Raw genomic sequence first — 230686 nt, 5'->3', positions numbered from 1 at the left:
GCTTGGCGCGCAGCGCTTCAATCAGCTTGCGAGCCGTGGAACGGACTTGCTTGGCTGTTTCTTCCGGCAAGGCGGCCTGTGCAGCCAGCGCGGAAACGCATTCAGCTTCCGGGCGGCGATAAGCGGCGGTAATCGCCTGCCTCAGTGCGCTTTGCTCGCGGATCGGCGGCGCAAAATTCTGGAAAACCGGATTGATAGGAGCGGGTATGGTGTCGGTCATGGTGCAATGCTCACAAATGAAAACAGCCCCGAGCGTCTTTGCCCAGTTTAGCTCTGCTTTAAGTGGGCGCACACTATCATTTGTGCAAATTGCATTCTGCCTTCATTTGCTCCATATAAAGGATTATCGATCTTATTATAGGCTCCAAAGTAGGCTAAAAGAATGCGAAAGATAGATTCTGTAGACGATCTGGACCAGTTCGATCGGCGTATTCTGGAAGTATTGAGCGAAGACGGACGCATTCCTGTCACGGAACTCTCGAAAAAGGTCGGTCTTTCCAAGACACCATGCCAGGCAAGGCTGAAACGACTGGTCGATGAAGGCTATATTGTCGGCTTTCGTGCGGCCATCGACCCTGAGAAACTCGGTCTCGATCATATCGCCTTCACGACGGTCAAGCTTTCCGACACACGCGAAGCCGCGCTTGAGGCGTTCAACACGGCCGTGCGCAAGATACGTGAAGTCGAAGAATGCCATATGATCGCAAGCTCTTTCGACTATCTTCTGAAGGTGCGAACGCCCAACATCCGGCGTTACCGCGAGGTGCTGGGCGAAAAGATATCGAGCCTGCCCAATGTCGCAAGCACATCGACATTTGTGGTGATGGAGTCGGTCAAGGACAACCGCCCGGTAAGGGTCTATCCGGGCGCATTGTAATTTTCAGTTATAGCGGCTCACTTGCCAGATAACGCTCGAGCGTTTTGACAGTCCCATCCTGCCAGATGCGCAGAAGTGCGGATGAAAAAGCCGCCACATAAGCTGGATTTGAAGCGAGCGAGCCAAAGATATCATCCATCGCAAGCCATGCCGCCGGATTGCTTTTTGCAAGAGCCGCCTGCTTTTTCAGGCGGTCCCATGACGGATCGTTCGGCTCAATAACCGTGCCGCTATCGGTCGTGCCATAGCAGTAACGACACCAGAATGCGGAAACAAGCGCCAGCCCTGTCACAGACTTGCCTTCTGCCACCCGATCAGAAGCAGTGGGCAGAATGAACTTCGGCTGACGGTTGGAGCCATCAAGGCAAAGGCGGCGGATCGTATCGCCGATGCTTGGATTGGCGAAGCGTTCGTCGATGAGGATGCGATAGTCTTCGAGATTGGTATCCGGCACGGGTGGCACTTCCGGAATGATCTCATCCTTGCTGAGCTTTTCCAGATAGCGCCGGATCAGCGGATGCTCCATCGCCTCATGCACGAAGTGAATGTCGAGCAGTCCACCCGGATAGGCAATGGCTGCATGACCGCCGTTCAGAATGCGGATTTTCATCAGTTCATAAGCAGCGACCTGATCAGTGAACGTGACACCGACTTTTTCCAACGCAGGACGCCCAGTGGGGAAATTGTCCTCTACCACCCACTGCTTGAAAACTTCGCAAAAGACCGGCCAGCCATCTTCAACCCCGAAATCTTTCGCAGCGATTTCACGCTCGCGTGCACCAGTGGCTGGCGTAATGCGATCCACCATGGAATTCGGAAATGCGACATTAGCTGAAATCCAGTCGGCAAAGGCCGGATCACTAAGCTTCGCGAGGCCGGTGACGGCATCTTCCGTCACATGCCCGTTGCCCGGAATGTTATCGCACGACATGACGGTGAAAGGTTGAACACCCGCCGTCTTGCGCAGTTTCAGTGCCTGCACGATTAAGCCGAACACGGTCTTTGGCTGGTCCGGATGAGTGGCATCTGCCACAATATCAGGATGAGCAGGATCAAAGGTCTGGCTGGCCGGATCGATATAATAACCACCTTCAGTGATCGTCATGGAAACAATGCGAGTAGAGGGCGATGTGAGATAGGCCATCAAAGCCTTTCGCCCTTCTTCGGTCGATATGGTTACATAATCGATCATGGAACCGGTAATCCTTGCCCCCGCATAATCGGCTTCCTGTTCGACAACTGTGGTAAGCCAGTCTTGCGCCTTGAGCGTGTCCCGCATGGCATCATCACTGCCACGCACACCAGCGCCGACCAGCGCCCAATCGTGCCCCTCACCCATTCCGAACAGATCGTCCAGATAGACAGCCTGGTGAGCGCGATGAAAATTGCCGACGCCGAAATGCACGATGCCCGGTTTCAAACCGGTTGGATCGTAGCCGGGTTTGTGTACCTTGTCGAAGCTCTGGAGCGTTGCGCGCGACAGCTTGGTCATGACGATTTCCTTCAATTCAATCGGGTACGAACTGGACTTTCATCGTAGCTGGATCGCCACCGTGCTTGGTGAAGAACGACAGCATTTCACTGAGCGGCAGCCGATGCGAAACGAGGCGCGCCATTTCGCCCTTGTCCTTTTTCAGGATTTCCAAGGCCTGCGGAATGTTGCGGTTCAGCGAATGTGACCCGGCAATTCGGATCTGACGACGGAAAATGTCGAAAGGCGCAATCGAAATCCGCGCGTCAGGTGCGCAAACGCCAAACACCAGCACCGTACCACCGTCAGCCGTGAAGCCAATCATGCTTTCAACGACCTTGGCGATACCGGTCGCATCGGCAACAAAATCGAAACTGCGCTTACGCTTATCCAGCATTTCCGAGCCCGACACGACTGGCTCAAGGCCGAGACTTTCGACAAAAGTCAGACGGTGTTCGTTGATGTCAGCCACGGCAACCTGTTGCACGCTTTGCGCCTTCAACGATAAGGCTAGCAACAAGCCAATCGGGCCTGCACCGAAGACGAGTGCATTTTCGGCACCTTGTGAGCCGATTTTCAGTTCCGCTGCGCCAAGACCGTTGAGGACACAGGCAAGTGGTTCCGCGAGTGCTGCTACGTCAAAAGGCAGATTGCCAATGGAATGGAGATGGCTGGCATCGACAAGGCTCATGCCTGCAAAGCCACCATTATGGGTTACCCCATAGGCCTTTAAGTCCGAGCACAGATTGGTCAGTCCCTTGAGGCAGGCACGGCAATGACCGCAGGGAATATTCGGATCGACCGCAATGCGGTCGCCCACCTTCACATTGGTCACGTCTTCCGCCACCGCGACCACAATGCCCGCATATTCATGCCCTGGCACCAGCGGAAATGCGCTGGACCCATAGCGGCCATGCAAAACATCTATGTCGGTGTGACACAAACCCGACGCCCTGACGTCGATCAAGGCGTGTCCCGGCCGCAATGCTGGCTCCGGCAGATCAGTCAGTCCGGCTTCGCCGTGGCCTGTAAAATAGATCGCTTTCATTGTGTGTCCCGGCCCTGTCTCAAGCCATCCAGTTGCCACCGTCAACGCCGAAGGTCTGGGCGAGGATGTAGTCGCTATCAGATGATGCAAGGAAAACGGCCATGCCGGTAATATCTTCCGGCGTCGCGAAGCGACCGATTGGAACGGACTTCGCTACCGCCGCTTTTTTCTCACCCGGCTTCAGACCTTCCCATTTGGCAAAATTCGCATCCACCACGTCCCAATGTTCACCGTCGACCACGCCCGGTGCAATCGCATTGACATTGATGCCATGCTTGACTAGCGCCAAAGCAGCCGACTGCGTGGCGGAAATGATGGCGGCCTTAGACGCGCAATAGAGGGTCACCAGCGCCTCGCCGCGACGACCGGCCTGGCTCGCCATATTGATGATCTTGCCGCCGCGTCCGCGCTTGATCATCACGTTCGAGACCGCCTTCATCATGAAAAGCGGTCCCTTGAGATTGATACCGAGCACACGCTCATAACTGTCTTCGGTCAGTTCGTTGATAGGAGCCATATCGAAGATCGCGGCATTGTTGACCAGAATATCGATGCCGCCATATTCCGCGTCGATCTCTGCAACGACCTTGTCAATCTGACTGAGGTCGGTCACGTCAAGCTTTACCGCCTTGACCGATGAACCGATGCCGCGTGCGGCCTCCTCTGCCCGCTCAATATTAATATCGGCAATAATAACCCTCGCGCCCTCGCGCGCATAGGCTTCAGCGAAGCCAAGTCCGATACCGCGCGCAGCACCAGTGATGAGGGCCACCTTGTCTTTAAGTCGCATGGGGATACTCCGGGATATTGCAGCCTGCACTCACAGGTGCGTTTTCTTTTCCGTCAGCAATAATGGATGCCGTTCAAAGCGCTCCAAAGCCTTGCCATCGGGTGTAAACAAATGCGCGTCGGTCGGGTCAAAACCCAGTTTCGCCGTTTCGTGTGCACGTGCTGCGCTGCCACCGCCCGCCTCCGCAACAATCAGTCCGGTTGCGCTTTCATTTTGCACATAGAGATAGGTCTCACCACCAAGGCGCTCGACAACCATGATCTCACCTTCGAGGATACCATCCGCTGCCGGATGAAGATGTTCCGGACGAATACCGAGAACCAGCGGCGCCCCAGCGCTTACGCCTTCGCTTTTGACAGGCGCTTTGACCGAACGTCCATTTGCAAGCTGAACTGTCACCCCGTCGGTATCGACGGCACTGGCTTTGACTTCGATGAAGTTCATGGTCGGTGAACCGATAAAACCAGCCACAAAACGATTGACCGGATGATGATAAAGCTCCAGTGGCGATCCTACCTGCTCCACCTTCCCGTCGCGGAGAACCACGATCTTGTGTGCGAGCGTCATCGCTTCCACCTGATCATGCGTGACATAGATCATCGTCGCATTGAGCCGGTCGTGCAGGCGCGCCAATTCAATACGCATCTGCACGCGGAGCGCGGCATCGAGATTGGACAGCGGCTCATCGAACAGGAAAATCTTCGGTTCGCGCACCATTGCGCGTCCAATGGCAACACGCTGACGCTGACCGCCGGAAAGCTGTTTCGGCTTGCGGTCAAGCAATTGGTCAAGCTGCAGCGTTTTTGCAACCTCTTCCACCTTGCGATCACGTTCCGCTTTGGCAACACCTGCAAGTTTCAGCGCAAAACCCATATTGTCGCGCACATTCATATGCGGATAGAGCGCATAGGTCTGGAAAACCATGGCAAGACCACGCTCATCCGGCGGCGTATCGTTGATACGCTCACCATCAATCGTGAGGTCTCCGCCGGTAATTTCCTCAAGCCCAGCAATCATGCGCAGAAGCGTTGACTTGCCCGAACCGGATGGCCCGACGAAAACCACGAATTCGCGGTCTGCAATGTCGAGATCGACACCTTTGATGACATCAATATTGCCAAAGGACTTGGTGGCGTTTTTCAGTGATAGTGTAGCCATTTCATTCCCTTTATTTCACTGCGCCGAAAGTGAGGCCGCGCACCAGCTGGCGCTGCGTGACCCATCCGAAGACAAGTATTGGCGCGATGGCGAGCGTGGAAGCTGCCGAGAGTTTTGCCCAGAACAACCCTTCCGGTGACGAGAAGGACGCTATGAAGGCGGTAAGCGGGCCTGCTTGCGAAGCCGTCAGATTCAGGCTCCAGAACGCTTCATTCCAACAAGGATGATCGAAAGGAGCGCGGTGGACGCGATACCCGGAAGGCTTAGCGGCAGAAGCAAATAGCGTATCTGCTGGCCGACTTTCGCACCGTCCATACGGCTTGCTTCGAGGATTTCTCCGGGCACTTCCTTGAAGAAGGAATAGAGCATCCAGACCACAATCGGCAGATTGGACAGGGTGAAGATGATGATGAGACCGGTGCGCGTATCAAGAAGCCCAGTATCGCGTGCCAAAAGATAGATCGGCACCAGCACGCCGACTGCAGGCAGCATCTTGGTGGACAGCATCCATAGAAGAAGGTCTTTAGTGCGCTTGCCGGGGAAGAACGCTGCCGCATAAGCCGCGGGCACCGCGATAATGAGCGAGAGAATAGTCGCACCCAGACTTTCAACGACACTGTTCATGGCATAGCGGAAATAATCAGCACGCTGATTGACCGCGACAAAATTCTCCAGCGTTGGCTCGAAGAACAGTTTTGGTGGTGCCACCGCGTCAATTTCCGTCTTGAATGCAGCAAGCAGCATCCAGAGGATCGGGAAGAACATCAGCAACGCCACGATCCAGCCAATGATCCCGGCAGAGACGGCAGCCTTGTTGATCTTGCGTTTTGCAGCCATCGGTCAGCCCTCCTAATTATCCAGATTTCGTGCGACAGTCCGGATCAGGAACGCGGCAACGATGTTGGCAAGGATGATGGCGATGACGCCGGCTGCGGAAGCGCCGCCGATATCCCATTGCAGGAGCGCTTTCAGATAGATGAAATAGGTCAGCGTCGTCGTGGCGATCCCCGGTCCACCCGAAGTGGTAACAAGAATTTCCGCAAACACCGACAGAAGAAAGATCGTCTCGATCATGATGACGACCGAGATCGGGCGCAGCAAATGCGGCAGCACGATATAATAGAACATTACCGGGCCTTTGGCCCCGTCCAGGCGCGCAGCCTCCATCTGTTCCCTATCAAGAGACTGCATCGCCGTCATCAGGATCAGCGCCGCAAACGGCACCCATTGCCAGGACACAATTATGATGACGGAAGCCATTGGAAACTGTGAGAACCAATCGATGACCGGCAATCCGAAACTGCGTGAAATGAAGGCGAACAGCCCGTTCACCGGATGCATCAGCAGGTTTTTCCAGATCAGCGCCGAAACGGTTGGCATGACGAAGAACGGCGCAATGACCAGAAGCCGCGCTATATTCTTGCCCCAGAAATCCTGATCGAAGATGACCGCGAACAGCACACCTAGGACGACCGATATCACAAGAACCGACACGACAAGGATCAGTGTCTTGGCGATTGCGGACCATAAGGTCGGATCGGATAACAGGAAGGAATAGTTCGAGAAACCGGCAAAACCAGTAATAAATGGATTGATGAGATTGTAATACTGAAACGAGAACCACAAGGTCATCGCCAGTGGAACGATCATCCACAGCAAAAGCAGAATGACTGCTGGAGCGAGCAGAGGTCCAGTGCGGACACTGCGACGAGACTTTGCTGCAAAGCGTGATTTTGTGCCTGCGGCCAACGCATGGTTTGCTGGCATTCGGACTTATCCTCCCCTTCCCGTTTCGGATTCACCGTGGCGAACCTCTACGAAAATCAGGTCTGCCGCCCTCCTCCTACCGAAGGCGGCAGACCTTTATCTCACGGCTACTTGATGTAACCGGATTGCGTCATGATCTGTTCGACCTGACGCTGCGCACCGTCGAGTGCCGCATCAACGCTCTGCTGACCGGCAACAGCCGACGAAATCGCCTGTCCAACCAGCGTGCCGATGGCCTGGAATTCAGGAATGGCCACAAACTGGATGCCGGTATAAGGGACCGGGTCCTTGGTCGGCTTTGTCGGATCGGCAGATTCGATGGCTTTCAGCACCGTATCCGCGAAGGGAGCTGCCTTCTTGTATTCCTCATTGGCATAGGTGGACTGGCGTGTGCCCGGAGGAACAGCAACCCAGCCTTCGGACTTGCCGACGAGCTCGACATATTCCTTGGAGGTCGCCCATTTCAGGAACGACTTAGCGGCTTCCACCTTCTTGCTCGATGCCGGAATTGCGAGGTTCCAGGACCACGCCCATGAAGAACCGTTTGGCGTCACCTCGACCGGCGCCTTGGTAAAGGCAACCTTGTCGGCAACCTGGCTCTGCTTCGGATCATAGATGCGTCCGGCAGCCGAAGTGGCGTCGATCCACATGGCGCAATGGCCGGTCGAGAACAGGGCCTGATTTTCGTTGAAGCCGTTTGACGTAATTCCGGGAGGGCCCGCTTCCTTCATCAGATCGACGTAGAAGTTAATCGCCTTCTTCCATTCATCGGAATTGATCTGGGGCTTCCAGTTTTCATCAAACCACCTGCCACCGAACGTATTGATCAATGTACCAAGGTAAGCCATGTTTTCGCCCCAGCCCGGCTTTCCGCGCAGACAGAGACCATATTGCTCTTTCGACTTGTCGGTCAGCTTGGTCGCGAAATCCTTGATTTCCACATAGGTTGGCGCATCGGGCATCTTGAGGCCCGCCGCGTCAAACAAGTCCTTGCGATAGAGCGTAAACGAGCTTTCGGCATAGAATGGCACGGCGTAAAGCTTGCCATCCACCGTCAGACCGGCGCGAACCGGCTTGATGAGATCGTCATAGCCGTAATCATCACCAAGATCATCGACCGACAGAAGCCAGCCAGCCTTGCCCCAGATTGGCGTCTCGTAACCACCAATGGTCAGGATATCGAACTGGCCGCTCTTGGTAGCGATATCGGTCGTGACGCGCTGACGCAGCACGTTTTCTTCAAGCACAACCCAGTTGATTTTATTGCCGGTGGCTTTTTCCCACTCCGGCGACAGCTTCTGCATGATGATCATGTCACCATTATTGACCGTCGCGATGGTGAGCTCTTCCGCCCACGCAGCCCCGGCCATAACTGCAACACTTGCAGCAGACGCAATAAGCCCTGCAACATAAGACTTGGTCCGCATTTCGTCTCCTCCTTTACGAATGCATAGCAAAATTCTTACATATGTAAAATTTATGGCGTGAGCTTCCGTAGCTTGTCAAGCACGGTTTTCAATTTTGCGTTGCGAGAAGAAACGACCGCTTTTGTGAACAGTTCCAAGGGCCGAAATCGCGGACATTTCCACCTGCCAAATTCACGAACCGTTGTTTTAGCATATATGGATATTCACCGCATCATTCTCTGCGAACACATTTGACTGCTTGACGTTTTGCCCCGCCTTTGACAGTTTGACGGGACTTCGCCTGGAGGAATACAACGGCGAGCGGAGCTGGAGGAACATCCTGAAATCGTTACAGAAGCGGCAACCGGGACCAGACTTTGTCCCGAGAAATCAGCACATTCCAGTTTATGCGGCGGCTTCGCAGAAAACAGCATCGTCGTGTGTACCTAGGCCGCGACAACTGACGAACAGGACGTAAAGACGTGCGCAAAACAATACGCACCATGGAGGATTTTTCGGAGTTTGTTGGGCTTTCCCGCCCGACAGTGTCGAAATATTTCAGCGATCCGTCGTCCGTCCGTCCCAAGACCCGCGAACTGATTGAAGCGGCGATCAAGCAATCCGGCTTTCGTCCCAATCTTTTCGCGGTGAACCTCAATCGACGTCGCACGACAATTCTGGGTATAATTATCCCCAACCAGCTCGATCATTTCTACATGGCGATGACGAAACGATTGCAATCGCTCGCAGAGCAACGCGGCTATCTTGCGATTGTCCTGTCATCCGATGGCAAGCCTGAGCTGGAAAAGCAGGCAATTGAAACCCTGCGTTCGCTCAATGTCGCTGGTGCCATCATCGCACCGCTTGGTGAAGAGTCGCAACATTCGACGCTGGCACGTCTCGCGGAACACGTTCCAATTGTCTATGTCGACTCTCCGCTGGACAGCACCTCACCCTTTGTCGGCACCGACAATCTCAAATCCTTCCATCTGATTGTCGATTATCTGTGCCGCTCGGGCAGCGAGCCTTGTTATTTTTCCATGCCGATGGTCAACAACAATGCAATCAAGCGGCAAGATGCGTATCGACAAGCCATGGAAAAGCTTGGTTATGAGCCACGCATCATTGACCTCGAACAAAGCCGAAGCTGGGATTTCGAACGTTATGCCTTCGAGCAGACCGCGAGAATTCTACGCGAAAAGGGACGCCTGCCGACAAGCACTGTTCTGTGCTCCAATGATCGCATCGCCTTTGGCGTAACGAGTGCACTCTGGCAGGCCGGTCTGAAAATTGGCAGACTCAAGGATTGCGACGTTCGTGTCGCCGGTCACGACAATAATCCGTTATCGGAATATACGTGTCCTCCACTCACTACAGTGGCGCAGGATTACAATGAAATCGGACGGCTGGCGATTGAGCTCTTGTTTCGAACACTGGGCGAAACAACGGATGACCGACTGGAACTTCCAGAAACACAGCGCATTCTACTCAATGCCGAAATCAAACTGCGCATGAGCGCATGAAAATGGCGGGGTAACCCGCCATTTCAGTGTTCGCTTTTTAATTCAGGCCGAGCGTCCCGCGCAGGGTAGAAAGATCTTCGGCAAGCGTGGTCACAGGACCAGCAAGCGCCTTGCGATCATCATCCGACAGCTTGTCGTAGGATTCGTAGCCGTCACCCTTCTTGTACTTTGCAAGAATGTCGTCGACAGTCTTGAAGTTGGCTTCCACCTTCTTCACGAGATCCGGATTTTCCTTTTCCAGCAAAGGCTTGAAGAGCTCGACGATTTTCTGGGCGCCATCGACATTGGCCTTGAAATCCCAAAGATCGGTGTGGCTGTAACGATCTTCCTCACCGGAAATCTTGGTTGCAGCCACTTCTTCAAGCAGGGCAGCAGCTCCGCCAACAACCTTTTCTGGCGGAACGGTGAGGTCTTTTACACGCTTCTGGAGTTCCAGCACATCTGCGTAGAGCTTGTCGGCAACCGGAGCGAGTCCTTCGGTTGAATTCTGCGCAAACAGGCCATACTCGATGCGATGGAACCCGATAAAGTCTTCCGACTTCTCGCCGTTTTCATGGTCATCGGCGCGGCTGTCGATCGAAGCGTCAAGATCGGCGAAAAGCTCGGCAATCGGCTCGATCTTTTCGTAGGAGACGCGCGATGAAGGATAAAGCTCCTTGGCCTTTTCCAAATCGCCTGCTTTGACCGCGTCAGTGAAAGCCTTGGTGTCCTTTACCAGAACGTCGAGGTTTTCCTGCACATAGACTTTGTAGTCAGCAATCGGCTGAACAAGGTCCAGCGGCGAAACTTCAGCCTTGGCTGCGCCGAAGCTGAGCGTGAGGGCAACGGCACATGCCGATGCGAGCAATGGCAGACGATACTTCATGTTTAGCCTCTCCAGATAAAGCGCATTGCGGGAAATGCGCGTCAAATCAAAAACTTGAGATGCGATCCTCACCCGCCAGCATTTTGCGGACCGCTTGCCTCCAAAAGTGCGCGCGCGTAGTAGTCCTTATGATCCTGAACACCAGGCAGCGCGAAGAAATACCCGCCCCCAATCGGTTTCAGGTATTCTTCCAGCGGCTCGCCGTTGAGACGGTTCTGGACCGTGATGAAGCCCTTCTCCAGATCGGCCTGATAGGCGATGAAGAGCAGCCCCATATCAAGCTGACCTGATTTGCTGACCCCGTTTGAATAGTTGAATGGCCGACGCAGAATGAGGTGTTGCTCGGCATTGGCATCCCGCGGATTTGCCAAACGGATATGCGAGTCGAGTGGCGTCACCTTGCCATCCGCATCCTTCGCATAATCGGGAACATCGGCTTCGGTTTTACCGTCGAATGGCGCGCCACTATTCTTGCGGCGTCCGAAAATGGTTTCCTGCTCCTGCAGCGGCGTGCGGTCCCAGCGTTCGACAAAATTGCGAATGATGCGCACAGCCATATAGCTGCCATTAGCGGCCCAGCCCGGCTCTTCATTTTGCTTCTGCACCCAAACGATGCGGTTCATCAATGCATCATCGGCGGAATCCGGATTGGCGGATCCATCGCGGAAACCGAGGAAGTTTCGTGCGCTTTCCTTCGCCCGGGGCGAATGCGGCGGTTGCACAGGAACCGTCCCTTCCTGCTTCCAGCGAACCATCAGAAGATCAGGCATGTTCTTCATGATGTCGCGCAGCGCATGGATGTTCGTGTCCGGCGTATTCGAACAGAACTGAATGACGAGGTCCCCGTGGCAGATGTCCTTCTGCAGGGCGTCGTTGGGGAAACCGGTCATGCGCTGCAGAAGTTTCGGCTTCAACGGCTTCAAACCGAAACGATCATCGAACAATGATGAGCCGAGCGCCACCGTAACCGTGAGGTTATCCGGCGTGACGACAGGTCCAAGAATACCGGAATCCGATGGCGGAAACTTCGCATCAAGCTCCGGTGGTTCTCCACCCTTCATCAAAAATTCTGCCCGCTCGGTGAGCAGTTTGAACATGCGTTCCAGTTCGGCGCGGTCACGCGCCAACACATCAAAGGAAGCGACGAGACCCGCAGCAGGGCGCGGCGTGACGATACCGGGCTGGTGCTTCCCATAAAAAGGCTGACTTTCGTGAATCTTGTCGCTTTCCGGCGCATTGGTCACGCTTTCCGAAGAAAGAGCATGGGCTGTCTGCGGGGCAAGCACGCCTGCAACTGCTCCGGCAACCCCGGTTGCACCAGCCCCGAGGAGCAGTGCACGGCGACCGGCGGAAACAGGCTCTTCTGTGGTAATCTTATCGGTTTTGAAAAATTTTCTGGTCATCAATCTACCCCAAGCTGATCGCGGAGTTTCGTAAACTGTGCAGCGAGTTGAGCCGCACCTTCCTTAATTTTCGTCTTTTCATCAGACGACAGAGCATCGTACGCCTTGTAGCCATTGCCTTCAGCACCCGTACCAAGCAGCTTCCTGATCGAAGCTGCGTCCTTGTCGATGCCTTCAAAGGCTTTCGGATCAGCCTTTATAACAATGGGGCGCAGAACATCGGCAGTCTTGCCAGAGCCTTCAAGAAGGCCAGACAAAGCCTGCAGATCGGTGTGAGCGTACCGGTCTTCACCAGCATCCGACGCCGTCGATGCAAAACGGTTCAATGCAGAAGCAGTGCCCGCCATCATGCGATCCGGCGAAATCCGAAGCCCGCGAATGCGCTCTTTCAATGCAGTGGCATCCTGCTCAAGCTTGCCAGCAACAGGAGCCAGACCATCGACGGATTTCTGTTCGAACAAACCGTATTCGATACGGTGCAAACCACCGAACGCAGGGTCCTGCTCGCGCTTTTCAAAATAATCCGCACGAGCATTGATAGCTGTATCGAGATCGGAGAACGCTTCCGACACGGGAGCAATGCGCGCATAGGCTTCTCGCGCCGGACCGTAGGCGGTTTGCGCAGCCTCAAGATTACCGCTGGCTATTGCCGTGGAAAGTGCCGAAACCGATTTCTGGAATTCGGCAACCTCTGTGGTCAGATAAATCTGATATTCAGCCAGTGCACCAATGAAAGCTGTAAGCGGAAGCTTGCTCTTTTCCGCTTCACTGGCAGCGGTCGCAGTCACGATCAGCTTGCCGCGCGGATTGGAAAGAAGCCCGCAGGTAATCTGGTATTCGCCTGGCGTCAGCTTGGCGGTGATGGTCTGTTTGAAGCCAGGAGCAATATTTTCGCGCTCCTCAAGAACCATTACTCCGTCGAGAATTTCCCACTCGACCGTACGGTCGGACTTATTGACAATTTCGAATACCGAGCGCCCGGCCGGAACGGTCAGTTCGTTCGGCTCGCAGCTTTTTGCGTTGATCGCGACCTGTATTGTGTCACCGGCTTCTGCATGGCGGGCTTTGTCCGATACACGGGATGCATAATAAAACGCAGCGCCAGCGGCGAGCAGCAACAGCACGGCGAAAGCCAGTCCGATGCGGACCAGATTGCGCGACATGGGTTCAGCAGGTTTCGGATTCGTCATTGAAATCTCTTTTACTGTGCGCTTGTTTTGGCCTGGCTTGCCGTTGCTGGTGCATTTGCAGGCATCAGAAACAGAATGAGCGCCGGAACGAGGAAGGCTACATAGGCAACAACTTCACTGACGGTCGGTGTCGCGATGTAACCGAAAATGCCAGCAAGAACTGAACCAAGCGTGCTGTCGAGCGGGAGAATATCGCTCATATCGAAAACGACCGTCTGGAAATGGTTCCAGATGCCAGCTTCGTGCAATGCCATGACCGAATTGGCGAGAATGCCTGCCGCAATGATCAAAATGAAAACGCCGGTCCAGCGGAAGAAACGGCGAAGGTTCAGCTTCAAGCCGCCTTTAAAGATGCCGTAGCCAACTGCCGCAGCTAGCAACACGCCAAGAAGCGCGCCAAGCGGTGCTGCCGCCCCTTCGCTCTGCTGGAAAGCCGCCAGCAGAAAGAAGACCGATTCAAGCCCCTCGCGTGCGACAGCAAAGAACACCATCAGAATGAGGCCGAAACCTTTATGTGTCGGTGTCTGAAAAGCTGCATCGATGGAATGATGCAGTTCCGACTTGATAGAACGGGCCGCCTTGCGCATCCAGAACACCATCGAGGTCAACACAAAAACGGCAATCAGACCAATAATGGCTTCAAACAGTTCCTGCGCCTTCTGTGGGAATTCTGCACTCAGAAGCTGCAGGATAGCGCCGACGGCCAACGACATGGCCAATGCCAGCAATATGCCGATCCAGACCACTGGCATCCAGGCACTGCGGCCAGTCTGATGGAGATAACTGGCAATAATGCCAACGATCAGCGCTGCTTCCACGCCTTCGCGGAACATGATTAGAAAAGGTACGAGCATTCCAACTATCCAAAAGACAGAGAAATCGGCCTGTCCCTCGGTCGCTTCTCTTCAAACCCGGCATGAAGCCTTCGCCATTTGGTCATCTTTTTATATCCGCACGGCCAGCGCTGCAAGCTAAATGAAGTTGACCAACGTAGGAATGTTTTAGAATTATTCTAATTATTTCAGGAGCTTATGAGTCCGTTTGTTAGCGAGGAATGATAGTCTGCCAAGTTCAGAGATGATTGCATAAGTCATTGAAAATGCACTGAAGCCATGGCCCAAGCACTTTTAGACAGCAGTTGATTGCGCACTGAAATCAAACTGATCTAGGTTTCAAATCCCTCGGGCAAACCTGCTTTCCCGGCTTGCGACGGATTAAGCCGGACATAGTCAGCTTTCAAATCTTCGGATGTCTTGCGGCTGCCATCATGGCTCCAGCCGGGAGGCGCGATCATATACATCAGGCGCTGCCGCAAGGTGAGACCTGACGAGAATACGTCTTTAAACATACCAACCCATTCGTGAAACGCCACACGCACCGGATTAAATGTGCCGACATTTTTCACGATGCCATAGCGCGGCATATCTTCCGGTAATTCCTCCACGAAAGTGCCGAACATGCGATCCCAGATAATCAGCGTGCCAGCGTAATTTGCATCAAGATAACGCGGATTGGTCGCGTGATGTACGCGGTGATGCGACGGGGTGTTGAAGATGAACTCGATAGGCCTCGGTAGTTTGTCTATGGCTTCCGTGTGAATCCAGAATTGATAGATCAGATTGAACCCATAGACGAAGGCGATCACCGCAGGGTGAAATCCGATGAGTACCATCGGCACTTGCAACACGAACATGCCCGTCATCTGTCCTGTCCACGACTGACGCAGCGCCGTCGTGAGATTATAGTGCTGACTGGAGTGGTGGTTGACGTGTTCCGCCCAGACCCAGCGCACACGATGCGCAATCCGATGATAGCAGTAGTAGCGCAAATCATCGAAGATGAAGGCGACTACAAATACCCACCAGTGCAGGCCGAGATCAAGAAAGCGGAACTGCCAAACCCAAAGCAGCGCTGTCACGGAAACGAAGCCGAGCAGCAAACCCGCCGCAACATTGCCCGCCCCCATCAACAGGCTTGTAAAAGCGTCTCTTGTCTCAAATTCGCCCTTGCGTTGCCAATATCGGATTGCCACGAGCTCAATCAGGATTCCCAGCACATAAAGCGGGATCGCAACACGCGTCACATCGAAAAATACCGGATTGCTATCCATGTCGGTTCCCCTCCCCAGACGGACCTGAAAGCCAGGCCATCACTCTTTCCCGATCCTCAGCATTACTGAAAAGAAACCGCGCTTTGGGCCAAGTAAAATCCTTCATATGTAATATCAGTTCGGTATTGCCTTTATCCTCTAGAGCAAGGACGTCTGCGGCGGTCACGCATCGCGTCAAAAAGCGGTCCCCGACGCTATGAACGAGCCCTGTGGATGCGCCACGCAACGGGAAAAATGCTGTACGACGATCATCGGTATAACAAATCTCGCCGATTTTGATTTCAGGATAGTCAAGATGAAAGCGCGCTTTGACACTTTCGTCGTCGGGAAGAATACTACGCTTAAGCCCTCCACCCAGAAAATGAATTAACAGAACCCCGAAGCCTATCCCGGCGACAACCATAAGCAGAAGCAGCCGCAAATCCATGAAATCTCCCATTCGCAGCGATGCCAAAATGTTCCCGACGACATCCTAGTCATCAACCAGTGCGAATACATCCCAAAACTTTGCGGGCCGATTTGCTAGTCGCAACCCACTTGGTATTTGCAACGAGCGATTGTTTCGATTTGGAGCACGCCGAAGCCGTAACAGGATACAAATACTGGCCAATAAGCCAAAGAACACGGCCGAAATTCGAAAAGTTTCAGAATTTTCCGAAATGGTCAAAAATTTCGTGTTTCAGGGGTTGAAGATTGGAGCAAGGTGATACATATCACAGTCACTTACCGCTGTGCCTCCTCCCATTGCGCGCGGTAAGTGTTCCCCTCTGGAGGTTTGCCCAATGTGGCACCTTCATAACTTAGCCGGACTTCTCAGTCCGGCTCTTTTTTTGCCCAAAATCTGGATAGCGGCTCATTTCACTAAAAATGTGCAACTTGTGCAACTTGCTGTTTTAAAAACACTAATTCATAAGAATCAGCTTCACTATATTCGCCACTCTGCAAATTAACTTATTCTCAGTTAATCAGCCAAATACACGTGGTGCAACATAGAAAAAAAGCGCCGCGTTTCCGCGGCGCTTTCCATCAATAGACCTACATTTTATCTCAGCCGTAGGCTGCTACTGGCGGACACGAGCAGATGAGATTTCTGTCGCCGCCGACATTGTCGACACGGCTGACCGGCGGCCAGTATTTTGCCGTCGCATCGAAATCGCCATTGATCGCGCTTGCCGGGAATACGGCTTCCTCACGCGTGTAAGGATGCGTCCATTCCGTTGCCAGTGTATCGCCTGCCGTGTGCGGTGCATTGGCAAGCGGATTGTCATCTGCTGGCCAAACGCCGTCGGCAACCTTCTTCGCTTCGCCCGCAATGGCGATCATCGCATCGCAGAGACGGTCGATTTCCGACTTCGGCTCAGACTCGGTCGGTTCGATCATCAGCGTTCCGGCGACCGGCCAGGACATGGTCGGTGCATGGAAACCATAGTCGATGAGGCGCTTGGCCACGTCTTCCACGGACACACCTGCGCTGTCCTTCAGAACACGCGTATCGACGATGCACTCATGCGCCACACGATCATGCGCGCCGGTGTAAAGGATCGGATAGGCGTCCTTCAGGCGATGCGCGATGTAGTTGGCATTGAGGATCGCAGCTTCGGTTGCCTTCTTGAGACCTGCGCCGCCCATCATGCGGATATACATCCACGTGATGACCAGAATGGATGCGCTACCAAACGGTGCAGCCGAAACAGCATGCTTGGAACCGATATCCACATGGCCCGGCAGGTAAGGCACCAGATGCTTGGCAACACCAATCGGACCGACGCCCGGACCACCACCGCCGTGCGGGATGCAGAAGGTCTTGTGCAGGTTCATGTGGCAGACATCGGCGCCGATATCGCAAGGGCGCGCAAGGCCGACGAGTGCATTGAGGTTTGCGCCATCGAAATAGACCTGACCGCCATTATCGTGGACGATTTCGCAGAAAGCCTTGATGCCTTCCTCGAACACGCCATAGGTCGACGGATAGGTAATCATGAACGCCGCGAGATTATCGCGATGCTTCTCGGCCTTGGCCTTGAGATCGTCGATATCGATATCGCCATCCGGACGGCAATTGACCACAACAACGCTCATGCCTGCCATCGAAGCACTGGCCGGATTAGTGCCATGTGCAGACGATGGGATAAGGCAGATGTTGCGATGACCTTCGCCGCGTGACTGGTGATAGTGGCGGATGGCCAGGAGACCAGCATATTCGCCCTGACTGCCTGCATTCGGCTGCAACGAAACACCCGCAAAGCCGGTGATTTCGCAAAGCCATGCTTCGACGTCAGCCGTCATCTTCGCATAGCCTTCAGTCTGGGCCGCAGGCGCGAATGGATGCAGGTTTGCAACCGTATTCCAGCTCACCGGCATCATTTCTGCCGCTGCATTGAGCTTCATGGTGCAGGAACCGAGCGGGATCATTGCACGGTCAAGCGCCAGATCCTTGTCGGCCAGACGACGCAGGAAGCGCATCATCTCGGTTTCGGAACGGTGCGAATGGAACACGTCCTGCGTGAGGAAACCTTCACCGCGCCCCTTGCCGGGAACAAGAGCTTTGTCGCCATCGACCGACTTGGCACCGAACAGAACGGCGAGTGCTGCAAGATCTTCCTCGGTCGAGGTTTCGTCAAAGGTGACACCAACTGTATCCGCATCAATGATGCGGAGCAGACGACCGCCCTTGTCGGCTTCGTCGGCAATCTTCGCAGCCTTACCGGCAACTTTAATCGTTACCGTATCGAATAGGCTATCACCTGCGATCTCGACACCAGCAGCTTTGAGGCCAGCCGCAAAGCGTGCAGCAAGGCCGGCCACGCGTGTAGCAATAGCCTGCAGTCCTGCCGGGCCATGCCAGATCGCGAAAGATGCAGCCATATTGGCAAGCAGTGCCTGTGCAGTGCAGATGTTCGACGTGGCCTTGTCGCGACGGATATGCTGTTCACGAGTCTGGAGCGCCAGACGATAGGCCGCACGACCATGCGCATCAACCGACTGACCGACGATGCGGCCCGGAATGATGCGGGTCAGAGGCTCGGACACCGCCAGATACGCGGCGTGCGGACCGCCGAAGCCCATCGGAACGCCATAACGCTGCATGGAGCCTACAGCCATGTCGGCACCCCAGCTGGCAGGCGCTTCCATAATGGTCAATGCCAGCGGATCGGCAACGGCGATGACGAGGGCGCCCTTGGCTTTCGCATCGGCGATGACCTTGCTGAAATCGCCATAGACACCACGCGTATCCGGCCACGGCACGACGATGGCAGCGGTATTGTCATCGACAGTGCTGCCAGTTTCGATCTCCCAGCCGAGCGGTTCGGCGCGGGTGTTGATCACATCGACGGTCTGTGGGTGCAGTTCACCTGCAAGCAGAATACGGCTGCGCTTGTCGCGGTGGTGACGGCAAGCAACGCCGATGGCTTCAGCAACCGCAGTCGCTTCATCCAGGAGCGATGCGCAGGCAACCGGCAGGCCGGAAAGCTCAGCAACCAGCGTCTGAAAGTGGAAAAGAAGCTCAAGTCGACCCTGGCTGATTTCCGACTGGTAAGGCGTATAAGCCGTGTACCAGGCCGGATTCTCAAACAGGTTGCGCTGAATGACGGGTGGCGTTTCCACACCATGATAGCCCGCGCCGATGAAGCTCTTCTTCACCACATTGCGGCCCATGATTTCATTGAGCTCCGCAAGCGCTGCATGTTCGCTCAAAGCGGCTGGCAAATCGAGCGCGCGATTCAAACGAATGGATGCTGGAACCGCCTGGGTGATAAGGGTTTCCATGGAAGGAAGGCCGAGCGCTGCAAGCATTGCGCGCTCGTCTTCCAGTCTTGGCCCGATATGACGGGCAACAAAGGGAAGAACCTGTTGCGTCATTTGTTTATCCTACCAGTTTGTCGTAACCGGCCTTGTCGAGCAGACCGGAGAGCTGGCCTTCGTCGGAAAGCTTCAGCTTGAACAGCCAGCCTTCGCCTTCTGCAGCCTGATTGATAAGGGCTGGATCGCTTGCAACGGCTTCGTTGACTTCGACCACTTCACCATCGACTGGCGCGTAAACGTCGGAAGCGGCCTTGACCGATTCCACAACCACGATGCCTTCGCCCTTGGTGGCCGTGCGGCCGACGTCCGGCAGTTCGACGAAAACGAGGTCACCCAGTTGTTCCTGTGCGTGGATCGTAATGCCGACAGTGGCAACGCCGTTTTCGACGCTGATCCACTCGTGATCTTCGGTGAACAGGATATTGGCCATGGAAATCATCCTTTGCGATAGCGATGCGGAGTGAAGGGAAGCGCCGAAACGTCAACGGGAACCTTGTTGCCGCGAACGTCAGCGAAAACACGTGTGCCGGGGGTAGCGAGGCTTGCCTCGACATAACCCATGGCGACTGGGAAGCCTGCCGATGGACCGAACCCACCGGAAGTAACTGTTCCGATCTGGCGACCGGATTCATCAAAAAGATCGGCTCCGCCGCGAACCGGCTGACGGCCTTCCGGCTTCAGGCCGACGCGCTTGGCAGATGCGCCCTTGGCGATCGCGTCCAGCACGGCTTTTGCGCCGTTGAATGCAGCCTTTTCGCGCACGGCTTTGGTGATTGCCCATGTGAGGCCCGCCGAAACAGGATCCGTTTCCGGCGTGATGTCCTGACCATGCAGGCAGAGACCGGCTTCAAGGCGCAGACTGTCGCGAGCAGCCAGGCCGATCCATTCGACGCGCTCGTCGGCAAGCAGTTTCATTGCAAGCGCACGGGCTTCATCGGCTGGAACGCCGATCTCGAAACCATCCTCGCCGGTATAGCCCGAACGGGTCATGAACCAGCCAGCCTTGGGTTCAAACCCGCTCATGAAAGCAAGCTCGGCACCAGCCAGCCCGGCATCATTGATGACGGCTTCCGCTTCCGGCCCCTGAAGAGCAAGAAACACACGGTCAAGCGGATTGACCTTAACGTCCTTGCCCGATGCGGCTTCCGTCAAATGCTCGATATCGGCATCGGCATTGCCCGCATTGGCGACAACCATGAAACGGTCTTCGCCAAGACGCGTGACGATCAGATCGTCCAGAACGCCGCCATTATCATTGAGGAAGAAAGTGTACTTCGACTGACCTTCCTTCAGCACAGTCGGGTCGAGCGGACAGGTTTCGGCAAGAAGCGCAGCGGCATCCGCACCCGAAACCTCGATCAGCTTCATATGAGAAATGTCGAAAAGGCCCGCATGTTCACGCGTATGAAGATGTTCCTTCATGACGCCCAGCGGATAGGTGATCGGCATGTTCCAGCCAGCAAAGCCGCCGAAGCGCGCGCCAGCCTGTTCATGCAAATCCTGCAAAGGCAGGGTATTCAAATGTGCGGTATCGCCCATAACAACTCCAGAGTCGCACGTGTGCCTCCGCAAAATGCGGTTGCTTCGTGCCCCTCTGTCTCAGGCCTGAGAGACTCGCATGGCTATATAGAAAGCCATACTTACACCTTCGGCGCAGGGTTTCCCCTGACTTTCCAGAGTTGTCTTACCCGTCTGCGGTTCCTTGTACCTGAGAGATTTCGGGCGATTTCCCCTTCGGCGGCCAATTGGCGCTCTCCCGCAGACAGACAGTGCAAGAACGTCATATTATATGGCGTCCCGACACCCGACGGAACTCCCTTACCCCAATCCGGCGCGCAAGTCATGTAGAATTGTTGTCTCTAACCGACGATTTCCCGGACTTTTGCGACAAAATTTTAAGCGGACAGGAGGTCCGGATTTATACTTTATTATACATGCATATTGCGGCACAGACGAGACCGCGCATTTACCGGCAACTAAATCCGTTGGACGTGCCGCTCTCCACCACATTTTGTGGAGCAGTTTTTCGGCCAGCGAATTTTTAAAGAAGTTTTAACCAGTTAGCTGCCGGAGCAGCCTAAATCCAACCGATTTGCCTAACAGGGCATCAGATTGTGATCGCATGATGACCAAGCTGCGCAAAAGGCGTGCAACTGACAAGCTTTAACGCATTGCAGCTATGCAAATCTGTCTCTCCAATTCGAAATGCTTCAAGCCTATATGCTGTTTGCAACAAAGAGATAAGATTTTACTAGGTGAGAGAAATGAACCTGATCCGCTCGTACAACAACTGGCGCCGTTACCGTAACACCGTAAACGAACTGAGCCGCCTGAGCCCACGTGAACTGAACGACCTTGGCATCCTGCCTTCGGAAATCCCGTTCGTTGCACGCAAGGCCGCTGCTCGCTAATAGCGCCTCCGGAAGGCATCAGCCTTCTTCAAGGATCGCGAGTCCCCATAACCGCGCGTCCTACAGTTTCCAGAATATCACCGGGGTGCTTTCTCCTCCTCCCATTTCCTCGGTGATTCAAGACCGGATGTCCTCCTCCCAAGTCCGGTCTTCCCCATAAAACACCCGTCGCCTCCTCCCGCGACGGGTGTTTTCGTTTATGGGCTGTATTTATGCCTCTTGCGAGGCAGGTGTTGCCGCACCGCGTCTGTCGAATGCAATCGAGATTGCAAAGACCACCAGACCAGACAAGGCAAGCAATGCGCCGACTGTTCCCGTCGACGTCCAGCCATAGCCCCATGCAACCGCAAGACCGCCGAGCCAAGCACCGAGCGCATTGGCGAGATTGAGCGCGGAATGGTTGAGGGCAGCAGCCAGCGTCTGCGCATCCGCCGCTACATCCATCAGACGCGTTTGCAATGCTGGGACGAGTGCAAACCCGCCGCCGACCAGAAGCACGTTCAAGAATGCAGTCACAGGATGCTGCATGAGGACGGGGAATGCCAACATGACGGCCATATCATAGAGCAGTACCAGACCAACAGTTCCCATAACCGAACGATCTGTCAGTCGCGACCCAACTATATTACCAAGCACCATGCCGAGGCCGAACATCGCGAAGACGAAAGGCATCCATTTCACATCGACATGCGAAACCTCGGTAACTGTTGCCGCGACATAGGTAAAAACGGAAAACAGGCCGCCCGTGCCAATTGCACCAATCCCAAGCGTCAGCCAGACTTGCTTGCGGCGAAATGCTCCCAGTTCGCGTAGGGGTGACGCCCCCTCCTCTGCAGGCTGTTTGGGTACATAGATCGCGACCAGCACCATAGTTAGCATTGCGATCAGGCCAACGGATGCAAACATTGCGCGCCACCCGGCAATCTGGCCAAGAGAGGTCGCAAGCGGCGTCCCGCACAATGTCGCAATGGTCAGTCCCATCATGACCCGTCCTACAGCCTGAGCACGCTTGCCCGGTTCCGCCAAAGATGCGGCGACGAGTGAAGCAACGCCGAAATAGGCTCCGTGAGGAAAACCAGCGATGAACCGCATCATGTAAAGACCGGCATAGTCCTGCATGAATGCGCTTGCGAGATTACCGAAAGCGAATAGCCCCATCAGCAGGAAGAGGAGCTTGCGGCGGTCAAGCTTTGCGCCGATCACTGCAAGCACCGGTGCGCCAATCAGAACACCGAGCGCGTAAGAACTGATGAGATGGCCGCCTTGCGGTATGGTCACCTTAAGATCACGCGCGATATCGGGCAGCAGCGCCATAATGGCGAACTCACCGGTACCTATACCGAAGCCGCCGATGGCAAGCGCTAGTTCCGCCAATCGTGCAGACGAACGTAGCGAAGTTTCCGGCGATGAAGCCGAAGGCTGAATTTTGGACATGAATGGGCCTGAAGGGAATGGAGGATGTCGGACAACCCTACCACTCCTTTCAGGTAAAGGCGATACGCATTGCTGCGGCGCTTTGACGGCTCAAAACAAACGATTATCTGGCCGCGACCGCCTCGATTTCGACCTTGAATTCCTCACGTGTGAAACCGGAAACGATCATCAGCGTGGAGGCTGGCGCTGGTTGCGGGAACAGCCTGTCACGAACATCCATATAAGGACGCATATAGGCCCGGTCTGTCACATAGGCGTTGATACGCACGACATCGGAAAGGTCCATACCGCCATCGCGCAAAATACGGCGAATATTCTCGAAGCAGAGTTCAGCCTGAGCGCCTGCGTCTTCCGGCACATTTCCATCCCGCGCGATGCCTAACTGACCGGAACAGAAAATCATTTCAGCACCGGCTTTAACCTTCACGCCATGGCTGTAGGCGGCAAAGGGTGCTGCCATGTCAGCGGGCAGCAGATGTTTCAAACTGTTCATCGTGAATCCTCAAGATTTCGGCGCAGCGGCCAGCATTTCTTTCAGCCGCGCCGCCCCGGCGGCAATATCGGCCTCGGTCGGATTAATACCCGCAGCCAGCAGACGGCGCGCGATCATATGGTCTGCCGGACGATTGATGGAATCGACAGCCACAAGCCTGTCACCGGCAAAATGGAAGATGGAAAATGCATTTCTTCCGGGTTCCCCGAAAGGATATGCCGATCAGCATCGAAGGAAAGTCCTGCCGTCTGCAGCTTCATATCGCCCTGATCAGACCAGAACCAGGCGACTTCCCGAAACGGCGCTTCGCGTCCGACAATGGTGCGCGCCACATGCTTTGCCTGATCGGTCGCGTTTTGTACCGATTCCAGCCGTACCCGGCGACCAGCATGAAAGTGATCGTAGCTCACGCAGTCGCCAATGGCGTAGACACGGCTGGCAGAAGTACGCAGGTTCTCGTCGACAATAATCCCGTTGTCGATTGCAAGTCCCGCCGTTACTGCAAGCTCGACATTTGGCACCGCACCAGTGCCGATCACGACCATATCCGCCGGGAATATCGTGCCGTCTGCAGCTTTCACGCCGATAACATGGTTATTTTCCCCCTCGACTGCCGCCACGCCGAGACCGGTTAAAAGTGTGATGTTAGCGGCGCGGCTGCGCGCTTCCACATGGGCAGAGATATGAGTTGCAACCGAACGCCCCAGCACACGAGGCGCCGCTTCGATCAGAACCGTCTTTTTGCCAAGCGCGATTGCGCTATGAGCCATTTCGAGGCCAATGAAACCGCCACCGATAATGACGACATTCTCGACATTCGGCATTGCCGCTGCGATACGGCGTACATCTTCCATCCGGCGCAGCGTAAAGACACCTTCGAGCCCGACACCTGGTACATTGGGAATGCGCGCACGTGCGCCGGTCGCGAAGATCAGTTCAGACCAGTTCAACACGTGCCCATCATCAAGCGCGACCGTCTTGTCGGCAATCGATACGGCATCGACGTGATGGCCGAACAGCATCTCGATATTATTGTCGCGATAGGTTGCTTCCGGGCGCAACACCAGGCCACCGCCTTCCGGGGCTTTCAAATAGGATTTGGAGAGCGGAGGCTTATGATAGGGAATATCGGTTTCGTCGTTGATGAGAACGATTTCGCCTGCATAGCCTTCCTGCCGAAGGCTGATAGCGGCCTGCGAACCGGCATGGCCGGCACCAATGATAATGCATCTGTCGTCCATAGGACCTCCGGAAATTTCCGCGCATCATAAACACGTCACGGCCCGTCGCGTGACCGAATAGCCACGGATTCACACCTTAATTGCACGCAATTCGAATATTTAAAACATTTAGTTTGACCGATCGGTCAGATTGTTTAGTAGGATATGTCTAACGCCCTTGGCCCGAGCGTGTAGGAGTTGCAATCTTGAAACGATATTGGTCCGATTATACGAGCGAGGCATTCTCCCGCCTCGATCGCGAGAAGCTCGTGGCGGTTCTGCCCGTCGGCGCAATCGAACAGCACGGACCGCACCTGCCGCTGGCGGTCGATGCCGCGATTGTCGACGGCATGGTGAAGGAAACAATCGCCCGCCTGCCTGAAACAAGCCACGCGCTTTTCCTGCCGACGCAGGCCATTGGCAAGAGCAACGAACACAGTCTTTATCCCGGCACGCTGACGTTCTCGGCAGAGACAATCATTCGCATGTGGTGTGAAATAGGTGGCTGCGTGGCGGCAAGCGGCGTTCGCAAGATGGCGCTTCTCAACAGCCATGGCGGCCAGATCAGTGTCATGGATATCGTGGCACGAGAACTTCGTATCCGCCACAATATGATGGTGGTGAGCATCAACTGGTTCGGTCTCGGAATGCCGGAAGGCGTCTACAGCGACCACGACGCCAAGCACGGCATTCATGCCGGTGACATGGAAACCTCGGTGATGCTGGAAATGCATCCAGACCTGGTCGACATGTCGAAAGCCCAGGATTTCCGCACTCTTACGGAAACTTTTGCACGTGATTTCAAGCATCTTGCGCTGAGCGGCGGCGCGAAGCCTGCCTGGCAGATTCAGGATATCAATCCCTATGGCGCCGCTGGCGACGCAACGCTCGCGACTGCCGAAAAAGGTCGAGCGACCATCGATTTTGCCGCCGAGCGGCTGGTCGAGGTTCTCGCAGAAATCGAACGAGCGCCGCTTTCCTGGCTCGACAATCAACCAGCCTGGTAAGGACAATGAGCGTGGCCCCCAACTCGCAAGCTTCGTCCTCTCTGATCGAGATAGACGGCGTCTACAAGCAATATGGCACTGGTGTGATGGCCGTGAGCGACATGTCGCTCACGATCGAGCAAGGCCAGTTCGTCAGCTTCCTTGGTCCATCGGGCTGCGGCAAGAGCACAGCGCTGCGTATGATCGCCGGTCTGGAATCGATTTCCGCCGGTGATATCCGCGTCAACGGCCATGCTCCCGGCAAAGGTCCTATCGGAGCGCAGGATATCGGCTTTGTTTTTCAGGAGCCGACGCTGATGCCGTGGGCCAGCGTTTTCGACAATGTCTATCTGCCGCTGCGCCTTGCCGGTATCTCCCGCAAGGAGGCGACCCCGCGCGTTGAAGAAGCTCTGGCACAGGTTGGCTTGTCACGCTTTGCCAAGGCTTTTCCACGAGAGCTCTCAGGCGGCATGAAAATGCGCGTTTCCATCGCCCGCGCGTTGGTTACACGTCCGCGTCTTCTCTTGATGGATGAACCTTTTGCGGCACTCGATGAAATGACGCGCTTCAAGCTCAATAATGACGTGCTGCGCCTCTGGCAGGAACATGGCCTGACGGTGATCTTCGTCACTCACAGCGTTTACGAGTCGGTCTACCTGTCAAACCGCGTTATCGTCATGGCGGCAAGACCGGGCCGAGTGGTTGCCGATATACCAATCATTGGTTCCTATCCTCGCGCCGAAAATTACCGCACGACAGACGCATATGCGAAATATTGCGCCAAGGTTTCCGACGCGCTGACCGCGACGCTTTCTTCTCAAGATATAGACCATTGAGGGCGGGAAGATGAACCAGATGCAAAACGAACTGCCAGTTCTCAATTCCGAACAGGATCGCCTCGCCCGGCGCGAGCGCACTTTGCGCATCATGATGCCGACATTGGCAATCATCATCGCGCTCGGCATATGGGAAGGCCTTGTCCGCTACTATCAGGTACCGCATTACCTGATCCCAGCTCCTTCGCTGGTCGCCGAGACCCTGATCAAGGACGGTCCATCCTTAACGGCATCCATGTGGTTCACCGTCAAGCTAACCCTGATTTCGCTGGCCTGTGCCATTATTGGCGGCGTTCTGCTCGGCATGATCTTTGCCCTATCGCGCCCGATAGAAATGGCGTTCTTTCCCTTCGCCGTAATCCTGCAGGTCACACCGGTCATTGCTATTGCGCCGCTCATCCTCATCTATGTACGCGATACATTTTCAGCCCTGTTGATCTGCGCCTGGATCGTGGCGTTCTTTCCGATCCTCTCCAACACGGTAATAGGATTGCGCAGCGCCGACCACAATCTGCGCGATCTGTTCAAGCTCTACCGCGCCTCGCCATGGCAGCGCCTTCGCTATCTGCTGGCACCAAGCGCTCTGCCCTATTTCATGGCCGCGCTAAAAATCGCTGGCGGCCTGTCACTGATTGGTGCGGTTGTAGCTGAGTTTGTTGCCGGTACGGCAGGCCAGAGCACCGGTCTTGCCTCGCGTATTCTGGAATCGAGCTTTCGCAACGAAATTCCGCGCATGTTTGCGGCACTTTTCCTCGTGTCGCTGCTCGGCATCGTGATTTTCCTCATCACAAGCTGGTTGTCGCGCTTCGTCCTCGGACGCTGGCACGAAAGCGAAATCCGTCGTGAGCGCTAAAATGCTGACTGGCGTCGCCATAGCCGGACGTTCCGGACACTACGACATCAAGATCGAAGGTGATCGCATCGCATCGCTTGTTCCGTCGCAGGCAGTGGATGGTGGACTTGTCACCCCGCTTTTTGCGGATGTCCACGTCCATCTCGACAAGACGTTCACGATTCAGCGTATTACAGAAAATGGCAGCGCCACAGTGGATTGCCTGTTCGACGCCATAGACCTGATGGGCACAGACCGGAAGAACTGGAGCGCGGAAGATATCCGCACGCGCGCTAGCAGAGGCATTGAGGCTGCGTTCGAACAAGGCGTCGGCGCCATGCGCAGCCATGTGGACTGGACGACACCGGAAGTTCCTGTTGCATGGCCCGTTCTGAACGAGCTGCGCGAGGAATGGAAAGACCGGATCGACCTTCAGCTGGCGGCACTTGTGCATGGTGATCTGGTGCTTGATGCAGGCTCACAAATCGCGGCCCGTGTTGCAAAAGACGGCGGCGTCTTCGGAGCGTTCTTCTATCGCAACGCCGATCTTGAAGCCAAAATCGAAGAGATGTTCCGCCTCGCCGTGCAGCATGATCTCAATCTCGACTTCCATGTCGATGAAGGTCTGGATGTCGAAGCAAACGGGTTTTCGCTGATAGTATCGGCAACCAAACGCCATGGCATGGCTGGTCGGGTGCTGTGCGGTCATGCCTGCTCGCTATCACTGCGCAAGCCGGACGAACTGCAGCGTATCCTGGACGCTGCCGCGGATGCAGGCACGGCACTCGTTTCGCTACCCACGACAAATCTCTATCTGCAAGACCGGATCGGCGGAAAGTCTCCGCGCCTGCGCGGTGTTGCACCGTTGAAGGAAGCGCGCGCAGCAGGCATGGATGTCATGCTCGGTTCCGACAATGTCCGCGATGCATTCTATCCCTATGGCGATTACGACCCGCTCGCCATTCTTCGTCTCGCAGCGCCGGTTTGCCATGTCGAGCCGCAGGACTGGCTCGACAGCATCACCACCCTGCCCGCCCGCCTTATTGGCAGCGAATGCGTGCAGCAACCGCAGGCAGGTGGCGTGGCCAGTTTTGTCTGGCACGACGCAGCAGACCTGAACGATCTCATCAGCCGCCCGCAGGCCCGCCGCGTCGTCTGGCGTAATGGCGTTGCCGTGCCTCAAATCAACGGGAGAGCCACATGAATTCTGCCGCTCCACAGCGCATCTACGACTGGGCCGCATTTCGCGCCGAAATCGATGGAATCCGCATTTATGACGACCCAAAGCAAGTCGAACTGCGCTCGCGTGATTATTTCTGGTATAGCCCAATCCTCACCGAAGATATCGGCCATTATGTCGGCGATCTCGTCGTCATCCCGAAAGATCAGGATGAGGTGCGTCGCGTAGCGGCAGCCGCTGCAAAATTGCGTATCCCGATCACCGTTCGTGGCGGAGGTACCGGCAATTACGGTCAATGCGTTCCGCTCGAAGGCGGCATCATTCTGGACATGACCAAGATCGACCGCATCGTCTCCATCGAACCCGGCAAGGTTCGCGTGGAAGGCGGCGCGCGCATTTCGCGTCTGGACGATGCCGTACGCGAAACCGGTCAGGAACTGTTGATGTATCCGTCGACCCGCCGCATCGCCACGATTGGCGGCTTCTTCTCGGGTGGTTCAGGCGGCATCGGCTCATTGCGTCACGGCATGTTGCGCGACGATGGCAATGTCTATTCGGTCAAGGTTCTGACTGTCGAACCGGAGCCGAAGATTATCGAATTGACCGGACGCGACATTCATAAAGTCCAGCATGCCTATGGCACAAACGGCATCATTCTGGAACTGGAAATCGGTCTTACCAAGGCAACGGACTGGATACATACTGCAGCCTTGTTCGATAGTTACGAGGCAACGCTCAACTTCTGCCTCAAGGCGCTAGAAGGCAATCTCGACTGCTATCTTCTGACCACTGTAGATCGCCGTTTTGCGCGCTTTTACACCAAGTTCGGCGACCTATTCCCATCCGACAAGGATGCGGTTTTTGCCATGATTGCCCCGGAAGAAATGGCTCGTTTCGAAGCGCTCGCCACTGAATTTGGTGGCAAGATTTCCTTCGCCATGACGCTGGATGAATTGCACAAGAACGGGCTGCAACCCGCTTATGAATGTGGCTGGAACCACACAACCTTGCAGGCGCTGAAAGCCGAGGAAGGCTGGACCTATCTGCAGGTCGCCTATCCGCGCCCGTTTGACGTGGACGTAGTGACACGCCAGATCAAGCGCTACGGCGAAACGCAGTATATGCATCATGAAATGGCGCGCCTTGAAGGAGAAGTGCAGATTTTCGCGCTTCCGCTTGTTCGCTTTGAAGGTCGTGACGAGATGTACCGCCTGATCAAGGAACTGGAGCAGGTTGACGGTTGCGATATCTACGATCCGCATGCCTACACCATCGAGGATGGCGGCATGAAAGAAATCGACAGTGTCCAGATCGAATTCAAGAAACTGGCAGACCCATATGGCCTGCTCAATCCGGGCAAAACGCGCGGCTGGACCGCTGACATGGCTTTGACTGATTAAAACAAGGGGAACCAAATGAAAAAGACACTGGTTGCGGCGTTGGCTGCACTTTCCATGGGCCTTTCTGCACAGATGGCCTATGCGCTCGACAAGGTGACGCTCGGCACCAACTGGCTCGCGCAAGCCGGTCACGGCGGTTTCTATCAGGCTGTCGCAGATGGTACCTATGAAAAATACGGCCTCGATGTGCAAATCGAAATGGGCGGACCGCAGGTCAACAATCGCCCGATGCTTGCTGCAGGCCGTCTCGACTTCCTGCTGACCGGAAACTTGCTACTGTCGTTCAACAATGTCGCCAACGGCGTGCCGACGACGGTTGTTGCCGCATTCTACCAGAAGGATCCGCAGGCATTGATGGCGCATGAAGGTGCGTACAAGGACTTCAAGGACCTGGCCAATGCCGAAACGATCCTGATTTCGAAGGACGGCCAGTTCTCGTTCTGGCCATGGCTCGTCAAGGATTTCGGCTTCAAGGACGAACAGCTGCGCCCTTATGGCTACAGCCTCGCCCAGTTCCTCAACGACAAGAAAGTCGTGCAACAGGCCTATGCGACCGCCGAGCCGATCTATGCAGAAAAGGAAGGCGCTAAGGTTACGACCTATCTCCTCGCCGACTACGGTTACAGCACTTACGGCAATACAATCGAAACCCGTCAGGATCTGATCGAAAAGAACCCTGATCTGGTACAGCGCTTCGTCAGCGCTTCCGTGGAAGGCTGGACCAATTTCCTCTACGGCGACCGCAGCAAAGCCTATGAACTGATCCTGAAAGACAATCCGGATATGAGCAAGGAAACGCTCAATGCGGAACTGGAGCGGATCAAGAACCTTCAGCTTATCGACAGTGGCGATACGCTTGAAAAGGGAATTGGCGCAATCTCGATGGATCGCGTCAAGGCGTTCTACGAACTCGCCCGCAAGGCAGGGATTGTCAGCGGCGACGAACTCGACATGAGCAAGGTCGCGACCGATGCCTTCGTAAACAAGGGCGTAGGGCTCGACATCAAGAAAAAGCTGGGGCAATAACCCCTCCTCAATCGCGGCAGGCATGAATGAACAACGGCGACGAGAATGACGACACCGAACTGACCGGACGGGACAAGGTTCTCGGACGCAGGCGGCGCATTCTCGGTGCAATACGGGCTGCCGCGATCGATGAATTTGCCGAAAAAGGCCTTGCGGGGGCATCCACGCAAGGCATTGCGCACCGCGCCGGTCTCACCAAGCCGCAACTGCACTACTATATTTCGAGCAAGGAAGAGCTTTACGAGGACATCATCGTATACATCCTCGAAGAATGGGAAGACATATTCCTCGGGGCTAGTACCGAAGATGACCCTGCCAAGGTGATCCGCCAATATATCCGCGCCAAGCTCGAATATAGCCAGAAAAGCCCCAAAGCCTCGCGCCTTTTCACCACCGAAATTGCCAATGGCGCACCTTATCTGAGCCGCCATTGGAAAAAGCACGTCGCAGCGACCCATAATGCAGTGAAACTCATCCAGTCGTGGGTGGATGATGGTCGGATCAAACCTGTCGATCCCCTACTATTTCAGATGCATATCTGGGCCGTCACCCAGCATTATGCCGACTTTGAAACGCAGGTTCGCAGCATGATGGAACTCAACAAGGACGAACCGCTCGATCTCGAAAGGATCGAGAAAGAGGTTTCGGCGCTGTTTCTGCGGGCCTGTGGATTGGAATAAAACGCGTACCGACAACCCTTTCAGCGTAATCCTTCAAGTTCCGCGATGCGGGCGGCACTGTCTTTTTCAAGCATTCTGGTCATTTCGCGAATGACCGTTTCCGCCAGCACAAAGAGCGCTGCCGAAGAATCCCAGGCTGACGGTACGGCCGTACGTCCCGCCAGAACATGACGCGCCACGCGTGCAATCGGTGAAAGCCACTGGTCGGTCACGAGGATGACTTCCACGCCTCGTGACCTTGCCGTCTCAGCCAGTTTCAAAAGACTGTCCTGATAACGACGAATATCGAAAACCACCAGAACATCACGCTTTCCCATATCGAGAAGACGGTCACGCCACACGCTCTCCTGTCCACCCAAGTGAAAGACATGCGGGCGAATGACCGTCATATGCGCCGCCATATATTGCGCAATCGGATCGGTGAAGCGCCCGCCAATCAGATAGACATTGCCCTTGGCGTCACTCAAAGCCGACACGGCCTGCCGCAACTGCTTTGCACCCAAATGCCGGAAACTTTCACGAATATTCTCAAGCGTATGTTCCACCGCCGGATAGGCTGTGTCTCGCCCGGTTCCCGGCTGTTCGTTGCGGTGGTGCGGTGATTGCAGTTGAGCCGCAAGTTCATCCTGCAAACGCGCTTGAAAATCAGGATAGCTCTGAAACCCGAGCCTGTTCACAAAGCGCAATATCGTTGGGGAGCTGACACCGGCCAAGCCGGAAAACTCCGCGACAGTTTTTAGTCCCAGCATCGGGTAATTGGCGATCAGCGTCTGGGCGGCACTGCGCTCGCCCGCTGGCATCGTGTCGATCCGTTCATTGATCAATTCCGCAACGCTTGCATGCACCGGCACAGCACTTCCCATTCCTGAACGCCCTTTTTGAATTCGGGCGAAATTGTGTTTGACAAATAATCATAGGACGTATCAAATAATCCGCAATAGCGCATAATTGGAAAAAACGTAACATAAGTTACAGCGCGGGGAACGAACAGAATGACGGACGAGCGAGAACATCGCACGGCTTCGTGCGAGCCTGTTTCTGTCTTCAACAAGGATGGGGAAAGTCCCTATCTTCTTGTCTGCGAGCACGCATCCAATTTCATTCCCGAGACTTTCAAGGGGCTCGGTCTAGAGGGAGATGCCTTGCAGGCACACATCGCGTGGGACCCCGGCGCGGTGGAAGTCGCAAGACATCTCGCTACGTCTCTCGATGCGCCGCTCGTCGAAAGCCAGCTTTCGCGACTGCTGATTGATTGCAATCGTCCACTCGACGCTCACGACCTCATTCCGGAAATCAGCGAGACAACCGTGGTTCCCGGAAATCACGCGCTCAATTCCATGGAACGTCTGGCACGTATCGATCTTTCACATCGGCCATTCCACACTGCTGTCGAACACGTGATTGCAGAGCGTGCGCGACGAGGACAGGCATCCTGGATCGTGACAATCCACTCCTTCACGCCCATCTATCGCGACGTCCCCCGCCCCTGGCCGATCGGCATCATCCACGACGAAGATGACCGGATCGGCAAGCCGTTGATCGCTGCACTGCGAAAAGATCCAGCGCTCAATGTCGGCGTCAACGAACCCTATTCACCAGCCGATCGCGTCTATTACACGCTGGAGCGGCACGCGCGTCCGCGCAATGCGCCCTGCGTGATGATCGAACTTCGCAACAATGAGATTGCCGACGGTCCGGCACAGATTGCCTGGGCCGAAAAACTCGCAACGATATTGAGGGACATTGCGAAAGCAATCGACCCTCGCAACACAGAACAGAAAGCCTGAAGGAGCGGGAAATGCCGAAGCCGATCAGACTGTTCGTCAAATATGTTGATGCAGTGAATTACTATGTCGGGCGCTTCGCGATGTATCTCTTCTTCGTGCTCGGTGCCTGCCTTCTATATTCGACTTTTTCGCGTGTTGTTCTCGGAGTACCGGTCAACTGGGTATTGGAAATGTCCCAGTTCTTGCTCTCTGCCTATTATCTGCTCGGCGGTGCCTACGCCATGCAGCAAGGCGCGCATGTGCGCATGGACCTGTTCTTTGACCGTCTTTCACCACGCAGGAAAATGATCACCGACATGATCACCATCCTGTTCATCATCTTCTATCTCGGTGTGATGGTCGCCGGTGGCATTTCATCGACCAACTACGCCATCGTTTACAGCCAGAAGAACTATACCGCCTGGGCGCCGCTTCTCTGGCCGATCAAGCTCATCATGACTGTCGGTATTCTCCTGCTGCTGCTGCAATGCGTCTCCAATTTCTTCAAGGACTGGGCCTCCCTGCGTGGACAGCCGATCAGCACCATTGCGGGTCCTGCCATTGAGGAAGGGCATCACATATGAGTTCGGAATTCATAACGCTCTTCATGTTTGCAACCATGATGGTGCTGCTCATGACCGGGCAGCGCGTATTCGGCGTGATCGGTTTTGTCGGCTCGCTCGCCGCGCTTCTGCTTTGGGGCAAAGGCTCGTTCGAGATGCCGTATAATGCCACCTTTGCGGTGCTGAACTGGTATCCGCTTATCACTGTGCCCTTCTTCGTCTTCATGGGCTACATGCTCTCGGAATCGGGCATTGCCAGCAATCTCTACCGCATGTTCCACGTGTGGTTCGGCGGCATTCGCGGCGGTCTGGCACTGGGTACGATCGGCCTGATGGTCATTATTTCCTGCATGAACGGCCTGAGCGTTGCGGGCATGGCAATCGGTGCTACCGTCGCACTGCCAGAGCTTCTCAAGCGTGGCTACAACAAGGTTATGGTAACGGGCGTCATCCAGGCGGGCAGCTCGCTTGGTATCCTTATTCCGCCAAGCGTCGTGCTGGTACTTTATGCGATGATTGCCCGGCAGCCGGTATTGCAGCTCTGGCTCGCAGGGATTGGTCCCGGCCTTCTCATGGCCGCGCTCTTTGCGATCTATATCTACATACGCTGCCGCCTCCAGCCCGAGCTCGGACCGACTTTGCCACAAGAAGAACTGGACAGGATCACATGGCACGACCGCTTCGTCGCGCTACGCGCAGGCATTCTGCCACTCGTGGTCTTCGGCGCGATGATGGGCCTGTTCCTCACCGGCGTTACCAGCCTTGTTGAAAGCTCAGCCGTCGGCGCATTGCTTGCAACGCTTGCCGCGCTTTTCACCGGACGCCTCAACAAGATTGTCTGGGAAACCACGTCACGGAACAGTCTCACCGTCACCTGCATGTTCCTCTGGATCATTCTGGCTGCACTCTGCTTTTCGTCGGTCTACGATGGCCTCGGAGCGGTGAAAGCCATTGAAAGGGTGTTGCTGAACACCTTCGATCTGTCGCCCTGGACAATCCTGATACTGATGCTGTTTTCGTTCATCATATTGGGCATGTTCCTTGATGACACGGCAATGCTGGTCATCGTGGCACCGCTTTACATACCGCTGGTCAAGAGCCTCGGCTTCAACGCCATCTGGTTCGGTGTGCTCTACACGATCACCTGCCAGATCGCATATATCACGCCGCCTTTCGGGTACAATCTCTTCATGATGCGAGCCTTGGCCCCGAAGGAAGTCACGCTGATAGACATCTATCGTTCAATCGTACCGTTCTTCTTCCTCATGGTGCTGACCATCATCCTTCTGATGATCTTTCCGCAGATCGCGATGTGGTTGCCCAACTGGTACACCGGACGATGACGATAATTACGGGAGAATACGCATAAGCCGGTGACAAGAGCCAGAACGGCCAGACCGGAACACATAAAGGGTGAACTCAAACAAGAGTGGGAGAATGGGCATGAGTGAGAATAGCAAGCTTAACAAACGCGATTTTCTCAAGAAAGCCGGGCTGACAACCGTTGGCGCGCTGGGTGCAAGCACGCTTGCAACGCCATATGTGAGGGCGCAAAGCCCAATCAAATGGCGGCTCCAGACTTATGCAGGTCCGGCACTTGCAGAGCACGTCATCAAGCCGTCTATCGACGCCTTCAACAAGGCTGCCAATGGCGAGATGGTGATCGAACTTTATACTGCCGACCAGCTTGTGCCGCAGGGTGAGCTGTTCCGCGCGGTTCAGTCCGGCACAATCGACGCCGCGCAAAGTGATGACGACTCCATGGCGTCACCAGTCGATGTCGCGGTGTTTGGGGCTTATTTCCCCTTTGCATCGCGCTACAGCCTCGATGTGCCTGCCCTGTTCAACTGGTACGGACTCAATGAAATCTGGGAGGAAGCCTATAAGGAAATTCCGGGCGTCACATGGCTCAGCGCCGGTTCCTGGGACCCCTGCAATTTCGTAACCACCAAGCCGATCCGCAGCGTTGCTGACCTAAAGGGACTTCGGGTCTTCACATTCCCGACCGGTGGCCGCTTCCTGACCAAATTCGGCGTCGTGCCTGTCACGCTGCCTTGGGAAGATATCGAAGTCGCTATCCAGACGGGTGAGCTTGACGGCGTTGCATGGTGTGGCGCGACCGAGGCTTATACAGTCGGCTGGGCCGACATCAACAAATACTATCTGACCAACAATATCAACGGCGCATGGGCCGGTTCCTATTTCGCGAACACCGAGAAATGGGACGCCGTGCCGGATCACCTGAAGACGCTCTTCAAGCTGGCAATGGACTCATCGCATTATTATCGCCAGCATTGGTACTGGTGGGGCGAAGCTCACTATCGCACCACCGGTGGGAAGCTGGAACTGACAACTATTCCGGAATCGGAATGGAAGCAGATCGAGGACGCTGCCGAACAGTTCTGGGATGAAATCGCAACCAAGAGCGAGAGAAACGCGAAGGTGGTCGCAATCCTGAAAAAATATCAGGAAACCATGCGAGGTGCGGGTGCACCTTACCGTTATGCCTAAGGATTTTGGACGCGGCACACTGTGCCGCGTCCATCACTTTTTCCGTTCTGGAGCGAGCATAAATGGCCGGACAATTGACTTTCGATGCATTGAAAAAGCTGTTGCGAATGATGAAATCGATACGGTTCTCGCATGTTTTGTGGACATGCAGGGACGCTTGATCGGCAAACGCTTCTACGGGCAGTTTTTCGTGGAATCTGGTTACGACGAGACCCACGGCTGCAATTATCTTCTTGCCGACGATATCGATATGGAACCAGTGCCGGGCTATGAGGCCGCCGGATGGGACAAGGGCTATGGTGATTTTGTCATCAAGCCGGATCTTTCAACCTTGCGCGTCGCCACATGGCTGGAAAAGACCGCCATCGTGCTTTGCGACGTGCTCGATCATCACGACCATCAGGATCTGGCGCATTCCCCGCGTGCTATCCTTAAGAAACAGCTCGCGCGCCTGCACGAGCGCGGCTATCGCGCCTATTTCGCGTCTGAGCTTGAGTTCTATCTTTTTGACGAGACCTATAAGACAGCCCGCGCAAAGCACTGGCAGGATATGGAAACGGCATCTCCTTACGTGCAGGATTATGTCATCCACCTGACCACCAAGGAGGAACCGGTTCTACGCGCAATGCGCAACCAGCTCGCGGCAGCGGGAATTCCGGTCGAAAACTCCAAGGGCGAATGGGGTCCGGGACAGGAAGAACTGAATGTGCGCTATGCCGAAGCGCTCGAAATGGCAGACCGCCATGTCATCATGAAGAATGCGATGAAGGAAATCGCCGAAGCACACGGCAAATGCATCACCTTCATGGCCAAGTATGATTACGGCAAGGCTGGAAGCTCCAGCCACGTGCATAATTCCATCTGGAGCGCCGATGGCAAGGAACCGCTCTTCTTTGATCCGAAAGCCCCATACACTATGACGCCGTTGATGCGTTCCTGGGTGGCCGGACAGCTCAAATACGCCACCGACTACACCTATTTCCTGGCGCCCTACATCAATTCCTACAAGCGCTTTCAGGCAGGCACTTTTGCGCCGACGAAAATCATGTGGAGCCAGGATAACCGCACTGCAGGTTTCCGCCTTTGCGGCGAAGGCACGAAAGGCATCCGTATCGAATGCCGCATCGGTGGTGCTGATCTCAATCCATATCTGGCCTTTGCAGCGCTTATCGCATCGGGCTTGCAAGGCATAGATGAACAACTGGAACTTGATGAGCCCTTTGTCGGCGATGCCTATAGTGCGGTCAAACTCAAGGAAATTCCTTACACGCTCCGGGAGGCCGCACAGGCGCTCAAGAACTCGTCGTTTCTCAAGGAAGCTTTTGGGGAGGCTGTGGTCAACCACTATGTCCACACCGCCCATTGGGAGCAGATCGAATACGACCGGCGCGTGACCGACTGGGAACTACATCGCGGTTTCGAGCGCTATTGACCCGCGTGACCGGTCCCGAAATGAATAACGCAATGCCAGACTTCAGAGGAAATTGCAGATGAGCGGCACGGCCAAGATCATCTCTCCGATAGACGGCTCGGTTTATGCCGAGCGTCCTTTTTTAAATGAGGCTGCAATCGCCTCGACGGTGGCGGCAGCGCGCGCTGCGCAAACAGGCTGGGCTCAGTTGAGTATTGCTGAGCGCGCGCGCTATTGCCGGGCCGCACTGGATGCGCTTGCCGGGATGCAGGAAGAGATTATCCCTGAAATCGCATGGCAGATGGGGCGCCCGATCCGTTACGGCGGGGAGAATGGCGGCGTGCAGGAACGCGGCCAATATATGATCGACATCGCCGAAGAGGCGCTGAAACCTTATGTGCCCACACAGAAGGATGGTTTCCGTCGGTATGTGAAGCACGTGCCGCTCGGCGTGGTTCTGGTGATTGCACCGTGGAACTATCCCTATCTCACCGCCGTCAACACAATCATTCCCGCACTTATGGCCGGGAATACCGTGATCCTCAAACATGCAACGCAGACGCTTCTGGCTGGTGAACGCTTTGCAAAAGCGTTTGAGAAGGCCGGGCTGCCCAAGGGTGTCTTCCAGAATATCGTTCTCGATCACGCATCGACCGAAAAGTTGCTTGCATCCGGCACAATTGACCACGTGAATTTCACCGGCTCGGTTGGCGGGGGGCGCGCCATCGAAAAGGCTGCTGCAGGCACATTCATGACGCTCGGGCTGGAGCTTGGCGGCAAGGACCCGGCCTATGTGCTTCCTGATGTCAATCTGGACCATGCCGTCGCCAATCTGGTCGATGGTGCTTTTTTCAATTCCGGCCAGTGCTGCTGCGGGATCGAGCGCATCTATGTTCATGAAGCAGTCTATGACCGCTTCGTCGATGGTTTCATCGACCTGACGAAGCAATATGTCGTCGGCAATCCGCTGGATAACTCAACGACGCTTGGACCAATGGCGCAGGCGCGCTTTGCCGATCTCATCCGCGAGCAGAAGGCGGAAGCGTTGCGCAAGGGTGCGAAGACCCACGTCAATATGAGCGTCGAGAATGATCGCGCGGGCTCTCCCTATGTCGCGCCGGAAGTGCTCACCAATGTCGACCACCAGATGAGCGTCATGCGTGAAGAAAGCTTCGGCCCCATCGTCGGCATCATGAAAGTACGCAATGACGAGGAAGCTCTCGCGCTCATGAATGACAGCATCTACGGCCTCACAGCTTCGCTCTGGACAGCAGATACGGACCACGCTGCCGCTCTCGGTGACCGCATCGAAACGGGCACGGTTTTCATGAACCGCTGCGATTATCTCGACCCCGCACTTGTCTGGACCGGGGTCAAAGACACTGGCAAGGGTGCTGCCCTGTCACCCATCGGCTACGGCAACCTCACGCGACCGAAATCCTTCCACCTGCGTGAGAAAATCTGATCTGAATTGAATTTCTGGAAAGCAATCGACATGACCACTTTGACTGCCAAATGGAATTTCCCCACCACCGTGTTTTTTGGCCCAGGCCGCATCAAGGAATTGCCTGCCGTCCTCAAGGCCGCTGGCATTCAGAATCCGCTCTTTGTGACTGACCCCGGTCTGGCAAAACTTCCAGTGGTGGCGTCCACGCTCGCTATTCTGGATGAAGCCGGTGTGAGATACGGGGTTTTCTCCGACGTCAAACCTAATCCGGTCGAAAGCAATCTCTATGCGGGCGTTGAGGTCTTCAAAAGCGGCAAGCATGATGGTGTCATCGCTTTTGGTGGTGGTTCAGCGCTCGACCTCGGCAAGCTGATTGCCTTTCAGGCAGGGCAGACACGACCGGTCTGGGATTTCGAAGACATTGGTGACTGGTGGACGCGCGCTGACAGCAAAGCAATTGCCCCGATCATTGCCGTGCCCACGACCGCTGGCACAGGATCGGAAGTTGGCCGTGCAGGTGTCTTGACCAACGAAGCGACCCATACCAAGAAGGTCATCTTCCACCCCAAGATGCTGCCGGTCACAGTCATTGCCGATCCTGAGCTTTCCACCGGAATGCCACCTTTCATCACTGCGGGCACTGGCATGGACGCACTGGCACACTGCCTTGAAGCCTATTGCGCTCCGGGATTTCATCCGATGGCCGATGGCATCGCGGTGGAGGGTATCCGTCTGGTTCTTGAAAACCTTCCCACCGCCTATGCCGATGGCAAGAATATTGAAGCGCGTGCGAACATGATGGCAGCGGCCGCAATGGGTGCAACGGCCTTCCAGAAAGGGCTCGGCGCAATCCATTCGCTGTCGCATCCCATCGGTGCCCTTTATGATACCCATCATGGCATGACGAATGCGGCTTTCATGCCCTATGTCCTGCTTCAGAACCGATCTGCCATCGAAAAGCGTATAGAACGGCTTGCCGATTATCTCGGCATCAAGGGCGGATTCGACGGATTTCTGGCAGCAGTCATGAAATTGCGGAGCGATTTGAGCGTCCCCAATACGCTGCCCGAATTCATCAAAGGCCTCACAATGGATGACGCCCGGAAAGACCTGATTGCCGAGATGGCTATCGTCGATCCAACCGCTGGCGGCAACCCGATTGAATTGACAAAAGAACGCGCGTTGAAGTTGCTAAATGCTGCACTCGAAGGTAAGGTCTGACACGCTGAATTCAGGCTCGGCAAGGGCCATAAAAGTAAGCATCGCACCACCTATGGCGGGGGGCGATGCATTGGGGGAGCAGGTTCTTGGGGAGGAGCCTGCTCCCTTTCATTTGCGCAACATTCAGTCCTGCCCAAAACAGCGAAAACCCGGCTTTCCGCCTGTAGAAAAGCGGGAACAAATCGATATTTCAAGCGTTTACCTTAATCACCTAAGACGGAGGGTTGCACGTGAATATCTTCAAACAGACCTGTGTCGGTGCGTTGGCCGTGATCTTCGGAGCGACGTCCATCGCGCCGACAATGGCAGCGCCTTTGAATCTGGAACGTCCGGTCATCAATCATAATGTGGAACAGGTGCGCGATCATCGCCGCCCGCCACGTCACTATAATGGCCATAGGCCCCACCGGCCGGGATACTGGAACGGTCATCGCGGCTATCGGCATTATCGTCATGGCTATCGTCGCTATAATGACGGGTGGTGGTATCCGCTGGCAGCTTTCGGCGCAGGTGCCATCATTGGCGGTGCCGTAAGTCAGCCTCGCCCCGTTTATCGTGCACCGAGGATGTCCAACGCGCATGTTCAGTGGTGCTATAACCGCTACAAATCCTATCGCTCCTCGGACAATACATTCCAGCCCTATAATGGGCCGCGCAGACAGTGCTATTCGCCCTATTCTCGTTGATAATTGGAAACGCGCCCTTTGAGGGCGCTTTTTCATATAGTTTACGATGTGCCGAACAGAAACGTGATGAAATTTCCGGTTTCTGCGATAACCCAATGCTGGACGCCTCTCTCAAAGAGGAATAAGCAAGCCCGCGTCATAGCAATGTCGCGGGCAAAATTTTCTTCGTTCCCATTCTTTTGCGACATGACGGACAATATTCAGAACGTGGATGGTGAAAGAAATGTGCTCGACTTTCTCCACGACCAGTTCAGTCCAAAGCCGGCAGTCGCTCTTTAGCTGCGTGCATTGCGCGGGCAACAGAACGATTTCGGCACAACCTTGAGTTTGAGAATGTCGCATACCACCGCCGCAAGCCCCGCTCCTACCAATGCGCAACGTCTGGCGATGACCGCTCTGATCGTTGGCGGAATCGCTATTGGCAGCTCGCCGATCTTTGTCCGACTTTCCGAGGTGGGTCCGCTCGCAACAGGCTTCTGGCGTCTTGCACTCGCAGTTTTACCGCTTCTGCTCATGGATGGTCGCGAACGGCGCGACGAAAAGGATACTACCCCGCTCACGCTGTCCGACTGTTTGCGCCTCGCCCTGCCAGGCCTATTTATCGCTTTTGACCTCGGCGCGTGGCACTTGTCGCTGCACATGACATCCGTTGCAAATGCCACGCTGCTTGCCAATATGGCGCCGATTTTCGTGACATTGGGCGCTTGGTTGCTTTTCAAATCGCGCGTGAGCACGTCTTTCATGATCGGCCTTGCCGTCGCGGTCATTGGCGTCGTCGTGCTAAAGGGTGGACCGGGCGAGCTTCTCCAGTCCCAATCGTCCGGCGATGCGATGGCGCTTCTGGCCGCAGTCTTCTATGCCGGTTACATTCTCTCGGTTGGCCGCTTGCGCAGCCGCTTTTCCACCATGCGCATCATGCTGTGGAGCAGCGCGATTGCAGCCGTCTTTTCGCTGCCGGTTGCGTATTTCATGGAAGGTCAGATACTGCCTGCCACGCTCTATGGATGGCTTATTCTTGCAGGCCTCGCATGGGTAACTCATGCCGCAGGCCAGAGCATGATCGCTTATGCCCTCGCCTATCTTCCGGCATCGTTCTCGTCACTCACCCTGCTTCTGCAACCGGTTGTCGCAGCGTTTCTTGCCTGGACTATCCTGTCGGAACCTATCGGCATGTTGCAGGCTCTGGGCGGTATCATCGTGATATCGGGCATTTTGATCGCTCGAAGAGGATAAGGCATGAAAAAGCCCCGGTTTCCCGGGGCTTTCTTCCGGGGCTGATTACTCAGCCAGCCATTCCTTGATGCGGTCCGGATGGTCCGCGATATATTTATCGACGGCCTTCTCATAGGATGTTTCCTGCGCATCGAACATTGCAGCTTCGAGCTCGCTGATCGGAATGCTCATCTTGGTCAGCAACGAAGCAACTTTCGGATTGTCTTCCTTGAAGCCCTTACGTGCAATGGCGTCGATATGTTCGGCACCACCCAGTGCGCCTTCAGGATCGGCAATATAGCGGAGCTTGTACTTGCCGAACATCCAGTGCGGGCTCCACGAAGTTGCCACGAACCAGCCGTCGGAACGTGTGGCGCGATCAACTGTCGTCAGCATGGCCGCTTCACTCGAAATATTGAGCTTGTAGTCCAGCCCATATTTCTTGATCGCTTCCTGCGATAGACGAGTGAGGCCTGCGCCCGGATCGATGCCCTGAATTTCGCCCTTCAGCTTCTCGCGAACTTCTGGCTTCTTCAGGTCTTCAATGGAGCTGATCTCGCTTTCCGGGATGTAAGCCGGAACAATCCAACCGAGCTTTGCACCTTCATAGAGCGGGCCTAGGTCTTCGACCTTGTCCTTCACACGTGCATAGTAATCGGCGTGCGTTTCCGGCAGCCAGGCCATCATCATGGCATCGATATCGCCACGGCTCACGCCCTGATAAAGTGGGGCCACGTCCGTCTGAACCAGTTCAACCTTCTGGCCGAGATTGTCTTCGATCAGTTTCTTGGCAAGTTTGGTGACGAACTCAGCATCCGACCACGGTGCCCAGCCGATCTTCACCGGCTTGCCGTCCTGCGCAAATGCTGCGCCCATAGTCATCGTTCCCGCCACAACTGCCGCCAGACCGAATTTGGTTAGTTTGCCTAACATAGCTTCTCCTTTTCGATTGGTATCAGTTCCCATTGTTATTATTGGGTTATTCTTGGTTATTTTGGCTTTCTTTATGCTTCCTGCTTGCGAAAGGACGAGGCGGACTGAGTGTCCGCCGCCTTTCTTAAAGATGCGAGCCTTTTGAAAAATCCGGCTCCGCCCTTGCCGAAGCTCTGGGTAATGCGGTCGAGAATGACCGCCAGAATGACCACGGCAAGGCCACCTTCAAAGCCGAGGCCCACATTGAGGCGCTGGATGCCGGTCAACACTGTATTGCCGAGGCCGCCCGCACCGATCATCGACGCGATGACCACCATTGAAAGCGACAGCATGATCGTCTGGTTGATGCCGGCCATGATCGAGGGCATGGCGTTTGGAAGCTGCACCTTGAACAGAAGCTGCCGTGACGTGCAGCCGAAGGCCAGCCCGGCTTCAACGAATTCGGCATGTACCTGCCGGATACCAAGATTGGTCAGACGCACAACCGGCGGCATGGCGAATATCACCGTCGCAATTGTTCCGGGCACGGCACCGAGGCCAAAGAACATTGCTGCCGGAATAAGATAGACGAAAGCGGGCATCGTCTGCATGAGGTCGAGCACCGGGCGCACAATCGAGGCGACTGTATCGCTGCGCGCCATGGCGATGCCAAGCGGAATGCCGATCACGACAGCAATAACCGTTGATGCCAGCACCAGAGAGAGGCTTTCCATCGTGCCCGTCCACAATTCCATGTGGATGATAAGGCCCAATGCGAGAGCCGTGAATATCGCGAACTTCCACCCCACACGCCACAGCGCGAGCAGTGTAAGAATTGCGACCCCACCTATCGGCGGGACTGCGAGAAGAGCGTTTTGAATACCGTCAGTCACAAAACCGATGGCGGCTGCGATCATATCGAGCGCAGGCGTAAAGTGGTCGAGAATGTAGTTGACCACAACATCCGCCCATCCGCCGACACTGAAATTCAAATCCATGTTTTACCGTCCATTTCCGTATTTCTTCTGGATTGGACCAATTCTGCCTTCATCAGGCAAAAGGCCGTTGGCGCGCAGGTCTCAGCCCGCGCGACCAAGCGTTTCAAGCAAGGCCGATTTGCTGATAGCACCGACATAACGGTTCTGGCGGTCAGTGACCGGGACCGGCCAAGGGCTTTCCGCCACCTGTGTCAGCAATCCGGCAAGCGGCGCTTCGGCTTCGATAGCAGAGACGCTATCCAGTCTCTCGCCATCCTGCGCGACAGCACCCTTTGCCAGCGCATCACGACCGACCATGCCGCGATATGTACGGTCGGCATCGATCAACACGCCGAACGTCTTGCCGCTCGCGTCGAAACGCTCGAGCGCCGTCGCCAGCTGTTCGGGTTCAAACACGATCAGCTCGTCGTCGCGAGCCACATCAGCGGCTTTGAATACGCGGGACACGTCGACATTGCGGAAGAAGGAACGAACATAATCGTTGGCCGGTGCGGACACGATTTCGTTCGGCGTTCCCACCTGGACGACCTTGCCGTGCTGCATGATGCAGATACGATCACCGATACGCATGGCTTCGTCCAGATCATGGCTCACGAAAATGATCGTCCGGCTATGTTCAGCCTGCAACCGCTTGAGTTCGTCCTGCATTTCGGTGCGGATCAGCGGATCAAGGGCAGAAAATGCCTCGTCCATCAGAAGAATGGTCGGCTCGCTTGCCAGCGCGCGCGCCAGTCCGACACGCTGCTTCATACCGCCGGAAAGCTGATCCGGCATACTGTGGGCATATGGTTCAAGACCAACAGCAGCGAGTGCTTTCAGTGCCTTCTGGTGACGTTCAGCCTCACCCATTCCGGCCACTTCGAGACCGAACGACGCATTGTTCAGAACCGAACGATTGGGCAGGAGCGCAAAAGACTGGAACACCATGCTCATGTCGCGACGACGAAGATCGATCAGCTCGCGCTTCGTCATTTTGACGATATCGCGGCCGTCCACTTCGATGGAACCGGCAGTCGGTTCGATCAAGCGATTGAGCAGACGCAGAAGCGTGGATTTGCCCGAGCCGGAGAGGCCCATAATAACGAATACTTCGCCTTCATAGATGTCGAAGGTCGCATCATCGACGCCGATTGTTGCGCCAAGTTCGCTGTGAATCTGGGTTTTTGATTTACCTGCGCGCAATTCTTGCATTGCACGCTCCGGGTCATCGCCGAAGACTTTAAAAACGCTCTTCAAGCTTATTTTCGTCTCAGCCGGCGACTTCATACTTTCTTCCTTGTATAAAATACCATGCATTAAGTTTAACCCCGCTGTGCTGGCGGACTTAATCTCCTTTTTAACATTGATAGAACTTCATTCCAGCGCAAAGTGCCCACACGCGATCTGCGTTCCGCAAACGGTCCGCATGGAATGATTATCGATAGATTGCTTGATTCTATATAGGTCATTTCCCGACATGTCCACCCACAGCCGTGAATTCATCTGAATGATCCGTCCAGCAACCGTCCCCTTGAATGATTTTTTTGAAGGGTTGCACGACGCATTTCGAGGGCTGTTCGACACTGCCTAAAGCAGGAGGCAATCGACCAGCTTGAAGACAATAGTAGTCCCGATCCAGTCAATTACCGGAACACCCTGCGACAAATATGCTATCAGCTGCGACATCGTCCGAATTAGTATAATTCGGGATAAAAATGACTATAATTACAGAAAAATAGTGTGATTATACTGTCGCTCGGAATTATCTAGTCTATACATAAAGACGACGCGGATTGAGCAATCCGCGCCGTGATAGACCTGTTTCAAAGGCCTGTTTCTTCAACGATAAGCCATATATCCGACAAAGCCGGTGATCTTCCAGCGTGCCCCGTCGCGACGACAAAAATAAAGCGTCTGCCAGTTGAGGCGATCGATTGTTCCGTCCTTTCTGGCGATCGTTCCATCGAATTTTTTCCGTGCGAGAGCGACGTCGCCGGTAATATCGATCACACTCAGGTTGGTCGCACGAAAGATACCGTCCGCCAGAGATTCGGCATATTCCACCGCTGCACTCTCCGCTGCCTGTCGCAGCCATTCATCGCGATAACTTGCGAGCGTCGGAAAACCGGCGTCCCAATTGTCAGGATCGCGATCATTGTGCGCATGAATGCCAAGGAAGCGCACCTCATCGAAATCATCGGCCACCAATGACCAGTCCTGCGATACGAAGGCCTCGATATCGCGCCGTACAAGCATCTCCCAAATCTGCTCGCGATCCTTGTCGCCAGCAAACGGATTGGCCGCACCCTTCATGCTATCCTCCTGATTATCTTAATTTTCCACGTGCGGCGACCGGCAGGATATCGACGACATCCTCGCCCGAAACAAGATGAACTTCATCAAAGAGATTGGAAACGACGCAGACGTGGTCGGGAATAATTCGGAGCCGCTCACCAACCTTCAGACCCGCGACATCACCAACCAGCTTGCCGTGCTCCTCACTCAGGCCGATCACACGGGCATCGGGACGGCCCATCACTTCACCAAAGTCGCTCAGTCCCAGCGTATCGCTGGATAGTGCCTTGGACCCGGCATCAATGATCGCTCGTTCTGATGTTGGATGGCTGACGACCGTTGAAAGCACCGTCAAGGCGCAGTCATCCACTGTCGCCGCGGCCTTTTCGACCTGATAACGATCGAAATAGATATAGGTGCCGGGGCGATATTCGGTGACGACGCTGTCGCTGGGTTTGCGCCACATATCGGGCGTGCCGCCGCTTGAAATCGTCTCGCAGGGAAGGCCATTCGCCTCCAGCAACTCACGGGCCGAATAAAGCCATTGTTCAGCCTCGTCCGGCTTACCCGCTGCGGGATAGGTCATCAGACCACCGAAACGCAGTCCTGCGCTCTGGTCTATAATGCGTGCCAGCTCCAGGGCTTCGGCTGGCGTCTGCACGCCACAGCGCCCCATGCCCGTGTCGCATTCGACAAGCACTTTCAACGGATGCTTTTCATCAGTGAAACGCGCCGCCAGTCCTGCAAGGGAGGTTCGATTATCGACCGTTACAGACAGGGTGATGCGTTGATGCAGCGTATGAAGGCGATCAAGCTTTTCCTGTCCGAGAATATTGTAGGGCAGGAAAATGTTCGTCAGCCCGGCATCGGCCATGACTTCTGCCTCGCCTAGCTTCTGGCAGGTGATCCCGGTCGCGCCCGCTTCCACCTGCATTTTGGCGAAGAGCGGCAGCTTATGCGTCTTGATATGCGGGCGCAGTTTAATCCCCACCGCATCCGCATGGGCCTGTGCCTTAGCGATATTCGCCTTCACGCGATCAATATCGATGAGGATCGCAGGTGTATCCACCTCGTGAACGGTTTTCGGTCTGGTCATGGATCAGTCTCCCAGCGGCAAGCGCGGATCGTCTATGGTGAGCGTATTGAGGCTATGCTTGATGCGGCGCAGGCTTTCCAGCACCTTCGGGCCACGCGCTTCTGCTGTCGCCGTGGCGATCATGTCGAGAATGGCCAGCAGCGCGAAGCGTGACGATGTCGGCTTGTAGATATTGCCGTCTTCATTGGCCTGATATGGAATGAGCACATCCGCCGCCTTGGCGAGATCGGAACCGGCAGGCGTGATCGCTACCGTCTGCGCTCCATATTGCCGCGCAACCAGCACGGCCTCCACCACCGAACGCGCAAAGCCGGAGACGGAGAAAGCGATTACCGTTGTTTCATGCGTGGTGACGGCGGCATACATGCGCTGTAATTGCCCATCAACCTGTGCGCTGACCGGAATACCGAGCCGGAATAAGCGGTTCTGCATTTCTGTTGCCAGCATGGACGAGATGCCGCCAGACCCGAGACATAGCACAGGGCCACCGGCGGCAAGCCGTTCGGCCACTTTCATCAACACGCCCATGTCGAGCCCGTCGCTGGCGCGCTGGATAGCAGCAACTGCCGCATCGGTCACAGCCGTCGCTATGCGGCTTTCACGCACATCCCGCGCGGGGATTTCAGCCGTCAGATACTGCCCGCCGATGGCCAAGGCCTGCGCCAGAAAGAACTTGAAGTCGCGAACCCCGTCACAGCCAAGTGCCCGGCAAAAACGTGTCACCGTGGGTTCGCTGACACCTGCTCTGGCTGCAATTTCCGAGATTGCCGCCTTGGAAGCATAATCGGGATCAGCCAGCACGAGCGCAGCCAGCCTCCGGTCGGATTTCGATCCGTCCTGCGCCACGACATGCAGCCGCGTGATGATGTCGGCAACCTTGCTCATCGGAAATTTAAAGCGGGAGACCGCTATCCTTGTCGAAAAGATGTATGTGTTCGCTCTTCGCAGTTACAGGCACTTGCTCGCCGGGCGCAAGATGTATGCGCTCGCGAAACACAGCTCGTATAGGCTGTCCTGCAATCCGGCCATAAATATGCGTTTCCGGACCAGTCGGCTCGATCACCTCGACGGTGAGTTTCAGCCCCTTGCCATCCGGCGCGACCGTAAAATTTTCCGGTCGAATGCCTGCTTCCACCTGCCGGATTTCGGATGATCCCGCGCCAACAGCGATTTCCTCGCCCTCTCCGGTACGGAATACTCCGTCTGACACAGTTCCCGGAATGAAACTCATCGACGGCGAGCCGATAAAGCCCGCGACAAACTTGTTGGCAGGACGATCGTAAAGATCCAGCGGCGCACCGATCTGTTGAATCCTGCCCTGATTCATGACCACAATCCGGTCGGCCATGGTCATGGCCTCAATCTGGTCATGGGTGACATAGATCACCGTCGACTTCAGCCGCTGATGTAGCGCCTTGATTTCCGTGCGCATCTGTACGCGCAATTGCGCATCGAGATTGGAAAGCGGCTCATCAAACAGAAATACCGACGGTTCGCGAACAATGGCGCGCCCCATGGCGACGCGCTGGCGCTGCCCGCCTGAAAGCTGGCGTGGGTAGCGATCAAGATAGGAATGGAGATTGAGGATGGACGCCGCCCTGTCCACCTTCGCGGCCGTTTCTTCCGATTTCTCGCCGCGAATGCGCGGACCAAAGCCGATGTTTTCACGCGCCGTCATATGCGGAAACAACGCATAGGATTGAAAGACCATCGCAATATTGCGCTTTTGCGGTGGCAACTCGTTAGCCCGTTCCCCACCAATCAGAAGGTCACCACCGGAAATGGGTTCAAGCCCGGCCACCATCCGCAAAAGCGTGGATTTTCCGCAGCCGGAAGGGCCAACTAGCACAAGGAATTCCCCACTTTGAATATTAAGGTCGACATGGTCGAGGACCGTCAATTGTCCGAAAGTCTTGGTGATGCCGCGCAGAGAAACTTCTTTCATCGGTCAGTTCCCTCCGAGAATATCTTCGATGAAAGGACGGCAGCCCGCAGTCAGCCCGGCATCGACCGGAAGGATCGCGCCGGTAATCCCCGATGCGCGGTCAGAGGCCAGAAATGCTACCGTTTCCGCCACTTCACGCGTGTCAACGATGCGCCCCAGCGGATAAAAGCGCTGTAGGCGCTCCAGCACGCTCGCATCCTGTGCGATACGATGATCCCATGCGGGTGTTCTTATCGACCCCGGACAGACGACGTTGGCACGCACGCCCTTCCTTCCGAACTCAACCGCAATACCACGCGCAAAGGCATTGATTCCGGCTTTGGCAGCTGCATAAGCCGGGTTTCCGAAATGCAGGAGACCGTTAACCGAGGAAATGAAGACGAAAACGCCGTGTCCGCGCGACGCCATGGCCTGCGCCATGACATTTGAAAATCCGGCAACCGCAGTCAGGTTGAGATCGATCTCAGCGTCGATGTTGCCCTGATCCAGCCCATCGAAGGTCTCGGCACGGGTCCAGCCCGCATTGTTGATGACAATATCGGGCAGGCCCGATTCCGCTATTATCCGCTTTGCAGCCAGCTCCAGCCCGTCGCGGTCAAGCAGATCAAAGGCATGACGCGCATGAAAATCATCGCCGGTCATTGCCTCCAGTGTCGTATCGCAACCGATCACGCGGGCGCCGCGTTCAGAGAACAGCTTGACCAGCGCGCTTCCAACACCGCCACCGGCTCCGGTAACCAGCACCGACTTTCCGGTAAATTCGCCTGCTTGCTCCACGCTATTCCCCTTTTATGCGGCAGCTTTCTGCACCTGTTTATTCCCACCAGCGTAAAAGTCAAAATGTAAGTTTGCAACAAAACTTTTCGCTTGAAAGTACGGATTAAGCCGATAATGTAAGAAAATAACAAAAATAGATCGTCATCGCACCAATGCGGGGCAAAACAAGGGAACGGGAAGATGTCTATCAATAAATGGAAGGCCGGCCTGCTGGCCGGATTGAGCGTTCTGGCGCTGTCATCGGTTGCGAATGCAGGCGAAGTGCGCATGACTGTCGCGGAGTACAGCTCCAAGACCGGCCCCTACTTCGAAGAGGTCAAGAAGGCATTTGAAGCTGCCAATCCCGGCATCACGCTCAACTTTGAAGTGGTTCCATGGGATGTACTTCTGCAGAAACTGACTACCGATATTTCAGCAGGCACCAATGCGGACCTTTCGATCATCGGCACACGCTGGTTGATCGATTTCGTGCAACAGGGCATCGCCGAACCGCTCGACGGTTACATGAACGACGAGTTCAAGGGCCGGTTCATCGAGACTTTCCTGTCTCCGTCCATCCTTGAGGGCAAGACTTACGGCCTGCCGATCGCAGCCTCTGCCCGCGCTATGTATTACAACAAGGATCTGCTGGCCAAGGCAGGCGTCGAAAACCCGCCCGCAACCTGGGACGAGCTGAGAGCCGCCGCCACCAAGATCAAGGCACTTGGCGGAGAGAATTACGGTTTCGGCCTACAGGGCAAGGAAATCGAGACCGACGTTTATTACTATTACGGCATGTGGTCCTATGGGACAGAAATTCTCAACAAGGACGGCACGTCGGGCCTCAGCACACCCGGCGCGCTTGAAGCCGCGAAGCTTTACAAGTCGCTGATAGATGATGGCCTGACCCAGCCCGGCGTCACCTCCTATGCCCGTGAAGACGTTCAGAACCTCTTCAAGCAGGGCAAGGTCGGCATGATGATTACCGCGCCTTTCCTTTCCAACCAGATCAAGGAAGAAGCGCCAAACCTTAAATATGGCGTTGCAGCCATTCCTGCCGGACCGTCAGGCGCGCGTGGTACCTATGGCGTGACCGATTCCGTCATCATGTTCCAGAATTCCAAGAACAAGGAGGAAGCCTGGAAGGTGCTCGACTTCCTGTTCCAGACTGAATGGCGCGCCAAGTTCACGCAGGGCGAAGGTTTCCTTCCGGTCAACAAGGAAGAAGCGAAGATGGATTATTACGTCAATAATGCCGATCTTGCCGCCTTCACCGCGCTTCTGCCGGATGCCCGCTTTGCACCGATCATTCCGGGCTGGGAAGAAATTGCCGACATCACGTCCAACGCCATGCAGAGCATCTATCTCGGCAAGGGCGAACCTGATGCCGTGCTGAAGGACGCCGCCGCCAAGGCGGATGCAATCCTGAAGAAGTAACACTCCCCGCCTGCCCGGCAGTGCCCTCGCTCTGCCGGGCTTTTTTCTTTTCAGGGATTTTGATTGCCAATGCAAAGCCGCACCCTGCCCTATTTCCTGATCCTGCCGAGCCTGCTTCTGGCTGCGGTGGTGATCTTCTGGCCCGTGGTGCATCTCGTTGAAATTGCCAGCCATGACGTAAACCGCTTCGGGCAGCTACGCGATTTCAACGACGGCGCAAATTTCACTGCACTTTTCGCAACACCCGATTTTCTGAATGCACTCTGGCGCACCGCACTCTGGACCGTCGCCGTGGTTGGCGGGGCACTTATCGTCTCCATTCCGGTCGCCATCATCCTCAACATGGATTTCTATGGCCGTTCGGTAGCGCGGGTCATCGTCATGCTGCCGTGGGCAGTTTCGCTCACCATGACAGCCATTGTCTGGCGCTGGGCGCTCAATGGCGAAAGCGGAATGCTCAATTCCGCACTGCGCAATCTCGGTATCATCGACAGCAATATTCAATGGCTGGCGAGCGCGGCCACCGCCTTTCCAATGCAAATACTGGTCGGCATTCTGGTCACCGTGCCGTTCACGACCACCATATTTCTCGGCGGACTGTCATCCATCCCGGAGGATCTTTATGAAGCGTCGTCTCTCGAAGGCGCTAGCCTGTGGCAGCAGTTTCGCGAAATCACGTTTCCGCTGCTCAAGCCCTTCGTCAACATCGCCATCGTGCTCAATACGATCTATGTCTTCAATTCATTCCCGATCATCTGGGTCATGACGCAGGGTGGACCGGCAAACTCCACCGATATTCTGGTAACGCATCTCTACAAGCTGGCTTTCCGCCTCGGAAAGCTGGGAGAAGCCTCCGCCGTATCGCTTATCATGCTGGCAATACTCCTCGTCTTCACGGCGATCTATATCCGCCTCGCAATGCGGGGAGAACGCGCATGACCGGCTCGAAGCTGAAACGCACAATCATTGCCTGGGCCGTTCTGTCGCCGCTTATCGTGCTGACACTGTTTCCCTTCGCGGTGATGTTTTTCACCGCCGTCAAGCCTCCACAGGAGGTCCTGTCTCCAACATGGTGGCCAAGCAGCTTCCGCTGGCAGAATTTTTCGGAAATGTGGGTTCAGACCAAATTCGGGCAAGCGCTTCTGAACTCGCTTTACGTTTCGGTTATTGCTTCCGTCGGTGCCATCATTGTTTCCATTCCTGCCGCCTATGCCATGTCGCGCTTCCGCTTTGCAGGCCACGGTGCATTCCGGCAATTCCTGCTGATTTCGCAGATGATCTCGCCCATCGTTCTGGTGCTGGGCCTTTTCCGGCTGCTCGCCGCCTATGGATTGATTGAAAGTGTCTCCGCGGTCGGCGCGGTCTATATGGCCTTCAACATCGCCTTCACCGTGTGGATGCTGCAAAGCTATTTCGACACCATACCGCGCGATCTGGAAGAAGCTTCGTGGATGGAAGGCGCCGGGCGCGGCAAGACACTGATAAAAGTGTTTCTGCCGCTCTGCCTGCCCGCCATTGCCGTCACGGCAATCTTCACCTTCATCAATGCATGGAACGAATTTGTCGTGGCGCTGACCATGCTGCGCAGGCAGGAAAGCTACACCCTGCCCATTCAGGTCTTCTCGCTCGTCGCGGGGCGCTACACGGTCGAATGGCACTACGTCATGGCAGCCACCTTTCTTGCAACACTGCCGGTCGCCATCCTTTTCATCTGGCTCCAGCGCTATCTCATCAAGGGACTGGCCCTTGGAGCAGTCAAATAACCGGAGAAAATCATGTCCAGAAAACAGGTCTTCGGCGCATCACATGTGCCACTTTCCCCCGCCGTTCGCGCAGGCGACACAGTCTATGTTTCGGGTCAGGTACCGGTTGGACCAAACGGCCAGATTGTTGAAGGCGGCATCGAAGCCCAGACAAAACAGGTCCTCGAAAACGTCAAGGCCGCACTTGCGCTTGCAGGCGCCACAATGGAAGACGTGGTCAAAACCACCATATGGCTGGAAGATGCTCGGGATTTCGGGCGGATGAATGCCGTTTACGGCACCTATTTTCCAAAAGAGCCTCCCGCGCGCACCACGGTTGAATCCCGCCTGATGATCGACATCAAGATCGAAGTCGAAGCCATCGCCTACGCACCACAAAAATAAGCACGTCACCTCCCCGCACAGAGTATTTCCATGCGCATTTTCACCGCATCGCTTGCGACAGAAACCAACACGTTCTCGCCGGTTCCAACCGACAGGGCCTCGTTCGAGATGGCTTTTTATGCCGCGCCGGGCAAGCATCCGGAAACGCCGACGCTTTGCTCTTCGCCCATTGTCGCGTTGCGCAAGCGTGCGGCAGCGGAAGGGCTGACCGTCATCGAAGGCACTGCCACCTGGGCGGAACCGGGCGGATTGTTGCAGCGGCAGGCGTTCGAGGAATTGCGCGATGAAATCCTTGACCAGCTGAAAGCCGCAATGCCCGTTGATGCAGTCGTGCTCGGCCTGCATGGCGCCATGGTCGCTCAAGGTTACGACGATTGCGAGGGGGATCTTCTGGAACGCGTGCGCGCCATTGTCGGGCCGGATATTCTGGTTGCCAGCGAATTCGATCCGCATAGCCACCTGACGCCGAAGCGTGTCGAAAACCTCAATATTTTCGCGTCGTTCCTCGAATTTCCTCACACGGATTTTTATGAGCGCGGCGAGCATGTGGTCGATCTTGCGCTGGACGCCCTGAAAGGTCACATCAAGCCGGTCATATCCACATTCGACTGCCATATGATCAGTGTGTTTCCCACAAGCAAGGAGCCGATGCGCTCCTTCGTCGATCGCATCAAGGCGATGCACGGCAAAGACGGGATTCTGTCGATCTCCGTCATTCATGGCTTCATGGCTGCCGATGTGCCGGAAATGGGAACCCGCATTCTCGTCGTCACAGACAACGATCCGGCAAAGGGGGCAGCACTTGCCGAAAAACTCGGGCGTGAACTGATTGCGATGCGCGAGCAGACATTGATGACCATGTTCGACACCGATCAGGGCATCGACCGGGCGCTGGCTGCCCATGCAGCCAATCCCGCCAAACCTGCGGTGATCGCCGATGTATGGGACAATCCCGGCGGCGGGGTTGCAGGCGACGGAACCTATGTCCTTCGCCGCCTGATCGAACGCGGCATCGACAATATAGGCATTGCTACGATCTGGGACCCCATCGCAGTGACCTTCTGTCATGCGGCAGGCGAAGGCGCGGTGATCGATCTTCGTTTCGGCGGCAAGTCCGGTCCGCTTGGTGGCGAACCCATCGATGCCCGCGTGACGGTCATGAAAACCCTTGCCGAAGGCTGGCAGAGTTTTGGCCCAAGCCGCGTGACGCTGGGGGCCTCGGCGGTTGTGCGACTTGAAGGCACCGAGATCGATATCATTCTCAACACCAACCGGACGCAGACATTCGAGCCGGATATCTTCTCCAATATCGGCATCGATCCGATGAAGAAGGATATACTGGTAGTCAAATCCACCAATCATTTCCACGCAGGCTTCGTGCCGATTGCTGCCGAGATTATCTATGTCGCGGCGCCCAGCTCCTATCCGAGCAATCCGCGCACGACCAATTACCGCAAGCTCAGCCGTGCCATCTGGCCGCGTGTCGAAAACCCGTGGTGAACAAACGAAAAAAGCGCGGGAATTTCCCGCGCTTTTTCGAGCATTTCCGGTTTAAATTAAAACATTGGAAATGCTCTATCTCTTTGTTTTTAAGCATTATCCTACGCAAAACCGCTTCGCATTTTTGCTGAAAATGCTCTAATGAGCCAGATAGGTTGAGATAATCGGCACGTAAGTGACCAGCGCCAGCAGGATGAACAGCGCCATATACATGCTGAATGCCTGGCGGGTGAAATCTCCCACCCTCACCTTCGCAATATTGCAGACCATCAGCATGACCGTTCCGACAGGCGGTGTCAGCGTGCCAATCGACAGGTTGATAATCACGATGATACCGAAATGCACAGGATCAATGCCCAGAGCCTTTACCGTCGGTATCAGAAGCGGCACCAGAACGATCATCAGGGCCGTGCCCTCGATCAGCGCGCCGAGAATCAGCAAGATCACGTTGACTGCCAGCAAGAACGCATAAGGATTGCTGGTGAAGGACGAGATCAGCTGCATAAGCGACTGGCCGGCCTGTTCAAGCGAAAACACCCATGCGAGCGCCGATGATGCCATAATGACCAGCATGACGGATGCGGTCGATTTCGCCGTTTCGATCAGCGAATCCACCACATGCGAGACGCGCATTTCGCGATAGATCACGAAGCCGATAATCAGAACCAGCGTAACGGCAACTGCACCGGCTTCCGTCGGGGTGAAGATGTTCAAGCGGATGCCGCCGATGATCGCGAACAGCAGCAGCACCGCAGGCCATGCCGAAGCAAGCGTCGAGGCAACTTCGGCGCCGCTCATCCGCTTTTCACGGCTTGGCTTGTAGCCGCGCTTTACCGATGTCGCATAAGCCGCGATCATCAGGATAACGGCGCCCAGAATGCCCGGCAGCACACCTGCCATGAACATCTTGCCAATGGAAACATCCGCAATCAGACCATAGATGATGAGCGCAATGCCGGGAGGAATGATCGGCGTAATCAGCGAGCCAGCTGCCGTCACCGCGCAGGAGAACGCTTTGTCATAGCCACGCTTGACCATTTCCGGCACCATCATGCGGGTGAGCATGGCGCTGTCGGCCAGATTGGAAGCGCTGACGCCACCCATCAGGGTGGAAACCATGATGTTGGTGAGTGCCATGCCGCCGCGCATACGACCGACCAGAATTTCCGCGACCTTGATCAGACGTTCTGCAATGCCGGTATGCGACATCACCGTACCAAGCATGATGAAGAACGGAATGGCAAGCAGCGACGTGTTCTGTGCCGGGCTGATGAAGCGCTGCACGGCAATCGCTATCGGCATCTGGTTGAAAAAGGTGAAATAGGTGAAGACCGCAATCAAAATGGCCACATAGAGGCGCATATTGAGCGCGATCAGCGCCAGCATGATGAGAACGATGGTTGTCAGGTTCATGCCTTGCCTCCCGCAAAAGCGGCGCGCAAGGATTTGAATGCGCCTGCAAACATATAAAGAGCGATAATGACGAAGCCGACCGGCACAGCGATATCGATCCAGTAATAGGAGACCCGCAGCACGTCAGTCACTTTGAACTGAGCCGCAACCGAAAGCTTGTAACCGGCATAGGACACGTAAAGCAGGAACAGTCCCGACAGGATGGAGACGATGGCGTTGACGACATCGCGCACCTTTTCCGACAGCAGATCCACGAGCATCGGAATGGCAAGATGCTGGTTGCTGCGTTCTGCGGCGACACTGCCAAGCATCACGATCCAGATCATCAACAGACCGGCCATTTCCTCGGTCCATTGCAATGGCTGATGCATCCAATAGCGCATGACGACGGCGATGTTGAACATCGCAAGCAGGATGAACAGCGGCACAGCAGCCAGCCATTCGATCAGTTTTTCAAAGTATTTCATCGGATTGAGTTCCACGATCGAGCCATGCCGCGGCAAACCGCGACACGGCATTATCCGAGTAAGGATGGATCAGTTCAGTTCGGCTTTGATCTTGTCATAAAGGCCGGGCGACCATTCCGGGAACTGGGTGTAGACCTTTTCAGCAAGTGCCTTGAAAGGAGCGCGGTCGACATCGATAATCTCGACACCAGCTTCCTTCATCTTCTCGATCATTTCATTGTCTTTTTCGATCGTCAGCTTCTGGCTGTAGAGACCCGCATCGTAAGCGGACTCATGGATCATCTTGAGCTGATCTTCCGGCAGCGTGGAGAAGAAGGCTTCGCCGCCGACAATCAGAGCAACGTTGGTCAGATAGCCGACCTTGCTCAGATATTTGGCTTCTTCCTGGAACTTCTGGCCGTAAAGAACCGAGATCGGGTTCTCAACGCCATCAATCACGCCCTGCGCCAGCGCAGGGAAGGTTTCGCCCAGCGGCATCGGGGTCGGCGTTGCGCCCATGGCTTCGAAAGTCTTGATCTGCATGACGTTGTTCGGCACGCGAATCTTCATGCCCTTCAAATCTTCAGGCGTACGGATCGGCTTCTTGGAAATGATCTGACGAATGCCGTAGAGATAGTTCGGCATTACGATGTGAATGCCCTTCTTCATCAGCTCTTCACTCTTTTCCTTGAACCAGGGACCATCATAAACTTTGAAAAGCTGTGCCGGATCATCGGTCAGGAACGGACCGTAGAGTACGCCGAGGTCCGGGTCATATTCGGCCAGAAAGCCAACGTCGGAAATGGTCACGACATTGAGCCCCATCATGGCCTGCTCGGTCACGTCCTTCTTGGAGCCAAGCTGCGAGCTTGGATAGAGTTCGAGCGTGATCTCGCCATTGCTGCGCTTGGCAAGATCATCTTTCCAGTAATGCATCACCTCATCGAAAGGCTCGCCGGGGTTGTTTTCATAGGCAACCTTGATCGAAACATTGGCAGCATAGGCGGCCATGCTTCCTGCCAGCAGCATGCTGGCGGCGATCATGCCGGTAACGAGTTTCTTCATCTTTGTCCTCCCATATGGGGTCATTAAACAATTGGCCCTAGGGCCGGTTTCCTCCGTTAGAGCGCCATGCGTCCAATTTGGACGCTTAAAGGACGCTCTAATTTCTTCAGTTTACGCATCGATTTTCCATCGATGCGTGGCAGCCCACGTCTTCCTTCCCGACGTGGAGCATTTGCTTCGATTTCAGTCGCGTTCGATGATGATCTTCAAAACGTTACGGTCGCCGTCCCAGTAAGGGAGTGCCGCTTCAGCCTCATCAAACGGAAATATCTTCGAGATCAGCTTGTCGGCATCCGCCCCAAGCTTTTCCAGATGCGCAATGACGGCCTCGAAATCGGTCAGCGTCGCATTGCGTGATCCCATGATGTCGAGTTCCTTCAGGTTGAAGAACTGCGTCTGATAGGTGACTGGCGCCTTGGAATAGCCGACATAAACCACCCGGCCCGCAAAGCCCGCCAGGTCGACAGCCTGCGTGAAGGTGATCGGCAGGCCGACCGCTTCGAAAGCAACATCCACGCCGTCGTCGTTGGTCAGTTTCTGAACCTTGGCGACGACATCCTCACCGCCCGGCAATGCGTGCGTTGCGCCAAATTGCAGCGCGAGTTCGCGCTTTTCGGCACTTGGATCAATGGCGATGACCTTGGCACCGCGCGCCAGCGCGCCGATGAGAACACCCATACCGATCATGCCGCAACCGAGAACAGCAACCGTATCACCTGCCTGAACACGTCCGCGCTCGACGGCATGGAAGCCAACCGAAAGCGGCTCGACCAGCGCCAGATGACGGGGCGCCAGTGTCTCATTGAGGATCAATTTTTCGGCAGGCAACACGATCTGGTCGGCCAGTCCGCCATTTTGCTGCACGCCGAGCGTCTTGTTATAACGGCACGCATTGAGCTGACCTTTGCGGCAGGACGAGCATTCACCGCAATTCGTATAAGGCAGCACGATAACCCGCTTGCCTTTGACATAGGCAGCGCTGACACCCTCTCCGGCTTCCATGATCTCGCCGCCGATTTCATGCCCAGGAATGCGCGGCAGCTGCACCAGCGGATTAAGCCCCTTGAAGGTGTTCAGATCGCTGCCGCAGAGACCCACGTGCCGAACCCGCACACGGACCTGACCGGCCAGCAACGGCGCTTCGTCGATTTCTGCAAAACGTGTGACGTTTTCGCTCTCGATACGCAGAGCTTTGACCATCGAATTATTCCTGTCAGTCGTCATTAAAGAAAGGGATCAGGTTACGGCGCCGACCTGCCAAGGCACGAATTCGTTGTCGCCATAGTCGTAGACTTCACTCAACGTCTTCTCGCCGGATGCGACCGCGATGATATGTTCGAAGATGCGGATGCCGGACTGTTCGATGGTCTCGTCGCCGGTGACGATACCGCCGCAATTGATGTCCATGTCTTCCTTCATGTGCTCGTACATTTCGGAATTCGTGGCAATCTTGATGCAAGGCGAAGGTTTGAAACCGGAAACCGAACCACGGCCAGTGGTGAAGCAGATCACGTTACAGCCACCGGCCACCTGTCCAGTCACCGCGACGGGATCGTAACCCGGCGTATCCATGAAAGTGAAACCCTGTTCCGTGACGGTTTCGGCAAACTCATAGACGGCCTTGAGCGGCATGGAACCACCCTTGGCAACTGCACCGAGCGACTTTTCCAGAATGGTGGTCAGCCCGCCGAGCTTGTTGCCATGCGATGGGTTGTTGTTGAGTTCGTCGCCATTGCGCGCCGTGTAATCACGCCACCAGTCGATGCGCTGCAACAGCTTTTCAGCGACCGCAGGCGTTACTGCGCGACGGGTCAAAAGATGTTCGGCACCATAGATTTCCGGCGTTTCCGAAAGAACGGTCGTGCCGCCATTGCGCACGATAAGGTCCGAGGCATAGCCCAATGCCGGATTGGCCGAAATGCCGGAATAGCCATCCGAGCCGCCGCATTCCAGCGCTACTTTCAACTTTGACAGAGGCTGTTTGGTGCGCACCGCCGAATTGACCAGCGGCAGCATTTCCTTGATCTCGGCGATCGCATGATCGATGGTCTTGCGCGTGCCGCCATGCTGCTGGATCGTCATGGTACGCAGGCGCGAGCCTTCTTCCATGCGGTAATGTTCGAGGATCGGCGCGATCTGGTTGGTTTCGCACCCAAGGCCGATCAGCAGGATGCCGCCGAAATTCGGGTGCTTGGCATAGCCCTGAATAGTGCGCGTCAAAAGGCGATAGCCTTCCGACTTGGTGTTGAGCGCACAGCCGCTGCCATGTGTCAGCGCCACGACGCCATCGACATTGTCGAAACCATCGAGACCGCCCATGCGGTTGAAATAATCGGCGATGTAACGTGACACCGTGGCCGAGCAATTGACCGACGAAATCACCCCAATGAAATTGCGCGTGCCGACACCGCCAGCACCCCGGTCATAGCCCATGAAATGACGACGCTCCGCCTCGGGCAGCATACCGCGCTCTTCAATATCGATGGAGAACTGATGCTCGTGTTCGGAGGGCAGCATGGCGAGATTCTGCAAATGCACATGCTCGCCCTGAGCGATATCCTTCGTCGCAACGCCGATCACCTGACCGTATTTCAGGACTTCCTTGCCTTCCGGAATATCGCGAATGGCAACCTTATGCCCGCGACCGATCAGTTCGCTGGCCCTGATCCCGTCAAGGCCGATCGGATCACCGGCGCGAACGGAAACGCGCGCAACGGCAACATCATCCGACGGATGCAGCAGAATAACCGGCGCAACCGCTGTATCAACGGATTCATTCATTTGTCTGACCTCACTCCCAAATCGTCCCGGCTAATTACTCGCTGGGTTCATTATCCATCCAACGCTGCTTGGACCGGTCCAGATGCGTTCGCATGGCTGCCTGCGCCTGAAGCGGATCCCTCGCTTCCAGCGCCGCATAGATGGCTTCGTGCTCGGCCAAAGCCAGAGCCCATGTATCGTTGTCCTCGAAGCGCGTCCTGATATGCGACGTCAGCGGACTATGCCGCTCGTCAAAAAGGTCGCGCACGATGCGCACCAGCACGGAATTGCCTGATTGCTCGGCAATGAGCAGATGAAACTGCCTGTCGAGCTCAATCGCCTTGCGCCCGGCATCGACATTCACCTTCATTGCGTCAATCGTTGCGCGCAACTCGGCAAGCCTTTCAGGCGTCATGCGCGCACAAGCCGTGACGACCACGCTGCCTTCGACCATTTCGCGCGCCTGCATGATTTCAAGCGGGCTCTCGCCGATGGAAGCGCCATGTAAAAGCGAACGCTTTTCCGACTCTGCCGTGACATAGATGCCCGACCCCATGCGGATTTCGACATTACCGGCGATTTCGAGTGCGATAAGCGCCTCGCGCAGCGAAGGCCGCGACACGCCAAGTTGCTGCGCCAGCTCGCGTTCAGCCGGTAGCCTGCTGCCAGCAGGAAACTGGCCGTCCTGGATAAGGCTTCTCACCCGGTCTGCAATCTGCTGATAAAGCCTGCGCGGTTCCGCAGTTGCCGTAAAATCGCTCATAGCGCTCCCAAATCCGCCTCTCCTCGAATTGGCCTTACCATATTTCCAACCGGACAGAAGCGCAATATGCTTAAAAACCCGGTTAATTGCGGCAAATCGCGCATTTCAACATGTGGAACCGAACCAATCGTTCGATAAAGAATCCTACTGGCTTGACCAATTTACCCTGCATCGCTTAGTTAAAACCACTGATTTATGGGAGAAGGTCATGCACGAGAAGCCAGCGATCCTGCAGTTCGGCACCAGCCGTTTTCTGTTGGCTCATGTCGATTTCTTTGTTTCGGAGGCGCTTTCCAAGGGCAAAGCCATTGGGACAATTGCCGTCGTGCAGACGACTTCAAACCCGCAGAGCAGCCAGCGCATCGCGGCTTTGAACGAAAGCAACGGCTATCCTGTGATGATCCGTGGGCTTGTCGACAGCAAGCCATCCGAGACGGAACATCAGGCGAAGGGCGTTACCGCTGCCTATTCCGCACATCACGACTGGGCGGCGATTCTCGACCTCGGTGCCAGCGTCGATGTGATCCTCTCCAACACCGGCGACAAGGGCTACGAACTCGACAGAAGCGATGACAGCTCGCTTCTTGCGAACCCGGATGCTTTGCCGAAGAGTTTTCCAGCCAAACTTCTGGTGCTTCTACATCACCGCTGGCAGCACAATCCCGATGCGCCATTGTCGCTGTTTCCCTGCGAGCTGATCTCGCGCAATGGCGACAGGTTGCGCTCGATCCTCATCGATCTTGCCCATAACTGGAAACTGCCGGACGGTTTCGTGCAATGGCTCGAAACCCGATGCATTTTTGCCAACAGCCTTGTCGATCGCATCGTTTCCGAACCCATCGAGCCAATCGGCGCCATCGCCGAGCCCTATGCGCTCTGGGCAATCGAGAAGGCCGATGGCCTGACGCTTCCTTGCGAACACGAAGATATCGTCGTCACCGACGATCTTGCGCGCTATGAGCATCTGAAACTCTACTTGCTCAACCTTGGCCACACATTCATCGCGGAACAATGGCTCAAGGGCAGCCGTCCGAAAGACGAGATCGTACTGGAAGCCATGCAGGACGAAACGATCCGGAATGAACTGGAAGCGGTATGGCGCGAGGAAGTCCTGCCGGTATTTGCTGCGGACGGCCTTGGCGAACAGGCCGAAGCTTACGTGGCTTCGGTGCGGGAGCGGTTTCTCAACCCTTTCCTCAAGCATCGCATCGCAGACATTGCTTCCAACCATGACGAAAAGAAGCGGCGTCGCTTCGCTCCGGTCATCGCCCGTGCGTCGGAACTCGGCCTCAATCTCGCACAGAGCCGTTTGAAGACAGCTGTAGGCTAAGCCATTCGTTCAGTTCGATTTCTGCGCGTTCCAGCGCACTGTAATTCAGTAGTTTGCGCAAAAGCGCTACCGTCACGGCACGAGCCCGGAGATTGAAACGCCCTTCCTCCGGCTCGCCTTTCTCCTGATAAACGCCAAGTTTTTCATAGAGTTGCTGCAATCTGTTCTGGACGCTTCTCAGCGACAGATTGCGGCGGCGCGCAATAACGCGATCCGTAAGCCCCAGCGCAATATCGACCAGAATTTCATACTCACTTTCGCTGAAACCGCTGGCATGACCGAGGCTCTTTTGCTGCAGGCCGCGCACCTCGCGGTCGATGACGCATTGTGCTTCGACAAAGATACTGCGCAATGCCAGCCGCAGCTTATCGTCGGACGCCGATTTCAGCACATAGCCATAAGCCGCCCCTTCCGGCACGATGCGCGACACACCGCGCACATAGGCTTCGTCGGCATAGTTCGACCAGAACAGGATGCGCGTTTCAGGATTCTCCTTCCAGATGGTGCGGGCGGCCTCAATGCCGTTACGTCCACTCATCTGCAGGTCCATGACGATATGGGCTGCGCGATGCTGACGGGCCAGCTTCTCACCTGCCGAGCCGTTGTCGGCTTCCAGCACATCGCTGCATTCAGGCAATGCCGCACGCACAGCCTCGCCAAGATAGGCGCGATGCAATGGATCATCTTCCACGATCAGAACATGCATTTTACCCTCCCGTCTCCCGGCACATTTCCACAGGCAGATGGATCGTCACGCTGGTGCCACCGCCTTCCCCATTTTTCCTGATAGCAAAACTTGCAGAAATCAACCGCGCGCGCGTGCGCATATTGTCGATCCCATGTCTGACACCATGCCCGTCACTGGAACGTTGCATCTGGCGATCCATGCCGATGCCATTGTCAGCGACTTCGACGTGCAGGCGACCGCCCTTGTCGCGAAACGTAACCCGCAACCGGCTGGCATGAGCATGGCGGATCGTATTGTTGATCGCTTCCTGCACGATGCGGAACAGCGAAGTCGCAACTGTTTCCTCCAGCCGATCGGCCATGCCGTCGCTGCGGTCGTCCAGCGTCCACTCGATGGACGATCCACTGTCGCGCACCGAACGGTCAAGATGGTTTTCCGTCGCTTGCACAAAACCGAACAGCTGAAGAATTGAAGGCTTAGCTTCTTCAATGATTTGCCTGAGATCGTGCATGCAATGCTGCAGCCCGCGAAACAGCGGTTCAAGCTGCTCGCCCGAGAGGTCCGGTGCATGGGTAAGCCGCTCCACGTGACGCGCAAGGCGTGTCAGGTCGGCCAGCGTCTGATCATGCAAATCCATACCGATGCGATGGCGCTCTGTCTCCAGCGCTTCGGTCAGCTTCAACGCGCCGAAACGCAAGCCTTCCTCGCGAGCGCGCGCTTCCGTTTCCACGATAGCGGAACGCTTGGCCTGTTCCGCCGCGCGGATCGCAAAAAAATATGGTGCAAGCAGATCGGCAATCGACTGGGCGTTTTCCACGTCCCGCATGGTGTAGCAGGCGAGCGCGAGACTGGAGCAGCTGAGCGCGCCGATAATATCGCCCTGCGCCTTCAAGGGCACATGCAGGCGGCCTTTCAGATCATGCTCGATGATCGGACTGGAAAAGGAACCTTCAAAGTGAAAACGCTGATCGGTGCGCGCATCGTCGGTCAGAAGATGGTCGACTTCGCCGGAGAGCACTGTTCGAATGGGACTGCCCGACAACAGGGCGGGAGGATTACGGCTCCAGGCCGTCGATATGCCGCTCTCATAGGCGATGTGGAACTTGCCATCGACCATCTTGATGCAAACGTCCAGATGATCATAGGGCACGATATGCGTGATTTCCGCCGCCACCGCCTGAATAATGGAATCGAAGTCGAGTTGTCCCGCCAGCAATCTGGAAATATTCAGATAGTGGTCGAGCAACCTCTGGGGCACGAGTTCGGCCAAGCGTTTCTCCTCCAAACGCAAATTGCTCCTGAAGCACTATAATACGCCGTCACATCCTCGGCGCGTCTTGCGGGTTCCCGCAATTTTGCTGCGGGAACCCGCAAGACAGTTGCTTCATTCGGCCTTCACAGAAGGCTTGTCTTCTTTCATCCTCGCTTCACCAGAAAATTGCCCGCAAGACAAGAGCGTAAAATCGCGTCAGGTGCAGACTGGTGCCGTTGAGGAGCGGCGGTGCGGGAGGCCCGCATCACAATCAATTCAGACGATCCGAAGTGCCGGGGCGCTGCGGGTCGTACACTGGCAACCGGGAGGAAAGAATGAAACTCGCAAGAATCCTTTTCGCATCCGCAGCACTGGCAGGCGTTCTCGCCGCTGGCAGCGCGATGGCTGACACATCGTCGAAGAAGATTGCATTCTCCAACAATTATGCTGGCAACTCATGGCGCCAGGCCATGCTGCAAAGCTGGGACAAGATTACCAAGGAAGCCGTGAAGGCTGGCGTGGTGGCCGCCGCCGATCCGTTCACGACCGCAGAAAATCAGGCGACAGAACAGGCTGCACAGATCCAGAACATGATCCTGCAGGGCTATGACGCCATCGTCATCAACGCGGCTTCACCGACGGCCCTAAACGGTGCCGTGAAGGAAGCCTGCGATGCGGGCATCACCGTCGTCTCCTTCGACGGCATCGTCACCGAGCCTTGCGCATGGCGCATCGCGGTCGATTTCAAGGCAATGGGCGAAGGCCAGATCGACTATCTCGCAAAGCGCTTCCCCGATGGCGGCAACTTGCTTGAAATCCGCGGCCTTGCCGGTGTTTCGGTCGATGACAATATCCATGCCGGCATCGAAGAAGGCGTGAAGAAGCATCCGAAATTCAAGATCGTCGGCTCCGTCAATGGCGACTGGGCGGCGGACGTCGCACAGCGTGCCGTCGCCGGCATCCTCCCAAGCCTGCCGAAAGTTGACGCAGTCGTGACGCAAGGCGGTGACGGCTATGGCGCTGCGCAGGCCTTCGCCGCCGCCAAGCGCGAAACGCCGATCATCATCATGGGCAACCGTGAAGACGAACTGCAGTGGTGGAAGCAACAGAAGGACGCCAATGGCTACGAAACCATGTCGGTTTCGATTGCACCCGGCGTTTCGACGCTTGCTTTCTGGGTTGCCCAGCAGATTCTCGACGGCAAGGACGTGAAGAAGGACCTCGTGGTTCCGTTCCTCAGCGTCAGCCAGGAATCGCTCGACAAGGATCTGGCCAACACCCGGAAGGGTGGCGTCGCCAATGTCGAATATTCGCTGGAAGACGCGCAGAAGGTTATCGACGCGGCCAAGTAAGCCGGGCCTCACATAATCGAGCGATTGGGGCGGGTTTCGTTCCCGCCCTTTTCCATCGTCTATTCTTCAGCATTTCCAGCAATCAGTTGAGCGTATGACAGAAACAGCAGAGAAACGGGAGGTCGTCGCCGCGCGCAATATTCGCGTGCAGTTCGGTGCGGTGAAAGCACTGGATGGTGCCGAGCTCGTGATCCGCGAAGGCGAATGCGTCGGGCTGGTCGGCCACAATGGCGCGGGCAAATCCACCATCGTCAATGTCATCAATGGCGGGCTGTCGCCACATGAAGGCAGCGTTTCCTATCATGAGGAAGCAGGATACGGCGTAACGATGGCGCGCAAGCATGGCGTGCGCTGCGTCTTTCAGGAATTGTCGCTGTTTCCAAACCTGACCATTGCCGAAAATGTCCGCATCATGCAGCGCGACCTGACGGGCGCTGGCTGGCGCGGCAAGGCCGTCGAACTGATTTCCAAAAAGCTCGACGAGATTTTTCCGGGCCACAAGATCGACAGCAGTGCCACCATCGACGAGCTTTCCATCGCCGAGCGGCAGATGGTCGAAATCGCCATCAACTTTACCGCGCCCGGCACTGCGCCAAAACTGGTTATTCTCGATGAGCCGACCTCTTCGCTTGATGCAGGCATCGCCGCGCAGCTCATGGCCTATGTGCGCCGTTTCGTCAGCACCGGCGGCGCGGTTATCCTGATTTCGCATATGTTGGGTGAAATCCTCTCAACCTCCGACCGCATCGTGGTGATGAAGGACGGAAAGGTGGTCGCCAACCGCGCCGCAAACGATTTCACCAATCGCAGCCTTGTCGAAGCCATGGGCAGCGTCGAGCGCGAAAAGGCTGCGCGCCGCGTTGCAAAGACCGATATGAGCGGCACGCCCGTTCTGTCCTTTGCCAAGCGCGCCAGCGACATCAAGCCGTTTCAGGCATTCAGGGGCGAAGTCATTGGTCTCGCCGGTCTTGCCGGACACGGACAGACCAGGATGCTGCTCGATCTCTACTATGCACGGCGGCCGAACTGGGTTCCGGCTCGCAATTGCGAAATCGCCTTCGTTGCGGGCGACCGCAGCCTCAACGGCACCTTCCCGCTGTGGAGCATTCTGCACAATCTCACCATCGGCTCGCTGGACCGGCTGTCGTCGGCAAAGCTGGTTGACCAGAAGCGGGAAGACGTCCTCGGCAGTGACTGGAAAGACCGCATCCAGATACGCACACCGGATATGGGTAACCGCATCCTGTCACTGTCGGGTGGCAACCAGCAGAAAGTGCTTTTCGCCCGTGCACTGGCAACCAGCGCCAACACTATTTTGATGGACGATCCGATGCGTGGCGTCGATGTCGGCACCAAGCAGGAAGTCTATGAAATCCTGCGCCATGAGGCTGACAACGGACGCACCTTCGTCTGGTACTCCACCGAAATGGATGAAATCGAACTTTGTGACCGCGTCTATGTTTTCCGCGACGGCGGTATCGTTGCGGAACTGACCGGCGAAGACATTACGGAAAAGAACGTGCTTGCAGCATCATTTGAGGGAGGTCACGAATAATGCGCCTTTCCTCTTCCTCCATCCGCCTGCTGACGCCGGTTTTCTCGCTGGTTCTGCTGCTTGCCGCCGTCTTCTACATGCAACCACGCGCCATGAGCTATACCGGGCTGAATCTGCTGTTCAATCTGGCCGTCCCCATTGCGCTAGCGACCATCGCCCAGATGCTCATCATGGCGGTCAACGACCTCGACCTCTCGATGGGCACCTTCGTGAGTTTCGTGGTCTGTGTTGCCGCAACCTATCTCAACACTGCGCCCGTCATCGGAGTGCTGATCCTTGCCGCAGCCATTGCAGCTTATGCGGCGCTTGGCGCGTTGATCCACCTGCGCAATCTGCCTTCCATCGTCGTCACGCTTGGCATGAGCTTCGTCTGGGGCGGGTTTGCCGTTCTGCTGCTGCCCTCGCCCGGCGGACAGGCGCCGGACTGGGCGCGCTGGATCATGACCGCCAAGCCGCCTTTCATGCCGATGGCCATTGTCGCCAGCATCCTGATCGCGGTCGTCACGCATTTCATCGTCATGCGCTCGACCTTCGGCGTGCTAATGCGTGGCGCGGGCGGTAACAGCCGCTCCATAGAACGTGCGGGCTGGTCTGTGACCATGATCCGCGCCGGAACCTATGCACTGGCGGCCTTCTTCGCAGTGCTTGCAGGTATCGCACTCGTCGGTCTCACCACATCGGCCGATGCCAATATCGCGTTACGTTATACGCTTCTGTCTATCGCAGGCGTTATTCTCGGCGGTGGTGAATTCGTCGGCGGACGCGTATCACCTATCGGAGCCGTCATCGGCGCACTGACGCTGACGCTTGCCGGATCGTTCCTCTCCTTCATGCGCATTTCGCCGGACTGGCAGATCGGTGCACAAGGCGGCATTCTCATCGTGGTGCTGGCATTGCGCCTCTTCCTCAATCGCCTCGAAAAGAGGGAGAAAAAGCAATGAGCGGTCTCACCATCCTGACCAACCGTCCGTGGATATGGTCGTTCATCGCCACTGCCGTCGTCTGGATCATCACCATCCTCTTTACCGGCGGCGCTGGCGCGCACGGGCTCTCCCACGCAGCTTTCACTTTCGCGTCCTTTTCGGTGATTGTCGGCCTCGGCCAGATGTTCGTCATCACGCTCGGACCCGGCAATATCGATCTGTCGGTCCCGGCCAATATGACGCTCGCCGCAACACTGGCGCTCAAGCTCATGGATACGCAGGACGGCATGGTGCTTGCGGGGCTTGGTGTTGCCATTCTGGTTGGTGTTGCCATTGGCATCTGCAATTATACGCTGATCAAGCTTCTGCGCATTCCGCCCATCATCGCCACCTTGTCGATGAGCTTCCTGATCCAGTCCACCGCCATCTGGAGCAATCGCGGCCTGCGCGTGAAACCGCCGGAAAGCCTAGCGCAGTTCACGACATCCTCCACGCTTGGCGTTCCCAATGTCGCCCTCGTGGCGCTGATCCTGTCAGTCATTGGCTGGGTACTGTTGAAGAAGAGCATCTATGGACGCTGGATTTCGGCAATTGGCCAGAATCCTTTCGCTGCGCGCATGGCGGGCGTTCCGGTCGATGGCACCCGCTTCATCACCTATCTGCTCTGTGCAGTGCTCGCTTCGCTCTGCGGCTTTCTGCTTGCCTGCTTCTCGGGCGGTGCAGCGCTGAACATGGGCGCGGAATATCTTTTGATGTCGATTGCCGTCGTCATCATCGGCGGCACGGCGGTTGCAGGCGGTGATTCCAACATCCCTGGTATTTGGGGTGCCGCCCTCTTCATGTTCCTCATAGTTTCGATGCTCAACACCTACGGCTTCGGCGCCGGTGTCCGTCTTGTCCTGACTGGCCTCACCATCATTGCGGTGATCATCCTCGCCAGTGGTCGACGCGCCGAGCGCTAATTATCTTCGGAGTATCTCCCTTGTCTCAGACTGTTTCGATTTACGAAATCCACGACGAACGCTTCAAGCAGATGATCGTGCCGAGCGCCGATCTGGACGAACTTTATAGCGGCTGCCGCTGGGCGGAAGGCCCGGTGTGGTTCGGTGACCAGAACTGCCTTTTGTGGAGTGACATTCCGAACCAGCGCATCCTGCGCTGGGTCCCAGATGGCGGCGTTTCAGTGTTCCGCCAGCCCTCCAATTTCTCCAACGGCAACACCCGTGATCGTGAAGGACGCCTCGTCACCTGCGAGCATGGCGGTCGCCGCGTCACCCGCACGGAACCAGATGGCAGCATCACTGTGCTGGCGGACAGCTATCAGGGCAAGAAGCTCAATGCGCCTAACGACGTCATCGTGCGCTCGGATGGAACGATCTGGTTCACCGATCCGACCTACGGCATCATGGCCGATTACGAAGGCTATAAGGCTGAGCCGGAACAGCCGTCGCGCAATGTCTATCGCCTCGACCCGAAGACCGGCAATATCGATGCGGTCATAACTGACTTCCACCAGCCGAATGGTCTCGCCTTTTCACCGGACGAAACAAAACTCTACGTCGCCGACAGCGCCTATAGCCACAATGAGGATGCGCCCCGTCACATCCGCGTCTTCGACGTTGTGGATGGCGGTAAGCGCCTGACGGGCGGCACGGTTTTTTGCACCATCGACATGGGCCTGCCGGATGGCTTTCGTTTCGATACGGATGGTAATCTATGGACCAGTGCTGGTGATGGCGTGCACTGCTTTTCGCCGGAAGGGACGCTTCTCGGCAAGGTCAGGACGCCGCAAACGGTCGCCAATGTGACTTTCGGCGGTCCACGCCGCAATCGGCTGTTCATCACAGCAACGAAGTCGCTTTATGCGGTCTATCTCACAGTCACCGGCGCCCAATATCCTTGATAAAACAACGGCGGCTTTCCAAAACGAAAAGCCGCCGCTCTTTATAAGTATAATAATTCATTGAAAAACTGCATTCGCCGCACGTCGCATTCATGCGAACCTGCCAATAAGGTTTCTTTATTTAAAACGGATCTTCCCGGCCCAAAACCGGGGCGACCCGCATATCAGAACCGTGAATGACGGAACAAATCAAAGAATGATCTCTTCTGTCCTTCAGCCTGCACTCAACAAGAAAGGCCACAGCCTTACAAGTGAATGCATGCCCTGATGCGCTGAGGCTGTATAGCGCAACCGTCAACGCGATGGAAACAGTTTGTCAACAAAACCGCTCACATTACTGTGAGTAAACTCTGAAAAAGCTACAACTTTTCATGATGTTATCCGAAACATCAATATTAATATTAGTAATACCTATTTTATAATCCTATTTATTTCCGTTTATTAGAAGTACCGCAGCAACCGAAACAATGACTTGCAGCCTGACCGATCATGCAGAATGTCTGAGTTCCAACGGGCGCTGACCTGGAGCACGATAGCGGATGTGACAGCCGCTGATGCCCTGATATTCGACGTCGACATCGACACCGAAGACCTCGGCGATACGCTCTGCCCGCAACACCTCTCGCGGTGTGCCGAGCGCGACGAGATTGCCCTTGTCCATCACCGCGATGCGGTCGCAGAACATCGCAGCATGGTTCAGGTCATGCAAGGCAGCCACGACTGTCAGTTTTTGACGACTGACAAGATCAAGCAACCCGATCTGGTGCCCGATATCGAGATGATTGGTCGGTTCGTCCAGAAGCAAAATCCGCGGCTCCTGCGCCAGGGCGCGCGCTATATGCAGGCGCTGCCGCTCTCCGCCGGAAAGCGTATGCCAATAGCGGTCAGCCAGATGGACCATATCGACATTGACCAGCGCCTGGTCAACGATTGCATCGTCTTCCGCCGACCATGGCGACAGGGCCCCAAGATAGGGCGTTCGCCCGAGTTCGACCGCCTGACGCGCCGTAATGCGCTCGGTTGTTCCCGCCTGTTGCTCGACCAGCGCCAGTTGGCGCGCAATCTCGCGACGACTAAAACTGTCGATGGATGCACCGCAGAGGTTCACTTCGCCCACGCGGCATCTGCGAACACCGGAAAGCAAAGACAGAAAGCTGGTCTTTCCCGATCCATTCGGCCCTATGATGCCAAGAAACTCACCTTCCGCCACTTCCAGCGAAACATCGCGCAAGATTTCGACACTGCCCGCCGACCAGCCGACATTGCATGCTGAGAGGATCATGACGACGCCCTCCTTTGTCCAAGCAACAGGGCGAAGGCCGGCGCACCGAACAACGCCGTAATGACCCCGATCGGCAGAACCTGACCCGGAATGATGATACGCGACAGAATATCGGCGACGATCATAAAGATTGCTCCAATAAGGGCCGCCGCGGGCAACAACCTGCCGTGCCTGACCCCGACCACCATTCGCGCCGCATGGGGAATGACGAGACCGATAAAGCCCACAGAGCCGACGATGGAGACCATGACCGCCGTCATCATGGCGCTGACGCCGATCAGCACCGCGTAGACGCGGCGCACCGGTATGCCGAGAGAAGCTGCGGATTCCGTTCCGAAGGTGAAGGCATCGAGCGCACGCGCATGCCACAGACAGATGGCAAGACCGATCAGACAGGCAGGCAGAGCAAGAGTGACATCGGGCCAGCGCACGCCGGAAAGGTTGCCAAGGAGCCAGAACATGATACCGCGCGCCTGTTCGGCATTTGCTGCTTTGGTGACGATGAATGACGTCAACGCGTTGAAAAGCTGTGAACCGGCAATACCCGCCAGAATGATAGCGCTGCTGCCTCGCCCCGCCCGCAGCGCCAGCAGGGACACGAGACAGAAAGCAACAATAGCGCCAATGAACGCACCCAGCGAGAGTGTCAGCACGCCAGCGCCGATGCCAAGAATGGCAACGGCGACGGCTCCAGTCGAGGCGCCGGCGGAAATGCCCAGAATATACGGATCCGCGAGCGAATTTCGGAGCAGCGACTGCAGAATAACGCCGGATATTGCGAGAGACGCGCCGCAACATGCAGCGATAACCGCACGGCTGAGGCGATAGCTCCAGACAATCCCTTCATCGATGGGTTCGAGCGGATAACCGGCGTTCCACACCCGATTGGCTACGGTTTTCGCAACCACATCGAGTGGTATCGCCGTTTCGCCTATCGCCGCTCCGAGCCAAAGGGCAAGAAGAAGCAGGACAAGCGAAAAGGCCAGGAAGAACACGCCGGAGCGGGCCCTTCCCTTCTGTTTGAAGCCTGTTGTCGCTGCCCGCGCCGTCACTTGTTCAGGTCCGAGGCGGCGATATCGGCTGCAAGTGTTTCGATGCCTTCGATCACGCGAAGCGAAGTGCTCATCGACTGCGCATCCATGTCGAAGACATGTTTGTCCTTGACTGCTGGCATCAGCTTCGTGACCGCATCACTATCAAGGAACTGATGCTTGACGGCGATGTCGTCAGCCGGATAGCGGCGGCGGTCCAGCTTTGCAGCAACGATCATCGAAGGGTCTGATTTTGCAATCGTTTCCCATCCAACCGTTGGCCATTCTTCTTCGCTGTTGATGACATTCTTGATGCCGAGTGCCGAAAGAATGTAGGCGGGCGCGCCGAACTTGCCTGCGACGTAAGGATCGGCATCGACCTGCGTGCTGGAGAACCAGACAACGGCAGACAGCTTGCCGCCAGCAGACCCAATTTTTTCGCGCGCGGCCGCTTCGCGCGCCTTCAGGTCGGCGACGAGTTTCTCGCCGCGATCCTGCACATTGAAGATTTCCGCCAGTTCGGTGATTTCCTGATAGACGATATCCATCTTGAAGGCTGCCGTACGAACACCGTCGCCACCGCCGGAATTGTCCTTGCCAACACAATCGGAAGGCGATGTATAGGCCGGAATGCCCAGTTCCTCGAATTGTTCAGGCTTCGCAACAATGCCGGTCGGCCCGACATGCCACTGAAAATCCGCCGTCACGATATCCGGCTTCTGCGCCAGAACGCTTTCGAAACTCGGATCGTTATCGGCGAGCCGCTTTACCTTGGCATTCACCTCCTCAAAACCTTTGAGAACAGGCCCGAACCACACTGCCGTGCCGACGACCTTGTCGCCGAGACCAAGGCTGTAAAGAATTTCTGCGCTGCTCTGGCCGACCGCAACCGCGCGGCTCGGTGCCTGCTTGAAGGTCACGTCACGACCGCAATTTTTCAGCGTCAGCGGATATTGCGTTTCCGCTGCCTGTGCAGCCAAACCGCCTGCGAGAAATGCAACCGCACAGAGGGCGGCGCGAAACGGCATCTTGCCGAGAATATTCATGAAAGTCCCCGAAATGATGAGAAAAAGACGCCCTGTCAGCTGACGGAAAAAATCCGATACGGAAGACGGACAGGCATATCCGGGGACATGTCGAAATCATGTGATGACGATGGAAGGATGCGTCCTGCGACGCGGAAATCTGTCATAACCGGCTCCTGCTCCGGGCATCCCCGCCCGTGACAATGGACAACACTAGACGGCAGGTCTCCTGGCTCACGAATATCTGCTGTTCATCTGCCTTCCCGCGCTTCTCCGGCACAGTGGCATGACGCTTTCAACGTCACGAGGATGAACGGCAATCCGCTTACAGTTGCGGGGGCAGCCACGGTCTTGGCCCCTTTTCGGGTCGTCCTCACCGTGTTCCCTATTAATCCCCTTCGCTCTCGGTCGGGGAACCGTCGTTACACTATTACGTTGACCCGATGTCGCCGTCAAGCAGGTCTCGATGGCTATTTCCAACACACGGTTTTCAAGCGATTCGAAAGCCCGTTATTTAAATTGCGGCCAAACTATCGTCGCATGCGCTGGCCTATTGAATTTGTTTTCGCTAATCTCCATGTAGTTTTCTCCCGCTAGAGGAGCGGGACTTTGGGGAGGTCCGCCGGGAGGCGGCACACATTCTATCTGGGAGGACATATGCGTAGATTTATTCTGGCCCTGACGTCGGTAGCGGCGTTGGCTATGGCAGGCTCTGCTTCCGCAGAAGACTACAAGGTGCTGGCGCCTGCGGCTCCGGGCGGCGGCTGGGACCAGACGGCGCGCACGATGCAGAGCGCGCTTCAGGACGAAAAGATTTCCGGCAGCGTGCAGGTCATCAACGTTCCGGGCGCTGGTGGCACTATCGGCCTTGCCCAGTTTGTGAACCAGAACAAGGGCGACCCAAGCCAGCTCATCGTCGGTGGCTATGTCATGGTCGGCGCTATCCTGACCAACAAATCGCCGGTCACGCTCGACGCCATCACGCCGATTGCACGCCTTACCGGTGAATATGAAGCCATCGTCGTGCCTGCTTCTTCCGACATCCAGAACCTTGGCGACCTTGCCGCGAAGCTGAAGGCTGATCCAGGCTCCGTTTCGTGGGGCGGCGGTTCTGCGGGCGGCACCGATCACATCACCGCTGGCCTCTTTGCCAAGGCAGCAGGCGTCGACCCGACCAAGGTCAATTACATCGCCTTCTCAGGCGGCGGCGAAGCACTGGCAGCCATTCTCGGCAATCAGGTAACCGTCGGCATTTCCGGCTATGGCGAATTCGACGCCCAGATCAAGGCCGGTACGCTGCGCATCATCGGCATTTCGAGCGACGAGCGCGTGGAAGGCATTGACGCACCGACCTTCAAGGAAGGCGGCGTGGACGTTTCTATCCAGAACTGGCGCATGGTGGCCGCTGCTCCCGGCATCACTGCCGAGCAGGAAGCTGCCATCAATGCCGATATCGAGAAAATGGTGAAGTCGGAATCCTGGCAGAAGGCTCTGAAAGACAAGGGCTGGGCGGATACTTATCTCGCCGGCCCGGCGTTCAAGGAGCAGCTTGCCAAGGACGTCGCTGCGACTGAAACCATCCTCAAGGAAATCGGCCTCGTCAAATGACAGGAACAGAACCGCAGGAAAAGCGCCGCCCGGAAGGGGCGGCGCCAGATTTCGCCGCTCTTGTCATCGCCCTTGTTCTTGCCGCTGTCGCCATCGCCATTGCCTGGTCGACAACCTATGGAAACGACGTGACGAGCTACTCGCCGGTCGGCCCGAAAACCGTTCCCTATGTCGTCGCAGCCGGATTGTTCGGCCTTGCCATCTGGACCGTATTCGAGGCGCTTCGCGGTGATTTTCCAGAGCGAGAGCATCAGGAGATCGCCCCGATGGCATGGATCATCGGCGGTCTGGCCATCCAGATGCTGACGATGAAGACTGTCGGCTTTTCCTTGTCCACCGGCCTGCTTTTCGCAGCAACCGCACGTGGCTTCGGCTATCGCAAATTCTGGATCAGCGTTCCCGTCGGCATCGTCTTCGCCTTCGTGATCTGGTTTATCTTTGCACGCGGCCTGCAGCTATCGCTGCCGTCCGGCTGGCTCGAACAATTCGTTTAGAGCATTCCCAGTTTTGACTGAAACATTGGAAATGCTCTAAGTCCTTGTTTTGTCGCATTATTCCACGCAAACCGCTTCGCATTTTTGCTGGAAATGCTTTAAAGGCTCAGTGCCATCATGGATACTGTCGCACTTCTCGCCAACGGACTTCTGGTGGCGCTTGAACCATCGAACCTTCTTTACGCGCTGATCGGTGTCACGCTCGGCACCGCCGTCGGTGTTTTGCCAGGTATCGGCCCTGCACTTACCGTCGCGCTCCTCCTGCCCGTTACCTACAAGCTGGATCCATCCGGCTCGCTCATCATGTTCGCGGGCATTTATTATGGCGGCATGTATGGCGGGTCGACCACATCGATCCTGCTCAATACACCGGGAGAAAGCGCCTCCATCGTCACCGCATTGGAGGGCAACAAGATGGCCCGGGCCGGGCGTGGCGGGCCAGCGCTTGCAACGGCGGCCATCGGCTCGTTCATCGCAGGCCTGCTCGCCACTCTGGCGCTTGCCTTCGTCGCACCATGGGTCGTGAAATTCGCCCTGTCCTTCGGACCGTCCGAATATTTCGCGCTCATGCTTCTGGCCTTCATGACGGTCTCGGCAGCATTCGGCGATTCCACGCTTCGCGGATTGACGTCCCTGTTCATCGGACTGGCGCTCGGCCTGATCGGCATCGATCAGCTGACGGGTCAGGCACGTCTCGTCATGGGAACGCCGAACCTGCTCGACGGGATCAATGTCACCACATTGGCGGTGGCGCTGTTCGCCATCGGTGAAACCCTTGCGGTCGTGTCGAAGAAGCTTCGACCAGAGGATGAAGTCATCGCCGTCAAGGGTTCCGTCTGGATGACCAAGAATGACTGGAAACGCTCATGGATGCCGTGGTTGCGCGGCACCGCCATCGGCTTTCCAATCGGAGCCATGCCAGCAGGCGGCGCCGACGTGTCGAGCTTCCTTTCCTATTCAGCGGAACGGCAGTTCTCGAAACATCCGGAAGAATTCGGCAAAGGCGCTATCGAAGGCGTTGCGGGACCGGAGGCGGCCAATAACGCTTCGGCTGCGGGCACCCTCGTGCCGCTTCTGACGCTCGGCCTGCCAACCACGGCAACGGCAGCAATCATGCTTGCCGGTTTCCAGCAGTTCGGCCTGCAGCCCGGCCCTCTCCTGTTCGTGACCAATGCCACGCTGGTATGGGGTCTGGTGGCGAGCCTTCTCGTGGCCAATCTGATGCTGCTGGTTCTCAACCTGCCGCTGATCGGCCTGTGGGTGAAGATGCTCACCATCCCGCGCCACTGGCTCTATGCAGGCATTCTGGTTTTCGCAACGCTTGGAACAATCGGTGCGAATGCCTCCACCTCGATGCTGTTCGGCCTGCCGGTTTCATTCGAGCTCGGCCTGCTACTGGCATTCGGTGTGCTGGGCTACGTGCTGCGGCGCTTCTCATATCCCATCGCGCCGGTTGTTGTTGGCCTGATCCTCGGGCCAATGGCAGAAAAGAGCCTGCGTCAGGCATTGCAGATCAGTCAGGGCAACCCGATGGCTCTGGTGCATTCCTGGGTATCGATCGTGCTGATCGCACTGGCGATTGCAGCAGTCGTTGTGCCGATGATCATGCGCCAGCGTGGCAAGGGTGCCCTGCTGAGCCAGATGGCAACGGACGAAGACTAAAAACAAAAGCCCCGGAAACCCGGGGCTTTTTTACTCAGATACACATACGCTTACTTGATTGCTCAACCCTGAATACGACGGAACTGGTCAACGTCGATGCCAAGCGTCTCAAGGTCCTGGGCAGTGGGCTTCTGACCAGCGCGCACAGCAGCAGAAGCACGAACGGCGCTGCCAAATTGCGCGAATGCACGACCGAAACGATTATTGAAGCGGGTAAACATTTTTCTCTCCATCACGGACACTTCATTGGTCCGTGCCCATGAGATGGGGATCGCACTGACAACTTAGAAGATCGGCATTTGCATGCCAGCCATGCAGTTTCCGCATATTCCTTTTCGCTCAACTTGATCGCGATCAATGCCTTTGGCTCGCTGGCTTGCGAAGCTCTTTTCAACAAAGGAAGGAGCTAAAGAATGTCGAACACCCCCCATACACTTGGAGAAGAGTTTCCCGGCCAGCTCGACGCCATTCACGCGTTGAAGGCAAAGGATGCGCATTTTGCCCGCATTCTGGAAGAATACGATTCCGTCAATGATCGCATCCACCGCGCTGAAACGAAGATTGCGCCAGTAAGCCAGGAAGAAGAAACAAACCTGCGCAAACAGCGCCTTGCCCTGAAGGACAGCATCGCCGAAGCGCTCGCCGACGCTTGATCCGTCACTCCGGCAAACTGTTGGCTCGGTAACAGCTCAGGAGGTTTTGTCCTCGACTTTGCTGTTGTCCGGGCCAACCGAGTTTTCCATCCTGCCCACCACGACCAGAACCGTGACGGCAATCAACGTCGCCATGATTGCGATATGCCAGAGGCCCAGACCACTGGCGAGCCCCACTGAGGCCGCAAGCCACATGCCGGCGCCGGTCGTGATGCCGGTTATTTTTCCGCGTGCGAAGATGATGAAACCCGCCGCCAGAAAGGCGACCCCGCTGGTGATTGCTTCAACGAGCCGCGAAGGGTCCATCCGGATATTCTGATCGTTGAATACCGGCACATTGACCAGTTCCAGCGAAACAATCGTGAAGGTGGCGGAGGCGAGACAGACGAGCATATGGGTTTTCAACCCGGCCGGTCGCCGACGCCATTCCCGCTCCAGACCGATAATGGAACCGAGCAGTGTTGCCAGCAGCATCCGCGCCAGAACCACCGGCAAACTGATTACATTCTCATGCGTAAATTCAGCCCAGAATTGTTCCATGCTTCACAACGGGCACCATTGGGTTTGGTTCCGCTATAGACGAATGTACCAACGACGCGCACTCGCAAGCAAACGATCATTTCGCCGACGCCGGTGGGACCGATTCCGTCGTGGCGGGTGGCAGGGAGTTCTCGCCATTGGGCGTATTCTCATCGGGAGAAATAACGGTTCCGTAGATTTCGACCAGCACCCACACGATCAGTGCCGCCGCGATACTGACCAGCAGCACGATGAGAACGGGCTTGCCTTCGCGCCCCTGCCTTGCCTCAGTCGGGTTGACCTGTTTCATGGATCAAATCCTCCTGTTGGTTTCAGCGGCATAAGATTTGCCGCTACAGACCTAATGGCAGGGTAGGCTATTGGTTCCAATTAAAGCATCGAGCGCGCTATCGCATTCCTGCAATTCGCGTCAAACTGTTGTTTTTATGAATTTTTCTCAGATCTACGAACCAGCGTTTTATCGCTGATTTAAACTCGCAACGAATATATGAGAGACAATGGTACGGTCGGTTGGAGTTGAACCAACGACCTCAGGAGCCACAATCCTGCGCTCTAACCAACTGAGCTACGACCGCGTACCTTTGTGTCGGCTGCGTGACGCTCTGGCGTCGCCGACAGGGGGTCACATACGGAGAATCGATCCATATTGCAAGTGATTATAGCTCTCTTTTTTGAGAAATTCCCAATTGCGGGATTCAATATCAAATCCTGCTGTTAACGGTCACCGGCTGGTAACCATTATAGGTGACGGCTGTGCACAACCCGGATATTGGCCCGAGCCTGTAAAATTGCCTTTCCCGTATTAACTAATGAAACAGAAAATGCAGCCCATACCAAATGGCAATGGACCCGCGCCCATAGAGGCTTATTAACAGGGTATTAACGGCTGCAGGCAGTCGAAGAACAGGTAAGGACAGGTATGTCAGGGTCAATACCTTCATCGGTGATGTTGCCGCGCTGGATTCTATCCGCGAGGCTTTTGCAAAGGGCGATGCGCAGCGTGCTGAAGCGCGACCTGTCAGCAGTGCTTTGGGTCAACGGCCCCGGCGCGCAGCACTGGCTTCGATCGCGTGGAGAGACGCTGATCGGCGTCGGCCTTGATCTGCCCATCATACGCCGGCAGATCGCCGCTGAGGGCAATGCGGAGGTAGAGCCAGACCGTTTTCCATTCGCCTCCGGCGGCGGACTGCCGTTCCGACACCCAGTTCAGCGTATCGCATACACTTCCGACGGCGTGTCCGGGCTGCTGCTGACTGCCGATGGCAGGACGCAGAAACAGAGGGCATCATTTCCGGCCTCAGCGACGACAGCACGCATGTGCGCTGATCGGCGCGAACAGCCAGATGATTACCGCAAGCCCGCGTTTTGCTGCGCTCGACATTTCCTCGACACTAAGACCTTGTCATCGAAGCTGCAGATGCGACCGACCGTATCGTCAAGCGCCGTATCCGTGCCGGAGAAGCATTCCGTGCAGGGCGATTACGCGGCTGACCGATACACCGCCCATGCATCTTCTTTGCATCATTGGTGATGCTCCCGTCGCGACATTGGAAGCACCGCTTTGCTCTGCAGGGTGAAGCCAGAAATTCTGGAAGAGATACTTTGGAGCCTGTGGAAGCGCAAATGCCTGAAGATGCTTCGCCGATGTTGAAGCCCCGCAGTTTGTGTTCGAACGGGATGCTCCGCCCGCGCGCTACATCTGGAAGGTGGGACGGACGGCACATTCAGCGAATATCGCCGGACCTCGCGCACGATTGGGCGATGCAGCTGATGTCGTCGGGCGTCGCTTTGCCGATGTAGCCAATGTCTTCCGGCTTCGACCTGATGGCAGTGTACGGCGCTGCTGGACAAAAGCGGCGTGACGCATGGTCAGGAGAGCGGTTGATGGCCCGGTGGAAGGGCACGGATTGCGTGCGGTCAGGCTTGCCGCCCTGCCCGTTTATTCGCGCGATCAGGAATTTACCGGTTTCCGCGGCACAGCTGGTGCGTCCGGCTGGGGCCGAAGGACCCGGAAGAAATCAGGCTGGTGCTTGCAGGCCAGGTATTCCCGCAGGCGCGCAAGCCGTCAGCGGGCTCCAGTCGAAACAGCAGCGCCTGTATCAGGAACGACGATGTTCTGGCGCTAGAGCGAAGAAATTGCAACCAGCGACAGTCCTGTCGCAACGCTGCCCAAGCCGCGCTGGATATCAGCCAGCACCGGGACGCCGGAGATCCGATAAGGTGATCCAGCTTACTGAACGCGCGCAGAGAAAGTGGCTGCGGACCAGCACGGATGCGCAGAGCAGGAGCGCGAAGAGCGTCGAAGGCGACTGACAAGACCGAGAGCGCAGCGCATTTTCGCGAAATTGCTGATCGTCTGCGCAAGCGTGCGCAATTCGCGCGCCGAAACCAGAAACGGCTTCCACTCCGGACGAGACCGTTATTGACAGCTCGCAGCCAGTGAAAAGACCGAAGTGAAGCGTAACTCATCGACGAAGTTAGCGCCGACGGCTTATCCTTCAAATCTCCGGAATGACTATGAGATAGAAACGGCCCTGCTGTGCCAATCTGCCTGTGCCAGTCATCATTATTCAGGCGTGTCAGATCCATTACGTCAATCAGGCCTTGCTCGATCTCACCGGCTATGAATCGCTTGATGATATTCGCGGTGCGGGTGGCGTCGATAACATTCAGCTTAGCGAAGCGACGATGGCGAAACGCGACGGGGGTATAGTGTTGCGCCGCGCCAATGGCGGTGAAGAACCTGTCGATGCACCTCAACGCCATTTTCATGGCGCGAAGGCCGCTACACTCATGCTGAGCCTGGTGGTGGCAGCTGCGCAGCGGTATCCGTTGAAACCGTTATTTTGCTAGGCGCCGGTTGCGATCGACAGGACGACGAGAAGCAGGCACTTGCGGATCATGTCGAGGAACTGAAGACCATTCTCGACGGCGACGGATGGCGTTGTCACTTAGCTAACTATTGACCCACAAGTACGCTCAGCTCGATGAACCATTCGGCCTCCGCCCTCTTTGGCTATGAACGCGACGAGATGGAGAAACTAGTTCTTCTCGATGCTGTTCACCATCAGAAAGCCAGCGCGCCATGAACCTCGCCTGGACTTTCCGGCAGCGTGGTGTTCATAAGTATCCTCAATGATGGGCGCGAGTGATCCGGCCATGACCAAGGCGGCTTTATTCCGCTGTTCGCGACCATCGGCTGAACACCGCACACGCGTAGTTCCTGCCGTTCCTGCGTGACATCCACCGCGGTGAGAGCGCACCGAGAAGGGCGACGATGCGCGCAAAGGGAAACTGAACGCGCTTCAAGCGAAAACAGTTTCTGGCGCATCAGCCCACGAAATCCGCACGCCGCTCAGTACGATCATCAGTTTTCCGACTGATGGCCGATGAGTTCGGCTCCATCAGCAATGATCGCTACCGGGATTACCTGCGCATGACATCAACCGTTCCGGCAATCACGTGCTGGCATTGAGTCAATGATCTGCTCGACTTGTTTCAAGATCGAAGCTGGCGCTCTCGACAGCGCAGTTTGAAGCGGTCTCACTCAACGATGCTGTGCCAGAGGCCATTTGCTGATGCAACCGCAGGCCAGCCGCGAGCGCGTCATCATCAATTCGACTTCCAATCAACCCGACGACGCGTACGCGTTCAATCAAACGGTGGCCCTGAACCTTCCTGTCAACGCTGTGCGCCACGGCTCAGGCGATCGGGTGATCGTGTCGACAAGCTGAATGAACGGCGATGTCGTATTGGGTGCGCGATACCGGCATCGGCATGACCAAATCCGAGGTCGAGCAGGCGCAAAAACCATTCCGGCAGGTCAGCGCGCTGGAACGCCTGAAAAGCCCGAGACCGCGAAGGACTGGCGCAGTGAAGGCGCAGGCTTTCAGGCCCACCCACTGACAAAAACATGTTAGAAGCCAATCAGCAGGCGCAATTTACCATCGATTCCTCCGGGACACCTGGAACGGTGGTGGATTGCTTCCCGCCAACACGCGTACTGGCTGACTGATCGGCACCTTGAAAGCTAAGGAACTCCCCTTGCGAGGTTTTCGTATCCTGATTAACACAAAGCGCGGACGAACCGGCGCATCAGAATCCCCTCAGAGACAAAGGACTAAAGCAATTCCTGTGAGCACTGCCGGAGCAGCGGCTCGATCATCACTCAATTATTGCATTCATATCGCGTGGAAGCCAGTTAACGACGCCTAAGTTCTTGTTCAATTTGTGATAGTAGCGACTGTAAAATCAAGTTAATTTCCGCACAGCAGAATTGATTAACCATAGGAAAGAGCTTCAGCGCTGTTGATTTGATTCGTTCTGCAACCGTAGACGACTTATCGCAAAACTAGCGTCTTTGCTTTGACCCATTGCTGGTTTACAGCTTGGGAAATACGTCGCGCAAAGTGTAACGGTTTGCGATAACGATGTGCAAAAACGAAATCTGGGCGCGGCGAAAAACGTGGCGTGTTTCTGAAACTTCCACTTTGATTGGATGGTTGTGCGCTGGCCCGATTTACGCGCCTCATAATTGCGCTCTGCGTCATTCTCTCTGCGCCGCGGCTGCAGCAACCTTGCTGGCCGTGGTGCATTTATCGTCTCTACCGATGCCATCCATTATCCGCGTTGCTTTTACGGAAATCGTGCCTGGACCGGCTATAGCGTTGGTTTGCGACAAGCCCCTCGCCTGAAGGTGTTCCATTCTGCGCGCGTCGTTGAACGGCGTGACGCTCCCAGCAAACTTACACCGATCAGGGGCGAAACCACTCATGACGCTAGTCGCATCGATGTGGAGCTCTCGCTCGATGCCATCGTAGGACATATCTGTTTTCCGAAACGCAGATCGTCCCGTCCGCATATAAACCTCGACGGACCGATTTCGAATTTCTAAAGCTCCTCGACGCCATCGCCAATTCAACGGACGCCTCAGCACCGCGATCCGTGCGCAGCGCGCCCTGCAAAGACAGTTCCGGGAGATAATGCACAGGCAGCGCAGCAGGCTTCACAACCGTTTGTACGTGTCGTGGTTCGTGATCGGACGATTGCCTTTAACCGTCGGATGGCAGTGGAAATCACCAGTGACGAGCAGATAACCGATATCAACGCAACGCTGGAATGGCCCGCGCACATCAGGTGCCGCAACGCTGAAAGCAGCATAAGTAAGGCGCGAGACCTCAATTCAGCTACAGCTGCCGCGCAAGCGCTGCCGCGCTTCTGGCGGGCAGCATCAGATGTGACCGCAAGCCCTGACCGCAATCCACTAAGCCTCACATTTCAGAGCAGGCGAAATGGCTGAGATCGTTTCAAGAAGGCGATCTGACTGCCAAGACCCGTCACTCAGCGGCGCGGTGCTGGCTCCAGCCTTCCGCCAGTGGCGGCGCCGAATCAATTGCATTCTCCCGCTGCCCAGAATCCATAACGCGACACCGAAACTGGCTGAAATTCGCCGGTGTGAAATGACCGCCAGCGACAGCTGACCAGGCAGCGGAAGTCAGATCGGTCTGGAACAGGAGCAGCCTGCAGTAGCGGAACACTGGCTTTCGACAAGCGGCCCAGTGCCTGTTTTCAGCCATTCCACTGCCCGGCGGCGGCGCGCGCTCGCCGAACGAGCGCAGCAATCCTGACCACTGACGTAGTCGTGCGAGCTTCATTGATCATGCGAAGTCGACCTTCGCCTTTCCCGCGCGAAGTGCCACAGCGGGCGAGTGAACATGACAGGTGTAGCTGCAGCGAAGTTTCAGATGCAGAGCGGACATTGCCATCTTCGGCATCAGCGACGCAAAGCCTTCAACTTGGCATCATACGAAGCCAATGTGCAGATCGTGCGTGACCTGAAAAGTGCGAGCGGCGAATTGCGTTCAACGCCTCGGATATCGACAGTTCTTGTTCTTTTACGGCGCCCGGCTTCGACAAGCCTTTCGTAAACCGGCAAAGGCGAAATGTTTTCTTGTTCATGAAAGTCCGGCAATCGCTGGTCCGGCCTTTTGACCAACGCGCAGGGCAATGTTTCCATCCAGCTGTATTGGTCAGATGCAGGGCTTTTGCCGGTAGGATTTTCTGACCAGGCGCAGAGCCGCGCTACTTTCGCTCTGGAGCGGAAGGAAAATGTTGCGCTCGCCTTGATCGTCTGGATGTGAAAGCCAATCTCTTTTCCGATGGTGTGGCGACGCTGGAGAATACGCGTCACCGGCGCTTCCGACAGCGCGCGGCGCTGGCAGGCATTGCCTTTCGTGGATTACAGTCTGGCGCTGAGTGGTAGTCGTTTTCCCGAACAGCCAGCCGCAGCGCAGCCCTGGGGAAGGCAGCACAGACGAGTCAGGATAGCCAGCCGCCAGCGAAACTCCGCCGCCAAGCCGCCGCTCAATTTCTTCGTCGGCGGCTCGTGGGATCAACCATTTATTTCACCAAATCATCCATGGGAACGGGGCAGTAAGCCCCGTTTTCGATATCCCGCCGGAGACCGCTGCTCGTCGCGGCGGCTATACGCCTCCGCGACGCTTGTTGACGATCGAGGCGGTAGTAATACCGATGATCCTGCCAGCGCGATCAAGTTAGCCTGAACAGCGTTGATTTCCGGCGTACACCCAAGGCGCACCTGAAACATAGATCTTCATCAGCAGCGTGGTTGCGCCGGACCGGAGGTAAAGCTTGCAATCACCAGATCGTCGAGCGACCAGGTGAATGCAAACATCAGCCTGAAACCACGGCGGGCGGATGACCAGCAGAGTTACGCTTCATGAAGAGTCGTGACCAGCGCACCCAGATCGGTACCGCTAACCAGCGAACGGTGATCAAAGCTCACCCAGACGCGACTGCACGACGACCGCCACGGGAAACACATGAAGAAGGTGATGTGCGCAGGCGTCACCGTCAGAAGCCACGGTCAATTCATCGCCACGAACAACAGCAGCAATGAAAGACCGAGTGATGACATCCAGCATGATAGCCCAGTGCGTAAACCATGCCGAAACAGGATGGTCCTGAAAGCGCGTATAACGTGTCAGCGCCAGCGCTGCGAGCGATGCCCAGAACAGTGGCAATCGTGCGGACAGAAGCCGAAACATGCGGATCGTCACCATGCCACATCATCAGCGCCTGATTGCGAAACAGCTCGACATACCATTTGAGTCGAGAACCCTGCCCAGACCGTGACCAGTCAGGGATTCGTTGAACAGGTAAATCACCAGCGGAACGATGGGCAGATAAAGGAAGAAGCAAAGCCAGAGCCACCGATGCGATATTGACAGGACCAGTTGTTTCTGCATCCTGTTTCCCCTCCTGCGCCCCGCGCCTGCGCCTGCTGGAAAATTACGATCGGAATGATCAGCGGGATCAGGAGCACCACGGCCACTACCGACAGGACCGGCCAGTCGCGATTGGAAGAGACTCACTCCGTCGTCTTACCGATCGCGGGTGTCCCGAACCACCGAGAGGAGTCCGGAATGACGAGAACTCACCTGCGGCGGAATGAACACGAGAAACAGCCAGCCAGCACGCAGCCAGCGACAGCAGGAGCGATGATTTTCCAGAAGGCGGCAGGCGGTGTGCAGCCCAGGTCCTGCCCTTCGATAGGCAGATGATCCATGCACTCCAGCGAGGAATAGATCAACGCTTTTAAAGCGGGCGAATGAATAAACGATCCCGATGAAGATGGCCGTATCGGTGGCAGGAATATTGAGCGGCGTATCGACGTTAGGCCGCATCCGAAACTGATTGAGCAGGCCTTCGGCTAGAAATGCCGATCCGTACATGAACGCGGATCAGAGCAGAGTCAGAACGGCAGTCACCAGCATCAGCAATGTCGGACTGACGGATCATCGTTAGCGCGCGCGCCATGCCGACCATCGGATAGGCGACAAGCAAGGTCAGGAAGGTGGAATATAGCCTGTCCCGGACACTGAACCAGATGAGCTTTGTAATGCGTAGCAGATCATCAACAGCCAGAGATAATTGTCGAAGGAAATTGTTTGATTTTCTCCCGTTGCTGCGAACCCACATGCCATCGAAAGTTGGCATGACCGGGGTCCTGCATCGCGACTTCCGAGCGGGAAATCTGCGAAGACGATGAAGAACAAGGACGAGAAAGATACCAGCAATAGAGATGAGCACTGCGATGACAGAGACGGCAGCAATGGAAGCGACGAAGGCTTCTGCATGAATTGCCCCTCCTCAGGCGGTCAGCGCAGACCAGCATCAGTATCAGAAGAGCCCAGACACACGCTCATCATAGGTCAGCGGATTTTCCGTCTTGCGCGCGGCATTGAGGCTTACAGCCTTGATCGTACCCATTTTCAAACCGCACGTAGAACACCGTCAGCATCGCCGAAATAAGCAATATCCCAAAGCTCGCCTTCCACCGCATTGACCGACGCATCGTCCGGCTTTCAGTGTGATCCGCGTCTTTTCAGGACGCACCGCATACCAGACCTTCTGGCCCGGATTAGGTTTCTTTAGCGAGTCTCAGTCACAGATGGCGGAAACCGAATTTTCGGTAGCGATCTCAGCCTCGCCGTTGGCTTTCACCACTTCGCCTTCGATGATGTTCACATTACCGATGAAGTCCAGCCACCCGGAACTGGAGCGCGGTGCCTCATGGGCTTTACGCCGGCGTCGCCACCTGTGATACGGCCCTTGTCCATCACCGCGATGCGGTGGACATAGTCATTTACTTCTTCCTGATCGTGTTGTGACCATGAAGGTCATGCCAGAAGCTTGGCCTGCAAATCCATCAGTTCAGGCTGGTTTCCTCGCGCAGCTTCTTGTCAGACGCGCCCAGCTCATCCAGCAGCAACACGCCGGGCGCTTGGCGACGGACGGGCGACGCCACGCATGACGCTGGCCGCAGACAACTGATGCGGCTTGCCTTGCCATGTGCTCCCAGCTTCACGAGCTTGAGCATTTCAGCGACGCGCATCGATTTCCGACTATCATGCGTCCTGCTTGAGGCCAGAAAGCGATATTATTCTCGACCGTCATATGCGGAAACAGCATGGACTGAAACATCATGTTGACCAGGCGCTTATAGGGCGGGATGCCGCGCGCATATCCTGGCCGTCGGTGATGCGGCCCCGATGTCGGCTCTCAGCCACCAGCGCATCAGCGTGGTCGCACCACAGCCCAGGCGCCAACAGCGCGAAGAACTCGCGGTTGAAACGGTGAGCGAGAGATCATCGACGGCGGTACGTCATGAATATTTTCATCACATTCTCAAAAGAAATGAAAGGAGAAGCGGCCGCCGGATCATTCCAGGGCGCAAATTTGCGGCGAAAACTGCCAAAATTCATTCGTTCCCTATCCGATCACCCGGAACCAAAAGCCTGTCTATAAGCAGGACCGCTCTCCGATAATTTGCTGTATTACAAGACGCAGGCGGCCCTCCGTCTGCACGGTGGGCCGCTCTTCACGATGTCAGGCCGGGACATATCGGTCCCATCGTATTTGGCTCTGCTGCAGCCCGGTGACGATCTTGGTCGAGCGCGAGTGACCACGGCTGCAGATCGCCCGGGTATCATAAGGCGTGAGCACGTTAACTTCTTCATGACGTCTTCGGTCGGATAGATTTCCGGATCGTCAAGAATTTCCTTGTCCGATGAACTTCCCTGCGAGGCCTTGTTGCCATTGGCATAGAACACGTAGTTCGAAGCCTTAGCAGCCACTTTGAGACGCATCATGTAGTTCACATGAATTCAAGCGCTTCCAGCACATGTGGCGTCTGCCGGGATCGCCATCTGGTCGAACCAGATCAGCGCGCCTTCCTTCCGGGATCGAATAGCCGATCTCGACGCCTGCTTTGCCTTTTCAGCGCGATCACGTACCGGAAGATGGCAAATAACCAGTAGCCAGCCACAGATGCTCGCCATTAGCCCAGCGCATTGTGCTATTCAGACAGAGTGGAACTTGCGGATATTCCGGGCGGATCTTTGAATGAGGTCTGAGCCTTCTGCAGATCGTCCGGCGGCAGCGAATTCAGATTGAACCCAGATAATTCAAAGCCGGGCACAGCGTTTACGGCTAGCAGGATCAAGAAGATGGGTGCCGCAACCTTTGAGCTTCGCAGACTTCCAGGTCGAAAAGCGTCCAAAGTCGATTGTGTCGGTGCCGAGCGCTTCCTTGATCTGGCCTTGTTGTAGCCAATGCCGGTCGTGCCCCATGTAGTTGACAGGTATTCGTTGCCCGGATCGTAGGTTACCGCGCGGTTGGAGATTTCATCCCACGTATTCTTGCCGAGTTCGGCAGCTTGTCCTTATCGAGTTTCAGACACGCCACCGCCGGAATCTGACCAGGAATTCGCCCGATGGCACCACGGATCGTAGCCACTTTGCCACCAGCCAGAAGCTTGGTCTCAGATTTCATTGGAGTCGTAAACGTCGTAGACGACGATCCCAGTTTCCTTGGTGAAATCAGAATAAGTCGTCCGATATAATCGACCAGTTATAGATATTGACCACCTTGCTCCTGCGCGCTCGCGGAAAATGTGGCAGCCCGCTACAAACCCGTCGACGGTCGTTGCCAGAAGGAAGGATTTGATCCCCATCATTTGCTCAATCTGCACGATAAGTTTCCGGTGCAGGTTCAAGGTGGATATACTGTTTCTTTTATTGCACTTTTTTAGATTGCACGGCGTTCGTCCAGCAGGGTCGACGGGACGAACATAAGGTGCATCTTGAGCCCCATCCGCCCCCATCCGGTGGGGCGGTAAGTTCGGTTATGCTGGCAAACGCAGCTTACTGTTGGAGTGAGGCGGATAGCCCACATTGTCTCATCAGCCCGAGCGGACGTGTCGGTGGCTCAGCTGCAGTGATGCCAGCCCTGCCTTTCCGCTGGACGACGGAAGGCGGACCGATCTCCGTATTGCCAGCCTTTGAAAGTGACGCGCCATAGACCGTGTCGCTCCCACTTCCAGCGCACAGCCAAGCAACAGCGCTTTATCCGGCGCAGGCGCTCGCTGGGTGCGCCCTGCGGCCCTTCCAGCGTACGGGCAATTGTCAGGAAGCCAGCCGTCCGGCAGTTCCGCCAGTTCACCAGCGCCTGCCCTGCCTGAGCGAAGCCGCATAGACCGGCGGCTTGGGGCATTGACCGCCGAAGCAGGTCGGAGAAACCTTCCGCCCTGCAACATGATCCGATTGCCTGCATAGTCGATTTCCATCACGAAGAAGGCCTTGCCTTTTGCCCCCTGTCGCTGCAAAGGTGGTCAGCCGGTTTTGCCGCCTGCTGGAATGAAACCCCGGAAACGCGATGCGTAACACATCGACATCATAACGGGCCCACCTGGCCATCCTTGAAGCTGGCGATGAGGCATCATCAGGCCTGCGCCGCGCAAGCGCCAGTTCAGACCGCGCGATGCGCTTCGCCTCGCCCGACGACAGTTTTCAAGTTCTCCGTCTCTGCGCCGATCCACCCACCTGCATCGGATCAGCGCCGCCGCGGCGATTTCCTGCAGCTGATCGAAGGCGACAGACGCTCCGGGATACAAAGCCGCTGCGAATACCAGTCCTGCGCCTGCGCCAGTTCGGCATGGTGGCGACCGGCAACATTGCGAACCGTGATGCCATGCCGCAGCGCAGCCAGTCGCTGAGCGCTGGGTAAATCCCCGTCCGGCTTAAGGAGGTGTAAAGCTCTCCGCCTCTTCCTCGATACGCGGATAATGGTTTGGCCCGCCGCGCCATCACATCGCCTTCTGTCAGGCAGCAGGCGCGTCGCGGAAAGAAGCTCGGCCCGCTTCCCTCAGCCCGGCAGCAGTGCGACAAATCGGACAAGCGTTGCTGCTGCTCGCGATAGTGCGAAGCCAAAGTTTCTAAGTGCCGACGGCAGCATTTGGGCGCAGCCTCGCGATTTGACAATTCTGATCGCCCGGCAGTTCACCGGTCAGAAGTGGATCGAAACGCCCTTCAGCCCCGTGATCGTGGGCCGCTTTCGGCCTGAGGCTGTCGAGGTCGAGCTTGTAAGCCTGGCGAGCTTCCAGCGGCAGGGCTGCCGTCAGGGGCCGCTGGTTGCGCTCAGTCAGGTTGAGATAGGGCCAGCGAAATGCCAAGCGCCTCGGCCATCGCCGACGTCTGGGTCAAGCCTCGCTCGTTGCGGATGCGCCTGATGCGTGGGCCCGGCAAATATCTTGCGTTCGCTCACTGGTCCTCCCGACCCATAACGCGGATTTACAATTCATGACAAAATAGCTGTAAAAATTCAACTTTGACAAAGATTTACAAATTTACAATTACATCAGTCAAAACTCCGAGCAGCATTACCTCAGTATAAACTCTTTTTGTTGGTTTTTCTTGGCACACCAACAATCGATTGCCGTCTGGTCACAGAAAGAGCGCAGACAAATTGCTCTTCCAGAACCAGTCCAAAATGTGTCTTGAGAGACACCAGAGCCCAGCAGATTTTACAGCCTTATTCGCCAGCACAAAGGTCGCTGACGGCATCCAGCATTGCGCATGCGGCGAAGATGTAAAAGCTGCGTGGTTGGTAAGAATCAAGTATTCGCTAGCCGAGATAGGCGCCAGCCGCCTCTGAGCTGATCCATGAGAAGATTTCGTCAATTGCGCTGGGCGCGCTTTCAGCAATCAGGCAATGCAGATAGTTCGCGCCGGACTGAAGGCAATCTACCTCTCCATTTGGCAGGTTGCAGCGGATGCGAACACGGCTTCAGCCGTATGTCCGGACCAGTCACTCTATCAGCGGTACCATGAACTGGCCAAGCGCATCAGCAAGACGTTGCGGCGTGCCGACCAGATCGAAACCATGAAGGCAAGGACTTTCGGTCGATACCTGGATTTTGCCCCCATCGTTGCGAAACGCTGAAGCGAGCTTCATTGGTCCGCTGAACGCTTTCGAGATCATGAAAGCCTTCATCGAAATGGTGCAGCGGTATTCCCTGCGAGGACCAACTTGCCTCGGAAAAGAGTGCAGCCATCGGCGGCAAAGGTTCTGATCCGACGGCAGCGCATCAAAGCATAACGCGGCACAACGCGACGTGATGAACGGCAACGCTGGGTTATCGCCCGCACGGATGCAGAAGCCACGCCAAGGCTTCTGACCTCGGACGTGGCGAGCTGTGTATACGTCGATTACGATGCAGACGCACGGCTGAAACTATCAAGTGAAGAACGGCATTGGGTCATGTATCGCCCGATGTTGCTACGCCTTGTACGATCCTGATCTGGATGGAAACATCCAAGCCGGATCTTGGAGCAGATGACACCAGCCGCGCGGGAAGCCGTACGCAAGGCACATCCGGGCAAAGCTCGCCTATAACTGCTCGCCGTCGTTCAACTGGAAGAAGAACCTCGACGATGCCACGATTGCTGGATTCCAGCGTGAGCTGGGCGCGATGGGCTACAAGTTGATTCCTCCGCTGGCGGTTTCCACCAGCTCAGCTTTGGCATGTTCGAACTGGCGCGGCTACAGGACGGCAGATGACGCCTATTCCGAATTGCAACAGGCGGAATTTACGCTGATAGCGGCTACACGATAGCATCAGCGTGAAGTCAGCACAGTTGACTGTTGCATGTCCACTCGCAATCACAGCGGCCAGTCTTCCGACCACCGCCAGCAGAATCGACTGAGCAGCACAGTTCAGACCGGCTGCTGAGTAACGGCGTGGCGCGACAAACAGGAGGAATAGTTCCATGATTCGCCAGCACGCGTCAGGAAAGAGCAGAGAACGTGCTGGCGCGGCCATAGCGGGCCGTTATCGTATATATTCGCGATCCTGCATCGCCTCAACTTCCCACCGTCATGAGGCGGTCGAGGCGGGCGTTTCGTGATTGGTCCGCTCAGCCCGGCATCATGGCGGCGACAGCGGCTGGGGTGATCCTGCCGTCCAGTCGCGTGTCACCCGGCAAATGATGATACTTTTTCGACAATCGCCGTCGCCGCCATGTTCTTCATTTTGTACCTTTGGCAGCACGGGAACAACGGCGACGGCAACTGGGGTGATCTACTGATCCCAGTCATCGTCACCCACGACAAATGATGATGCTCCCGACTATCGCCGTCGCCGCCATGTTCCTTCATTTTGTGTGCCTTCGGCAGCACGGGAACGGCGACGGCAACCGGGGTGATCTACTGATCCCAGTCATCGTCACCCACGACAAATGATGACGGTCCTCGCTCTCATGCTCGCTGCCATGTTCACACACTTCTCTTTTGGCAGCGACACAATGTCCAAACTGGCAGTTGCCCGTAAAATTCGATGAAACAGGGTTGATCTGTCACTCGCTTTATGGTCGGATTTCCTCAACTGACCTCCCCGGCTGGCCCTGCCAGTCGGGGTTTTTTTTACATAAGAAGATAATCGACTGGTTGAGGAAGGTCGGGCAGGTTTTCCTCACCCAATGCTTCCCGCAGATTGATTTCGATTGTATCGGCGATGGCCCCGATGGGCAGATCGTTGGGCAATGTCCCGAACGGCTCCTCCAGCTCGTCGCCCAGCGCATCCAGCCCAAAGAAAGTATAGGCCACCAGTGTCGTCGCAAATGGCGTTCCCCAACCAAGCATATCGGCAAAGCCGAACGGTATGAAGAAACAGAACAGATAGGCCGTGCGATGCAGAAGCAGCGTATAGCCGAAAGGAACCGGCGTGAACCGCAACCGCTCGCAGGCCGCCTGAACCTCTGCCAATGCGGACACTGAACTGTCAAGCGTCTGGAAATCGACCGGATGCAGAGCGTCTTTCACACGCATATCCGCCAGAGCAGCACCAAGCCGACGCAAGATGAAATCAGGCTTGTTGCGGCTTTCCGCCAACGCTTTCCGCTCTTCCGCAGACAACCATTTGTCGTATTTGTTTGAGCCACCGGTTTCCTCTGGCCGAAGATGGCTGACCATGGCCTGCGAAAACGCGATCGCATAACGGAGCAGCTTTTCCCGTCCGTCTTCCAGTCCCCGCACGTTCTCCAGCAACAGCGTCTGACGCCCCAGACCGCGCGTCGTATAGACGAGCTTGCCCCAGATTTTGCGAGCCTCCCACCAGCGGTCATAACAGGCGTTGTTGCGGAAGCCGAGAAAGATCGAAAGCGCAATGCCGAGCAGCGCCAAAGCCGTCCCGTTGTTGACGGCTGGCACCCAGCCGGGAAACGCGCGATGCGCCCACACAACCAGCACCGACAGAAGGAAAACCGCAAAAATCTGCGGCAGGATACGCAGGATGATGGAGCCCTTGAGTATGAAGAAGAGCTTCCACAAAGGGGGGCGCGGGCGAACGATCATTTCAAGTGGGTCCGACGAAGATGAGCAAATGCAGCCTATACGCCTTCTTGCAACACACGACCAGAAGCACCCTGTATTTTCTTACCGTATAAGAGAATACAAAATTATATTATTCTAAATAACAGTATTACTTCTCATAAAATTGTTCTGACAAATATTATTTTATCAATTTTCATGGGTGAGAAATGTCAATCCAATCCTTGATAGACAATATTGCCTCAAACGCCAATATAGACCCTGGAACCGCCGAGCAAACAGTTGGTATATTGCTCTCCATCATCCAACACGAGGCTCCGATTGTCGCGCCGCAAATATTCAACCTGATTCCCGGAGCGCCCGCACTGGCACGCGCCAATGATGTGCTCAACCCTGAAAATCATCATGCAGATGGGATCCTCGGAACAGTTTCGAATGTGGCCGGAAATTTTGCGGGCGAGAGAATAGGCGCTCTGGTCTGCGGTCTGGCGGCATTGAAATCCACCGGCATGAGCATGGATCAGGCCAATCAGGCATTCCTGACAGTCATCCGTCATATAAGGCAAAAAGATCGCGAGCTTGTGCGAAAGCTCTTTGCTTTCGTCCCGGCACTGAAAAGCCACTTCAATATTCCGCAAACTGAATCTTGACCGAAAATTCACCGAACTCCAACAAAGCCGCGCCTCATGCATTGACGCCGGTGCACCATTGGTGGTCCCTGCACCCCGATCCGGCGCACAAGCCTGCGGGTCACTTGTAAATGGTTGGTCGTGGAAGCCATAGGGTTTGCTCGCCGACTGCGGTTTGAACCGCCCCTTGCGGGGGCAAGGAATTTGGAATTTTCATGTCTGTTCAGTCTCTCATTGATAGTATCGCCACCAAGATCAACATCGATCCGCAGCTTGCAGAAAAGCTGGCTGGCTCGGTGTTTTCGGTTCTGCAGCACAGCGCACCGGAAATCGGCAACAAGATCTTCGCACTCCTGCCGGATGCCCAGCAGCTCGCCAGCGCCCACGATGTACTTGCAACAGGCACGGGCGGCATTATGGGTGCGCTGTCGGGACTGATGGATAATGTGGCTGGCGAAAAGATGAGTGCGCTTCTCAAAGCCGCTGCCACGCTTCGTTCCAGCGGCCTCTCCAGCGACCAGATCACCGAAGCAGGCGGGCAGGTGATCAATTATGTGCGCGACCATGACCCGCAGCTGGTCGACCAGCTGGTGGCAAACGTGCCTGCACTCAAGGGTCATTTCGGCCTCTGACGCATCAAATTTCTTTTGTGTGCGCTTTCTGCGATGGCGCACACAAAAGCTCACTGGACCCATTTGTCATTGAGGCCGGTCGCAGCTATCATGCCACTATCGAAATCATTTTCTGGTGATTGATGTCTGCTGATACGACGGAAAAGAAGGTTACGCGCGCCCCGCGTCGCCGTACGCCTGCCTATGTCAAATCTCTTCGCGGTGTGAAGAACTGGAAGCAGGCGACCGAATGGCTTGCCTGGCGTGACATCGAAGACATCGAATGCATCACCCCTGATCAGGCCGGGGTTGCCCGCGGCAAGATGATGCCGTCGAAGAAGTTCACCTCCAATACCTCGCTGGCATTGCCTTCGGCCGTCTTCATGACGACGATTTCCGGCGACTATCCGGAAGACGGCTACGGCTTTCATTACCCGGAGGATGACGGCGATCTCAAGCTGGTGCCGGACCTCTCGACCCTTTCGGCTGTGCCGTGGGAATCCGATCCAACGGCACAAGTTATCTGCGATCTCGTCTATCAGGACGGACGCGGGGTGGAATTCACTCCGCGCAACGTGCTGCGCAATGTCGTTGCCGCCTACAGCAAGCGCGGCCTGAAACCGGTCGTTGCCCCAGAAATCGAGTTCTATCTGGTCCGCAAGAACCCCGACCCCGACTATCCGCTGACGCCACCTGTCGGTCGCTCGGGTCGTGCCATTGGCGGCGGTCAGGGCTATTCGATTGCAGGCGTGAACGAGTTCGACGAACTGATCGACGACATCTATCATTTCTCCGAAGGCCAGGGGCTGGAGATCGACACGCTGATCCACGAAGAAGGCGCTGGCCAGCTTGAGATCAACCTGCGCCATGGCGACCCGGTAGAGCTCGCCGACCAGGTTTTCATGTTCAAGCGCACCATCCGCGAGGCGGCGCTCAAGCACGACATGTATGCCACCTTCATGGCCAAACCCATTCAGGGCCAGCCCGGATCGGCAATGCATATCCACCAGTCCATCGTGGACAAGAAGACTGGACGCAACATCTTCACCAATGAGGATGGCAGCGAAAGCGAGGCTTTCCGCCATTTTATCGGCGGCATGCAGCGTCATGTGCCGAATGCGCTTGTCATGTTCGCGCCCTATGTGAATTCCTATCGCCGCCTGACACCGGATGCTTCCGCACCCGTCAACGTCAAATGGGGCTACGACAACCGTACCACCGCTTTCCGCGTCCCACGCTCCGACCCCAATGGGCGCCGCGTGGAAAACCGCATCCCCTCCTCCGATGCCAACCCCTATCTCGCGCTGGCGGCTTCGCTTGCCTGCGGCCTGATAGGCCTCGTGAACAAGATTGAAGCTGAACAGCCTGCGACCACCAGCGTCAACACCAAGGAAATCGAACTGCCCCGCGGCCTGATCGACGCGGTGGAGCTGTTTGAGGAAGACACGGAGCTGCGCAATCTGTTCGGCAGTTCCTTCGTCACGACCTATGCCGCCATCAAGCGTGCCGAGTTCGAAACCTTCATGGAAGTCATCAGCCCGTGGGAACGCGAGTTCCTGCTGCTCAACGTCTGACCGGTTCCACATGCCCTACCAAAGCCCAATCTCGCCCGGCATTTCCTGGTACGAAGCGAGTGTCCCTGATCGGCCGCAATATCCTGAAATGGATGGCTCGCGGCAGGCCGATGTCGTTGTCATTGGTGGCGGATATACAGGGCTTTCGGCTGCCTACCATCTGGCGAGACAGGGCGTGGACGTCACACTCATCGACCGAGCGCGGTTCGGCGATGGGGCGTCGGGACGCAATGGTGGCCAGTTCGGCACCGGCCAGCGCACATGGGCCGAAGATCTTGAAGCGGAATATGGCTTTGAGCGCGCCAAGGCTCTGTTCGACGTGGCGGAAGAAGCCAAGGCCTATCTCCTTGCCTTTGCCGACGAACACAGGATCGACATGGAATATGTGCCCGGCCAGATTTCGGTCGTGCATAAGCCGCGCTATCTGAAGTCGTATGAACGCCATGTCGAGCTGATGGCGAGTCGCTTCAACTATCAGCACCTGCGTCTGCTCGACCGCGCTGAAACAGCGAGTCTGCTCGGTTCAGAGCGCTATTTTGGCGGCGTTTATGATGCAGGCACCGGCCATATTCATCCGCTGAAACTGCTTGTCGGAACTGCAAAGGCCGCCCATGCGGCGGGCGCAAAGCTGTTTGAAGACACCAGAGCCACCAAAATCAGCACCGCAAGCGGGCGGGTCGAAGTCGAAACCAATCGCGGAACCATTGTCGCGAAAAACGCCTTCATTGCCGTTAATGCCTATGGCGGATTGCTTGAGCCGGTCAGCGCATCGCATGTCATGCCGATCCGCTCCTTCATCGGCGCAACAGTGCCGCTCGGCGACGACAGCCCCGTTATTCCGGGTGGTGAATCCATAGACGATTCCCGCTTCGTGGTGCGTTATTTCCGTCGTTCAAAGGACGGAAGGCTGCTGTTCGGCGGGCGTGAAGCCTACACTGCCGACAATCCGCGCGATATCAGCACCCACATCCGCCGCCAGATAGCCGAGATTTATCCGGCGCTGGACAAGGTCGAAATCACCATGCATGGGGTGGCTCGGTCGGCATCACCATGCCGCGCCAGCCCTTCGTGCGCGAAGTGATGCCCGGTGTCATTTCCGCAGGTGGCTATTCCGGTCATGGCGTCATGCTGGCAAACTATATGGGCAAGCTCTATGCCGAAACCGTTGCTGGCAATCGCGACCAGTTGAAACTGTTCGAAGAACTGCGGATTCCCGCCTTCCCCGGCGGCCGTACTTTCCGCTCACCGCTGCTGTTCCTTGCACTGTCGTGGTATGCTCTGATGGACAGGATTTAGAGCGCATCCCGAAAAGTGTGAAACGGTTTTCGGAACAAGATGCGCGTATCGATCTGATTGAATAAGATCGATACGCGCTCTAAGCCGTTACTTCGGCTTGTTCGCTGCACGCTCCAGCTTGGTCAACACACCGATCAGATTGGGGGCAAGCTCGCGTATCTCGGCAAGGTGCGCGGCGCTGAGCCGCTCAAGAACCTGCTCGGCCTTGTCGGTCAGCGCCAATGTGTGGCGGCGGCGGTCCGAAGGATCGACCATCCGCATCACCAGATCGGCATCCGCCAGCCTGCCGACCAACTCCGTTGCAGTATGCGGAGCAATGACAAGCCATTCCGCAAGGTTGCCAACCGTCAACGGTGCATCAGCGGCATGGGCCTTGATCGCAAGCAGCGCCTGATGCTGTTGCGCCGGAAGCCCTTCCGCTTCCGCAGCCGTTGCACTGAAACTCATGAACCGGCGCAAACGATAGCGAAGTTCCGCAAGCGCCTGATAGTCGGCTTGTGTCAAAGCATCCGGAGTTTGTTTCACAACAGGCTTCTTCCCTGACCTCGATATAAACACGCCCGTTCGGCTTTTCCGAAGGCGCTTTGCAGCAATCCCTTCCCCAATAGCAAGCCCCTTGCCCAAACACAAAGATGGCAATTGATTTATATCGTATTACGATATATTTAACCCGCCGTTTAGGTGCATCCCGAAAAGTGTGAAGCGGTTTTCGGACAAGATGCGCGTCAAAACAAACATCGAGACGCGCCGATCTGATTCAATCAGATCGATACGCGCTCCAAGACGCTCTCCCCCAAGCTAGCGTATCCGCCGAGAAAGACAGGAGTTTGCTATGGCCCGGCAAAACGAGTTTCGAAGACCGCACGATTTCACCGGCGGCGTCGCGCGCCGCGTCGCGGGCGATTTTACCGCCGACAGGCGAATGCTGCTCCTGATCGCGATGGCGATCATTATCGGCGCCGCCAGCACCGCTGCCGCATGGGTGCTTGTAAGCCTGATCGCCTTGGTCACCAATCTGGTCTGGTTTGGCCGCATCAGCATTGACCCGGCAACACTGGCGCACCTTTCGCCGTCCTTCTGGATCGTGCTCATCCCCATATTGGGCGGTCTGGCAATCGGGCTGATGGCGCGTTACGGCTCCGAGAAAATTCGCGGGCACGGTATTCCGGAAGCAATCGAAGCCATTCTGATCGGCGGCAGTCGCATGTCGCTCAAAGTGGCGATACTGAAGCCACTTTCATCAGCGATCTCGATCGGTACAGGCGGCCCCTTTGGCGCCGAAGGTCCGATCATCATGACGGGCGGAGCTATCGGATCGCTTTTTGCGCAATTGTTTCAGATGAGTTCAGCCGAGCGGAAGACCTTGCTCGTAGCCGGTGCCGCCGCAGGCATGACCGCCATTTTCGGTACGCCCATTGCCGCCGTGATGCTAGGCGTCGAATTGCTGCTCTTCGAGTGGAAGCCCCGCAGCTTCATTCCTGTGGCAGCTGCAGCAGCAGTCGCTCACACAAACCGACCCTTGTTTTTCGAAACAGGTCCGCTGTTCCAGACCCATTTTCATCTGGCACTGCCCTGGTGGGGAATAGTCGCATGTGCCCTGATCGGCATTGTCGCCGGCCTGCAATCCGGCTTGCTCACGACCCTTCTCTACAAGCTGGAGGATGCATTCGAGCGCCTGCCCATTCACTGGATGTGGTGGCCGGCAATCGGCGGCATCGCCATCGGCATTGGCGGTCTGATCGAACCGCGCGCGCTCGGCGTCGGTTATGATCTCATCGACGGTTTCCTCAATAATAAATTTCTGGCAACCACAGTGCTGGTGGTCCTGCTTGTCAAAAGCGCGATCTGGCTCTGCGCTCTGGCATCGGGCACGTCCGGCGGTGTTTTGGCCCCGCTTCTGATTTTCGGCGGCGCGATGGGCTGGCTGCTCGGCTTGATCCTGCCAGGCGGCGAACCCGGCTTCTGGGCGCTGCTCGGAATGGCCGCCATGATGGGCGGCACGATGCGCGCACCGCTGACCGGCACGTTCTTTGCAGTTGAAGTCACTGGCGATTTCGGCCAGATCGTTCCGGTGTTCGTGGCGACGGTAACCGCCTATGCGGTCACGGTTCTTCTGCTCAAGCGTTCAATCCTGACCGAGAAAATTGCGCGGCGCGGACAGCACATCACGCGCGAATATGGCGTAAGCCCGTTCGAGTCCGCCCGTGTGCATGAAGTCATGGTGACGAATGTGGACACGCTACCGGCAAGCATGACCGTGCAGGAAGCCTCTGCCTTTTTTGCCTCGGAAGCGGCACGGCATCGGCTTTATCCGGTCATCGATAACAACCGGATACTGATCGGCATGGTGACGCGCGCTGATGCGTTGGAATGGCAGCGGAAGACGGATTTGTCCAACCAGACGCTTGCAGATGCCGTTTCCGACACCTCCACACCTGTCGGCCATCAGGACGACAGCGTGGCGTTCATCACCGACATGATGATCGCTACCGATTGTGGACGTATCCCGATTGTGACACGCGACGGAAAACTCTGCGGACTGGTCAGCCGAAAAGACCTCCTGCAACTGAGAGGCCAGATCAACGGCAGTGAAATGGAACGGAAATCCTTCCTGCGCACGGCAGAAGCTGGCTAAACTCGGTTCACGAGAAAGGCGGGGCACCAATCAGCGCCCCGCCTTTCTTACCACCGCCCGGTACTATTCATTATTCTACGCTACGCTTTCACTCGTCTTTGCTGCCAGACGCTGATAGGTTTCCTCAACCACGTCGCGCAGCGGAAGAATGCCGCTCATGCACAACAATGCTTGCATGTGCTGGCGGGCACCTTCATAGCCCATAAGCGGCGCATAGGGCCGCATGATGATATTGGCTTCGTCCGGATATAGTTCCTGATACTCGGCAAAGTTGGTGAAGCCCTTGTAGCTGTCGCCGCGCATCAGGTAGGTTTCGACGGCTGCCCCTTCCGCCAGCACGGCATCATGACTGTCGAGAACGATGTTGTAATAGTCGATTGTCGTATCCATCGACACGCGCGCTATGCTCTGGCCGTTGACCAGATCCTTCGCGCGGATCAGAACGCCGTCGATAAGCAGCGCATGGTTGGGCGAAAGGTAAAGGTCGCGCTGCGGGGTTTTGCTGTCGATGGCATAACGTTTGACACGGATCGGCATCACGCTCTCATTCCATTGCGTGCCGCCTTTTCTGCAGCTCTGCCATCCGACCCACTTGACCGGACGCGTTTCACCGCAAGTCGTGGTCACAAGATCGCCAACGGATAATGTCTCCACCGCCACCGGGCCGGTGGGCGTTTCGATAAGTGTGCCTTTCAAAAGACAGTGCGATCCGGAGCCTCCTCCGCCACCATGACCACCATGCCACCATTTCGTGCCCAGGGCTTGCGACGGGCGTGATGACATTGTTGAAGCCAGAGCACCCAGTGCCACAACCTTGGCGGCAGTGGCTGCTGTGAGACCCAGAAAATGTCGTCGCGCACGACTTCGCGGCGAATGCCCGTTCTTTTCTGAAGACATGAATCCCTCCGCTCTTCTCGTTACGGCACCGGCCTGAAAATCAGCGTGGATTTCTAGCAAAGCACGATGCACAGCTTCAAAATCTGAAGCGTCGTTCCGTGTTGCCCGGATCAGCGGCGCTTCAGTGCTTTGCCCCAAGTTAACAAGTCTGATCTTAACTGATCCCGACCTCGAAAAGATTCCGGCAATCAGGTCTAAAGCCTCCTCGAATAGGCGTAAGCCCTACATCGAAAGGTGAGTTTTTCTGCCGTTGAAAGGCGTTGCCAGCGGTTGCTCCTGCTGATCGAAGTTAAGTCGGCTCCTGAAAGTGTGATTTGTAGCGCTCCAGGAAATAGTATACCCCCCTATTCTAATAGAGAGGCTGTTTTCATGAGCGCGCATCATCACTCCCACCATTCCCGGCATCAGCTGAGTTCCAGACACGACCATGTCTTTCTGGGAGAAAACCACCGGCGTAATGAAAAGCGAACCTGGATCGTGATCGCCATCACGACAGCGATGATGATAATCGAGATCACAGCCGGAAACCTTTATGGCTCCATGGCGCTCACTGCCGATGGCTGGCACATGTCCACCCATGCAGCGGCAATGCTGATCGCGGCCCTTGCCTATCTCTATGCGCGCAAGCACGCACATAATTCGCGGTTCACGTTCGGCACAGGCAAGCTTGGCGATCTCGCTGGCTTTGCCAGCGCAATCGTTCTCGCACTGATCGCCCTCCTGATCGGCTGGGAAAGCTTCTGGCGCTTCAGTTCCCCGGTAAACATCAATTTTCACGAGGCTATTCTCGTCGCAATCATCGGACTGATCGTCAACCTCGTCTGCGCCTGGCTTCTCAGGGACGATCATTCACACCATCATGGCCATCACCATGACCACGATCACGCGGGTGGCCACGACCAGAACTTGCGCGCAGCCTATATGCATGTGCTCGCCGATGCGCTGACATCGGTGCTTGCCATCGCAGCGCTCCTGCTGGGCAGTCTTTATGGCTGGCTCTGGCTCGACCCGGCAATGGGCATTGTCGGCGCTGCGGTGATCACACACTGGTCATGGGGGCTGATCAAAGACACCGGCTCGACCCTTTTGGACTATCTGCCCGAAGACGAAGACCTGCCGGACGAGATCGCGGAGATCATCAGCCGCGAGGGCGGAGAGATCGCCGACCTGCATGTCTGGCAACTCGGGCCGGGCCATCACGGTGCCATTGTGTCGATCGTCGCGGAGCAGCCGAAGGCACCGTCCTACTATCGGAACAAGCTTGCGGCGATCCATGATTTGTCGCATGTGACGGTGGAGGTGGAAGCGCGCGCTGCCTGAAAATCGCAACATTGCCATGAAGGACCGAAGTTCCCATGACCCACACTATCCGTGAAAAGCAGAAGCTCATCAATCGCGTGCGTCGCATTCGTGGCCAGCTTGAGGGCGTGGAACGGATGCTTGAGGAAGAGAAGGGCTGCGCCGAAGTCATGCAGGTGATTGCGGGCGTCCGTGGCGCGGTCAACGGACTGATGGCGGAAGTGATCGAAGACCACATCCTGATGCATGTTGCCGATGGCGCCCTTCCGCAAAAGGAACGCGACGAAGGTGCAGGCGAACTCGTCGACGTGGTTCGCGCCTATATGAAATAGACGGTGTGTTGACATCTACCAAAAGCAGGAATAGCAAGGCGGCATGAACAAAGCACTCATCAGCACCCGGTCTTATTACGCCCCGCTCATATAGCGGCGGGTTTGCTTTGTCATAGTTCAACCGCTGCATTGCCAGCGGTTGAGTTTCAAGGACAGCGCCTCTGGCCATGCGGCCCTAAAGAGGTCAGTCCATGTCTTGCGACAATAATCAGCATATAAAAATTGGCATTATCGGCTTTGGTGCATTCGGGCAGCTTATAGCCCGTCACCTGAACCCGTATTTCCAGTTGTATGCCTACGACCCCGTCGCAGACCTTGAACAGACGGTGCTAATGCATGGCGTTACCCTGACCTCCATGGAACAGGTCGCCCGGTGCAATATCGTCATCCTCGCAACGCCGGTCGCGACGCTCGACCGCGTGGTAGCGATGATCGCGCCGCATCTGCGTCCCGGCGCGCTTGTTCTCGACGTCGGTTCGGTCAAGGTCGGGCCTGCCGATATCATGCAGCGCGGCCTGCCCATGCATGTCGATATTGTCGCCACACATCCGCTCTTCGGTCCGCAGAGCGCCCGTGACGGCATTGCCGGTCTGAAAATCACCGTCTGTCCCGTGCGCGGTACAAAATTTCGCCGCGTTGCAGCCTTCCTGAAAAAGCATCTTGCCCTCGACGTCATCGTCACCACACCAGAAGACCACGACCGCGAAGCCGCAATGGTTCAGGGTCTGACGCATCTGATCGCCAAGGTTCTGGTGCAGATGGAGCCGTTACCAACCCGCATGACGACAAAGAGCTTCGACCTTATGATGCAGGCGGTCGGCATGGTCCGCCACGATGCACCGGAAGTGTTTCAGGCCATCGAGCGCGCCAATCCTTATGCTCCGAAGGTACGCAAACATTTCTTCGCACTTGCCGACCGCATCAACGAAGAACTGGATCATCAATCCCGTCGACACAGCTCGCTTGACGACATGCAACCAATACTCAACGAGAATACAGCTAAACTGCTGAATATGGCCGACGCCTATCCGAAATAATAGGAGTTTATTACTCATCTTTTTTCGTACTGTGCTAACAGCTTGATAATTCCTTCGGCAGATTCGGGTTTTCAACATGGCTTCCACTCAGAAAACCGCATCCATACCGTCAACGGTATGGATTCTTGGTTTCGTCAGCCTGCTGATGGATATCTCTTCGGAAATGGTACAGACGCTGCTGCCACTCTATCTGGTGGCCGGTCTCGGCGCTTCGGCCATGATGGTCGGATTCATCGAAGGGCTGTCAGTCGCCATAGCAACGGTGACCAAGCTTTTCTCGGGCGTCATCTCCGACTGGACAGGCCGAAGGAAGCCGCTTGCCGTCGCAGGCTATGGGCTGGCAGCCATTTCCAAGCTTATCTTCCCGCTGGCAACGACAGCGGGCGGCATCGTAATGGCCAAGGCGATAGACCGTGTTGGCAAGGGCATACGCGGCACGCCGCGCGATGCCTTGATTGCCGATGTGACACCGCCGGAAATACGCGGCGCAGCCTTCGGGCTACGCAAGTCTCTCGATACGGTCGGCGGCTTCGTCGGTCCGCTCATTGCCATAGGGCTGATGCTCGCAACCGGCGGCAACATCATCACCATTTTCTGGATTGCTGCCATTCCGGCTTTCATTGCGGTCGCGCTTTTGATTGTCGGCATTCGTGAACCGGAAACGCCTCCTAAACGCCCCCTTGCTCGCTCCAAGGGATTTCCACGATTTGCCGATGCGGGCAAGCTGAACGCGACCGTATGGATCGTGATTGCAGTTGCATCGATCCTCACCATGGCTCGTTTCAGTGAAGCATTCCTGCTCCTCAAGGCGCAGGAAGCCGGGTTTGCAGCCGCATGGGTACCGATCACCATGGTTGTCATGCATGCCGTCTATGGGCTGACAGCCTATCCGGTTGGCGCGCTCTCGGACAGGTTGGGGCGCAAGGGCCTGCTTGCCGCCAGTCTCGGCTTCCTGATCGTCGCCGATCTTGTGATTGCCCAATCGACCACGATCTATCCGTTCCTTGCCGGCATCGTTCTTTGGGGCCTGCATATGGGTTTTTCGCAGGGCATTCTCGCAACTCTCATCGCCGACACGGCACCGGGCCACCTCAAGGGTACGGCCTTTGGCATGTTCAACGTGATAACGGGTCTTGTCATGCTTGTCGGCAACATCGGCGCCGGTTGGCTGTGGGAAAGCTATGGCTCCTCGTCCACCTTCCTCGCCGGTGCAATTCTATCCGCGGTTGCGCTGCTTAGTCTGGCGCTGCTGCCCGGCATCGCCGCCCGCAAGACAGGTTAGAGCGGCATTTCGGAGGTCTGCTTGACTGTCTGGCTCGGTACGTCGGTCTTCAGATTCTGAACGCCCTTGATACGGCTCAGATATTCCGACTGGAAGCGGCGGTAATCCTCGATATCCGCCGCCACCACGCGGATCATCGCATCATAATCGCCGAGCATGAAATAGCATTCGAGCACCTGCGGCAGCTTCAGGATTTCCTTGGCGAAAGTCTGAAGCGTTTCCTCATCCTGCTGGTCGAGCCGGATGCGCGTGAAGAAAGTCAGCCCTTTGCCAACCTTGGCCGGGTTCAGCACGGCGACATAACGGTCGATCACGCCCGCCTCTTCCAGAAGCTTCACCCGCCGCAGGCATGGTGACGGCGAAAGGCCGACCTCGCGTGCGAGATCGTTATTGGCGATGCGGCCATCTCGCTGCAACACGCGCAGAATCCGTTTATCGATATCATCCAGCTTCATTGGCGTTCGATTCCATTTATGCTGACCTTATTGGCATTCTCTGCCAAATATTGATGCATGAGGGCATAATTCGCAACCAAATTGCTCAAGAGATTGGTTATAGTCGCGAAACTTCTCAAGCAAACACGCAAGAGACTGAGCAAGGGGCAACCAGTTACCGGTTGGTCAACGGGAATTTTATGGATATTTCACAGGCCTATGTGCCTCAAAAAAGCAGATCCGGGCGCGGCTCGGAATTCCGTCGCGGGGCCGCAGCCGGTCTGCCGGTTCTGCTTGGCATTATTCCCTATGCGCTGGTTCTGGGCGCGCAGGCCGCACAAAAAGGCCTCAGCGTCATCGAAGCCCCCCTGATGACCGGACTGAACTTTGCAGGCGGATCGGAATTCGCAGCCATCCAGCTCTGGACCTCGCCGCCGCATGTCCTGCTGATTGTTGCGATCACCTTTCTGGTCAACAGCCGCCATCTGCTGATGGGCGCGGCTCTGGCCCCCTTCATCCGCCATCTGCCCAAGCGCAAGGCTTTTGCGAGCCTGTTTCTGATGTGCGATGAAAGCTGGGCGCTCGGACTTGCCGATGCGAAACGTCGCCAGTCGAAAGGCGTCAATCCGGCACTGAGCCTCACCTTCTATGCCGGTGTGGCTATTCCTTTCTATCTCGCATGGGTTCTATTCACCACGCTGGGTGCCGCCTTCGGACCGATGATGGGAGACCTGCGCCCCTATGGTTTCGACATGGCATTTCCAGCAGTGTTTCTGGTTCTGCTGGCGGGCATGTGGAAAGGTTTTGCGGCCGCGCGCCCGTGGCTGGTCAGCCTTGTGGTGGCCGCGCTGACCTATCTCACCATTCCCGGCGCCTGGTATGTCGCCGCCGGTGCCTTGTCCGGTCTTGTTGCAGCCTATCTGCTGGCAGGTGAAGAATGATCGATCCATTGGCCGTTCTGACCATCGTTCTGATGGCAAGTGTCACCTATCTCACGCGGATCGGCGGCTATGTGCTGCTGCGCAACCGCACGCTCAGCAAGCGCGCGACGGCGGTGATGGAAGCAGCTCCCGGCTGTGTTCTGATTTCGGTCATCGCGCCCGATTTCGTGTCCGACAAGCCTGCCGACCTGATCGCACTCGCAATCACGATCTTCGCTGCGACGCGCTTTTCCATGCTGCCAACCGTGCTGATCGGCATCGGCGCGGCGGGCGCCTGCCGCTACCTGATCGGGTAAAGCATGTCTCCAAAAAGTGGGAACCGGTTTTTGGATAAAGACATGCTTGAAAACAAATAAGCATGTCTCCCGAAAGTGGAGACCGGTTTCGGGACAAAGACATGCTTGAAAGCAAATAAACATGCCTCCCGAAAGCGGGACCAGGTATTGCTCAGTGCAGATGCTTTAGCTTGTCTGGGTTGCGGACCACATAGATGCCGACAATCTTGCCGTCCTCAATATCGAGAGCTGTCGTCTGGATTTCGCCATCGGCTTCACGCGTGATGATGCCGGGCAAACCATTGATGAAGACCGCACGCAAAAGCGTGGACTGGTTGCCACGGAAATAGCCCGCCAGTTTCTCGTGGGTTTTCATCACCTCTTCGAAGCCGAAAACAGGCTTCGGGAAAGCCGGGCGCTTGCCGCCACCATCGGCCTGAAGGTTGACATCTGCTGCCAGCATCGCACCAAGCGCATTCATGTCGCCGCTGCGCGATGCATTGAAGAAGGCCTGCGCGAGTTCGAGCCCGCGCTGCTTATCGACCTGAAAACGCGGACGCTCCTCGCGCACATGCTTGCGCGCCCGTGCAGCAAGCTGGCGGCAGGCAGCGGCATCGCGCTGGATTGTCCTGGCTATCTCGTCGAAATCCAGCCCGAAGACATCGTGCAGCAGGAAGGCGGCGCGTTCCAACGGCGAAAGACGCTCCAGCGCCAGCATGAGCGGAAGGGTAACATCGTCATCCGCTTCCTCTTCGACAACCGGATCGGGAATCCATGGCCCGAAATAGGTTTCGCGCTGGTTGCGACCGGATTTCAGAAAATCGAGGCACAGGCGGGTAACAGTGCGACGCAGAAAGGCTTCCGGCTCGCGCACTTCGCTGCGATCAGCGTTCATCCATCGGATGAACGCCTCCTGCACCATATCCTCGGCATCGGCGACCGAACCCAACATGCGATAGGCAACGCGGATCAGTTTCGGGCGCAGCGGATCGAAGCTGTCAGCTGCATCGCCTTGCAAGGATGTGTCAGCCATCAGACGGCTGCCTTTACTGCCGGCTTCTTGGCTTCCGGCTCGAACCAGAGGCCGAAGCCAACCGCCATGCGGTTCCATCCATTGATGATGTTGATCATCAGCGTAAGGTTCACTTGCTCCTCCTCAGTGAACTGTGCCTGCATGGCAGTGCGGGCGTCTTCCAGATCGTGACCTTGTGACAAACGGGTCAGCGCATCGACCCATCCCAGAGCCGCACGTTCGCGCTCAGAGTAGCACGGCGCTTCGCGCCATGCGGACAACAAATAGATGCGTTGTTCGGTCTCGCCAAGAGAACGTGCTTCAAGCGTATGCATATTGATGCAATTGGCGCAGGCATTGATCTGCGAGGAGCGGATTTTGACAAGCTCGATCAGGCTCGCTTCCAGACTGGATGCGATGGTCATCGAAGCGTTCAACCAGGATTTCATCGTGGCAGGGGCAACATCGAACGGGTTGAGCAGAGGGGTCATGGTATTGTTCCTTTCGGTTCAAGGGGTTCGATAGACATGACGAGACAGCAACGCCGAATGTGACATCCGGTGGAAAAAATTTTGAATGCCCGACATTGTGGTTCTTATGCGATGGGACAAACTACCTCCCACGAAACCAATCGACGGAACTAATCGCCACGTTATGGAGAAATTGATGCATGAGAACGCCACAAGATAGGCTGCTTTTCCGTGATCTGTTTAAATCCAAACAGCACCAATCCGCTCCTCCTTTCCCCGTTTCCTTTCACCTGCTCCCACCTTTCCAACGGCCATCTCCCGGTTTCCTCCTTCTACCCTCGCTCCGCCCTCTTGTTCCTTCTTCCTGCCTCTCCACATTGACAACATACCAACCGGTCGGTATTATTTAGCAGAGGAGATTTTCCCGATCATATCGGGAGCCGCTCAGAGCAAGCGACAGCAGGCTGCCACTGAACCGGCGCACGGTTTGTAACACACCTTGCGAGCAGCCTGTGCTGTAGTGAGGAGGAACCATCATGAAAAACGCGTCCACCAACAGCAACAGTCCGGCACTTCCCGTCATCACCGCATTTGAAAATTCGCCCGATCGCGGCCGAGGGATGGCGCGTGACATGCCCGTTCGATGGGCGCTTGAAGAGACCGGGCAGGACTATGATGTCCGCCTCGTCTCGTTTGAGGCGCTGAAAGCCCACCCCCATCTCGATCTGCAACCTTTCGGGCAGATACCAACCTATGAAGAGGGCGATCTGGCGCTGTTCGAATCCGGGTCAATTGTGCTTCATATTGCAGAACAGAACCCAGGCCTTCTGCCGGATGACGCCAATGGCCGGGCACGCGCCATCACATGGATGTTCGCCGCGCATAACACCATCGAGCCAGTGATCCTCGAAAGGGAAGTTGCCGGTTTCGTAGAACGCAAGGAAAGCTGGTACGAGCAGCGCATCCCCATCGTGGAAGCGCGTATCCGCAAAAGACTTGATGCCCTTTCCGCCTGTCTTGTCAACAATGACTGGCTGGAGGGCGCGTTCAGCGCCGGTGATCTTCTGATGGTGACCGTGCTGCGAAGGCTGAAGAGTTCAGGCATATTGAACGACTACCCGAACCTTGCAGCCTATGTGGCGCGCGGAGAAGCCCGCCCCGCCTTCAAGCGTGCATATGACGCCCAGCACGCGGTTTTCCTCGCCGTGTCGAAAGATTGAGCCTGTCTTGGCAGCTATCTATCCGCAGTCGAGCTCGCTCAATATCCATTCCCTGAATGCGCGCACCTTTGGCGTATTGCGACGGGATTTGGGATAGACGAGCCAATAAGATCGCCCATCATCGCCAAGAATATCGAACGGCTGGATAAGCTGGCCGGTAGCGATTTCGATCTGGTGGAAAGCAGGCGTGAGGATGCCCACCCCCTGCCCTGCGACTGTCGCCCGACCTTCGATATGCTGCGCTCCGAGCCGGCTCTGCGTATTGCCTTGCATTTGCGGGTTTTCGATCCCCGCCGCCTTGAACCAGATATTCCACCACGGATCGCTCACATCGATGATCTTGAGCCGCAGGAGGTCCGCAGGTTCTTTCACCCCGCCTATAGTGGCCGCCAAGGCCGGGCTCAGCATGGGCGTGAAACTCGCCTTGATGAGCTGATGCGCCTCCAGCCCCGGCCATTTGCCGAAGCCACTTCTGATCGCGATGTCCACATTGGTCGTCGCAAAATCGATCATGCTGTCGGACGTATCGAGCCGGACCGCGAGTGACGGATGCCGCATCTGGAACGAACCAAGCCGATGCGCCAGCCAGTTGGCGGCAAAAGTGGCAAGAACGCTGATCGACAGCGTACCTTCCGCATCTTCCCGCAGGCTGGCAAAGGCATTGCGCATCGTCTCGAACGCTTCCGTAATCGCGGGAGCAAGCTGCCTGCCAAGTTCGGTCAGTTCCACCTGTCGCGGCATACGTAAGAAAAGCGGTGCGCCGACACGCTCCTCCAATATCTTGATCTGATAGCTGACCGCAGCCTGCGTCATGCCCAGCTCCTCCGCAGCGCGGGTAAAACTTGCATGGCGGGCGGCGGATTCAAAAACACGAATGGCCGATAAAGGGGGAAGCGCTGTCGTCATGATGCATAAGTCCTCCTTATGCATACTAATCGAGGTTCGATTGGAAAACAAAGGTTTTCAGGCGCATACCTATAGGCAGAATTTAACAAGCAGCTGCCTCCCACAGCCGCTTCATTCGATAGGTGAGATCATGAAAAACGTCGATTCTGCCTGCACAACCGCCACAGCGCCCACGATCAACCACAGACCGGAAAGCGGCTGGAGCGCGCTGTTCTCCCGCCTGTTTTCGCGCAAACGTACTCATATCGTCGTTACCGAACATTCGCCGGAATATCTCTTGCGGGATATCGGCATCGGTGATGGGCGCACGCAATATTATTCGCGAGACGGCCATAAGCTGCCCGAATGGTAATGATTGCGTCACGCACTGATGACGGCAAAGCCCCGCGCCTTGAGGCCGCGCCGGTCCTCGTGCAGACTATTGACGAGACGGCTGCGGCTTCCGTCCAGATGCGCGCTCATCAACGCCGTCGCCTTGTCGGCATTTCCTTCGCGCACCGCATCGAGAATGGCGCGGTGCTCGGCCCATGCGCGCGCGAGCGCCGCCTCGTCGCGCACTTCCAGCCAGCGCGCCCGTGAGAGGCGCTGCATAGCATCGCGCACGCCACGGCTGAGGAACTCATTGCCGGACAGGCGCGCCAGTTCGATATGAAAATCCATGCCGATCCGGTGCCATTCCTCGCGCGATGTGTCCGCATCACAGCTATCCAGCATAGCCAGAATCAGCTCCGCACCGCTGCGATCTTCAAGCGCGCAGGTGAGCTTTAACGCGGCAATTTCCAGCGCTTCACGATAGACACCGATTTGTTCAATTTCGCTGAGATTGATTGGCGAGACCGTCCAGCCACGCCCTTCACGACAGATCAGGCCTTCCGCCTCCAGCCGCAGAAGCGCTGCCCGGATCGGCGTGCGTGAGGCTTCAAACTGTGCCTCGATCCAGCGCTCGGTCAAACGTTCGCCCGGCCCCAGTTCCAGACCGAGGATCATGTCGCGAAGCTGCGTTTCAACCTGCCTCATCTGTGACATTGGCGACCATTCTCCATTTTAGAGCATAATCCGACCGGAGTGAAACAAGGATCGATAAGATTATGCTTCAAATAAAAGGGCTTAGAGAGCGTTTTGATCTGATACAATCAGAACAAAACGCTCTCTAAGGCAGCGCTGCAATTGACAAGCCTCAACAACAGGCGCATTCATGCATACCATTTTGGTATCCCAAAATGGAATACATTGCAATCGCGAGACATGACATGAGCACCGCCCAAGCCGCTGCAAGCGACGAAACCGTCGCTGCAGCCCGCCAGGAAAATATGGCCGTCGAAGATAATCACGAGCGCTACTGGAAGCAGAATCTGCTGATCTGCCTCATCGGTTCGTTCACGACGCTCATTGCCATGTCGCTCCTCCTCCCCTTCCTGCCGCTCTATGTGGAACAATTGGGCGTCACCGATCACGCGGCAATCGTGCAGTGGTCAGGCATTGCTTACGGCGCCACCTTTCTGGCAGCAGCCTTCGTCGCACCGCTGTGGGGCAGGCTCGGCGATCGCTATGGACGTAAGCTGATGCTGATCCGCGCCAGCCTCGGCATGGCCATCGCCATGTCGCTGATCGGCATGGTGACGAGCGTCTGGCAGCTGGTGGCGCTGCGCCTGTTCGTGGGCATCGCAGGCGGCTATTCGTCCGGCTCGATGATCCTCGTCGCTACCCAGACGCCAAAAGAAAAGACCGGCTGGGCGCTGGGCGCGCTTTCGGCTGGCATCATGGCGGGCAATCTGGCCGGCCCGCTGCTCGGCGGCGCTTTGCCGCCGCTGATCGGCATTCGCGCAACCTTCTGGCTGGCTGGCGGCGTGATCTTTCTCACCTTTCTGGCCACCACCTTTCTGATCCGCGAAGAGCGCAAGCCACCGAAGCCGACCAAAGAGCAGAAGGCGGAATCCATCTGGGCTGCCATTCCTGACAGGAAACCGGTTATCGCCATGCTGGTGACGGGTATGCTGCTGCTTTTTGCCAATATGTCGATTGAGCCGATCATCACCGTCTATGTGATCCAGCTGATGGACGATCAGACGAAAGTGACACTGATTTCCGGCGTGGTAATGGCTGCTGCAGCCCTCGGCAGCATCATGTCGTCCTCGCGACTGGGGCGCCTTGCCGACCGCATTGGCCACACCCGCGTCATCATCGGTGCACTGTCAGTTTCCGCGCTGCTTCTGATCCCGCAGGCTTTCGTGACGGAAGCCTGGCAGCTGATCGGCCTGCGTTTTCTGATGGGGCTGGCGCTGGGTGGATTGCTGCCCTGCATCACCAGCGTCATCCGGCACAATGTGCCCGACCGCGTAGCGGGCGGCATTCTGGGCTATTCCGTCTCGGCCCAATATGTCGGGCAGGTTGCTGGCCCCGTCGCTGGCGGTTTCGTCGGCGGTCACTTCGGCATGCGTTCCGTTTTTCTCGGCACATGCCTGATTATGGCTCTCGGCGCATTTTATAACTGGACCGTCCTGCGCAAGAACCGATAATTTCGGCCATCTCCCGAATCCGCAAAACCCACGGCAGAACCAGAATGACAGCACATATCTTCGCGCCTTTCGCAACGCTTGCCGAAAGGCTGCTGCCTCATGCGCTCGAAAATGGCGAGGACGGGTCACATGACCTGTCCCACCTTGCCCGTGTCTGGAAAAATGCCGCTGCGATCCAGCGTCAGGAAGGCGGCGATGCCGAAGTGCTTTGCGCCGCATCCCTGCTGCATGACTGCGTAAGCGTGGAGAAGAATTCGCCCGACAGAAATCGCGCCTCGCGTCTGGCGGCAGAAAAGGCGACAACGCTGCTGCGCAGTCTCAGCTGGAATGAAACACACATCGACCTCGCCGCCCATGCCATCGAGGCGCACAGCTTTTCAGCCAATATCGAGCCTGTCACGATGGAAGCGAAAATCCTGCAAGATGCGGACCGGCTTGATGCCATTGGCGTGATTGGAGCTGCCCGGTGTTTCTACATTGCGGGCCGCATGGGCAGTGCGCTTTACGACTGGCGCGATCCACACGCCGAAAACCGCCCGCTGGACGACAAGCTTTTCGCGCTCGACCATTTCCGCACCAAACTGTTCGGCCTCGCCTCCGGTTTCAAGACGGAAACCGGAAAGCTCATGGCCGCTGAACGGCACAGTCGGCTGGAAGCCATTTTTGATGACTTCCTTGCCGAAGCCGATGGCTAGATTGAGTAACCACCGTCGATATTCAGTGCCGTCCCCGTCACCATGGAAGCGGCGTCCGAGGCCAGCCAGAGTGCAGCTTCGGCCACATCCTCCGGCGTCGAAAACCGATTGAGGGGAATGGTGGCCTTAAGTGCTGCACGAGCCTCCGGCGTGTCCTCCTCCAGAAACAGTTTCAGTGCCTCACCGTCGCTTTCGGCCGGGCAGATGCAGTTCACGCGGATATTCTTGTCCGCAAGTTCCAGCGCCATCGCCTTGGTCGCGCTGATGATCCAGCCCTTGGAAGCGCTGTACCAGACGAGGCCCTTGCGCGGGCGCAGTGCGGTAGCCGAAGCCGTGTTGATGATGACGCCTCCGCCCTGATGCTCCATGATCGGTACAACGATCTGCGTCGAATAATAAAGCGCCTTCATATTCACGGACGCGATCAGGTCGAAACTGTCCTCCGTCACTTCGGTCAGCGGCATGTTGCGATGCGTAAAACCGGCATTGTTGATCATGATGTCGATGCGGCCGAACGTTTCGAAGGCTGTGCGCGCCACGCGCTCCATGTCGTCCTTGCGCGAGACATCGGCCTGCACAGAAAGAGCATTCTTGCCGATATCGGCAAGCTCATCCTCGACACGCTTCACGTTCACATCGGCGAGAACGACTTTTGCACCTTCGGCTGCAAATCGGCGCGCCATGCCTGAACCGAAGCCCGAGCCGGCACCGGTGATGATTGCGACCTTATCCTGCAGCCTCTTCATGTCATTCTCCTTTGGCAGAACCAAGATACCGTCCAACTTGGCCAAATCACTTGAATCGAGATTGTTTGTTCCAATATGGCCTTAAGATGAACATGTCATGTGTGCACAAGCCGTTAATCCGTCAATTATGGCAGGGCGCCTTCAATTTCGCGAGAATGCGGCATTGCGACTGTTGAATTTAAATCGATTAGATAATAGACAAGGGCAGCGTGAAAATCGCATGCTGCCCACAAGCAGACTGATTTGCGCAAGAAGAGAAGAGAGCGATAGATGACCAGCCAGACAATTCCGGTAGAGCCTTTCGACTGCATCGTGTTCGGCGGTTCCGGCGATCTTGCCGAACGCAAGCTCATTCCGGCACTGTATCAGCGTCAGCGTGCAGGCCAGCTCACCGACCCAACGCGCATCATCGGCGCATCGCGCAGTGCCATGACCGATGAGGAATATCGACAGTTCGCACGCGATGCCATCCACGAGCATGTGAAGGCTTCGGAAGTCGACGAGAAGGAAGTCGACAAGTTTCTCGCCCGTCTCAGCTATGTGGCTGTCGATGCCAAGTCCGAAGAGGGCTGGGATGCGCTCAAGACGCTGATCGGCAAGAAGCCGGAAAAGATTCGCGCTTTCTATCTCGCCGTCAGCCCCACGCTCTTCGGTGATATCGCTACGCGCCTCAAGGCGCATGGCCTGATTACCCGCGATACACGCATCATCGTGGAAAAGCCGATCGGTCGCGACCTGGAATCCGCCATGGCGCTCAATGATACGCTGGGCAGCGTTTTCCGCGAAGATCAGATTTTCCGCATCGACCACTATCTCGGCAAGGAAACCGTTCAGAACCTGATGGCGCTGCGCTTTGCCAATGCGCTTTATGAGCCGTTGTGGAACTCTGCCCATATCGACCATGTGCAGATCACGGTTGCCGAATCTGTCGGCCTTGAGGGCCGCGCCGGTTATTACGACACGGCAGGCGCACTGCGCGACATGGTGCAGAACCACATTCTTCAGCTGCTCTGCCTTGTCGCCATGGAGCCGCCATCCTCGCTGGAGGCCGATGCCGTCCATGACGAGAAGGTCAAGGTTCTGCGGTCCCTTCAGCCGATTACCAATGCAAATGTCGAAGACTTGACCGTTCGCGGCCAATATCGTGCAGGCGCATCCGCAGGCGGTCCGGTCAAGGGCTATCTGGAAGACCTCGAAAACAACACCAGCAACACTGAAACCTTTGTGGCGCTGAAAGCTGAAATCGCCAACTGGCGCTGGGCTGGCGTGCCGTTCTATCTGCGCACCGGCAAGCGTCTTGCCACGCGCGTTTCGGAAATCGTCGTCACGTTCAAGCCGATCCCGCACTCCATCTTCGGCGAAAGTGCTGGCAAGGTCATCGCCAACCAGCTTGTCATCCGCCTGCAACCGGATGAAGGCGTGAAGCAGTGGATGATGATCAAGGATCCGGGTCCGGGCGGTATGCGCCTGCGTCACGTGCCGCTGGATATGAGCTTTGCCGAATCTTTCAGCGAGCGCAATCCGGATGCCTATGAACGTCTCATCATGGATGTCGTTCGCGGCAACCAGACCCTCTTCATGCGGCGCGACGAAGTTGAGGCGGCATGGCGCTGGGTCGACCCTATCCTTCAGGGGTGGGAATTGAACAGCCAGCCTGTGCAGGGCTACACAGCAGGAACTTGGGGACCGTCATCGTCCATCGCGCTCATTGAGCGTGACGGACGCACATGGCACGAGAGCCTCTAGAGCGCATCCCGAAAAGTGTGAAACGGTTTTCGGAAAAGATGCGCGTCAAAACAAAGAGATAGAGCGGCTTCACGATTTTATCCGATTGAAACCGCTCTGGTTTCTGCTTTGGAAAGGTATGGAATGAGCATTGAACGGCACGATTTTACCAGCGGAACGGAACTGGCGCAGGCATTGTCGGAAGCCATTGCGAACAAGCTGAATGCCGCCATCGCTGAACGGGGACAGGCCACCTTGGCCGTCTCTGGCGGCACCACGCCGCTCAAGCTGTTCGAAGTGCTCTCCCGCAAGATGATCGACTGGAACCTCGTCACGATCACCCTTGTGGATGAGCGTTTCGTCCCCGTCGATAGCGACCGTTCCAACGAAAAGCTGGTGCGCGAGCATCTTTTGCGCGATCATGCGGGCGTGGCCAAATTCGTCGGCCTTTACAATCCGGCGGCGACGGCCGAAACGGCGGCGCTTGCTGCCGCCAGCCGCATCGATGCGTTGCGTCGTCCTTTCGACGTGGTGGTGCTTGGCATGGGCAATGATGGTCATACCGCCTCCTTCTTTCCCGGTGCCGACCGGCTTGATCAGGCGATCAACCCGGAAACAAGGGCGCTTGTGCTGCCGATCCATGCCGAGGGTGCTGGCGAAAAACGTCTGACCCTGACCCTTCCCATCATTGCCGAAGCCGACCTGCTGGTTCTGCATATCGAAGGCGCTGCCAAGCAGGCAACGCTGGAAAAGGCGCTTTCCGGCGATGACGAGAATGAAATGCCCGTGCGGGCTGTCTTCCATCATGCGCGCACACCGATCCAGCTCTACTGGACAAGTTAAATTCGATTCAAGCCAGATTGGCACAGGTGATACCCATGCCCACCGAGACGGCACATAAACGCATTCAGGAAATCACCGCGCGCATTCGCGAACGGTCCAAGCCGACACGCGAAGCCTATCTTGGCCGTGTGCGAGAGGCTTCATCCAACAAGCCAAAACGCGCAGTGCTGGGCTGTGCCAATCTCGCGCATGGTTTCGCCGCCTGCGGCCCGCACGACAAGGCGGCGCTGATCGGCGACGAGATTCCGAACCTCGGCATCATCACCGCCTATAACGACATGCTGTCGGCGCATCAGCCATTCGAAACCTTCCCGCAGCTTATCAAGCAGGCTGCACGTGAAGCGGGTGGCGTGGCGCAGGTTGCTGGCGGCGTGCCTGCCATGTGCGATGGGGTTACGCAGGGTTTTGCGGGTATGGAACTGTCGCTGTTCTCCCGCGAAGTGATTGCGATGGCAACCGCCGTCGGCCTGTCGCACGATATGTTCGATGCAGCCGTTTATCTCGGTGTCTGCGACAAGATCGTGCCCGGTCTCATCATTGGTGCGCTGACCTTCGGCCACCTGCCCGCCGTGTTCGTGCCTGCCGGTCCGATGACCAGCGGCCTGCCGAACGACGAAAAGGCCAAAACCCGCCAGCTCTATGCCGAAGGCAAGGTCGGGCGTGCCGAACTTCTGGAATCGGAATCGAAGTCCTATCACGGTCCCGGCACCTGCACTTTCTACGGCACGGCCAATTCCAACCAGATGCTGATGGAAATCATGGGCCTGCATCTGCCGGGCGCATCCTTCATCAATCCGGGCACGCCGCTCCGCGACGCCTTGACCCGCGAGGCTGCCAAGCGCGCGCTGGCGATCACTGCCTGCGGCAATGAATATACGCCGGTCGGCGAGATGCTGGACGAGCGTTCCTTCGTCAATGGCGTCATCGGTCTGAATGCGACCGGCGGCTCGACCAACCATACCATCCACCTGATCGCCATGGCAGCTGCGGCCGGTATCAAGCTGACATGGCACGATATTTCCGAGATTTCGGATGTGGTTCCGCTTCTGGCCCGCGTCTATCCGAACGGCCTTGCCGACGTGAACCATTTCCATGCCGCTGGCGGCATGGGCTTCCTGATCCGCGAACTGCTCGATGGCGGCATCCTGCATGAGGATGTGCGCACCGTGTTCGGCGAAGGTCTGCGTCCTTACGCGATCGAACCGAAGCTGGGTGCTGACGGTACAGTCGTGCGTGAGCCGGTGCCGGAGAAAAGCGGCGACGACAAGGTTCTGGCCAAGATCCATACGCCATTCCAGCCGACCGGCGGCCTCAAGGTTCTGACCGGCAATATCGGCAATGCGATCATCAAGGTTTCCGCCGTGAAGCCGGAGCGCCAGGTCATCGAAGCGCCCGCCAAGGTCTTCAACGATCAGGCAGAAATGCAGGCCGCGTTCAAGGCTGGCGAGCTGACCGGCGATTTCATCGCGGTGGTTCGCTATCAGGGGCCGAAAGCCAATGGTATGCCGGAGCTGCACAAGCTGATGACGGTTCTGGGCATTCTGCAGGATCGCGGCCAGCGTGTTGCTCTTGTTACCGACGGTCGCCTGTCCGGTGCATCAGGCAAGGTGCCCTCCGCTATCCACGTCACACCGGAAGCTCTCGATGGCGGCGCCATCGGAAAAATCCGCGACGGCGATGTCATTCGTCTGGATGCCGTGAACGGCACTCTGGAAGCTCTGGTCAATGTGGCCTTGCTGAATGATCGTGGCGAAGACCGTCCTGATCTTTCAGGCAACGAGCATGGCATGGGGCGCGAATTGTTCCGCGCTTTCCGCCAAATCGCCGGACGGGCTGACGAAGGCGCTTCGGTGTTCTGAAAACAGTCCGAATGAAATTAAGGCAAAACAGCGATTTCAGCTGTTTTGCCTCTCAAACCATCAAAACCGGAACAAAACTGCGCGAAAAGCGCGGTTCAATTGTGTCAAAAAACTGGCTTTTTCACGCCAGCAGTGCGGCAGGCCGCAGTCAGCGTGTTGGCCATCAGCATGGCGATGGTCATCGGACCGACGCCACCTGGAACTGGCGTGATCGCTCCGGCAACTTTTTCGGCTTCCACGAAATCGACATCGCCGACCAGTCGTGTCCTGCCTTCGCCCCGTTCCGGTGCCGGAATGCGATTGATACCGACGTCGATCACCGTTGCGCCCGGCTTGACCCAATCGCCCTTGACCATTTGCGGGCGTCCGACTGCCGCCACCAGAATATCCGCAGTGCGGGCAATCGCGGGCAGGTCTTTCGTGCGGCTGTGCGCAACCGTAACGGTTGCATTGGCAGCGAGCAGAAGATTGAACATCGGCTTGCCAACAATGTTGGAGCGACCGATTACCACGGCATTGAGACCCGAAAGATCACGGCCATGGATGCGCTCAATCATGATCATCGCGCCCGCGGGCGTGCAGGGAACGAAAGCCGTTTCAACTTCGCCGGTGCCAAGCTTGCCGACATTGATAAAGTGAAAGCCATCGACATCCTTGTCGGGCGAAATGGTCTGGATCACCCGGCCCGAGTCGATGTGCTTCGGCAGCGGCAACTGCACCAGAATGCCGTGAATGGCGGGATCGTTGTTCAAACTCTCGATCAGGTCGAGAAGCTCCTGCTCCGACGCCGTTTCCGGCAGATCGTGCTGCACCGAGTGGAAACCGCATTCCTTGGCCTTCTTGCTCTTGGAAGCGACATAGACCTGACTTGCCGGGTCTTCACCGACAATCACCACCGCAATGCCGGGCACGATGCCGGTTGCGGCAACGAGCTTTTCGGTTTCGGTCTTCACCGTGGAAACCACATCCTCGGCGAGCTTCTTGCCATCAATCAATTGAGCCATAGCGAGCGCTCCGTTCTTTTGTGATATCGGGCTTAAGTGTCTGGGAGATACACGACATCTTTTTCGTACACATGCCCATAAGCGTCATGATGCCCGATGACAATTGGCGAATGCGCGACAATGCAGGATTTTATGAAGTTTCAGAACGGAAAGTCCTGCGAGAACCGGTCAGGACTTTGCGACACGGGATGAGCGCACATCATCGATGGCACGACCGAGGGCGGCATTTTCCGTGGTGCTGTTGGTGCCTTCATTCTCGGCTTCCCAGCGCGCATTGGCTTCGCGGATAACTGCAGCAAGCCGGGTTTCGCCATAGGGTTCCAGAACCTCGTCCGGCTCGGCTTCGCTTCTGACCGACGATCGGGGCTTGCGACCGGCCAGCATCATCGCAAGAAGGCCAAGCAAAAACCCGCCCAGCAGTCCAAGGGCGATAATCCCTTGTGGAGAGAGAGTGCGCGGGTTCGGTTCCGCCATCGCTGGCGTAACGATCCGCACCGTCGCAGCAGACCCCGCCGAGGCAGGTTCGCCCCGTGCCGCACGCATCTGCAAATCTTCAAACAGCGCCTGCTTTGCCGCCGCATCGCGTTCCAGCATCTGCAGGCGTGCTTTGTCTTCGTCCGTGGCAGGCGTCGAGCCGAAACCGGCAATGGCAGCTGCTGCCTTTTGCTCGCGTTCGACTGCATTCTTAAGATCGGCCTGCAACACACTACGCTGGCTGGAAATCTCCTTGTCGATTTCCGCTTCGATCTGGTTCGCGTCAGCCCCCTGCCCTGCAGCGCGATAACGCTCCACCAGAGCACCCAACGCTCCAGATCGCATGGTTTCAGGCACGCCCTTACCGGCGAGGCTCTCCGCAGTCGCGCCGTTCAGGCTGTTGGCCTCCGCTGCGATGCGCGCTGTCTCGGCCTTGCTGTCGGCGAATTCACGTTGAAGTGCGGCCTTGTTGTCGTCGTCGCCAAAATCGCGGCTGACGCGAAAAGCAGTTGCCGCCTGCTGCGCCGCTTCGGCGTCTGTTTCCAGACTTTGCAGGCGCGTCGGAAGATCACCCTCAGACCCGCTCAGTTCCGCGCCACCCTGCAGATGATCGCGAAACGCCTGTGCAACGGCATTGGCCAAAAGTGCTGCCGTTTCCGGCCTGTCAGCCATAGCCTCGACATTGACCGTGCCGCTGTCGAGTGCCTGTGTAAAATCAAGACGCTGGCGCAGCAATTGCGCACCCGACATCTTTTTGTGTCCGGCCAGGGCCGGAGATTGCTGGTCTTCGGGCAACAATAGGGTCAGGCGAAAGTGCAATTCCTCCAGAAATGAAGGAGCGCCGAGATCGGCTGCACGTTCAATGCGCGCCATCTGTGCGGCGCGCTCAAGCACGGCATTCGAGGCAATTTCGCTCCGCCGCTCGGGCGGGAAAACCTGCAAGGATGCTGTCGCGCTATATTGGGGCGGCTCCAGAACAGCATATGCGGTTCCGATAATTCCGCCCAGCATTGTGAAACCCGCCAGAAGCCCCCAGCGACGCCTGCGGCGTGGCAATTGTAGCGGCTTTTCAAGCTTCGGGACGATGGTTGATGTGGGGGCAGCTGGCGCGGGTTGCGTCTTGATCGGTGCACCGTCGAGATTGGCTTGCAGCGCCTCCCGTACGGCATTCATCCGGCCCTGCATATCCGCCTTCGGATCAACTCGCTCGCTCGCTTCAGCGTCTAACAAATCCTGTTTGCGGCGGAGCAACTCCTCGCGACGCCTTTGATGTTCGCGCTCTTCGTCATTGTCTTCGGTCGCGCGAGCGGATGGCACAGGCACAAGGAATTCCGGCGCATAGGCCAGAAGTGGGCGCGCAGCAGCACGTCTCCTTTCTCCGTCCCTTTCCACCATCGCTCCGTCCCGTTTTTCACCCGTGGCTATTAATCCAGATTAGTATTCATCATGGCAAATAAATCGTTAAAATTGCAATTATATGTATTGATTCATACAGATAAATCAGGAGGCCGTTGTGAGCACCGAAACGGAATACCCGATCGATCCAAAGCGGCTGAGTGGCATAATCCAGTTTATCCAGAATGCAGAGCGGCTGAAAAGCACTTTGCGATCCGGTCATACCTCACAGGGCCGACCGGAAAGCACCGCCGAACATAGCTGGCGGCTATGCCTTCTGGTTACGCTGTTCGACCGCGAGCTGGGCGATTGCGACCGGTTGAAACTCATCAAGATGTGCATCGTCCACGATCTGGGCGAGGCGATTTCCGGCGATGTGCCCGCAATCCACCAATCTGCCGATGACGGGCGAGCCGAGCGCGAAAAAACGGACCTCATGACGCTGTGTGCCCCGCTGCCGGAGGATCTGCGCGCAGAAATCATGGAGCTGTGGGCGGATTACAGCGAAGGCAAATCGACTGAAGCTATTTTTGCCAAGGGCTTCGACAAGCTCGAAACCATGATGCAGCATAATATCGGGCTCAATCCGCCGGATTTTGATTATGCATTCAATCTCGACTACGGCGTCAAGCAGACAGCGCGCCACCCGCTGCTACGCCAGTTCCGCGAAATCGTGGACGCGGAAACCCGGCGCAATGCCGAAAAGCGTTAGAGCATTTCCTGTTTTGATTGAATCATCGAAAATACTCTATCTCTTTGTTTCTACGCATGTCTCTATCCTATCGTTGCGGGATAAAGACATGCTCTAACTCAACGTCGCGAAGTGACGCAGTGTGAAGGTGATCTGGTAAATCAGCGCGGCGGCGGCGAAAATCGCATGATAGCGCCGGTTATCCCAGAACACCGCAATCAGACTGAACAGGATAAAGCCTGCAACCTGAATCGGATATTCAGTGCCATAGAGCCGGTAGTGATCGGCTCCCTTCAACAACGTATCGATGAAATCGGCCACATAGACCAGCGCCAGGATGCCGAAAAACCACTTGCGCCGGGAAATGAAGTAATCGCGGTAGCCGGTATATTCTTCCATACTGTCGGGGAAGAGCAGCGTGCAGAGCAGGAAATACAATCCGGCATAAAAGATTACAAACAGATACTTCTCGAAAGTCCAGAGCGGAATGGTTCGCAAGCTGAACTCGAACCACCAGAAATGGATGACCGAAAGCAGGATGAAACCCACCCAAGCCAGATGGACCGGGTAAATTTTCTGCTTGCCGGGATGCTGGATAAAGCGTGCCAATCCAGTCAAAAGGCGTGAAACACACAGGCCGAGGATCATGCCTATGATGATGCGGACATGGCCAAAGGCTTCGGCTGGCGGCACACCTGTTGTCAAAGCCGGATCCATTCTTCCCCTCCGAAGCTTCACTCAACTTTGGTTCATATTGGTCGATATATTTTGGGCGATCAATGATTTAACCTCAGAAATTCGTGGATACGCCGCATATACTTGCGGAGTGTAATAAGGCGGGGCTATACCATCGCGGGCCATGTCCAAATGAAATCCAAAGGTGGAACAATCAATATGCATGACACGGTAATTCTGGTCGGTTGCGGCAATATGGGCTTCGCCATGCTGAAAGGCTGGCTCGATAGCGGTATCCTCAAGGCAAAAGACGTTTATGTCGTGGAGCCGACCGAAGCGCTTCGCGATCGCGCCGCTGGTGCTGGCGTCCATGCCTTTGCCGATGCTGAAGCCCTGCCCGGCGATCTGAAGCCGCGCATGGTTCTCGTGGCGGTCAAGCCGCAGGTCATGGCACAGGTTCTGCCAGCCTATAAGCGCTTCGCACCCGCTGCCACTTTCGTCAGTGTTGCAGCCGGTATTCCGGTCGCCCTTTTTGAAAGCAAGCTTGGTCACGATGCAGCCGTGCTTCGCTGCATGCCGAACACGCCTGCCGCCATCGGCAAGGGGATGCTCGTCACCTACAAGAACACGAATGTGAGCGACGAGAACGAAGCCTTCGTAGGCTGCCTGCTTGAGACATCCGGCAAGGTCGCAAGTGTTGACGATGAAGCGCTGATGGACGTTGTAACCGCCGTTTCGGGTTCCGGGCCTGCCTATGTGTTCCACTTCATCGAGGCGCTGACCGATGCCGGTGTGACCGCCGGTCTGCCGCAGGAAACGGCAGCTTTGCTGGCCATGCAGACGGTGATGGGTGCAGGCGCGCTGGCCGATGCCAGCACGGACACGCCGTCAAAGCTGCGCGAACAGGTGACAAGCCCGAACGGCACCACCGCTGCCGCGCTCGAAGTTCTGATGGGCGGCGACCGGCTCAAGACGCTGGTGGCCGAAGCCGTGGAAGCGGCTCGCAAGCGTTCGGTGGAACTGGGTAAGGCTTAGACAAATAGTCTCGGCACCGCCTCGATGAGCGCTTTAGTGACAGGCGTTTGCGGTGCCGCCAGCAGTTCCCGCGTCGGGCGGCATTCAACAATCTGCCCGCGTTCCATCACCGCGATACGGTCCGCCATCTGCGCTGCCACTGCGAGATCATGCGTGATGAAGAGATAGGCTGTCTGTTCGGCTTTCTGTATATCCCGCAAAAGGTTGAGAATGGCGCCGCGTACGGTGACGTCGAGCGCCGAAACAGCCTCGTCCAGCACGATCAGCGACGGAGTAGTTGCAAGCGCCCGCGCAATTGCGACGCGCTGGCGCTGCCCACCGGAAATCTCATGGACACCGCGCCGGGCCAGTGCCGGATCAAGCCCAACTGCTTGCAGAAGGCCGGCAATATCGCGCTTGAGCCCGTGGATGCGCAGCGGTTCACGTAAGAGATCATACACATTCGCACGCGGATTGAAGGCCGAGAGCGGGTCCTGAAACACCATCTGCATGCGCGCACGCTGCTTGCGGAGAACAGCTCCTTTGAGCGCCAGCCAGTCCTCGCCTTCAAAGCGGATTGTACCGCTTGCAAGCGGGTGAAGTCGCAGCAGTGCCCGCGCCAGCGTGGACTTGCCGCTGCCAGACGGACCGACCAGCGCCAGTGTCTCGCCCGGCTGGATCGTGAGGCTGACACCATTGAGCGCAAGGGCGTCGCCATAGCGTAAAATGAGATCGTCGGCCTTCAGAATCGGATCAACCATGGGCTGCCTCCAGCACCGGCACGGCAGCGATCAGCGCCTTCGTATAATCTGTTTGTGGGTCAGAAATGATCGTTCGAGCGGAGCCAAGTTCCACCAGCACACCCCGCCGGAAAACCGCGATGCGATCCGCCAGTCCGGATGCCAAAGCGATGTCATGAGTAATGAAGATCAGCGTCATCTCATCTGTGCGCACCAGTTCGCGCAGGAGAGAAACAATCTCCTTCTGCACGATGGTGTCGAGCGCGCTCGTCGGCTCATCCGCGATCAGCAGGCGCGGACCGGTGGCAATGGCGAGCGCAATTGCGATGCGCTGTTTCTGCCCGCCCGAAAACTGGTGCGGATAGCGCGAAAAACTTAGCTCAGCTTGCGGAATATGAACCCGCTGTAAAAGGCTGACTGCCTTGGCTTTCGCTGCTGTTTTGTCGATTTTCGCATGGGCGCGAATGGTCTCGACAAGTTGCGCGCCCACCGTCATCAGCGGATCGAAGCTCGATGCCGGGTCCTGAAACACGAAGCCAATGTCGCGTCCCGGCAGCAGCTTACCGTCTGCCCATTCCATATTGCCCGAAATGCTTGCATTCCCCGGCAGGAGCGAGGCCAGCGCGAGCGCCAGCGTGCTTTTGCCCGAACCGCTTTCGCCGATGATTGCCAGAGTTTCACCGCGTCGGACATCAAGATCGATGTTCTCCAGCGCCGTTTCACGGCCATAGCGCACGGAAAGCTGTTCCAGCCGGACAATCACCGTCATGGCTGCACCTCGCGCCGGGACAAGGCGTTCGTCAGTCCTTCGCCCGCCAGATAGACACCGACGACAGTGAACGCCAGTGCCAGTCCCGGCAGGATAGAAAGCCAGGGGGCGGAACGCAGGACCGTGCGCCCCTCGGCGATCATGCCGCCCCAGGTGACGCGGTTCGGATCGCCCAAGCCCAGAAAGGACAAGGCCGCTTCGATCAATATAGCGGAAGCGACGATCACCGGCACCAGTGCCAGAACTGGCGGTAAAGCATTTGGCAGAATCTGGCGGAAAGCGATTTCCATCGGATGCATGCCGATGACACGGGCCGAAGCCACATAGTCGCTTTCGCGGATTGTGAGCACCTGCCCGCGCGTGAGGCGCGCAGCCTGCGTCCAGCTTGAAAGCGCAATCGCGGCAATCAGCACCGGCAGTGTCGGCCCGGCAATGCTGACCAGCGCCAGCGCCAGCAGAAAGCCCGGCACGGTCTGGAAGGCTTCCGTAATCCGCATCAGGACTTCATCGACGATACCGCCCGCAAAACCGGCCAGCGTCCCGACAGTGCTGCCGAGGACGACTGCGGCGCAGGCTGCGGCCAGCCCGACTGCAAGCGATGTGCGCGCACCATAGAAAAGCTCAGCCAGAACATCACGTCCCAACCGGTCAGTTCCAAGAATAAAATTAGCATTATCAAATGGTTGCAGAAGCGGCGTTGAGACAATACTTAAAGGATCTGCGGGAAAGAGGAGCGGAGCGGCAAGTGCTGCCAGCACGAGCAGCACCAGCAGGATTGCACCTGCTATACCTTCACCCGTTCTGAAATAACGTTTAGCCCCGCTCATGTCCTGCCGCCTCCGGCAGCGATACGCGGATCAAGCCAGAGATAGATCAGGTCGATAAGGAAATTGACCACGATCACCATGACGGCGCTGATCAGAATGACTCCGAGCAGAAGCGGCGTATCGCGGCTTGCGACGGCCTCCTGTGCAAGCCGCCCCAGCCCTGGCACGGCGAAAACGCTTTCGATCACCACGCTGCCGCCGAGCATGGATGCGGCCTGCAAGCCCAGCACGGTAAAGAGCGGCAACAATGCATTCCGCGCCACGTGGCGCAGGACAATACGCGAATGCGAAATGCCCCTCGCCCGCAAGGCACGCACGAAATCCATGCGCCATATGTCGGCCATGGCGGCGCGCATGACCCGCAGGTAAAGCGCCAGATAGATCACCGCCAGCGAAACGACCGGCAACACCAGATGGACCGCAATGTCGCCTGCCCGCGCCAACCCATGCTTGTCGGAAGCGATTGTTTCAATGCCGCTCGACGGCAACCAGCGCAGCCTGATCGAAAACAGGATGACCAGCACGAGCGCCAACCAGAAACCGGGGATCGCATAAAGAACCAGCGATGCAACGGAAAGAAACCGGTCGCGAAAACTTCCGGGCTTCGCCCCTGCCACGATGCCAAGGAGCGACCCCACGGCAAAAGACAAGGCAGTCGCCGCGCCCATCAAAAGAAGCGTGTTGGGCAGGCGCTCCTGAATAACGTCGAGAATGGGCCGGTTGAAACTGACGGACCAGCCAAGATTACCCTGCACAAGGGTTGCCAGATAGGCCCCGAGCCGATGCCAGACCGACTGATCCAGCCCCCAGCGCGCCCGCATTTCTGCAATCGTTGCCGCATCACCGCCGAATGTTACGGCATAAGCGTCGACGGCATCGCCCGGCGCGCCTTCCAACAAAAAAAAGCAGCCGACAATGACAATCAGCAGCACCATAATGCTGCCGACCAATCGTTTGCGGAAAAGGGCCAGAATCTGTTTCACGGTGGCAGGATACAATCAATCCACGAGGTTCGTCACTGTTCCAGCCACGTATCCGCCCAGTTGGAAACTACCCAGCGCGGATTGCTGGAAACATTCTTCACGCGGTCGCTGGCGACGGTGATGAAACCCCATTCCGCAACATTGATGAGCGGCAAATCTGCGTCCACCATCTGCTGGAACTGATGATAGAGCGCCGTGCGCTTTTTCTCATCGATTTCGCGTGCGGATTTGGCGATCAGTGCGTCCAGTTCGGCATTGGCATAGCCGCCCTGATTGGAAAACGGCACGCCTGCCGGGATACTGCTTTCGACCAGAATTGTCGTGGATATGGCCGGATCGCCGCGATAAACCGTCGGTGCAATCGCCAGATCGAAATCATGGTCGGTGTAAACCGCCTTCTGGTGCGCGGCGGAATCGTTGTTGACGATGCGTGCATCAATGCCGACCGCCGCAAGCGCCTGCCGCAGATAATCACCGAACTGCTTCGTCTCGTTGAAATAGGGCGCTGGGAGAAGCTTGAGCGTGAAGCGCGTTCCGTCCTTGCCCCGCTCGTAACCAGCCTCGTCCAGAAGCGCATTCGCTTTCGCGACGTCGAACGGATAGGACGGCACGTCATCCGTATAGAACTGGCTGTCATAACGCGGCACAGGACCGGTCGAGGTCTTGGCGTAACCGAGGAAAATTGTCTTCACCACGAAATCGCGATCGATGGCATGGGCGATTGCCTGCCGAACCTTCAGGTTCGCCAGTTCCTTGCGGCGGTGGTTGATTTCCACCACGAGCTGGTAGGTCAACGCCTCATAGCCCTTGGAGATGACCGTGAGGCCCGGAACCTTCGAAATGCGGTCCAGATCGGCGAGCGGCACGGCGGAAAAGGCGGCGAGGTCGATTTCTTCGGCCTCCAGCGCGCCAGCCGCTGCGGCGCGATCCGGCAGCACGCGATAGACAATCTCGTCCAGATAAGGCTCACCCTTGCCCCAATAATCGTCGTTGCGTGTCAGCCGGTAATATTCGCCGGTCTTATGTTCGGCATATTTGAACGGGCCGGTGCCTATGAGCTTTTCATTGGCCGGGTTGGCCATGACGTCACTGCCCGCGAAGACATGCTTCGGCAGCACTGCCGTCAGCGCCGGCAGGGCATTGCGGATAAGCTGGAAGGGCGTCGGCTCGGAGAAATGGAAAACGGCAGTGAGGTCATCCGGCGTTTCGACCTTCTCCAGCGCCTTGAACACAACACGGCCCAGGTTTTGCAGCGGTTTCCAGATTTCCATGGCCGAGAACGCAACATCCGCCGATGTGAACGGCTTGCCGTCATGCCATTTAACGCCTTCGCGCAGACGGAACTTCACCGTCAGCCCGTCGGCGGAGCCTTCCCAGCCTGTCGCAAGTCGTGGCACGAGACCATTTTCGCCCTCGAAGGACGCTTCCGCCAGAGGTTCGATCACCTTGCTTGCGACAAAGAAAACGCCATTGGAGGCCACGATGGCCGGGTTCAGATTACGTGGCTCTGAATCTGCGGCCACGACCAGTCGCCCGCCTTTCTGCGCTTCACCAGCCGCATTCGACCGTTGCGGCCAGACGGCGACAGCGGCCAAAGCGGTCGATCCCGCCAGAAAAGCCCTACGTGACAGAACCAGTTGAGCCATATCCATTGCCCCGCAATCACATTTTCATTTGACGACTTTTTATACCAGTCACCCGTAAATGACAGGATCAAAACCTGTTACCGGAACAATAAATATCGAAAAACACTTCGCTTTCCGGCATCTTTAACCGTCAAGTAAAAATAATATTTCAATTATTTGCTAGCTTATTATTGAAGTATTTCAACCTATGCGTTTGAATTATTTTTTCGATTAAACCCAATTTAAAGAAAATCCCCTCTTGCCAAACAGGGCTTCTTCCGTAGATCATGGTTAATTATGTGTTGTCGTATTTCGTGAGCTTCATTTCGACACGGCACGCATAGACCACTGAAGAGCAATTCATGGCTCTTATTTGAATGCATTTGTACGCCCCATTTCATTCATCTGGCGGCAAATGCCCCCTGAAAGCTGAACCCATTGGAAGAGAGGAAACAGAAATGTCTAGTTTGCTGCCCCCGCTTCATGACGGTCACGCACCGATCTATCTGCATCATGCATTCCAGGATGCGGTCGATGCCTATGAAGATTGGGCTCTGGAAACGACCGAACCGTCCGTTCAGGTCAACGGCAAGGTCACACGGATCAGTGTCATCTTCCGCCGCCTGTGGAACTGCACCGACATGGTGCCGCGCCACACGCTGGAAGCGCTGAGGGATATCGTTCCGACCGGCATCATCCATGCTGAACACTGGAAGGAAACGCCCACATTTGCAGAAGCTGCCCGCATCATGCGTGCCGCTCTGGAAGGGCGCAAGGCACGACGGCTCCCGGTCGTGTGCTGATTTCCTGAAACCATAAAGGAAACGGGCGGATTTTCCGCCCGTTTTGCATTCAACTGCTGATCCTTCGACAAGCTCAGGATGAGGTTCGACAGTTCTGGATGAAGGAAGCCGAGCCTATGCAGCCACCAGCGCTTAAGAGCCTGAATCAAAAAGCTGCATGTGTGTGCGAAAATGGTGATTTTCGAGTACCGGAGCGCAGTGTACTTTTGAGCATGGTCCCCAAAAGTTGCAGACTTTTCGGATAAGACTATGCACCAGAGAAAGCTACATGAGCGCCGGAACGCAGACAAATTGCCATTTGCAGCCACACAGGATGGCTTTTGGAACAGGCTCTAAACAACAGGATCAAGTTTGCGAAAGCGCACGCGGGCGCTGCGTTCGATGGCGGCAACGGTCAGTTCATCCAGTGTCCAGCGGTCACGCAGCATCTGGAGAAATTCCAGTTCTTCCTGCTCCACATGCAGATCGGCAGCAGCGACTTCGACAGCCAGCGCATACGCCGTATCGTAGAGACGTTCCGGCAGTGCTTCATGGGCAAGGTCGAGAATTTTTTCCAGGCCGTCTTCATCGGCAAGAAGCGCATAGCAATCATTGGCAATCTGCGGCAGGCGGCCGGTATCGAAACCGCGGAAAACCGGCAGGCGCGTCACCACATTGCCGATGGATTCCAGCTCGGCATCGGTCATGGTGGTGTCGGCGGCAGACGTCGTAATCATAATATAGACGAGTGCATCCTGCTGGGTGATCTTTTTCATCGGGTACTCCTGCACAACAATAGCCGGAATCAACTTCAACGGCCCAAATTGTTTTGAAAGTTAGGAAGCCGCATCCCGTTGCGCAAGGAAATTCGGTCGCAACCGTTGACGGACAGTGGTTGCCGCGCCATAGAGCAGTATGCGCCTCCCTTGCGCGCAAGTTTTCAATGAATAAACTTTCTTCACAGGATTAAACCATGACCTCGCACCGCCTTCCCGAAATCACGCTGACCCCGGAACTGACCGCGGCGGCTGCGGAAGCGAAAGCATGGCCTTTTGAAGAAGCGAAGAAAATCCTCAAGCGCTATGCAAAGACCGGCCTGCCGGAAACGGTGATTTTCGAGACCGGTTATGGCCCTTCCGGCCTGCCGCATATCGGCACGTTCGGCGAAGTGGCGCGCACCTCGATGGTGCGCCACGCCTTTCGCATCCTCACCGAAGACAAGGTCAAGACACGCCTGATCTGCTTCTCCGACGACCTCGACGGCATGCGCAAGATCCCGGACAACGTGCCGGACAAGGCAGCCCTTGAACCCTATCTGCAGATGCCGCTTTCCGCCGTTCCGAACCCGTTCGGTGGCGACTACAAGAGCTTTGCGGACCATAACAACGCCATGCTGTGCCGCTTCCTCGACACTTTCGGCTTCGATTATGAATTCGCCAGCGCGACGGAATATTACCAGTCCGGCAAGTTCGACGCCGTGCTTCTCAAGGCTGTCGAGCGCTATGACGACATCATGAAGGTGATGCTGCCGACGCTCGGCGAAGAGCGTCAGGCGACCTACAGCCCGTTCCTGCCGATCTCGCCGAAGTCCGGTCGCGTGCTTTACGTGCCGATGAAGAGCGTGGATGCCAAGGCTGGCACCATCACGTTCGACGATGAGGATGGCGTTGAAACCACGCTATCCGTCACAGGCGGCAAGGTGAAGCTGCAATGGAAGCCGGATTTCGGCATGCGCTGGGCAGCGCTCGGCGTCGATTTCGAAATGTTCGGCAAGGACCACCAGACCAATGCGGGCGTTTATGACCGCATCTGCGAAATCCTCGGCGGTCGCGCGCCGGAACATTTCGTCTACGAACTGTTCCTCGACGAGCTAGGCCAGAAGATTTCCAAGTCCAAGGGCAACGGCATTTCCATTGATGAATGGCTGGCCTATGCGCCGACTGAAAGCCTTGCGCTTTACAATTTTCAGAAGCCGAAGACCGCCAAGCGGCTTTACTTCGATGTCATCCCGAAGGCGGTGGACGAATATTTCACCTATCTCTCGGCCTATGAGCGTCAGGAATGGAAGGACCGGCTGAACAATCCGGTCTGGCACATTCATTACGGCAACCCGCCGAAGGTGAACCTGCCAGTCACTTTCGCGCTGATGCTCAATCTGGTCAGCGCATCGAATGCCGAAAATCCGGCTGTGCTGTGGGGTTTTATCTCGCGCCACGTGCCGGGCGTTACGCCGGAAAACAATCCGGAACTCGACGCGCTCGTCGGCTATGCGATCCGTTACTTCAACGATTTCGTGAAGCCGACCAAGCAGTTCCGCGCGCCGGACGATGTGGAACGCGCAGCGCTCGAAGCGCTGGATGCGAAGCTCGCAACGCTGCCTGCCGGCACCGATGGCAACGACATCCAGAATGCCATTCTCGACGTTGCCCGCGCCATTGAGCGTTATCAGGACCACACCAAGAAGAGCCCGGAAGGCGGTCCCGGCGTTTCGGTTTCCTTCTTCCAGATGCTCTATGAAGTGCTGATCGGTCAGGAACGTGGACCGCGCTTCGGCTCCTTCGTCGCGCTTTACGGCATCGACGAAACCCGCGCGCTGATCAAAAAGGCGCTGGCTGGTGAACTGGCCTAAGTGCCCAGACACTACAGGAAACAGCCCCGGTTTTCCGGGGCTTTTTTCATTGGATGACCGACATTGCCCTGGGTCACATATACCCATGCGCTGAAAAAGCGCCTGATCTGTGGGCTTTGCGCGGTTTCAATACCCTCCGCCGCCCAGCTGCTATCTATCACTCGACCCCAATATGCCTGGGATGATGAGCAACCACGCTTCCTATGCTGAACCAATCCTGTTGAGGAGCCATGGTGGCCTCCCGGTCACCTATTCACTTCTGCGCTCCGGCACCGGAGTATTTCAAAGTAAGTTTAAATATACTCTTGATTGTCATTTTCGACTTTTCTTGCATTAACATATGTTAATCTGGAATAATCTCTATTAAATAATGACACCGGAATATAAACCAAAGATTATTTGGTAATCCCACCATCATCTGTGATAGGATGTATGGATAGTATCCAATCTTCACACACAGTGCGAGCATCCCTTTACTCCATCGAATGCTAGATTCGATGGACATTCGGAACTGTCGAGAAGACCTCCGGCGATTGAAGAAACGGAGCCTGCAGTGTCAACCGAGTTTGAAAAGATACGGCGCACAGTGCGCAGACGTCGGACCATGATCATCGTGGCCAAACATACGCTCGTGCGGACATCCATCGTGAAATTCCTGGAATACGAACTTGCCGATTGTAATGTCGTTGGCATGGCCTCTTTAACAGAACTGGTCAAAGCCAGCAGACGTGACATAGCTCTTATTGCGTTGGATCTGGGAGGCAGAGCGATGGATAGCTCCGCACTGCGGGAAGAGCTCCTCACCGTTGAGAGCCACTTTCAAGCGGCGTCGATCGCCCTTTTCTCTGACAAGGACGATGTTCTGCTGGAGTCACAAGCGATTAAAATGGGCGTGCGAGGGTTCTTTACGTCGTCCCTTCCGGTAGAGATCGCTCTGGCTGGCATTCGGCTGGTGCTCGCGGGAGGCATATTCTGTCCGCATCCGCAGGGCGCTCAGAGTACGATTCAAACAACGATCTCCTTCAAAGACAGATCAACGACTGAATTGACCGACGATGGAACCGATAGTGTGAACTACAGCTGGTGCCAGCCAGCCATTACCGGTTTCACACCGCGGGAAGTTGACGTTCTGACTGAGTTGCAGCGCGGTCATTCAAACAAGGTCATTGCTGAGAAGCTCAATCTTTCCGGCAATACCGTGAAGATGCACTTGCAGCATATTATGCGTAAACTACATGTTCAGAACAGAACTGAAGTCGTTCTGTTGCTTGGTGCCAAAGCGACTGCCAATGGGAGCGCCATTCAATAGGCGCAGATAATTCAGTTTTCGCGGAAAGCCCGGTGAAAACTGTCCAGCAATGGCCTGACAGCATAAAGTGCGACGCTGCTTTCCCCGGTTTCTATCAGGGCCTGCACAGGCATTCCGGGGATCATTTCCACGTCTCCGGCCTGCATCAGTTCATCGTCGGTCACGCGGATCGTCGCGGCATAGTAGGGCTGCCCGGTCTGTTTATCGATAAGCCGGTCGGCCGAAACATATGTCACTTGTCCTTCCAGAAGAGGCACGCGTCGCTGATCATAGGGCAAAAGATGCACCTGAGCGTTCAAGCCGGGACGCACAAGGTTGATATCCTCGGGCCGGACATGCGCTGACACGATCATGTTGCCATCCTGCGGCACCAGATCCAGCAACGGCTCGCCTGCCCCGATAACGCCGCCCGTCGTGTGAATGCGCAAATCCATGACAATCCCGTTCTCGGGCGCCTTGATATCTGTCCGGATCAGTTGATCGTTGATTGCGCGGTATCGTTCGCTTAACAGGAAAAGCTGGTTTTCGGTCTCGCGCAGTTCCTTTGCGATCTCGTTTTGGCGATCACTCTCCAGCTTGACGAGATTGGCCTGTGCTTCATTGATCACCTGATAAGCGCGGGACATCTGAGCTATGGTCTCTCCCAGCTGTCCATCCAGATCAGCTTTCTCGCGTGCGAGATTCAATACGCTCGTTTTGCGCTCGAGTCCCTTTTTCACAAGCGGGTTTATCATGTCCAGTTGCTGGCGCGTGATCTCGATGCGGGACGACAAGGCCATTTTTTGCGCTGCCAATCCGGTTATCTCTTCCTTCACCTGCCCCATTTTCTCGTGCGTTATGGCAATTTCAGATCGATAGACGTCGCGACGGGCTTCAAATATTCTTCGTTGTCCGACGACAATGGCGTTGACGGCCGGGTTATGCGGCGCGAGTTGTTCCAGCTCCGGTGGAAACAAAAGTTGCATCTCGTTCGCCTGTTCAGCGACCAGCCGAGCCCGGCTCGCCTGCGCGTCCCACAGCTGGCCCTGAATGCCAACCAGCTCCGTCCTGGGTTTTGTATCGTCCAGCTTGATCAGAATCTGACCGTTGGAGACCAAATCGCCATTGTGGACATAGATCTGCTGAACAATACCGCCTTCCAGATGCTGAATGGTCTTGCGGCTGGATTCCGCTTCGACAACACCCACAGCGACCGCCGCACTTTTAAGCGGTGCGAAAACTGCCCATATTCCGAAGCCTGCAACGAATATCAATACGAGCAGGTTTCCTGTCCAGGCCACGCCGCGCAGCCTTGGCCGTGATGTAAGCGGCGTTGGCAAAGTGTTTTTCCCAGGCAGCAACAGCGGGAAAGACGGGAGCTTCAGCTGTATTGCCCGCAAATGAGCCAGCAGCAGCGAATACTTCAACGCATTTGCTACCTTCACCGGGAGTTCGATGGGAACGAGGGTCATGACGAGGCATCCCTTACGGTCCAGTTTTCGCGGGGACGCGAAGGAAAGCATCGAAGATTTTCTCGCTATCTCCAAAAGCGCTCACCATACCGTCGCGCATCACAGCGATTTTGTCGGTCACGGGCAGAATGCCCATTCGATGCGTGATGATCACAATTGTAATTTGCCTGCACTTCATGCGCTCTATGGCGTCGAACAACAGCCGCTCACCCTCATAGTCGAGACTGGAATTCGGATCATCAAGGACCACGAGAGGAGGGTTGCCATAGGCTGCGCGCGCCAGTCCCAATTGCTGGCGTTGCGCCCGCAGAAGCAAGGCGCCACCTTCGCCGATATCGGTTTCGTATCCCTGCGGCAATCGCATGATCGTCTCATGCAGTCCGACGAGCTTGGCAGCTTCGATAACCTTACGCGGATCCGAGCTGTCGAGCCGACCGATGACGTCTTTGATCGCACCGCCGAAGAGTTCGATATCCTGTGGGAGATAGCCGATATGGCGGGCATTGTCGCAATGGCGAAGCAGTGAAATATCAATGCCACCCAGAAGAGCACACCCACACGTGGGCCGTGAAACGCCGGCCAGAATTCGTCCGAGAGTGGATTTTCCCGATCCAGAAGGGCCAATCAAGGCAACACAATCGCCAGGAGCAACCTGAAACGATACGCCTCGCAGAATGAACCGATCCGATGAGGGGAACCGATAGCCGACATTGTCGAGAACGAGCTGGCCTTTGGGCTCCGGTAGCAGAATGGTTCGCTTGTTGTCTCCGGGTGCAACCAGAGTGAGCATCTTGTTCAGGCGGTTGAATGCGCCGCGCACGAAAGCCAGTGCCCGCCACGCGCCTATGGCGCCTTCTACAGGTGCCAGTCCACGCCCCAGCAACAGACTGGCGACAAAAATAATTCCGGGGTTGCTGTTGTTCTGGAGGACGAGCCATGTCGCGGCTCCCATCATCAAAATTTGCGTCAACGCACGCACCGATTTCGAGAATGCCTGAAGTACCTCTGTTCGACGTGCCACACCGTCCTGAGCCGCTCTGACAGCCTCGGCATCCCGGTAAATGAGGTGAGCTGCGCCATGTTGCATCCCCATCGCGCGGATTACACCGATATATTTGAGAGCCATTGTGAAGCGGGAATAGCTTCGTGCCTGCGCAATATTTGCCTGTTCATTCAATTCGCGCGTCGTGAATTCATTCAACAAGGCCAAAAGCAGCAGACACAATGCACTGCTCAAGCCGATAAACCCGAGGAGCGGATGAACCAGAAAAAGCAGCACAAGAAAAACTGGGGCCCAGGGAATATCGAACAATAGCGCACATGATGGGGAATCCAGAAACTGACGCAAAACGGAAAGGTCACGATAATTTTCAGCGGCTGTTCCGGCATCAGTGCGCGCCGCATATTCAAATGATGCATTCATGACGACAGGACGTAGTTGACGGTCGAGCCAGCTGCCAATCCGGGAAAGTGCGGCGCGGCGTACGATATCGAGCAGAGACCCGACAATAACGGCTATCGCGATGATGATCGTCAGCATCAGCAAAGTATCAACACTGCGGCTCGACAGAACACGATCATAAATCTGAAGAAGATAGAGGGAGGGAGCAAGCAGAAAAATATTGTAGCCGCAACTATAGGCGAAGACCAAACCGAAGGCACCGGCACACCGACGCAAGGCAGCGACCAATGGGGTCACCGTATAGCGCGCTTGCGTAAATGCCGCTGTCATGTGTCGTCTCCGTCGAGATCTCCATTGTTATCGTAGGTTCACAATACCCATTGGCCTGTGAGGCAATGTCAGCGTATCGGCAATTCCGGGTAAAATGGGGAGCAACGATTTCAACCGTCGCTCCCAAGTCGGATTTCTCGACTACCCAGCAAAAGCCAATCGCCGATCACAGCGGCAAGTGGCTCAGATCGATATCGTGAAAATTGTCGTTAAAGCTGTCGATAAAGTTCGCTATATCGTTGGTCGTCGTAGTGGTTGTTGTGGTCGTCGTTTCCGGATTGGAGTGCACGAGCGCAGAGGAAATATCACCGCCGCGAGCCATGTTCCCATCGCCGCCGTTGCCACCGACCCCTGCAAGGATCGTTGCGTGCTGGTCGGCCAGAAGTTCGGTATATTGAACGGCACTGGTGTCCGCCTGACCGGCTGCTACATTGCCGCCGCTCGAAGAACCCAGACTGCCGTTGGAATTCGCGTCGCCGCCAGCACCGCCAGCACCATTGTTGGTGATGTTGGCGAGAAAGCCATTCGCTGCATCGGCTCCGCCGCCATCTCCGGCATGGCCTGCGTCCCAGCTGGCGTTTAACCACGGGGAATCGCCACTATGCACATCAACGGCTGCGCCTGTTACGTTTTGCGTATTGGCCACGACTGCACTTGGATTGTAATTGATATTCCCAAAATTATAGCCATCAGCACCGTTACCGGCATTAGCGTCGCCTGCATAAACGTCACTGAGATGGATTGTGTCGGAAACTCTCGGAATAGGCATTGTTTAATTCCTCCCTGTTGAGCCCCAGCCCTGTTTCGGATTGAACATCAGTCTTGGTGGTCGGCATTCCCAGATAAGAGATTGGCAAAATCGCGTTACCGACCGCGTTCCAAAGAGTGCGCGTGTTGATGTTACGGGACTAGCTAGAAATTCGGGTACCTACTTTAGGGTGGGCCAGACCGGAATGTATCAAGCGTGAAGAAGGCCAAGAATGTCGTTTGCAAGAAGCGCATCATGGCTTGTGTCGGTCAGATTATCGTAGCCGCCTGAACCACCGATACCGGCAATCTGTAAAGCATGCTGATCGACAAGCAGATGGTCTATCTGCTGGGCATCAGCGGTTCCGCCAGCGGGAACTGCAATATTGATCGGGTGGAAATACCCGATATTCACGTCCACCATACTGCCCAGGGAAACACCGTCACCACCGCTTCCTGCAGCTGTATTGCCGGTGAAAATTGTGTCCGAGGCCATGTTGAAGCCGCCGCCATTACCGCCGATCCCGGCAATCTGCGTGCCGCCCTGATCGAAAATCACGTTGTTTGTCTGGTGCGCCTCTGCATTGCCGCCAGCGGCAGCGACAGCGATATTGATGGGGGAGAAGATCGCCACGTTCACATCGATCATGGTGCCGGCAAAAACACCCGCACCACCATGACCTGCATAATTATCACCGGTGAAATAATAGGAATTTCCAGCGTCTGTATGTATCGGAGAGGCTGAAACGGACCCGGCGGCATTATGGTCTCCACCCGAGCCTCCAATACCCGCCATCTGGTCCGCGCCTTGCAGGAAGGCAGCGTTGTTGGTCTGGTTGGCAGACGCTACGGAATTGGATCCGCCTGCAACCGCAGCATTGACGGGAGCAAAAACCGCGACGTCAGAGCTGACAAGTCCCCCGAAGAAAACCCCGTCGCCACCGCTTCCTGCATGATTGGAGGTCGCGCCTTCTGTACCTCCGATCACGGCGTTGCCGTTTCCGCCGTCTCCACCCATTCCAGCCATTTCAACGACATGCTGATTAATCAATGCATTGTTGAACTGGTCCGCGCCCGCCCCGGCTCCCGGACCGGCAACTGCCGTATTGGACGGAACGAACACAGCGGATGCGTCGCTGCTTATCACACCGACGCTCAGTCCCATTCCACCGCTTCCGGCGGAATTGCCGGTTGTGCCTGAAGCGACACCGAAAGGGAGCCATGTCGGCACGAGCGCCAGGTGTCCGGCTGCGGTAGTCAAAGACGTACCTTGAACACCACCTGCAGTGAGGGTCTCGTTGGATATGGGACGTAGTTCATTCATCACCATTTCTCCTCGCCGGCGCCCAATTCCCAATGGTGTTGAGAAATATTCGGCTCCATGGCTATTGTGCCGTCAAATGACGCAAAAGAAGAGCCGGTAATTTGTCTACATCTGTTTGGGTGTAATGCACCCTTCGGGTTCCGTGCGGGTAACTTGAGCTTATATGGATCCGCTGCAGGAAACCCCTCTGCGCGGACCGCGGCTATACCGACAGCCACCATTTCACATGGCTCGCGAGGGTCCGCCCACATTTCGCAAGTGAAACAATTATCTTCATTTGACTTTCTTTTTGTTTTCGATTTTCATTGTTTGGCTTTCACACTCGCAATGGCCGAACGTGTGAACAGGGGGAGGAACATGTCAGTTACGAGTGCGCATGCCCTCTTCTCGGACAGTGGCGATAACGGTGTTCGGCACCATCGCCAAAGCGACAAGCTGCGTGTTTGTCGAAGTCATCCAAACCGAGTTTGTTCAAGCGTTAAAGATCACGGTCGCGCTGCCGCATCTGCTGGCTCGCGCTCATTGAGCGCCGGGTTCGGTGTTGTGTTAAGCTGGATGAAATCCGTTGGGAAACATCCTGTTAACAGTGCTCGGACTGTCGTTGGAACTTGCATGTTTCCTGAGAAAGTGTGGAAGCGGATCGCAGAACACGGATTGCTCATAAGGGATAAGGCACAGTCCCTGGAAGTTCATATTGAGAGGAATTGCCAATAAGCGCAATAATTCCGACGGTTGGAGGAGGCCTCGGGACATATGCTGGAATTGCGAAATATCTCGAAGACGGTTGGTGGAGCCACCCATATCCATCCGACAAGTCTGGTACTGCCTCGCGGGAGCCTGAATGTGCTGCTCGGACCGACCTTGTCCGGGAAGACTTCGCTCATGCGCCTCATGGCGGGCCTGGACAAGCCAAGTGAAGGCTCGATCCTGTTCGACGGACAGGATGTTACAGGCATGCCCGTGCAGAAGCGCAATGTGGCGATGGTCTACCAGCAGTTTATCAATTACCCGGCTCTGACGGTCTATGAAAACATTGCTTCGCCGATGCGCATCGCCGGAAAGGCACAGTCGGAGATCGACAGCGAGGTTCGCAAGGCGGCAGACCTTCTCAAGCTGACGCCTTATCTGGACCGCACACCGCTTAACCTCTCCGGCGGACAGCAACAGCGCACTGCGATTGCCCGGGCCATTGTGAAAAAGGCCAATCTCGTCCTCCTCGATGAACCGCTGGCCAATCTCGACTACAAGCTGCGTGAGGAACTCCGTGAAGAGCTGCCGCGCATCTTTGCCGAATCCGGTGCGATCTTTGTTTACGCAACAACCGAACCTTCGGAAGCACTGCTGCTCGGCGGCAATACGGCGGCACTTTCAGAAGGCCGCATCACGCAGTTCGGGCGCACAATCGATGTCTATCGCCGCCCGCTCGACCTCGTCACGGCACGAACATTTGCCGACCCGCCCCTGAACACAGCACGCATGGTCAAGTCGGGGGATCGTTTCCTGCGCGCCGACCGCCCGGCCATTGCCGTACCAAGCCAATTGGCTGATATAAGCGACGGTCCACTGACGATCGCGTTTCAGCCACATCATCTGCTGGTCCGTCCGGCGGAAAACGCTACGGTTCCCATTCGGGCCCGCACGCTGGTATCCGAGATCGCAGGATCGGAAAGCTTTATCCATCTCGATTACGAAGGCGACCGCTGGGTCATGCTGGCGCACGGTATCCAGATCGTCGAGCCTGACCGCGAAATCGAGGTCTACCTCGACACGCGACACCTGATGGCATTCGATGAAACTGGCCGCGCGGTTGGCCGCACGGTTGGTTTGGCGGCATAGGAGGGCGACGATGGCACGTATCACTCTCGATCATATCCGCCACGCTTATAATGCGAAGGCGCAAGCCGCAGGCGAATACGCTCTCAACATGGTCAATTACGAGTGGGAGGACGGCAGCGCCTACGCGCTGCTCGGCCCGTCCGGTTGCGGCAAGACAACCCTGCTCAACATCATTTCCGGCCTGCTGCAACCGACTGAGGGGCGCATCCTTTTCGACGGGCAGGACGTAACCGGCCTTGCCACCGAAGACCGCAACATTGCGCAGGTCTTTCAGTTTCCCGTCGTCTACGACACGATGACCGTGTTCGACAATCTGGCCTTTCCGTTGCGCAACCGACGGATGCCGGAAGCGGAAGTGGAACGTCGCGTCAAGGATATTCTGGAAATGACCGATCTCGGCGGCATTGCCGGGCGACGCGCACGCGGACTGACGGCAGATCAGAAACAGAAGATTTCGCTCGGTCGGGGACTGGTACGCGCGAATGTGAACGCAATCCTGTTCGATGAACCCCTGACGGTTATCGATCCGCATATGAAATGGGTGCTGCGCTCGCAGCTGAAACGCTTGCACCGCCAATCGGGTTTCACGATGGTCTATGTCACACATGACCAGACGGAGGCGCTGACATTCGCCGACAAGGTCGTGGTGATGCATAACGGAGAAATCGTGCAGATCGGCACGCCTGCCGAACTGTTCGAGCGCCCGAAGCATACATTCGTTGGCTATTTCATCGGCTCGCCGGGTATGAACCTCATGCCAGCACGGATCGACGGCCAGACTGCCACAGTCGGCGCGCAGGCCATTCCACTGCCCGGCATACCGCAGATTGGCGATGCAAAAAGCATCGAACTGGGCATCCGGCCGGAATTTGTCAGGCTCGGTCGCGAAGGCCTGCCAATCCGCATCGACAAGATCGAGGATATCGGGCGCTACCGCATCGTGCGGGCAGGCTTCGAGGGGCAGAAACTCGCCGTCGTGATCGGCGAGGACGACGAGATACCAGCCGAACCGCGCGTGACCTTCGATCCGAAGGCAATCGGCATATTCGCGGATTCCTGGCGCGTGGGAATGGAGGGCTGACCATGGAAAAAAGCTGGAATAACAAAGCCTGGTTCCTGGTCCTGCCGGTGCTGGTGCTGGTCGCCTTTTCCGCCGTCATTCCGCTGATGACGGTGGTGAACTATTCGGTGCAGGATACGTTCGGCAACAACCAGTTCTTCTGGGCCGGGACGGACTGGTTCGAGCAAATTCTTCACTCCGGTCGTTTCTGGGATGCGCTCTGGCGCAATCTCATTTTCTCGTTCATCGTCCTCGCGATCCAGATACCGCTCGGCATCCTGATTGCGCTCAACATGCCCAAAAAGGGCTTCTGGGTCCCCGTCTGTCTTGTCACAATGGCATTGCCCCTGCTGATCCCGTGGAACGTGGTCGGCACGATCTGGCAGGTTTTCGGACGCAGCGACATCGGCCTGCTCGGCTATTACGCCAACTGGCTGGGGCTGGACTACAACTACGTCAACGATCCGTTCGACGCCTGGGTGACGATCATCATCATGGACGTCTGGCACTGGACCAGCCTCGTGGTGCTGTTGTGCTATGCAAGTCTCGTATCCATTCCGGATGCCTATTATCAGGCAGCCAGGATCGACGGAGCCTCGCGGTTTTCAGTGTTCCGTTACATCCAGCTGCCGAAGATGAAGCGCGTTCTGCTGATCGCCGTCCTGCTCCGTTTCATGGACAGTTTCATGATCTATACCGAGCCCTTCGTGGTGACTGGCGGTGGACCGGGCAATTCGACAACATTTCTGTCGATCGATCTGGTCAAGATGGCGCTGGGTCAGTTCGATCTTGGACCGGCGGCGGCGATGTCGTTGATCTACTTCCTCATCATCCTGCTGCTGTCATGGGTGTTCTACACCGTCATGACCAGTCACGATCAGGAGGTGTGAGATGAACGCCATACAGGGAACTTCCGTGGGCAGTGCACCTGCAATTGCACCGGTCTCAAACGCCGTCCGACAAAAATCGAGCAGACGTGAGAGGTCGCGGTTCGGCTGGCTGATACCGACAATCTACATCGTTCTGCTTCTGATACCGATCTATTGGCTCATCAATATGAGCTTCAAGACCAATCAGGAAATCCTGACGTCGCTGACGCTCTTTCCGCATGAGCCAACATTGCAGAACTATCGCGCCATCTTCACCGACTCCGCCTGGTATTCGGGTTATATCAACTCGATCATCTATGTGGTCATGAACATGGTGATTTCGGTTTCGGTGGCGCTGCCTGCAGCCTATGCCTTCTCGCGCTACCGGTTTCTGGGCGACAAACACCTGTTCTTCTGGCTCCTGACCAACCGCATGGCGCCTCCGGCGGTGTTCGCCCTGCCGTTCTTCCAGCTCTATTCGGCATTCGGGCTCATCGATACACATATCGCGGTCGCACTGGCGCATTGTCTGTTCAATGTGCCGCTGGCGGTGTGGATTCTGGAAGGCTTCATGTCGGGCGTACCGAAGGAAATCGACGAGACAGCCTATATCGACGGCTATTCGTTTCCAAAGTTCTTCGTGAAGATCTTCATGCCCCTGATCGCATCCGGCATCGGCGTGGCAGCCTTCTTCTGCTTCATGTTCTCATGGGTGGAATTGCTCATCGCCCGCACGCTCACGACGACAGACGCGAAACCCATTGCAGCCACGATGACACGCACCGTTTCTGCTGCCGGTATGGACTGGGGGCTGCTCGCTGCGGCGGGTGTTCTGACGCTGATACCCGGTGCGTTGGTGATCTGGTTTGTTCGCAATTACATCGCCAAGGGCTTTGCCCTGGGGAGGGTATGACGATGTTTCATATACCCGACTTCTCATGGATGGCCTGGACCTGGCAGACGGCGGCGTTTTTCTGCGCCATAGCATTTCTGCTGCTCGGCATGGGCGTGTGGGAATATATCTCGCCCGGCGGCTCGCCGCGCAATGGTATCCTGCGCTTCGAGACAACACGCGGCGATCGCCTGTTTATCTCGCTGCTCGGCAGCGCATTCATCAATCTGGCATGGCTCGGGCTGGTTGGTCCGAACCTCTGGTGGGCTCTTGCCATTTCAGTGGTCTACGCCATCGGCGTATTCCGCTTTGTGTGAGAAATCCGGAGCGGAAGGTTTCCGCTCCGCGCAAAATGGGCTCGGGGGACAAACCGCGCCCGGAAGTCGATATGCAATGCACTCGCAAGCTTTGGGAGGATCAACATGCGACGGCATCTAATGACGACTACAGCACTTATCGTGCTGGCAATGACAGGGGCAGCTTCAGCGGGAATGGATGAGGCGAAGCAATTTCTCGACAAGGAAATTGGCGACCTTTCATCCCTGTCGCGCGCCGATCAGGAAAAGGAAATGCAGTGGTTCATCGATGCGGCCAAGCCTTTCCAGGGCATGGATATCAAGGTCGTTTCGGAATCGCTGACCACCCATGATTATGAATCGAAGGTGCTGGCGCCCGCATTTACAGCCATCACCGGCATCAAGGTCACGCATGACCTTATTCAGGAAGGCGACGTCGTCGAAAAAATTCAGACCCAGATGCAGACCGGCCAGAATCTTTATGACGGCTGGGTCAACGACTCCGATCTGATCGGCACGCACTGGCGCTATCAGCAGGTCCGCAACCTCACCGACTTCATGGCCAATGAAGGTAAGGATGTCACCAATCCGGGCCTCGATCTGGACGATTTCATCGGCAGCAAGTTCACGACGGCTCCGGACAAGAAGCTCTACCAGCTTCCCGACCAGCAGTTCGCAAACCTCTACTGGTTCCGCTACGACTGGTTCAACGACGAGAAGAACAAGGCCGACTTCAAGGCCAAGTACGGCTACGATCTTGGCGTACCCGTCAACTGGTCTGCCTATGAGGACATCGCCGAGTTCTTCACCGGTCGCGATGTCGACGGCAAAAAGGTCTACGGCCATATGGACTATGGCAAGAAGGACCCGTCTCTCGGCTGGCGCTTTACCGATGCGTGGCTTTCCATGGCTGGCAACGGTGACAAGGGACTGCCAAACGGTCTGCCGGTCGATGAATGGGGTATCAAGGTTGATGACCAGTCGCGTCCGGTCGGCTCATGCGTAGCCCGCGGCGGCGATACCAATGGACCAGCTTCGGTCTACGCCATCCAGAAATATCTCGACTGGATCAAGGCCTATGCTCCGGCAGAAGCTCAAGGCATGACCTTCTCCGAATCCGGCCCGGTTCCGTCGCAGGGCAACATCGCCCAGCAGATTTTCTGGTACACGGCTTTCACCGCCGATATGGCCAAGCCCGGCCTGCCGGTCGTGAACGAGGATGGCACGCCGAAATGGCGTGTTGCCCCCTCCCCGCATGGCGTCTACTGGAAGGACGGCATGAAGCTTGGCTATCAGGACGTGGGTTCCTGGACCCTCATGAAGTCCACCCCGGATGACCGGGCCAAGGCTGCCTGGCTCTATGCGCAGTTCGTGACGTCCAAGACGGTCGATGTGAAAAAGAGCCATGTGGGTCTGACCTTCATCCGCGACTCGTCCATCCATCATCAGAGCTTCACGGATCGGGCACCGAAGCTCGGCGGTCTGGTCGAGTTCTATCGGTCGCCGGCCCGCGTCCAGTGGTCGCCAACCGGCACCAACGTGCCTGACTATCCAAAGCTGGCTCAGCTCTGGTGGCAGGCGATCGGCGATGCATCGTCGGGTGCAAAAACGGCACAGGAAGCGATGGATTCACTTTGCGCCGAACAGGAAAAAGTTCTCTCGCGTCTGGAACGTGCGGGGGTACAGGGCGACATCGGACCGAAGCTCGCCGAGGAACATGACATCGAGTACTGGAACAAGGATGCCGTTTCCAAGGGTAACCTCGCTCCTCAGCTGAAGATCGAGAACGAAAAAGAAAAGCCGGTTACGGTCAATTACGATGAACTGGTCAAGAGCTGGCAGAAGTAAGCCTTGCGCATAAACACTGTCGAGAAATCCGTGGGATGACACGACAGGCTGAACATTGAACCGCATTGCGTACATTCATTGCGCAATGCGGTTTTCATATCAACTTGAGGACAAGAAGAAGGGCGGCAGGTAATGCCGCCCTTTTGTATTTCAATCACAATCAGCCACGCTGTGAATCGAGCTGTTCGTGGTTCTTTTCGACTTCCTGCGCCTTCAAGTAGCTTTCGATGAGAAGCTGGTAGGGAGGGAAAATCTTGGTGTAGACATTGGCCCATTCCTGCGCATCGTCACGATGCCATGTCTTCTGGAGTTCCGAAGCCACCGCAGCCGTATCCATCGGCACGACACCGGCCTGAACAACACGAGCGAGCGTGATTTCCTGCGCCATCTTGGAATAGGTACCGGATGCGTCCACCACGGCGAAAACCTTGTAACCATCCTGAACGGCACTGATTGCCGGGAAGGCCATGCAAACGCTGGTGATGGTGCCTGCGATGATCAGGGTCTTGCGGCCTGTGGCCTTCACGGCAGCAACGAAATCCGGATTGTCCCATGCGTTGATCTCGCCGCGGCGCGCTACATATTTGGCATGAGGGGCGTTCTCATGAATCTCGGGGATCAGCGGACCATTGGGGCCCTGCGGCACGGATGCCGTGGTGATGACCGGCATCTTGGTCAGCGTGGCCATCTTGGCAAGCGCGGTCGCATGATTGCGCAAAACAGGCATCGGCATGTCTGCGACGGTCTGAAACAGGCCGCTCTGATGATCGATCAGAAGCATGACAGCGTCGTTGGGGTCGATAACCGGACGCTGGCCATTAAAGTTAGCTGGGCTGCTCATTTTTTGTCTCCTTCTTCAGGCTTGGACGTATTCAGGGCCGAAAGCATTTCCGGTCCGGGGATACCCGTGGTTCATACTGACACCAGGGGAATGGATCAGGCAGGAATGGTGCCGAATTTCCCTGTTCGGAAATCCGCGAAAGCATCCTGCAATTCTTCATTTGTGTTCATAACGAAAGGGCCACGCATGGCGACAGGCTCGCCAAGCGGTTCGCCACTCAGCAGAAGGACGGTTGCGTCGCTGTCAGCCGTAATCTCGAAACTGCCACCCTTTCGGTCGAGCAGAACGAATTGCGCATCCCGTGCCGATCTGTTGCCGTTGACGGTGATCGTTCCGCGCAAGATTGCCAGGCCGGTCGTATGTTGATCGGGAAGATCAAACACAACGCTTCCGCCCTGTTTCAGGCGCAGGTCCCATAGATCAATCGGCGTGAAGGTGCGTGCCGGTCCGGCATGTCCGGCATAGTTCCCGGCTATGACACGGACAATTCCAGCTTCATCCGGCAGGGCCACGGTCGGAATATCCCGATCGAGCACCGTCTGGTAAGTGGCGGGCGCGGACTTGTCCTTGGCAGGCAGGTTGACCCAGAGCTGCACCATTTCCAGCGTGCCTCCCTGTTCGGTAAACGCCTTCGAATGGCGCTCCTCGTGCAAAATCCCGGCGGCAGCAGTCATCCATTGTACATCACCGGGACCGATCATGCCTCCGCTTCCAGTGGAATCGCGATGTTCAACTTCGCCCTGATAGACAATGGTCACGGTTTCAAAACCGCGATGGGGATGGCTGCCAACACCGCGCGGGGTTGCCGTGGGTGCAAACTGTTCCGGCCCGGCATAATCAAGATGCAAGAAGGGGCTGATGTGTTCGCCCATTGTCGCATGGGAAACCATGGAGCGAACCGGAAATCCATCACCCACCCAATGGGGCGATGAGCTGCTGTAAATGCCGATAACCTGTCTCATCTCGATCTTCCCGATTTATTTCGTTGCCTTGCGGACACTGAATTGACTGTCTGAGAGCAAAATAAATCTGGAACAAATTGACCGGTAGATCGAAGTTCAGGCTATACTGTCCTGAAAACAGGACAATGAAAGGCCCGGCCATGGCTGATCTCAACGATATGCGGCTTTATGTGGAAGTCGTGGAGCAAGGCGGCTTTTCCGCTGCGTCCCGAAAACTGGATATGCCGCGCTCCAGGCTGAGCCGCCGGATCGCCCTGCTGGAAGATGATCTCGGTGTCAGGCTTATCCAGCGCACCACCCGACAATTTGCCGTGACGGATATCGGCCAGGAATTTTATCGCCATTGTCTGGCGATGATGGTTGAGGCCGATGCCGCACTGGATGTGATCGACAGAATGCGCACAGAACCGCAAGGCACGGTGCGGGTGAGTTGCCCGGCATCGGTCATTTATTTCCAGGTCGGTGAAATGATCGCCCGTTTCATGGCGCGATACCCAAAGGTAAAGATACATCTGGAAAGCACAAACCGGCGCGTGGATGTTATCCGCGAAGGCTTCGATCTCGCTATCCGCGTCCGCTTTCCACCGCTCGAGGATAGCGATCTCGTCATCCGCAAGCTGGCGGAAAGCGAGCAACGACTGGTGGGAAGCCCTGTATTCGTCAAGGAAGGATGCAACGCCGTCCCCGCCGACCTCGTCGACATGCCCGGCCTTGCCTGGGGATCATCCCACAACAGTTTTGAATGGAACCTGCTTGGTCCGAACGGCACCACGGCTGAAATTCCCTATCAACCGCTGCTGATCACGGAAGATATGGTTGCGCTGCGGCTGGCCGCTCTTCAAGGCATCGGCGTTTGCCAGTTTCCTACAATGGTTGTCCGGGATGATATAAAGGCTGGGCGGTTGGTTGATCTTCTGCCCGACTGGGCACCCCGCAGCGGCATCATCCATGCTGCCTTTCCTTCGCGGCGTGGCCTGCTGCCTTCGGTGCGCGCGCTTCTCGATTTTTTGGTCGAAGAGTATGCCGCTTTATCCGCAAGCGAACACAGGTCATGACGACCCAGAGACCTTCTCCGACGTATCGTCTACCGCTGGCTAAAGAATAGTTTCGTCGATGGCCTTGCGCTGAACGGCACATTCCCGCGCCAGAAAGTCGATCAGGGTACGCACCGAAGGCAGCAGGCCACGCCTGGATGGAAATACTGCATGGACGATGCCCGCGGCCGGGCGCCATTCGGGCAAGACAGGCACCAATGTGCCTGCGGCAAGGTCACGCCAGATCATCATGGTTGGCAGCTGCACGATCCCGGCACCGTCCAGCACAACCAGATATTGTGAACTGCATCGCGACTGGCGCAACGATATTGAAGGTCTGGGTACGCTGTTTGCAAACCACATTCCAGATTATCGCAACCTGATTACCAGCTACAACACGATGGCATCCGGCAAATAAGCCGCCGCGACAATTCCGGTAAGCGAGCTGTGCTTGTCGGTTGGAACGTTGCAAGAGAACGCCGGGTTATAGCCCGGCATTTTTGTCACTTCTGATGAGTCAGGCTTGAGAAGCTGTTATCGCTTCACGGAGAACGGAGCGCAGCCGTCAACTGCCAGATGCGCCCCGAAAATATGTAGCATCCTGTGCAGTTTCGATTCAGCGTAGGCAGCCGTCCTACCTATGGGACATTGAGTACCGTAATCCGAACTGCATAGCACCAGGCCGTAGTGCCAGCCAGCGAGCCAAACGGCTCGCGTGGCTATGAGAAGCTCTAACGGTTTGCTTCAACACGCATCTCGTTCCGACAACCGTTCCACATTTTTCGGAATACGCTTTAGTATCAATCAGCCACCTGCTGGAATACCGCGTCGGCGTTTCAGCTGAGGAACAATTTGACGAGCAGCGGCACAACGAGTGACGTTGCAATAGCGTTCAGCGCCATGGCAATCCCGGCGAAGAGCCCAGCCGTCTCATCGACATCGAAAGCACGTGCAGTTCCGATACCGTGCGACGTCAGCCCAACAGCAAATCCACGTGCGGCGTAATCCCTTATCCGCATGGCATTCATGAAAGGGGTGACGACAAGTGCGCCGATGATACCGGTAAGTACGACCAATACCGCGGTTAGCGACGGTGTGCCGCCAAGTGTGGAAGAGATCGCCATGGCAACCCCGGCAGTTGCGGATTTTGGCAGAAAAGAAATCAGCACTTCATTGGAGAGATTGGCCCATTTACCCATCACCACAATGGAAAGAACCGCAAAGAAGGAGCCGACGACCAGCGCTGCTCCCATTGGGATCAGCGCTTGCCGCACCTGATGCCATTGGCGGAATAGAGGCACGGCGATGGCTACTGTGGCTGGACCGAGCAGGAAGTGGATAAACTGGGCTCCTTCAAAGAATCGTCCATAGGGAACATCAAAAATCACAAGCAGGCTGGAAAGCAGCACGATGGAAATCAGTACAGGATTGGCCAATGGATGGCGCTTCAGTCGAACGGAAATATGCGTCGCCACGATCCATGCGCATAATGTGAGAGTGAGCCACAGCAAAGGTGATGCTGAAAGGTAAACCCATAGTTCCAGTGGATGTTTCATGACGCTACCTCCGCCCCATGAAGCGTTGCACAAGAATGAAGGTCCAAACCGTCACCGCCAATGTGAGAATTGCCGAGATCACCACAATAGCCAGAATTGCCGTGGCTTGCCCCTGAATCTGGCTCCACATAGCCACCACTCCGACCCCCGCCGGGACAAAAAGCAGGCCGAGATTACCGAGAAAACCATCGGCCGCCGTTTCTGCTTCGGCAAAGATACCCCAGTCGAATATCTTGCACAGTTGCATGGCAACGAACAGAAGCACGAGCCCCACAACGGGGCCCGGTATAGGAAGCCCGCTCATGAAGATAAAGCTTTCGCCAAGCAGCTGAAACAACAATAGCAGCGCTATACCCTTGATCATGAAGGCTTCATCTCCGGTTCAAATCTCAAGAGCCAAGGTAACCGACCGGCCGTCCTACCGTCTATACGGTCGGCAGTGATAGTGTTTCTGATTTGCAAGAACATATGCTCGCCGAGCAGGCCCCGGGGCTTTGCTCCCGGCACAGGCACGCCTGAGGTTGGCGGCGTGCAGCACCACAGTCCAGCCGGAAATTCAATATACGGGGTGCCGCCCGAGGCGGGTCTACCGAAGGATCATTGCGCGCGGCGCACGGTTTCCGATGGGAGATAGCCGAAGCGCTGTCGGTAATCCGCTGAAAACAAGCCCATATGATTGAAAGCCCAGGCCATGGCGATACGCGTGATATCCCCCGGCCCGGCGTGGCCGCGGACAAGCTCTGCATGCACCTTGTCCAGCCGCATGTTCTTGAACACGCCGAGCGGCGTGTTGCCCCGGACACTGCGAAATGTGCGGTGCAAGGTACGTGCGCTGGTGCCCGTTGCATCGACAAGCTCCTGCAAGGTCAGCTGCTTGTCGAGATTGTCGAGCATGAATTTTTCAGCACGCTGGACATAGCTCGGAACCGCACTCGTCAGCGGCCTTGCGCGCGGCTGCGTGTCGAGCGCCGCTGCAAGCGATGCCATCAGGCTGTCTTCGAGACGCTCCGACAGACCGCCATGGAAAAATGCTTCCTTATCCTTCTCGATTTCGTTTATGACGAAATGCGCCAGCTGATAGAAGGCATGCCCCACCAGAGTATCGAAGGATACGACGCGCTTGTTATGGGTAAACTGCTCGATAAATTCCTTGCCCCCCAGAATATCGATCTGGGCATCGTTCAGGCTGAAGATCAGCATGCGCGTGGAAGGGTGAAATTCGAGATCAATCGCCGAATGCGCGTCGACCAGCTGCGCATTCATGCCGGACTGATACAACAGCTCGTCACCGCGCCGGTCGCGCGAGACGAAGATGCCCTGCAACGGAACCTGCAACAAAGTCATGTCGTTATGCGCTTCAACTTCGATGCGGGCATGGCCGCCAATGCGGATCGCAGTCAGGCCGAAGGGACGCATGCGCCCATGTGAAACTTCCGTCCGGTAGGTCCGGCTGGATTTTTTCGAGATGCGGCAAGGCCTGAGGAGACCCGACATGGTGTCCTGGAACGAATCGATGGACGGCGAAAGCCTGTGCATATAGCTCGTAGTCGGCATCACGATATTCCCCGTATCTCATTTAGAGAGCATTTTATTTTAAGATTAAAGTATCACGCTGGAGCGAGAGCGCAAGCGCCACGAAAATTTTGCACGAAAGCGCGTTTCTGGCGGTTTCCTGTTAGGAATGGCGTTTTGGTGATAGACAGCATTGTTCCCGCTTTTATCGTTGGTCCCAGGCGCCAAAGAGCAGCCACGAAAAAGGGAACCGCGAATGAAAGCGATTATCGTCGGAGGGGGCATCGGTGGCCTCACGATGGCATTGATGCTGCACGCACGAGGCATTGACTGCCAGATTTTCGAAGCAGCACCGGAAGTCCGTGAACTGGGCGTTGGTATCAATGTCCTTCCGCACGCCATCCGCGAACTGGCTGAAATCGGCCTTCTGCCCGCGCTGGACGCCACCGGCATCCGCACCCGAGAGCTGATTTACGCTACACGGCAGGGTCAGGAAATCTGGCGCGAGCCCCGCGGCATCGATGCAGGCTATGATGTGCCTCAGTTCTCAATCCATCGCGGCTATTTGCAGAAACTGCTTTATAATGCCGTCATCGAACGGCTTGGACCGGATGCCGTCATCGCGAACCAGCGCTGCGTGGGCTACACCCAGAACGAGGGTTCTGCCACGGTTCATTTTGCCGAAGGTTCAAAAATTACCTCGGCAACTGCCGACATCATTATCGGCGCGGACGGTATTCATTCCGTCATTCGACATCAGATGTTCCCGAACGAAGCCGGTCTCAAATGGAACGGCGTCATGATGTGGCGCGGCGCTGTTGAAAGCGATCCGTTCCTTGACGGTCGCACCATGATCGTCGCTGGCGGCTTTACGTATAAGCTGGTGCTTTACCCGATAGCCAAGGGCACCACGCCCGGCAAGATTCTCAACAACTGGGTCGTCACCTATCGTCCCGGCGCCGACGGATCGCCTGCGCCGAAGCGCGAGGACTGGAGCCGTCGCGGCACGCATGAAGAGCTGATGCCCCATGTCGAAAAATTCGGCATCAATGTCGTGGACCTTGCCGCTTTGGTGCGCGCAACCGATACATTCTTCGAATATCCGATGTGCGACCGCGACCCCGCCCGCTGGTGGACGGATGGCCGCGTGGCGCTGATCGGCGACGCCGCCCATCCGATGTATCCGGTGGGGTCGAACGGCGCGAGCCAAGCGATCATCGACGCACGCACGCTTGCCGACCATCTTGCCGCTGCGGAGCACGGTCGCGCGGCGCTGGCGGCCTATCAGGCAATCCGGCTGCCCGCGACGGCGGAAATCGTCCGGCTCAACCGGCTGGGCGGCCCGGAAGGCGTCATCGATGAGGTTGAACGCCGCGCTCCATCCGGTGTTGCCGATCTGGACGGCGTCATCAGCTTTGCCGAGCGCGAAGCCATTGTTCGCGGCTATGCCGCAAAGGCTGGCTTTTCAACACAGCAAGTCAATCGGGGAGTGTCTCGGGCCTCTGCCTGAAACCTGCGTCGGAATAATTTTTAACGCGCATCTTTTCCGAAAACCGTTTCACACTTTTCGGGGTGCGCTCTAATGAAAGGGAATTCGAGTGACTGTTCTTCAAGCTGGCGTGACCAAATCCGGTTCCTCCGTGGACGGTGTTGTCTGGCATATTCTCGGTCAGACCTATGTGCCCAAGCATGTCTGCGAAAGCTCCATGTCCTGGCACGCAACCTTCCCTCCCGGCACTTTCGTTCCGCCACATATCCACACCACGCAGGAAGAATTCATCTACGTGCTGGAAGGACGCTTCGACCTGCTTCTCGACGGCAAGGAAGCCGTTGCCGAAGCTGGCGATCTCGTCTGCCTGCCACGCAACGTGTCGCACGGTATTTTCAACAAGACCGAGCAGCCAGTGAAGTGCGTTTTCTGGGTTTCGCCGACCGCAAAACTTTGGGATCTGTTCGTTCGTATCGACAATGTCGGTGATCCTGCCGAAATAGTTCGCATTGCACCGGCACACGAGGTTGAATTTTTGCCCGCTCCAGCAGAATAATGCATCCGCCCGGCAGAAGTATGGGAGTACATCTGCCGGGTATCAGAGCATTTCCAGCAAAAGTGTGAAGCGGTTTTGCGCCGGATAATGCGAAAGAAAAATAAGACAAAGCAGAACGCTGCAATCGAGGTGGAACAATGAAAATTTCGACGAAAGCGGCCTTCGCGCTGCTCGCCGCAACCATGTTGAACGGAACCGCGCAGGCCGAAGAAGGCAAGATCAAGATCGGTTTGATCTATACGCTGAGCGGGCCAGCGGCCTTGCTGGGCGAACAATCCCGCGACGGTTTTCTGCTTGCCATGGACAAGCTGGGCAACAAGCTCGGCGGCCTCGATGCTGAAATCATCATTCAGGACGATGAGCAGAAGCCGGATATCGGCGTCAACAAGGTCCAGCAGATGATCCAGCGCGACAAGGTGGATTTTGTCGTAGGTCCCATCTTCTCCAATGTCCTGAACGCTATCGTCAAGCCAGCGACCGATTCCGGCACGTTTCTGATCTCGACCAATGCAGGCACGTCCAATCTGGCCGGTAAGGATTGCAACCCCAATCTGTTCGTCACCTCCTATCAGAACGACCAGATGCATGAAGTTTCCGGCAAATATGCCGAAAAGCAGAACTACCAGCGCGTCGTGCTGATCGCCCCGAATTATCAGGCTGGCAAGGACGCTCTGGCCGGTTTCAAGCACTCCTACAAGAACGAAGTCGCGCAGGAAATCTATGTGCCGCTTGGCCAGCTCGACTATTCGGCAGAACTGGCGCAGATCGCAGCCGAACAGCCTGACGCCGTCTACGCCTTCCTGCCCGGCGGCATGGGCGTAAATTTCGTCAAACAGTATCGTCAGGCCGGTCTTGAAGGCACCCCGTTCCTCTCGGCATTTACCGTGGATGAGACCACCCTGCCCGCGCAGCAGGATGCGGCAGTTGGCTTCTTCGCCGGTTCGAACTGGGCGCCGGATCTTGATTCCGCACCAGCCAAGGAATTTGCCGCCGCCTATGAAGCCAAATTCAAGCGCATTCCGGCGACTTTTGCGGTGCAGGCTTATGACGCCGCCATGCTGATCGATGCGGCCGTCAAGCAGGTCAACGGCAATATTGCCGACAAGGATGCCTTGCGGGCCGCCATGAAAGACGCGAAATTCACCTCGCCGCGCGGTGAATTCAGCTTTGGCGACAACCACTTTCCGATCCAGAATTTCTACCTGACCAAAGTTGTCAAGCGTGACGACGGCCAGTTCGCCACGTCCTACGTTGAAACGGTCTTCAACGATTACAAGGATAATTACGCAGCTGAATGCAAGATGTAACCCGGTGGAAGGCGGGTGCTCCGATGAGCCCAGTCCTCTCAATTTCCAAGTCTGAAACAGTTCACGCCAGTTTGCCTGGCGTGAAACGGACTTCAGTACAACGAGTTCCGGACGTCCCCCATGCTCAATCTTTTTCTGCTGCAGTCCCTTAACGGGATTCAGTTTGGCATTTTGCTCTTTCTCGTCGCAGCCGGTTTGACACTGATCTTCGGCGTCATGGACCTCATCAACCTGGCGCATGGCGTTCTTTATATGGTCGGCGCCTATCTGACTGCGACTTTCACTGCCATGACAGGCAGCTTCTTTTACGGCATCCTGATCGCCCTGCCCGTCACCCTTGTCATCGGCATTGTGCTGGAAGTACTGGTCTTTCGACGATTATACGAACGCAGCCATCTCGATCAGGTTCTGGCTACATTCGGGTTGATCCTGATAGTGAACGAACTCGTGAAGATCATCTGGGGCGCGGCTCCGCTCAGCGTGCCGATGCCGGATTCCCTATCCGGTTCCATCCAGCTCTTTGGCAACCTGCGCTATCCCGTCTATCGCCTGCTGATCATCGCTGCTGGCCTCGCCACGGCGGCGGGTCTTTATGTCCTCGTCAATCACACGCGCATCGGCATGTTGCTGCGTGCCGGAGCGACCAATGGCGACATGGTCTCGGCTCTGGGCATCAATATACGCCGCCTGTTCATGGTGGTCTTCGGACTTGGCGCGATGCTTGCAGGCTTTGCCGGTGGCATGATCTCCCCCATTCTCTCCGTTGATCCAGGCATGGGCGATTCCATCCTGATCCTCACATTCGTCGTCATCGTGATCGGCGGCGTCGGCTCCGTGCGCGGTGCTTTCGTTGCGGCCATCACCGTTGGCCTCGTCGATACGCTTGGCCGCACCTTCGGACCGATGCTGCTCCGCAATCTGCTCGATCCGGCCGCTGCCTCCCAGATGGGCCGCACGCTGGTGCCGATGCTCACCTATATTCTGATGGCAGCTGTGCTCTATTTCCGTCCGACAGGTCTCTTCCCGGCGCAGGGAGGAACCCGATGAGCGAGATTACCCATAACAGCACCCGCGATACCGCCATGCCGGAAACGGCAAAGAGCCGAACCTCGCCTTTGCTGGATGCGGGCCCGTGGCTGGTCTTCGCCGCCTTTGCAATCGTTCCGCTTCTCGCATCCGTATTGAACGACAGCTTTCTTCTCGTGATCGTGACACGCATCATGATCTTCGCGCTGGCCGCGCTTTCGCTCAATTTCATAATGGGTTACGGCGCGCTCGTTTCCTTCGGCCATGCTGCCTATATCGGGATCGGCGCCTATGCAGTCGGCATCCTGTCCAGCTATGGCATCGACGATCTGATCCTCCAGCTGGTTGCGGCCATCGTTGTTGCAGCGTTCTTCGCCCTCGTCACCGGCTATATCTCGCTGAGAACCAGCGGCGTCTATTTCATCATGATCACGCTGGCCTTCGGGCAGATGGCCTTCTTCTTCATGGTTTCCCTGTCAGCCTTTGGCGGCGACGATGGAATGACGCTGTCCACCCGCTCAACGCTGTTCGGCAATACGCTGCTTTCCAGCAATCTGGTGCTGTTCTACTTCGTGCTGGCGGTTCTGATGGGCGCATTTTTCATCTTCCGCATGCTGGTGCATTCACGGTTCGGTCGTGTGCTGCGTGGAACGCGGGACAATCCGGTGCGTATGCGCGCCATCGGTTTCTCGCCCTTCTCGTTTCAGCTCACCGCCTATGTGATTGCCGGTGTGGCAGCGGCCATTGCCGGTGTTCTGCTCGCCAACCAGATCCAGTTCGTTTCGCCTGCCTTCATGAGCTGGCAGCGTTCTGGCGAACTGATCGTCATGGTCGTGCTGGGTGGAATGGGCACGCTGATCGGCCCGGTCCTCGGCGCAACCGCCTTCATCGTGCTGGAAGAGGTGCTGGCGCATTTCTCCGAGCACTGGAAACTCGGCCTTGGTCTTTTCCTTGTTCTCGTCGTGCTTTTCAGTCGCGACGGTATCGGCGGGCTGCTCCGCAAGCTGCGTGGAGGTTCCGATGTCGGATGAACTGCTTCAGGTTCATGACCTGCATAAAAGCTTCGGCGCGCTCAAGGTCACGGATGGGGTCAATCTCACCGTCAAACGCGGCGAAATTCACGCGCTGATCGGCCCCAATGGCGCCGGAAAGACGACATTGATCCACCAGCTTTCGGGAAATCTCAAAAGCGACCGCGGTTCGGTCATCTTCGATGGCCGTGACATTTCCGGTCTGCCTATGCCCAATCGTGTCCATCTCGGCCTTGCACGTTCGTTTCAGATCACCTCGGTTCTTGAAGGTTTCAGCGTGCTGGACAATGTTGCACTTGCCGTTCAGGCACGATCAGGTTCGAGCTTCCGCTTTTTTCAGGCGGCAAACAAGGAAGCCGATATCAACGAGCAAGCCATGACTGCGCTTGCTCGCGTCCGGCTGGACGACCGCGCCCATCGCCGGGCCGGAGCGCTGTCGCACGGCGAAAAGCGCCAGCTTGAGATTGCCATCGCGCTCGCCACCGAAGCGCAGATGCTGTTGCTCGATGAACCACTGGCTGGCACCAGCCACGAGGAATCCGTGGTGCTGGTCGAACTGATGCGCGCATTACGTCAGACGCATACGCTGGTTCTGATCGAGCATGACATGGATGCCGTTTTCTCGCTGGCGGATCAGGTGAGCGTCCTCGTCTACGGGCGCGTGATCGCATCGGGAACACCCGCCGCCGTGCGCTCCGACCCGGATGTGCGCGCCGCCTATCTCGGCGAAGAGGAGGCCGCGTGATGCTGAAGGTCGAAGGACTCCAGAACGCCTATGGCCAGTCTCGCATTCTCTTCGGCATCGACTTTGAAGTCAGTGCGGGAGAAGTCGTCACGATCCTCGGCAGAAACGGCATGGGGAAAACGACGACCATCAAGTCGATCTTCGGCTTGCTGCCGCCCAAGGGCGGCAAGGTGTTCGTCAATGGCCATGACGTTACCGGCAAGCCGCCCTATGCGATTGCCCGCGAGGGGCTCGGTCTGGTCCCGGAAGGGCGGCAGATATTTCCGACGCTGAGCGTCGAAGAGAACCTGCTGGCCACCCGGCGTTCGGATGCGCGCTCGTCCAAATGGACGCTGGAAAGCATCTATCGGATGTTCCCACGCCTGAAGGAGCGGCGGCGCAACATGGGCAACCAGCTTTCCGGCGGTGAGCAGCAGATGCTGGCGGTTGGTCGCGCATTGATGACCAATCCGAAAATGGTCGTGCTGGACGAGGCTACGGAAGGCCTGTCGCCGCTCATGCGCGAAGAGATCTGGTCCTGCCTGCGCAACATCAAGGACGAGGGCGAAGCGATCCTCGTCATCGACAAGAATGTCGATGCGCTGGCGCGCTTCGCAGACCGTCATGTGGTCATCGAAAAGGGCCGTGTGGTGTGGAGCGGTGACAACGCCGCCCTTTTGAACACCCCGGACATCAAGGAACGTTACTTGCACGTTTGACCCAGCAGTCGAACGCAAACTGGCATTGACAGGAGACGAGCATGCACCCCAGCGCTCATGTGGACACATTCGTTCTGGATAATCTCCCGGCTGCGGAATTTCTACCGGATATCATCAACCTCGACGCACTCGGCTACCCGGAACAGCTCAATGCCACCACCGAACTGGTGGATGCACATCTTGCAAACGGCAAAGGCGACCGCATTGCATTGCAGGCGCCTGGCGTGCGCTGGACCTATAGCGATCTCGCCGCAATGATCAACAAGATCGCCAATGTGCTGACCGACAAGCTCGGCATGAAAACAGGCAATCGCGTGATGATCCGCTCGGGCAATAACCCGACCAAGATTGCGCTCTATATGGCGATCATCAAAGCGGGCGGCGTTGTGGTCGCGACCATGCCACTCCTGCGCGCCCGTGAACTGGTCCAGATCATCGACAAGGCCGAAATCAGCATTGCCTTTTGCGATCACGCGCTGATCGGCGAGATGCAGAATGCCGTGGCACAGACCGATTTCATTAAAACTCTGGTGACCTGGGAGGGCAATGCAGGCAGAGAGCTTGGGGCATTGCTGGCCGGTGCCTCCAGCGATTTCGAGGCGGTCGCGACACGCGGGGATGATCCGTGCCTGCTCGGCTTCACATCCGGCACCACCGGCTTGCCGAAAGCGACGATCCATTTCCACCGCGACCTGCTGATCGTCTGTGATTGCTATGCACATCATATATTGAACGCGACCGAAGATGACATTTTCATCGGCTCACCGCCGCTGGCCTTTACATTCGGGCTTGGCGGACTGGTCCTGTTTCCCTTCAGGATCGGCGCTTCCACAGTGCTACCGGCAAAAACCGCCCCGCATGACCTCGCGCTCGCTATCGGGGAATATAAACCAACTGTCTGTTTCACAGCGCCGACCGCTTACCGAGCCATGCTTTCGAAGATCGATCAGTACGATCTTTCGTCCCTGCGCAAATGTGTTTCAGCTGGTGAAGCCCTGCCGCTCCCTACTTTCGAAGCGTGGAAGCGTGCGACCGGGCTTTCGCTGGCCGACGGCATCGGCGCGACGGAAATGCTGCATATCTTCATCTCTGCGCCGGAAGACGACATCAGACCCGGAGCGACTGGTAAACCCATCCCCGGTTATGAAGCGCGTGTCATCGATGACAATGGGCAGGAATGCCCGCCCGGCACGCCTGGACGACTTGCCGTTCGCGGGCCGCTCGGCTGCAAATATCTGGCCGACGCGCGCCAGACCAAATATGTCGAGAACGGCTGGAACATCACCGGCGATACCTATGTCATGGATGCGGACGGCTATTTCTGGTATCAGGCCCGCAATGACGACATGATCGTTTCTGCCGGATACAACATCGCCGGACCGGAAGTCGAAGCCAGCCTGCTCGCGCATCCAGCCGTGGCGGAATGCGGTGTCGTGGCTGCGCCCGATGAGGAACGAGGCTGCATTGTCAAAGCCTATGTCGTGCTGAACGAAGGATATCATGGCGACACGAACTTGCAGGAAACACTGCAAAGCCACGTCAAAAGCGAACTCGCGCCTTATAAATACCCCCGCGTGATATGCTGGGTTTCAAGCCTGCCCAAAACAGAATCCGGAAAATTGCAGCGATCCGCCCTGCGCGCGCAGGCGGCAAGTGAAGCCCGCGCCTGACGTGCGGCTTCAAGCATGAAATACGCAGGAGACTTCTGTGCTGCACGACTACGATACCGCTTACGACAATATGAAGGCCATCAGCGATTCCGCCACCTATCCGCCGCGCTGGACGAAACTGGCATCCGGCTTTCGCGAGAAAATGCGCGATCAGGGTCGCTTGATCCCTGACATCGCCTATGCCGACGGCGCGCGGAACCATTATGACCTCTTCCTGCCGGAAGGCACGGCCAAGGGCACACTTGTTTATGTCCATGGCGGCTATTGGAAGGGGCTGGACAAAAGCTTCTGGTCACATCTGGCGCAAGGCGCGCTTGCGCGCGGATATCGCGTTGCCATGCCAAGCTATACGCTGTGCCCCGAAGCGCGCATTTCTGGTATCACACGGGAAATTGGCCGCTTTATCGACCATCTGGCGCAGGAAGTGGACGGCGATATCGCCTTGACCGGCCATTCCGCCGGAGGGCATCTGGTCAGCCGCATGGCGTGCGAAAATGCGCCCATTGCCGTCGCAACGGCGGAACGGATCAAGCGTGTTCTTTCTATCAGCGGGCTGCACGATTTACGCCCGCTTCTCAAAACCGCGATGAACGATATTTTCTCTATGGACGAGGCCGAAGCTGTCGCGGAGAGCGCGGCACTCCAGCGCCCGCGTACAGATATTGCCGTTCATTGCTGCGTCGGCGGCGATGAGCTGATGGAGTTCAGACGGCAAAATGCGCTGCTGGAAAACATCTGGTACGGGTTGGGGATAGAAACCAGCGCTTGGGAAATCGATGGCACGCATCATTGCAATGTCATCGACACGCTGTGCGATCCCGAAAGCCGCGCCGTTAAATTCCTCTGCCCTTAGTAACGCGGAGAGCGTTTTCAGAAATGCTCTATGGGAAGGCCGCGCCGTTCCTGTCCCGACAGGACAAATCCGGCCGGCTCGGCTTTCCTCGCACCGCTCATGCGGTTGATCAGGACGGCCACTTCGGTTCTGTTACGAACACCGAAACGCTTGATCAGATCGTCGACATAATCCTTCACCGTATGGGGCGAAAGCTCCAGATGTCGCGCAATCTGCTTGTTGGTATTGCCAGCTGCAAGCAACCGGGCGACCGTCGATAGGCGCGGCGACAGGTTGGTCAGATTGGCGCTGGGCGTCTTCGCCGGACGCGCTTCCTGAATGTTGCGCAAGGCAAGCGCCGACGAACGGCACAGCAGCGAAACCTGTTCTTCGAGCTGTGTTGCGTGCATCTCGAAACCGGCGGCATAGATCAGCGCCTGTATGTTGTCGCCAACGTAAACCGGACAGCACAAGTTATCGTTGTAGTTCCATCGATAGAGCAGCGTTCGCATCAGCGGCACATTCCCCGCCGCATTCTGGGGCAATCGCGAGCCCGCAACCGCGCCGGCATTCTGCACCACTGCCGCAATCATCGGATCCGAATCCGCAAGCCCATTCTGATATTCAAGAAGAAAGCCGGTGGGCGTGTTGATGCTGTGAAAAAGGCGCGGCCGATTATTCTCCAGCAAATAAATTCCAAGCGATCGCACCCGCAGGACATTCGCGGCAAAATAATCACAAGCTATTGTAAAATCGTCATAATTACGACTCTCCGCAACGGAAAGCGCTGCAGATATCCGCTCGTCTGTCGATAATATTTGCCTGGGCATTCTCTCTCCCGAGTTCCCAAGCCCCCCATCTGGGGGGAATGTCCGTTCCCACTCTTGTCCGTATCATTCCTGCTTATAACCACTAAATCAAGGGGAACTAACTTGGATACCAGCGTGCACCGGACTCACACGGCCGACAACTATTCCGCAGTCCTTCAGGGCTTCAATGACCGCCTGCAAGCGATTCTACCCTTGATTGAAGAAAAAGCAGAAGAGGCAGAGACACTCGGACGGATGCATGACGACGTCGTGGACGCCATGCGCAAGGGTGGCTTCTACACAATGCTGTTTCCCAAGGAAGTCGGCGGCGCGGAATTGCGACCCATCGATGCTATGAAGATCATGTCGGCGCTTTCCTATGCCCATGCCTCATCGGGCTGGTGCACGATGGTCAACAATATGGAAGGCACCACCATGGCGATCTACCTCGACGACGAGGGGATTGCGAATGTCTTCAAGGACGGCGTCGACATCACTATTGCAGGCAATGGCGTGCCGCGCGGCTTTGCCCGCAAGGTCGATGGCGGCTACATGATCCGCGGCAACTGGGCTTATGGAAGCTCCATCTTCCACGCGGAATGGATTCATTCCGGCTGCTTCCTTCTCGATCCCAAGGATCCGAGCGGCAAGGCGCTTTTGAAAGACGAAACCGGCGCACCGCAGATCATCGTCGCACATCACCCGCGCTCGACGATCCAGCTGCTTGGCAACTGGGATGTGCTGGGCCTGCGCGCCACCGGCAGCTTCGACTACACGCTGGCAACCGATGAAGACCTCTTCGTGCCGGATTCAATGACCTATAGTTTCACGCAATCCGCACCGAAGCGCGGTCAGACACAGGGCCATCTCGGGCTGGCGGGCTACAGCGCCCTCACCCATACAAGCTGGGCCATCGGCGTCGGTCGCCGGATACTCGACGAACTTGCCAAGGTGATCCGCCAGCGACAGGATCCATTCGGCAAAAGTGCAGACAGCGCCAGCCTGCGGTTCCAGTTTGCCAATGCCGAAGCCCGTTACCGGGCCGCACGAGCGCTGGCCATGGAAACATGGGAAGACGTCTCGCAGACCACCGCATCCGGCGGCGTCCCGTCCCTCGACCAGATGACGATGGTGAAGCTCTCGCTGCGCTATATGCACGACATCGTTTCGGATGTGGCGACATTCGCGCATCGTGCGGCTCGTGGAGCCTCGCTGCACAACACGGCCATGCAGCGCTTCTATCGCGATATCCATTCCGGCACCCAGCATATTTTGCTCGCCGACCAGATCGTCGAGGAATGCGGCAAAGGGCTACTTGGCCTTTCAGGCGCCGATGCGCGATGGACCGTTTTCGGCATCAGCGAAAACTGAGACCGGCCATGGCGCGAAATATTGTCAGCTTCGTCGGGTGTGACCGCCCGACGAAAGTTCACCGGCTAACCCAGGCGATTGCCGCAAGGCTGGAAGCGGAAGACGATGTGTCGGTCACGCATCTGGACCTGTCGCATGCCGGGCCGAACCTGTTTACCGTCAATCGCAAGGCGCTGGACCGGCAATCCGAAAGCCTCATTTCAGAGATTGAACATTGCGATGCTTTGATCGTCGGTTGCCCTGTTTATCAGGGAAGCTATCCCGGTCTTTTCAAGCACGTGTTCGATCTCGTCCATCCGCTCGCGCTGCGCGGTCGCCCGACCGTGCTGTGCGCAGTGGGCGGCGGGCATCGTCATGCGCTGGTCGTCGAGCATCATCTGCGTCCGCTCTTCGGCTTTTTCGAAGCGGGAACCGTCGCGACGGGCATCTATGCCTGTTCGGCGGACCTGGAACCGGATGGGCTTCTGCCCCCGGCCTTGGAAGCGCGGATCGACAGCGCCGTCGACCAGATGAGAAAGCAATTGGTCCAGTCACACCAAGCCAGCGGCATAAGGTGGAAAGATGTTGAATTACTCGAGCAGTTTTGAAAAACGCACGGTCGAAATCCGAGGCAAAACCGTCACCTATCTTGTGAAGGGTGAAGGTAAGGATGTGGTCTTTCTGCATGGAACCGGGACATTTCCCGGCTTTGACAGCCTGGCCGACATTGCTTCGCGAAACCGGCTCATCATCCCGTTTCATCCGAATTTCGGTGAAAGCGACGACGACGCCGATATCGTGCAGATCGGCGACTATGTGCTCCATTACATGGATTTCTTCGATGCGCTCGCACTGGATCAATTCAGCCTTGGCGGCTTCTCACTTGGCGGCTGGATTGCAGCAGAATTCGCGATAAGACAGCCGGAAAGGCTTGCCGCGCTGTTTCTCGCCGCACCTGCCGGTCTTGATCTTCCAACAATCCCTCTCCCCGATCTGTTTCAGGTCGCGCCTGCCGATATCCCAGCCCATCTCACGCATGATCCGGCAGTTGCGCTCCGCTATTTCCCGACCGAGCCCGACAGCCGGTTCGATGCGGCGCTCGGACGCGAAATGGGTGCGCTGGCGCTGGTCCACGCAACTGACGGACGCGGCAATCCGAAGCTTGGACACTGGCTGCACCGGCTTCACATGCCGACCCTGATCCTCTGGGGCGAGGAAGACAGGGTCATCCCCGCGCAATATGCCGAAGAATGGCAGCGCGGGATCGATGAAGCACGGCTGGAAAAACTCGGCGCGACCGGACATTTGCTGTTTGAAGAGGCGCCAGCTGCGGCGACACTTGTGCGCGATTTCCTGTCCACGGTCTGAGGTCCGTTTTCAAGCATTTGGCACCGCACGCTCCCGCGAGGAAGCATCATAACTTTGCAGGTAAAAATAAGGGGAACCAGACCATGCAATGGGAAAGCCTATCGGACTTCGATCAATCCAGAATAAAGCGCTGGCAATGGGGCATGCTGGCGCTGGCGCTTTTATGCGAAATGTTTCTCGCCGCTGACTGGTACGCCTTTGCGGCAGTGATACCGTTCATTTCGGAAACGCTCCAGCTTGATTCCGCGCAGGCCGGTCTGGCACAGGGGATTTTCGCACTGACCTATGGTCTCGGCATGATTGTCTGGTCACAATTGAGCCGCCGCATGAATGCCCGGTCGCTGCTGCTGATCGGTCTGTTCTGCACCGCTGTCGGCATGGTGGCGCAAGTCTATGTACAGAACTATGCCCAGCTGATTGCGTTGCGCCTGTTCATCGGTTTCTTCGATGCCGCAATCTTCCTCGGCAACATGAAACTCATTATCGGCTGGTTCCCGCAGAAGCGGCGCGGCAGCATGATCGGCTTGATCCTCGCGGCCTATAGTCTTGCAATCACGCTGGACTTTGCGATTGGCATTCCGCTTTCCATCACCTACGGCTGGCGCACCTTCTTTGCTATTCTTGCCATCGGAACGCTGGTGACGGCGGCGGCTGTGCTGCTCTTCACCCGCAACAATCCGGCTCATATCGGCTATAAGGATTTCCGCTGGGAGCCGGAAAAGCAGCAAACCTCCACGGCGTCTCTGGCCAGCATCTTCCGCTCGAAATGGATTATCGTCGGCAGCCTCGGCATTTCGGCCTGCACGATGGCCATTGCCGGAACCGCCACCTGGGTCATTCCCGGATATATTGCCGTGCATCAGATGCCGGTGGAAGACGCAGCACTGATCGGCACCTTGATGGGACTGTCGCAGGTCGTGTTTCTCGTCATCGGCGGTTACGCCGCCGACCGCCTGAACAAAACAGGGATGATCAAGTTCGGAACCGTGCTTGCCGTCCTCGTCGCTGCAATGTTCACGGTCGGCATGGCCATACCGCTTGGCTTCGGCTGGCTCATCCTGATGGCGCTCCTGAGCGGCATGGCACTTTTCGGCGGCGGTGCAATCTTCGCCTTTCTCAGTGAAAAATACCCAGAAGAGCTGGCAACAGCAGCGGTTGGTTATGCCGAAATCTTCGCCATCCTTGCTACGTTCATTTCGCCCTGGGTCATGGGCGTGGTTATCAAGGTTTCGGGCGGGTCCTTTGTCAGCGCCTTCCTGACCTTCGCGATCATGGAAGCGATCATTCTGGCTATCGTTCTTGTAGTCACCCGCGAGAGTTTCAGCCTCAACGACGACAAGGTTGCCATTGCCACCAGCGGCAACGGCATCTCGGGTGAGGCCTACCGCCCCTGATCCAGAAACAGCAGCGGATGCGATTGCAAGATCGCATCCGCCTTTTTCTCTGGCATCTTTCCACAACCGATATTAACACCGATGAGAGCGCCTTGTTGCGCCTGATGCCTCACTGCATCGGGCGCATGACTATTGTAACCATGATCTAAAGTGAGGGAATTCATGGAGGAACGCTTCTCAGGTACGGTTCTGGCTTCCGAACATCAGGAGGAGAACCCCGCGCGTTCGCTGGGCGAGATCGGCTTGAACAGTTTTGCGCCCTACCTGATGAACCGCCTGATGGCACGCTACAATGCGAACCTTGCGGAGGCGCTGAAAGGCCGCCAGATCACGACAGTCAAATTGCGAACGCTGGCCGTCTTGAGTGTCACCCCTTCGGCCACGATCAATGAGCTTGCGGTCTTTACCGTGACCGAACAATCAACGATGAGCCGCACGCTCGATTCCCTTGAAGAGCAGGGTTACATCCGCCGTCAGGCGCGTGCAGAAGACATGCGCATTCGCGATATTTCGATGACCGAAGAAGGCCGCAACATTTTTAACGAAGCATGGCCGGTCATGTATGATCTGCTGTTACAATTGTTTGAAGGCATTGATGAAGACGAGCATCGCGCCTTTGTCGGCACCTTGCAGAAAATGCTGCGCAATATCCGTAAGAACGAACTTTGATAGTATGCTGAATAATAGGCCGATCCGCTCTCAAGTGCGGATCGGCCTTTTCGTGGCTTAGTCCGTCGAGCGTGACGGGATCAGCGCGGTTGCCACAGCGGCCAAAGCGGCGACGATGGCAAAGATATAGAAGTTCCACTGCGGGCCGACATTGAGGCTTGCGATCAATCCGCCCAGAAGCGGACCCGACAGCGCGCCAATGCGCGAGAAGCTCAGCGCCCAGCCGGTTCCGGCAGAACGGATCGAGGAATCAAGCCGCTGGGCCAGAAAGCCTGTCAGAACCAGCGACGCCGACACGGTGCCAAAACCGGCAATTGCGACAAACACATAGTTCATCAGCAGCGAGCCCTTGAAGGCGAGCGCCACAATGCCAACCGCGCCCAGCGCATAGGAGCAGGCAACCGTGCGGCGCACGCCAAAGCGATCCGCCCATGTGCCCAATACAATACCGCCAATCGCCGAGCTGAGGCTGAAGACAGCAAGGAACAGCAGGCTGTTGCCAAGATCATAGCCATTCTTGCGCATGATCTGCGGCAGCCATTGCGCGAGACCATAGACCAGCAGTAGCCCCATGAAGAGCGCGATCCAGAAACAGGCGGTTTCGAACGCCTTTTTCGGGGAGAAGATTTCGCTGAAAACGGTGCGCCAGCCAACCTTGCCATGCTTGCGGACAATTGCCGCCTGAACGCCGACGCCCATGCGCGCTGCCGTCTTGCGTGCTGCATCATGCTTGCCGCGCTGGACCAGCGATTCCACGCTTTCTGGCAGGAATGCGAGGAAGATCGGAACAAACAGCAGCGGGATTGCGCCGATCAGCACGATAGTGCGCCAGCCATGGACTTCCAGAAAGCCACGACCGCACAAGGCGGCGGCAAGCAATCCCATTGAATAACCCGAATACATGAGACCGTAGTTGAAGCTCTTCTTCTTGATCGGGGAATATTCCACCGTCAGCGCGGCGGCGACCGGAATAATCCCGCCAAGCCCGATGCCGGAAATGAACCGGCTCAGCCCGAAGATGAAAGGCGACGGCGCCATGGCGCTGACGATCATGCACAGCGAAAACAAGGTGATGCAGGCGATGAAGAGCGGCTTGCGTCCATGAAGCTCGCTCAGCGTGCCCGCAAGAATGCCGCCGATCAGCATGCCGATCACCGTATAGCTGCCGATGGCGCCAAGCTCTATCGGCGTCAGTTGCCAGACCGGATCGACGGACAAGGCGGGCAGAATGGCCCCGATGACGCCGACATCATAGCCTTCCGCAAAAATGGCAAGCCAGCACAGGCCGACGACGAGCAGGCTTTTGCCTGCCGATATTTCCTTTCCGGCAACAGCCGGCGCATCTATGCTCTGCGCTTGAGACATAGTCCTTCCCCTTTTTTCTTTGAAATAACGGCGCGCTTCTCTCAGAGCGTCGCGATTGTTTTCAGCGCGCCATCAAGCGCGATACCCTGTTCGTCCAGCAAGGCTGCCTGCCGCAGGCGCCGCAACCAGGCCGCGCCGTCGTCCCGCTCGCTTAGAGCGGGCAAGGCGGACAGGACGCGGTCGAATTTCGACAAGCCGCGCGAATGCGTGTCGGAGTAGCCCTTGACCAGACGGCGGCAGCCAAGCACCTCGACCGCGAGATCGTAATTCTTGGGTAAGGTGGCCAGCGCCTGCGCCAGCCAGGCTTCGCGATGTTCAACCTCGCGCTGATGGCGCAGGCTGCCGCGCCGGAAACGACGCAGGCCAGACACGACATAAAGCCCGGTGAACCAGAACAATGTTCCCGTATTCACCCGGCGACCCTTGCTGATGCGCTTGTCGAGCCAGGCAAAGAGTTTTGGTCGATTTTCGATCCAGGCGCCGATGCCTTTGGGCAAAGTGCCGCACACTTCTTCCATGCGCGGATGCATGTATTCGGTCGTATAGGCGATCTGATCTTTCTTGAGGCCGATTTCCTTACGCACCCGCTCGAACCGCGAGCCGCGCACCTTGATATCGGCCACCCGGACCACATCGTCATAGGCCATGGCGATAGCGACATATTTTGCCGCCTGTTCGGTGAAGGCAAAGCCATGCGCCGTGCCGCCATTATCGCGATCCGCCTTGAGCAAGGCAGCGCAACGGGTCAGATATTCATCCGCATAGGCCGGGTCCTGAAACTCGGTCAGTTTCTTGATGCCCGCAAAAAGCATCGGATGACATTCACCCGGGAATTCGCTGCGAATGCGCTTGATAAGCCCGTCAAGTGCCGGATGATCGGACCGTTCGGGCAGAGGGTCGAGCCGCTTTGCGGGCGTTGCCGCAAGCTTGTCATTCGCGCCGCCAAGCGCGCGCTGATAGGCAGCTTCAAAAGCCCTGAGACTTGTCTCGATGCCCTTGCCGCCAGACTTGATGGTCGCTTCGAAGGCGGCCTTGTCGAAAGGCAAAGCGCCGGCAGCCGCAAGCGCGCCAAACAAAGCCGAAGATACCACGCTGCCGCTTTTTGTCGCCAGCGCTTCCATGTCAAAGGCAATGGTCTTGCGCGCTGCAAAGGCCGTCGCGTCCTCAACCACCACCGGATTACCGGTGCCGTCGCCCGGCTTTTCCTTTTCGCCCACCGCGAAGGAGCGATGGGTGGAGGTGATGAGCAATGTCTTGTCGGGCGTCACGAGGCCGCGCAGCACCGAGCGCCCCGCTTCCATCAATTCAGCCGCGATGACGATATCGACGTCGCCGGGCGTGGGCATCAGCGACAGGATCGGATGCGCCCCTTTGCGAGCCCGCAACAGTTCGAGATAATAGATCGTCGCGCCGGTTCTCTGCGCCACGCCGGGCACGGATGTGGTCTGCGCGACCCAGCCATTGGTTTCCGCCAGCGCCACAACCCAGTCGGCCAGAACCCCGCCGCCCTGACCGCCCATGGCGAGAATAGCAATCGATAGCGGCTTGTCCTGCGAAAGAGGGGCGGACGGCGATGCATTCAGTGTGGCCATGGCCTGTTCCTCAATCCGCAAAGACAATGCGCGACGCGCGGCGGCGCTTTTGCAGCCAGCCGATGACGCCGGAGCGCAGACGATGCACGAACTTGTCCCAACCCGTCGGGTTGTGGATGACATCGGCGCGATAGAAGGACGGGCACAGAACCGCCGCTTCCGAAACTTCACCGCAATTGCCGCAACCAACGCAGGAATTGTCGATGGCCGCGACCGGATCGTCCTTCAGCGGATCGTCGGTGTGCTTCACCGAAAGCGACGGACAACCCGACAGACGGATGCAGGCGTGATCACCGGTACACACATCCTCATCGACACCGAAACGCTGCTTGACCATCCGCTTGCCGTCCTTGACGGCCTTGGCGAATTGCGGCTTCACGCGGCGCTGCTTGTTGAGCATGCATTCCGACGACGCCACGATGATCTTCGGGCCTTTTTCTTCCGTCGTCAGCGCTTCCTTCAGCGTGTCGCGCATCTTTGCAACGTCATAGGTGTGGTCGATCTGGCGAACCCAGCCCGCACCAATTCCCTTGACCGCATCGACGATGGAATTGTTGGTCTTGCGGCGCGGATTGATTGCTCTGGAGGACATTACGTCCTGACCGCCCGTCGCCGACGAATAGTAATTGTCGACCACGAGGATGACGCCATCCTGCTTGTTGAAGACGGCATTGCCGACCGAAGTGGCAAGACCGTTGTGCCAGAAACCGCCATCACCCATCACGGAAATGGAGCGTTTGCCCGCAGGCACGTTGAAAGCGGAGGCCGAGGCCGGACCAAGGCCGTAACCCATGGTCGTGCCGCCGATATTGAACGGCGGCAGAATGGAAAAGAGGTGGCAGCCGATATCGGCTGACACGTGATGCTCGCCGAGCTCCTTTTCCACCAGCTTCATGGCGGCGAAGATCGGGCGTTCCGGGCAACCGGTGCAGAAACCTGCGGGGCGCGGCGGCACCACTTCGGCCAGCGCCTTGACGCGCTCATCGGCCAGAACCGGCGACGGATCGGGCAGCGGCGGACGGTTGCCGAGCAATTGCGGCGCATGCGCATCGAAGAACGCCGTCAGGCCCTTCAAAAGCACAGGCGTTGTGTATTCGCCGCCAAGCGGCAGCACGTCCTTGCCGGACAGTTTTGTCTGTATATCGCGGCGGCGCAGCAGCGTATGCAGCGCCTGCTCGATATATTCAGGCGCGCCCTCCTCCAGCATCACCACGGCTTTTTTGCCGGCAACGAAGTCGATGACCTCGTCGTCTATCATCGGATAGGCGACATTCATCACATAGAGCGGAACCCGGCTTTCGCCGTAAACATCGGCCAGCCCCATTTGCTGCAAGGCGCGCATGGCGCTGTTGTAAAGTCCGCCTTGCAGGATGATGCCGACATCGCCCTCTTTCGGGCCGAAATATTCGTTGAGACGATTGGCTTTGACGAACTCGACGGCTGCGGGCCAGCGCTTTTCGAGCTTTTCCTTCTCATGCAGGAAAGATGAAGGCGGCAGGACGATGCGTTTGACGTCGCGCCTCGGATTTTCCAGCGCTTCGGCCAGCGTGTGGGCAGGCCGCTTGTTATCCTTCGCCACAAACTGACCATGCACGTGGCAGCTGCGAATGCCGACCTGCAACATGACGGGCGTGTTGGAGGCTTCTGACAGTTCAAAGCCTTTTTCAACGGCTTCCACAATCGAGGGCAGGTTGGGCCGCGGCGTCAAGAGCCACATTTGCGATTTCATCGCATAGGCATGGCTGCGCTCCTGCATGATGGAGGAGCCTTCGCCATAATCCTCGCCGATGATGACCAGCGCGCCGCCGGTCACACCGCCAGAGGCAAGGTTGGACAGGGCGTCGGAGGCGACATTGGTGCCAGCCGTCGATTTCCACGTCACCGCACCGCGCACCGGATACATCACGGAGGCGGAAAGCATGGCCGCAGCCGCAGCTTCCGACGCGGACGATTCGAAATGGACGCCCAGGTCTTCCATAACGTCCTTCGCATCCGCGAGAACGTCCATGAGGTGGGAAATCGGCGAACCCTGATAGCCGCCGACATAAGACACGCCTGACTGCAACAGTGCCTTGGTGATGGCGAGAATGCCTTCACCACTGAAAATTTCGCCTGAGCCGAGTTTCAGATCCTCGACCTCGCGGGCGAATGACCGCTCCGCCATGATAGTTCCCCTTTTCCGTTTGCCGGAATATCAATTCATTTGCATCAGCATATTTTCCAATTCTAAACTGTGTCAATAGCGGTTTTTGGTGTGATTATAATTATTGCATTTGCATATTTTAGTTCACGGCCATTTCCCCTGTGTCGTAGGCGATATGAAAAAGATGGCGATTTTTTCACTTGACGCGTCGAAGTCGCCAATTATATTTTAAACTTAAAATAATTAACCGGCGCCGTTTGGCAGCATATCGGAAAGGGAACTCAACATGCGTATCGTGTGTATTGGAGGAGGTCCGGCCGGCCTTTATTTCGGCCTTCTGATGAAAAAACTTCATCCGGAACATGACATTACGGTCGTGGAGCGAAACCGCCCCTATGACACGTTCGGCTGGGGTGTGGTGTTTTCCGACGCGACCATGGAATCCATGAAGGTCTGGGACCCGGAAAGTGCGGCCGAAATTCAGGACGCCTTCAATCACTGGGATGATATCGAGGTGCTGTTCAAGGGCACGCGCCAGCGCACCAGCGGTCACGGCTTTGTCGGCATCGGGCGCAAGCGCCTGCTCAACATTCTTCAGCTGCGCTGCGAAGCGCTGGGCGTGAAGCTTCAGTTTGAAACCGACGTGGAAAGCGATCTCGATTTCCCGGACGCCGATCTCATCATCGCTTCGGACGGTCTGAACTCCCGCATTCGCAATCGCTATGAGGATGTGTTCGAGCCTGATCTGATCGTGCGCCCCAATCGCTATATCTGGCTCGGCACGGAAAAACTGTTCGACGCCTTTACCTTCGACTTCCGCAAGACCGATCACGGCTGGTTTCAGGCGCATATCTACAAGTTCGACGACAAAACCTCGACCTTCATCATCGAAACCACCGAGGAAGCCTATCTGGCGCATGGCCTGGACCAGATGGACCAGACCGCATCCATCGATTTCTGCGAAAAGCTTTTTGCGGAAACGCTGGAAGGCGTGCCGCTGATGACCAATGCGCGCCATATGCGCGGCTCGGCCTGGCTGAACTTCAACCGTCTGATTTGCGGAAAGTGGAGCCACTTCAACGGCAATTCCCATGTGGTGCTGATGGGTGATGCGGCCCATACCGCACATTTCGCCATCGGATCGGGCACCAAACTTGCCATCGACGACGCTATTGAACTGGCCAACCAGTTCCAGAAACTCGGTCACGGCAAGGAAGGCATTCCTGAAGTCCTGCATGCCTATGAGGAAATCCGCCGGGTCGATGTCGCACGCATTCAAAACGCTGCACGCAATGCCATGGAATGGTTCGAGGTCGTAGGCCAGCGTTATGCCGACACGCTGGAGCCGGAACAGTTCATGTATTCCATGCTCACGCGCTCGCAGCGCATCAGCCACGAAAATCTGCGCCTGCGCGACAAGAACTGGCTGGAAGGCTATGAGCGCTGGTTTGCCCGCAAGCAGGGGCTGAACGTGACGGAAGACGAGCGTTGCCTGCCGCCAATGTTCACGCCCTATACGCTGCGTGGCGTGACGCTGCCAAACCGCATCGTCGTGTCGCCGATGGCGATGTATTCCGCGACCGATGGCCTGATCGACGATTTCCATATGGTGCATCTGGGCAGCCGCGCCATGGGCGGCGCGGGACTGGTCTTTGCCGAAATGACCTGCGTGTCGCCTGATGCGCGGATCACCCCCGGCTGTCTCGGCATCTGGAACGATGCACAGGCCGAAGGCTGGAAGCGCGTTGTGGATTTCGTGCACAACAACAGCAATGCCAAAGTTGCCATGCAGATCGGCCATGCCGGGCGCAAAGGTGCTACCAAGCTTGCATGGGAAGGGATCGACCAGCCGCTGGAAGAGGGTTCATGGCCGCTTCTGTCCGCTTCCGCCCTTCCCTATCTCAAGCACAGCCAGACGCCGAAGGCGATGGACCGCGCCGACATGGATCGGGTGAAAGCGGACTTTGTCGCCGCCACCAAACGCGCCGCAGAAGCTGGCGTCGATTGGCTGGAGCTGCACTGTGCGCATGGCTATCTTCTGTCGAGCTTCCTCTCGCCGCTCACCAACCGGCGCGAGGACGAATATGGCGGCAGTTATGAAAACCGCGCACGCTATCCGCTGGAAGTCTTCCATGCGATCCGCGAAGTCTGGCCACAGGACAAGCCGATCTCGGTTCGTCTTTCCTGCCACGACTGGTTCGAAGGCGGCAACACGCCGGAAGATGCGGCGATCTTTGCGGAGATGTTCAAGGCCGCAGGCGCCGATCTGATCGACTGTTCGTCGGGTCAGGTCTGGAAGGAAGAAAAACCGGTTTATGGCCGTCTGTTCCAGACCCCGTTCTCCGACAAGATCCGCAACGAAATCCACATTCCGACCATTGCCGTCGGCGCGATTTCGGAAGCCGATCATGCCAACTCGATCATTGCTGCCGGGCGCGCCGATCTCTGCGCCGTGGCCCGTCCGCATCTGGCCGATCCGTCCTGGGCGTTGCACGAAGCGGCAAAAATCGGCATCAACTCCATCGCATGGCCGAAGCAATATCGCTCCGCCAAATATCAGTATGAAGCCAATCTCGCCCGCGCCGCCACAGCGCCGCAAGGCGCGAAGTAACGGGAGATTGCGATGAACGATGCCGCTGTTGGTCTTGCCCTTTCCGGCAAGCATGCGCTGGTCACCGGCGCCGGTAGCGGCATCGGCGCCGCCATCGCCGTCGGTCTTGCGCGCGCCGGGGCCAATGTGACCCTGGCGGGTCGCCGCCGCGAACCGCTGGAAGCAACCGCCGCCCTTCTGGACTGGCAGCGATGCTTCATTGCCGATGGTTTCGATGTGACCAACCGCGAAGCCATTGCAACCGGGCTGGACAGCGCGCGCGCCGCTTTCGGGCTGGTCAGCATTCTTGTCAACAATGCCGGGGAAGCACCGAGCGCACCTTTCGAGAAAACCAGCCTCGACATGTGGAGCCGCGTACTCGACGTCGATCTGACCGGCGTTTTCAATGTAACGCAGGCCACCCTTGACGATATCAAGGCGGGCGGCAAAGGCGGGCGCATCATCAATATCGCCTCCACGGCGGGCCTGAGCGGCTATGCTTATGTCTCGGCCTATTGCGCCGCAAAGCACGGGGTCGTCGGGTTGACCCGCGCGCTGGCGCTGGAACTCGCCCGCAAGGGCGTGACCGTCAACGCCGTTTGCCCCGGCTTCACCGATACGCCGATCATTTCCCGCTCGATTGCCGCCATTGTCGCGAAGACCGGGCGGTCGGAGGACGATGTGCTGGCGGAATTCGTCAAGGCGAACCCGCAGGGACGCCTGATACAGCCGGAAGAAGTGGCTGAAACCGTGCTGTGGCTCACATCGCCCGGCGCGCAATCGATAACTGGACAGGCGATTGCAATCGCCGGTGGGGAGGTAATGGCAGGATGAGCGACGGCACTGTTTCGATGGCGAGCAATCTGAAGCCTTTCAAGGATTATCAGGCGACGCATTTTCTATGGCAGACGAGCGAAGACGGTCGCGTTGCCACGCTGACCCTGAACCGCCCGGACCGGAAAAATCCGCTGACGTTTGAAAGCTATGCCGAGCTGCGCGACCTGTTTCGCAATCTCGTCTATGCCTCCGACGTGCGCACCATCGTCCTGACCGGCGCTGGAGGAAACTTCTCGTCGGGCGGCGATGTGTTCGAGATCATCGAACCGCTGACCCATATGACGATGCCAGATCTTCTGGCTTTCACGCGCATGACCGGCGATGTCGTCAAGGCCATGCGCAAATGTCCGCAGCAGATCATTGCCGCCGTTGACGGCATTTGCGCAGGCGCTGGCGCCATTCTGGCCATGGCATCGGATTTGCGCATCGCCACGCCGGAAGCCAAAACGGCCTTCCTCTTCACCCGCGTCGGCCTTGCTGGCGCCGATATGGGCGCATGCGGCATTCTCCCGCGACTGATCGGTCAGGGCCGCGCATCGGAACTGCTTTATACCGGACGTTTCATGAGCGCTGACGAAGGCGAGCGCTGGGGCTTCTTCAACGCGCTGCATCCGCAGGGCGACCTCATCGGCAAGGCCGAAGCGCTGGCGCGCAACATCGCCGATGGCCCATGGTTCGCGCATAGCATGACCAAAACCATGCTCAATCAGGAATGGGCAATGGGCATTGAAGAGCTGGTGGAATCGGAAGCACAGGCGCAGGCCATTTGCATGGCGACGCAGGATTTCCGCCGCGCCTTTGAGGCTTTCGCAGCCAAGCAGAAGCCCGTTTTCGAGGGGAACTGACGATGGATAGTTCCGCAGCAAAACCGCTCACGCGGGAGCATCTCGACTGGCCGTTTTTTGACAAAGCCCACACCGACTGGGCCGCAAAACTGGATGCCTTTGCTAAAAGCCCGGCGCTGGCCGGTGTCGACCACAGCGACACGGACAATGCCTGCCGCGCGCTGGTGAAGGCACTCGGCCAAGCCGGGCTGCTGGAAGCAGCAGTCAGCCTGACTGGCGGCGAAGGTATCGATTCCCGCAAGCTTTGTATTGCCCGCGAGACACTGGCCTACCACGATGGTCTCGCTGATTTCGCTTTTGCCATGCAGGGCCTTGGCACCGGCGCGATCAGCCTCACCGCATCGGACGAACTCAAGCAGACCGTGCTGCCGAAAGTGGCAAGCGGCGAATGGATTTCGGCCTTTGCCCTGTCGGAAAAACTGGCGGGGTCCGACGTGGCGGCAATGAGTTGCGCCGCCAGAGCCGACGGCGATGACTATGTGCTCGACGGTGAAAAGACGTGGATTTCCAATGGCGGCATCGCCGATGTCTACACCGTCTTTGCCCGCACGGGCGAAGCACCGGGAACACGGGGCATTTCGGCCTTTGTTGTTTTCGCCACCGATCCCGGCTTTTCCATCGCGGAACGCATTGATGTGATCGCGCCGCATCCATTGGCCACGATCCGCTTCGACAATTGCCGCATCCCGGCCTCGCGCCGCCTCGGCGCGCCGGGCGAAGGTTTCAAGATCGCCATGCGCACGCTTGATATTTTCCGCGCATCGGTTGCCGCAGCAGCACTTGGCTTTGCACGCCGTGCCGCCAGCGAGGCGCTGTCCCATGCACGGTCGCGCCCGATGTTCGGCGGCGCATTGGCCGACTTGCAGCTGACGCAGGCGACGCTTGGCGACATGGCGACCGATATCGACGCCGCAGCGCTTCTGACCTATCGCGCAGCATGGCGGCGCGACGTTCAGAAGCTGAACACCACCAAGGAAGCCGCGATGGCCAAGATGGTTGCGACGGAAAACGCCCAGCAAACCATCGACAAGGCCGTGCAGATGTTTGGCGGTCGCGGTGTGAAAAGCGGCGAAATCGTCGAGCGGCTTTATCGCGAGATACGCGCACTTCGCATCTATGAGGGCGCAACGGAAGTGCAGAAACTCATTATCGCGCGCGAACTGCTGAAGGCCAACTAAGCCTGTCCCGCACGTATTTTCTGGAGACACAACATGCATAAGACACTTCAGCCGCAAGGCTGGGCCCGCCCCATCGGATATGCCAATGGCGTTGAAGCGCGCGGGCGCACCGTCTACATCGGCGGCCAGATCGGCTGGAACGAACAGCAACAGTTCGAGACCGACGATTTTGTCGAGCAGACCGAGCAGACATTGAAAAACATCGTCGCCATTCTGGCGGAAGCTGGCGGCAGGCCGGAGCATATCGCCTCCATGACCTGGTATTTCACCGACAAGGCTGAATATACCGCCAATCTGAAAGGCATCGGTCGCGCCTATCGCGATGTGATCGGCAAGCACTTCCCCGCCATGGCGGCGGTGCAGGTGGTCGCGCTGGTCGAAGACCGGGCCAAGATCGAAATACAGGCTTTTGCCGTAATACCGGACTGAGACCACCATGGCCGATAGACGCGAATTCTCCCCCGTTGTGACAGGCATGGTTGTCGATGGCATTCTTGTCGTCACGATCGACAACCCGCCGGTCAATGCCACCTCTGCCGAGGTGCGCAAAGGGCTTGCCGCAGCCATTCACCATGCTTCCGCAACAGCTGCGATCCGGGCGACCGTGCTGAGCGGTGCAGGCAAGATCTTCATCGGCGGGGCGGACATTCGCGAATTCGGCAAACCGCCGGTTGAACCGACATTGCCGGATGTCATCACGATCATCGAAAACGCCGACAAACCCGTGGTGGCCGCAATCAACGGCCCCGCTTTGGGCGGCGGACTTGAAGTAGCACTTGTGGCTCACGCCCGCATCGCATCGACCAGCGCCTCCTTTGCCTTGCCGGAAGTCAAGCTTGGGATCGTGCCCGGCGCTGGCGGCACACAGCGCCTGCCCCGATTGATCGGGTCGCTCGCAGCACTGGACATGATCGCCATGGGACGCCAGATTGCCCCGGACGAAGCGCAGCAACTGGGCCTGATCAACCGGATTTCGGACGGCGATCTTGTGACCGACGCCATCGCGCTTGCCCATGCGCTGGTCGGCAAGCCTTTGCGCCGGACCGGCGATCTGCCGGTTACCGCGCCCGATGCCGCCACCTTTGAACAGGCCAAAGCGAAGATACTGAAGAAAGCGCGTGGCGCGACCGCCCCTGGCGAAGCCGCGCGGCTGGTGCAGCTTTCCACCACGATCTCGATTGCCGAAGGTCTGGCCGAGGAACGGGCAACCTTCATCCGCCTGCGCGACAGCGAAGAGGCGGCCGCCTTGCGGCATCTTTTCTTTGCCGAACGCGCCGCTGGAAAAGTCGAAGGCATGGAGGCAAAACCTCTGGCGCTTTCGACCATCGGCATTGCCGGGACCGGCCTGATGGGATCAGGCATTGCCGTCGCCTGCCTTGCCGCTGGCTACACGGTTATCGGCTATGAAACGACCACGGAAGCAGCTGCCAAAGGCCATGCGCGGATCAGCGATATGATCCAGAAGGCTGTCGATAACGGCAGGCTTTCCACCGAAGCCGCAGACGCGCAACGCGCAAAGCTCTCCGTCAGTGCCGATATGGCTGCGCTTGCCGATGCCGATCTCGTCATCGAAGCCGTCTTCGATGATTTCACCGTGAAGGCGTCGCTGTTCCGCGAGCTCGACGCTTTGCTGCCTCCAGCAACCATACTGGCAACCAATACCAGCTATCTCAATCCGGATGAACTGGCCGCCGTTACGAACCGCACCGACCGAGTGCTGGGATTACATTTCTTCTCGCCAGCCAATATCATGCGGCTTCTGGAAGTGGTGCGCTGCGCGGAGACCTCCGACGAGACGCTTGCAACGGGTATCGCCTTTGCCCGCAAAATCAAGAAGCTGCCCATCGTCACCGGTGTCTGTGAAGGCTTCATCGGCAACCGGATGTTTTCGGCCTATCGCACGGAAGCCGAGAAAATGCTGGCTGAAGGCGCCTATCCCGAAGATATCGATCGTGCCATGGAAGCCTATGGCTTTCCGATGGGACTCTTCGCGGTTTACGACATGGCCGGCCTGGAAATTGCCTGGGCACGGCGCAAGAGAGCGGCGGCAAGCCGCGATCCTAACCTTGCCTATTTCGACGTTGCCGACAAACTATGCGAAGCCGGGCGTTTTGGCCGCAAGGCCGGTCTCGGCTGGTATCGCTATGCGGACGGTGTCCGCACAAGCGACCCCGACGTCCACGCGCTGATCGACGATTACCGCGCGCGCAACGCCATTGTTCCTCGCAGTTTCAGCGATGAAGCGATCATGCAGCGCCTGCTCGCCGCTATGGCGCATGAAGGGCAAGCCCTGCTTGAAGAAGGCATTGCGCGCCATTCCGACGACATTGATCTCGTTCTGGTCAACGGCTACGGCTTTCCCTCGATCAAGGGCGGCCCCCTGTTCGCGACACGCCAGACTGGAGAAACCCGATGACAGAAGCTTTCATCTGCGACTACATCCGCACCCCCATCGGACGTTTTGGCGGGGCGTTGTCCAGCATCCGCACGGACGATCTTGCCGCTATTCCGCTCAAAGCACTGGTCGAGCGCAATCCGGCACTGGATTGCGAGGCGATTGAGGACGTGATTTTCGGCTGCGCCAATCAGGCAGGGGAAGATAACCGCAATGTTGCGCGCATGGCGGCACTGCTTGCCGGTTATCCCGTTACCGCCACCGGTACGACGATCAACAGGCTTTGCGGTTCCGGGATGGACGCCGTGCTTGCCGCCGCGCGTGCCATTCGTGCAGGCGAAGCAGAACTTATGATTGCGGGTGGTGTGGAAAGCATGAGCCGCGCGCCCTTTGTTTTACCTAAAGCAGACAGCCCGTTCTCCCGCCGCGCAGAAATTCACGATACGACAATTGGCTGGCGTTTCGTCAATCCGGTGATGAAAGCTCAATATGGCATCGACTCCATGCCGGAGACCGGGGATCACGTGGCTGTCGATTACGCGGTCACACGCGCCGATCAGGATGAATTCGCCTTGCGAAGCCAGAAGAAGGCTGCAGCAGCACAAGGCAACGGCCGACTGGCGCAAGAAATAACGCCCGTTTCCATTCCTCAGCGCAAGGGTGATCCCGTGGTCGTCGGTGCTGACGAACATCCGCGTGAAACCACGCTGGACGCGCTGGCCAAACTGAAACCAATCAACCGGCTGGAAGGTGCCACGGTTACAGCTGGGAATGCGTCGGGCGTCAACGATGGAGCGGCAGCGCTCATCATTGCTTCGGAAGCCGCTGCCCGTAAGTTCGGCCTCACGCCTGTTGCTCGAGTTCTGGGTGGTGCTACGGCAGGTGTTCCTCCACGCATCATGGGTATCGGCCCGGCGCCAGCCAGCCAGAAATTGATGGCACGGCTGGGAATGAAGCAGGAGCAGTTCGATATAATCGAACTGAATGAAGCTTTCGCCAGCCAGGGATTGGCCACGTTACGTCTTCTTGGAGTTGCCGACGACGACATCCGCGTCAATCCGAATGGCGGTGCCATCGCTCTCGGACATCCGCTCGGCATGTCCGGAGCGCGCATCACCGGCACGGCCGCACTGGAATTGAAACTTGGCGGCGGTCGCTTTGCGCTCGCCACTATGTGCATCGGTGTAGGGCAAGGTATCGCCATCGCGCTTGAAAGGGTTTAGCGTCCATCGCAACGATCAGCCCTTTAGAGCGCGTCAGTCTGCAATCAAGGCAAGCGTATCTCGATGCCTAACAAAGTTTCTGCAAAAGTCGTTGCGTTGCTTCAATGTCCTGGATCATCAGACTGCCCGCTTTTTTTGCGTCGCCGGCACGAATGGCATCCAGCATTTCGTAATGATAGGCTGAATAAGGATGGATAATACCCTGGTCCACTTGCTGACGGACATGATTGGAAAGAAGGCGCATATAGGGTCCAAGTCGCAGCCACAGCGTTTCAATCATCTGGGGTAATGTTTCCGATCCCGATAGTTCGTAGATCGTGAAATGAAACTCCTGGTTCTTGCGCAGCATCTCATAGATCTTGCCTTCTTGACCGAGAGCTTCATGCTCCCGCGCGAGCGTCAGACAGCGGTCAATATCGGCAGCCGTCATCCGCGGCGTTGCAAGTTCGGTGGCGAGCCCCTCGAGAGCAACGCGGACCCGACAAATGTCATCCAACCGTGTCCGCGAAATATCAGGCACACGTGCCGATCCATTACGGGCGATTTCCAGTCCGTTCTCCGCCGCCAGCCGTCGCAGCGCCTCACGTACGGGCATATGGCTTGTGCCGAACTCCTCGGCAAGTGAAGCGATCGTCACCGCCTGCGACGGCTCGAATGAGCCCCACATCAAAGCCTGGCGAAGCTGTTGGTAGACACCGTCCTGCACAGTTACGCGCGAGGATACCTTCAACAGACGGGTTTCACCGATCATTTGCTTCAAATCCCTTGTCTCCGTGTTCCTCAGTTATAGCATTTTACCACCCGATAGGATCACCGGGTGTCGCATAAATACGGTGAAAACAACAGGTTCGAGCAGAAATCGGCATGGAACCAAAAGGCTTAATCGAGCGCCAGCCTATCCAGCGCATCACACAAGGCTTCCGTTTCCATCAGGGAGGTCACCGACCCAGGTGAAAACCGCAGAATACGGCTGCGACAATCACAGTAAAAATTTTCAGCCTTCAATGCGGTCACGATCGCGGCCGCCCTTTCAGCCGAAACCGCTTGCACCATCACGCTGCCGCCGCGCTCTTCAGGCCTTTCTGGAGAGACCAACGACAGTGCAGTGTTGGCAGCGACCCGTTCCACAATCTTGCCGGTCAACAGTTCGTTATGCCGGGCCAGCACGTCGACACCTGTCGCGGAAACAAAATCAAGGCCGGGTTGCGAGGCTATAGCCGCCAGCACGGCAGGCGTGCCATGGTCGAAGCGCCGCGCATCGTCGGCATAGGCAAAAGTATCAAGATCCCAGGAAAACGGATTAGGTTGACTAAACCAGCCACGCAATTCCGGCTTGCAAGTCGTCAATAGTCCCGGACGCACATAGATTGCCCCTGCTCCCGAACTTCCACAAAGCCATTTGAGAGACGATCCCACCACGACATCTATCTCTCCGACGGAAAAGGGGCGGATGCCTACGCCCTGGGTGACATCTGCAACGATGATCGTGCCGTGCTGCCTGCCGTGTTTGGACATCAGGTCCAGGTCGGCGCGCTTCGATGTCGTGGACGACACCCATGTCACCAACGCAATCGCAACATCGCTGCCCCAAGCATCGATGAAATCCTCGTCGCGTACAAAACTCTCGCCCTGTCTCATGGGTACGGTTTCAAGCGTAAATCCGAACCGCGCCTGCAACCCGGCCAGCAAAAAATGCAGACTCGGGAAGCAATCGGCGGCGGCCAGAATTCGGCGGCCGCGCAATAATTCCTCAGGCAGTGCACCGATCAGACTGTAAAGGGCCAGTGTCACATTCTCTGCAGTAGTCATGGAGCCTGCGGGGGCGCCGATCAGGTTCTCCCAGCTTCGGATGAAATGCCCGCGCTCCGCCAGCATTGCCGGCCATTGAGAGTCATTTTCTGCCGACCAGATATCCGAATAACGACTAAGTGCCGCTTTCACCTTTTCCGCTTTACCCGGAAAGGTACCGATCGAGTGATAGAGAAAATAACCGCTCATATTATGCCTGCCATTGCTGTTGCCGATACCCGCCGATGAAACCAGAATTGGACTATCGGACTCTCTCCTTTTTGAACCGCGCCTCAAGAAGCGCGACCAAGCGCACAAGCGGCAGCAGGAGGATGAGATAGATAAGCGCTGCGCCGATCAATGGTGTCGGATTGGCATAAAGCGCCTGCGCGTCCTGCGCTTCCTTCAAAAGCTCGGGCAGAGCCACAGTAGACGCCAATGCGGTGTCCTTGAACATGGAAACACAATTGCTGGTAGTCGGCGGAATGATGATACGGATCGCCTGTGGCAAAACCACTTTCCACAGAGTAACCGGGAATGGAATTCCAAGCGCAGAAGCAGCTTCGAACTGGCCGCGTGGTACACTTTCGATGCCGGACCGGAACACTTCCGCCGAATATGCCGCCATAACCATGGAGAAGGACATGATGGCAGAGGTCCAGGCAGAAAAGCGTATCCCGATGAATGGCAGTGCATAATAGATCAGGATCAGCACGACCAAAACCGGCATGGCGCGGAATACATCGATATAGGCGATCGCGAGATAACGAAGAACCTTCGGTCCGTAGATACGGACAATACTGATCAGCAAGCCCGACAGAACACCAAAGAAAATGCTGGCGATACCGATGAGAAACGTATTGAGCAGGCCACGTCCAAGCGCTGGCAGGCTCGAAGCGAGAACATCGGTGTTCAGGAAGGTTTCGACGAATGTCATATTGGCGTCCTTCGCAGGCAAATCCTGGGAGCGCACGACCGGTCAGTCTGAGAAGTAACGGTCGAAGATGGGCCGATCCTGCAAATGCGGCCCATCTGTCACCAACATCAAAAGATTACGGCTGCGGGATCGGCACGACGGTGACTGTCGAGGAACTGGCTGCAGGTTCCGTACCGAACCACTTTTTGTGAATAGCCGCAGTGGTCCCATCCTGCTTCATGGCGGTAATCGCATCGTTGAGCTTGCCAAGCAACGGATGGTCCTTCGCCATCATCAGACCATATTGCTCCCCGGTCTGAATTCGGTCTTTCACGGCAAACCCCTTCATCTTCAGAAAGAGATGTTCCATGCCGGGTATGTCGGAAATGACGGCATCTATGCGGCCTGCACCGAGATCAAGAAACAGATCCTGTTGCGAGTTATAGCCTTTGATATCGGCGAAGCCTTTGGCCTCTTTGTTTTCCTTGACCCATTTTTCGCCGGTAGAGCCGGAAAGGGCACCAACGGTCTTGCCATTCAAATCGGCCAGTCCGGTGACAGCACTATCGGTCTTGGTCGCAACCCCGATGTCTGAATCGTAGTAAGGCTGGGTGAAGGACTGTGATTTCAGGCGTTCCGGCGTAATTGTTATGGACGAAACCGCCACGTCGATACGCCGGGAAGTCGTTGCGGCAAACAGGGCCTGAAACCCGTAATCAGCGATTTCCGGCTCCAGACCGACCCGTTTGGCTGCCTCGGTCGCGATATCGATTTCGAAGCCTTCGAACGTCCCATCGGCATTTTTCAACTCGAAAGGTGGGTTACTGGGATAGGCACCGATATTAAGTGCATCGGCAGCCAGAGATGCAGATGTCATGGCAAAAGAGCTCACAGCCAGAGCGCTTGCAAGGCCTGCCATAGCCAGAAAATTACGGCGACAGATCATCATGTTGTTATTCCCTCTATGGGTCGTTTCTTTCGGCAGAAGTTCCTGCTCCTACCTGCGTCGACCTATTTGATTATTTGATCATATGGAATTTTAAGTTTCAACTAAAATCGCATTGGTCTGAGCAACCAGACCGCAGCGAAGATGCTCCAGTCATTCAAAGGGAACCAAAGAACCGCTGAAGGCGATCCATGGCTTCATTGACACGTGCAAGCGATTGCGAACCGAAACAGACACGCAAATGCCCTTCACCGCCCGCTCCGTAAAAACTCCCCGCTTCCAGCACAACGCCCGCCTCTGTCATGATGCGTTCAGCCATGTCCTGCGACTTAAGACCCAATGCAGCGATTTTGGGAAACGCGTAGATCGTGCCTTCCGGCCAGTCGCACGTGACACCTGACATTTGATTTAACCGCGACACGACAATGTCGCGCTTTACTTTGTCTTCCGTCACCAGTTCGGCCAATATCTCCTCTGGCCCCGAGACCGCCGCCAGAGCCCCCGCCTGAATGAATGTGTTCACGTGAGTGACGTCGTTGGTCGTGATCTTCAGGATACCTTCGATCATATGCCGCGGTGCGGTGAGATACCCAAGTCGCCAACCATCCATGGCGAAACTCTTGGTAAAGGCGAACATTGAAATCGTTCGCTCCTTCATGCCGGGCAACGAAGCGATCGAAACATGGCGCGCGCCATCAAACAGTATCTCTTCGTAAACCTCGTCAGAAACCACCACCAGATCGTGACGGCGAGCAATATCCGCCAGAACTTCCAGCTCCTCGCGACTGTAGACCCGTCCTGTCGGGTTACACGGATTGATCAGAACAATCATTTTTGTGCGGGCCGTGATCTTCGGTTCGATCAGTTCCGCCTTGATCGAGAAACGGTCGCTGGCATCCAGCGGCGCCAGAACAGGTTTGGCTCCGGCGAGTTCTATCTTGCCGATATGCTGAGGATAATAAGGTTCCAACAGGATCGCCTCGTCGCCCGGGTCAAGCAGCGCCATGAAAGCGGCAAAGGACGCATGGGTCAGCCCGTTAGTGACAACGATATCGGAGGCTGAAACATCCATGTCATTCTTCTCACGCAGACGGGCGGCCAGGGCTTCGCGCAATTTTGGAATTCCCTGAAAATGCGAATAATGGACATCGCCTGCCATCAGTGCATTGACCGTCGCCTGCTTGATATGCAGTGGCGTATCGGCATGGGGGCTGCCAAGCTCCATGTGAATGAGGTCACCGGCATTCGCTCCGAGTGCCGCCGCCCGGGCATACATGCCAAAAGATTTGCTGGAACTTTCGGTGATGCGTCTGGCAAGGCGGATCATGAATCTATCTCTCCTGTTGTTTTCCGTCTCAGCCCCGCCCCTCAGCGAGTGTCAAAGCCGGCCTTCCGGGAACCTGGTCAGCTGGCGTAATCAAACCAGCACCGTCCTGTCCCTTTGTTTTCACATCTTCGTCCTGAGCAGACTGCATAAACGCAGCTTCAACCTGGATTGGCTTCCCAACATGCGCGTATCTAAAGATCATTTGATCAAATAAGCAAGTGAAATATTCCCTGATAATTTCTGCAAGTGCAGGAATTATATCGTTCCTTATATCCAATTGTTATTATTGTGTTTTTTATCGTATCTCAACGCGATGGCAGAGAGTAGGTCAGTAATCCATATCGAACAGCGGATATGGGAATGCTATTCCTCATTGTCATCCATGAGGTGATTGCCGACCGATTTTTTGACACGCTTCATATCTCTCAGCAACGAAGCGATCGTGTCGCGATCGACCTCGGCCATCAGATCACGTAACCAGCTTTCATGGACCCGTGCCATTTCTGCGAACACCGTCTGCCCAGTATCAGTCAATCGCGCGACGGTAACGCGTCTGTCGGCACCAGGTGTTTCACGACGCACAAGACCGTCGGCTTCCAATCGCTCAATCAAGCCGGTGATGTTGCCATTCGTCACCATGGTCCGACGCGAGAGTTCTCCCAGCCGCAACCCGTCCGGTTCCCGGTAAAGCTGGGCAAGAATGTCAAATTGTGGCAGCGTGACACCAAATTCATTGCGCAGACGGCGGCGGATTTCCTGTGAAACCAGTCTGGTTGTTGCCAGCATACGCAGCCAGAGGCGCAATTCCTGCTTCTCGCCCTCATCGACTTCGGTGACTATAAATTCGAGATCCATTATCCGCCCGGTGCATATCGTTGCGCTGCAATCAATGAGAATTGCGCCAGACAGCCGATATTTCAAGCCTAAATTAACCTGACCGCTACACCCCTGCCCTTTATTGGTCGGCAGATCACACAAGAACCTTCCCTTAAAGCAATCGAACCGTGAAGAATGCCGTCGACATGCGAGCCCAGTTTTTTTACAGATGGCCGATATTATACTTGAATGCATATAACTGCATTACCTTGCATGAGGTTTTACTACCAGTCACAGCAGGACATACGGACAGAAAAGTCCATAAATTTGGTCTATTGGCGAACGCTCTTCTGCCGCGAGAAAATTCCTGGAAGATTTTGTAAAAGAGATACTTGCAAGAGCATATTTCCTGCCATAGGCTTCGAGTGAACGTCCGAAAGAGACCGGTTCATCAAGGACCGCACAATAATGCCGGCGCCGGCTCAGGGCGAAATGGGGATTTCATGAACGATACATCTGCTCTTTCCAGCCTTGCGTCCGGACTGCTGTCTGGCACCGTCAAGGTCGTTGACATCACCGCACCACTCGGTCCGGATACGCCCGTCCTTTACCTTCCCCCGCAATTCGGCAAAAACACACCGAACGTTAAAGTTCACACTATCAGCCAATACGATCAGAATGGTCCGTTCTGGGCCTGGAACTGGATAGAGCTTGGCGAGCACACCGGCACCCATTTCGATGCCCCGTGTCACTGGATCACCGGCAAGGATCACTCCAACAACACCACTGATACGATCCCGCCACAGAACTTCGTTGCTCCCGTAAACGTAATCGACCGTTCCGCACAAGCCGCCGCCGACGCTGATTATCTGCTGACGGTTGATAGCATCAGGGAATGGGAAGCAGAGCATGGCGAAATTGAAGCTGGATCATGGGTTTTGATGCGTACCGACTGGTACAAGCGCAATGGTTCAGCCGATACATTTCTGAATGCCGATGAAAACGGCCCACATTCTCCGGGACCAACGGTTGAAGCAATCGAGTATCTGCTTTCCAAAGGCATTATCGGTTGGGGTCAGGAAACAGTCGGTACGGATGCAGGATCCGCAGGAGCCATGACCCCTCCATTTCCGGCACACAACCTCATGCACAAGGCAAACCGATACGGACTGGCAAGCCTGAGCAACCTTGATCAGCTACCAGCCAAGGGGGCGATCCTGATCGCAGCACCCCTGAAATTCGTGAAAGGAACCGGCTCGCCGGTCCGTGCACTCGCACTCGTCGTCGGAGAAAAAACGACCGGACAGTAGCATCTGCGACAAGGAAGTCCTGCACCGAGCCAAGAAAGGCTACGTCACATACTATAAAGTATGTTGCGATTCACTGTCTCCAGCGATTGGAGGCAGTGAGAGTGCCTTTGATCGAACTGATTTCGAATGGTCGGTGATCGAACCACTTCTTCCGACCACAGTGCGCGGCAAACCTCATGTCGATGAACAGCACATTTCGAACGGTATTCTCTGGCATCTGAGAACAGGTGCACCCGCATTCCAGTTCGATACGATCCTCTTCTTGGAGGCTTGCTTTAAGAGGTTTGATCTCTTTTCGTCATTGTGCAGGCGGCGCGGGCGGAAAATCACCCTGCGGCTGCGGCTGCGGCGACGGCGAGGATGGTTGCGGCTCCGGTTCAGGGGCCAGCGGCGACGGATTATCCATCATATTGCCGCTATCTGGCTCCGGATTGGGCAGAGACGTATCGGGCTTGTCGCCGAAAATGCCGAGACGCGCTTCCACAGCCTTACGACCCGCTTCGTCATAGGCACCGCCGGGAGCGGCCTTCGCCCAGCCATTGGCAACCAGCCATGCGGCTGCATCTTCATTGCCCAGCAAGCATTCGGTCGCCACCGCGCCACCGCTGTCGTTTTCAGGCAGGCGGCACATGACGGCACGGGAGCGCAACCATTGCCGGAAGGCAGTGCGCGCCTGCATGCCGCATGGCCAGCTTTCACCGGAAGCGGTCTGGCAGGTCTGTTCCAAGGGTACGATTTCGATGCCCTGCAATTCAATAATACGGCCCTGACTTTCAAGCCGTCCGGCCGCCACAGCGACAGGTCGCTGCAAAAGCTGCATCTGTTCACCCGCATCGACAGGCGTGGCCGGTGCCGGTGGCTCCGGCGGCTTGGGCGTGGATGCAAGACCGAGATCGCTCAGCGGTGGACGCGGTGCTTCGCGTTCAATGCCGTTGTCATTCACCTGGTCGTTGACCTTGCCGTTCTCTTTCCACGCAGGCGGCTGCCCTTCAACGGGGGCGGTTTGGCCCGGTTGCGGCGACGTCTCCTCCGAAGCATTGCCCGTTTCAGGCGATGTCTCCGGCTCGTTATAGTCAAACTGTTCGACGACGATACCGTTTCCCGTACCGGATTCTGTCTTCGTATCACCGGAGTTGATGACGACCACCGGGCGATCCAGTGCACCATAGAACGGCGCCACGAAGGCTGCGATCAGAACTGCGCCTGTTATGCCAGCCAGACCGCCGAAAACGGCGCGTGCATGGCTTCTATCCTGCGATTGCGCCATTACTGGCTCGCCCATAAAATGCGGGCGACCCATTCGATATCCCTGGACTCGAAAATGCGGTTCGGATGTTCGGGATTGAGCGAATGAAGCTCAATGGTTCGTGGCGTCTGGCGATGCAGGATCTTGGCCATCACTTCTCCGTCTTTCGTCCGCACCACTACGCGATCGCCCCGGCGAATGGCGGTATTGGGTGCTACGATCAGCGTATCGCCATCACGGTAAAGGGGCAACATTGAGTCGCCCGAAACCTCCAGCGCGTACACACCTTCCCCCGATCCGGCCGGGAATTCCACAATGTCCCAGCCTTGTCCAACCGGGAAACCGGCATCGTCGAAATAGCCGCCAGCGCCCGCTTCGGCCATGCCGAGCAATGGAATGGACTGCATGTCCTGCGTATATTCGCCGAATTGCGGCGTGCGATTTTCGCCACGGATGAGCCGCGTGAATTCATCGAACGTCGAGCCGGTGGCTTCCATCACCTTGGCCAGCGATTCCGTCGAAGGCCAGCGCGCACGCCCATCGGAAGCATAGCGCTTGGATTTGTTAAAGGTCGTAGGGTCGAGCCCTGCACGACGCGCCAGCCCGGACGCGCTCAGGGAATGACGTTCAGCCAGGGCATCAATGGCCGCCCACACGCTCTCGTGAGAAAACATAGTAATGATCCGCCACCTAGGTTCCGACATATCTTCCTGAATAATCCCCATCAGGAAAGATATATTTCAAAGGATTTTAAACCTATTATTCCGTCCCATCTTCGGCTTCAACCTACCGAAAAAGCAGTAATTGCGCAAGACGGCTGAATTAACAGGGAAAATTTTCTTATCCGGGGATGCTGCAGTTCAGCTATGACAAGAAGCACAAACAAAAAGCGCGGCATGAAACATGCCGCGCCTGATGATCTTGCGAAGGGTTAAGCTTACGCTGCCTTCTTTGCTTCCGTCTTGTAAGGGTTGAAACGCTGGTAGAAGCTTTCACCGTTTTCGGCCATGTCGAGCAGAAGTTTCGGCGCCTTGAACTGCTGGCCGTACTTCTTCTGCAACTCCTTGGCAAGCTTGACGAATTTCTTCGCACCCATGCCATCGATATAGGAAAGCGTACCGCCCGTATAAGGCGCGAAACCAAAGGCAAGAATGGAGCCGACATCGGCTTCACGCGGATCGGTGACAATGCCTTCTTCCATCACGCGGGCAGCTTCCAGAGCAATGGTGACGAGGAAGCGCTCTTTCAGCTCCTTTACATCGATCTTGTCCGGATTCTGCTGTGGATAGAGATCCTTGAGGCCCGGCCACAGATGCTTCTTGGCAGGCTTCGCCGGATAATCGTAGAAGCCCTTGCCGTTCTTGCGGCCCTTGCGGTCGAACTCGTTGACGAGACGATCCACCAGTTCTACATGGCGCGGATCGACCGCCTTTTCACCGAGATCGGCAAGGGTTGCCTTGAGGATCTTCTGTGACAGGTCGATAGCGGTTTCGTCGTTGAGCGCCAGCGGACCAACCGGCATGCCAGCCATACGGGCGGCATTTTCGATCATCGCAGCAGGCACACCTTCAACGAGCATGTTGTAGGCTTCCGACATATAGCGCAGCACGCAGCGATTGACGTAGAAGCCACGTGTATCGTTGACGACAATCGGCGTCTTCTTAATCGCACGAACGTAATCAAGGGCTACGGCCAGAGCCTTATCCGAGGTCTTTTTGCCGAGGATCACTTCCACCAGCATCATCTTGTCGACAGGCGAGAAGAAGTGAATGCCGATGAAGTTCTTTGGACGTTTCGAGACTTTCGCAAGACCAGTGATCGGCAGGGTCGAGGTATTCGACGCGAAAACAGCAGAAGTTTTCAGCACTTCCTCGGCCTTCTCAGTCGCAACGCGCTTGACTTCACGGTCCTCGAACACGGCCTCGATCACCAGATCGGCACCTTCGAGAAGCGCGTAATCCGGCGTTGCCGTGATAAGCGACAGGAGCTTTTCCTTATCGGCTTCCGTGGCGCGGCCCTTCTGCATTTCCTTGGCAATAAGATCAGCCGTGTGCGCCTTGCCCTTGTCGGCAGACTCCTGATCGCGGTCGATCAGCACCACCGGAATGCCTGCCTTGGCGGTCACATAGGCAATGCCAGCGCCCATGAAGCCAGCGCCGATGACGCCGATCTTCTTGAGCTTGGTCGGCTTTTCATCGACCGGACGGCGTGCGCCCTTATTCAATTCCTGCAGCGACACGAAGAGCGAACGGATCATCATGCCCGCTTCAGTCGTCTGGAGGATTTCGGTGAAGTAGCGCTGCTCGATCTTGAGGCCGGTATCGAACGGGACCAGAAGGCCCTCATAAACCGACTTCAGGATAGCGAGCGCCGCCGGGTAATTGCCAGAAGTTTCGCGGCGCAGGATAGCGGTCGCGGCAGGCCATAGATTGGCACCGGCAGCGGAATAGATGGTACCACCCGGTAGCTTGAAACCCTTTTCATCCCATGGCTGAACCGGCTTGAGGCCACCCTTGATGAGCTTCTTTGCGGTCTCAACCAGCTTCTTGGCCGGTGCAATCTCCGTGACGAGACCCATCGCCTTGGCGCGCTGCGCCGTCAGGCTGGAGCCGGTCGTCATCATCTGAAGCGCGTCCTGCTGGTTGGCAAGGCGCGGAACGCGCTGCGTACCGCCAGCGCCCGGAAACAGGCCGACTTTCACTTCCGGCAGGGCCATCTTCACGCCCGGCGCATCGGATGCCACGCGGGCATGGCAGGCGAGCGACATTTCAAAAGCGCCGCCCATGCAGGTGCCATTGATCGCCGAAACCCAAGGCTTGCCGCAAGTTTCAAGCTTGCGGAAAAGACCGCTCATCTTGCCGACATTGTCGAACAGGGTCTGGACCGCGCCCTGCGGGTCCTTGGCCTTCTGCTTCTGGAATTCCTTGAACATGCCTTCCAGCATGGTCAGGTCGGCGCCACCAGAGAAGCTGTCCTTACCTGACGTAATAACAACGCCCTTGATCTTATCGTCGGCAGTCACCGCGTCGATGATGGAATTCAATTCCTGCATCGCCTCGACGGTGAAGACATTCATCGACTTTTCAGGCATGTCCCAGGTGACGAGAGCAATGCCATCGGCGTCGGTTTCAACTTTGAAATTTACATAAGCCATTCGTAAAACCTCCCTCGCCTTAAACGCGCTCGATGATCGTCGCCGTGCCCATGCCGGCACCGATGCACAAGGTCACCAGCGCGGTGTTGAGATCGCGGCGTTCTAGCTCATCCAGCACCGTACCGAGGATCATAGCGCCGGTTGCACCGAGCGGATGGCCCATGGCAATGGCACCGCCATTGACGTTCATCTTGTCGTGTGGAATGTCGAAGGCCTGCATGTAGCGCAGAACAACAGCGGCAAAGGCTTCGTTCAGCTCGAACAGGTCGATATCCGAGATTTTCATCTTGGCCTGCTTGAGAAGCTTTTCCGTCACATCAACCGGGCCAGTCAGCATGAGCGCCGGTTCGGAACCGATATTGGCGAAAGCACGAATGCGCGCACGCGGCTTGATGTCGAATGCCTTGCCAGCCTTCCTGGAGCCAACCAGAACGCCAGCTGCACCATCGACTATGCCCGACGAGTTACCGGCATGGTGGACGTGGTTGACGGTTTCGATTTCCGGATGAGCCTGAATGCCGACCGCATTGAAGCCGCCCATTTCACCCGGCATCACAAAGGATGGATTGAGCTGGCCCAGCGCCTGCATGTCGGTTGTCGGGCGCATGTGCTCGTCATGGTCGAGAATGGTCAGGCCGTTCTGGTCCTGGATCGAAATGACCGAATTCTTGAAATAGCCCTTTTCCCACGACTTGGCGGCACGCTTCTGGCTTTCGACGGCATAAGCGTCGACGTCATCGCGGCTGAAACCATATTTCGTGGCGATCAGATCGGCGGACACGCCCTGCGGCATGAAATAGCCGGGGAAGCCGACCGATGGGTCCATGTACCAGGCACCGCCCGACATGCCCATGCCGACGCGCGACATGCTTTCCACGCCGCCTGCAATCACCAGATCGTCGGAACCGAAGGCGACCTTGGCTGCCGCCAGATTGACCGCATCGAGGCCCGAGGCGCAGAAACGCGAAATCTGGATGCCCGGCGCCTTGAAGTCGTAACCGGCTTCAAAAGCTGACGAACGCGGGATGACAGCACCAGCTTCGCCCACCGGATCGACACAGCCGAAAATAATGTCATCGACCTTTGCCGTGTCGATACCGTTGCGGTCGCGCAGGGATTCCAGAACCTTCGCGCCCAGACGAACGGCAGGCACTTCGTGCAGGCTGCCATCCTTCTTGCCACGTCCGCGCGGTGTGCGCACGTGATCGTAAATATAAGCCTCAGCCATTTTTGCTCCTTCCCGCTAAGTTCGAAAACTTAGCCTGATCTCTAACTCAGCCTGATCTCTAACTCAGAATGTGTCCGCGTTTAGCGCCATCATCGAATCCGCGCCCGACTGGATGCGTGCGAGATGTGCGGCGCTTTCCGGCATGATCCGCTCGAAATAATAGCGTGCGGTAACAAGCTTGGCTTCAAGGAACGCCTTGTTGCCTTCGCCACTGCCAAGCTTTTCTTCCGCGATCTTCGCCATGCGTGCCCACATGAAGCCAAGCGCCACCAGTCCAAAGAGATGCATATAGTCGTTGGAGGCGGCACCGGCATTGTCGGGCTTGGCCATCGCATTCTGCATCAGCCACATGGTGGCGGCCTGAAGATCGTTGAGACCCTTCTTCAGATGCTTGGTGAAGAAGGAAAGCTTCTCATTTTCGCGGTTGGCTTCGCAGAAATCGCCCACTTCTTTGAAGAACGCGGTGATTGCGCGGCCACCGTTAAGCGCCAGCTTGCGGCCGACGAGATCGAGCGCCTGAATACCATTCGCGCCTTCATAGATCATGGCGATACGCGCATCGCGCACATACTGGCTCATGCCGTGTTCTTCGATATAGCCGTGCCCGCCGAAGACCTGCTGCGCCATGACGGCGTGTTCAAAACCCTTGTCGGTCAGAACGCCTTTCAGAACTGGCGTCAAAAGGCCGACGAGATCGTCTGCTGCCTGACGTTCCGCTTCATCGCCTGCGCGATGGGCGATATCGGAGTTGAGTGCCGTCCAGAGGATAAGCGCCCGACCGGCTTCGTTGAAAGCACGGATATTCATGAGGTTGCGGCGGATATCCGGATGCACGATGATCGGGTCGGCTTTCTTGTCCGGTGCCGCGGCACCCGAAAGTGCACGACCCTGAATACGCTCACGCGCATAGATGGCAGCATTCTGGTAAGCGGTTTCGGCAATCGAAAGGCCCTGCAAAGCTACACCAAGACGCGCTTCGTTCATCATGGTGAACATGGCGCGCAGGCCTTTGTGTGCCTCGCCAATCAGGAAGCCCGTCGCATCATCGTAGTTCATCACGCAGGTGGAATTGCCGTGAATGCCCATCTTTTCTTCGATGGAACCGCAGGACACGCCGTTGCGCTCGCCCGGATTGCCGTTTTCATCGAGAATGAACTTCGGCACGATGAACAGCGAAATGCCCTTCACACCTTCCGGCGCGCCGTCGATACGGGCCAGCACCAGATGGATGATGTTGTCCGACATGTCGTGTTCGCCAGCCGAGATGAAAATCTTCTGGCCGGAAATCTTGTAGGAACCGTCTTTTTGCGGCGCGGCGCTGGTGCGCAGCAAGCCCAGATCGGTACCGCAATGCGGCTCGGTCAGGTTCATCGTGCCGGTCCAGGTGCCTTCCACCATCTTCGGCAGATAGGTGTCCTTCTGCTCATCGGTGCCGTGGGTCAGGATCGCGGCAATCGCGCCCTGCGTCAGGCCCGGATACATGGTGAGCGCCATATTGGCAGACGACATATATTCGCCGACAGCCGTATGCAGCAGATAAGGAAGCCCCTGCCCGCCATATTGCTCCGGCACGGCAAGGCCGAGCCAGCCACCTTCGCGATAAAGGTCGTAAGCCTGCTTGTAGCCTTTCGGCGTCGTCACCGAACCGTCCGAATGACGCTTGCAGCCTTCGCGATCAGCGGTCTGATTGACCGGAAACAGGGTGCCCTCGGCAAGCTTCGCGCCTTCAGACAGGATTGCCTCGACGACATCGGGCGACGCGTCGGCAAAGCCCGGCAGATTGTTGTAGCGCTGATAATTCAGAACGTCATTGAGAACGAAATTCGTATCCTCAACTGGCGCGCGATAGCTCGGCATAGAAATCCTCCAAATTCACCACCTGAGCCGTTCCGCGATGGCTGGAACGAGCCCGTAACCGCGTTTCATGCCTGCATGCCACATTATAGCAAAACGTTGTGACAGCGCGCATGTTGCAACAAAAAGGGATGATTTTCTCCGAAAACAGCCATTTTTGCCGCTTTTTTGACTGACCACATCACGGAATTCGCGCTCGTCCAGTCAATTTCGGCTCGAAGCTAACCTACTTTGACGTTTCCGTAAACGTCAAAAATTACACAAGTTCGTGCGGGACGGGGAAATGTTCATGTAAAGACGCTTTTCATCCTGATAGTGGTCGAAGGGAAAGTGTGATAAGCGCCTGCAAGCAACAACAGGAGTATAGTGGTGAGCGAACCTACTGTAGCGGAAGCGACAGACCGAATTTATGAATCGCTTCAGGCGGATAATGTCGACATCGATTTACATATCGCCGCCCTGAAAGCAGCGCTTGAGCGCGCGGGCCTGAAAGAGGCTGTGTTCGATCCGGCCAAGCTGGTGCAGAACAATCGCTCCGGCAGGAAGCTCATGCAGGCATATTTTCGCCAGCGTGGTGTTATGGTCAAGTTTGCGGCTTCGTGAACGGTCATTTTTGACCGGTAACGCGAGCTGAACGGTGAAAATCACGCCGATTGCGTAGACCGGATGACCACATGTGAGACATGATAAAGGCGGCAATTCTGCCGCCTTTCTACTATTAATCGATCCTTGAAGGCTTACTTGACCCATACAACGCGGCGGGTCTGCGTATCGATCAGAGCCGGACGATCTTCCACATAAACATAGGAATAAGTCGCTGCTCCGGAACAGCCACCAGCGGCACATCCTCGGGGATGACCATACCTTCGGCGATATCTCCTTCGATGATGACCGGATCAACCGGATTGGTTTCGATGTAGGTCACGACTTCATTCGGCACCAGCGGACCAGCATTCGGCCCTTCGGTATAATAGACGACCTGACGGTTCTGCATGGAAACGATCACCGGTTCACCATTGACATAGATGTAACCGAAACCCGGATTGTCGGGGATCGGATGAACCGCGATTACATCGGGGAGAACATAACCGTCACTGATTTCGCCCTCAATGACGACCGGGTCCGAAGGATTTGCGATGACATAATCGCGTGCTGCCTGAGGCACTTCGATAAGCACTCGATCCTGCGCCAGCGCAAAACCGGAGCTAGCAAGAAACGCCGCTACGGTCAGAACAAGAGCTTTTTTCATTGTCAGCCTCACTTTCGCATCAGAGCGAATTCGATCTGATTGGATCAGACCGGCGCTCCATCTGTTCGTTCTGGGCACATCTTGGATGCGCCATCAGTCGCAAGGCTGGAATAACCCCGTCGATGCGTCGAGGTTCCCACTCCAGGGCACACTTCATGCAACAGGCTGAAACATTCGGACCTGTCAGGCGGAGTTCGCTCTGACTTCGATCTGGCCGAGGCCGCACATTCGTAGATGCACACATATACCCAAATTAAAAAGATGACGGCGAATAATTGTGAACCGTAGTTTCATTGTCCAAAGCCGCCCCAGAGCGCACTTGGCGAGACACAAGTCGATACAAGTTTTCAGGAATCCCAGAACGAAGCCTTCCGGAAGCTTCCTTGCGGATAAATCAGTTATTCGAAAATTACATTTCAATATTTAGCGTTAGTTAAATTAGCCAATAGAGATTGAGAATCTTACCCAGCAAGTTGCTATTTTAAGATCGATCTAAATCCAGTTAAGATGGCCTTGTTTTCAATGAACAGGAGGTTTTAAAACTTTTTCTTATTGCTAAGCGCGACCTGTTCTCGCCCTGCAAGCAACATCTGTGTTGGTGGATTAGACCAAACACAGCCTGCAGAGCAAAAATGGAGGATGCAAAATGGCTTGTATATTACCGATACAAGACAGGCTGTTCCGTCATTCCCCGTATGGCGTCAAAGTCTAGATTGCATTCTAAAAGCGTTGATTTTTATATATATTTTTCAGTACGAGCGAATAGGCTGCCCTTATCTGTCCTGTCAATCAGATAGGGGCAGCCACATTTTCAAACTTCACACACCCGCAATCAAAACGATTGTCGCCCCATTCGTGCGAGGATGGTTCGCAGCTCTTCGACAGACTGATCAACCTCGTCCTTTTTCTTCTCAAGCTCGACCAGTTTTTCCTTGAAACGCTTGCGTAGCTTCTCCACTTCGACAGCGTCGCGGGTCTCATTTTCCCACACGCTGATCAACTGCCCCATCTCGCTCAGCGTGAAGCCGATGCGTCGTCCAAACAGGATGAGACGCAAGCGTGTATGGTCGTTGTAATCATAAAGCCGCGTCACGCCCGCACGGCGCGGATTGAGCAATCCTTTGTCTTCGTAGAAGCGCAAGGCGCGCAACGTCAGGTCGAACTCCTCCGCTAGATCGCCGATCCGGTATAGTTGACCGCCTGACTGACCTTCCTTTCGCATATTCACGCTTGTGCCGGTTAGCAAATCCGCAATTGCTAAATCTGCGACCAGCCCTGGTGCGTTAGCCTGTTTACTCATGTCCTACCCTGTTTCCGCCCCCGGAAACGCCCGGTCACCGCGCGATTGCGCGATGGAACCACTGTTGATGACAGCTCACATTGACATTGCTGTCAGTGCCGTAGCTTCGATTTACATTTTGCCGCCGCGGTTCACGCATCTTTCGTATTCGATAGATCCGCTTTTCATGCCGGGTTGCGTTTGACACGCTGAATTCAGCCCGCTCAACCATGGGATGCTATTCGGCATCCACGAAAGCACTCACTTAGCCGCATATATTAACGAGTTATTTACCACGTTTGTACAAATGTAAGCAGAGCAAATTCTTGCCTGTTGCGCTGGTGAAATTTGCTCCCGGCGGCCTCTATCATTAGAAAAAGTGAATTTATCATGGCAAATCCAGATATGGCGTCAGGTTCACGATCAATTATTGACGATTTGAATGCCCACCGCGAGCGCCGAGCGTCATCGCCTGCCATGGAAGAACTTAACCGCACGCTGGCGAGCCTTGAAAAACGCCTGATGGATCTGGAGCACGACAGCGCCCCGGACGTACGCGATATTCTGCGTTCCGAACGTCACCCAGTTCGCCATCCTGACGAGACTGTAACTGGCCTCGCCGAAATTGCCGAAAATCTGCGTCGGATGCGCGGTAGCCATGAAGAACCGCAGCCGCATTATGCCTCAAGCGCCGAGGTCAGCCGTGCCAGCCGCGAGATGACCCGCCTTCAGCGCGCCGCAAGCGAAGAAGGCTTTTCACAGCAGATGAGCGATGATTTCGAGCGTATCAACGACAGCGTACGCCTTCTCGCCGAACGCAGCAGTGAGGCAAACGCGCAGGCGCTCCGCCGCCAGCTCGAAGAGCTCCATCGCACCGTCCAGAGCCTCGCGCGCGAAGAAACACTGCATCGTCTCAACAATCGTTGGGATCGCTTCGACGCGCGTTTCGAGGCCTTCGAACAGCGCCACAACGCCGTCGATCCGGCGTTGGATGCGATCGGCTCGCGGCTTGAGCAGGTGCGCGACGCCATCGGTACGTTGCCCCAGTCGAACCGCCTGAGCGCAATCGAGGATCGCATCGGCCAGCTCGCGAATTCCATCGAGGAATCGCTCAGCCCACAACACGCGTCGTCGCTCGATCAGAGCCGTCTGCAGCAGATCGATGAGCGGCTGGACGAAATCAGCCGCGCTATCATCGCCACCAGCCGCGCCCAGCGCCCGGATCAGGACAGTGCGCGCCGACTGGAGCGTATCGAAAGCCGTTTGGCAGAGCTCGCAGAACAGCTCGCCACTTCGGCAACGCAGCAGAATTCCGATACGCTCTATCGCAAGCTCGGCGAACTTTCCTCTCGCATCGACGGCCTTTCAAGCGGCTCAGCGCTACCGGAAGGCGTCATTGACCAGCTCGCACACCAGATTAACCTGCTTGCCAATCAGGTTGGCAAGGTCATGGAGAATCTGAACCAGTCCGACTATCACGCTGTAGAGGCACGTCTTGAAGCCATCGGCGAGAAGCTCGAAGCTGCCGAGCGCCGGGTAGAGGAGCCGCATCCTTCCGTTCTGGACAAAATCGACCGCCGCTTTGCAGAACTGACCGAGCGTCTCGACGCGCAATATGCCACGCAGCATGTCGACAACAGCGCGATCCACACTCTGGAAGGCCGCCTCGACGATCTTTCGCAGCAGATTTCACTGGGTCTCCTTCAGGCGCCGACCTATGACGGCCCTGGACTGGATGTGAAGGCAATCCGCAGCCTCGAAGATCAGATTGCAAATATCGCCCATCATCTTGCGCAGCCCGTTGCCGAGCTCGCAGAATTGAAGCCGCGTCTCGTTTCCATCGAGCGCTCCATCGCCTCCAATCGCGAAACAGTGCTGGATGCAGCGCGCGAAGCTGCCGAAAGTGCTGTCGCGCGCGTTCTGCAGCATGGATCACATGGCGACAGCGTGATCGCCCGGCAACTCGCCGAAGACATGAAATCGCTTGAGGCCCTGGCGCGCAATTCCGACGAGCGCAACGGCAAGACATTCGAGACCGTCCACGACACATTGGTCAAGATCGTTGATCGTCTGGCCAGGCTTGAGCAGGACGTGGCAGGCAAATCAGACACGTCGGACACTGAAAAGTCGGCCTTCACCAGCCCCAACGCTGGATCGCCGCGTCCGTCGGCACCGCGTTCCCCGGCTGCAGCGGCAGCGGAAGCAGCTTTTGCAACCGTCCAGAGCGAAGCTGGTCCCGCCGATATGCAGGCAGGTGACTTGACCGGGAAGTCATCGCTCTTCGGCGGTTTCGCGAAAGCTATACGCGGTCGCCGCGCCGACAAATCCGTCGGAAAGGACGACGAAACACTCGAAGCCAGCGCTTTTGACGCGACGCTTGATGCGCCAGCCTTCGAAAGCGATCTTGCGGCCATCGAGCCGATCACACGCGAAGAACCGGAGCTGGAAACGACTCCATCCCCTCGCCCTCAGGGCGAAGGCATGCCGGACCTCAATTCGATTATGAAGCGGGTGCGCGAAGAACGCCGCCAGCGCGAAGACGCTGCCGATCTGGCCCTTGCCGCCAACGGCAAGGTGGACTTCATCACGGCGGCGCGTCGCGCCGCCCAGCTTGCCGCCGCTGAATCCGAACAGCTTCAGAAGGGCACGACCAAGCGCACTGGTAAGAAAAAGTCATCAGTCGGCGACATGATCCAGCGCCAGCGCAAGCCGATCCTGATGGCAATCGGTGCTGTGATGATCGCGATGGCTGGCCTGCAGATCGGCTCAGCTTTCCTCAACCGCGACGAGCCGGTGGAAGCCGCACTTGATACGGTGCCGCCTCAGATCGACACAACTGCCGCCGATAATACACCTGCGCCAGCCGACGAAATCGCTGCAAAAATCGCGTCGGACACCACACCTGCCCTCGAACAATCCGCGGAAACCACGCCCGTAATCGCAGAGCCCCGCGCGGAAAAAATTGCGCAGGAAGAAATCCCGAAACTAGCGAACGAGCAACAGGCAGCGGTCGAAATCCCCACACAGATTGAACAGCCTGCCGCAGCAACCGGAACAACCGTCCATCCGGTAGTTCCTGCGGAAACGGCTACATCAACCGAACCTGCCGCACAGCCTCAGGCCACCATTCCGTCTGTACCGGAAGAAGCCGGTCCGGCAGCGCTTCGCGAGGCTGCAGCCAAGGGCGACGCCCGTGCCCTCTTCGAGGTCGGCAATCGCTACATGGAAGGTCGCGGCGTTGCTGCCGACTTTGCCAAGGCGGCGAAATGGTATGAGATTTCTGCAGGTCAAGGCTTTGCCCCGGCGCAATATCGTCTCGGCAACTTCAACGAGAAGGGCCTTGGCATGGCCCGCGATCTCGAAAAGGCCAAGACCTGGTACCAGCTTTCAGCGCAACAGGGTAACGCCAGCGCGATGCACAACCTCGCCGTCCTTTTCGCAACCGGCGCCAATGGCAACCCTGACAATGCTTCCGCCGTGCGCTGGTTCACCGATGCCGCCGAACTCGGCGTGAAGGACAGCCAGTTCAATCTTGGAATCCTTGCGGCCAAGGGACTGGGCATGCCGGTCAATCTGGAAGAAAGCTACAAATGGTTCTCGCTCGCCGCCAATGCTGGTGACAAGGATGCTGCCGACAAGCGCGACCAGATTGCCAAGGCATTAAAACCGGAACAGCTTGAACGCGCCAAGGATTTAGTCAAGCTCTGGAAGGCCAAGCCGCTCGATCAGGCAACCAACTCCATCGACGTCCCGGATGCTTGGACCGAGAGCAAACCGCTCACCACCGGCTCGGTGGATATGAAGAAGGCTGTTCGTAACATCCAGCTTATTCTCCAGAAGAACGGCTACGACGTCGGCACCGCCGATGGCTTGATGGGCGGCAAGACCCGCGCTGCAATTGCTGCCTTCCAGAAGGCGAATGGCCAGACGCCGACCGGTGACGTTGACCAGAAACTGGTCCAGCTTCTTCTCGAGAAGAACAAGTAACGCATTGAAGTAAATCGGATTTTTCGAGGGCAGCAGATGCTGCCCTTTTTCGTTTTGGCCACAAGCGTCTGAAAGAAGTGACAGGTTGAATCGACTCGTTGAGCCTTATTATCTAAGCCCTATCAACGAGGGGATAGACGATGCTCTTGCACGTAAACAACGAGATGGAAAACGGGATCATCGCGAAGATTCCCCTCGCGCTCGACAAGGACATCAAAAACTTCCAGGGAGATGCGATCGACTTTGAGATTTCCTCTGGCGACAAGCAACTTATCCCTGCCGAGGATATTCATCCGTACAAATCCATTTTCAAAGTCCTATCCGGCAGTTTCGAGCTGAAGAACATCTTCATAGGCGTGTCGTTCAATGCGAATTTCACCACACCAGACGGCAAAAAGACCTGTCTCACACGGTCCAGCCCGATGGAAGAATGGAATGTCATGAATGGCAACTACTATACCGAAAGCATGAACTGCTTTGGTTTCAAGTCCAGCAGCCGCTTTGCTGGAAACTTCAGCGTGAATCTGACCAATCCCTATCTTTATATCATAAAGAACGGCAGCCTGACCGACAGTAAAATGTCCGACAACATTTCGATCCGTGCACAGTTTTACCCATCGTCTGGTCATTCCGTCATCACGCCGAAAGAAGATATCAATATCGTCATCAGCAACCGACAGAACGCTACCGAATGATCGACAGTGCATCGTGGCCAGATTGCGCTCATGTATTTCCTATATATTCTATGGGATTATACCAACAATGACTGTTTTAAGCTCTCTTCAAGGCTCTTTTTGTTGTTCTTAAACAACACCTAGCATTTTTCCTCGAATAGAGTTTCGCGAGATAACTTTATCAGCAATCGGCGTTTGACTTCGCGATGGCGACAGAGCAAGACATTATGAGGAGTGGTCGGGCTGAAACTCACGTGTGAAGTTAAGCCTAACTACTTGTTTTCATGCATTTCCGCACGCAGAACAGTTTCATAATTTTGCCGGAGATGTTTTAGTAGAGTGAAACATCTTGCGGAGAAGCGCGACCGCAAGCAGCTGTGTGTCATGCGTTCGTGAAAGCCGGGTTCGGAATTGGGTATTTATCTTCCCATTGCGGAATTATCGGTCAACATGCTGGTTCTTCTCGGCATGGGCGCCGCCGTGGGTTTTCTCTCCGGACTGTTCGGCGTCGGCGGCGGCTTTCTGATCACACCGCTTCTGATCTTTTATAACATTCCACCTGCAATCGCGGTCGCCACCGGTGCCAATCAGGTCATCGCCTCGTCGGTTTCCGGCGCACTGGCGCATTTCAAACGTCGCACGCTCGATATCAAGCTCGGCCTGTTTCTCGTGGCGGGTGGTGTATTGGGTTCCCTTGTCGGTATCTTCGTGTTCTCGTGGCTGCGCGATCTCGGCCAGTTGGACCTGATCGTTTCCATCCTCTACGTCTTCTTTCTCGGCACTGTCGGCGGTCTGATGCTGGTGGAAAGCCTGCGCGCCTTGCGCCGTGTGAAGAAGGGACAAGCAGGTGCTGTGCGGCGATCCGGCCAGCATACGTGGATACACCGCCTGCCATTCAAGATGCGGTTTCGCGCCTCTACCATCTATGTCAGCATCATTCCGGTTCTCGGCATCGGCTTCTTCATCGGCCTTCTGTCATCGGTGATGGGTGTCGGCGGCGGTTTCATTATGGTTCCGGCGCTCATCTATCTTCTGCATGTTCCGACAAATGTGGTTGTCGGAACCTCGCTGTTTCAGATCACCTTTGTGACCGCAGTCACGACCGTCCTGCAGGCAACGACCAACCAGTCCATCGATATCGTGCTTGCTTTCCTGCTGATGGTTGGCGGCGTTATCGGCGCGCAATACGGCGCACGCGCGGGCCAAAAATTGCGCGGCGAACAGTTGCGCCTTTTGCTGGCGCTTCTCGTGCTTGCCGTTGGCCTGCGCCTCGCCTTTGGCCTGTTCGTGCGGCCCGACAATCTGTTTTCCATTTCGATTGCGGATATCTGACATGCGGAGCCTTACGCTTTCCTCCGCATTGATGTTCCTTCTAATGACGGGAAGCGCACTGGCGCAGGTCGATTCCAGCGGCAACGGCAACACGGTTCCGCAATTGCAGAACCCTGCGGATGAAACCATCGAAATCGGACTTTCAACCGAAACCATCGCCATCACATCGAATTTCGGCGGCACTGACCTCACCATATTCGGCGCGCTCGACAATGCCGACCCGATGATCCAGCGACAAGGCCGTTACGATATCATCGTCGTGCTGCAAGGCCCCTCGCGCGATCTCGTGGTGCGCAAGAAGGACCGTTATCTCGGTGTCTGGGTGAATTCGGATTCGGAAACCTTCATGGGCGTGCCGCTCTCCTACTCGCTGGCCTCTACCCGCAATCTGCAGGACATTACCGAAGAGAAAATCTACCGACAACTTTCGGTGGGCGTGCGCAACTTCTATCTCGTCCCGGAAGATCCGGGCAGCCTGTCGGGCAATATCCCGACATTTGGCAACGAACTGCGCGAAATGAAAATCCGCCAGGGCCTCTATACGCAGCGCATCGGGGGTGTGGAGTTCATTTCCCGCACCTTGTTTCGCGCCACATTGAACCTGCCCGCCAATGTGCCGGTCGGGCGCCACAAGGCTCGGGCGCTTCTGTTCCGCAACGGTGTTTTTTTGCGTGAAGCCAATGCCAGTCTGGAAATCGTCAAGGCTGGTTTTGAACAGAGCATCTACAACGCCGCCCACCAGAACAGCTTTCTCTACGGCCTTTTTGCCGTTTTCCTTGCCGTCTTCACCGGCTGGTTCGGACGCATTCTGTTCCGCAGGGATTAACCCCCATAAAGCGCACCGCGCGCAATCGGGTAAACCTTACCCTGTCCCAGCATATAGGCGCGCAGGGTCTCGTCAGCGAACAGCCCTCGGAAAGCGCGATCCAGAATATTCAGCGCACCCGTATAGGCTCCGAAAGCAGGCATGATAAGCCTTTCCCCGTCGCTTACAAAACAGGGGCGGCGTACTGACCGCCCGCGTCGCACGATGCGGGCCGCCGGATGAAGATGGCCTGCAATCTCGCCCTGCCCGGCCTTGCGCGATGGTTCATGTCGGAAAACAAGCGGCCCGACTGCCAGTTCCTCCACACAATCGCCCGGCAGGTCGACCGGGCGATCCGGATCGTGATTGCCAGTGATCCAGAACCAGTCCCGATGCTCCATAAGCGATTTCAGCCGGATGGCATAAAGCGACGGCAGGCGTTCGCTGGCCGTCGCATCGTGAAAACTGTCGCCAAGGCTGATGACGGTTCGCGGCTGATAGCGCGCAATGGCCAGCGCCAGCATGTCGAGCGTCGCCGCTGTGTCATAAGGCGGGATGAGCTGGCCGCGCCGGGCAAAGGATGAACCTTTTTCCAGATGCAGGTCTGAGACGATGAGCATATGGAGATCAGGCAGGAACAGTGCACCGGATGGATCGCACACAGCTGCAACGCCACGCACTTCCGCATGGGCCAGACTGTAGGCCTCTCCGTTGCCCCACACGGCAGTCTTCATTGCATCGCCTCTCTGATTAGATCGTCTGCGGCCTCTTCAAGCAGCATTTCATCGCCCTCACCTGCCACACGCTCACGTCCGATTTCGAGCATCACAGGCAGCGCCAGCGGTGAAATCCTGTCGAGCGGCTTGTGCAGGAGATGACCTTTCACGCGTGCCAGCATGTCGCCAAGACGCTTGATATCCAGAAGCCCGGTCGCGGCATCCGCACGCGTCGCCTGCAGCAATATGTGGTCCGGCTCATGGGTCCGCAGCACGTCATAGATCAGGTCGGTGGAAACCGTAACCTGACGGCCTGTTTTTTCCTGTCCCGGATGACGGCGCTCGATAAGCCCTGAAATCACGGCACAATTGCGGAAAGTGCGTTTCAAAAGATAGCTTTCATCAAGCCAGGCTTCGAGATCGTCCCCCAGCATATCCTCATCGAACAGGCGGGTGAGATTGAGCTTTCCCGTGCCAATCAGCGCGCCCATATCCTTGAGGCCCCAGAGTCCCAGCGAATAATCGGTCGCGACAAAGCCAAGCGGATGTGCGCCCATGCGCTCCAGACGACGCGTCAGCAACATGCCGAGCGTCTGGTGTGCCAGCCTGCCCTCGAACGGATAGGCGACCATGTAGAAGCGATTGCCGCGCGGAAAAGTTTCGATCAGCAGCTCGTCCGTTGCTGGCAGTACGGATTTCCACTGCTGCACTTCCAGCCATTCCCGCACCTGTTCCGGCAAAAACTGCCAGCGCGTGCGGTCGGCAAGCATGGCGCGCACCTGCGCGGCAAGATAGGTGGAAAGCGGAAACTTGCCGCCTGCATAGACAGGAATCTTGGCATCCTGCCCGGCAGCATTGGAGGCGATGCATTCGTTCTCACGGATGCCTTCAAACCGCAGAACCTTTCCGGCAAACAGGAACGTGTCGCCAGCAGTGAGCGTCTCAAGGAAATATTCCTCGATGCGACCAAGAACACGTCCGCCGCGCGCATTTCCGCCCTTGCCGCCACGAGTAAGCCGGACATTGAGCTCCGGCGCTTCGACAATCGTGCCGATGTTGAGCCTATATTGCTGCGCAATGCGCGGATTAGACACCCGCCAAGTGCCGTCCACGGTCTTGCGGATTTTCGCGAACCGTTCATAGGTCTTGAGTGCGTAGCCGCCGGTCGCCACAAAATCCAGAATGCGGTCGAACGTGTCTCGCGGAAGGTTCGAATAGGGTGCGGCACTCTGCACCTCACGATAAAGCTGATCGGCGTTGAAAGGCTCGGCACAGGCCATGCCGAGCACATGTTGCGCCAGCACATCCAGCGCCCCATCGATCAGGGGTGGCGTATCCTGCGCACCCAGATAATTGGCATCAAGTGCGGCGCGACACTCCATCACCTCGAAGCGATTGGCGGGTACAAGAATGGCGCGGCTTGGCTCGTCCATGCGGTGATTGGCACGGCCAATGCGCTGCGCAAGGCGGCTCGCCCCTTTCGGTGCACGACATGAATGACCAGATCGACATCACCCCAGTCGATCCCGAGATCAAGCGTCGAAGTCGCGACCACAGCCCGCAATGTGTTGGCGGCCATGGCCTGCTCGACCTTGCGGCGCTGGCTGGCATCGAGCGAACCGTGATGCAGCGCAATGGGCAGCGTGTCCTCGTTGACCCGCCACAGTTCCTGAAACAGCATCTCCGCCTGACTGCGCGTATTGACGAATAAAAGCGTCGTGCGGTGCTGGCGGATCGCCTCGTAAATGTCAGGAATGGCATAACGTGACGAATGGCCTGACCATGGCACCCGTTCGTCGGAATCGAGAATGGTGATTTCCGGCTTGGCTCCGCCGTCCACCGTCACAAGACCGGCCATCGGCCCGGTGCCGTCCTGTTCCACCAACCAGCGGCGCAGTTCATCGGGCTCCGCCACCGTGGCGGAAAGGCCGATGGTCTGCAATTGCGGTTGCAGGCGGCGCAGCCGCGCCAGCCCCAGCGCCAGAAGGTGTCCGCGCTTGGAAATCACCAGCGAGTGCAATTCGTCCAGCACCACATAGCGCAGGCCCTTGAAGAACTGTTCCGCACCTTTAGATGCAATCAACAATGCAAGCTGCTCTGGCGTGGTCAGCAGAATATCCGGCGGCGCCAGCTTCTGCCGCTGGCGTTTGTGCGCAGGCGTGTCGCCGGTCCGGGTCTCGATGGTGATATCAAGGCCCATTTCCTCAACCGGCACCGTCAGATTGCGATGAATATCGACGGCCAGAGCCTTCAGCGGCGAGATATAAAGCGTATGCACGCCGCGCTTCGCCAAGCCGGGCTTTAAGCGCCCACGTTTTTCCAGATCCACCAATGCAGGCAGAAACCCGGCCAACGTTTTACCAGCCCCGGTGGGTGCGATCAGAAGCGTGGACTGGCCCTGTTCAGCACGGGCCAAAAGCTCAAGCTGATGCGCACGCGGCGACCAGCCCTTGGCCGCAAACCATTCAAGAAAACGGTCCGGCAAGGGAAAAGCGGCAGATGCGGCGGCGGGTTTCAGGTTCAGTGTCACGCCGTCAATCTAATCGCAGCGAGGCAAGCCGCCAAGGTGTTTGTTCACTTTTGTTCTCATTTTGTCAGCAGACGCAAGCTCCCTCTCTTTTCGGCGCGAACTTCGTGACCTATCTTGAAACCATGCGTTTCAACCAGCTTCTCTGCTCCTCTCCCAAAGGTCTTTATTGCCCGCCCGGCGATTTCTACATCGACCCCGTGCGTCCGGTGGAACGCGCGCTCATCACGCACGGACATTCCGATCATGCCCGCTCGGGCCACACCCATGTACTGGCAACGCCCGAAACGCTCGACATCATGGCGCTACGCTACGGCGCGAACTTCGCCGAAACCACGCAACCGATAGGCCTCGGTGAAACCCTGACGATCAATGGTGTCCGGGTCAGTTTTCATGGCGCGGGCCATGTGCTCGGTTCGGCCCAGATCGCAGTGGAGAAGGACGGAACCCGCATTGTCGCTTCGGGCGATTACAAGCGCGCAGCCGATCCAACCTGCGCACCTTTTGAGCCGGTCGCCTGTGATGTCTTCATCACCGAAGCAACCTTTGCGCTGCCAGTGTTTCGTCACCCTGATGCGTCACACGAGATCGCAACGCTTCTCAAATCAATCCGGCAATTTCCTGAACGCGCGCACCTTGTCGGTGCCTATTCGCTGGGCAAGGCGCAGCGGGTTATCAAACTCATACGCAATGCAGGCTACTCGGAACCGATCTATATTCACGGTGCACTGGAAAAGATGTGCGATTATTACCAGGCACAAGGTATCGATCTCGGTCCGCTTGAACCGGCAACCCTGGAACGTGACGAAGCGCAGCCGGATTTTGCAGGCAAGATCATCGTCGGTCCTCCATCGGCTTTTTCCGACCGTTGGGCGCGGCGTTTTCCCGATCCCATTTCGGCCTTCGCCTCCGGCTGGATGCGCATCCGCCAGCGCGCCAAGCAACAGGGCGTTGAACTGCCACTCATCATTTCCGACCATTGCGACTGGGATGAACTGACGGCGACCATAACGGAAATCGCACCTGCCGAAGTGTGGGTCACGCATGGACGCGAGGAAGCGCTTGTTCGCTGGTGCGAGTTGCAGAACATACCGGCCAAGCCGCTGCATCTCATCGGCTATGAAGATGAGGGCGATTGATGCGTGCTTTCGCTGAACTTCTTGACCGGCTGGTTCTGACGCCGCAGCGCAACGGCAAGCTTCGTCTGCTTGTTGACTATTTCCGCGCTACTCCCGACCCGGATCGCGGTCTGGCATTGGCGGCAATCACGCGCGATCTCGAACTGCAAAGCGTGAAGCCCGCCATGCTGCGCGCACTGATAGCCGAGCGCGTCGATCCCACGCTCTTTGCCTATTCCTATGATTATGTGGGAGACCTCGCCGAAACGATTTCGCTCATCTGGCCCGGCCCCAGTGAAACCGCACCCGGCGCAAATCTGCCACTTGGGATTGTGGTGCATGAATTGCAGCTTGCGTCGCGCCGCGAAGGCCCGATGCTCGTGGCCGGATGGCTCGATCTGCTCGGCATTTCGGAACGTTATGCGTTGTTAAAGCTCGTCACCGGTGGTTTGCGCGTCGGGGTTTCCGCCCGCCTCGCCAAACAGGCTCTCGCTGACTTTGGCGGCGTCAACGTTGTCGAAATCGAGGAACTCTGGCACGGCCAGTCACCGCCCTATGAGACGCTTTTCGCCTGGCTTGAAGGTCGCGGTGAAAAGCCTGCTGCCACCGCGGCCGCACCGTTTCGCCCCGTCATGCTGGCGACAGCGCTTAATGAAGCTGAAATCCCCTCGCTTGACGCATCCGCCTACAGCGCCGAATGGAAGTGGGACGGCATTCGCGTTCAGGCTGTCGCGGAAAGCGGTGTACGCCGCCTCTACTCGCGCACCGGTGACGATATTTCCGGCGCATTCCCGGACATTCTGGAGGCCATGGATTTCGAAGGTGCAATCGATGGCGAATTGCTTGTCGGTCATCACGGCGAAACCGGCATAGAAACTGCCACGTTTTCCGATCTCCAGCAAAGACTGAACCGCAAGACCGTGAGCGCGAAGCAGTTACGCGACTATCCCGCTTTTGTGCGGGCCTATGATTTGTTGCAGGACGGGAACCAGCAGACTGGCGAAGACCTGCGCGCCTTGCCTTTCTCCGAGCGCCGTGCCCGCCTGCAAGGTTTCGTCAGCAAGCTCGACCCTCGCCGCTTCGATCTTTCGCCAATACTGCCTTTCGCTGACTTCGAGGAATTGGCGCAGTTTCGCGCCAATCCACCCCATCCCGTCATCGAAGGCGTCATGTTGAAACGCCACGACAGCACTTACCTGCCCGGACGCCCGAAAGGGCCCTGGTTCAAATGGAAGCGTGATCCGTTCACCGTCGATGCCGTGATCGTTTATGCCCAGCGTGGACATGGCAAGCGCTCCAGCTATTATTCAGATTTCACCTTTGCCGTCTGGACGGGACCGGAAGGCGAGCCAGTGCTGGTGCCGGTTGGCAAAGCCTATTTCGGCTTTACGGACGAAGAATTGAAATTGCTGGACAAGTTTGTGCGCGAGAACACCACCGAGCGCTTCGGGCCGGTTCGGTCCGTGCGTGCCGAGCCCGATCATGGCCTGGTGGTGGAAGTTGCTTTCGAGGGTCTCAATCGCTCCACGCGCCATAAATCCGGCGTTGCCATGCGCTTTCCGCGTTTCTCACGGCTTCGCTGGGACAAGCCGCCCCGCGAAGCGGACCGGCTTGAAACACTGGAAAAGCTGCTAAGTTGATTATTCAGCCGCCGTCGAAACGCGGATTTCATAGATATTCACTGGCTTGCCGGAACCGCTCAAATCCGAGTTGACTGTGATCGTGCCTGCGCGACCTGCCTTCTGGCCGGACGAAATATCCATATCGAAAAGGAAGTCGCTCACGGAATCGCGAACGTCGTAGCGCCTTCGCCCACAATCGCCAAGACCGCCGAAATCACAATTGACTGACATCTGGGTCGTCTTGCCATCATCCGCTCGCGCAACAATGTCGAAGGTCGCCTTCTTGCCTTCCAGCTGGTTCAAAATGCCTTCGCCCACATCGAATGTGACCGTATCTTCGGCACCGGAAGATTGTACACGTGCGAAACTGCGTGTGCCTTCCTGCCTGATTTCCGCCGTCGCACGTCCCTTGACGGACATTCGTGTTGCCTCAGACGGCTGGAAAATCGTGATCCATTTCAATCCGCCGGGCTCTTCGCCTTCTTTCAAAGGCGCAATACTGCCATCGCTATGCAGCGGATTGTTCGCCGGTCCACGGCTCAAATCGATAAAGCTGTTATAGAGCGAATAACCGATGAAAGCGGCAACAGCGAGCACAAGCGCCGGAATACCATAGCTATAGAAAGGTGAATGACGTTTCTTTTTCCTGCGGTCCTTACGCGAAACGCCGCCCTCATAACCGAGATCGGCATTGCTGCGCTTCTTCTGCCGCGAGGTCGCACGGATGTCGCTGGTATCGAGCGCAGGCGATGCCTCTTCCGCCTTACCGCCAAGGATCGGATCTTCCCTGTGCGGAGCATCAAGTGACGGGTCGTGACGCTCAGTCTTGTCACCACCGGTCTTGAATTCCTGTTCAATGTGCGAGATCGCGTCCTTTAGCTTTTGGCGGCGCTGTTCCTTCTGCACATCGCTGAGCGCGGTATTTGCCGCAAGAGCGCGCTCATGCGCACCCCAAGCGGACTCATAGATTCGCTGGCGGGTCGCCGGATTATGCGCATCCGCCTTGGCAAATGCATTCCTGATCGCGCGCTCAATACTTTCCAAAGGTTGCTCTTCCCTTGTTCGTTCTTCCCGCCGTTTCGTCACGCCCTCAACAGGAGCAAGCGGTCTCCGATGCAGACGATTTCATAAGCCTCAGCGAAATTAACGTCTGAATCAAGGCATTTAGCTGTTCATCACCCGCTTTGACTAGCCAATAAGCATGTCGGAGACACCAAATATTAACTCTGACTGCGGTTTTCCCCCATCCGTATGGTTTTACAGCGCCGAACTGCCCCATGCGAATGAACGAGACATCCCGAAGTAGGCTGGCGATTCCCTCCCCTCCGGGCAATTCTGCTAACCATGGAGTGTCCATGCATCAAGAATGTCCCAATCAGCTGGTTTCCGTCACTCCCTGTCAAGATTCTCCGAAAACCGCGGGTGACCTGTATTGATAGATCGGTTCGCGCGCTTTTGATATTGCCGTTGAGCGAGGAGATGCTAAAACTATTACGTTTACGGAAACGTCAATCACGGAGGACGATTGAAGATGGCCTTGCCGGATATTCTGAAAAGCAGACTGCGCATCCCGGTGGTTGGTGCTCCCCTATTCATCATTTCGCATCCGGCTCTGGTCATGGCGCAGTGCAAGGCAGGCGTCGTCGGTTCCTTTCCCGCACTCAATGCCCGTCCTGAAGCACAACTCGACGAGTGGCTGGCAGAGATCACGGAAGGACTTGCCACTTACGACAAGGCCAATCCGGATCGGCCATCCGCACCCTTCGCGGTCAACCAGATCGTGCACCGTTCCAACAAGCGCCTTGAGTACGATCTCGGCCTTTGCGTGAAATACAAGGTGCCGATCGTCATTTCCTCGCTCGGCGCTGTGCCGGAAGTGAATGCGGCAATCCATTCCTATGGCGGCATCGTCCTTCATGACGTCATCAACAACCGCCATGCCAATTCGGCAATCCGTAAGGGCGCGGACGGCCTTATCGCGGTCGCTGCCGGTGCTGGCGGCCACGCCGGTGCGCTGTCGCCCTTCGCGCTCGTGCAGGAAATTCGTTCTTGGTTCGACGGCCCCTTGCTCCTTTCGGGCGCCATCGCCAATGGCGGATCGATCCTCGCCGCTCAGGCCATGGGCGCCGACCTCGCCTATATCGGCTCGCCTTTCATCGCCACGACCGAAGCGCGCGCGACAGATGCCTACAAGCAGATGATCGTCGACTCGAATTCATCCGACATCGTCTATTCCAACTACTTCACCGGCATCGGAGGCAATTATCTGAAGCCGTCGATCGCCAACTCAGGTCTCGATCCGGAAAACCTGCCGGAAGCCGATCCATCCAAGATGGATTTCGACAAGGCTCAGCAGGAAGGCGCCAAGGCCTGGAAGGATATATGGGGCTGCGGTCAGGGTATCGGAGCCATCCACGAAGTGGCACCTGCCGGGCAACTGGTCGACCGGCTGGAGCGTGAATATAACGACGCCCGCCAGCGTCTTTGCGCAGGCGTTTGATTCCTTGATGGTCACGGAACCGCGCCAGCTTGAAGGCTGGTGCGGTTCCAACGTTTCACACTCTACGGATCATTATCGCATGCCCGCTGTAAAACCCGGTTGATTTCCGCCCCGTCTGGTACTGCCGATGTACATGTTGTGAAACCTTTCTAACAAACAACGATATTGTTTGATTTGGGCCTTGCTTTCCTCCGTGCTTTTGGTTATCAGCGCACCGTTCAGTCGGAAACGGTTGGCTTCCTTCGGGAAATTGGAATGTAATGTTCCGGGCCGCTTTAGCTCAGTTGGTAGAGCACATCATTCGTAATGATGGGGTCAGGTGTTCGAGTCACCTAAGCGGCACCATAAAATCAATGATTTAGCCAGTTTTCGTTTTCACCACATTGACGCTAGCAATCAAATAGCAATCATCGTCGTGTAGCGCGCAAAATCGAATGACAACAGTTTTACGATTTCAAAGAACTGAGCGGAACGTTCATTGAAGCCCCACTGAAGGGGCCGTTAAGCCCTCCCGCTAATTATCAGTTCGTTGACCACCTTCCCCTTACCGTCAGCCGCTGCGTAGGTCAGGTCCACATCTTCGATGTCGAAGGCCGAAAAGATCGATCGGATCTCCGGCACGTCGTTGATGGACATGATGAAGCGACCCATGATGCGACCGAGGCGCTCGGCCATCACCTGGTATTGGCCTCGGCTGAACAACTCCTTCCCATAACAGTCCTCGCTGCCCCAATACGGCGGATCGAGATAAAACAGCGTCTCCGGTCGGTCGTAGCGGTCGATGAAGGCGCTCCAGTCGAGGTTCTCAATGACGCCAGACGCAAGGCGTTCATGGATTCTGTCGCAGTGGCGTCAGTCTCACTGCATGAAGCGGGCAATAGCACCACTACGCGGCTGAACCGAAAGGTCTTCATCATCCTGATCGGTTTCGAGCCGCTGCAGAATCGGGCAATGGGGGCGATGGTCGCCGTGACAGGCGTTGACCAACGTCGTGAGTGTCTGGGTCATGTCTTGCAGATCGGCGATCTTCTTCTGGAGTTCGTCGATATGAACTTGTGCCAAACGTTTGACTACCGCGCTCTGTCGCGTCTCGTCACGCCATAACCCGAGAAGATCACCTATCTCCGCAACGGAGAAGCCGAGATCTCTGGCTCGCCGTATGAAACGGAGCATATGCACGTCTGTGTCCGAATAGTCGCGGTAGCCGGAAGCTGTTCGGTCGGCAGCAGGTATGAGGCCGGTCTGCTCATAGTATCGGATCATCTTGGCTGATACGCCGGATGCTTTAGAAGCTTGTCCAATATTCATGTAATCACTCCCGCAATCTTCAGGCCGGCAAAGCCTTAAGAGCATTTTCGCGAGAGCCGATCTGGAACGTGCAAGTATCGCCTTTATTGGGTAGACAAATTGCTGCGTTCTTCGTCTCTGGAGTTCTAACAAGAGCATTCATAGCTGACTCCTTTTTCGTTCCGAAATTCAGGTTCAGTCGAAGTATGGTTCTTCCAACCGTGGGAAGGTCAATGACATTTTTCTTGTTTTTTCCACTTGACCTTTCCACGGTTGGAAGAACCACCTTGCATGTCATGAGACCCAAACAAGGAGAAATCTCATGGAATTGAAAATCGAAGGCATGACCTGCGGCGGGTGCGCCAAATCTGTAACTATGGCGATCCAATCGGTAGATTCCGGCGCCAAGGTCGACACCAATCCGACAGAGCGCGCGGTCAAGGTCGAAACAACTGCGACACTGGCATCTGTCTTGAAGGTTCTCGAGGAAGCAGGTTATCCCGCAACCGCTAACTGAATAGGAACAAGATCGCGCCGATATTCATCACGGATGTGCTTGCGATCAGCGCAGGCATGGCGATCGCACAAGGCTAGATGACAACGGATAATCCATGCATTGTCACGATATGTCTGCAATGTAGAAGCCTTTGTCGAGCAGTCCTTCGACAAAGGCCTATACAGTCTCCATGGATACCATGATGAAGAAATGAAGCGCCGATCACAGCGACTAGCTGCCTGGAACCGCCGCCGCGTATCATGACCATACGCAGCGGCGGCTTTTTATCTCAGTATTATTCTCCGCCGGAAATCATCGGTATGGGGCAGTCCTGTCTGGAACGCATCTCGGAAAAAGTGAAAAGGTTTCGAACAAGTCGGCTTTCGGAGCAAAATTAAAGGGCGCAAATCTGATCCAGACCTGCGCTCTATCATCACGTTGTCCACTTCATCGATTTGCACAGCGATTTTAGTGGCGAGCAACAATACTCTGAGTTTTCGCCGCCTGCTGCCGGCTCATCTGTTCAAGCAAGGCTCGCAACTGGTTTTCATCCACAGCATCTGCAGCCATGACAGCGCGGATTATGGGATCCGAGAGTAGTTCCTGAGCGGTTGGCTCCGGGTAGCAGTCGAATCTATTGCACATATGAATTCTCTCCCTTCATACTCTCTCAGGATTGACCCTTGATCCAGTTCACTGGGCTGGTGTTTGGTTAGGCCCGTCATCGGGCGTGAAAAACACATCGGCATGCATGTCCTCAACACGTAATCCGCGCGCCAAGGCGAGCTGAATGGCAGCGTCAACCATTCCCGGTGGGCCGGCGACATAGGCCTTCCACCCATCAAGGTCCATCAGGTCGTCGGCAACCGCCTTTGTCACAAAACCACAGCGGTACTGTGTCGCTTCTGCCTCGGATAACACCACCACAAAGGTAAGATTGGCATACTGTTCGGCCAAGGACTGAAAATGCTCGACGAGGTAGAGATCACACTCGCTGCGTGCTCCGAAATAAACATGGATCGGCTGCTTCATGCCGTGAGCAAGGGCGGTCTCAACGATCGACTTGATCGGCGCAAGGCCGGAACCGCCAGCGATGCACAGCATCGGGCCGGAATGATTTTGGCGCAGATAGGAGGAACCAAGGGGAAATTCGAGTTCAACTTTGTCACCGGACTTCAGCGCGCCGTGTATGTGTTCGGACGTAATACCTCCTGCGACGCGGCGAACGTGAAATTCCAGACTGCCCTCACCTACACGGTTGGCCATGGAATAGCTGCGCATCGGAGTTCCGGTAAATCTGATCTGGGCATATTGTCCGGCGGTAAACGGCAAAGACGAGCCATCTGCAGGCGCAATTCGTATCAGTTTGATGTCGTGCGTGAGGTCATATAGTCCGATCACGACCGCATCAAGACGCCGCGGAGCCTCCACGGCCTTTTCGTCGCTGACAAGCCACGCGACAGCGACATCCGTTTGCGGCAATGCGCAGCACGCGAGGATCAAGCCGTCGGATTTCTCCTCCTCAGTCAGTGCAAAGCGCGAGTGCTGAAGCAATTGAACCTCACCCTCGATCAGGCGCGATTTGCATGAACCGCAGCGACCGGATCGGCAGCCATGAGGATAGGAAATACCGGCAGCGAGTGCAGCTTCGAGGATTGTTTGTCCGTTCGAGACTTCCAGTCGGGTCCGTGTCTGTCGTATATCAACGTTTCTTCTGGTCATCCGGCTTTCCTTACAGTCCATCATTCAATCCGAGGGCCTTGAGCAAACCTGGCTTCTGCCGCACGAATGTTCCGTAGAAAATTTCAGAACCGACAATCGTGATCGGAGCCACCCGAACCCCTGTGCGCGCTTTGGCTTCCTCGGCAATCTCCGGCTCACTGAGGTCGCGCTCCTCATAGGAAAGCCCCTGCTCGGAGAGCCAGCGCTTAAGGGCATGACAGTCCGGACAAGTCGGGGTTGTGTAAATGAGAATGTGCGGCGTACTGGTGTGCGTCATATCTGGGCCTTTCACTCGGTGGACGTGCTTGCGTTCCCAGTCCGGCCGACAATCGACTGGCGTTCTGAGCGGAATTTTTGTCAGCCTGCAGCTTCCAACACTTGTAAGGTCAAGACCGTTTTTTTGCGCAGGGACGTGACCCGATCACGAACAGTGCGAAGGCTCCGGCCCTCACATGCAAGAGCAGCATCGTTTGATCGATCGCTTCTTCTCTTTCCCGGAATATTGGCGAAACAACGCGCGAGATTGGCCGCCAAACGAGGTTGCAGCTGCCACCAATACTCTCCTTGGGAAAATAACTCTCAGGGCCTTGACCTTTCCACCGTTGGAAACAGCAAGGTCGTCAAATGACCGTCGTCATGTCCCGCTGGCAGACGCTGCAGCCCTATGAAGGAGAACGAGAATGAGTAATAGAGCCGCCGCCCTGTTCCTGGCCGGCGCCGTCATCGTTGGTGGTACCTTTTATGCGGTCTATCGAGACGATATCGAGCCATATACCCAAAGATTCCTCTCGCTTGTTTCATCCGCAGCCGCACAGCCCGCTCAAATGCCTGCTCCCCAAGTACCGGTTGCCGAGGTCGTCACACGCGATGTTGCCCCATCCGTAGAGTTTACCGGTCATACCGAGGCAACAAGGACAGTTGACCTGCGTCCACGTGTAGGTGGGGCCATAGTTAGCGTCAGCGTTCCTGAAGGCGGCCTTGTTCGACCCGGCGACCTTCTGTTCCAGATCGATGCAAGGCCGTTCCAGGTCGCATTGGATGCAGCCAAAGCTCAATTGCAGCAGGCTATTGCTTTGCTTGATCAGGCTGAGATCGATTTCAAACGCGCTGAAGCGCTGGCTCCGAATGGGACTGTATCGCGTAAGACCTTTGATGATGCGAGGGCTGCACTTAGGCAGCGCAAGGCTCAGGTGGAGATCGTCAAGGCTGCCATTGCAGCTGCAGAACTCGATCTGTCTTTCACGCGTGTCACAGCACCGATTGCCGGTCGCGTTGATCGCGTTCTTGTCACAGAAGGCAATCTCGTTACCGGCGGCAATGCGGGGGCTGCCACGCTTCTCACCACGATTGTTTCGACCGATCCACTCTATGTTTATTTCGATATCGATGAAGCAACCTATCTGGAATTCGCAGCTCGTGGACGCGCATCCGTGACGGAGGGCGAAGCAGACAGGCTTTCGGTTAAGGTCGGCTTGATGATCGATAATGGCCACCCGCTTGTCGGCGAACTCGATTTTCTCGGCAACCGCATCGACCGGGGCACAGGCACGATCAGAGCCCGTGCAATCGTTCAGAATTACGACGACAGGCTGGCTCCTGGCCTTTTCGTCCGAGTGAAGCTCGTGACTGCCGAACCGACCCAAACCGTACTCATTGATGAGCAGGCGATTGCCGTCGACCAGGGGCGACGCTATGTGCTGGTACTCGGAGCGGAGAATAAGGCAGAGTACCGCCCGATTGAACTGGGACCGATGATCGACGGAATGCGCGTTATTTCTGCGGGACTCAAGTCCGGTGAAAAAATCATCATCAAGGGGCTCGTTCGCCCCGGAATGGAAGTCGATCCGCAGATAGTGCCGATGCTCTCCAACCAGCAGGGCGAAGCTGCCCAGGCTGCAGCAAATGTTCGGGAGGCGCATCGATGAACATCCCGCGCTTTTTCGTAGATCGCCCGATCTTTGCGGTTGTCCTCTCTGTCCTGATGTTGATTGGTGGAGGACTCACACTCCTGAAGCTGCCCTTGAGTGAGTATCCGCAGGTAACTCCTCCAACGGTGCAGGTTACAGCGAACTATCCGGGTGCCAGCCCTGAAGTGATCGCCGAAACGGTCGCCGCGCCGCTGGAGCAGGTCATTAATGGCGTGGAGAATATGCTCTATATGAGCTCGCAGGCTGCCACCGATGGACGTATGACGTTGACCGTTACGTTCCAGCAGGGCACGGATCCTGACATGGCGCAAATTCAGGTGCAGAATCGCGTCTCACGCGCGCTTCCGCGTCTGCCGCAGGAGGTTCAGCGCATCGGCGTGGTGACGCAAAAGACTTCGCCCGATATTCTGATGGTGGTTCATCTCGTATCACCCGATGATCGCTATGATCCGCTCTATCTGTCGAATTTCGCCACCTTGCAGGTACGCGACCAGCTTGCGCGTATTTCGGGTGTAGGCGACGTGCTTGTCTGGGGGGCTGGTGAATACTCCATGCGGGTCTGGCTTGATCCGGCGAAAGTGGCCGCCCGCGGTCTGACCGCTTCGGACGTCGTGGCAGCAATTCAGGAGCAGAATGCCCAGGTAGCCGCAGGCTCGGTAGGCCAACAACCAGATGCCTCGGCTGCACTTCAGGTTACGGTCAATACACTCGGCAGGTTATCCAATGAGGAACAGTTCGGCGATATCGTCGTCAAGACCGGCGCTGATGGTCAGGTTACCCGGTTGCGGGACGTTTCACGAATCGAACTAGGGGCTGACGGCTATGCTCTGCGCAGTCTTCTCGATGGAAAACCGGCACTGGCGATGCAGATCGTCCAGAGCCCCGGCGCCAACGCACTCGATGTAGCCAGCGCCATTCGCGGCACCATGGAAGAACTGCAGAAGGGGTTTCCCGAAGGGATCGAATATCGCATTGCCTATGATCCCACAGTCTTCGTGAAAGCCTCCCTTGAGGCTGTCGTGATGACATTGCTTGAAGCCATCGTCCTGGTCGTAATCGTTGTCGTGCTCTTCCTTCAGACTTGGCGTGCCTCGATCATTCCTTTGGTCGCCGTGCCGATATCGTTGGTCGGCACATTCGCCCTCATGTATATGTTCGGTTTCTCGCTGAACACGCTATCTCTGTTCGGCTTGGTGCTGTCCATCGGAATTGTGGTCGATGACGCTATCGTCGTCGTCGAAAATGTCGAGCGTCACATCGCGCTCGGCGAAACGCCCAAGCAAGCTGCTCGCAAGGCTATGGACGAAGTGACGGGACCAATCATTGCCATTACGTCTGTGCTCTCGGCGGTCTTCATCCCGTCCGCATTTCTGTCCGGCCTGCAAGGTGAGTTCTATCGCCAGTTCGCCCTCACAATCGCAATTTCGACCATCCTGTCGGCAATCAATTCCCTCACACTTTCTCCCGCACTTGCAGGCGTGCTCTTGAAGCCGCATCACGGCGACGTGAAACGTGATCTCCTGACACGGGTGATCGACGGTTTGTTCGGCTGGTTCTTCAGGCTCTTCAACCGGTTCTTCGACAGTGCATCGACTGCCTATGTCTGGTCGGTGCGACGCGCCTTGAGGTTGAGCACGCTCGTCCTGTTCGTCTATGCCGGCCTGCTTGGCATGACATGGATGGGGTTCCAGACTGTACCCAGCGGATTTGTTCCGGCTCAGGACAAATATTATCTCGTTGGTATTGCGCAGCTGCCAACGGGAGCGTCGCTCGACAGAACCGAGGCGGTGGTTAAGAAAATGTCGGAGATCGCACTTGCCGAACCCGGCGTGGAAAGTGTGGTCGCTTTCCCGGGGCTTTCGGTCAATGGCATGGTCAATATCCCGAACGCTGCTGTCATGTTCACGATGCTCAAGCCCTTTGACGAACGTAACGATCCCTCCTTGTCCGCCTTTGCCATAGCAGGCCGCTTGATGGGCAAGTTCAGCCAGATACCTGATGGTTTTGCCGGTATATTTCCGCCACCGCCGGTTCCTGGCCTCGGTACGACTGGAGGTTTCAAAATCCAGATCGAAGACAGGGCCAGCCTGGGGCTTGAAGCGCTTGCCGAGGCGCAAGGGGCAATCATGGCCAAGGCGATGCAGGCACCTGAACTCGCGGGCATGCTTGCAAGCTTCCAGATGAATGCGCCGCAGGTTCAGGTGGATATCGACAGGGTGAAAGCCAAATCGCAAGGTGTGCCCCTCAACACAATTTTTGAAACGCTGCAGGTGAACCTTGGTTCTCTCTATGTGAATGATTTCAATCGTTTTGGCAGGACTTATCGGGTGGTTGTCCAGGCAGATGCGCCTTTCCGGATGCACCCGGAAGATATTGGCCGACTGAAGGTGCGCAACATGGCTGGTGAAATGATTCCGTTGTCGGCGCTTTTGACGATCCAGCATAGTTCGGGACCGGATCGCGTCATGCATTACAACAGCTTCCCATCGGCCGATATCAGCGGCGGTCCGGCGCCCGGCTATTCGTTCGGACAGGCAACAGCCGCAATAGAACGCATAATGACAGAAACCCTGCCATCCGGCATGGCCTTCGAATGGACCGAGCTCGCTTATCAGGAGAAGCAGGCCGGAAACACGGCAATGTATATTTTCCCACTTTCCGTTCTACTCGCTTTTCTCATTCTGGCTGCCCAGTATAATAGCTGGTCGTTACCGCTCGCTGTATTGCTGATCGCGCCGATGGCTCTGCTTTCGGCAATTGTCGGGGTCTGGCTTACCGGTGGCGACAACAACATTTTTACTCAGATCGGTTTCGTCGTTCTGGTTGGCCTTGCTGCCAAGAATGCGATCCTGATCGTCGAGTTCGCGCGAGCAAAGGAAAATGAGGGCGTCGATCCGTTAAATGCCGTGCTAGAGGCGGCACGGCTTCGACTTCGACCCATCCTGATGACTTCGCTCGCCTTCATTGCAGGTGTCGTACCACTTGTGATCGCAACAGGAGCGGGTGCCGAAATGCGGCATGTCATGGGCATAGCCGTGTTTTCCGGCATGCTCGGCGTCACGTTGTTCGGGCTGCTCCTGACGCCGATATTCTACGTCGTGGTGCGAAAACTCGCATTGCGTCGAGATAAAAATGTTGCAGGATCGGCACAAGAACAGAAACCATGACAATAAGCCGAAGCAAACTGACATACGGGAATGCGGAAGAAAACTTGGACTATCAAGAAGGTGGTTCATGTATTCATACGAAGACAATATCCGAGCAAAAACACATTAAACGGCCAATTCCAAGAATACGGCGTCGGCTTGATCTGCGTTCAGCAGTTTGCTCCCCGAGCCCTGAATACTCAAATGTTCACAGGGGGCCGTTGTTGAACAGTTTAAAAGAGAAGGCGGCGCCATAACGGCGAAAGGCACTAGCCGGAACTCCAACGGATTCCGGCTAGTGCTTCGTTCTCTCATTGCCATCCGGTTATCATGCCTTATGGGGCGATTGCTCGTAGCGATCGTGGCGGCGTACCCAGTCCATTCCGCCGACCTCGTTGCGGCCCTTCGGAGCGAGATCGAGCATATTGTAAGTGCCCATCATTGCCTCGACACCGCGTCCATAAGTGGAGTAGGTGCGGAAGACCTCGCCTGCATTGTCCTTGTAGAAGGCGCTGACGCCCGGCCATTCTTCACCGTTTTCCTTCCATTCGCCGAAGTTATAGTCAATTTTTCCGCTGGCGACCTCATCGGGTGAGAAGCTCACCCGAAAATCATAGTTGAAGTCAGTGTCAAACGACGACACCCATTTGAACTCCCAGCCCATACGTTTGCGGTAACGTTCAATGTCGGCAAGCGGCGCGCGGGAGACGGCGATCATGGTAACGTCGTGATGCGCAAGGTGCTTGTTCATACCGTCGGTGTGGTCAGCCATGAAGGAGCAGCTGGGACAGCCTTCCTTCCATCCCGGCGCAAACATGAAATGCTGCACCAAGAGTTGAGACCTACCGTCGAAGAGATCGGACAGCGTGCGTGTGCCCTCCGGCGTGTCGAAGACATATTCCTTGTCGATGCGCACCCACGGCAAGGCGAGCCGCTGCTGGGCAACCTTGTCGCGAAGATGTGTCAGCTCCTTCTCCGCTTTCAGGAAATCCCGGCGAGCGGTCAGCCAGTCATCGTGTGAAACAACAGCGTGTTGCATTGTGAGTCTCCTATGGTTTGGTATTGGGGAGTTGGAAACGGGCGGCAAAAAGCTTCATCCACGGCGATAGGTGAAAGAGGCTCATCAACACGTACATCACGGCCATACTGTTGACGGCGGCGAAGGTCGATGCGTCAGAACACATCATTATGTCCTGCGAGCCGGATGCAGAAATCCACGCCATCAGCGCGAATGTCGGAGTTGCGGCGAGCCCAATCCAACCGGACGCTTTGCCCGTCAGTCTGGACGGCGAACCGACCTTTCCTATTACGGTGCGCATTGGCATTTCCGCTTCTCCCATCGAATTGCCGTTTCCAGCGGTTGCGATACAATGAAGCTAGCTCGGATGGAGGCGCGCGTGAGAGTTACAAGTGTGACGGGATTTCAATGGACCCACTGATCGCCGCCGCTGCAAACGCTCTCTCGGCAGGCGATCCCCTCGCCGCGCTGAAAAGGGTTGCATTACGTGATGACCCGCCAGCGCTGGCGTTGCGCGGCATCGCAATGGCGCAACTCGGAGACTTTGTGCGCGCTAGGGGGCTTCTGCGAAGCGCTGCGCGTAATTTCGGTCCGAAAGAACTTGTAGCCCGTGCGCGTTGCGTCGTTGCCGAAGCCGAAATCGCACTTGTTTCGCGTGATCTCGGCCGGTCATTGCAAAGGCTCAATGCAGCCCGGTCGGCACTTCAAGCGTTCGGTGACCGCAGCAACGCGGCCCACGCCGGCTATCTCGAAGCCCGGCACCTTCTCCTGATCGGCCGTCTTGATGAAGCCGAAGCATTGCTCAGTCAATTGGATGACAGCGCTCTGCCTCGCGCGTCGCTGGCTGGTCGGGAACTGGTGGCGGCTGGCATAGCCATCCGCCGCATCAGGACCGAACCGGCGAAAGCAGCTCTGGAACGGGCAAGACAGGCGGCGACAGACGCACGTATTCCGGCGCTCTCGACCGAGGTCGACCGGGCAGCACAAGCATTCGGCGCGCCAGCAGCTCGCTTGGTAACCTGTGGCAAAGAGCGCTTGCTCCATCTCGAAGACATCGAAAGGCTTTTGGCCTCCGATACACTCATAGTGGATACCTGCCGCAATGTAGTGCGTGGAGGGACAACAATAGTTCCACTCATCACTCGTCCGGTGCTGCTTAAACTCATGCGCGCTCTGGCGGAAGCTTGGCCGAAGGATGTAGCACGTGAGACGCTTCTCAAACGCGCTTTCAACGCGCGGCAAGCTGATGTGTCACACCGCGCGCGCCTGCGTGTTGAAGTTGCCCGGCTGCGTGAGGCCGTCAAACCACTGGCGACACTGAATGCAACCAGGGACGGGTTTGTTCTGCAACCTCACACCACGCGCAATGTCGCCGTGCTGGTGCCGCACGTAGAAGGCGACCGTGCCCAAATCCTAGCTTTGCTCAGTGATGGGGAAGCCTGGTCGAGTTCGGCATTGGCGCTCGCCTTGAACGTGAGCCCACGTACGGTGCAGCGAGCACTCGAAGAGCTTGCTCGCGACAGCAAGGTCGAGACATTCGGACGCGGAAGAGCATGCCGCTGGATCGCGGCGAGTGTGCCTGGATTCCCGACAAGCTTGTTGCTCCCCGCCACACAGATTTACAGTTAGGATGAAGACATGAAACACTCAACCGCTGAAATCATCCGTGAATATGGCCCCTTCCCCGATGCAGATGATGTGGCCGGGGTCAGCTTCGACGGCAATAAAGTTTGGTTTGCAACGGGCAAGAAACTGAATGCTCTTGACCCCGAAAGCGGAGAGATCCTGCGCTCGCTCGACGTCGCGGCCGATGCGGGAACCGCGTTCGACGGCGAGCACTTGTTCCAGATCGGTGATTCCATCATCCGAAAGATCGACCCCAAGACCGGGGAGATAGTCGCCACAATACCGGCTCCCGGAAATGGCGGAAATTCCGGCCTGGCCTGGGCAGAGGGTTCGCTCTGGGTCGGACAGCATCGCGCTCGAAAGATACATCAGGTGAACCCCGAGACAGGAGAAGTACTGCGCACGATCGAATCCGATCGGTTCGTCACCGGCGTCACTTGGGTCGACGGCGAACTTTGGCACGGTACGTGGGAAGACACCGGGAGCGATATTCGCCGCATCGATCAGAAAACGGGTGCCCTGCTAGAACGTTTGGACATGCCGGACGGAACCGGAGTATCGGGACTTGAATCCGATGGCGGCGACCTCTTTTTCTGCGGAGGTGGAAGCAGCGGAAAGGTAAGAGCTATTCGTCGGCCCCGACATGGCATCAAATGAGCGCATCGTAGCGGAAGCGCCAGTATGGGCGGAGTGCTGTTCGGGGCGCTACTACATCCGACAGCTGGACATAATGAGCGAAAGCCTTCGCCATATGCGTTCATTGTAAACAAAAAGGGTCAATACGACCAAACAAATTGCAATAGGGTTGGTGCATGACGAATGGGCATCCAGACACAGAAGCCGATGGCCCGCGACAAGCTTGAAGCCCATCGCTTCATGTTTGGGCGATTTGAAAGCATCCATAAGCTTCATAGACCAGCTAACACTGGGAGGCGCATCGCCGCTTGTCATACCAGAAGCCGCCCTCGCCTTTTCGTGAGCTGACAATCCTGTCGAAGTCTGCCTGTCACCAATTTGATTTCATATACAGTTTCCTTAACTACTGACCCACACATTGAAGTGCGAACACATAGATGCCGTCATAAGAGATTCTCTTTTTATGTTGTATAACAATGCCTTATGGATATTCTTCTTACTCTCAAATACAATTGGCATCATCATTTGACATTAGTCAGATCATATGTTTGTCGTGTTGATCGAAAGATTATTCTGTGCAACTCAGTCACAACAGAGACAGTAGGAAACGAGTATGACATCGGGCGCTCAAACACCGTCTGCGCATGCCATCCCGGCCGAGTTCGATGACGCCATCATCTGGGCGGCATGGCTCTATTACGAGAACCAGCTGACCCAGAACGAAATTGCACAGATGATTGGCGTTTCACGCGCAACCATAGTTAACTATCTGCAGGAAGCGCGACAAAGAGGCGTTGTGCGCATCCTGATGAATCCTGAAATCGCGACACGCACGCATATCGCACGTAAATTGGCTGCGCGGTTTGGATTGTCGGAAGTGCTCGTCATTCCATCGGAAAAATCATTCACGACAGAAACGCGTCTGAAAACGCTGGGCGCAGGTGGTGCACGTTTGATGGAACGCATAGTTAAGCCAGGCCAAACCATCTGTGTTTCATGGGGACGCACAGTACTCGCCGTCGCCGACGCTATTTCATTGCCGCAAGCCATGGAAGGGGTGGTCGTAGTGCAGGTCACTGGTTCCTCCATCGGCAAAAGAGAGTTTTCCGCAGAGCTTTGCACATCGATCATGGCGCGAAACATGGGAGCGACCAGCGTCAATATGCTGGCTCCGGCAGTACTGAGCACGGCCAAGCTACGGGATGCCCTTATGAGCGAACCCGTACTCCAGCGACAGTTCGAACTGATCGGCCAGGCCAATATAATTGTGTTCGGTGTCGGCGGCCTGGCCGCCGACAGCACGATGCGCATCGCCGATGTGACCAGTAATGAAGAGATTGATGCTTATGCTCGTGAGGGGGCCGCAGCGGTTCTGATATGCCGCTTTCTTGATCGCGACGGTAACCAAATCGTCCGCGAATTCGACCAGCGCGTTATCGGCATCGAACTGGATGAACTGCGTGGTGTGCCAACGAGGCTCTGCGTTGCGGGTGGAGTCCAGAAGGTCGAAGCGATCCGCGCTGTTCTAAAGGGTGGTTACGCCACGCATCTGGTTACTGATATGGACGCCGCCGAACAGCTTCTTGCCGATTAGAGGGCGAGCCGATTTTTGACCGGCCCACCATCCGTCAGTTTATTGATGAACAGGCACTGTGTTCATGAACGCAAGCGTATCATCGAACGAACGGATACCCGCATCTGAACCGAGTCCCGTCGCGACCAGCGCTGCGGACGCCTGAGCGAAATTCAAAGCAGTTTTCAAGTCCATCTTGCGACGCAATGCTGTAATGAATCCGGCGTCAAAAGCATCACCGCATCCGGTCGTGTCAACAACCTCAATCCGGAAAGCAGGTTGACGCACGATTTCTCCCGATGCGTCCATGAAACAGACACCGTCGCCACCCAGCGTGAACACGCAATGCTTCACACCGCGTTCGAGGAAGAATGCTCCCGCGCCTTCGGCATCCGCTGCCCCCGAAATCTGCTTCGCTTCCTCGATGGACGGCATGAAGTAATCGATATGTGGGAAGAGTGGAGCGATAAGGTCAAGCGTGCCATCATTCGCGCCAAGCAGATCAAAGGTTGTCGTCCTTCCGCGCGCCTTTGCTTCGGCAAGCAACTTACGGCTCGGTTCGCCGTCGAGCTTTGCCAGCAGGCCGGTGCCTCCCAGGTGAATGATCGGTGGTTCCAGCACTGCATCCAGCGCATCGTCGGCGATCTCGAAATGATCGGATGCACCACGTGCATGCAAAGCCGGGCGCTCGCCGTTGCGGCGGATATTCAGAATCGTCGATGATGTTGGCACGCCTCTAAGACGCTGCATCTGTGCCGTATCGACCCCAAAACGTTGTAGCGTCGCGATAACAAAATCGGCCTTCTCATCGTCGCCAACTGCACCCACAGCCAGACAGTTGAGACCGAGTTTGGCTAGGTCCACCACCGTACCGCCGGCGGTGCCTGCAACGGTCAACCGGATTTCATCTATAAACTCAACATTTCCGCCTGGCGGAATTGCATCGACCGGCCGACCGAGCACATCAAGAATATAAAGCCCGACGACCGACACATCGTGTGACATGAAAAACCTCCCAGAAAATGCACAAGACCGCATCAAGAGCGCTTAAGCCAAAGCGCGATTATTTTGGTTTCAGCCGCGATCACGCAAAGCAAAGATTGTGCCAGCAAGCAGAATGAAAATACCTACGATAGCGAGCTGCAGCGTGCTTGGAATGCCAACAAAAATCAGCACATTACTGACAATCGTGATGAGAAGCACGCCGAGTAACGTCCCCATCACTGAGCCTGAACCGCCCGTGATACGCGCTCCGCCCAGCACAACGGCGGCGATAATTTCAAGCTCCATACCTGCAAGGTCAAAAGGATTTGCAAGACGATTGCTCGAAACGTGCACGACGCCCGCAATCCCGGCCAGAAGGCCCGCATAAGCAAAGACGAAAATACGCACACGGAAAAGGTTGACACCCAGTCTTTCGGCAATGCCCGGATTGCCGCCAACCGCAAAAATCGCGCGTCCCATCAGTGTCCGCTCAAGAATGAACCACGTCACGAGGGCAGCAGCCACAAGAACCAGAACCGTCGCCGGTAGAACGGAGACTACACCATTCGATGCATGATGGGTGAAGAGTGATGCCTTGCCAAATGCATCCATCGCCACCGGAATATTCATGAACAGCGCGGTCCCGACAAAGGTCAGCAGAAAGCTGCGGATCACGTATTGCGTGCCGATGGTGACGATAAGCGAAGGCGCCTGCAGCTTCTGGACCAGCAAGCCGTTCAACGCACCGAAAGCAGCCCCCCCAATTGCCGCAAGGATCAGAATGATCGTCATCGGCATTTCGGGGAACCAGTTCGTAATCAGCATGGTAAGAGCGTACATCACAAAGGCTGCAATTGCGGTGAACGAGACGTCAATCCCGCCCGAAGCCAGCACGACCAGCACGCCCATCGCAAACAGTCCGCGCACGACGGAAGCGCGTAGAATATCCACGATATTGCTCATTTGCAGGAAATCAGGATTGGCTGCGATCACGACGACGCAGGTCACGATAATCAAAAGAAGCGTGAACATTTCAGGCCTGCGGCCCATCATATCCCAGAGCCGCGCACCAATACCGGGCTGACCTTTGTCCGTAACGTTGGCTGATACGATCTCGGTCATTGTGCCACCTCCTTCGACGTGCTGGCCATGGATTGGTAGATGGCATCTTCGGTCAGGTCTTCGGCAGCATGTGCTGCAACAATACGGCCCTGACGCATGATGAGAATGCGGTCACTGTTCTGCAGAAGCTCCGGCAGGTCGTCGCTGATGATGATGACGCCCATGCCATCATCGGCTAGGCGCTGGATGATGCGGAAGATCGTATCTTTCGAACCGACATCAACCCCGACTGTTGGCCCATGCAGAATTAACAGTTGCGGGTTAATGGTCAGCCAGCGACCGATCAAAACGCGCTGTTGATTGCCCCCCGATAAAGACTGTACTGGTATGGTGACATCCGGCGCTACAATCTGAAGATCCGCGACACTTTCCTCCGCAACACGGCGTGCGCGACGATCACTGATGATGCCTAGTGCATTGCGCAGCCGATCGAGGATCGGCAAGGTGATATTATCCTGTATGGGCTTTTCGAGGAAAAGGCCTTCCGTCAGCCGATCTTCCGGCACATAACCGATGCCATATTCAATGGCCTGTGCCGTCGATTGTGGTGCGATTTCGCGCCCGTTCAAGCGTACCTTACCATTCGTTGCCGGTTTGACGGCAGCAAGAGCAAGCGCAAGCTCGTTACGACCAGAATCCAGCAGTCCCGTGACACCGAGTATCTCGCCTTTTCTGAGACTGAATGAGACATCCTGAAAGGCTTCACCGTCGCCAAGCTTTTCAACTTCGAGCATGACTTCGCCCAGCTTGGGCTCGGTGCGATAGCGCGTTTGGCTAATTTCGCGACCCGTCATCCAATGACTGA

At 56.6% G+C, this 230686-nt stretch carries 198 protein-coding genes, 2 tRNA genes, 14 pseudogenes and 2 riboswitches (2 of these 216 running past the window's edge); of the genes and pseudogenes, 105 read left to right on the top strand and 109 right to left on the bottom strand.

All coding sequences use genetic code 11. From position 1 onward, the window contains the following. Nucleotides 1-220 carry the 5' end (the start) of a trifunctional transcriptional regulator/proline dehydrogenase/L-glutamate gamma-semialdehyde dehydrogenase gene (gene putA / locus LJ361_RS14275; protein ID WP_010659032.1) on the bottom strand. Its footprint begins 3464 nt before the window's first position, so only the first 220 of its 3684 coding nucleotides appear in the window; its start codon is at nt 218-220; the stop codon falls past the left edge of the window. A gap of 162 nt (nt 221-382) precedes the next feature. Here putA and LJ361_RS14270 point away from each other — a divergent pair, with 162 nt between their 5' ends. Beyond that, nucleotides 383-877: an Lrp/AsnC family transcriptional regulator gene (locus LJ361_RS14270; RefSeq protein WP_010659033.1), complete on the top strand. Its 495-nt coding sequence runs from the start codon at nt 383-385 to the stop codon at nt 875-877. Between the two features lie 7 nt (nt 878-884). On the opposite strand, the gene LJ361_RS14265 is transcribed toward LJ361_RS14270, so the two are convergent. From LJ361_RS14265 to LJ361_RS14235, 7 genes and pseudogenes are all read right to left on the bottom strand, one after another. Continuing rightward, nucleotides 885-2369: a mannitol dehydrogenase family protein gene (locus LJ361_RS14265; RefSeq protein ID WP_010659034.1), complete on the bottom strand. Its 1485-nt coding sequence runs from the start codon at nt 2367-2369 to the stop codon at nt 885-887. Between the two features lie 16 nt (nt 2370-2385). Then, nucleotides 2386-3396 (bottom strand): zinc-dependent alcohol dehydrogenase family protein, encoded by a 1011-nt coding sequence (locus tag LJ361_RS14260; RefSeq protein WP_010659035.1) that lies wholly within the window; start codon nt 3394-3396, stop codon nt 2386-2388. A 19-nt stretch (nt 3397-3415) separates the two neighbouring features. Then, nucleotides 3416-4186 (bottom strand): L-iditol 2-dehydrogenase, encoded by a 771-nt coding sequence (locus tag LJ361_RS14255; RefSeq protein WP_010659036.1) that lies wholly within the window; start codon nt 4184-4186, stop codon nt 3416-3418. A gap of 30 nt (nt 4187-4216) precedes the next feature. Then, entirely contained in the window at nt 4217-5344 is a 1128-nt protein-coding gene (locus LJ361_RS14250; protein ID WP_151606383.1) for an ABC transporter ATP-binding protein, read from the bottom strand. A 10-nt stretch (nt 5345-5354) separates the two neighbouring features. Continuing rightward, nucleotides 5355-6181 (bottom strand): annotated as a pseudogene (locus LJ361_RS14245) (carbohydrate ABC transporter permease). 12 nt (nt 6182-6193) lie between these two features. Next, on the bottom strand, nt 6194-7111 hold the full coding sequence (locus tag LJ361_RS14240) for a carbohydrate ABC transporter permease (RefSeq protein ID WP_010659039.1): 918 nt from the start codon (nt 7109-7111) through the stop codon (nt 6194-6196). Between the two features lie 107 nt (nt 7112-7218). Continuing rightward, nucleotides 7219-8538, bottom strand: a complete 1320-nt coding sequence (locus tag LJ361_RS14235) for an ABC transporter substrate-binding protein (RefSeq protein ID WP_010659040.1) — start codon at nt 8536-8538, stop codon at nt 7219-7221. Between the two features lie 482 nt (nt 8539-9020). On the opposite strand from LJ361_RS14235, the gene LJ361_RS14230 reads away from it, so the two are divergent. Continuing rightward, nucleotides 9021-10040 carry a LacI family DNA-binding transcriptional regulator gene (locus LJ361_RS14230; RefSeq protein WP_010659041.1) on the top strand — a complete coding sequence of 340 codons (1020 nt, stop codon included), beginning with the start codon at nt 9021-9023 and terminating at the stop codon, nt 10038-10040. Nucleotides 10041-10077: 37 nt separating this feature from the next. On the opposite strand, the gene efeO (LJ361_RS14225) is transcribed toward LJ361_RS14230, so the two are convergent. The 9 genes from efeO (LJ361_RS14225) to gcvT all read right to left on the bottom strand — a co-directional run bounded on the left by efeO (LJ361_RS14225) (nt 10078) and on the right by gcvT (nt 20951). Continuing rightward, a complete protein-coding gene (efeO, locus tag LJ361_RS14225; protein ID WP_010659042.1) occupies nt 10078-10905 on the bottom strand; it encodes an iron uptake system protein EfeO in 828 nt (275 codons plus the stop codon). A 68-nt stretch (nt 10906-10973) separates the two neighbouring features. Next, nucleotides 10974-12308, bottom strand: a complete 1335-nt coding sequence (gene efeB, locus LJ361_RS14220) for an iron uptake transporter deferrochelatase/peroxidase subunit (RefSeq protein ID WP_010659043.1) — start codon at nt 12306-12308, stop codon at nt 10974-10976. Beyond that, nucleotides 12308-13498 (bottom strand): iron uptake system protein EfeO, encoded by a 1191-nt coding sequence (gene efeO / locus LJ361_RS14215; RefSeq protein ID WP_264811812.1) that lies wholly within the window; start codon nt 13496-13498, stop codon nt 12308-12310. The genes efeB and efeO (LJ361_RS14215) overlap by 1 nt, the downstream gene beginning before the upstream one ends. A gap of 11 nt (nt 13499-13509) precedes the next feature. Continuing rightward, the gene (gene efeU, locus LJ361_RS14210) at nt 13510-14352 is read right to left on the bottom strand and encodes an iron uptake transporter permease EfeU (protein ID WP_010659045.1); all 843 of its coding nucleotides are present in this window, start codon (nt 14350-14352) and stop codon (nt 13510-13512) included. A gap of 311 nt (nt 14353-14663) precedes the next feature. Further along, a complete protein-coding gene (locus LJ361_RS14205) occupies nt 14664-15608 on the bottom strand; it encodes a sterol desaturase family protein (RefSeq protein WP_010659046.1) in 945 nt (314 codons plus the stop codon). After that, on the bottom strand, nt 15601-16035 hold the full coding sequence (locus LJ361_RS14200; RefSeq protein WP_036563560.1) for a hypothetical protein: 435 nt from the start codon (nt 16033-16035) through the stop codon (nt 15601-15603). The genes LJ361_RS14205 and LJ361_RS14200 overlap by 8 nt, the downstream gene beginning before the upstream one ends. A 620-nt stretch (nt 16036-16655) precedes the next feature. Further along, nucleotides 16656-19469 (bottom strand): aminomethyl-transferring glycine dehydrogenase, encoded by a 2814-nt coding sequence (gene gcvP, locus LJ361_RS14195; protein ID WP_010659048.1) that lies wholly within the window; start codon nt 19467-19469, stop codon nt 16656-16658. A gap of 4 nt (nt 19470-19473) precedes the next feature. Further along, a complete protein-coding gene (gene gcvH, locus LJ361_RS14190; RefSeq protein ID WP_010659049.1) occupies nt 19474-19842 on the bottom strand; it encodes a glycine cleavage system protein GcvH in 369 nt (122 codons plus the stop codon). A gap of 5 nt (nt 19843-19847) precedes the next feature. Further along, on the bottom strand, nt 19848-20951 hold the full coding sequence (gene gcvT, locus LJ361_RS14185) for a glycine cleavage system aminomethyltransferase GcvT (protein WP_010659050.1): 1104 nt from the start codon (nt 20949-20951) through the stop codon (nt 19848-19850). Nucleotides 20952-21097: 146 nt separating this feature from the next. Beyond that, a riboswitch (glycine riboswitch) is annotated at nt 21098-21181 on the bottom strand. Between the two features lie 495 nt (nt 21182-21676). Here gcvT and LJ361_RS14180 point away from each other — a divergent pair. Beyond that, a complete protein-coding gene (locus LJ361_RS14180) occupies nt 21677-21823 on the top strand; it encodes a DUF1127 domain-containing protein (protein WP_002965914.1) in 147 nt (48 codons plus the stop codon). A 210-nt stretch (nt 21824-22033) separates the two neighbouring features. On the opposite strand, the gene LJ361_RS14175 is transcribed toward LJ361_RS14180, so the two are convergent. From LJ361_RS14175 to LJ361_RS14165, 3 genes and pseudogenes are all read right to left on the bottom strand, one after another. Next, nucleotides 22034-23257: an MFS transporter gene (locus LJ361_RS14175; protein WP_010659051.1), complete on the bottom strand. Its 1224-nt coding sequence runs from the start codon at nt 23255-23257 to the stop codon at nt 22034-22036. 103 nt (nt 23258-23360) lie between these two features. Next, nucleotides 23361-23750: a RidA family protein gene (locus LJ361_RS14170; RefSeq protein ID WP_010659052.1), complete on the bottom strand. Its 390-nt coding sequence runs from the start codon at nt 23748-23750 to the stop codon at nt 23361-23363. A gap of 9 nt (nt 23751-23759) precedes the next feature. Continuing rightward, nucleotides 23760-24991, bottom strand: a pseudogene (locus tag LJ361_RS14165) (NAD(P)/FAD-dependent oxidoreductase). A gap of 185 nt (nt 24992-25176) precedes the next feature. Here LJ361_RS14165 and LJ361_RS14160 point away from each other — a divergent pair. From LJ361_RS14160 to LJ361_RS14130, 7 genes are read left to right on the top strand one after another with little or no spacing between them, the layout of a single operon-like run. After that, nucleotides 25177-25977 (top strand): creatininase family protein, encoded by an 801-nt coding sequence (locus tag LJ361_RS14160; protein WP_010659054.1) that lies wholly within the window; start codon nt 25177-25179, stop codon nt 25975-25977. A gap of 5 nt (nt 25978-25982) precedes the next feature. Next, the gene (locus LJ361_RS14155) at nt 25983-26792 is read left to right on the top strand and encodes an ABC transporter ATP-binding protein (RefSeq protein WP_010659055.1); all 810 of its coding nucleotides are present in this window, start codon (nt 25983-25985) and stop codon (nt 26790-26792) included. A gap of 10 nt (nt 26793-26802) precedes the next feature. Further along, nucleotides 26803-27645, top strand: coding sequence for an ABC transporter permease (locus tag LJ361_RS14150; RefSeq protein ID WP_029375997.1), 843 nt, complete (start codon nt 26803-26805; stop codon nt 27643-27645). Further along, nucleotides 27635-28828, top strand: coding sequence for an amidohydrolase family protein (locus tag LJ361_RS14145; RefSeq protein ID WP_226622539.1), 1194 nt, complete (start codon nt 27635-27637; stop codon nt 28826-28828). Before LJ361_RS14150 ends, LJ361_RS14145 begins: the two co-directional genes overlap by 11 nt. Then, nucleotides 28825-30204: an FAD-binding oxidoreductase gene (locus LJ361_RS14140; protein ID WP_010659058.1), complete on the top strand. Its 1380-nt coding sequence runs from the start codon at nt 28825-28827 to the stop codon at nt 30202-30204. The genes LJ361_RS14145 and LJ361_RS14140 overlap by 4 nt, the downstream gene beginning before the upstream one ends. A 15-nt stretch (nt 30205-30219) precedes the next feature. After that, the gene (locus LJ361_RS14135) at nt 30220-31230 is read left to right on the top strand and encodes an ABC transporter substrate-binding protein (RefSeq protein WP_010659059.1); all 1011 of its coding nucleotides are present in this window, start codon (nt 30220-30222) and stop codon (nt 31228-31230) included. Between the two features lie 26 nt (nt 31231-31256). Continuing rightward, nucleotides 31257-31910: a TetR family transcriptional regulator C-terminal domain-containing protein gene (locus LJ361_RS14130; protein WP_010659060.1), complete on the top strand. Its 654-nt coding sequence runs from the start codon at nt 31257-31259 to the stop codon at nt 31908-31910. Nucleotides 31911-31930: 20 nt separating this feature from the next. Here LJ361_RS14130 and LJ361_RS14125 read toward each other — a convergent pair whose 3' ends face one another. Continuing rightward, entirely contained in the window at nt 31931-32773 is an 843-nt protein-coding gene (locus tag LJ361_RS14125) for a MurR/RpiR family transcriptional regulator (RefSeq protein ID WP_010659061.1), read from the bottom strand. Between the two features lie 129 nt (nt 32774-32902). On the opposite strand from LJ361_RS14125, the gene LJ361_RS14120 reads away from it, so the two are divergent. From LJ361_RS14120 to LJ361_RS14080, 9 genes and pseudogenes are all read left to right on the top strand, one after another. After that, complete coding sequence (locus tag LJ361_RS14120) at nt 32903-33697, top strand: N-formylglutamate amidohydrolase (protein ID WP_010659062.1); 795 nt, start codon at nt 32903-32905, stop codon at nt 33695-33697. Between the two features lie 11 nt (nt 33698-33708). After that, entirely contained in the window at nt 33709-34260 is a 552-nt protein-coding gene (locus tag LJ361_RS14115) for a TRAP transporter small permease subunit (protein ID WP_010659063.1), read from the top strand. After that, nucleotides 34257-35582, top strand: a complete 1326-nt coding sequence (locus LJ361_RS14110) for a TRAP transporter large permease (RefSeq protein ID WP_010659064.1) — start codon at nt 34257-34259, stop codon at nt 35580-35582. The genes LJ361_RS14115 and LJ361_RS14110 overlap by 4 nt, the downstream gene beginning before the upstream one ends. Before the next feature lie 100 nt (nt 35583-35682). Next, nucleotides 35683-36750 carry a TRAP transporter substrate-binding protein gene (locus tag LJ361_RS14105; protein ID WP_012093235.1) on the top strand — a complete coding sequence of 356 codons (1068 nt, stop codon included), beginning with the start codon at nt 35683-35685 and terminating at the stop codon, nt 36748-36750. A 62-nt stretch (nt 36751-36812) separates the two neighbouring features. Next, a pseudogene (locus tag LJ361_RS14100) lies at nt 36813-38182 on the top strand (glutamine synthetase family protein). 58 nt (nt 38183-38240) lie between these two features. After that, nucleotides 38241-39626 (top strand): aldehyde dehydrogenase family protein, encoded by a 1386-nt coding sequence (locus LJ361_RS14095; RefSeq protein ID WP_010659067.1) that lies wholly within the window; start codon nt 38241-38243, stop codon nt 39624-39626. 30 nt (nt 39627-39656) lie between these two features. Beyond that, entirely contained in the window at nt 39657-40829 is a 1173-nt protein-coding gene (locus tag LJ361_RS14090) for an iron-containing alcohol dehydrogenase (RefSeq protein ID WP_264811775.1), read from the top strand. Between the two features lie 230 nt (nt 40830-41059). Beyond that, nucleotides 41060-41515, top strand: coding sequence for a BA14K family protein (locus LJ361_RS14085; RefSeq protein ID WP_010659069.1), 456 nt, complete (start codon nt 41060-41062; stop codon nt 41513-41515). Nucleotides 41516-41848: 333 nt separating this feature from the next. Beyond that, the gene (locus LJ361_RS14080; protein WP_029375998.1) at nt 41849-42748 is read left to right on the top strand and encodes a DMT family transporter; all 900 of its coding nucleotides are present in this window, start codon (nt 41849-41851) and stop codon (nt 42746-42748) included. A gap of 45 nt (nt 42749-42793) precedes the next feature. On the opposite strand, the gene LJ361_RS14075 is transcribed toward LJ361_RS14080, so the two are convergent. The 8 genes from LJ361_RS14075 to LJ361_RS14040 all read right to left on the bottom strand — a co-directional run bounded on the left by LJ361_RS14075 (nt 42794) and on the right by LJ361_RS14040 (nt 50729). After that, nucleotides 42794-43660 carry a glycine betaine ABC transporter substrate-binding protein gene (locus LJ361_RS14075; RefSeq protein ID WP_010659072.1) on the bottom strand — a complete coding sequence of 289 codons (867 nt, stop codon included), beginning with the start codon at nt 43658-43660 and terminating at the stop codon, nt 42794-42796. A gap of 71 nt (nt 43661-43731) precedes the next feature. Next, nucleotides 43732-44637, bottom strand: a complete 906-nt coding sequence (locus LJ361_RS14070; protein ID WP_010659073.1) for an ABC transporter permease — start codon at nt 44635-44637, stop codon at nt 43732-43734. An 81-nt stretch (nt 44638-44718) separates the two neighbouring features. Continuing rightward, the gene (proV, locus tag LJ361_RS14065) at nt 44719-45903 is read right to left on the bottom strand and encodes a glycine betaine/L-proline ABC transporter ATP-binding protein ProV (RefSeq protein ID WP_264811774.1); all 1185 of its coding nucleotides are present in this window, start codon (nt 45901-45903) and stop codon (nt 44719-44721) included. 552 nt (nt 45904-46455) lie between these two features. Then, nucleotides 46456-46929 carry a hypothetical protein gene (locus LJ361_RS14060; RefSeq protein ID WP_010659075.1) on the bottom strand — a complete coding sequence of 158 codons (474 nt, stop codon included), beginning with the start codon at nt 46927-46929 and terminating at the stop codon, nt 46456-46458. 13 nt (nt 46930-46942) lie between these two features. Continuing rightward, on the bottom strand, nt 46943-48007 hold the full coding sequence (locus LJ361_RS14055; protein WP_010659076.1) for a D-TA family PLP-dependent enzyme: 1065 nt from the start codon (nt 48005-48007) through the stop codon (nt 46943-46945). Between the two features lie 3 nt (nt 48008-48010). Continuing rightward, nucleotides 48011-48892 (bottom strand): MurR/RpiR family transcriptional regulator, encoded by an 882-nt coding sequence (locus LJ361_RS14050; RefSeq protein WP_010659077.1) that lies wholly within the window; start codon nt 48890-48892, stop codon nt 48011-48013. Between the two features lie 7 nt (nt 48893-48899). Beyond that, nucleotides 48900-49952, bottom strand: a complete 1053-nt coding sequence (locus LJ361_RS14045) for an ABC transporter ATP-binding protein (protein WP_010659078.1) — start codon at nt 49950-49952, stop codon at nt 48900-48902. A 3-nt stretch (nt 49953-49955) separates the two neighbouring features. After that, complete coding sequence (locus LJ361_RS14040; RefSeq protein ID WP_010659079.1) at nt 49956-50729, bottom strand: SDR family oxidoreductase; 774 nt, start codon at nt 50727-50729, stop codon at nt 49956-49958. A 180-nt stretch (nt 50730-50909) separates the two neighbouring features. On the opposite strand from LJ361_RS14040, the gene LJ361_RS14035 reads away from it, so the two are divergent. The 5 genes from LJ361_RS14035 (at nt 50910) to LJ361_RS14015 (ending at nt 55792) form a co-directional block, all read left to right on the top strand. Further along, nucleotides 50910-52145 (top strand): ABC transporter substrate-binding protein, encoded by a 1236-nt coding sequence (locus LJ361_RS14035; RefSeq protein ID WP_010659080.1) that lies wholly within the window; start codon nt 50910-50912, stop codon nt 52143-52145. A 69-nt stretch (nt 52146-52214) separates the two neighbouring features. Further along, complete coding sequence (locus LJ361_RS14030; protein ID WP_010659081.1) at nt 52215-53084, top strand: carbohydrate ABC transporter permease; 870 nt, start codon at nt 52215-52217, stop codon at nt 53082-53084. Further along, nucleotides 53081-53908: a carbohydrate ABC transporter permease gene (locus tag LJ361_RS14025; protein WP_010659082.1), complete on the top strand. Its 828-nt coding sequence runs from the start codon at nt 53081-53083 to the stop codon at nt 53906-53908. The genes LJ361_RS14030 and LJ361_RS14025 overlap by 4 nt, the downstream gene beginning before the upstream one ends. A gap of 12 nt (nt 53909-53920) precedes the next feature. After that, on the top strand, nt 53921-54292 hold the full coding sequence (locus LJ361_RS14020) for a RidA family protein (protein ID WP_010659083.1): 372 nt from the start codon (nt 53921-53923) through the stop codon (nt 54290-54292). A gap of 30 nt (nt 54293-54322) precedes the next feature. Further along, nucleotides 54323-55792 (top strand): M81 family metallopeptidase, encoded by a 1470-nt coding sequence (locus LJ361_RS14015; protein ID WP_010659084.1) that lies wholly within the window; start codon nt 54323-54325, stop codon nt 55790-55792. Between the two features lie 138 nt (nt 55793-55930). Here the strand turns inward: LJ361_RS14015 and LJ361_RS14010 are convergent, their stop codons facing one another. The 6 genes from LJ361_RS14010 to LJ361_RS13985 all read right to left on the bottom strand — a co-directional run bounded on the left by LJ361_RS14010 (nt 55931) and on the right by LJ361_RS13985 (nt 62239). Continuing rightward, nucleotides 55931-57205, bottom strand: a complete 1275-nt coding sequence (locus LJ361_RS14010; RefSeq protein WP_010659085.1) for a TRAP transporter large permease — start codon at nt 57203-57205, stop codon at nt 55931-55933. Beyond that, a complete protein-coding gene (locus tag LJ361_RS14005) occupies nt 57202-57672 on the bottom strand; it encodes a TRAP transporter small permease (RefSeq protein ID WP_181152405.1) in 471 nt (156 codons plus the stop codon). Before LJ361_RS14005 ends, LJ361_RS14010 begins: the two co-directional genes overlap by 4 nt. A gap of 69 nt (nt 57673-57741) precedes the next feature. Then, complete coding sequence (locus LJ361_RS14000; protein WP_010659087.1) at nt 57742-58716, bottom strand: C4-dicarboxylate TRAP transporter substrate-binding protein; 975 nt, start codon at nt 58714-58716, stop codon at nt 57742-57744. A gap of 183 nt (nt 58717-58899) precedes the next feature. Then, nucleotides 58900-59916, bottom strand: a complete 1017-nt coding sequence (locus LJ361_RS13995) for a zinc-binding alcohol dehydrogenase family protein (RefSeq protein WP_010659088.1) — start codon at nt 59914-59916, stop codon at nt 58900-58902. A 36-nt stretch (nt 59917-59952) separates the two neighbouring features. Further along, nucleotides 59953-61497 (bottom strand): UxaA family hydrolase, encoded by a 1545-nt coding sequence (locus tag LJ361_RS13990; RefSeq protein WP_010659089.1) that lies wholly within the window; start codon nt 61495-61497, stop codon nt 59953-59955. Nucleotides 61498-61531: 34 nt separating this feature from the next. After that, entirely contained in the window at nt 61532-62239 is a 708-nt protein-coding gene (locus LJ361_RS13985; RefSeq protein ID WP_010659090.1) for a FadR/GntR family transcriptional regulator, read from the bottom strand. Nucleotides 62240-62447: 208 nt separating this feature from the next. On the opposite strand from LJ361_RS13985, the gene LJ361_RS13980 reads away from it, so the two are divergent. After that, on the top strand, nt 62448-63569 hold the full coding sequence (locus LJ361_RS13980; protein WP_264811773.1) for a mannitol dehydrogenase family protein: 1122 nt from the start codon (nt 62448-62450) through the stop codon (nt 63567-63569). Here LJ361_RS13980 and LJ361_RS13975 read toward each other — a convergent pair. Together LJ361_RS13975 and LJ361_RS13970 are read right to left on the bottom strand one after the other, a co-directional pair. Beyond that, nucleotides 63529-64275, bottom strand: coding sequence for a response regulator transcription factor (locus LJ361_RS13975; protein WP_264811772.1), 747 nt, complete (start codon nt 64273-64275; stop codon nt 63529-63531). The genes LJ361_RS13980 and LJ361_RS13975 overlap by 41 nt on opposite strands. A gap of 1 nt (nt 64276) precedes the next feature. Continuing rightward, nucleotides 64277-65527 carry a GAF domain-containing sensor histidine kinase gene (locus LJ361_RS13970; protein ID WP_264811771.1) on the bottom strand — a complete coding sequence of 417 codons (1251 nt, stop codon included), beginning with the start codon at nt 65525-65527 and terminating at the stop codon, nt 64277-64279. A 317-nt stretch (nt 65528-65844) separates the two neighbouring features. On the opposite strand from LJ361_RS13970, the gene LJ361_RS13965 reads away from it, so the two are divergent. The 5 genes from LJ361_RS13965 to LJ361_RS13945 all read left to right on the top strand — a co-directional run bounded on the left by LJ361_RS13965 (nt 65845) and on the right by LJ361_RS13945 (nt 71242). Beyond that, a complete protein-coding gene (locus LJ361_RS13965; protein WP_010659094.1) occupies nt 65845-66861 on the top strand; it encodes an ABC transporter substrate-binding protein in 1017 nt (338 codons plus the stop codon). A gap of 94 nt (nt 66862-66955) precedes the next feature. Beyond that, nucleotides 66956-68416: an ATP-binding cassette domain-containing protein gene (locus tag LJ361_RS13960; protein ID WP_010659095.1), complete on the top strand. Its 1461-nt coding sequence runs from the start codon at nt 66956-66958 to the stop codon at nt 68414-68416. Then, complete coding sequence (locus LJ361_RS13955; protein WP_010659096.1) at nt 68416-69357, top strand: ABC transporter permease; 942 nt, start codon at nt 68416-68418, stop codon at nt 69355-69357. Before LJ361_RS13960 ends, LJ361_RS13955 begins: the two co-directional genes overlap by 1 nt. Continuing rightward, a complete protein-coding gene (locus LJ361_RS13950) occupies nt 69354-70301 on the top strand; it encodes an ABC transporter permease (protein ID WP_010659097.1) in 948 nt (315 codons plus the stop codon). Before LJ361_RS13955 ends, LJ361_RS13950 begins: the two co-directional genes overlap by 4 nt. Before the next feature lie 71 nt (nt 70302-70372). Then, nucleotides 70373-71242 (top strand): SMP-30/gluconolactonase/LRE family protein, encoded by an 870-nt coding sequence (locus tag LJ361_RS13945; protein WP_050897432.1) that lies wholly within the window; start codon nt 70373-70375, stop codon nt 71240-71242. 487 nt (nt 71243-71729) lie between these two features. Here the strand turns inward: LJ361_RS13945 and LJ361_RS13940 are convergent, their stop codons facing one another. From LJ361_RS13940 to LJ361_RS13930, 3 genes are read right to left on the bottom strand one after another with little or no spacing between them, the layout of a single operon-like run. Then, entirely contained in the window at nt 71730-72524 is a 795-nt protein-coding gene (locus LJ361_RS13940) for an ABC transporter ATP-binding protein (RefSeq protein WP_010659099.1), read from the bottom strand. Then, nucleotides 72521-73576, bottom strand: coding sequence for a FecCD family ABC transporter permease (locus LJ361_RS13935; protein ID WP_010659100.1), 1056 nt, complete (start codon nt 73574-73576; stop codon nt 72521-72523). The genes LJ361_RS13940 and LJ361_RS13935 overlap by 4 nt, the downstream gene beginning before the upstream one ends. Further along, nucleotides 73573-74601 (bottom strand): ABC transporter substrate-binding protein, encoded by a 1029-nt coding sequence (locus tag LJ361_RS13930; RefSeq protein ID WP_010659101.1) that lies wholly within the window; start codon nt 74599-74601, stop codon nt 73573-73575. The genes LJ361_RS13935 and LJ361_RS13930 overlap by 4 nt, the downstream gene beginning before the upstream one ends. A 180-nt stretch (nt 74602-74781) precedes the next feature. Next, a riboswitch (cobalamin riboswitch) is annotated at nt 74782-75016 on the bottom strand. 221 nt (nt 75017-75237) lie between these two features. On the opposite strand from LJ361_RS13930, the gene LJ361_RS13925 reads away from it, so the two are divergent. The 3 genes from LJ361_RS13925 (at nt 75238) to LJ361_RS13915 (ending at nt 78344) form a co-directional block, all read left to right on the top strand. Then, nucleotides 75238-76188, top strand: a complete 951-nt coding sequence (locus LJ361_RS13925; RefSeq protein ID WP_010659102.1) for a Bug family tripartite tricarboxylate transporter substrate binding protein — start codon at nt 75238-75240, stop codon at nt 76186-76188. Then, nucleotides 76185-76682 carry a tripartite tricarboxylate transporter TctB family protein gene (locus LJ361_RS13920; protein WP_010659103.1) on the top strand — a complete coding sequence of 166 codons (498 nt, stop codon included), beginning with the start codon at nt 76185-76187 and terminating at the stop codon, nt 76680-76682. The genes LJ361_RS13925 and LJ361_RS13920 overlap by 4 nt, the downstream gene beginning before the upstream one ends. Nucleotides 76683-76799: 117 nt before the next feature. After that, nucleotides 76800-78344, top strand: coding sequence for a tripartite tricarboxylate transporter permease (locus LJ361_RS13915; RefSeq protein WP_010659104.1), 1545 nt, complete (start codon nt 76800-76802; stop codon nt 78342-78344). Nucleotides 78345-78406: 62 nt separating this feature from the next. Here LJ361_RS13915 and LJ361_RS13910 read toward each other — a convergent pair whose 3' ends face one another. Next, nucleotides 78407-78565 (bottom strand): hypothetical protein, encoded by a 159-nt coding sequence (locus tag LJ361_RS13910; protein WP_100229493.1) that lies wholly within the window; start codon nt 78563-78565, stop codon nt 78407-78409. A 192-nt stretch (nt 78566-78757) separates the two neighbouring features. Between LJ361_RS13910 and LJ361_RS13905 the strand changes: the two genes are divergently transcribed. Further along, a complete protein-coding gene (locus LJ361_RS13905; protein WP_010659106.1) occupies nt 78758-78997 on the top strand; it encodes a YdcH family protein in 240 nt (79 codons plus the stop codon). Between the two features lie 36 nt (nt 78998-79033). Here the strand turns inward: LJ361_RS13905 and LJ361_RS13900 are convergent, their stop codons facing one another. The 3 genes from LJ361_RS13900 to LJ361_RS13890 form a co-directional block, all read right to left on the bottom strand. Next, the gene (locus LJ361_RS13900; protein WP_010659107.1) at nt 79034-79537 is read right to left on the bottom strand and encodes an MgtC/SapB family protein; all 504 of its coding nucleotides are present in this window, start codon (nt 79535-79537) and stop codon (nt 79034-79036) included. Between the two features lie 76 nt (nt 79538-79613). Beyond that, on the bottom strand, nt 79614-79826 hold the full coding sequence (locus tag LJ361_RS13895) for a hypothetical protein (RefSeq protein WP_264811769.1): 213 nt from the start codon (nt 79824-79826) through the stop codon (nt 79614-79616). 209 nt (nt 79827-80035) lie between these two features. Next, nucleotides 80036-80112 (bottom strand) — tRNA-His (locus tag LJ361_RS13890). 364 nt (nt 80113-80476) lie between these two features. Here LJ361_RS13890 and LJ361_RS23625 point away from each other — a divergent pair. Next, a pseudogene (locus LJ361_RS23625) lies at nt 80477-83552 on the top strand (histidine kinase dimerization/phospho-acceptor domain-containing protein). Between the two features lie 1321 nt (nt 83553-84873). Here the strand turns inward: LJ361_RS23625 and LJ361_RS23620 are convergent. The 7 genes and pseudogenes from LJ361_RS23620 to LJ361_RS13830 form a co-directional block, all read right to left on the bottom strand. Next, nucleotides 84874-85191 carry a hypothetical protein gene (locus tag LJ361_RS23620; protein WP_264811764.1) on the bottom strand — a complete coding sequence of 106 codons (318 nt, stop codon included), beginning with the start codon at nt 85189-85191 and terminating at the stop codon, nt 84874-84876. Between the two features lie 119 nt (nt 85192-85310). Continuing rightward, entirely contained in the window at nt 85311-85727 is a 417-nt protein-coding gene (locus LJ361_RS23615; protein ID WP_264811762.1) for a hypothetical protein, read from the bottom strand. Nucleotides 85728-85949: 222 nt separating this feature from the next. Continuing rightward, a pseudogene (locus LJ361_RS23610) lies at nt 85950-86849 on the bottom strand (putrescine ABC transporter permease PotI). Between the two features lie 383 nt (nt 86850-87232). Then, a complete protein-coding gene (locus LJ361_RS13845) occupies nt 87233-87556 on the bottom strand; it encodes a hypothetical protein (RefSeq protein ID WP_264811759.1) in 324 nt (107 codons plus the stop codon). Between the two features lie 183 nt (nt 87557-87739). After that, a pseudogene (locus tag LJ361_RS13840) lies at nt 87740-88824 on the bottom strand (ABC transporter ATP-binding protein). Nucleotides 88825-88948: 124 nt separating this feature from the next. Beyond that, a pseudogene (locus tag LJ361_RS13835) lies at nt 88949-90074 on the bottom strand (extracellular solute-binding protein). A 190-nt stretch (nt 90075-90264) separates the two neighbouring features. Then, nucleotides 90265-91663, bottom strand: a pseudogene (locus LJ361_RS13830) (short-chain fatty acyl-CoA regulator family protein). A gap of 225 nt (nt 91664-91888) precedes the next feature. Here LJ361_RS13830 and LJ361_RS13825 point away from each other — a divergent pair. Next, nucleotides 91889-93135 (top strand): annotated as a pseudogene (locus tag LJ361_RS13825) (isocitrate lyase). Nucleotides 93136-93820: 685 nt separating this feature from the next. On the opposite strand, the gene LJ361_RS13820 reads toward LJ361_RS13825, so the two are convergent. Further along, the gene (locus LJ361_RS13820; RefSeq protein ID WP_010659119.1) at nt 93821-94750 is read right to left on the bottom strand and encodes a bestrophin family protein; all 930 of its coding nucleotides are present in this window, start codon (nt 94748-94750) and stop codon (nt 93821-93823) included. Between the two features lie 185 nt (nt 94751-94935). Here LJ361_RS13820 and LJ361_RS13815 point away from each other — a divergent pair, with 185 nt between their 5' ends. From LJ361_RS13815 to LJ361_RS13800, 4 genes and pseudogenes are all read left to right on the top strand, one after another. After that, complete coding sequence (locus tag LJ361_RS13815; RefSeq protein ID WP_012093280.1) at nt 94936-95376, top strand: hypothetical protein; 441 nt, start codon at nt 94936-94938, stop codon at nt 95374-95376. Between the two features lie 194 nt (nt 95377-95570). Then, nucleotides 95571-95987 (top strand): hypothetical protein, encoded by a 417-nt coding sequence (locus tag LJ361_RS13810; protein ID WP_010659121.1) that lies wholly within the window; start codon nt 95571-95573, stop codon nt 95985-95987. Nucleotides 95988-96109: 122 nt separating this feature from the next. After that, entirely contained in the window at nt 96110-97540 is a 1431-nt protein-coding gene (locus LJ361_RS13805) for a glutamine synthetase family protein (RefSeq protein ID WP_010659122.1), read from the top strand. 10 nt (nt 97541-97550) lie between these two features. Next, nucleotides 97551-98836: pseudogene (locus tag LJ361_RS13800) on the top strand (NAD(P)/FAD-dependent oxidoreductase). Between the two features lie 87 nt (nt 98837-98923). On the opposite strand, the gene LJ361_RS13795 reads toward LJ361_RS13800, so the two are convergent. Further along, on the bottom strand, nt 98924-99283 hold the full coding sequence (locus tag LJ361_RS13795) for a MarR family winged helix-turn-helix transcriptional regulator (RefSeq protein WP_235824328.1): 360 nt from the start codon (nt 99281-99283) through the stop codon (nt 98924-98926). A 385-nt stretch (nt 99284-99668) separates the two neighbouring features. Here LJ361_RS13795 and LJ361_RS13790 point away from each other — a divergent pair, with 385 nt between their 5' ends. Continuing rightward, nucleotides 99669-101471 carry a chloride channel protein gene (locus LJ361_RS13790; protein ID WP_264811757.1) on the top strand — a complete coding sequence of 601 codons (1803 nt, stop codon included), beginning with the start codon at nt 99669-99671 and terminating at the stop codon, nt 101469-101471. Between the two features lie 75 nt (nt 101472-101546). On the opposite strand, the gene LJ361_RS13785 is transcribed toward LJ361_RS13790, so the two are convergent. Continuing rightward, nucleotides 101547-102368 (bottom strand): Hint domain-containing protein, encoded by an 822-nt coding sequence (locus LJ361_RS13785; RefSeq protein WP_264811755.1) that lies wholly within the window; start codon nt 102366-102368, stop codon nt 101547-101549. A 369-nt stretch (nt 102369-102737) separates the two neighbouring features. On the opposite strand from LJ361_RS13785, the gene dmeF reads away from it, so the two are divergent. The 4 genes from dmeF (at nt 102738) to LJ361_RS13765 (ending at nt 106318) form a co-directional block, all read left to right on the top strand. Further along, nucleotides 102738-103688, top strand: a complete 951-nt coding sequence (gene dmeF, locus LJ361_RS13780) for a CDF family Co(II)/Ni(II) efflux transporter DmeF (RefSeq protein ID WP_264811753.1) — start codon at nt 102738-102740, stop codon at nt 103686-103688. A 35-nt stretch (nt 103689-103723) separates the two neighbouring features. Continuing rightward, complete coding sequence (locus LJ361_RS13775; protein ID WP_012093288.1) at nt 103724-103999, top strand: metal/formaldehyde-sensitive transcriptional repressor; 276 nt, start codon at nt 103724-103726, stop codon at nt 103997-103999. 191 nt (nt 104000-104190) lie between these two features. Beyond that, entirely contained in the window at nt 104191-105036 is an 846-nt protein-coding gene (locus tag LJ361_RS13770; RefSeq protein WP_264811751.1) for a prephenate dehydrogenase/arogenate dehydrogenase family protein, read from the top strand. 76 nt (nt 105037-105112) lie between these two features. Then, nucleotides 105113-106318 (top strand): MFS transporter, encoded by a 1206-nt coding sequence (locus LJ361_RS13765; RefSeq protein WP_264811750.1) that lies wholly within the window; start codon nt 105113-105115, stop codon nt 106316-106318. Here LJ361_RS13765 and LJ361_RS13760 read toward each other — a convergent pair. Next, nucleotides 106315-106773 (bottom strand): Lrp/AsnC family transcriptional regulator, encoded by a 459-nt coding sequence (locus LJ361_RS13760; RefSeq protein ID WP_010659131.1) that lies wholly within the window; start codon nt 106771-106773, stop codon nt 106315-106317. The two genes, LJ361_RS13765 and LJ361_RS13760, sit on opposite strands and share 4 nt — an antisense overlap. A 179-nt stretch (nt 106774-106952) precedes the next feature. On the opposite strand from LJ361_RS13760, the gene LJ361_RS13755 reads away from it, so the two are divergent. Both LJ361_RS13755 and LJ361_RS13750 read left to right on the top strand, forming a co-directional pair. After that, a complete protein-coding gene (locus LJ361_RS13755) occupies nt 106953-107693 on the top strand; it encodes an AzlC family ABC transporter permease (protein ID WP_264811749.1) in 741 nt (246 codons plus the stop codon). Continuing rightward, complete coding sequence (locus LJ361_RS13750) at nt 107690-107989, top strand: AzlD family protein (protein ID WP_010659133.1); 300 nt, start codon at nt 107690-107692, stop codon at nt 107987-107989. The genes LJ361_RS13755 and LJ361_RS13750 overlap by 4 nt, the downstream gene beginning before the upstream one ends. A 151-nt stretch (nt 107990-108140) precedes the next feature. Here the strand turns inward: LJ361_RS13750 and LJ361_RS13745 are convergent, their stop codons facing one another. Together LJ361_RS13745 and LJ361_RS13740 are read right to left on the bottom strand one after the other, a co-directional pair. Next, a complete protein-coding gene (locus tag LJ361_RS13745) occupies nt 108141-109001 on the bottom strand; it encodes a sigma-70 family RNA polymerase sigma factor (RefSeq protein WP_010659134.1) in 861 nt (286 codons plus the stop codon). After that, nucleotides 109001-109471, bottom strand: a complete 471-nt coding sequence (locus LJ361_RS13740) for a carboxymuconolactone decarboxylase family protein (protein ID WP_010659135.1) — start codon at nt 109469-109471, stop codon at nt 109001-109003. Before LJ361_RS13740 ends, LJ361_RS13745 begins: the two co-directional genes overlap by 1 nt. A 515-nt stretch (nt 109472-109986) precedes the next feature. Here LJ361_RS13740 and LJ361_RS13735 point away from each other — a divergent pair. After that, on the top strand, nt 109987-110670 hold the full coding sequence (locus LJ361_RS13735; RefSeq protein WP_264811747.1) for a glutathione S-transferase family protein: 684 nt from the start codon (nt 109987-109989) through the stop codon (nt 110668-110670). An 18-nt stretch (nt 110671-110688) separates the two neighbouring features. On the opposite strand, the gene gcvA is transcribed toward LJ361_RS13735, so the two are convergent. Continuing rightward, on the bottom strand, nt 110689-111576 hold the full coding sequence (gene gcvA, locus LJ361_RS13730) for a transcriptional regulator GcvA (RefSeq protein ID WP_010659137.1): 888 nt from the start codon (nt 111574-111576) through the stop codon (nt 110689-110691). Between the two features lie 130 nt (nt 111577-111706). Between gcvA and LJ361_RS13725 the strand changes: the two genes are divergently transcribed. Further along, a complete protein-coding gene (locus LJ361_RS13725; protein WP_010659138.1) occupies nt 111707-111928 on the top strand; it encodes a hypothetical protein in 222 nt (73 codons plus the stop codon). A gap of 8 nt (nt 111929-111936) precedes the next feature. Here LJ361_RS13725 and LJ361_RS13720 read toward each other — a convergent pair whose 3' ends face one another. Further along, complete coding sequence (locus tag LJ361_RS13720; RefSeq protein ID WP_036587555.1) at nt 111937-112602, bottom strand: GntR family transcriptional regulator; 666 nt, start codon at nt 112600-112602, stop codon at nt 111937-111939. 224 nt (nt 112603-112826) lie between these two features. On the opposite strand from LJ361_RS13720, the gene LJ361_RS13715 reads away from it, so the two are divergent. Both LJ361_RS13715 and LJ361_RS13710 read left to right on the top strand, forming a co-directional pair. Then, on the top strand, nt 112827-114092 hold the full coding sequence (locus tag LJ361_RS13715; protein WP_040128633.1) for a multidrug efflux MFS transporter: 1266 nt from the start codon (nt 112827-112829) through the stop codon (nt 114090-114092). A 44-nt stretch (nt 114093-114136) separates the two neighbouring features. Then, entirely contained in the window at nt 114137-114787 is a 651-nt protein-coding gene (locus LJ361_RS13710) for an HD domain-containing protein (RefSeq protein WP_264811745.1), read from the top strand. On the opposite strand, the gene LJ361_RS13705 is transcribed toward LJ361_RS13710, so the two are convergent. Then, nucleotides 114784-115533, bottom strand: a complete 750-nt coding sequence (locus LJ361_RS13705) for an SDR family oxidoreductase (protein WP_010659142.1) — start codon at nt 115531-115533, stop codon at nt 114784-114786. The genes LJ361_RS13710 and LJ361_RS13705 overlap by 4 nt on opposite strands. Nucleotides 115534-115803: 270 nt before the next feature. Between LJ361_RS13705 and zwf the strand changes: the two genes are divergently transcribed. From zwf to edd, 3 genes are all read left to right on the top strand, one after another. After that, on the top strand, nt 115804-117279 hold the full coding sequence (gene zwf, locus LJ361_RS13700) for a glucose-6-phosphate dehydrogenase (protein WP_012093297.1): 1476 nt from the start codon (nt 115804-115806) through the stop codon (nt 117277-117279). A gap of 123 nt (nt 117280-117402) precedes the next feature. Beyond that, nucleotides 117403-118101 (top strand): 6-phosphogluconolactonase, encoded by a 699-nt coding sequence (gene pgl, locus LJ361_RS13695; protein ID WP_010659144.1) that lies wholly within the window; start codon nt 117403-117405, stop codon nt 118099-118101. A gap of 35 nt (nt 118102-118136) precedes the next feature. Further along, nucleotides 118137-119960, top strand: coding sequence for a phosphogluconate dehydratase (gene edd / locus LJ361_RS13690; protein ID WP_151663243.1), 1824 nt, complete (start codon nt 118137-118139; stop codon nt 119958-119960). Nucleotides 119961-120064: 104 nt separating this feature from the next. Here the strand turns inward: edd and folD are convergent, their stop codons facing one another. Together folD and LJ361_RS13680 are read right to left on the bottom strand one after the other, a co-directional pair. Beyond that, a complete protein-coding gene (gene folD, locus LJ361_RS13685) occupies nt 120065-120964 on the bottom strand; it encodes a bifunctional methylenetetrahydrofolate dehydrogenase/methenyltetrahydrofolate cyclohydrolase FolD (protein WP_012093300.1) in 900 nt (299 codons plus the stop codon). A 168-nt stretch (nt 120965-121132) separates the two neighbouring features. Further along, nucleotides 121133-122833, bottom strand: coding sequence for a GNVR domain-containing protein (locus LJ361_RS13680; RefSeq protein WP_264811744.1), 1701 nt, complete (start codon nt 122831-122833; stop codon nt 121133-121135). Between the two features lie 118 nt (nt 122834-122951). Between LJ361_RS13680 and LJ361_RS13675 the strand changes: the two genes are divergently transcribed. Continuing rightward, nucleotides 122952-123545 carry an HD domain-containing protein gene (locus tag LJ361_RS13675; RefSeq protein WP_036587565.1) on the top strand — a complete coding sequence of 198 codons (594 nt, stop codon included), beginning with the start codon at nt 122952-122954 and terminating at the stop codon, nt 123543-123545. A gap of 93 nt (nt 123546-123638) precedes the next feature. On the opposite strand, the gene LJ361_RS13670 is transcribed toward LJ361_RS13675, so the two are convergent. After that, nucleotides 123639-124241, bottom strand: coding sequence for a hypothetical protein (locus tag LJ361_RS13670; RefSeq protein WP_010659149.1), 603 nt, complete (start codon nt 124239-124241; stop codon nt 123639-123641). 177 nt (nt 124242-124418) lie between these two features. Between LJ361_RS13670 and proC the strand changes: the two genes are divergently transcribed. Beyond that, nucleotides 124419-125234 (top strand): pyrroline-5-carboxylate reductase, encoded by an 816-nt coding sequence (gene proC, locus LJ361_RS13665; protein ID WP_264811743.1) that lies wholly within the window; start codon nt 124419-124421, stop codon nt 125232-125234. Here the strand turns inward: proC and LJ361_RS13660 are convergent. The 5 genes from LJ361_RS13660 to LJ361_RS13640 are packed head-to-tail and all read right to left on the bottom strand — an operon-like array spanning nt 125231 to nt 130178. Further along, complete coding sequence (locus LJ361_RS13660; protein WP_264811742.1) at nt 125231-125974, bottom strand: ABC transporter ATP-binding protein; 744 nt, start codon at nt 125972-125974, stop codon at nt 125231-125233. The genes proC and LJ361_RS13660 overlap by 4 nt on opposite strands. Further along, nucleotides 125967-126722 carry an ABC transporter ATP-binding protein gene (locus LJ361_RS13655; protein WP_264811741.1) on the bottom strand — a complete coding sequence of 252 codons (756 nt, stop codon included), beginning with the start codon at nt 126720-126722 and terminating at the stop codon, nt 125967-125969. The genes LJ361_RS13660 and LJ361_RS13655 overlap by 8 nt, the downstream gene beginning before the upstream one ends. Continuing rightward, nucleotides 126719-127549 carry an ABC transporter permease gene (locus tag LJ361_RS13650; protein ID WP_264811740.1) on the bottom strand — a complete coding sequence of 277 codons (831 nt, stop codon included), beginning with the start codon at nt 127547-127549 and terminating at the stop codon, nt 126719-126721. The genes LJ361_RS13655 and LJ361_RS13650 overlap by 4 nt, the downstream gene beginning before the upstream one ends. After that, nucleotides 127546-128547 (bottom strand): ABC transporter permease, encoded by a 1002-nt coding sequence (locus LJ361_RS13645; RefSeq protein WP_264811739.1) that lies wholly within the window; start codon nt 128545-128547, stop codon nt 127546-127548. Before LJ361_RS13645 ends, LJ361_RS13650 begins: the two co-directional genes overlap by 4 nt. Before the next feature lie 17 nt (nt 128548-128564). Next, on the bottom strand, nt 128565-130178 hold the full coding sequence (locus LJ361_RS13640) for an ABC transporter substrate-binding protein (RefSeq protein ID WP_264811738.1): 1614 nt from the start codon (nt 130176-130178) through the stop codon (nt 128565-128567). 437 nt (nt 130179-130615) lie between these two features. On the opposite strand from LJ361_RS13640, the gene LJ361_RS13635 reads away from it, so the two are divergent. Further along, nucleotides 130616-130960: a hypothetical protein gene (locus tag LJ361_RS13635; protein ID WP_010659156.1), complete on the top strand. Its 345-nt coding sequence runs from the start codon at nt 130616-130618 to the stop codon at nt 130958-130960. A 332-nt stretch (nt 130961-131292) separates the two neighbouring features. Here LJ361_RS13635 and LJ361_RS13630 read toward each other — a convergent pair whose 3' ends face one another. After that, a complete protein-coding gene (locus LJ361_RS13630; RefSeq protein WP_010659157.1) occupies nt 131293-131715 on the bottom strand; it encodes a tellurite resistance TerB family protein in 423 nt (140 codons plus the stop codon). A 197-nt stretch (nt 131716-131912) separates the two neighbouring features. On the opposite strand from LJ361_RS13630, the gene LJ361_RS13625 reads away from it, so the two are divergent. Both LJ361_RS13625 and LJ361_RS13620 read left to right on the top strand, forming a co-directional pair. Then, nucleotides 131913-133568, top strand: coding sequence for a lysine--tRNA ligase (locus tag LJ361_RS13625; protein WP_010659158.1), 1656 nt, complete (start codon nt 131913-131915; stop codon nt 133566-133568). 604 nt (nt 133569-134172) lie between these two features. Further along, on the top strand, nt 134173-134877 hold the full coding sequence (locus tag LJ361_RS13620; RefSeq protein ID WP_051517835.1) for a LuxR C-terminal-related transcriptional regulator: 705 nt from the start codon (nt 134173-134175) through the stop codon (nt 134875-134877). Between the two features lie 11 nt (nt 134878-134888). Here the strand turns inward: LJ361_RS13620 and LJ361_RS13615 are convergent, their stop codons facing one another. From LJ361_RS13615 to LJ361_RS13600, 4 genes are all read right to left on the bottom strand, one after another. Continuing rightward, on the bottom strand, nt 134889-136328 hold the full coding sequence (locus tag LJ361_RS13615) for an HlyD family type I secretion periplasmic adaptor subunit (protein WP_010659160.1): 1440 nt from the start codon (nt 136326-136328) through the stop codon (nt 134889-134891). Nucleotides 136329-136341: 13 nt separating this feature from the next. After that, nucleotides 136342-138060 (bottom strand): type I secretion system permease/ATPase, encoded by a 1719-nt coding sequence (locus LJ361_RS13610; protein WP_052174248.1) that lies wholly within the window; start codon nt 138058-138060, stop codon nt 136342-136344. Between the two features lie 166 nt (nt 138061-138226). Then, a complete protein-coding gene (locus tag LJ361_RS13605) occupies nt 138227-138829 on the bottom strand; it encodes a hypothetical protein (protein WP_029926710.1) in 603 nt (200 codons plus the stop codon). A gap of 189 nt (nt 138830-139018) precedes the next feature. Beyond that, complete coding sequence (locus LJ361_RS13600) at nt 139019-140131, bottom strand: hypothetical protein (RefSeq protein ID WP_151615236.1); 1113 nt, start codon at nt 140129-140131, stop codon at nt 139019-139021. A 753-nt stretch (nt 140132-140884) separates the two neighbouring features. Here LJ361_RS13600 and LJ361_RS13595 point away from each other — a divergent pair. From LJ361_RS13595 to LJ361_RS13570, 6 genes are all read left to right on the top strand, one after another. After that, the gene (locus LJ361_RS13595) at nt 140885-141967 is read left to right on the top strand and encodes an ABC transporter ATP-binding protein (protein WP_010659163.1); all 1083 of its coding nucleotides are present in this window, start codon (nt 140885-140887) and stop codon (nt 141965-141967) included. A gap of 10 nt (nt 141968-141977) precedes the next feature. Next, nucleotides 141978-143048 (top strand): ABC transporter ATP-binding protein, encoded by a 1071-nt coding sequence (locus LJ361_RS13590; protein WP_029926706.1) that lies wholly within the window; start codon nt 141978-141980, stop codon nt 143046-143048. A gap of 2 nt (nt 143049-143050) precedes the next feature. Beyond that, nucleotides 143051-143917, top strand: a complete 867-nt coding sequence (locus LJ361_RS13585; RefSeq protein WP_010659165.1) for a carbohydrate ABC transporter permease — start codon at nt 143051-143053, stop codon at nt 143915-143917. Between the two features lies 1 nt (nt 143918). After that, nucleotides 143919-144809, top strand: coding sequence for a carbohydrate ABC transporter permease (locus LJ361_RS13580; RefSeq protein WP_010659166.1), 891 nt, complete (start codon nt 143919-143921; stop codon nt 144807-144809). A gap of 2 nt (nt 144810-144811) precedes the next feature. Beyond that, nucleotides 144812-145105, top strand: a complete 294-nt coding sequence (locus LJ361_RS13575; RefSeq protein WP_029376005.1) for a DUF2160 domain-containing protein — start codon at nt 144812-144814, stop codon at nt 145103-145105. A 105-nt stretch (nt 145106-145210) separates the two neighbouring features. Further along, nucleotides 145211-146932 (top strand): ABC transporter substrate-binding protein, encoded by a 1722-nt coding sequence (locus LJ361_RS13570; protein WP_010659168.1) that lies wholly within the window; start codon nt 145211-145213, stop codon nt 146930-146932. Between the two features lie 160 nt (nt 146933-147092). Here LJ361_RS13570 and LJ361_RS13565 read toward each other — a convergent pair whose 3' ends face one another. Together LJ361_RS13565 and LJ361_RS13560 are read right to left on the bottom strand one after the other, a co-directional pair. Further along, entirely contained in the window at nt 147093-147773 is a 681-nt protein-coding gene (locus tag LJ361_RS13565) for a hydrolase (RefSeq protein WP_010659169.1), read from the bottom strand. A gap of 95 nt (nt 147774-147868) precedes the next feature. Next, nucleotides 147869-148735, bottom strand: coding sequence for a pirin family protein (locus tag LJ361_RS13560; protein WP_010659170.1), 867 nt, complete (start codon nt 148733-148735; stop codon nt 147869-147871). A 140-nt stretch (nt 148736-148875) separates the two neighbouring features. Here LJ361_RS13560 and LJ361_RS13555 point away from each other — a divergent pair, with 140 nt between their 5' ends. Beyond that, nucleotides 148876-149790 (top strand): LysR family transcriptional regulator, encoded by a 915-nt coding sequence (locus LJ361_RS13555; RefSeq protein ID WP_029376006.1) that lies wholly within the window; start codon nt 148876-148878, stop codon nt 149788-149790. A 39-nt stretch (nt 149791-149829) separates the two neighbouring features. On the opposite strand, the gene LJ361_RS13550 is transcribed toward LJ361_RS13555, so the two are convergent. After that, the gene (locus LJ361_RS13550) at nt 149830-150093 is read right to left on the bottom strand and encodes a LysR substrate-binding domain-containing protein (protein WP_235691746.1); all 264 of its coding nucleotides are present in this window, start codon (nt 150091-150093) and stop codon (nt 149830-149832) included. On the opposite strand from LJ361_RS13550, the pseudogene LJ361_RS13545 reads away from it, so the two are divergent. Beyond that, nucleotides 150068-150187 (top strand): annotated as a pseudogene (locus tag LJ361_RS13545) (isochorismatase); the annotation flags it as partial. The gene LJ361_RS13550 and the pseudogene LJ361_RS13545 overlap by 26 nt on opposite strands. A gap of 418 nt (nt 150188-150605) precedes the next feature. Here LJ361_RS13545 and LJ361_RS13540 read toward each other — a convergent pair. From LJ361_RS13540 to LJ361_RS13530, 3 genes are all read right to left on the bottom strand, one after another. After that, the gene (locus LJ361_RS13540; RefSeq protein ID WP_012093330.1) at nt 150606-151325 is read right to left on the bottom strand and encodes an LrgB family protein; all 720 of its coding nucleotides are present in this window, start codon (nt 151323-151325) and stop codon (nt 150606-150608) included. A 4-nt stretch (nt 151326-151329) separates the two neighbouring features. Then, nucleotides 151330-151689: a CidA/LrgA family protein gene (locus tag LJ361_RS13535; RefSeq protein ID WP_010659175.1), complete on the bottom strand. Its 360-nt coding sequence runs from the start codon at nt 151687-151689 to the stop codon at nt 151330-151332. Between the two features lie 233 nt (nt 151690-151922). Further along, the gene (locus LJ361_RS13530; protein ID WP_264813603.1) at nt 151923-152879 is read right to left on the bottom strand and encodes an AraC family transcriptional regulator; all 957 of its coding nucleotides are present in this window, start codon (nt 152877-152879) and stop codon (nt 151923-151925) included. 214 nt (nt 152880-153093) lie between these two features. On the opposite strand from LJ361_RS13530, the gene LJ361_RS13525 reads away from it, so the two are divergent. The 9 genes from LJ361_RS13525 (at nt 153094) to LJ361_RS13485 (ending at nt 162212) form a co-directional block, all read left to right on the top strand. Next, nucleotides 153094-154347 carry a flavin-dependent oxidoreductase gene (locus tag LJ361_RS13525; RefSeq protein WP_010659177.1) on the top strand — a complete coding sequence of 418 codons (1254 nt, stop codon included), beginning with the start codon at nt 153094-153096 and terminating at the stop codon, nt 154345-154347. Nucleotides 154348-154435: 88 nt separating this feature from the next. After that, nucleotides 154436-154882 carry a cupin domain-containing protein gene (locus tag LJ361_RS13520; RefSeq protein WP_010659178.1) on the top strand — a complete coding sequence of 149 codons (447 nt, stop codon included), beginning with the start codon at nt 154436-154438 and terminating at the stop codon, nt 154880-154882. Between the two features lie 137 nt (nt 154883-155019). Then, nucleotides 155020-156189: an ABC transporter substrate-binding protein gene (locus tag LJ361_RS13515; RefSeq protein WP_010659179.1), complete on the top strand. Its 1170-nt coding sequence runs from the start codon at nt 155020-155022 to the stop codon at nt 156187-156189. A 120-nt stretch (nt 156190-156309) separates the two neighbouring features. Further along, entirely contained in the window at nt 156310-157236 is a 927-nt protein-coding gene (locus tag LJ361_RS13510) for a branched-chain amino acid ABC transporter permease (protein WP_010659180.1), read from the top strand. Beyond that, a complete protein-coding gene (locus LJ361_RS13505; RefSeq protein WP_010659181.1) occupies nt 157233-158246 on the top strand; it encodes a branched-chain amino acid ABC transporter permease in 1014 nt (337 codons plus the stop codon). The genes LJ361_RS13510 and LJ361_RS13505 overlap by 4 nt, the downstream gene beginning before the upstream one ends. Beyond that, a complete protein-coding gene (locus LJ361_RS13500; RefSeq protein ID WP_010659182.1) occupies nt 158236-158991 on the top strand; it encodes an ABC transporter ATP-binding protein in 756 nt (251 codons plus the stop codon). Before LJ361_RS13505 ends, LJ361_RS13500 begins: the two co-directional genes overlap by 11 nt. Continuing rightward, nucleotides 158991-159689: an ABC transporter ATP-binding protein gene (locus tag LJ361_RS13495; protein WP_010659183.1), complete on the top strand. Its 699-nt coding sequence runs from the start codon at nt 158991-158993 to the stop codon at nt 159687-159689. The genes LJ361_RS13500 and LJ361_RS13495 overlap by 1 nt, the downstream gene beginning before the upstream one ends. A 41-nt stretch (nt 159690-159730) precedes the next feature. Next, the gene (locus LJ361_RS13490) at nt 159731-161359 is read left to right on the top strand and encodes a benzoate-CoA ligase family protein (RefSeq protein ID WP_264811735.1); all 1629 of its coding nucleotides are present in this window, start codon (nt 159731-159733) and stop codon (nt 161357-161359) included. Between the two features lie 37 nt (nt 161360-161396). Further along, the gene (locus LJ361_RS13485) at nt 161397-162212 is read left to right on the top strand and encodes an alpha/beta hydrolase (protein ID WP_010659185.1); all 816 of its coding nucleotides are present in this window, start codon (nt 161397-161399) and stop codon (nt 162210-162212) included. A 17-nt stretch (nt 162213-162229) separates the two neighbouring features. Here LJ361_RS13485 and LJ361_RS13480 read toward each other — a convergent pair whose 3' ends face one another. After that, the gene (locus LJ361_RS13480; RefSeq protein ID WP_235822932.1) at nt 162230-162880 is read right to left on the bottom strand and encodes a response regulator transcription factor; all 651 of its coding nucleotides are present in this window, start codon (nt 162878-162880) and stop codon (nt 162230-162232) included. A gap of 243 nt (nt 162881-163123) precedes the next feature. Between LJ361_RS13480 and LJ361_RS13475 the strand changes: the two genes are divergently transcribed. From LJ361_RS13475 to LJ361_RS13460, 4 genes are all read left to right on the top strand, one after another. Next, nucleotides 163124-164371, top strand: a complete 1248-nt coding sequence (locus LJ361_RS13475; protein WP_094515581.1) for an acyl-CoA dehydrogenase family protein — start codon at nt 163124-163126, stop codon at nt 164369-164371. An 8-nt stretch (nt 164372-164379) separates the two neighbouring features. After that, complete coding sequence (locus LJ361_RS13470; protein ID WP_151663258.1) at nt 164380-164958, top strand: NAD(P)H-dependent oxidoreductase; 579 nt, start codon at nt 164380-164382, stop codon at nt 164956-164958. Further along, the gene (locus tag LJ361_RS13465) at nt 164933-165718 is read left to right on the top strand and encodes an alpha/beta fold hydrolase (protein ID WP_264811734.1); all 786 of its coding nucleotides are present in this window, start codon (nt 164933-164935) and stop codon (nt 165716-165718) included. The genes LJ361_RS13470 and LJ361_RS13465 overlap by 26 nt, the downstream gene beginning before the upstream one ends. 83 nt (nt 165719-165801) lie before the next feature. Next, a complete protein-coding gene (locus LJ361_RS13460) occupies nt 165802-167112 on the top strand; it encodes an MFS transporter (protein WP_151663260.1) in 1311 nt (436 codons plus the stop codon). On the opposite strand, the gene LJ361_RS13455 is transcribed toward LJ361_RS13460, so the two are convergent. Then, nucleotides 167100-167276 (bottom strand): hypothetical protein, encoded by a 177-nt coding sequence (locus LJ361_RS13455; RefSeq protein ID WP_192799911.1) that lies wholly within the window; start codon nt 167274-167276, stop codon nt 167100-167102. The genes LJ361_RS13460 and LJ361_RS13455 overlap by 13 nt on opposite strands. Here LJ361_RS13455 and LJ361_RS13450 point away from each other — a divergent pair. Further along, nucleotides 167275-167781, top strand: coding sequence for a MarR family winged helix-turn-helix transcriptional regulator (locus LJ361_RS13450; protein ID WP_010659191.1), 507 nt, complete (start codon nt 167275-167277; stop codon nt 167779-167781). The genes LJ361_RS13455 and LJ361_RS13450 overlap by 2 nt on opposite strands. A gap of 57 nt (nt 167782-167838) precedes the next feature. On the opposite strand, the gene LJ361_RS13445 is transcribed toward LJ361_RS13450, so the two are convergent. From LJ361_RS13445 to LJ361_RS13435, 3 genes are read right to left on the bottom strand one after another with little or no spacing between them, the layout of a single operon-like run. After that, a complete protein-coding gene (locus LJ361_RS13445) occupies nt 167839-169146 on the bottom strand; it encodes an MFS transporter (protein WP_264811732.1) in 1308 nt (435 codons plus the stop codon). A 41-nt stretch (nt 169147-169187) separates the two neighbouring features. Continuing rightward, nucleotides 169188-170738, bottom strand: coding sequence for an indolepyruvate oxidoreductase subunit beta family protein (locus LJ361_RS13440; protein WP_264811730.1), 1551 nt, complete (start codon nt 170736-170738; stop codon nt 169188-169190). 10 nt (nt 170739-170748) lie between these two features. Continuing rightward, nucleotides 170749-172902, bottom strand: coding sequence for an indolepyruvate ferredoxin oxidoreductase subunit alpha (locus LJ361_RS13435; RefSeq protein WP_264811728.1), 2154 nt, complete (start codon nt 172900-172902; stop codon nt 170749-170751). 265 nt (nt 172903-173167) lie between these two features. Between LJ361_RS13435 and LJ361_RS13430 the strand changes: the two genes are divergently transcribed. The 7 genes from LJ361_RS13430 to pcaF are packed head-to-tail and all read left to right on the top strand — an operon-like array spanning nt 173168 to nt 181949. Continuing rightward, the gene (locus tag LJ361_RS13430; RefSeq protein WP_258124841.1) at nt 173168-175492 is read left to right on the top strand and encodes a bifunctional salicylyl-CoA 5-hydroxylase/oxidoreductase; all 2325 of its coding nucleotides are present in this window, start codon (nt 173168-173170) and stop codon (nt 175490-175492) included. Nucleotides 175493-175504: 12 nt separating this feature from the next. Beyond that, entirely contained in the window at nt 175505-176305 is an 801-nt protein-coding gene (locus LJ361_RS13425) for an SDR family NAD(P)-dependent oxidoreductase (protein WP_264811726.1), read from the top strand. Further along, complete coding sequence (locus LJ361_RS13420) at nt 176302-177153, top strand: enoyl-CoA hydratase family protein (protein WP_029926665.1); 852 nt, start codon at nt 176302-176304, stop codon at nt 177151-177153. Before LJ361_RS13425 ends, LJ361_RS13420 begins: the two co-directional genes overlap by 4 nt. Before the next feature lie 2 nt (nt 177154-177155). Continuing rightward, nucleotides 177156-178331, top strand: coding sequence for an acyl-CoA dehydrogenase family protein (locus LJ361_RS13415; protein WP_258124843.1), 1176 nt, complete (start codon nt 177156-177158; stop codon nt 178329-178331). Nucleotides 178332-178364: 33 nt separating this feature from the next. Continuing rightward, a complete protein-coding gene (locus LJ361_RS13410) occupies nt 178365-178760 on the top strand; it encodes a RidA family protein (RefSeq protein ID WP_010659199.1) in 396 nt (131 codons plus the stop codon). Nucleotides 178761-178767: 7 nt separating this feature from the next. Beyond that, nucleotides 178768-180747 carry a 3-hydroxyacyl-CoA dehydrogenase NAD-binding domain-containing protein gene (locus LJ361_RS13405; protein WP_264811725.1) on the top strand — a complete coding sequence of 660 codons (1980 nt, stop codon included), beginning with the start codon at nt 178768-178770 and terminating at the stop codon, nt 180745-180747. After that, nucleotides 180744-181949, top strand: coding sequence for a 3-oxoadipyl-CoA thiolase (gene pcaF / locus LJ361_RS13400; protein WP_264811724.1), 1206 nt, complete (start codon nt 180744-180746; stop codon nt 181947-181949). The genes LJ361_RS13405 and pcaF overlap by 4 nt, the downstream gene beginning before the upstream one ends. Nucleotides 181950-182016: 67 nt before the next feature. Here pcaF and LJ361_RS13395 read toward each other — a convergent pair whose 3' ends face one another. The 6 genes from LJ361_RS13395 to LJ361_RS13370 all read right to left on the bottom strand — a co-directional run bounded on the left by LJ361_RS13395 (nt 182017) and on the right by LJ361_RS13370 (nt 187904). Further along, nucleotides 182017-182700, bottom strand: a complete 684-nt coding sequence (locus tag LJ361_RS13395) for a GntR family transcriptional regulator (protein WP_010659202.1) — start codon at nt 182698-182700, stop codon at nt 182017-182019. A 128-nt stretch (nt 182701-182828) separates the two neighbouring features. Beyond that, nucleotides 182829-183947, bottom strand: coding sequence for an aminotransferase class V-fold PLP-dependent enzyme (locus tag LJ361_RS13390; protein ID WP_264811723.1), 1119 nt, complete (start codon nt 183945-183947; stop codon nt 182829-182831). A 52-nt stretch (nt 183948-183999) separates the two neighbouring features. Further along, nucleotides 184000-184674: an amino acid ABC transporter permease gene (locus LJ361_RS13385; protein ID WP_010659204.1), complete on the bottom strand. Its 675-nt coding sequence runs from the start codon at nt 184672-184674 to the stop codon at nt 184000-184002. Between the two features lie 115 nt (nt 184675-184789). After that, on the bottom strand, nt 184790-185602 hold the full coding sequence (locus LJ361_RS13380; RefSeq protein ID WP_264811722.1) for an ABC transporter substrate-binding protein: 813 nt from the start codon (nt 185600-185602) through the stop codon (nt 184790-184792). Between the two features lie 154 nt (nt 185603-185756). Beyond that, nucleotides 185757-186926 (bottom strand): pyridoxal phosphate-dependent aminotransferase, encoded by a 1170-nt coding sequence (locus LJ361_RS13375; protein ID WP_010659206.1) that lies wholly within the window; start codon nt 186924-186926, stop codon nt 185757-185759. A 363-nt stretch (nt 186927-187289) separates the two neighbouring features. Then, a complete protein-coding gene (locus LJ361_RS13370) occupies nt 187290-187904 on the bottom strand; it encodes a MarR family winged helix-turn-helix transcriptional regulator (RefSeq protein WP_029376008.1) in 615 nt (204 codons plus the stop codon). Between the two features lie 341 nt (nt 187905-188245). On the opposite strand from LJ361_RS13370, the gene LJ361_RS13365 reads away from it, so the two are divergent. Continuing rightward, the gene (locus LJ361_RS13365) at nt 188246-189052 is read left to right on the top strand and encodes a cyclase family protein (RefSeq protein WP_010659209.1); all 807 of its coding nucleotides are present in this window, start codon (nt 188246-188248) and stop codon (nt 189050-189052) included. Nucleotides 189053-189137: 85 nt separating this feature from the next. After that, a pseudogene (locus tag LJ361_RS13360) lies at nt 189138-189287 on the top strand (transposase); the annotation flags it as partial. Nucleotides 189288-189350: 63 nt separating this feature from the next. On the opposite strand, the gene LJ361_RS13355 reads toward LJ361_RS13360, so the two are convergent. The 5 genes from LJ361_RS13355 to LJ361_RS13335 all read right to left on the bottom strand — a co-directional run bounded on the left by LJ361_RS13355 (nt 189351) and on the right by LJ361_RS13335 (nt 196537). Next, nucleotides 189351-190319 carry a thermonuclease family protein gene (locus LJ361_RS13355; protein ID WP_010659210.1) on the bottom strand — a complete coding sequence of 323 codons (969 nt, stop codon included), beginning with the start codon at nt 190317-190319 and terminating at the stop codon, nt 189351-189353. Further along, a complete protein-coding gene (locus LJ361_RS13350; RefSeq protein WP_264811721.1) occupies nt 190319-190972 on the bottom strand; it encodes a helix-turn-helix transcriptional regulator in 654 nt (217 codons plus the stop codon). Before LJ361_RS13350 ends, LJ361_RS13355 begins: the two co-directional genes overlap by 1 nt. 263 nt (nt 190973-191235) lie before the next feature. After that, entirely contained in the window at nt 191236-193452 is a 2217-nt protein-coding gene (locus tag LJ361_RS13345; RefSeq protein ID WP_264811720.1) for an FAD-dependent oxidoreductase, read from the bottom strand. 19 nt (nt 193453-193471) lie between these two features. Further along, nucleotides 193472-194680, bottom strand: coding sequence for an acetyl-CoA C-acetyltransferase (locus LJ361_RS13340; RefSeq protein WP_264811719.1), 1209 nt, complete (start codon nt 194678-194680; stop codon nt 193472-193474). Between the two features lie 63 nt (nt 194681-194743). After that, entirely contained in the window at nt 194744-196537 is a 1794-nt protein-coding gene (locus tag LJ361_RS13335; RefSeq protein ID WP_264811718.1) for an acyl-CoA dehydrogenase C-terminal domain-containing protein, read from the bottom strand. Nucleotides 196538-196900: 363 nt separating this feature from the next. Here LJ361_RS13335 and LJ361_RS13330 point away from each other — a divergent pair, with 363 nt between their 5' ends. Further along, on the top strand, nt 196901-197137 hold the full coding sequence (locus LJ361_RS13330; RefSeq protein ID WP_029926552.1) for a hypothetical protein: 237 nt from the start codon (nt 196901-196903) through the stop codon (nt 197135-197137). A gap of 134 nt (nt 197138-197271) precedes the next feature. On the opposite strand, the pseudogene LJ361_RS13325 reads toward LJ361_RS13330, so the two are convergent. Both LJ361_RS13325 and LJ361_RS13320 read right to left on the bottom strand, forming a co-directional pair. Beyond that, nucleotides 197272-197783 (bottom strand): annotated as a pseudogene (locus LJ361_RS13325) (DUF1236 domain-containing protein). Between the two features lie 832 nt (nt 197784-198615). Further along, entirely contained in the window at nt 198616-199083 is a 468-nt protein-coding gene (locus LJ361_RS13320) for a MerR family transcriptional regulator (protein WP_029376010.1), read from the bottom strand. Between the two features lie 369 nt (nt 199084-199452). On the opposite strand from LJ361_RS13320, the gene LJ361_RS13315 reads away from it, so the two are divergent. From LJ361_RS13315 to LJ361_RS13300, 4 genes are all read left to right on the top strand, one after another. Then, entirely contained in the window at nt 199453-203049 is a 3597-nt protein-coding gene (locus LJ361_RS13315) for a peptidoglycan-binding protein (protein WP_264811716.1), read from the top strand. 140 nt (nt 203050-203189) lie between these two features. After that, the gene (locus LJ361_RS13310; protein WP_264811715.1) at nt 203190-203744 is read left to right on the top strand and encodes a hypothetical protein; all 555 of its coding nucleotides are present in this window, start codon (nt 203190-203192) and stop codon (nt 203742-203744) included. A gap of 429 nt (nt 203745-204173) precedes the next feature. After that, nucleotides 204174-205055: a sulfite exporter TauE/SafE family protein gene (locus tag LJ361_RS13305; protein WP_029376011.1), complete on the top strand. Its 882-nt coding sequence runs from the start codon at nt 204174-204176 to the stop codon at nt 205053-205055. Nucleotide 205056: 1 nt separating this feature from the next. Continuing rightward, on the top strand, nt 205057-205881 hold the full coding sequence (locus tag LJ361_RS13300) for a TIGR02186 family protein (RefSeq protein WP_010659221.1): 825 nt from the start codon (nt 205057-205059) through the stop codon (nt 205879-205881). Here the strand turns inward: LJ361_RS13300 and pdeM are convergent. Continuing rightward, entirely contained in the window at nt 205878-206594 is a 717-nt protein-coding gene (gene pdeM / locus LJ361_RS13295) for a ligase-associated DNA damage response endonuclease PdeM (RefSeq protein WP_264811713.1), read from the bottom strand. The genes LJ361_RS13300 and pdeM overlap by 4 nt on opposite strands. Beyond that, nucleotides 206591-209106: pseudogene (locus LJ361_RS13290) on the bottom strand (ligase-associated DNA damage response DEXH box helicase). The gene pdeM and the pseudogene LJ361_RS13290 overlap by 4 nt, the downstream one beginning before the upstream one ends. 122 nt (nt 209107-209228) lie before the next feature. On the opposite strand from LJ361_RS13290, the gene LJ361_RS13285 reads away from it, so the two are divergent. Continuing rightward, nucleotides 209229-210242, top strand: a complete 1014-nt coding sequence (locus LJ361_RS13285) for a ligase-associated DNA damage response exonuclease (RefSeq protein WP_264813602.1) — start codon at nt 209229-209231, stop codon at nt 210240-210242. Next, a complete protein-coding gene (locus tag LJ361_RS13280; protein WP_264811712.1) occupies nt 210242-211861 on the top strand; it encodes a cisplatin damage response ATP-dependent DNA ligase in 1620 nt (539 codons plus the stop codon). Before LJ361_RS13285 ends, LJ361_RS13280 begins: the two co-directional genes overlap by 1 nt. Here LJ361_RS13280 and LJ361_RS13275 read toward each other — a convergent pair whose 3' ends face one another. Continuing rightward, nucleotides 211862-212887, bottom strand: coding sequence for a hypothetical protein (locus LJ361_RS13275; RefSeq protein ID WP_012093378.1), 1026 nt, complete (start codon nt 212885-212887; stop codon nt 211862-211864). A gap of 487 nt (nt 212888-213374) precedes the next feature. Between LJ361_RS13275 and LJ361_RS13270 the strand changes: the two genes are divergently transcribed. After that, a complete protein-coding gene (locus LJ361_RS13270; RefSeq protein WP_264813601.1) occupies nt 213375-214343 on the top strand; it encodes an NAD(P)H-dependent flavin oxidoreductase in 969 nt (322 codons plus the stop codon). A gap of 269 nt (nt 214344-214612) precedes the next feature. Beyond that, nucleotides 214613-214688: transfer RNA gene (locus LJ361_RS13265), tRNA-Thr, on the top strand. Between the two features lie 156 nt (nt 214689-214844). Here the strand turns inward: LJ361_RS13265 and LJ361_RS13260 are convergent. Next, nucleotides 214845-215126, bottom strand: coding sequence for a hypothetical protein (locus LJ361_RS13260; RefSeq protein WP_313732709.1), 282 nt, complete (start codon nt 215124-215126; stop codon nt 214845-214847). Nucleotides 215127-215201: 75 nt separating this feature from the next. Then, nucleotides 215202-215651 carry a Cu(I)-responsive transcriptional regulator gene (gene cueR, locus LJ361_RS13255; RefSeq protein WP_010659229.1) on the bottom strand — a complete coding sequence of 150 codons (450 nt, stop codon included), beginning with the start codon at nt 215649-215651 and terminating at the stop codon, nt 215202-215204. A 301-nt stretch (nt 215652-215952) separates the two neighbouring features. Here cueR and LJ361_RS13250 point away from each other — a divergent pair, with 301 nt between their 5' ends. Then, a complete protein-coding gene (locus LJ361_RS13250; protein WP_010659230.1) occupies nt 215953-216147 on the top strand; it encodes a heavy-metal-associated domain-containing protein in 195 nt (64 codons plus the stop codon). Nucleotides 216148-216819: 672 nt separating this feature from the next. Here LJ361_RS13250 and LJ361_RS13245 read toward each other — a convergent pair. Then, entirely contained in the window at nt 216820-217848 is a 1029-nt protein-coding gene (locus LJ361_RS13245) for a 2Fe-2S iron-sulfur cluster-binding protein (RefSeq protein WP_125301017.1), read from the bottom strand. Nucleotides 217849-217858: 10 nt separating this feature from the next. Then, complete coding sequence (locus LJ361_RS13240) at nt 217859-218125, bottom strand: glutaredoxin family protein (RefSeq protein WP_010659232.1); 267 nt, start codon at nt 218123-218125, stop codon at nt 217859-217861. A 403-nt stretch (nt 218126-218528) separates the two neighbouring features. Between LJ361_RS13240 and LJ361_RS13235 the strand changes: the two genes are divergently transcribed. Together LJ361_RS13235 and LJ361_RS13230 are read left to right on the top strand one after the other, a co-directional pair. After that, nucleotides 218529-219773 (top strand): efflux RND transporter periplasmic adaptor subunit, encoded by a 1245-nt coding sequence (locus tag LJ361_RS13235; protein WP_264811710.1) that lies wholly within the window; start codon nt 218529-218531, stop codon nt 219771-219773. Further along, a complete protein-coding gene (locus LJ361_RS13230) occupies nt 219770-222943 on the top strand; it encodes an efflux RND transporter permease subunit (RefSeq protein WP_010659234.1) in 3174 nt (1057 codons plus the stop codon). Before LJ361_RS13235 ends, LJ361_RS13230 begins: the two co-directional genes overlap by 4 nt. 307 nt (nt 222944-223250) lie before the next feature. On the opposite strand, the gene LJ361_RS13225 is transcribed toward LJ361_RS13230, so the two are convergent. Both LJ361_RS13225 and LJ361_RS13220 read right to left on the bottom strand, forming a co-directional pair. Then, entirely contained in the window at nt 223251-223961 is a 711-nt protein-coding gene (locus LJ361_RS13225; RefSeq protein ID WP_029926520.1) for a DUF899 domain-containing protein, read from the bottom strand. A gap of 10 nt (nt 223962-223971) precedes the next feature. Then, nucleotides 223972-224262: a hypothetical protein gene (locus tag LJ361_RS13220; protein ID WP_036563506.1), complete on the bottom strand. Its 291-nt coding sequence runs from the start codon at nt 224260-224262 to the stop codon at nt 223972-223974. Nucleotides 224263-224348: 86 nt separating this feature from the next. Between LJ361_RS13220 and LJ361_RS13215 the strand changes: the two genes are divergently transcribed. From LJ361_RS13215 to LJ361_RS13205, 3 genes are all read left to right on the top strand, one after another. Next, on the top strand, nt 224349-225569 hold the full coding sequence (locus LJ361_RS13215) for an HTH domain-containing protein (protein ID WP_264811708.1): 1221 nt from the start codon (nt 224349-224351) through the stop codon (nt 225567-225569). Between the two features lie 9 nt (nt 225570-225578). Beyond that, on the top strand, nt 225579-226223 hold the full coding sequence (locus LJ361_RS13210; protein WP_151664708.1) for a glutaminyl-peptide cyclotransferase: 645 nt from the start codon (nt 225579-225581) through the stop codon (nt 226221-226223). A 592-nt stretch (nt 226224-226815) separates the two neighbouring features. Further along, nucleotides 226816-227796: a sugar-binding transcriptional regulator gene (locus tag LJ361_RS13205; protein ID WP_010659239.1), complete on the top strand. Its 981-nt coding sequence runs from the start codon at nt 226816-226818 to the stop codon at nt 227794-227796. Nucleotides 227797-227835: 39 nt separating this feature from the next. Here LJ361_RS13205 and LJ361_RS13200 read toward each other — a convergent pair whose 3' ends face one another. The 3 genes from LJ361_RS13200 to LJ361_RS13190 form a co-directional block, all read right to left on the bottom strand. Beyond that, a complete protein-coding gene (locus tag LJ361_RS13200) occupies nt 227836-228780 on the bottom strand; it encodes a carbohydrate kinase family protein (protein ID WP_029926512.1) in 945 nt (314 codons plus the stop codon). 69 nt (nt 228781-228849) lie between these two features. Then, nucleotides 228850-229881: an ABC transporter permease gene (locus LJ361_RS13195; protein WP_264811705.1), complete on the bottom strand. Its 1032-nt coding sequence runs from the start codon at nt 229879-229881 to the stop codon at nt 228850-228852. Further along, nucleotides 229878-230686, bottom strand: the 3' portion of a protein-coding gene (locus LJ361_RS13190) for a sugar ABC transporter ATP-binding protein (RefSeq protein ID WP_264811704.1). The gene runs 760 nt beyond the window's last position; the window shows 809 of its 1569 coding nt (coding positions 761-1569); its start codon lies beyond the right edge, outside the window — the gene reads right to left on this strand; the stop codon is at nt 229878-229880. The genes LJ361_RS13195 and LJ361_RS13190 overlap by 4 nt, the downstream gene beginning before the upstream one ends.

It is taken from the genome of Brucella sp. JSBI001 (assembly GCF_026014005.1).
In the GTDB taxonomy this organism is placed as follows: Bacteria; Pseudomonadota; Alphaproteobacteria; order Rhizobiales; family Rhizobiaceae; genus Brucella; species Brucella anthropi.
This window is presented reverse-complemented; position numbering and strand designations above follow the sequence as displayed.

Bases quoted from the DNA above. Each gene is read 5' to 3' on its own strand.
- LJ361_RS13340 (WP_264811719.1), bottom strand. From the start codon at position 194,680: ATGGCTGAGGCTTATATTTACGATCACGTGCGCACACCGCGCGGACGT.
- LJ361_RS13940 (WP_010659099.1), bottom strand. From the start codon at position 72,524: ATGATCCTCTCAGCATGCAATGTCGGCTGGTCGGCGGGCAGTGTCGAA.
- LJ361_RS14050 (WP_010659077.1), bottom strand. From the start codon at position 48,892: ATGAGCAAGGTTGCCGACATCATCACGCGGCTGCATGTCGTGGCGCAG.
- LJ361_RS13350 (WP_264811721.1), bottom strand. From the start codon at position 190,972: ATGTTTTCTCACGAGAGCGTGTGGGCGGCCATTGATGCCCTGGCTGAA.
- LJ361_RS14020 (WP_010659083.1), top strand. From the start codon at position 53,921: ATGTCCAGAAAACAGGTCTTCGGCGCATCACATGTGCCACTTTCCCCC.
- LJ361_RS13505 (WP_010659181.1), top strand. From the start codon at position 157,233: ATGAGCGAGATTACCCATAACAGCACCCGCGATACCGCCATGCCGGAA.
- LJ361_RS13250 (WP_010659230.1), top strand. From the start codon at position 215,953: ATGGAATTGAAAATCGAAGGCATGACCTGCGGCGGGTGCGCCAAATCT.
- LJ361_RS13620 (WP_051517835.1), top strand. From the start codon at position 134,173: ATGATCATCGTGGCCAAACATACGCTCGTGCGGACATCCATCGTGAAA.
- LJ361_RS13270 (WP_264813601.1), top strand. From the start codon at position 213,375: ATGGCCTTGCCGGATATTCTGAAAAGCAGACTGCGCATCCCGGTGGTT.
- LJ361_RS13805 (WP_010659122.1), top strand. From the start codon at position 96,110: ATGTCTGCTGATACGACGGAAAAGAAGGTTACGCGCGCCCCGCGTCGC.
- LJ361_RS13530 (WP_264813603.1), bottom strand. From the start codon at position 152,879: ATGCCGACTACGAGCTATATGCACAGGCTTTCGCCGTCCATCGATTCG.
- LJ361_RS13595 (WP_010659163.1), top strand. From the start codon at position 140,885: ATGCTGGAATTGCGAAATATCTCGAAGACGGTTGGTGGAGCCACCCAT.
- LJ361_RS13710 (WP_264811745.1), top strand. From the start codon at position 114,137: ATGACAGCACATATCTTCGCGCCTTTCGCAACGCTTGCCGAAAGGCTG.
- LJ361_RS14095 (WP_010659067.1), top strand. From the start codon at position 38,241: ATGAGCGGCACGGCCAAGATCATCTCTCCGATAGACGGCTCGGTTTAT.
- zwf (WP_012093297.1), top strand. From the start codon at position 115,804: ATGACCAGCCAGACAATTCCGGTAGAGCCTTTCGACTGCATCGTGTTC.
- LJ361_RS14255 (WP_010659036.1), bottom strand. From the start codon at position 4,186: ATGCGACTTAAAGACAAGGTGGCCCTCATCACTGGTGCTGCGCGCGGT.
- LJ361_RS13395 (WP_010659202.1), bottom strand. From the start codon at position 182,700: ATGATCGGTGAAACCCGTCTGTTGAAGGTATCCTCGCGCGTAACTGTG.
- LJ361_RS13615 (WP_010659160.1), bottom strand. From the start codon at position 136,328: ATGACCCTCGTTCCCATCGAACTCCCGGTGAAGGTAGCAAATGCGTTG.
- LJ361_RS13335 (WP_264811718.1), bottom strand. From the start codon at position 196,537: ATGCCGAGCTATCGCGCGCCAGTTGAGGATACGAATTTCGTTCTCAAT.
- gcvA (WP_010659137.1), bottom strand. From the start codon at position 111,576: ATGACGACAGCGCTTCCCCCTTTATCGGCCATTCGTGTTTTTGAATCC.
- efeB (WP_010659043.1), bottom strand. From the start codon at position 12,308: ATGACCAGAAAATTTTTCAAAACCGATAAGATTACCACAGAAGAGCCT.
- LJ361_RS13430 (WP_258124841.1), top strand. From the start codon at position 173,168: ATGCGTATCGTGTGTATTGGAGGAGGTCCGGCCGGCCTTTATTTCGGC.
- LJ361_RS13535 (WP_010659175.1), bottom strand. From the start codon at position 151,689: ATGATCAAGGGTATAGCGCTGCTATTGTTGTTTCAGCTGCTTGGCGAA.
- LJ361_RS14005 (WP_181152405.1), bottom strand. From the start codon at position 57,672: ATGAAATACTTTGAAAAACTGATCGAATGGCTGGCTGCTGTGCCGCTG.
- LJ361_RS14135 (WP_010659059.1), top strand. From the start codon at position 30,220: ATGAAAAAGACACTGGTTGCGGCGTTGGCTGCACTTTCCATGGGCCTT.
- LJ361_RS14155 (WP_010659055.1), top strand. From the start codon at position 25,983: ATGAGCGTGGCCCCCAACTCGCAAGCTTCGTCCTCTCTGATCGAGATA.
- pcaF (WP_264811724.1), top strand. From the start codon at position 180,744: ATGACAGAAGCTTTCATCTGCGACTACATCCGCACCCCCATCGGACGT.
- LJ361_RS14035 (WP_010659080.1), top strand. From the start codon at position 50,910: ATGTCTATCAATAAATGGAAGGCCGGCCTGCTGGCCGGATTGAGCGTT.
- LJ361_RS13225 (WP_029926520.1), bottom strand. From the start codon at position 223,961: ATGCAACACGCTGTTGTTTCACACGATGACTGGCTGACCGCTCGCCGG.
- LJ361_RS13500 (WP_010659182.1), top strand. From the start codon at position 158,236: ATGTCGGATGAACTGCTTCAGGTTCATGACCTGCATAAAAGCTTCGGC.
- LJ361_RS14030 (WP_010659081.1), top strand. From the start codon at position 52,215: ATGCAAAGCCGCACCCTGCCCTATTTCCTGATCCTGCCGAGCCTGCTT.
- LJ361_RS13625 (WP_010659158.1), top strand. From the start codon at position 131,913: ATGACCTCGCACCGCCTTCCCGAAATCACGCTGACCCCGGAACTGACC.
- proC (WP_264811743.1), top strand. From the start codon at position 124,419: ATGCATGACACGGTAATTCTGGTCGGTTGCGGCAATATGGGCTTCGCC.
- LJ361_RS13905 (WP_010659106.1), top strand. From the start codon at position 78,758: ATGTCGAACACCCCCCATACACTTGGAGAAGAGTTTCCCGGCCAGCTC.
- efeU (WP_010659045.1), bottom strand. From the start codon at position 14,352: ATGCTCGTACCTTTTCTAATCATGTTCCGCGAAGGCGTGGAAGCAGCG.
- LJ361_RS14025 (WP_010659082.1), top strand. From the start codon at position 53,081: ATGACCGGCTCGAAGCTGAAACGCACAATCATTGCCTGGGCCGTTCTG.
- LJ361_RS14230 (WP_010659041.1), top strand. From the start codon at position 9,021: ATGGAGGATTTTTCGGAGTTTGTTGGGCTTTCCCGCCCGACAGTGTCG.
- LJ361_RS13655 (WP_264811741.1), bottom strand. From the start codon at position 126,722: ATGACGGTGATTGTCCGGCTGGAACAGCTTTCCGTGCGCTATGGCCGT.
- LJ361_RS13750 (WP_010659133.1), top strand. From the start codon at position 107,690: ATGATCGATCCATTGGCCGTTCTGACCATCGTTCTGATGGCAAGTGTC.
- LJ361_RS13770 (WP_264811751.1), top strand. From the start codon at position 104,191: ATGTCTTGCGACAATAATCAGCATATAAAAATTGGCATTATCGGCTTT.
- efeO (WP_264811812.1), bottom strand. From the start codon at position 13,498: ATGACGAATCCGAAACCTGCTGAACCCATGTCGCGCAATCTGGTCCGC.
- LJ361_RS13725 (WP_010659138.1), top strand. From the start codon at position 111,707: ATGAAAAACGTCGATTCTGCCTGCACAACCGCCACAGCGCCCACGATC.
- pgl (WP_010659144.1), top strand. From the start codon at position 117,403: ATGAGCATTGAACGGCACGATTTTACCAGCGGAACGGAACTGGCGCAG.
- LJ361_RS14055 (WP_010659076.1), bottom strand. From the start codon at position 48,007: ATGACCAGACCGAAAACCGTTCACGAGGTGGATACACCTGCGATCCTC.
- LJ361_RS13715 (WP_040128633.1), top strand. From the start codon at position 112,827: ATGAGCACCGCCCAAGCCGCTGCAAGCGACGAAACCGTCGCTGCAGCC.
- LJ361_RS13445 (WP_264811732.1), bottom strand. From the start codon at position 169,146: ATGTCTCAAGCGCAGAGCATAGATGCGCCGGCTGTTGCCGGAAAGGAA.
- LJ361_RS13380 (WP_264811722.1), bottom strand. From the start codon at position 185,602: ATGATGATCTGTCGCCGTAATTTTCTGGCTATGGCAGGCCTTGCAAGC.
- LJ361_RS13605 (WP_029926710.1), bottom strand. From the start codon at position 138,829: ATGCCTATTCCGAGAGTTTCCGACACAATCCATCTCAGTGACGTTTAT.
- LJ361_RS13385 (WP_010659204.1), bottom strand. From the start codon at position 184,674: ATGACATTCGTCGAAACCTTCCTGAACACCGATGTTCTCGCTTCGAGC.
- LJ361_RS14000 (WP_010659087.1), bottom strand. From the start codon at position 58,716: ATGAAGAAACTCGTTACCGGCATGATCGCCGCCAGCATGCTGCTGGCA.
- LJ361_RS13680 (WP_264811744.1), bottom strand. From the start codon at position 122,833: ATGGTGGAAAGGGACGGAGAAAGGAGACGTGCTGCTGCGCGCCCACTT.
- LJ361_RS13630 (WP_010659157.1), bottom strand. From the start codon at position 131,715: ATGAAAAAGATCACCCAGCAGGATGCACTCGTCTATATTATGATTACG.
- LJ361_RS14045 (WP_010659078.1), bottom strand. From the start codon at position 49,952: ATGAAAGAAGTTTCTCTGCGCGGCATCACCAAGACTTTCGGACAATTG.
- edd (WP_151663243.1), top strand. From the start codon at position 118,137: ATGCCCACCGAGACGGCACATAAACGCATTCAGGAAATCACCGCGCGC.
- LJ361_RS14235 (WP_010659040.1), bottom strand. From the start codon at position 8,538: ATGCGGACCAAGTCTTATGTTGCAGGGCTTATTGCGTCTGCTGCAAGT.
- LJ361_RS13490 (WP_264811735.1), top strand. From the start codon at position 159,731: ATGCACCCCAGCGCTCATGTGGACACATTCGTTCTGGATAATCTCCCG.
- LJ361_RS14250 (WP_151606383.1), bottom strand. From the start codon at position 5,344: ATGGCTACACTATCACTGAAAAACGCCACCAAGTCCTTTGGCAATATT.
- LJ361_RS14010 (WP_010659085.1), bottom strand. From the start codon at position 57,205: ATGAACCTGACAACCATCGTTCTCATCATGCTGGCGCTGATCGCGCTC.
- LJ361_RS14270 (WP_010659033.1), top strand. From the start codon at position 383: ATGCGAAAGATAGATTCTGTAGACGATCTGGACCAGTTCGATCGGCGT.
- LJ361_RS13760 (WP_010659131.1), bottom strand. From the start codon at position 106,773: ATGAAGCTGGATGATATCGATAAACGGATTCTGCGCGTGTTGCAGCGA.
- LJ361_RS14070 (WP_010659073.1), bottom strand. From the start codon at position 44,637: ATGGATTTGAATTTCAGTGTCGGCGGATGGGCGGATGTTGTGGTCAAC.
- LJ361_RS14180 (WP_002965914.1), top strand. From the start codon at position 21,677: ATGAACCTGATCCGCTCGTACAACAACTGGCGCCGTTACCGTAACACC.
- LJ361_RS13320 (WP_029376010.1), bottom strand. From the start codon at position 199,083: ATGAGTAAACAGGCTAACGCACCAGGGCTGGTCGCAGATTTAGCAATT.
- LJ361_RS13735 (WP_264811747.1), top strand. From the start codon at position 109,987: ATGAAAAACGCGTCCACCAACAGCAACAGTCCGGCACTTCCCGTCATC.
- LJ361_RS13635 (WP_010659156.1), top strand. From the start codon at position 130,616: ATGTCTAGTTTGCTGCCCCCGCTTCATGACGGTCACGCACCGATCTAT.
- LJ361_RS14175 (WP_010659051.1), bottom strand. From the start codon at position 23,257: ATGTCCAAAATTCAGCCTTCGGCTTCATCGCCGGAAACTTCGCTACGT.
- LJ361_RS13590 (WP_029926706.1), top strand. From the start codon at position 141,978: ATGGCACGTATCACTCTCGATCATATCCGCCACGCTTATAATGCGAAG.
- LJ361_RS13365 (WP_010659209.1), top strand. From the start codon at position 188,246: ATGAACGATACATCTGCTCTTTCCAGCCTTGCGTCCGGACTGCTGTCT.
- LJ361_RS13980 (WP_264811773.1), top strand. From the start codon at position 62,448: ATGCACGAGAAGCCAGCGATCCTGCAGTTCGGCACCAGCCGTTTTCTG.
- LJ361_RS13540 (WP_012093330.1), bottom strand. From the start codon at position 151,325: ATGAAACATCCACTGGAACTATGGGTTTACCTTTCAGCATCACCTTTG.
- LJ361_RS14060 (WP_010659075.1), bottom strand. From the start codon at position 46,929: ATGAAGGGTGCGGCCAATCCGTTTGCTGGCGACAAGGATCGCGAGCAG.
- LJ361_RS13720 (WP_036587555.1), bottom strand. From the start codon at position 112,602: ATGTCACAGATGAGGCAGGTTGAAACGCAGCTTCGCGACATGATCCTC.
- LJ361_RS13600 (WP_151615236.1), bottom strand. From the start codon at position 140,131: ATGAATGAACTACGTCCCATATCCAACGAGACCCTCACTGCAGGTGGT.
- LJ361_RS13810 (WP_010659121.1), top strand. From the start codon at position 95,571: ATGTCTGTTCAGTCTCTCATTGATAGTATCGCCACCAAGATCAACATC.
- LJ361_RS13375 (WP_010659206.1), bottom strand. From the start codon at position 186,926: ATGATCCGCCTTGCCAGACGCATCACCGAAAGTTCCAGCAAATCTTTT.
- LJ361_RS13565 (WP_010659169.1), bottom strand. From the start codon at position 147,773: ATGAGCAGCCCAGCTAACTTTAATGGCCAGCGTCCGGTTATCGACCCC.
- LJ361_RS14150 (WP_029375997.1), top strand. From the start codon at position 26,803: ATGAACCAGATGCAAAACGAACTGCCAGTTCTCAATTCCGAACAGGAT.
- LJ361_RS13470 (WP_151663258.1), top strand. From the start codon at position 164,380: ATGGCGCGAAATATTGTCAGCTTCGTCGGGTGTGACCGCCCGACGAAA.
- LJ361_RS13200 (WP_029926512.1), bottom strand. From the start codon at position 228,780: ATGTCACACGATGTGTCGGTCGTCGGGCTTTATATTCTTGATGTGCTC.
- LJ361_RS13915 (WP_010659104.1), top strand. From the start codon at position 76,800: ATGGATACTGTCGCACTTCTCGCCAACGGACTTCTGGTGGCGCTTGAA.
- LJ361_RS13450 (WP_010659191.1), top strand. From the start codon at position 167,275: ATGGAGGAACGCTTCTCAGGTACGGTTCTGGCTTCCGAACATCAGGAG.
- LJ361_RS13280 (WP_264811712.1), top strand. From the start codon at position 210,242: ATGCGTGCTTTCGCTGAACTTCTTGACCGGCTGGTTCTGACGCCGCAG.
- LJ361_RS13580 (WP_010659166.1), top strand. From the start codon at position 143,919: ATGAACGCCATACAGGGAACTTCCGTGGGCAGTGCACCTGCAATTGCA.
- LJ361_RS13925 (WP_010659102.1), top strand. From the start codon at position 75,238: ATGCGTAGATTTATTCTGGCCCTGACGTCGGTAGCGGCGTTGGCTATG.
- gcvH (WP_010659049.1), bottom strand. From the start codon at position 19,842: ATGGCCAATATCCTGTTCACCGAAGATCACGAGTGGATCAGCGTCGAA.
- LJ361_RS14130 (WP_010659060.1), top strand. From the start codon at position 31,257: ATGAACAACGGCGACGAGAATGACGACACCGAACTGACCGGACGGGAC.
- LJ361_RS13235 (WP_264811710.1), top strand. From the start codon at position 218,529: ATGAGTAATAGAGCCGCCGCCCTGTTCCTGGCCGGCGCCGTCATCGTT.
- LJ361_RS14115 (WP_010659063.1), top strand. From the start codon at position 33,709: ATGCCGAAGCCGATCAGACTGTTCGTCAAATATGTTGATGCAGTGAAT.
- LJ361_RS13895 (WP_264811769.1), bottom strand. From the start codon at position 79,826: ATGAAACAGGTCAACCCGACTGAGGCAAGGCAGGGGCGCGAAGGCAAG.
- LJ361_RS13195 (WP_264811705.1), bottom strand. From the start codon at position 229,881: ATGACCGAGATCGTATCAGCCAACGTTACGGACAAAGGTCAGCCCGGT.
- LJ361_RS14265 (WP_010659034.1), bottom strand. From the start codon at position 2,369: ATGACCAAGCTGTCGCGCGCAACGCTCCAGAGCTTCGACAAGGTACAC.
- LJ361_RS13510 (WP_010659180.1), top strand. From the start codon at position 156,310: ATGCTCAATCTTTTTCTGCTGCAGTCCCTTAACGGGATTCAGTTTGGC.
- LJ361_RS13945 (WP_050897432.1), top strand. From the start codon at position 70,373: ATGATCGTGCCGAGCGCCGATCTGGACGAACTTTATAGCGGCTGCCGC.
- LJ361_RS13990 (WP_010659089.1), bottom strand. From the start codon at position 61,497: ATGAATGAATCCGTTGATACAGCGGTTGCGCCGGTTATTCTGCTGCAT.
- LJ361_RS13930 (WP_010659101.1), bottom strand. From the start codon at position 74,601: ATGAATATTCTCGGCAAGATGCCGTTTCGCGCCGCCCTCTGTGCGGTT.
- LJ361_RS13950 (WP_010659097.1), top strand. From the start codon at position 69,354: ATGAGCGGTCTCACCATCCTGACCAACCGTCCGTGGATATGGTCGTTC.
- LJ361_RS13740 (WP_010659135.1), bottom strand. From the start codon at position 109,471: ATGACCCCTCTGCTCAACCCGTTCGATGTTGCCCCTGCCACGATGAAA.
- LJ361_RS13755 (WP_264811749.1), top strand. From the start codon at position 106,953: ATGGATATTTCACAGGCCTATGTGCCTCAAAAAAGCAGATCCGGGCGC.
- LJ361_RS13390 (WP_264811723.1), bottom strand. From the start codon at position 183,947: ATGAGCGGTTATTTTCTCTATCACTCGATCGGTACCTTTCCGGGTAAA.
- LJ361_RS13965 (WP_010659094.1), top strand. From the start codon at position 65,845: ATGAAACTCGCAAGAATCCTTTTCGCATCCGCAGCACTGGCAGGCGTT.
- LJ361_RS13305 (WP_029376011.1), top strand. From the start codon at position 204,174: ATGCTGGTTCTTCTCGGCATGGGCGCCGCCGTGGGTTTTCTCTCCGGA.
- LJ361_RS13570 (WP_010659168.1), top strand. From the start codon at position 145,211: ATGCGACGGCATCTAATGACGACTACAGCACTTATCGTGCTGGCAATG.
- LJ361_RS13650 (WP_264811740.1), bottom strand. From the start codon at position 127,549: ATGAGCGGGGCTAAACGTTATTTCAGAACGGGTGAAGGTATAGCAGGT.
- LJ361_RS14140 (WP_010659058.1), top strand. From the start codon at position 28,825: ATGAATTCTGCCGCTCCACAGCGCATCTACGACTGGGCCGCATTTCGC.
- LJ361_RS13205 (WP_010659239.1), top strand. From the start codon at position 226,816: ATGACATCGGGCGCTCAAACACCGTCTGCGCATGCCATCCCGGCCGAG.
- LJ361_RS13640 (WP_264811738.1), bottom strand. From the start codon at position 130,178: ATGGCTCAACTGGTTCTGTCACGTAGGGCTTTTCTGGCGGGATCGACC.
- LJ361_RS14120 (WP_010659062.1), top strand. From the start codon at position 32,903: ATGACGGACGAGCGAGAACATCGCACGGCTTCGTGCGAGCCTGTTTCT.
- LJ361_RS13790 (WP_264811757.1), top strand. From the start codon at position 99,669: ATGGCCCGGCAAAACGAGTTTCGAAGACCGCACGATTTCACCGGCGGC.
- LJ361_RS13910 (WP_100229493.1), bottom strand. From the start codon at position 78,565: ATGTTTACCCGCTTCAATAATCGTTTCGGTCGTGCATTCGCGCAATTT.
- LJ361_RS13315 (WP_264811716.1), top strand. From the start codon at position 199,453: ATGGCAAATCCAGATATGGCGTCAGGTTCACGATCAATTATTGACGAT.
- LJ361_RS13495 (WP_010659183.1), top strand. From the start codon at position 158,991: ATGCTGAAGGTCGAAGGACTCCAGAACGCCTATGGCCAGTCTCGCATT.
- LJ361_RS13465 (WP_264811734.1), top strand. From the start codon at position 164,933: ATGTTGAATTACTCGAGCAGTTTTGAAAAACGCACGGTCGAAATCCGA.
- LJ361_RS14015 (WP_010659084.1), top strand. From the start codon at position 54,323: ATGCGCATTTTCACCGCATCGCTTGCGACAGAAACCAACACGTTCTCG.
- LJ361_RS13610 (WP_052174248.1), bottom strand. From the start codon at position 138,060: ATGACAGCGGCATTTACGCAAGCGCGCTATACGGTGACCCCATTGGTC.
- LJ361_RS13210 (WP_151664708.1), top strand. From the start codon at position 225,579: ATGAAACACTCAACCGCTGAAATCATCCGTGAATATGGCCCCTTCCCC.
- efeO (WP_010659042.1), bottom strand. From the start codon at position 10,905: ATGAAGTATCGTCTGCCATTGCTCGCATCGGCATGTGCCGTTGCCCTC.
- LJ361_RS13435 (WP_264811728.1), bottom strand. From the start codon at position 172,902: ATGGCGGAGCGGTCATTCGCCCGCGAGGTCGAGGATCTGAAACTCGGC.
- LJ361_RS13995 (WP_010659088.1), bottom strand. From the start codon at position 59,916: ATGGTCAAAGCTCTGCGTATCGAGAGCGAAAACGTCACACGTTTTGCA.
- LJ361_RS13975 (WP_264811772.1), bottom strand. From the start codon at position 64,275: ATGCATGTTCTGATCGTGGAAGATGATCCATTGCATCGCGCCTATCTT.
- LJ361_RS14240 (WP_010659039.1), bottom strand. From the start codon at position 7,111: ATGCCAGCAAACCATGCGTTGGCCGCAGGCACAAAATCACGCTTTGCA.
- LJ361_RS13310 (WP_264811715.1), top strand. From the start codon at position 203,190: ATGCTCTTGCACGTAAACAACGAGATGGAAAACGGGATCATCGCGAAG.
- LJ361_RS14080 (WP_029375998.1), top strand. From the start codon at position 41,849: ATGTCGCATACCACCGCCGCAAGCCCCGCTCCTACCAATGCGCAACGT.
- LJ361_RS14260 (WP_010659035.1), bottom strand. From the start codon at position 3,396: ATGAAAGCGATCTATTTTACAGGCCACGGCGAAGCCGGACTGACTGAT.
- LJ361_RS13775 (WP_012093288.1), top strand. From the start codon at position 103,724: ATGACCCACACTATCCGTGAAAAGCAGAAGCTCATCAATCGCGTGCGT.
- LJ361_RS13425 (WP_264811726.1), top strand. From the start codon at position 175,505: ATGAACGATGCCGCTGTTGGTCTTGCCCTTTCCGGCAAGCATGCGCTG.
- LJ361_RS13985 (WP_010659090.1), bottom strand. From the start codon at position 62,239: ATGAGCGATTTTACGGCAACTGCGGAACCGCGCAGGCTTTATCAGCAG.
- LJ361_RS13820 (WP_010659119.1), bottom strand. From the start codon at position 94,750: ATGATCGTTCGCCCGCGCCCCCCTTTGTGGAAGCTCTTCTTCATACTC.
- pdeM (WP_264811713.1), bottom strand. From the start codon at position 206,594: ATGAAGACTGCCGTGTGGGGCAACGGAGAGGCCTACAGTCTGGCCCAT.
- LJ361_RS13585 (WP_010659165.1), top strand. From the start codon at position 143,051: ATGGAAAAAAGCTGGAATAACAAAGCCTGGTTCCTGGTCCTGCCGGTG.
- LJ361_RS13285 (WP_264813602.1), top strand. From the start codon at position 209,229: ATGCGTTTCAACCAGCTTCTCTGCTCCTCTCCCAAAGGTCTTTATTGC.
- LJ361_RS13660 (WP_264811742.1), bottom strand. From the start codon at position 125,974: ATGGTTGATCCGATTCTGAAGGCCGACGATCTCATTTTACGCTATGGC.
- LJ361_RS13670 (WP_010659149.1), bottom strand. From the start codon at position 124,241: ATGGATCCGGCTTTGACAACAGGTGTGCCGCCAGCCGAAGCCTTTGGC.
- LJ361_RS14105 (WP_012093235.1), top strand. From the start codon at position 35,683: ATGAGTGAGAATAGCAAGCTTAACAAACGCGATTTTCTCAAGAAAGCC.
- LJ361_RS14110 (WP_010659064.1), top strand. From the start codon at position 34,257: ATGAGTTCGGAATTCATAACGCTCTTCATGTTTGCAACCATGATGGTG.
- folD (WP_012093300.1), bottom strand. From the start codon at position 120,964: ATGGCTCAATTGATTGATGGCAAGAAGCTCGCCGAGGATGTGGTTTCC.
- LJ361_RS13525 (WP_010659177.1), top strand. From the start codon at position 153,094: ATGAAAGCGATTATCGTCGGAGGGGGCATCGGTGGCCTCACGATGGCA.
- LJ361_RS13345 (WP_264811720.1), bottom strand. From the start codon at position 193,452: ATGGCTTATGTAAATTTCAAAGTTGAAACCGACGCCGATGGCATTGCT.
- gcvP (WP_010659048.1), bottom strand. From the start codon at position 19,469: ATGACGCAACAGGTTCTTCCCTTTGTTGCCCGTCATATCGGGCCAAGA.
- LJ361_RS13240 (WP_010659232.1), bottom strand. From the start codon at position 218,125: ATGACGCACACCAGTACGCCGCACATTCTCATTTACACAACCCCGACT.
- LJ361_RS13460 (WP_151663260.1), top strand. From the start codon at position 165,802: ATGCAATGGGAAAGCCTATCGGACTTCGATCAATCCAGAATAAAGCGC.
- LJ361_RS13845 (WP_264811759.1), bottom strand. From the start codon at position 87,556: ATGCCAACTTTCGATGGCATGTGGGTTCGCAGCAACGGGAGAAAATCA.
- LJ361_RS13220 (WP_036563506.1), bottom strand. From the start codon at position 224,262: ATGGGAGAAGCGGAAATGCCAATGCGCACCGTAATAGGAAAGGTCGGT.
- LJ361_RS13245 (WP_125301017.1), bottom strand. From the start codon at position 217,848: ATGACCAGAAGAAACGTTGATATACGACAGACACGGACCCGACTGGAA.
- LJ361_RS13765 (WP_264811750.1), top strand. From the start codon at position 105,113: ATGGCTTCCACTCAGAAAACCGCATCCATACCGTCAACGGTATGGATT.
- LJ361_RS13705 (WP_010659142.1), bottom strand. From the start codon at position 115,533: ATGAAGAGGCTGCAGGATAAGGTCGCAATCATCACCGGTGCCGGCTCG.
- LJ361_RS13920 (WP_010659103.1), top strand. From the start codon at position 76,185: ATGACAGGAACAGAACCGCAGGAAAAGCGCCGCCCGGAAGGGGCGGCG.
- LJ361_RS13355 (WP_010659210.1), bottom strand. From the start codon at position 190,319: ATGGCGCAATCGCAGGATAGAAGCCATGCACGCGCCGTTTTCGGCGGT.
- LJ361_RS13815 (WP_012093280.1), top strand. From the start codon at position 94,936: ATGTCAATCCAATCCTTGATAGACAATATTGCCTCAAACGCCAATATA.
- LJ361_RS13955 (WP_010659096.1), top strand. From the start codon at position 68,416: ATGCGCCTTTCCTCTTCCTCCATCCGCCTGCTGACGCCGGTTTTCTCG.
- LJ361_RS14125 (WP_010659061.1), bottom strand. From the start codon at position 32,773: ATGGGAAGTGCTGTGCCGGTGCATGCAAGCGTTGCGGAATTGATCAAT.
- cueR (WP_010659229.1), bottom strand. From the start codon at position 215,651: ATGAATATTGGACAAGCTTCTAAAGCATCCGGCGTATCAGCCAAGATG.
- LJ361_RS13785 (WP_264811755.1), bottom strand. From the start codon at position 102,368: ATGTCTTCAGAAAAGAACGGGCATTCGCCGCGAAGTCGTGCGCGACGA.
- LJ361_RS14205 (WP_010659046.1), bottom strand. From the start codon at position 15,608: ATGGATAGCAATCCGGTATTTTTCGATGTGACGCGTGTTGCGATCCCG.
- LJ361_RS13230 (WP_010659234.1), top strand. From the start codon at position 219,770: ATGAACATCCCGCGCTTTTTCGTAGATCGCCCGATCTTTGCGGTTGTC.
- LJ361_RS14200 (WP_036563560.1), bottom strand. From the start codon at position 16,035: ATGGATTTGCGGCTGCTTCTGCTTATGGTTGTCGCCGGGATAGGCTTC.
- LJ361_RS13410 (WP_010659199.1), top strand. From the start codon at position 178,365: ATGCATAAGACACTTCAGCCGCAAGGCTGGGCCCGCCCCATCGGATAT.
- LJ361_RS13440 (WP_264811730.1), bottom strand. From the start codon at position 170,738: ATGGCCACACTGAATGCATCGCCGTCCGCCCCTCTTTCGCAGGACAAG.
- LJ361_RS13745 (WP_010659134.1), bottom strand. From the start codon at position 109,001: ATGGCTGACACATCCTTGCAAGGCGATGCAGCTGACAGCTTCGATCCG.
- LJ361_RS13415 (WP_258124843.1), top strand. From the start codon at position 177,156: ATGGATAGTTCCGCAGCAAAACCGCTCACGCGGGAGCATCTCGACTGG.
- LJ361_RS23620 (WP_264811764.1), bottom strand. From the start codon at position 85,191: ATGAAGCTCGCACGACTACGTCAGTGGTCAGGATTGCTGCGCTCGTTC.
- LJ361_RS14170 (WP_010659052.1), bottom strand. From the start codon at position 23,750: ATGAACAGTTTGAAACATCTGCTGCCCGCTGACATGGCAGCACCCTTT.
- LJ361_RS14075 (WP_010659072.1), bottom strand. From the start codon at position 43,660: ATGTTAGGCAAACTAACCAAATTCGGTCTGGCGGCAGTTGTGGCGGGA.
- LJ361_RS13960 (WP_010659095.1), top strand. From the start codon at position 66,956: ATGACAGAAACAGCAGAGAAACGGGAGGTCGTCGCCGCGCGCAATATT.
- LJ361_RS13575 (WP_029376005.1), top strand. From the start codon at position 144,812: ATGTTTCATATACCCGACTTCTCATGGATGGCCTGGACCTGGCAGACG.
- LJ361_RS13420 (WP_029926665.1), top strand. From the start codon at position 176,302: ATGAGCGACGGCACTGTTTCGATGGCGAGCAATCTGAAGCCTTTCAAG.
- LJ361_RS14090 (WP_264811775.1), top strand. From the start codon at position 39,657: ATGACCACTTTGACTGCCAAATGGAATTTCCCCACCACCGTGTTTTTT.
- LJ361_RS13515 (WP_010659179.1), top strand. From the start codon at position 155,020: ATGAAAATTTCGACGAAAGCGGCCTTCGCGCTGCTCGCCGCAACCATG.
- proV (WP_264811774.1), bottom strand. From the start codon at position 45,903: ATGAAGTCGCCGGCTGAGACGAAAATAAGCTTGAAGAGCGTTTTTAAA.
- gcvT (WP_010659050.1), bottom strand. From the start codon at position 20,951: ATGGGCGATACCGCACATTTGAATACCCTGCCTTTGCAGGATTTGCAT.
- LJ361_RS13455 (WP_192799911.1), bottom strand. From the start codon at position 167,276: ATGAATTCCCTCACTTTAGATCATGGTTACAATAGTCATGCGCCCGAT.
- LJ361_RS13215 (WP_264811708.1), top strand. From the start codon at position 224,349: ATGGACCCACTGATCGCCGCCGCTGCAAACGCTCTCTCGGCAGGCGAT.
- LJ361_RS13555 (WP_029376006.1), top strand. From the start codon at position 148,876: ATGGCTGATCTCAACGATATGCGGCTTTATGTGGAAGTCGTGGAGCAA.
- LJ361_RS13795 (WP_235824328.1), bottom strand. From the start codon at position 99,283: ATGAGTTTCAGTGCAACGGCTGCGGAAGCGGAAGGGCTTCCGGCGCAA.
- LJ361_RS13560 (WP_010659170.1), bottom strand. From the start codon at position 148,735: ATGAGACAGGTTATCGGCATTTACAGCAGCTCATCGCCCCATTGGGTG.
- LJ361_RS13300 (WP_010659221.1), top strand. From the start codon at position 205,057: ATGCGGAGCCTTACGCTTTCCTCCGCATTGATGTTCCTTCTAATGACG.
- dmeF (WP_264811753.1), top strand. From the start codon at position 102,738: ATGAGCGCGCATCATCACTCCCACCATTCCCGGCATCAGCTGAGTTCC.
- LJ361_RS13405 (WP_264811725.1), top strand. From the start codon at position 178,768: ATGGCCGATAGACGCGAATTCTCCCCCGTTGTGACAGGCATGGTTGTC.
- LJ361_RS13900 (WP_010659107.1), bottom strand. From the start codon at position 79,537: ATGGAACAATTCTGGGCTGAATTTACGCATGAGAATGTAATCAGTTTG.